The sequence below is a fragment of the Streptomyces mutabilis genome, from assembly GCF_046628145.1.
GTDB lineage: Bacteria > Actinomycetota > Actinomycetes > Streptomycetales > Streptomycetaceae > Streptomyces > Streptomyces mutabilis.
This window is the reverse complement of the sequence record NZ_CP176874.1, coordinates 906,347-1,130,902: the sequence shown is the minus strand read 5'-3', so window position 1 is coordinate 1,130,902 and position 224,556 is coordinate 906,347. Positions and strand designations below refer to the sequence as shown.

Annotated in this window: 204 protein-coding genes and 1 pseudogene (2 of these 205 only partly in view); 102 read left to right on the top strand and 103 right to left on the bottom strand. The window is 72.6% G+C overall.

From position 1 onward, the window contains the following. The 3 genes in view from ACLIN4_RS04780 to ACLIN4_RS04770 are tightly spaced (at most 23 nt apart) and all read right to left on the bottom strand, a layout consistent with a single transcriptional unit that may run on beyond the window. Nucleotides 1-713 carry the 5' portion of an FAD-dependent oxidoreductase gene (locus tag ACLIN4_RS04780; RefSeq protein ID WP_107479257.1) on the bottom strand. It extends 418 nt beyond the left edge of the window, so 713 of the gene's 1,131 nt are visible here — the first part of the coding sequence; its start codon is at nt 711-713; its stop codon lies beyond the left edge, outside the window. A gap of 23 nt (nt 714-736) precedes the next feature. Beyond that, nucleotides 737-1,702, bottom strand: a complete 966-nt coding sequence (locus tag ACLIN4_RS04775; RefSeq protein ID WP_307653162.1) for a cyclase family protein — start codon at nt 1,700-1,702, stop codon at nt 737-739. Then, nucleotides 1,699-2,700, bottom strand: coding sequence for a fumarylacetoacetate hydrolase family protein (locus tag ACLIN4_RS04770; RefSeq protein WP_411575528.1), 1,002 nt, complete (start codon nt 2,698-2,700; stop codon nt 1,699-1,701). Before ACLIN4_RS04770 ends, ACLIN4_RS04775 begins: the two co-directional genes overlap by 4 nt. Nucleotides 2,701-2,827: 127 nt before the next feature. Here ACLIN4_RS04770 and ACLIN4_RS04765 point away from each other — a divergent pair, with 127 nt between their 5' ends. Together ACLIN4_RS04765 and ACLIN4_RS04760 are read left to right on the top strand one after the other, a co-directional pair. Next, nucleotides 2,828-3,745 carry a LysR family transcriptional regulator gene (locus ACLIN4_RS04765; RefSeq protein WP_107479260.1) on the top strand — a complete coding sequence of 306 codons (918 nt, stop codon included), beginning with the start codon at nt 2,828-2,830 and terminating at the stop codon, nt 3,743-3,745. Between the two features lie 197 nt (nt 3,746-3,942). After that, complete coding sequence (locus ACLIN4_RS04760; protein WP_290012311.1) at nt 3,943-4,566, top strand: hypothetical protein; 624 nt, start codon at nt 3,943-3,945, stop codon at nt 4,564-4,566. A 188-nt stretch (nt 4,567-4,754) separates the two neighbouring features. Here ACLIN4_RS04760 and ACLIN4_RS04755 read toward each other — a convergent pair whose 3' ends face one another. The 5 genes from ACLIN4_RS04755 to xylB all read right to left on the bottom strand — a co-directional run bounded on the left by ACLIN4_RS04755 (nt 4,755) and on the right by xylB (nt 11,744). Further along, nucleotides 4,755-6,278: an aldehyde dehydrogenase family protein gene (locus ACLIN4_RS04755; protein WP_107479262.1), complete on the bottom strand. Its 1,524-nt coding sequence runs from the start codon at nt 6,276-6,278 to the stop codon at nt 4,755-4,757. A 136-nt stretch (nt 6,279-6,414) separates the two neighbouring features. Continuing rightward, complete coding sequence (locus ACLIN4_RS04750; RefSeq protein ID WP_100044864.1) at nt 6,415-7,674, bottom strand: GAF domain-containing protein; 1,260 nt, start codon at nt 7,672-7,674, stop codon at nt 6,415-6,417. 119 nt (nt 7,675-7,793) lie between these two features. Next, a complete protein-coding gene (locus ACLIN4_RS04745) occupies nt 7,794-8,477 on the bottom strand; it encodes an N-acetylmuramoyl-L-alanine amidase (protein WP_290012309.1) in 684 nt (227 codons plus the stop codon). Between the two features lie 313 nt (nt 8,478-8,790). After that, nucleotides 8,791-10,005: an ROK family transcriptional regulator gene (locus tag ACLIN4_RS04740; RefSeq protein ID WP_100044865.1), complete on the bottom strand. Its 1,215-nt coding sequence runs from the start codon at nt 10,003-10,005 to the stop codon at nt 8,791-8,793. A 293-nt stretch (nt 10,006-10,298) separates the two neighbouring features. Beyond that, entirely contained in the window at nt 10,299-11,744 is a 1,446-nt protein-coding gene (xylB, locus tag ACLIN4_RS04735) for a xylulokinase (protein WP_100044866.1), read from the bottom strand. Nucleotides 11,745-11,995: 251 nt separating this feature from the next. Between xylB and xylA the strand changes: the two genes are divergently transcribed. Continuing rightward, nucleotides 11,996-13,159 carry a xylose isomerase gene (gene xylA, locus ACLIN4_RS04730; protein ID WP_100044867.1) on the top strand — a complete coding sequence of 388 codons (1,164 nt, stop codon included), beginning with the start codon at nt 11,996-11,998 and terminating at the stop codon, nt 13,157-13,159. A 173-nt stretch (nt 13,160-13,332) separates the two neighbouring features. Here xylA and ACLIN4_RS04725 read toward each other — a convergent pair whose 3' ends face one another. Continuing rightward, the gene (locus tag ACLIN4_RS04725) at nt 13,333-14,601 is read right to left on the bottom strand and encodes an SWF or SNF family helicase (protein ID WP_411575527.1); all 1,269 of its coding nucleotides are present in this window, start codon (nt 14,599-14,601) and stop codon (nt 13,333-13,335) included. Next, nucleotides 14,598-17,309, bottom strand: a complete 2,712-nt coding sequence (locus tag ACLIN4_RS04720; protein WP_290012306.1) for a DEAD/DEAH box helicase — start codon at nt 17,307-17,309, stop codon at nt 14,598-14,600. The genes ACLIN4_RS04725 and ACLIN4_RS04720 overlap by 4 nt, the downstream gene beginning before the upstream one ends. Before the next feature lie 485 nt (nt 17,310-17,794). Here ACLIN4_RS04720 and ACLIN4_RS04715 point away from each other — a divergent pair, with 485 nt between their 5' ends. Continuing rightward, on the top strand, nt 17,795-17,977 hold the full coding sequence (locus tag ACLIN4_RS04715; protein WP_043375640.1) for a hypothetical protein: 183 nt from the start codon (nt 17,795-17,797) through the stop codon (nt 17,975-17,977). Between the two features lie 4 nt (nt 17,978-17,981). Here ACLIN4_RS04715 and ACLIN4_RS04710 read toward each other — a convergent pair whose 3' ends face one another. The 3 genes from ACLIN4_RS04710 to ACLIN4_RS04700 all read right to left on the bottom strand — a co-directional run bounded on the left by ACLIN4_RS04710 (nt 17,982) and on the right by ACLIN4_RS04700 (nt 20,940). Beyond that, the gene (locus ACLIN4_RS04710; RefSeq protein ID WP_307653166.1) at nt 17,982-19,373 is read right to left on the bottom strand and encodes a tannase/feruloyl esterase family alpha/beta hydrolase; all 1,392 of its coding nucleotides are present in this window, start codon (nt 19,371-19,373) and stop codon (nt 17,982-17,984) included. 180 nt (nt 19,374-19,553) lie between these two features. Next, on the bottom strand, nt 19,554-20,504 hold the full coding sequence (locus tag ACLIN4_RS04705) for a hypothetical protein (protein WP_107477550.1): 951 nt from the start codon (nt 20,502-20,504) through the stop codon (nt 19,554-19,556). 139 nt (nt 20,505-20,643) lie between these two features. Next, the gene (locus ACLIN4_RS04700) at nt 20,644-20,940 is read right to left on the bottom strand and encodes a hypothetical protein (RefSeq protein ID WP_179342414.1); all 297 of its coding nucleotides are present in this window, start codon (nt 20,938-20,940) and stop codon (nt 20,644-20,646) included. Nucleotides 20,941-21,037: 97 nt separating this feature from the next. On the opposite strand from ACLIN4_RS04700, the gene ACLIN4_RS04695 reads away from it, so the two are divergent. Next, nucleotides 21,038-21,934 carry an oxygenase MpaB family protein gene (locus ACLIN4_RS04695; RefSeq protein ID WP_411575526.1) on the top strand — a complete coding sequence of 299 codons (897 nt, stop codon included), beginning with the start codon at nt 21,038-21,040 and terminating at the stop codon, nt 21,932-21,934. On the opposite strand, the gene ACLIN4_RS04690 is transcribed toward ACLIN4_RS04695, so the two are convergent. Beyond that, nucleotides 21,920-22,444, bottom strand: a complete 525-nt coding sequence (locus ACLIN4_RS04690; protein WP_289907855.1) for a PadR family transcriptional regulator — start codon at nt 22,442-22,444, stop codon at nt 21,920-21,922. The two genes, ACLIN4_RS04695 and ACLIN4_RS04690, sit on opposite strands and share 15 nt — an antisense overlap. A 127-nt stretch (nt 22,445-22,571) precedes the next feature. Here ACLIN4_RS04690 and ACLIN4_RS04685 point away from each other — a divergent pair, with 127 nt between their 5' ends. Continuing rightward, the gene (locus tag ACLIN4_RS04685) at nt 22,572-23,327 is read left to right on the top strand and encodes an alpha/beta fold hydrolase (protein WP_381912270.1); all 756 of its coding nucleotides are present in this window, start codon (nt 22,572-22,574) and stop codon (nt 23,325-23,327) included. Nucleotides 23,328-23,331: 4 nt separating this feature from the next. On the opposite strand, the gene ACLIN4_RS04680 is transcribed toward ACLIN4_RS04685, so the two are convergent. After that, entirely contained in the window at nt 23,332-23,931 is a 600-nt protein-coding gene (locus ACLIN4_RS04680) for a class I SAM-dependent methyltransferase (protein ID WP_289907757.1), read from the bottom strand. Between the two features lie 152 nt (nt 23,932-24,083). On the opposite strand from ACLIN4_RS04680, the gene ACLIN4_RS04675 reads away from it, so the two are divergent. The 5 genes from ACLIN4_RS04675 (at nt 24,084) to ACLIN4_RS04655 (ending at nt 29,163) form a co-directional block, all read left to right on the top strand. After that, on the top strand, nt 24,084-24,881 hold the full coding sequence (locus tag ACLIN4_RS04675) for an MHYT domain-containing protein (protein ID WP_107477548.1): 798 nt from the start codon (nt 24,084-24,086) through the stop codon (nt 24,879-24,881). A gap of 81 nt (nt 24,882-24,962) precedes the next feature. Next, nucleotides 24,963-27,629, top strand: coding sequence for a nitrate- and nitrite sensing domain-containing protein (locus ACLIN4_RS04670; protein WP_411575525.1), 2,667 nt, complete (start codon nt 24,963-24,965; stop codon nt 27,627-27,629). Then, complete coding sequence (locus ACLIN4_RS04665; RefSeq protein WP_307653170.1) at nt 27,626-28,063, top strand: roadblock/LC7 domain-containing protein; 438 nt, start codon at nt 27,626-27,628, stop codon at nt 28,061-28,063. The genes ACLIN4_RS04670 and ACLIN4_RS04665 overlap by 4 nt, the downstream gene beginning before the upstream one ends. A gap of 18 nt (nt 28,064-28,081) precedes the next feature. Then, nucleotides 28,082-28,495 carry a DUF742 domain-containing protein gene (locus tag ACLIN4_RS04660; protein ID WP_100044877.1) on the top strand — a complete coding sequence of 138 codons (414 nt, stop codon included), beginning with the start codon at nt 28,082-28,084 and terminating at the stop codon, nt 28,493-28,495. Nucleotides 28,496-28,557: 62 nt separating this feature from the next. Beyond that, entirely contained in the window at nt 28,558-29,163 is a 606-nt protein-coding gene (locus tag ACLIN4_RS04655) for a GTP-binding protein (RefSeq protein WP_107477546.1), read from the top strand. A 34-nt stretch (nt 29,164-29,197) separates the two neighbouring features. Here ACLIN4_RS04655 and ACLIN4_RS04650 read toward each other — a convergent pair whose 3' ends face one another. Continuing rightward, nucleotides 29,198-29,626, bottom strand: a complete 429-nt coding sequence (locus ACLIN4_RS04650) for a PPOX class F420-dependent oxidoreductase (protein WP_289907754.1) — start codon at nt 29,624-29,626, stop codon at nt 29,198-29,200. Between the two features lie 109 nt (nt 29,627-29,735). Here ACLIN4_RS04650 and ACLIN4_RS04645 point away from each other — a divergent pair, with 109 nt between their 5' ends. Together ACLIN4_RS04645 and ACLIN4_RS04640 are read left to right on the top strand one after the other, a co-directional pair. Then, a complete protein-coding gene (locus ACLIN4_RS04645) occupies nt 29,736-30,149 on the top strand; it encodes a roadblock/LC7 domain-containing protein (protein ID WP_107477545.1) in 414 nt (137 codons plus the stop codon). Nucleotides 30,150-30,287: 138 nt separating this feature from the next. Further along, a complete protein-coding gene (locus tag ACLIN4_RS04640) occupies nt 30,288-31,211 on the top strand; it encodes a DUF6397 family protein (protein WP_411575524.1) in 924 nt (307 codons plus the stop codon). 19 nt (nt 31,212-31,230) lie between these two features. Here ACLIN4_RS04640 and ACLIN4_RS04635 read toward each other — a convergent pair whose 3' ends face one another. Continuing rightward, entirely contained in the window at nt 31,231-32,100 is an 870-nt protein-coding gene (locus tag ACLIN4_RS04635; RefSeq protein ID WP_100044882.1) for an acyl-CoA thioesterase, read from the bottom strand. A 19-nt stretch (nt 32,101-32,119) separates the two neighbouring features. After that, nucleotides 32,120-34,633: a DEAD/DEAH box helicase gene (locus ACLIN4_RS04630; RefSeq protein ID WP_179342412.1), complete on the bottom strand. Its 2,514-nt coding sequence runs from the start codon at nt 34,631-34,633 to the stop codon at nt 32,120-32,122. A 145-nt stretch (nt 34,634-34,778) separates the two neighbouring features. Between ACLIN4_RS04630 and ACLIN4_RS04625 the strand changes: the two genes are divergently transcribed. Continuing rightward, nucleotides 34,779-35,573, top strand: a complete 795-nt coding sequence (locus ACLIN4_RS04625; protein WP_100044883.1) for a metal-dependent hydrolase — start codon at nt 34,779-34,781, stop codon at nt 35,571-35,573. Between the two features lie 74 nt (nt 35,574-35,647). On the opposite strand, the gene ACLIN4_RS04620 is transcribed toward ACLIN4_RS04625, so the two are convergent. From ACLIN4_RS04620 to ACLIN4_RS04605, 4 genes are all read right to left on the bottom strand, one after another. After that, nucleotides 35,648-35,923 (bottom strand): type B 50S ribosomal protein L31, encoded by a 276-nt coding sequence (locus ACLIN4_RS04620; protein ID WP_107477543.1) that lies wholly within the window; start codon nt 35,921-35,923, stop codon nt 35,648-35,650. Nucleotides 35,924-35,983: 60 nt separating this feature from the next. Next, a complete protein-coding gene (locus tag ACLIN4_RS04615; protein ID WP_100044885.1) occupies nt 35,984-36,454 on the bottom strand; it encodes a DUF5709 domain-containing protein in 471 nt (156 codons plus the stop codon). 529 nt (nt 36,455-36,983) lie between these two features. Beyond that, nucleotides 36,984-38,765, bottom strand: a complete 1,782-nt coding sequence (locus ACLIN4_RS04610) for an ABC transporter ATP-binding protein (RefSeq protein ID WP_107477542.1) — start codon at nt 38,763-38,765, stop codon at nt 36,984-36,986. After that, on the bottom strand, nt 38,762-40,672 hold the full coding sequence (locus ACLIN4_RS04605) for an ABC transporter transmembrane domain-containing protein (protein WP_289907751.1): 1,911 nt from the start codon (nt 40,670-40,672) through the stop codon (nt 38,762-38,764). Before ACLIN4_RS04605 ends, ACLIN4_RS04610 begins: the two co-directional genes overlap by 4 nt. Nucleotides 40,673-40,854: 182 nt before the next feature. On the opposite strand from ACLIN4_RS04605, the gene ACLIN4_RS04600 reads away from it, so the two are divergent. Then, complete coding sequence (locus tag ACLIN4_RS04600) at nt 40,855-41,604, top strand: hypothetical protein (protein ID WP_307653174.1); 750 nt, start codon at nt 40,855-40,857, stop codon at nt 41,602-41,604. 14 nt (nt 41,605-41,618) lie between these two features. Here ACLIN4_RS04600 and ACLIN4_RS04595 read toward each other — a convergent pair whose 3' ends face one another. Beyond that, nucleotides 41,619-42,080: a MarR family winged helix-turn-helix transcriptional regulator gene (locus tag ACLIN4_RS04595; protein WP_100044889.1), complete on the bottom strand. Its 462-nt coding sequence runs from the start codon at nt 42,078-42,080 to the stop codon at nt 41,619-41,621. Between the two features lie 145 nt (nt 42,081-42,225). Between ACLIN4_RS04595 and ACLIN4_RS04590 the strand changes: the two genes are divergently transcribed. Together ACLIN4_RS04590 and mltG are read left to right on the top strand one after the other, a co-directional pair. Further along, complete coding sequence (locus tag ACLIN4_RS04590; protein ID WP_107477539.1) at nt 42,226-44,028, top strand: ABC transporter ATP-binding protein; 1,803 nt, start codon at nt 42,226-42,228, stop codon at nt 44,026-44,028. A 43-nt stretch (nt 44,029-44,071) separates the two neighbouring features. Further along, a complete protein-coding gene (gene mltG / locus ACLIN4_RS04585; protein WP_290012299.1) occupies nt 44,072-44,938 on the top strand; it encodes an endolytic transglycosylase MltG in 867 nt (288 codons plus the stop codon). 13 nt (nt 44,939-44,951) lie between these two features. Here mltG and ACLIN4_RS04580 read toward each other — a convergent pair whose 3' ends face one another. Further along, the gene (locus ACLIN4_RS04580) at nt 44,952-46,031 is read right to left on the bottom strand and encodes an NAD(P)-binding domain-containing protein (RefSeq protein ID WP_381939907.1); all 1,080 of its coding nucleotides are present in this window, start codon (nt 46,029-46,031) and stop codon (nt 44,952-44,954) included. Between the two features lie 55 nt (nt 46,032-46,086). Between ACLIN4_RS04580 and ACLIN4_RS04575 the strand changes: the two genes are divergently transcribed. Then, nucleotides 46,087-46,512, top strand: coding sequence for a YjbQ family protein (locus ACLIN4_RS04575; protein ID WP_107477537.1), 426 nt, complete (start codon nt 46,087-46,089; stop codon nt 46,510-46,512). Between the two features lie 77 nt (nt 46,513-46,589). Here the strand turns inward: ACLIN4_RS04575 and ACLIN4_RS04570 are convergent, their stop codons facing one another. The 4 genes from ACLIN4_RS04570 to ACLIN4_RS04555 are packed head-to-tail and all read right to left on the bottom strand — an operon-like array spanning nt 46,590 to nt 49,767. Further along, nucleotides 46,590-46,913, bottom strand: a complete 324-nt coding sequence (locus ACLIN4_RS04570; protein WP_073731250.1) for a putative quinol monooxygenase — start codon at nt 46,911-46,913, stop codon at nt 46,590-46,592. Between the two features lie 40 nt (nt 46,914-46,953). After that, nucleotides 46,954-47,991 carry an NAD(P)-dependent alcohol dehydrogenase gene (locus ACLIN4_RS04565; RefSeq protein WP_411575523.1) on the bottom strand — a complete coding sequence of 346 codons (1,038 nt, stop codon included), beginning with the start codon at nt 47,989-47,991 and terminating at the stop codon, nt 46,954-46,956. Further along, nucleotides 47,988-48,767, bottom strand: coding sequence for an iron-sulfur cluster assembly protein (locus ACLIN4_RS04560; RefSeq protein WP_381939904.1), 780 nt, complete (start codon nt 48,765-48,767; stop codon nt 47,988-47,990). Before ACLIN4_RS04560 ends, ACLIN4_RS04565 begins: the two co-directional genes overlap by 4 nt. Nucleotide 48,768: 1 nt before the next feature. Next, nucleotides 48,769-49,767: an amidohydrolase family protein gene (locus ACLIN4_RS04555; RefSeq protein WP_411575522.1), complete on the bottom strand. Its 999-nt coding sequence runs from the start codon at nt 49,765-49,767 to the stop codon at nt 48,769-48,771. A 169-nt stretch (nt 49,768-49,936) separates the two neighbouring features. Between ACLIN4_RS04555 and ACLIN4_RS04550 the strand changes: the two genes are divergently transcribed. Beyond that, entirely contained in the window at nt 49,937-51,436 is a 1,500-nt protein-coding gene (locus tag ACLIN4_RS04550; protein WP_411575521.1) for a GAF domain-containing protein, read from the top strand. Nucleotides 51,437-51,478: 42 nt separating this feature from the next. On the opposite strand, the gene ACLIN4_RS04545 is transcribed toward ACLIN4_RS04550, so the two are convergent. From ACLIN4_RS04545 to ACLIN4_RS04535, 3 genes are read right to left on the bottom strand one after another with little or no spacing between them, the layout of a single operon-like run. Next, complete coding sequence (locus ACLIN4_RS04545; RefSeq protein ID WP_107479365.1) at nt 51,479-52,978, bottom strand: tripartite tricarboxylate transporter permease; 1,500 nt, start codon at nt 52,976-52,978, stop codon at nt 51,479-51,481. Between the two features lies 1 nt (nt 52,979). After that, nucleotides 52,980-53,519, bottom strand: a complete 540-nt coding sequence (locus ACLIN4_RS04540) for a tripartite tricarboxylate transporter TctB family protein (RefSeq protein ID WP_100044897.1) — start codon at nt 53,517-53,519, stop codon at nt 52,980-52,982. Further along, entirely contained in the window at nt 53,516-54,502 is a 987-nt protein-coding gene (locus tag ACLIN4_RS04535) for a Bug family tripartite tricarboxylate transporter substrate binding protein (protein WP_179350214.1), read from the bottom strand. Before ACLIN4_RS04535 ends, ACLIN4_RS04540 begins: the two co-directional genes overlap by 4 nt. A 340-nt stretch (nt 54,503-54,842) precedes the next feature. Here ACLIN4_RS04535 and ACLIN4_RS04530 point away from each other — a divergent pair, with 340 nt between their 5' ends. Together ACLIN4_RS04530 and ACLIN4_RS04525 are read left to right on the top strand one after the other, a co-directional pair. Beyond that, the gene (locus ACLIN4_RS04530; RefSeq protein WP_411575520.1) at nt 54,843-56,489 is read left to right on the top strand and encodes a sensor histidine kinase; all 1,647 of its coding nucleotides are present in this window, start codon (nt 54,843-54,845) and stop codon (nt 56,487-56,489) included. Beyond that, nucleotides 56,486-57,283: a response regulator gene (locus ACLIN4_RS04525; protein ID WP_100044900.1), complete on the top strand. Its 798-nt coding sequence runs from the start codon at nt 56,486-56,488 to the stop codon at nt 57,281-57,283. Before ACLIN4_RS04530 ends, ACLIN4_RS04525 begins: the two co-directional genes overlap by 4 nt. Here ACLIN4_RS04525 and ACLIN4_RS04520 read toward each other — a convergent pair. Beyond that, nucleotides 57,246-57,836, bottom strand: a complete 591-nt coding sequence (locus ACLIN4_RS04520) for a TetR/AcrR family transcriptional regulator (RefSeq protein WP_290012297.1) — start codon at nt 57,834-57,836, stop codon at nt 57,246-57,248. The two genes, ACLIN4_RS04525 and ACLIN4_RS04520, sit on opposite strands and share 38 nt — an antisense overlap. 196 nt (nt 57,837-58,032) lie before the next feature. Between ACLIN4_RS04520 and ACLIN4_RS04515 the strand changes: the two genes are divergently transcribed. The 4 genes from ACLIN4_RS04515 to ACLIN4_RS04500 are packed head-to-tail and all read left to right on the top strand — an operon-like array spanning nt 58,033 to nt 62,870. Then, a complete protein-coding gene (locus ACLIN4_RS04515) occupies nt 58,033-58,611 on the top strand; it encodes a (2Fe-2S)-binding protein (RefSeq protein ID WP_290012296.1) in 579 nt (192 codons plus the stop codon). Further along, complete coding sequence (locus ACLIN4_RS04510; protein WP_100044903.1) at nt 58,608-59,600, top strand: FAD binding domain-containing protein; 993 nt, start codon at nt 58,608-58,610, stop codon at nt 59,598-59,600. Before ACLIN4_RS04515 ends, ACLIN4_RS04510 begins: the two co-directional genes overlap by 4 nt. Continuing rightward, nucleotides 59,597-61,747 carry a xanthine dehydrogenase family protein molybdopterin-binding subunit gene (locus ACLIN4_RS04505; protein WP_290012295.1) on the top strand — a complete coding sequence of 717 codons (2,151 nt, stop codon included), beginning with the start codon at nt 59,597-59,599 and terminating at the stop codon, nt 61,745-61,747. Before ACLIN4_RS04510 ends, ACLIN4_RS04505 begins: the two co-directional genes overlap by 4 nt. After that, the gene (locus ACLIN4_RS04500; RefSeq protein ID WP_289907742.1) at nt 61,740-62,870 is read left to right on the top strand and encodes an XdhC family protein; all 1,131 of its coding nucleotides are present in this window, start codon (nt 61,740-61,742) and stop codon (nt 62,868-62,870) included. Before ACLIN4_RS04505 ends, ACLIN4_RS04500 begins: the two co-directional genes overlap by 8 nt. 44 nt (nt 62,871-62,914) lie before the next feature. Here ACLIN4_RS04500 and ACLIN4_RS04495 read toward each other — a convergent pair whose 3' ends face one another. The 4 genes from ACLIN4_RS04495 to ACLIN4_RS04480 all read right to left on the bottom strand — a co-directional run bounded on the left by ACLIN4_RS04495 (nt 62,915) and on the right by ACLIN4_RS04480 (nt 65,971). After that, entirely contained in the window at nt 62,915-63,067 is a 153-nt protein-coding gene (locus ACLIN4_RS04495) for a hypothetical protein (protein WP_373429069.1), read from the bottom strand. A 63-nt stretch (nt 63,068-63,130) separates the two neighbouring features. Further along, nucleotides 63,131-63,949: a polysaccharide deacetylase family protein gene (locus tag ACLIN4_RS04490; protein ID WP_289907741.1), complete on the bottom strand. Its 819-nt coding sequence runs from the start codon at nt 63,947-63,949 to the stop codon at nt 63,131-63,133. Between the two features lie 128 nt (nt 63,950-64,077). After that, on the bottom strand, nt 64,078-64,986 hold the full coding sequence (locus tag ACLIN4_RS04485; RefSeq protein WP_290012293.1) for a DMT family transporter: 909 nt from the start codon (nt 64,984-64,986) through the stop codon (nt 64,078-64,080). 130 nt (nt 64,987-65,116) lie between these two features. Then, a complete protein-coding gene (locus ACLIN4_RS04480) occupies nt 65,117-65,971 on the bottom strand; it encodes an SDR family NAD(P)-dependent oxidoreductase (RefSeq protein ID WP_411575519.1) in 855 nt (284 codons plus the stop codon). Nucleotides 65,972-66,184: 213 nt separating this feature from the next. On the opposite strand from ACLIN4_RS04480, the gene ACLIN4_RS04475 reads away from it, so the two are divergent. The 3 genes from ACLIN4_RS04475 to ACLIN4_RS04465 all read left to right on the top strand — a co-directional run bounded on the left by ACLIN4_RS04475 (nt 66,185) and on the right by ACLIN4_RS04465 (nt 68,263). Continuing rightward, nucleotides 66,185-67,300, top strand: a complete 1,116-nt coding sequence (locus ACLIN4_RS04475; RefSeq protein ID WP_411575518.1) for an MGDG synthase family glycosyltransferase — start codon at nt 66,185-66,187, stop codon at nt 67,298-67,300. A 74-nt stretch (nt 67,301-67,374) separates the two neighbouring features. After that, entirely contained in the window at nt 67,375-67,785 is a 411-nt protein-coding gene (locus ACLIN4_RS04470) for a DUF2267 domain-containing protein (protein WP_411575517.1), read from the top strand. Continuing rightward, nucleotides 67,772-68,263, top strand: coding sequence for a DUF1360 domain-containing protein (locus ACLIN4_RS04465; RefSeq protein ID WP_107478030.1), 492 nt, complete (start codon nt 67,772-67,774; stop codon nt 68,261-68,263). Before ACLIN4_RS04470 ends, ACLIN4_RS04465 begins: the two co-directional genes overlap by 14 nt. 50 nt (nt 68,264-68,313) lie before the next feature. Here the strand turns inward: ACLIN4_RS04465 and ACLIN4_RS04460 are convergent, their stop codons facing one another. Then, nucleotides 68,314-68,712 carry a DUF5997 family protein gene (locus ACLIN4_RS04460; protein WP_100044918.1) on the bottom strand — a complete coding sequence of 133 codons (399 nt, stop codon included), beginning with the start codon at nt 68,710-68,712 and terminating at the stop codon, nt 68,314-68,316. A gap of 110 nt (nt 68,713-68,822) precedes the next feature. On the opposite strand from ACLIN4_RS04460, the gene ACLIN4_RS04455 reads away from it, so the two are divergent. Then, nucleotides 68,823-69,620, top strand: a complete 798-nt coding sequence (locus tag ACLIN4_RS04455) for a LysR family substrate-binding domain-containing protein (RefSeq protein ID WP_411575516.1) — start codon at nt 68,823-68,825, stop codon at nt 69,618-69,620. Nucleotides 69,621-69,645: 25 nt separating this feature from the next. On the opposite strand, the gene ACLIN4_RS04450 is transcribed toward ACLIN4_RS04455, so the two are convergent. The 4 genes from ACLIN4_RS04450 to ACLIN4_RS04435 form a co-directional block, all read right to left on the bottom strand. Then, nucleotides 69,646-70,386 (bottom strand): DUF4142 domain-containing protein, encoded by a 741-nt coding sequence (locus ACLIN4_RS04450; RefSeq protein WP_269956936.1) that lies wholly within the window; start codon nt 70,384-70,386, stop codon nt 69,646-69,648. 104 nt (nt 70,387-70,490) lie between these two features. Next, complete coding sequence (locus tag ACLIN4_RS04445; protein ID WP_411575515.1) at nt 70,491-73,328, bottom strand: beta-L-arabinofuranosidase domain-containing protein; 2,838 nt, start codon at nt 73,326-73,328, stop codon at nt 70,491-70,493. Nucleotides 73,329-73,455: 127 nt separating this feature from the next. Next, nucleotides 73,456-74,151 (bottom strand): HAD family hydrolase, encoded by a 696-nt coding sequence (locus ACLIN4_RS04440; protein WP_100047970.1) that lies wholly within the window; start codon nt 74,149-74,151, stop codon nt 73,456-73,458. Between the two features lie 20 nt (nt 74,152-74,171). Then, entirely contained in the window at nt 74,172-74,648 is a 477-nt protein-coding gene (locus ACLIN4_RS04435) for an Lrp/AsnC family transcriptional regulator (RefSeq protein ID WP_043375717.1), read from the bottom strand. Between the two features lie 207 nt (nt 74,649-74,855). Here ACLIN4_RS04435 and ACLIN4_RS04430 point away from each other — a divergent pair, with 207 nt between their 5' ends. After that, on the top strand, nt 74,856-76,346 hold the full coding sequence (locus tag ACLIN4_RS04430) for an FUSC family protein (protein ID WP_289907735.1): 1,491 nt from the start codon (nt 74,856-74,858) through the stop codon (nt 76,344-76,346). 193 nt (nt 76,347-76,539) lie between these two features. Next, nucleotides 76,540-77,574 (top strand): lactonase family protein, encoded by a 1,035-nt coding sequence (locus ACLIN4_RS04425; protein ID WP_398015874.1) that lies wholly within the window; start codon nt 76,540-76,542, stop codon nt 77,572-77,574. 243 nt (nt 77,575-77,817) lie between these two features. Here the strand turns inward: ACLIN4_RS04425 and ACLIN4_RS04420 are convergent, their stop codons facing one another. The 5 genes from ACLIN4_RS04420 to ACLIN4_RS04400 form a co-directional block, all read right to left on the bottom strand. After that, nucleotides 77,818-78,741 (bottom strand): sirohydrochlorin chelatase, encoded by a 924-nt coding sequence (locus ACLIN4_RS04420; protein ID WP_100047955.1) that lies wholly within the window; start codon nt 78,739-78,741, stop codon nt 77,818-77,820. A gap of 138 nt (nt 78,742-78,879) precedes the next feature. Beyond that, the gene (locus ACLIN4_RS04415; RefSeq protein ID WP_411575514.1) at nt 78,880-79,866 is read right to left on the bottom strand and encodes an N-acetylglucosamine kinase; all 987 of its coding nucleotides are present in this window, start codon (nt 79,864-79,866) and stop codon (nt 78,880-78,882) included. Continuing rightward, entirely contained in the window at nt 79,863-80,540 is a 678-nt protein-coding gene (locus ACLIN4_RS04410; RefSeq protein ID WP_100047957.1) for a uracil-DNA glycosylase, read from the bottom strand. The genes ACLIN4_RS04415 and ACLIN4_RS04410 overlap by 4 nt, the downstream gene beginning before the upstream one ends. A 70-nt stretch (nt 80,541-80,610) precedes the next feature. Then, a complete protein-coding gene (locus tag ACLIN4_RS04405; protein WP_100047958.1) occupies nt 80,611-81,765 on the bottom strand; it encodes a WD40/YVTN/BNR-like repeat-containing protein in 1,155 nt (384 codons plus the stop codon). An 81-nt stretch (nt 81,766-81,846) separates the two neighbouring features. Continuing rightward, complete coding sequence (locus ACLIN4_RS04400) at nt 81,847-83,529, bottom strand: acyl-CoA dehydrogenase family protein (RefSeq protein WP_411575513.1); 1,683 nt, start codon at nt 83,527-83,529, stop codon at nt 81,847-81,849. 181 nt (nt 83,530-83,710) lie between these two features. Between ACLIN4_RS04400 and ACLIN4_RS04395 the strand changes: the two genes are divergently transcribed. Continuing rightward, a complete protein-coding gene (locus tag ACLIN4_RS04395) occupies nt 83,711-84,463 on the top strand; it encodes a PaaX family transcriptional regulator C-terminal domain-containing protein (RefSeq protein WP_411576733.1) in 753 nt (250 codons plus the stop codon). A 33-nt stretch (nt 84,464-84,496) separates the two neighbouring features. On the opposite strand, the gene ACLIN4_RS04390 is transcribed toward ACLIN4_RS04395, so the two are convergent. Next, a complete protein-coding gene (locus tag ACLIN4_RS04390) occupies nt 84,497-85,300 on the bottom strand; it encodes a pectate lyase (RefSeq protein WP_289907731.1) in 804 nt (267 codons plus the stop codon). Nucleotides 85,301-85,497: 197 nt separating this feature from the next. After that, nucleotides 85,498-86,577: an NADH:flavin oxidoreductase/NADH oxidase gene (locus ACLIN4_RS04385; RefSeq protein WP_107478021.1), complete on the bottom strand. Its 1,080-nt coding sequence runs from the start codon at nt 86,575-86,577 to the stop codon at nt 85,498-85,500. Between the two features lie 157 nt (nt 86,578-86,734). On the opposite strand from ACLIN4_RS04385, the gene ACLIN4_RS04380 reads away from it, so the two are divergent. Beyond that, nucleotides 86,735-87,097, top strand: coding sequence for an ArsR/SmtB family transcription factor (locus ACLIN4_RS04380; protein ID WP_100047962.1), 363 nt, complete (start codon nt 86,735-86,737; stop codon nt 87,095-87,097). Nucleotides 87,098-87,116: 19 nt separating this feature from the next. Here the strand turns inward: ACLIN4_RS04380 and ACLIN4_RS04375 are convergent, their stop codons facing one another. Continuing rightward, nucleotides 87,117-88,466: an FAD-dependent oxidoreductase gene (locus ACLIN4_RS04375; RefSeq protein ID WP_381993062.1), complete on the bottom strand. Its 1,350-nt coding sequence runs from the start codon at nt 88,464-88,466 to the stop codon at nt 87,117-87,119. 223 nt (nt 88,467-88,689) lie between these two features. Here ACLIN4_RS04375 and ACLIN4_RS04370 point away from each other — a divergent pair, with 223 nt between their 5' ends. After that, nucleotides 88,690-89,139, top strand: a complete 450-nt coding sequence (locus ACLIN4_RS04370; RefSeq protein ID WP_100047964.1) for a DUF6214 family protein — start codon at nt 88,690-88,692, stop codon at nt 89,137-89,139. A gap of 19 nt (nt 89,140-89,158) precedes the next feature. On the opposite strand, the gene ACLIN4_RS04365 is transcribed toward ACLIN4_RS04370, so the two are convergent. Continuing rightward, on the bottom strand, nt 89,159-89,821 hold the full coding sequence (locus tag ACLIN4_RS04365; RefSeq protein WP_107478019.1) for a DUF305 domain-containing protein: 663 nt from the start codon (nt 89,819-89,821) through the stop codon (nt 89,159-89,161). A gap of 222 nt (nt 89,822-90,043) precedes the next feature. Between ACLIN4_RS04365 and ACLIN4_RS04360 the strand changes: the two genes are divergently transcribed. Continuing rightward, nucleotides 90,044-91,546 (top strand): LVIVD repeat-containing protein, encoded by a 1,503-nt coding sequence (locus tag ACLIN4_RS04360; protein WP_107478018.1) that lies wholly within the window; start codon nt 90,044-90,046, stop codon nt 91,544-91,546. Here the strand turns inward: ACLIN4_RS04360 and ACLIN4_RS04355 are convergent. From ACLIN4_RS04355 to ACLIN4_RS04335, 5 genes are all read right to left on the bottom strand, one after another. Further along, nucleotides 91,534-92,244: a TetR/AcrR family transcriptional regulator gene (locus ACLIN4_RS04355; RefSeq protein ID WP_107478017.1), complete on the bottom strand. Its 711-nt coding sequence runs from the start codon at nt 92,242-92,244 to the stop codon at nt 91,534-91,536. The genes ACLIN4_RS04360 and ACLIN4_RS04355 overlap by 13 nt on opposite strands. A gap of 190 nt (nt 92,245-92,434) precedes the next feature. Beyond that, complete coding sequence (locus tag ACLIN4_RS04350) at nt 92,435-93,124, bottom strand: HAD family hydrolase (RefSeq protein ID WP_411575512.1); 690 nt, start codon at nt 93,122-93,124, stop codon at nt 92,435-92,437. A gap of 51 nt (nt 93,125-93,175) precedes the next feature. Beyond that, a complete protein-coding gene (locus ACLIN4_RS04345) occupies nt 93,176-93,847 on the bottom strand; it encodes a phosphatase PAP2 family protein (RefSeq protein ID WP_107478015.1) in 672 nt (223 codons plus the stop codon). Nucleotides 93,848-93,977: 130 nt separating this feature from the next. Beyond that, nucleotides 93,978-94,913: a M56 family metallopeptidase gene (locus ACLIN4_RS04340; RefSeq protein ID WP_381912231.1), complete on the bottom strand. Its 936-nt coding sequence runs from the start codon at nt 94,911-94,913 to the stop codon at nt 93,978-93,980. A 94-nt stretch (nt 94,914-95,007) separates the two neighbouring features. Next, a complete protein-coding gene (locus ACLIN4_RS04335; RefSeq protein ID WP_289907725.1) occupies nt 95,008-95,586 on the bottom strand; it encodes a DUF5134 domain-containing protein in 579 nt (192 codons plus the stop codon). A 200-nt stretch (nt 95,587-95,786) separates the two neighbouring features. On the opposite strand from ACLIN4_RS04335, the gene ACLIN4_RS04330 reads away from it, so the two are divergent. Then, nucleotides 95,787-97,475 (top strand): FUSC family protein, encoded by a 1,689-nt coding sequence (locus ACLIN4_RS04330; RefSeq protein ID WP_411575511.1) that lies wholly within the window; start codon nt 95,787-95,789, stop codon nt 97,473-97,475. Further along, nucleotides 97,472-98,029, top strand: coding sequence for a MarR family winged helix-turn-helix transcriptional regulator (locus tag ACLIN4_RS04325; protein ID WP_411575510.1), 558 nt, complete (start codon nt 97,472-97,474; stop codon nt 98,027-98,029). The genes ACLIN4_RS04330 and ACLIN4_RS04325 overlap by 4 nt, the downstream gene beginning before the upstream one ends. A 63-nt stretch (nt 98,030-98,092) precedes the next feature. Here the strand turns inward: ACLIN4_RS04325 and ACLIN4_RS04320 are convergent, their stop codons facing one another. Both ACLIN4_RS04320 and ACLIN4_RS04315 read right to left on the bottom strand, forming a co-directional pair. After that, the gene (locus tag ACLIN4_RS04320; RefSeq protein ID WP_179342646.1) at nt 98,093-98,857 is read right to left on the bottom strand and encodes a VOC family protein; all 765 of its coding nucleotides are present in this window, start codon (nt 98,855-98,857) and stop codon (nt 98,093-98,095) included. Nucleotides 98,858-98,977: 120 nt separating this feature from the next. Next, a complete protein-coding gene (locus ACLIN4_RS04315; RefSeq protein ID WP_107479401.1) occupies nt 98,978-99,370 on the bottom strand; it encodes a VOC family protein in 393 nt (130 codons plus the stop codon). Nucleotides 99,371-99,446: 76 nt separating this feature from the next. On the opposite strand from ACLIN4_RS04315, the gene ACLIN4_RS04310 reads away from it, so the two are divergent. After that, entirely contained in the window at nt 99,447-99,986 is a 540-nt protein-coding gene (locus ACLIN4_RS04310) for a GNAT family N-acetyltransferase (protein ID WP_411575509.1), read from the top strand. A gap of 67 nt (nt 99,987-100,053) precedes the next feature. Here the strand turns inward: ACLIN4_RS04310 and ACLIN4_RS04305 are convergent, their stop codons facing one another. Further along, nucleotides 100,054-100,737, bottom strand: coding sequence for a glycerophosphodiester phosphodiesterase (locus tag ACLIN4_RS04305; RefSeq protein WP_107479402.1), 684 nt, complete (start codon nt 100,735-100,737; stop codon nt 100,054-100,056). 227 nt (nt 100,738-100,964) lie between these two features. Between ACLIN4_RS04305 and ACLIN4_RS04300 the strand changes: the two genes are divergently transcribed. From ACLIN4_RS04300 to ACLIN4_RS04285, 4 genes are all read left to right on the top strand, one after another. Further along, the gene (locus tag ACLIN4_RS04300) at nt 100,965-102,368 is read left to right on the top strand and encodes a DUF6421 family protein (protein ID WP_381939850.1); all 1,404 of its coding nucleotides are present in this window, start codon (nt 100,965-100,967) and stop codon (nt 102,366-102,368) included. A 56-nt stretch (nt 102,369-102,424) separates the two neighbouring features. After that, nucleotides 102,425-103,171, top strand: a complete 747-nt coding sequence (locus tag ACLIN4_RS04295) for an SDR family NAD(P)-dependent oxidoreductase (RefSeq protein WP_100049481.1) — start codon at nt 102,425-102,427, stop codon at nt 103,169-103,171. After that, the gene (locus ACLIN4_RS04290) at nt 103,168-104,238 is read left to right on the top strand and encodes a threonine aldolase family protein (RefSeq protein ID WP_107479404.1); all 1,071 of its coding nucleotides are present in this window, start codon (nt 103,168-103,170) and stop codon (nt 104,236-104,238) included. The genes ACLIN4_RS04295 and ACLIN4_RS04290 overlap by 4 nt, the downstream gene beginning before the upstream one ends. An 86-nt stretch (nt 104,239-104,324) precedes the next feature. After that, nucleotides 104,325-104,897: a transglutaminase-like domain-containing protein gene (locus ACLIN4_RS04285; protein WP_179342647.1), complete on the top strand. Its 573-nt coding sequence runs from the start codon at nt 104,325-104,327 to the stop codon at nt 104,895-104,897. A 9-nt stretch (nt 104,898-104,906) separates the two neighbouring features. On the opposite strand, the gene ACLIN4_RS04280 is transcribed toward ACLIN4_RS04285, so the two are convergent. Beyond that, nucleotides 104,907-105,635 (bottom strand): lysophospholipid acyltransferase family protein, encoded by a 729-nt coding sequence (locus ACLIN4_RS04280; protein ID WP_107479406.1) that lies wholly within the window; start codon nt 105,633-105,635, stop codon nt 104,907-104,909. Between the two features lie 434 nt (nt 105,636-106,069). Between ACLIN4_RS04280 and ACLIN4_RS04275 the strand changes: the two genes are divergently transcribed. The 5 genes from ACLIN4_RS04275 to ACLIN4_RS04255 all read left to right on the top strand — a co-directional run bounded on the left by ACLIN4_RS04275 (nt 106,070) and on the right by ACLIN4_RS04255 (nt 110,532). Beyond that, nucleotides 106,070-106,384, top strand: a complete 315-nt coding sequence (locus ACLIN4_RS04275; protein ID WP_411576732.1) for a thioredoxin family protein — start codon at nt 106,070-106,072, stop codon at nt 106,382-106,384. 146 nt (nt 106,385-106,530) lie between these two features. After that, on the top strand, nt 106,531-107,040 hold the full coding sequence (locus ACLIN4_RS04270; protein WP_411575508.1) for a flavin reductase family protein: 510 nt from the start codon (nt 106,531-106,533) through the stop codon (nt 107,038-107,040). Nucleotides 107,041-107,261: 221 nt separating this feature from the next. Continuing rightward, on the top strand, nt 107,262-108,050 hold the full coding sequence (locus tag ACLIN4_RS04265) for an electron transfer flavoprotein subunit beta/FixA family protein (protein WP_107479408.1): 789 nt from the start codon (nt 107,262-107,264) through the stop codon (nt 108,048-108,050). A gap of 55 nt (nt 108,051-108,105) precedes the next feature. Further along, complete coding sequence (locus ACLIN4_RS04260; RefSeq protein WP_411575507.1) at nt 108,106-109,068, top strand: electron transfer flavoprotein subunit alpha/FixB family protein; 963 nt, start codon at nt 108,106-108,108, stop codon at nt 109,066-109,068. Between the two features lie 165 nt (nt 109,069-109,233). Further along, nucleotides 109,234-110,532, top strand: coding sequence for a DUF6986 family protein (locus ACLIN4_RS04255; protein WP_107479410.1), 1,299 nt, complete (start codon nt 109,234-109,236; stop codon nt 110,530-110,532). On the opposite strand, the gene ACLIN4_RS04250 is transcribed toward ACLIN4_RS04255, so the two are convergent. Further along, entirely contained in the window at nt 110,513-111,331 is an 819-nt protein-coding gene (locus tag ACLIN4_RS04250; protein WP_411576731.1) for a hypothetical protein, read from the bottom strand. The genes ACLIN4_RS04255 and ACLIN4_RS04250 overlap by 20 nt on opposite strands. A gap of 57 nt (nt 111,332-111,388) precedes the next feature. Next, nucleotides 111,389-112,465, bottom strand: coding sequence for a LacI family DNA-binding transcriptional regulator (locus ACLIN4_RS04245; protein WP_179342648.1), 1,077 nt, complete (start codon nt 112,463-112,465; stop codon nt 111,389-111,391). Nucleotides 112,466-112,729: 264 nt separating this feature from the next. On the opposite strand from ACLIN4_RS04245, the gene ACLIN4_RS04240 reads away from it, so the two are divergent. The 3 genes from ACLIN4_RS04240 to ACLIN4_RS04230 all read left to right on the top strand — a co-directional run bounded on the left by ACLIN4_RS04240 (nt 112,730) and on the right by ACLIN4_RS04230 (nt 115,183). Further along, the gene (locus ACLIN4_RS04240; protein ID WP_307653197.1) at nt 112,730-113,683 is read left to right on the top strand and encodes an ROK family protein; all 954 of its coding nucleotides are present in this window, start codon (nt 112,730-112,732) and stop codon (nt 113,681-113,683) included. A gap of 120 nt (nt 113,684-113,803) precedes the next feature. After that, nucleotides 113,804-114,001 (top strand): hypothetical protein, encoded by a 198-nt coding sequence (locus tag ACLIN4_RS04235; protein WP_100045833.1) that lies wholly within the window; start codon nt 113,804-113,806, stop codon nt 113,999-114,001. A gap of 138 nt (nt 114,002-114,139) precedes the next feature. Beyond that, nucleotides 114,140-115,183 carry an NUDIX hydrolase gene (locus ACLIN4_RS04230; RefSeq protein WP_107480537.1) on the top strand — a complete coding sequence of 348 codons (1,044 nt, stop codon included), beginning with the start codon at nt 114,140-114,142 and terminating at the stop codon, nt 115,181-115,183. A gap of 2 nt (nt 115,184-115,185) precedes the next feature. Here the strand turns inward: ACLIN4_RS04230 and ACLIN4_RS04225 are convergent, their stop codons facing one another. Beyond that, a complete protein-coding gene (locus tag ACLIN4_RS04225; RefSeq protein WP_382024333.1) occupies nt 115,186-115,890 on the bottom strand; it encodes an MBL fold metallo-hydrolase in 705 nt (234 codons plus the stop codon). 78 nt (nt 115,891-115,968) lie between these two features. Continuing rightward, nucleotides 115,969-117,324, bottom strand: coding sequence for a dipeptidase (locus ACLIN4_RS04220; RefSeq protein WP_100045832.1), 1,356 nt, complete (start codon nt 117,322-117,324; stop codon nt 115,969-115,971). 144 nt (nt 117,325-117,468) lie between these two features. Between ACLIN4_RS04220 and ACLIN4_RS04215 the strand changes: the two genes are divergently transcribed. The 3 genes from ACLIN4_RS04215 (at nt 117,469) to ACLIN4_RS04205 (ending at nt 120,844) form a co-directional block, all read left to right on the top strand. Next, nucleotides 117,469-118,779: a geranylgeranyl reductase family protein gene (locus tag ACLIN4_RS04215; RefSeq protein WP_107476944.1), complete on the top strand. Its 1,311-nt coding sequence runs from the start codon at nt 117,469-117,471 to the stop codon at nt 118,777-118,779. 140 nt (nt 118,780-118,919) lie between these two features. Then, nucleotides 118,920-120,182, top strand: a complete 1,263-nt coding sequence (locus ACLIN4_RS04210) for a sensor histidine kinase (RefSeq protein ID WP_289907713.1) — start codon at nt 118,920-118,922, stop codon at nt 120,180-120,182. After that, on the top strand, nt 120,179-120,844 hold the full coding sequence (locus tag ACLIN4_RS04205; protein ID WP_107476945.1) for a response regulator: 666 nt from the start codon (nt 120,179-120,181) through the stop codon (nt 120,842-120,844). The genes ACLIN4_RS04210 and ACLIN4_RS04205 overlap by 4 nt, the downstream gene beginning before the upstream one ends. On the opposite strand, the gene ACLIN4_RS04200 is transcribed toward ACLIN4_RS04205, so the two are convergent. Both ACLIN4_RS04200 and ACLIN4_RS04195 read right to left on the bottom strand, forming a co-directional pair. Continuing rightward, complete coding sequence (locus tag ACLIN4_RS04200; protein WP_107476946.1) at nt 120,805-121,089, bottom strand: DUF6332 family protein; 285 nt, start codon at nt 121,087-121,089, stop codon at nt 120,805-120,807. The two genes, ACLIN4_RS04205 and ACLIN4_RS04200, sit on opposite strands and share 40 nt — an antisense overlap. A 60-nt stretch (nt 121,090-121,149) precedes the next feature. Further along, nucleotides 121,150-121,890, bottom strand: a complete 741-nt coding sequence (locus ACLIN4_RS04195) for a maleylpyruvate isomerase family mycothiol-dependent enzyme (protein WP_289907712.1) — start codon at nt 121,888-121,890, stop codon at nt 121,150-121,152. A 353-nt stretch (nt 121,891-122,243) separates the two neighbouring features. On the opposite strand from ACLIN4_RS04195, the gene ACLIN4_RS04190 reads away from it, so the two are divergent. After that, nucleotides 122,244-123,188: an aminoglycoside phosphotransferase family protein gene (locus tag ACLIN4_RS04190; RefSeq protein ID WP_107476948.1), complete on the top strand. Its 945-nt coding sequence runs from the start codon at nt 122,244-122,246 to the stop codon at nt 123,186-123,188. 113 nt (nt 123,189-123,301) lie between these two features. On the opposite strand, the gene ACLIN4_RS04185 is transcribed toward ACLIN4_RS04190, so the two are convergent. Beyond that, a complete protein-coding gene (locus ACLIN4_RS04185; protein ID WP_307653607.1) occupies nt 123,302-124,474 on the bottom strand; it encodes an MFS transporter in 1,173 nt (390 codons plus the stop codon). A 137-nt stretch (nt 124,475-124,611) separates the two neighbouring features. On the opposite strand from ACLIN4_RS04185, the gene ACLIN4_RS04180 reads away from it, so the two are divergent. After that, on the top strand, nt 124,612-125,853 hold the full coding sequence (locus ACLIN4_RS04180; protein ID WP_107476950.1) for an ROK family protein: 1,242 nt from the start codon (nt 124,612-124,614) through the stop codon (nt 125,851-125,853). Nucleotides 125,854-125,886: 33 nt separating this feature from the next. Here ACLIN4_RS04180 and ACLIN4_RS04175 read toward each other — a convergent pair whose 3' ends face one another. Genes ACLIN4_RS04175 through ACLIN4_RS04160 form a run of 4 tightly spaced genes read right to left on the bottom strand, consistent with a single transcriptional unit; the run spans nt 125,887 to nt 130,383 of the window. Next, a complete protein-coding gene (locus ACLIN4_RS04175; protein ID WP_289907711.1) occupies nt 125,887-127,266 on the bottom strand; it encodes a GH1 family beta-glucosidase in 1,380 nt (459 codons plus the stop codon). 31 nt (nt 127,267-127,297) lie between these two features. Continuing rightward, nucleotides 127,298-128,125 (bottom strand): carbohydrate ABC transporter permease, encoded by an 828-nt coding sequence (locus tag ACLIN4_RS04170; protein ID WP_107476952.1) that lies wholly within the window; start codon nt 128,123-128,125, stop codon nt 127,298-127,300. A gap of 6 nt (nt 128,126-128,131) precedes the next feature. Further along, nucleotides 128,132-129,085 carry a carbohydrate ABC transporter permease gene (locus ACLIN4_RS04165; RefSeq protein WP_107476953.1) on the bottom strand — a complete coding sequence of 318 codons (954 nt, stop codon included), beginning with the start codon at nt 129,083-129,085 and terminating at the stop codon, nt 128,132-128,134. Between the two features lie 11 nt (nt 129,086-129,096). Beyond that, complete coding sequence (locus ACLIN4_RS04160; RefSeq protein ID WP_289907709.1) at nt 129,097-130,383, bottom strand: ABC transporter substrate-binding protein; 1,287 nt, start codon at nt 130,381-130,383, stop codon at nt 129,097-129,099. Between the two features lie 283 nt (nt 130,384-130,666). Here ACLIN4_RS04160 and yicI point away from each other — a divergent pair, with 283 nt between their 5' ends. Beyond that, a complete protein-coding gene (gene yicI / locus ACLIN4_RS04155; RefSeq protein ID WP_411575506.1) occupies nt 130,667-132,937 on the top strand; it encodes an alpha-xylosidase in 2,271 nt (756 codons plus the stop codon). 44 nt (nt 132,938-132,981) lie between these two features. On the opposite strand, the gene ACLIN4_RS04150 is transcribed toward yicI, so the two are convergent. The 3 genes from ACLIN4_RS04150 to ACLIN4_RS04140 all read right to left on the bottom strand — a co-directional run bounded on the left by ACLIN4_RS04150 (nt 132,982) and on the right by ACLIN4_RS04140 (nt 136,037). Then, nucleotides 132,982-134,184, bottom strand: coding sequence for a cysteine desulfurase-like protein (locus tag ACLIN4_RS04150; RefSeq protein ID WP_411575505.1), 1,203 nt, complete (start codon nt 134,182-134,184; stop codon nt 132,982-132,984). 80 nt (nt 134,185-134,264) lie between these two features. Then, a complete protein-coding gene (locus ACLIN4_RS04145) occupies nt 134,265-135,329 on the bottom strand; it encodes an ABC transporter permease (protein ID WP_179350290.1) in 1,065 nt (354 codons plus the stop codon). 114 nt (nt 135,330-135,443) lie between these two features. Beyond that, the gene (locus ACLIN4_RS04140; protein ID WP_073731174.1) at nt 135,444-136,037 is read right to left on the bottom strand and encodes a Dps family protein; all 594 of its coding nucleotides are present in this window, start codon (nt 136,035-136,037) and stop codon (nt 135,444-135,446) included. Nucleotides 136,038-136,258: 221 nt separating this feature from the next. Here ACLIN4_RS04140 and ACLIN4_RS04135 point away from each other — a divergent pair, with 221 nt between their 5' ends. The 8 genes and pseudogenes from ACLIN4_RS04135 to ACLIN4_RS04100 all read left to right on the top strand — a co-directional run. Further along, nucleotides 136,259-137,374: a Gfo/Idh/MocA family protein gene (locus ACLIN4_RS04135; RefSeq protein WP_411575504.1), complete on the top strand. Its 1,116-nt coding sequence runs from the start codon at nt 136,259-136,261 to the stop codon at nt 137,372-137,374. Continuing rightward, nucleotides 137,371-138,300: a PmoA family protein gene (locus ACLIN4_RS04130; RefSeq protein ID WP_107476957.1), complete on the top strand. Its 930-nt coding sequence runs from the start codon at nt 137,371-137,373 to the stop codon at nt 138,298-138,300. Before ACLIN4_RS04135 ends, ACLIN4_RS04130 begins: the two co-directional genes overlap by 4 nt. After that, complete coding sequence (locus tag ACLIN4_RS04125; RefSeq protein ID WP_411575503.1) at nt 138,294-139,055, top strand: cupin; 762 nt, start codon at nt 138,294-138,296, stop codon at nt 139,053-139,055. The genes ACLIN4_RS04130 and ACLIN4_RS04125 overlap by 7 nt, the downstream gene beginning before the upstream one ends. A gap of 62 nt (nt 139,056-139,117) precedes the next feature. After that, complete coding sequence (locus ACLIN4_RS04120; protein WP_411575502.1) at nt 139,118-140,401, top strand: ABC transporter substrate-binding protein; 1,284 nt, start codon at nt 139,118-139,120, stop codon at nt 140,399-140,401. Further along, entirely contained in the window at nt 140,398-141,345 is a 948-nt protein-coding gene (locus tag ACLIN4_RS04115) for a carbohydrate ABC transporter permease (RefSeq protein WP_107476959.1), read from the top strand. Before ACLIN4_RS04120 ends, ACLIN4_RS04115 begins: the two co-directional genes overlap by 4 nt. Beyond that, entirely contained in the window at nt 141,342-142,202 is an 861-nt protein-coding gene (locus tag ACLIN4_RS04110) for a carbohydrate ABC transporter permease (RefSeq protein WP_107476960.1), read from the top strand. Before ACLIN4_RS04115 ends, ACLIN4_RS04110 begins: the two co-directional genes overlap by 4 nt. 5 nt (nt 142,203-142,207) lie before the next feature. After that, nucleotides 142,208-142,801: a hypothetical protein gene (locus ACLIN4_RS04105; RefSeq protein WP_290012278.1), complete on the top strand. Its 594-nt coding sequence runs from the start codon at nt 142,208-142,210 to the stop codon at nt 142,799-142,801. 4 nt (nt 142,802-142,805) lie between these two features. Further along, nucleotides 142,806-143,074: pseudogene (locus ACLIN4_RS04100) on the top strand (phospholipase A2); the annotation flags it as partial. Here the strand turns inward: ACLIN4_RS04100 and ACLIN4_RS04095 are convergent. Together ACLIN4_RS04095 and ACLIN4_RS04090 are read right to left on the bottom strand one after the other, a co-directional pair. Continuing rightward, nucleotides 143,035-143,778: a phosphatase PAP2 family protein gene (locus ACLIN4_RS04095; protein ID WP_290012277.1), complete on the bottom strand. Its 744-nt coding sequence runs from the start codon at nt 143,776-143,778 to the stop codon at nt 143,035-143,037. The pseudogene ACLIN4_RS04100 and the gene ACLIN4_RS04095 overlap by 40 nt on opposite strands. A gap of 264 nt (nt 143,779-144,042) precedes the next feature. Then, nucleotides 144,043-146,304, bottom strand: a complete 2,262-nt coding sequence (locus ACLIN4_RS04090) for a heavy metal translocating P-type ATPase (RefSeq protein ID WP_290012276.1) — start codon at nt 146,302-146,304, stop codon at nt 144,043-144,045. 190 nt (nt 146,305-146,494) lie between these two features. On the opposite strand from ACLIN4_RS04090, the gene ACLIN4_RS04085 reads away from it, so the two are divergent. Further along, the gene (locus ACLIN4_RS04085) at nt 146,495-147,454 is read left to right on the top strand and encodes a hypothetical protein (RefSeq protein ID WP_411575501.1); all 960 of its coding nucleotides are present in this window, start codon (nt 146,495-146,497) and stop codon (nt 147,452-147,454) included. 33 nt (nt 147,455-147,487) lie between these two features. Here ACLIN4_RS04085 and ACLIN4_RS04080 read toward each other — a convergent pair whose 3' ends face one another. Continuing rightward, nucleotides 147,488-148,267 carry a DeoR/GlpR family DNA-binding transcription regulator gene (locus ACLIN4_RS04080; RefSeq protein ID WP_191886455.1) on the bottom strand — a complete coding sequence of 260 codons (780 nt, stop codon included), beginning with the start codon at nt 148,265-148,267 and terminating at the stop codon, nt 147,488-147,490. A 134-nt stretch (nt 148,268-148,401) separates the two neighbouring features. On the opposite strand from ACLIN4_RS04080, the gene ACLIN4_RS04075 reads away from it, so the two are divergent. Then, the gene (locus ACLIN4_RS04075; RefSeq protein WP_289907699.1) at nt 148,402-149,283 is read left to right on the top strand and encodes an SIS domain-containing protein; all 882 of its coding nucleotides are present in this window, start codon (nt 148,402-148,404) and stop codon (nt 149,281-149,283) included. A 46-nt stretch (nt 149,284-149,329) separates the two neighbouring features. Next, nucleotides 149,330-150,190 carry a class II fructose-bisphosphate aldolase gene (locus ACLIN4_RS04070; protein WP_289907698.1) on the top strand — a complete coding sequence of 287 codons (861 nt, stop codon included), beginning with the start codon at nt 149,330-149,332 and terminating at the stop codon, nt 150,188-150,190. Here the strand turns inward: ACLIN4_RS04070 and ACLIN4_RS04065 are convergent. Beyond that, on the bottom strand, nt 150,180-151,313 hold the full coding sequence (locus ACLIN4_RS04065; RefSeq protein WP_411576730.1) for a methyltransferase: 1,134 nt from the start codon (nt 151,311-151,313) through the stop codon (nt 150,180-150,182). The two genes, ACLIN4_RS04070 and ACLIN4_RS04065, sit on opposite strands and share 11 nt — an antisense overlap. Before the next feature lie 76 nt (nt 151,314-151,389). On the opposite strand from ACLIN4_RS04065, the gene ACLIN4_RS04060 reads away from it, so the two are divergent. Together ACLIN4_RS04060 and ACLIN4_RS04055 are read left to right on the top strand one after the other, a co-directional pair. Next, complete coding sequence (locus tag ACLIN4_RS04060; RefSeq protein WP_107476963.1) at nt 151,390-152,040, top strand: alpha-ketoglutarate-dependent dioxygenase AlkB family protein; 651 nt, start codon at nt 151,390-151,392, stop codon at nt 152,038-152,040. A 36-nt stretch (nt 152,041-152,076) separates the two neighbouring features. Further along, nucleotides 152,077-153,315 carry an ROK family protein gene (locus ACLIN4_RS04055; RefSeq protein ID WP_289907696.1) on the top strand — a complete coding sequence of 413 codons (1,239 nt, stop codon included), beginning with the start codon at nt 152,077-152,079 and terminating at the stop codon, nt 153,313-153,315. An 18-nt stretch (nt 153,316-153,333) separates the two neighbouring features. Here the strand turns inward: ACLIN4_RS04055 and ACLIN4_RS04050 are convergent, their stop codons facing one another. From ACLIN4_RS04050 to ACLIN4_RS04030, 5 genes are read right to left on the bottom strand one after another with little or no spacing between them, the layout of a single operon-like run. Continuing rightward, entirely contained in the window at nt 153,334-153,732 is a 399-nt protein-coding gene (locus ACLIN4_RS04050) for a VOC family protein (RefSeq protein ID WP_289907695.1), read from the bottom strand. Between the two features lie 36 nt (nt 153,733-153,768). After that, nucleotides 153,769-154,155 (bottom strand): tautomerase family protein, encoded by a 387-nt coding sequence (locus tag ACLIN4_RS04045; protein ID WP_289907694.1) that lies wholly within the window; start codon nt 154,153-154,155, stop codon nt 153,769-153,771. 48 nt (nt 154,156-154,203) lie between these two features. Then, nucleotides 154,204-155,112 (bottom strand): phosphotriesterase family protein, encoded by a 909-nt coding sequence (locus ACLIN4_RS04040; RefSeq protein ID WP_107476972.1) that lies wholly within the window; start codon nt 155,110-155,112, stop codon nt 154,204-154,206. Then, nucleotides 155,109-155,696: a DUF4865 family protein gene (locus ACLIN4_RS04035; protein WP_411575500.1), complete on the bottom strand. Its 588-nt coding sequence runs from the start codon at nt 155,694-155,696 to the stop codon at nt 155,109-155,111. The genes ACLIN4_RS04040 and ACLIN4_RS04035 overlap by 4 nt, the downstream gene beginning before the upstream one ends. Nucleotides 155,697-155,723: 27 nt before the next feature. Next, nucleotides 155,724-156,296 (bottom strand): TetR/AcrR family transcriptional regulator, encoded by a 573-nt coding sequence (locus ACLIN4_RS04030; protein WP_257101492.1) that lies wholly within the window; start codon nt 156,294-156,296, stop codon nt 155,724-155,726. Between the two features lie 179 nt (nt 156,297-156,475). Between ACLIN4_RS04030 and ACLIN4_RS04025 the strand changes: the two genes are divergently transcribed. Both ACLIN4_RS04025 and ACLIN4_RS04020 read left to right on the top strand, forming a co-directional pair. Then, nucleotides 156,476-156,760, top strand: coding sequence for an SHOCT domain-containing protein (locus tag ACLIN4_RS04025; RefSeq protein WP_289907691.1), 285 nt, complete (start codon nt 156,476-156,478; stop codon nt 156,758-156,760). A gap of 373 nt (nt 156,761-157,133) precedes the next feature. Further along, on the top strand, nt 157,134-157,568 hold the full coding sequence (locus tag ACLIN4_RS04020) for a hypothetical protein (RefSeq protein ID WP_107476966.1): 435 nt from the start codon (nt 157,134-157,136) through the stop codon (nt 157,566-157,568). A gap of 194 nt (nt 157,569-157,762) precedes the next feature. Here the strand turns inward: ACLIN4_RS04020 and ACLIN4_RS04015 are convergent, their stop codons facing one another. After that, nucleotides 157,763-158,299, bottom strand: a complete 537-nt coding sequence (locus tag ACLIN4_RS04015; protein ID WP_289907690.1) for an ATP-binding protein — start codon at nt 158,297-158,299, stop codon at nt 157,763-157,765. A 183-nt stretch (nt 158,300-158,482) separates the two neighbouring features. Beyond that, nucleotides 158,483-158,806, bottom strand: coding sequence for a hypothetical protein (locus ACLIN4_RS04010; RefSeq protein WP_043375860.1), 324 nt, complete (start codon nt 158,804-158,806; stop codon nt 158,483-158,485). A 354-nt stretch (nt 158,807-159,160) separates the two neighbouring features. Between ACLIN4_RS04010 and ACLIN4_RS04005 the strand changes: the two genes are divergently transcribed. Next, entirely contained in the window at nt 159,161-160,285 is a 1,125-nt protein-coding gene (locus tag ACLIN4_RS04005; RefSeq protein WP_107476967.1) for a PLP-dependent cysteine synthase family protein, read from the top strand. Nucleotides 160,286-160,305: 20 nt separating this feature from the next. Here the strand turns inward: ACLIN4_RS04005 and ACLIN4_RS04000 are convergent, their stop codons facing one another. Continuing rightward, nucleotides 160,306-160,779: an SRPBCC family protein gene (locus ACLIN4_RS04000; RefSeq protein WP_107476968.1), complete on the bottom strand. Its 474-nt coding sequence runs from the start codon at nt 160,777-160,779 to the stop codon at nt 160,306-160,308. Between the two features lie 221 nt (nt 160,780-161,000). Beyond that, nucleotides 161,001-161,828 carry a DeoR/GlpR family DNA-binding transcription regulator gene (locus ACLIN4_RS03995; protein WP_100045801.1) on the bottom strand — a complete coding sequence of 276 codons (828 nt, stop codon included), beginning with the start codon at nt 161,826-161,828 and terminating at the stop codon, nt 161,001-161,003. Between the two features lie 286 nt (nt 161,829-162,114). Between ACLIN4_RS03995 and ACLIN4_RS03990 the strand changes: the two genes are divergently transcribed. Continuing rightward, a complete protein-coding gene (locus ACLIN4_RS03990) occupies nt 162,115-164,529 on the top strand; it encodes a hypothetical protein (protein ID WP_289907689.1) in 2,415 nt (804 codons plus the stop codon). A 32-nt stretch (nt 164,530-164,561) separates the two neighbouring features. Here the strand turns inward: ACLIN4_RS03990 and ACLIN4_RS03985 are convergent, their stop codons facing one another. The 4 genes from ACLIN4_RS03985 to ACLIN4_RS03970 form a co-directional block, all read right to left on the bottom strand. After that, nucleotides 164,562-167,000: a right-handed parallel beta-helix repeat-containing protein gene (locus ACLIN4_RS03985; RefSeq protein ID WP_179342416.1), complete on the bottom strand. Its 2,439-nt coding sequence runs from the start codon at nt 166,998-167,000 to the stop codon at nt 164,562-164,564. A 108-nt stretch (nt 167,001-167,108) separates the two neighbouring features. Continuing rightward, entirely contained in the window at nt 167,109-167,714 is a 606-nt protein-coding gene (locus ACLIN4_RS03980; RefSeq protein ID WP_107477572.1) for a hypothetical protein, read from the bottom strand. A 202-nt stretch (nt 167,715-167,916) separates the two neighbouring features. Further along, complete coding sequence (locus tag ACLIN4_RS03975; RefSeq protein ID WP_307653208.1) at nt 167,917-168,744, bottom strand: MOSC domain-containing protein; 828 nt, start codon at nt 168,742-168,744, stop codon at nt 167,917-167,919. A gap of 42 nt (nt 168,745-168,786) precedes the next feature. Next, nucleotides 168,787-169,227 carry a DUF6643 family protein gene (locus tag ACLIN4_RS03970; protein WP_107477574.1) on the bottom strand — a complete coding sequence of 147 codons (441 nt, stop codon included), beginning with the start codon at nt 169,225-169,227 and terminating at the stop codon, nt 168,787-168,789. A 293-nt stretch (nt 169,228-169,520) separates the two neighbouring features. Here ACLIN4_RS03970 and ACLIN4_RS03965 point away from each other — a divergent pair, with 293 nt between their 5' ends. After that, a complete protein-coding gene (locus ACLIN4_RS03965; RefSeq protein ID WP_411576729.1) occupies nt 169,521-170,822 on the top strand; it encodes a TerD family protein in 1,302 nt (433 codons plus the stop codon). Between the two features lie 39 nt (nt 170,823-170,861). On the opposite strand, the gene ACLIN4_RS03960 is transcribed toward ACLIN4_RS03965, so the two are convergent. Beyond that, a complete protein-coding gene (locus ACLIN4_RS03960) occupies nt 170,862-172,085 on the bottom strand; it encodes a glycosyltransferase (RefSeq protein WP_179342778.1) in 1,224 nt (407 codons plus the stop codon). A gap of 39 nt (nt 172,086-172,124) precedes the next feature. Between ACLIN4_RS03960 and ACLIN4_RS03955 the strand changes: the two genes are divergently transcribed. The 6 genes from ACLIN4_RS03955 (at nt 172,125) to ACLIN4_RS03930 (ending at nt 178,814) form a co-directional block, all read left to right on the top strand. Beyond that, nucleotides 172,125-172,910: a glutamate racemase gene (locus tag ACLIN4_RS03955; protein WP_381912185.1), complete on the top strand. Its 786-nt coding sequence runs from the start codon at nt 172,125-172,127 to the stop codon at nt 172,908-172,910. A gap of 79 nt (nt 172,911-172,989) precedes the next feature. Further along, a complete protein-coding gene (locus ACLIN4_RS03950) occupies nt 172,990-173,532 on the top strand; it encodes a hypothetical protein (protein ID WP_107480263.1) in 543 nt (180 codons plus the stop codon). Between the two features lie 194 nt (nt 173,533-173,726). Then, nucleotides 173,727-175,340, top strand: coding sequence for an apolipoprotein N-acyltransferase (lnt, locus tag ACLIN4_RS03945; RefSeq protein ID WP_382024026.1), 1,614 nt, complete (start codon nt 173,727-173,729; stop codon nt 175,338-175,340). Between the two features lie 68 nt (nt 175,341-175,408). Further along, entirely contained in the window at nt 175,409-175,888 is a 480-nt protein-coding gene (locus ACLIN4_RS03940; RefSeq protein ID WP_107480264.1) for an NUDIX hydrolase, read from the top strand. 54 nt (nt 175,889-175,942) lie between these two features. Then, a complete protein-coding gene (locus ACLIN4_RS03935; RefSeq protein ID WP_107480265.1) occupies nt 175,943-176,743 on the top strand; it encodes a 3-hydroxybutyrate dehydrogenase in 801 nt (266 codons plus the stop codon). Nucleotides 176,744-176,843: 100 nt separating this feature from the next. Beyond that, on the top strand, nt 176,844-178,814 hold the full coding sequence (locus ACLIN4_RS03930; protein ID WP_289907685.1) for a helix-turn-helix domain-containing protein: 1,971 nt from the start codon (nt 176,844-176,846) through the stop codon (nt 178,812-178,814). A gap of 43 nt (nt 178,815-178,857) precedes the next feature. Here ACLIN4_RS03930 and ACLIN4_RS03925 read toward each other — a convergent pair whose 3' ends face one another. Next, nucleotides 178,858-180,249, bottom strand: a complete 1,392-nt coding sequence (locus tag ACLIN4_RS03925) for an MFS transporter (protein ID WP_411575499.1) — start codon at nt 180,247-180,249, stop codon at nt 178,858-178,860. A 315-nt stretch (nt 180,250-180,564) separates the two neighbouring features. Continuing rightward, nucleotides 180,565-183,096: an ATP-binding protein gene (locus ACLIN4_RS03920; protein WP_411575498.1), complete on the bottom strand. Its 2,532-nt coding sequence runs from the start codon at nt 183,094-183,096 to the stop codon at nt 180,565-180,567. A 436-nt stretch (nt 183,097-183,532) separates the two neighbouring features. Here ACLIN4_RS03920 and ACLIN4_RS03915 point away from each other — a divergent pair, with 436 nt between their 5' ends. The 4 genes from ACLIN4_RS03915 (at nt 183,533) to ACLIN4_RS03900 (ending at nt 186,947) form a co-directional block, all read left to right on the top strand. Then, nucleotides 183,533-184,774, top strand: coding sequence for an adenylate/guanylate cyclase domain-containing protein (locus tag ACLIN4_RS03915; protein WP_100044650.1), 1,242 nt, complete (start codon nt 183,533-183,535; stop codon nt 184,772-184,774). Beyond that, a complete protein-coding gene (locus ACLIN4_RS03910) occupies nt 184,758-185,255 on the top strand; it encodes a Pycsar system effector family protein (RefSeq protein WP_411575497.1) in 498 nt (165 codons plus the stop codon). Before ACLIN4_RS03915 ends, ACLIN4_RS03910 begins: the two co-directional genes overlap by 17 nt. A 382-nt stretch (nt 185,256-185,637) precedes the next feature. Next, nucleotides 185,638-186,048: a DUF6924 domain-containing protein gene (locus ACLIN4_RS03905; RefSeq protein WP_100044648.1), complete on the top strand. Its 411-nt coding sequence runs from the start codon at nt 185,638-185,640 to the stop codon at nt 186,046-186,048. A 227-nt stretch (nt 186,049-186,275) separates the two neighbouring features. Further along, nucleotides 186,276-186,947 carry a toll/interleukin-1 receptor domain-containing protein gene (locus ACLIN4_RS03900; RefSeq protein WP_411575496.1) on the top strand — a complete coding sequence of 224 codons (672 nt, stop codon included), beginning with the start codon at nt 186,276-186,278 and terminating at the stop codon, nt 186,945-186,947. An 89-nt stretch (nt 186,948-187,036) separates the two neighbouring features. Here ACLIN4_RS03900 and ACLIN4_RS03895 read toward each other — a convergent pair whose 3' ends face one another. After that, nucleotides 187,037-187,825, bottom strand: a complete 789-nt coding sequence (locus ACLIN4_RS03895) for an OBAP family protein (protein WP_107478829.1) — start codon at nt 187,823-187,825, stop codon at nt 187,037-187,039. Between the two features lie 102 nt (nt 187,826-187,927). Here ACLIN4_RS03895 and ACLIN4_RS03890 point away from each other — a divergent pair, with 102 nt between their 5' ends. From ACLIN4_RS03890 to ACLIN4_RS03880, 3 genes are all read left to right on the top strand, one after another. Continuing rightward, nucleotides 187,928-189,460 (top strand): fused MFS/spermidine synthase, encoded by a 1,533-nt coding sequence (locus ACLIN4_RS03890; protein ID WP_381912174.1) that lies wholly within the window; start codon nt 187,928-187,930, stop codon nt 189,458-189,460. A gap of 9 nt (nt 189,461-189,469) precedes the next feature. Further along, complete coding sequence (locus ACLIN4_RS03885) at nt 189,470-189,931, top strand: DUF2809 domain-containing protein (RefSeq protein WP_289907680.1); 462 nt, start codon at nt 189,470-189,472, stop codon at nt 189,929-189,931. A 135-nt stretch (nt 189,932-190,066) separates the two neighbouring features. Beyond that, the gene (locus ACLIN4_RS03880; RefSeq protein WP_411575495.1) at nt 190,067-191,236 is read left to right on the top strand and encodes a TolB family protein; all 1,170 of its coding nucleotides are present in this window, start codon (nt 190,067-190,069) and stop codon (nt 191,234-191,236) included. Here ACLIN4_RS03880 and ACLIN4_RS03875 read toward each other — a convergent pair. Next, nucleotides 191,220-192,302, bottom strand: coding sequence for a LacI family DNA-binding transcriptional regulator (locus ACLIN4_RS03875; RefSeq protein WP_411575494.1), 1,083 nt, complete (start codon nt 192,300-192,302; stop codon nt 191,220-191,222). The two genes, ACLIN4_RS03880 and ACLIN4_RS03875, sit on opposite strands and share 17 nt — an antisense overlap. 137 nt (nt 192,303-192,439) lie before the next feature. On the opposite strand from ACLIN4_RS03875, the gene ACLIN4_RS03870 reads away from it, so the two are divergent. The 5 genes from ACLIN4_RS03870 (at nt 192,440) to ACLIN4_RS03850 (ending at nt 198,351) form a co-directional block, all read left to right on the top strand. Beyond that, the gene (locus tag ACLIN4_RS03870; protein ID WP_107478833.1) at nt 192,440-193,744 is read left to right on the top strand and encodes an ABC transporter substrate-binding protein; all 1,305 of its coding nucleotides are present in this window, start codon (nt 192,440-192,442) and stop codon (nt 193,742-193,744) included. Between the two features lie 10 nt (nt 193,745-193,754). Continuing rightward, complete coding sequence (locus ACLIN4_RS03865) at nt 193,755-194,711, top strand: carbohydrate ABC transporter permease (RefSeq protein WP_107478834.1); 957 nt, start codon at nt 193,755-193,757, stop codon at nt 194,709-194,711. Continuing rightward, a complete protein-coding gene (locus ACLIN4_RS03860; RefSeq protein WP_107478835.1) occupies nt 194,708-195,526 on the top strand; it encodes a carbohydrate ABC transporter permease in 819 nt (272 codons plus the stop codon). Before ACLIN4_RS03865 ends, ACLIN4_RS03860 begins: the two co-directional genes overlap by 4 nt. Then, nucleotides 195,523-197,904 (top strand): glycoside hydrolase family 3 N-terminal domain-containing protein, encoded by a 2,382-nt coding sequence (locus tag ACLIN4_RS03855; protein WP_411575493.1) that lies wholly within the window; start codon nt 195,523-195,525, stop codon nt 197,902-197,904. Before ACLIN4_RS03860 ends, ACLIN4_RS03855 begins: the two co-directional genes overlap by 4 nt. 87 nt (nt 197,905-197,991) lie before the next feature. Further along, nucleotides 197,992-198,351, top strand: a complete 360-nt coding sequence (locus ACLIN4_RS03850; protein ID WP_289907677.1) for a DUF6463 family protein — start codon at nt 197,992-197,994, stop codon at nt 198,349-198,351. Between the two features lie 6 nt (nt 198,352-198,357). On the opposite strand, the gene ACLIN4_RS03845 is transcribed toward ACLIN4_RS03850, so the two are convergent. Together ACLIN4_RS03845 and ACLIN4_RS03840 are read right to left on the bottom strand one after the other, a co-directional pair. Next, complete coding sequence (locus tag ACLIN4_RS03845; protein WP_100044638.1) at nt 198,358-198,930, bottom strand: dihydrofolate reductase family protein; 573 nt, start codon at nt 198,928-198,930, stop codon at nt 198,358-198,360. Nucleotides 198,931-199,041: 111 nt separating this feature from the next. Then, entirely contained in the window at nt 199,042-200,691 is a 1,650-nt protein-coding gene (locus ACLIN4_RS03840; protein ID WP_411575492.1) for a PucR family transcriptional regulator, read from the bottom strand. A 265-nt stretch (nt 200,692-200,956) separates the two neighbouring features. Between ACLIN4_RS03840 and ACLIN4_RS03835 the strand changes: the two genes are divergently transcribed. From ACLIN4_RS03835 to ACLIN4_RS03820, 4 genes are all read left to right on the top strand, one after another. Next, nucleotides 200,957-202,225, top strand: a complete 1,269-nt coding sequence (locus tag ACLIN4_RS03835; RefSeq protein ID WP_289907674.1) for an aspartate aminotransferase family protein — start codon at nt 200,957-200,959, stop codon at nt 202,223-202,225. Nucleotides 202,226-202,266: 41 nt separating this feature from the next. Continuing rightward, nucleotides 202,267-203,706 (top strand): NAD-dependent succinate-semialdehyde dehydrogenase, encoded by a 1,440-nt coding sequence (locus ACLIN4_RS03830; RefSeq protein ID WP_411576728.1) that lies wholly within the window; start codon nt 202,267-202,269, stop codon nt 203,704-203,706. A gap of 46 nt (nt 203,707-203,752) precedes the next feature. Continuing rightward, nucleotides 203,753-205,198 carry an argininosuccinate synthase gene (argG, locus tag ACLIN4_RS03825; RefSeq protein ID WP_100044635.1) on the top strand — a complete coding sequence of 482 codons (1,446 nt, stop codon included), beginning with the start codon at nt 203,753-203,755 and terminating at the stop codon, nt 205,196-205,198. A gap of 373 nt (nt 205,199-205,571) precedes the next feature. Beyond that, nucleotides 205,572-208,955: a CARDB domain-containing protein gene (locus ACLIN4_RS03820; protein ID WP_411575491.1), complete on the top strand. Its 3,384-nt coding sequence runs from the start codon at nt 205,572-205,574 to the stop codon at nt 208,953-208,955. Between the two features lie 38 nt (nt 208,956-208,993). Here the strand turns inward: ACLIN4_RS03820 and ACLIN4_RS03815 are convergent, their stop codons facing one another. The 5 genes from ACLIN4_RS03815 to ACLIN4_RS03795 form a co-directional block, all read right to left on the bottom strand. Continuing rightward, nucleotides 208,994-211,246 carry a PI-PLC domain-containing protein gene (locus ACLIN4_RS03815; RefSeq protein ID WP_107479620.1) on the bottom strand — a complete coding sequence of 751 codons (2,253 nt, stop codon included), beginning with the start codon at nt 211,244-211,246 and terminating at the stop codon, nt 208,994-208,996. A 95-nt stretch (nt 211,247-211,341) separates the two neighbouring features. Next, nucleotides 211,342-212,361, bottom strand: coding sequence for an oligopeptide/dipeptide ABC transporter ATP-binding protein (locus ACLIN4_RS03810; protein WP_382025506.1), 1,020 nt, complete (start codon nt 212,359-212,361; stop codon nt 211,342-211,344). Further along, the gene (locus ACLIN4_RS03805) at nt 212,358-214,337 is read right to left on the bottom strand and encodes a dipeptide/oligopeptide/nickel ABC transporter permease/ATP-binding protein (protein WP_411575490.1); all 1,980 of its coding nucleotides are present in this window, start codon (nt 214,335-214,337) and stop codon (nt 212,358-212,360) included. Before ACLIN4_RS03805 ends, ACLIN4_RS03810 begins: the two co-directional genes overlap by 4 nt. Then, nucleotides 214,337-215,287, bottom strand: coding sequence for an ABC transporter permease (locus tag ACLIN4_RS03800; protein WP_100044632.1), 951 nt, complete (start codon nt 215,285-215,287; stop codon nt 214,337-214,339). Before ACLIN4_RS03800 ends, ACLIN4_RS03805 begins: the two co-directional genes overlap by 1 nt. A gap of 82 nt (nt 215,288-215,369) precedes the next feature. After that, a complete protein-coding gene (locus tag ACLIN4_RS03795; protein ID WP_411575489.1) occupies nt 215,370-216,923 on the bottom strand; it encodes an ABC transporter substrate-binding protein in 1,554 nt (517 codons plus the stop codon). A gap of 182 nt (nt 216,924-217,105) precedes the next feature. Here ACLIN4_RS03795 and ACLIN4_RS03790 point away from each other — a divergent pair, with 182 nt between their 5' ends. From ACLIN4_RS03790 to ACLIN4_RS03765, 6 genes are all read left to right on the top strand, one after another. Next, the gene (locus ACLIN4_RS03790) at nt 217,106-217,858 is read left to right on the top strand and encodes a FadR/GntR family transcriptional regulator (protein ID WP_100044631.1); all 753 of its coding nucleotides are present in this window, start codon (nt 217,106-217,108) and stop codon (nt 217,856-217,858) included. Between the two features lie 317 nt (nt 217,859-218,175). Continuing rightward, nucleotides 218,176-219,198: an acetylxylan esterase gene (locus ACLIN4_RS03785; RefSeq protein ID WP_289908339.1), complete on the top strand. Its 1,023-nt coding sequence runs from the start codon at nt 218,176-218,178 to the stop codon at nt 219,196-219,198. A gap of 26 nt (nt 219,199-219,224) precedes the next feature. Beyond that, nucleotides 219,225-220,703, top strand: coding sequence for an exo-alpha-sialidase (locus ACLIN4_RS03780; RefSeq protein ID WP_411575488.1), 1,479 nt, complete (start codon nt 219,225-219,227; stop codon nt 220,701-220,703). Between the two features lie 92 nt (nt 220,704-220,795). Further along, the gene (locus ACLIN4_RS03775; protein ID WP_107477611.1) at nt 220,796-221,755 is read left to right on the top strand and encodes a dihydrodipicolinate synthase family protein; all 960 of its coding nucleotides are present in this window, start codon (nt 220,796-220,798) and stop codon (nt 221,753-221,755) included. Further along, nucleotides 221,752-222,699: an ROK family protein gene (locus ACLIN4_RS03770; protein ID WP_411575487.1), complete on the top strand. Its 948-nt coding sequence runs from the start codon at nt 221,752-221,754 to the stop codon at nt 222,697-222,699. The genes ACLIN4_RS03775 and ACLIN4_RS03770 overlap by 4 nt, the downstream gene beginning before the upstream one ends. Further along, the gene (locus tag ACLIN4_RS03765) at nt 222,696-223,376 is read left to right on the top strand and encodes an N-acetylmannosamine-6-phosphate 2-epimerase (RefSeq protein WP_107477609.1); all 681 of its coding nucleotides are present in this window, start codon (nt 222,696-222,698) and stop codon (nt 223,374-223,376) included. Before ACLIN4_RS03770 ends, ACLIN4_RS03765 begins: the two co-directional genes overlap by 4 nt. Nucleotides 223,377-223,440: 64 nt before the next feature. On the opposite strand, the gene ACLIN4_RS03760 is transcribed toward ACLIN4_RS03765, so the two are convergent. Then, nucleotides 223,441-224,556: the 3' portion of a glyceraldehyde-3-phosphate dehydrogenase gene (locus ACLIN4_RS03760; protein ID WP_269960800.1), read on the bottom strand. It continues 330 nt past the right edge of the window; the window shows 1,116 of its 1,446 coding nt (coding positions 331-1,446); the start codon falls outside the window, past its right edge; its stop codon occupies nt 223,441-223,443.

Here is a 224,556-nt window from a genome sequence, read left to right as displayed (position 1 = left end):
GCGTACGACTCGGGTGGTATGGAGGCTCTGTCGCGGTTGGCCTCGACGACGTAGGCGTAGAGCGTCGTCTCACTGGTGGGGCAGTACCCGGCGATGTACGCCGGGCCGCCGTAGGCGAGGTCGGTGCGGACGACTCCCGCAGGGCGCGGGGCGGCGATCCGCCAGATGGCCATGCCCGTGGGCTCGGGCTTGTCGGTGATGCCGATCGCGGCACGGGTGGTGGAGCCGAGGCCGTCGGCGGCGACGATCAGGTCGTAGCGGGCCTCGGTGCCGTCGCTGAGGCGTACGGAGACTCCGTCGGCGTCCTGGTCCAGGATCTCGGCGGTGGTGCCCAGGCGGACGGTGGCGCCACTGGCGCGCACGGCTTCGATGAGGATCCGCTGGAGCCGCGGACGTTGCATGCCGACGGTGGCGGGCAGGTCCTCGCCGCCGGTGCGCAGGTCGTCCTGGGCGTGCAGGACGGTGCCGTCGGGGGCGGTGATGCCGACCGAGCCGAATCCGAATCCGGACGCCTCCACCTGCTCCCACACGCCGAGTTCGCGCAGTACCCGCAGGGCGTTGCCCTGGAGGGTGATGCCCGAGCCGGCGGTGGCGTTCCAGTCGTCCTTGGCCTCGATCAGGTCCACGGCGATTCCGGCGCGGCGCAGCAGGATCGTCACGGCGTTGCCGGCCGCGCCGCCACCGACGACGAGAACCGTGCGGGGCTGGGTCATGAAGAACTCCTTCGTTCCTCGGTCTACTTGACCGCGATCGGGTTGACGGGCGAGCCGACCGCACCGGTGATGGGCAGGGGCGCCGCGGCGAGCCAGAAGGCGTACCGGCCGTCTCTCGCGCAGTCCTCGGCGAGGGCGTCCAGATCCCACATCTCGCCGATCAGCAGCCCGATGTGGGGGATGGCGACCTGGTGCAGCGGCTGGAAGGCGTGCTCGAATTCGTTCGGGCGGACCTCGCAGCCCCAGGTGTCGGTGGCGATCGCGGCGATCTCGGTGCCGTGCAGCCAACCCGCCGAGGTGAACGACAGACCGGGCGCGGGGCCGCCTGCGTAGTCGCCCCAGCCGTCGCCGCGGCGCACGCGGGTGAGCTGCCCGGTGCGCACCAGCACGATGTCGCCGCGCCCCACGGTCACTTGCTGGGCCTCGGCGGTGGCCGTCAGGTGCTCACCGGTGATCGCGAAGCCGTCGGGCAGCTCACCGTTCTCGCCGATCACCCGGCCGACGTCGAGGAGCACCCCGCGTCCGGCGACATGCGGGGCCATGTGCTCGATGCCGGTGACCAGGTCGCCGTCGGAGGTGACGACCTTCTCGGCCGGGCGGCCGTTCCACGCCTTGCCGTGGTCGAAGATGTGCCCGAGGCCGTCCCACTGGGTTGAGCACTGCAGCGGCATGGCGATGACGTCGTCGGCACCGCCGATGCCGTGCGGGAAGCCCTGGTTGCCGAGGGCCGCGTCGGTGCCGGTGTCGAGCATGGTGTGCACCGGGTTGGTGCGGCGCCGCCAGCCCTTCTGCGGGCCGTTCATGTCGAACCGCTGGGACAGGGAGAAGCTGACGCCCCGTCGGACGAGTGCGGCACCCTCGCGCCGCTTGGCCTCGTCGAGGAAGTTCAGGGTGCCGAGGACGTCGTCCTCGCCCCACCGGCCCCAGTTGGAGCACGCCTTCGCGGCGCGGGCTATCGACCCCTCGGGGTCGGTGCGGTCCAGGGTCATCGGGCCGCCTCCGCCACGCAGCGCGTGCGCTGGACACCGAGCCCGGTGATGGAACCGTCCATGACGTCACCGTCGCGCAGCAGCCGGCCCCAGTGCATGCCGTTGCCCGCCGGGGAGCCGGTGAGTACCAGGTCACCGGGCAGGAGGCGGGCGGTCTGCGAGGCGTAGGAGACCATCCGCGCCACGTCGAAGATCATGTCCTTGGTCGACTCGTCCTGCATCGTCTCGCCGTTCAGCTTCAGCGTCAGGCGCAGGTCGCCCGTGTCCGAGACCGAGGCGGCGGGCACGATCCACGGGCCCAGCGGTGTGAAACCGGGCGCGTTCTTGCTGCGCAGCCAGTCGGTCCCGATCTGCGGCATGTCCCGGCGGAAGACGGTGGCGCGGTCGGTCAGGTCGTTGGCGATCGTGTAGCCGGCGACGTGGCCCAGGGCCTCCTTGACGGACACCCGGTGGGCCGGGCGGCCGATCACCGCGGCCAGTTCCAGCTCCCAGTCGGGCTTCTTCGCCCAGGACGGCAGCACGACGTCGTCGTAGGGACCGGTGATCGCGCTCGGCAGCCCGATGAACACGTACGGCAGGTCCTCGGCCGCCCGCCGGTCCATGATGGCCGCCGCCTCCGCGCGCCGCTCCTCCTCGGGCCGGTCGTCCCCCGGGGCGCGGTGCGCGACGTGCAGATCGATGACGTGCTGCCGGTAGTTGGCGCCGGACTGGAACACCTGGCGCGGCTCGACCGGTGCGTGCACCCGGAAGTCCGCCAGCGGCGCGCGCCGCGGAGCGCCGTCGCCGGCCAGCGCCGTCAGCCGCGGCATCACCGAGTCCCAGTCGTCCAGCACCCCTCGCATGGTCAGGCCGGCGTCGCCCAGGGCGAGTCGCAGGTCGATCACCTGGGCGTCAGGGGTGACGAGAGCGGGGAAGGCGGCCCCCTCGGGGGCGGAAAGGGTGGCGAGGGCGAAGGGTCCGGCGAAGAGGGCGGACGCGGCTTCAGGTTTCACGGACATGTCCTCCTGATTGCGGTGCCACTAATCTGGACCCGCCACCAGCGATCAGGGAAATAGATTCCGTGGATGACAGTCATCCAGCACACGAATTTCCGCAGGTCGCCGCCGGACAGCTAGGGAAATCGCCGTGAATCTCAGTCGCCTGGACCTCAACCTCGTCGTCGCCCTGCGCGCTCTGCTGGAAGAGCGCAACGTGACCCGTGCCGGGCAGCGCGTCGGCCTCAGCCAGCCGGCGATGAGCGCGGCGCTCTCGCGGCTGCGCAGGCACTTCGACGACGACCTGCTGGCCCGTGTCGGCGGCCACTACGAACTCACCGCCCTCGGACAGGTTCTCCTCGACCGCGCCAACACCGCGTACGACCTGCTGGAACGCCTCTTCGCCAGCCAGGCGGACTTCGACCCGGCCAAGGAGAGCCGTGAGTTCAAGCTCGTGGCGTCCGACTACGCGGTCGCCGTCTTCGGTGCCGAACTCGCCCGGATGGTGCACCGGGAGGCCCCCGGCATCCGACTGCGCTTCGCGCAGACGCCGAACACCGTGGTGGACGCGACGGACACCCTGCTGAGCACCACCGACGGCCTGCTCATGCCGCACGGCGTCATCAGCGACTTCCCGGCCACCGACCTCTACCAGGACCGGTGGGTCTTCCTCGTCGCCGAGGACCACCCGAGCGTCGACGACCGGCTGACCCAGGAGGACCTGGCCCGGCTGCCCTGGGTCACCTACCAGCGCACCTATGACGCCCCGGCCGTCCGCCAGCTCGGCATGCTGGGCATCGAGCCGCGCGTCGAGGTCTCCGTCGACAGCTTCCAGATCATGCCGCTGCTGGTCAGCGGAACCCGGCGCATCGCCCTGATCCAGGCCCGTCTCGCCCGGCTCCTCGCCCCGCTCGCCGCCGTACGCGTGGTCGAGCCTCCCTACGAGGCGGTACCTCTGCGGGAGGCGCTGTGGTGGCACCCGGTGCACACCCACGACGCGGCCCACATCTGGCTGAGGGAGACGGCGGCCCGGGTCGGCGGCCGCATGACCGACGCGGTGGGGACATGAGCCACACGTGGCTCTCGCGCACCCGCGCCCCGGAGTTCAAGGGGCGGCAGGCATCCGGACGACGACCCGCTCGAAGCGGCGTGCGACTTCGGCGACGACGACTTCGCCGCACTCACGGCGTGGACGACCGGTCCGGAGGCTCGAGGTGAGCCTCGGCCGGGTGGAACCGGGCGCTCGGGCCGAACGTCCCCCCGTACATGCTGGTCACCCTGGGGATACTCTTCGCCGTCGCGCCTGCCGTCGTCTGGATGACGATCGCCCGCACCCGCCCCGTCGGGCTCGCGATCGGCGGCACGCTGCTCGCCGGAGCCTGTCTGCTGATCAGTGTCCAGCAGGGCTGGATCGACGCCCCCGGGCCCGACGCCCATCTCGTGTTCACGGCTCTCGCGCCCCTGCTCATCGCCTGCGGCGCGGGACTGGAAGGACGGCACGAGAACTCTCCTCCCCCGCGATGGAGGTCCCGCCGCGACCGAGCGATCGGCTTTCTGGGGACGCAGTTCGCCCTCACTCTCGTGGTCGGCCTCCTGTACGCGTTGATGCTCAGCGAAGGCTCGGACGCCCCGCCGTCCAAGGCCCTCCCCTCATTGCCGCCGGGCATCAGCATGGTTGACGAAGGCACCAGCTGCGGTTCCGGCGGCTGCTGGCGTGCCGCAACGGTCACCAGCGAGGACGGCCTGTCCCGCCCGGAGATCATCCGCGAACTGGGCCTCCAGCAGGAGAGCTGCCGCTCCAGCGGCTGGCTGCTCGACTGGCGTGACGTGTGCGTGGGAGCCAGGGACAACGGCAAGAACGTCACCGTTTACGCCAGCTGGGGATACTGAGCTGTTGCGGCCTCAGGTCGAGGCGTGGGGGAAGACGTGAACGGACTTCACGAGGCCGTACCGGGCGGACCGACCATGACCGGTGGGACAGGTCAGGAGCAAGGTCGAATGCCGCTTCGCGGCCCAGGGCCAGTGTGACAGGGGCGCCTGCCGGGCGACTTGCCTGGTCAGGCGCCCTTGCCTGGGTCCTAGAAGAAGCCCAGCTTCTTCGGCGAGTACGACACCAGCAGGTTCTTCGTCTGCTGGTAGTGCTCCAGCATCATCTTGTGGTTCTCCCGGCCGATCCCCGACTGCTTGTAGCCGCCGAAGGCGGCATGCGCCGGGTAGGCGTGGTAGCAGTTGGTCCAGACGCGGCCGGCCTGGATCGCGCGGCCCGCGCGGTAGGCGGTGTTCATGTCGCGGGTCCACACACCGGCGCCGAGACCGTACAGGGTGTCGTTGGCGATCTTCATCGCGTCGTCGAAGTCGTCGAAGGACGTGACCGACACGACCGGGCCGAAGATCTCCTCCTGGAAGATCCGCATGCGGTTGTTGCCCTCGAAGACCGTCGGCTGGACGTAGTAGCCGCCCTTCAGTTCTCCCTCGTGCTCGATGCGTTCGCCGCCGGTGAGTACCCTGGCGCCCTCCTGACGGCCGATGTCGAGGTAGGAGAGGATCTTCTCCAGCTGGTCGTTGGACGCCTGCGCGCCGATCATGGTGTCGGTGTCCAGGGGGTGTCCCGGCTTGATCAGCTCGGTGCGGGCGACGGCGGCCTCCATGAAGTCGGCGTAGTTGCCGCGCTGGATCAGCGCCCGGGACGGGCAGGTGCACACCTCGCCCTGGTTGAGGGCGAACATCGTGAAGCCCTCCAGCGCCTTGTCCCGGAAGTCGTCGTCCCGGGCCCAGACGTCGTCGAAGAAGATGTTGGGCGACTTGCCGCCGAGCTCCAGCGTGACCGGCTTGATGTTCTCCGAGGCGTACTGCATGATCAGCCGCCCGGTGGTGGTCTCCCCGGTGAAGGCCACCTTCGCCACCCGAGGGCTGGAGGCCAGCGGTTTGCCCGCCTCCACGCCGAAGCCGTTGACGACGTTCAGGACGCCGGGCGGCAGCAGGTCCGAGACCAGGCTCAGCCAGTAGTGGATCGAGGCCGGAGTCTGCTCGGCGGGCTTCAGGACCACCGCGTTGCCGGCGGCCAGCGCGGGAGCGAGCTTCCAGGTCGCCATCAGGATCGGGAAGTTCCACGGAATGATCTGTGCGACCACACCCAGCGGCTCGTGGAAGTGGTACGCCACGGTGTCGTCGTCGACCTCACCGAGCGAGCCCTCCTGCGCACGGATCGCGCCCGCGAAGTAGCGGAAGTGGTCGATGGCGAGCGGGATGTCGGCCGCCAGCGTCTCGCGTACCGGCTTGCCGTTCTCCCAGCTCTCGGCGACCGCCAGGCGTTCCAGGTTCGCCTCCATGCGGTCGGCGATCTTCAGCAGGATGTCGGAGCGCTCCGTCACCGAGGTCCGGGCCCAGCCCGGGGCGGCCTCGTGCGCCGCGTCGAGCGCCCGCTCCACGTCCTCCGCCGTACCGCGCGCGACCTCGGTGAACGGCTGACCGTTCACCGGCGACGGGTTCTCGAAGTACTGCCCGCGCATCGGCGGCACGTACTCGCCACCGATGAAGTGGTCGTAACGCGACTGGTAGGAGACGATCGCGCCCTCGGTGCCGGGCGCCGCGTAACGGGTCATCCTGTCTGCCTCCCTCGTCGAGTGCTGCCCGCCGTTGGACAGCTCTGCGCGCGAGGCTAGGCACCGCGACGTTGCACAGAGGTTGCGTGGGCGGTGGCCGCCGATCCGTTCCGGACCGCCATGTGCCGCCGGGCGGTCACCACCCTCCCGGCGCCGCCAGTTCGGACTCCAGCGCGGCGAGCCGGGACCGAGCCGCAGCCGTCGGCCGGACCGCGGCCAGGGCGCGCCAGACGTCGAGGTCGTCCTCGCCCCACGGCGCGTGTGCCCAGTCGGCCAGCAGGTCGGGATCGCCGCAGGCGATGAGGGCGGCACGCAGCCCGTCGGCGAGCCGGCGTCTGAGCCGTGCGACCGCCGGGGCCCGGGAGCCGGGCAGCAGCGGACCGGCGTACGCCGTCGCGGCCGCCGCGACGGCACCGGCCCGCAGACGACGCTCGACCACCGCTGCGTCGGACTCGACGGGCATCGTCAGCCGGTAGGGCCGCGACACCAGCCGACCGGGGCCCAGGATGCCGCGCAGCCGGGCCAGCTCGGCGCGCAAGGTCACCGGGGGCACCGCCTCGTCCTCGTACAGCGCGCACAGCAGCTCGTCGCCCGTCAGGCCTTCCGGGTGGTGGGCCAGGAGCACGACGATCTCGCTGTGTCGCCGGCTCAGCCGTACACCGCGACCGTCCGCGCTCAGCAGGGCCTCGTCACGGCCCAACGCGGTCAGCTCGGCCGCCTCGGCGGCGGACGACCGGGGGGCGAGCAGCGCCAGTTGCGACTCGGCGGCACGCGCGACCGCCTGGACGAAGCCCAGACTGTGCGGATGCGCCAGGCCGTCCCCGCCGGTGATGTCCACCGCGCCGAGTACCCGACCGGTGCGGGGATCGTGCACCGGAGCCGCCGCGCACGTCCACGGCTGGACCCGCCGGATGAAGTGCTCGGCCGTGAAGACCTGGACCGGCCGGCCGACGGCCACCGCCGTGCCCGGGGCGTTCGTCCCCACCGCGGACTCCGCCCACCGGGCGCCCGGCACGAAGTTCATCCGGTCCGCGCGGCGCCGGGTGGCCGGGTGCCCCTCGACCCACAGCAGTCTGCCGTGCGCGTCGCAGACGGCGAGCAAGTGCTCGCCGTCGGCGGCGAAGGTGCCGAGAAGCTCCCGGATCAGTGGCATCACCCGCGCCAGCGGGTGTTCGGCCCGGTAGGCGCCCAGATCGTCGTCCATGAGCTCCACGCTCGCCGTACCGTCCGGGCCGACGCCCGCCCGGACCGAGCGTCGCCAGGACTCCGCCACCACGGGGCGCACGGGCTGCGGCACCGTACCCGCCTCGGTGAAGGCATCGTGCGCGCGCCGCAGTGTCCGCGCGCGCTCGACGGGGTCGGCCCCCGGTTCCAGAGCCAGCCATGAATCAGTCAACTCGGCCTCCCCGGACGGTGTTGAGACGGGGCCATCGTCACTCCGCGGATACGCGCGGACAACCTCTTCGACCGGTCGGATCACCCGAATGTGGCCTTCCGGCGTCAGTCGGCCGCGGATCAGGCGAAGTTGACCAGTCTGATGTAGCGGGTCCAGTCCCACAGCGGACCCGGGTCCGTGTGGTCGCTGCCCGGTACCTCGTGATGCGCGATGATGTGCTCGCGGTCCTTGGGGATGCCGTACGTGGTGCAGATCGCCGCGGTGAGCCGGGCCGACTGCTGGTACATGGCGTCCGTGAAGTACTCGGGCCGGTCCACCCACCCCTCGTGCTCGATGCCGATGCTGCGGGTGTTGTAGTCCCAGTTCCCCGCGTGCCAGGCGATGTCCGTCTCACGGACGCACTGGGCCACGTGCCCGTCCGACGACCGGACGACGTAGTGCGCCGAGACCTGCTTGGCCGGGTCGCGGAAGATGGAGAGGGTGTCGGCGTACGTCTCCTGCGTGACGTGGACGACGACGTAGTCGACGGGGTAGGACGTGGGGCGGTTCGACCGGGAGTAGTTGGAGGCGCTCGCCGGCTGCCATTCGACGGTGGGGTAGTCGACGGCACGGCGCCCTGCGCCGGGTCCGAGCCGTGGGCCGGACCCGGACCCCGCGCCGGCGCCCGCGCCGGGCCGTGCACCGGTGCGGGACTGCGCGGCGGCGCTGGTGCCGGGGAGCAGGGCGAACGGGACGGCGGCGAGCGCGGCGCCCTGAAGCAGCCGCCGCCTGGTCGTTACGGGTGCTGTCCTGTCCCTTTCCATGGACTGCCCTTTCGTCAGTGGGCCCCTGGGGCCCGGTGGGGGGTGTTCGACGCGCGACGTCCGCTGAGACGGAGAGGAGGTCGGTGCGGACGTCCGCCGCCCGCTGGGCCGGGTGCGTCCGCGCGAATCACCGTACGGGGAGCGGGGGTTGCGCAGAAGGGCGCCGCGCCGTTCCGTGGACAGCCACGGCCTTGTGGACATCGTGCTCACTCGATCGAGTGACGAGAGGGTGGGAGCGAGAGGGCGGGGTGTGGCCTGGCAGGGGGTCAGGAGTGCTCCGCGATCGGGGGCGGGAGTGCTTCTCCGCTCGGGCTCAGGCCCGCTCCGCCACCACCGCCGGATCGTCCAGGACGGCCCGCACCACCGAGTGGGCGGCACCCAGCAGCGGTCCCCGCGAGCCGAGCTCCGACACGGAGACCGGGCAGGCCGGGCCGGCCGTGCGACGGGTCAGTTCGTCCCGCAACGACGGCAGCAGCCAGGGGGCCAGCCCGGCCAGCGCTCCGCCCAGCACCACGCTCTCGGGATCCAGCAGGTTGACCGCACCGGTCAGCGCGATGCCGAGTGCCGTGCCCGCCTCGCGCAGGGCACGACGGACGGCCTCGTCCCCCTCCGCCGCACGTCCCGCGAGCATTCCCACACGATCCTCGCCCGGCTCCAGGCCGGCCGCGCGCAGGACCGCCTTCTCACCGGCGTACTGCTCCAGACACCCCCGTCCGCCGCAGGCGCACGCCGGCCCGTCGGGCCGGACGGGCACGTGGCCCAACTCGCCGGCGAAGCCGCGGGTGCCGCGCAGCAGCCGCCCGTCGACGACGACGGCGGCACCGATACCGATCTCGGCCGAGACGTGCAGGAAGTCCCGCGGGGTGCCGTCTCCGAGCCAGAGTTCGGCGAGCGCGCCGAAGTTGGCCTCGTTGTCCACGGTCAGCGGCAGGTTCTCCGGCAGCAGCCGCCCCAGGTCCGTGTCGTGCCAGTCCAGGTTCGGGGCGTGAACGACGGTGCGGGCGTCCCGCGCGACGAGACCGGGTACGGCCATCGCGAGCCCCGCCGGCCACAGCCCCTCGGCCTCGGCCTCGGACACGACCTGCCGCACCAGGTCGTTGAGCTGTCCGATCACCGGCTCCGGTGAGCGGCCCCGGTTGCTGCCGTGGCGCACCACGCGCGACCGCAGCCGGCCACGCAGGTCCACCGCGCAGACGGCGAGGTGGTCCACGCCGACCTCCGCCCCGATGCCGGCCGGACCCTTCCCGCTGACGGCGAGTGCGGATCCGGGCCGCCCGACCCGGCCGGGGCGCTCGGGGCCCAGCTCCTCCAGCAGGCCGGTGCGGATGAGTTCGTCCACGAGGGTCGACACAGCCGCACGGGTGAGCCCGATCCGGGAGGCCACGGCTGCCCGCGACAGCGGTCCCTCCGCGCTGACGGTGTGCATCACCCGGGCGAGGTTGCGCCGGCGCATGCCCTGCTGGGTGTCCGGCAGTGCGCGCCCGGGACGGGCCGGGTGGCCGTGGGCTTCGTGCGGCGGTGCGGTCATGCCTCCGTCAGTCCTTGGTCGGTCTCTCGGTCTCCGGTCTCGGTCACACGCCCGCCGGCGCCGGGCCGGCGAGGAGCGCGGTGGTCTCCGGCCGGCCGTCGGTGCCCGAAAGCGCCCCCGTGCGCACGTCCCCGGACGCCGACGGGCGATGCCGGCGGCACCCTGTCCGGGGATGCCCTCCGGAAGTCACCGGCCGTCGGATCCGCCACCGAGCCTCCGGTGGCTCCGTCCGGTGACATCCCGCCAGGAACGCCCCGTGACGGTGCCCGTCGGCGACATCGCCCGGTGCGTCCTCAGCTGGAGCCCGCGCTCCGCTCCAGCAGGGGTGCCGCGTCGGAGAGTACCCCGGAGATCCTGGTCAGCGCCGCTTCGTCCCGTTCCACGGCGTCCAGCACCGGCCCGGCGGACGTCTTCCAACGACGGGCGACCGCCGCCGCGTCCTCGCCGGTCAGCAGGCCGGCCGCCTGTGCCGCGGCGCCGAGCGCGACCAGTTCCCTGGCCTCGGGAATCTGCACCGGTCGCCCCGACAGCCGCCGTACGGTCTGCTGCCAGGCGGTCCCGCGGGCACCGCCGCCGATCAGCAGCAGCGGCGCGGTCGGGTCGGCGTCGGCGTCCAGGACCAGTTCGAGCGCGCCGAGCAGCGAGTGGACGGCGCCGTCGTAGGCGGCCTGGAGCAGCTGGCCGGCCGTCGTGTCGTGGCGCAACCCGTGCAGGAGGCCTGAGGAGTGCGGCAGGTTCGGCGTGCGCTCGCCGTCCAGGTAGGGGAGGAGCGTGACATCCGTGCCGGGCTCGACGGCCTCCCGGTCCAGGCCCAGCAGGGCCGCGACGCGGTCGACGGCGAGCGTGCAGTTGAGGGTGCAGGCCAGCGGCAGCCAGTCGCCGCGCGCGTCGGCGAATCCCGCCACGGTGCCCGTCGGGTCGGCGGGCCTGTGCTGCGACACGGCGTACACGGTGCCCGAGGTGCCCAGGCTCATCACCGGCACACCCGGACGCAGCCCCAGACCCAGCGCGGCGGCCGCGTTGTCGCCGGTGCCGGCGGCGACGAGGGTGCCCTTGGAGAACGGCAGGCCGTGGCCGTCGCGGACGGTCCCGGCCACCTCGCCGGGCCGGACCAGACGGGGCAGCAACGCCGGATCGAGCCCCACGCGCGCGAGGATCTCCTCGTCGTAGGCCTCCGTGCCGGCCGCCCACCAGCCGGTGCCGGACGCGTCACCGCGGTCCGTGGTCCCCTCGCCGGTGAGCCGTTCGGTGAGGTAGTCGTGGGGGAGCCGTACGGCCTTCGCCGCGCGAACCGCCTCCGGTTCGTGTTCGGTCAGCCAGGCCCACTTGGTGACCGTGAACGAGACACCGGGCACGCTGCCCGTGCGCTCCGCCCAGCTCTTGGGGCCGCCCAGCTCCTCGATCAGACGGCGGGCCTGGGGGGCCGAGCGCACGTCGTTCCACAAGAGGGCCGGACGTACCGGCTCGCCCTGGGCGTCGAGCGTGACGAGGCCGTGCTGCTGACCGCCGATCGACACCGCGGCGGCCTCCCGCGCGGCGTCCCCGCACTGGTGCAGCGCCTCGCGCAGCGCGTCCCACCACTGGCGTGGGTCGCTCTCGCGGCCGGCTCCTGAGGACACCGTGTGGGGTGCCTGGCCGCTCGCGACGACCTGGCCGGTGGCCGCGTCGACGACCAGCGCCTTCGTGGACTGGGTGGACGTGTCCACGCCGACGACGAGCGGTCCCTCGGCTGCTGACATCGGGCTTCTCCCTCTTCCGCGGCTCTCTGCGGGGATCTGACTGGACTACTGGGCTGCCGGGACTTCCCGGGCCCGCCCGAACGGGCCCCGGCCGACCTGGGGTTTCGCGGTTCACCGGCCGGTGCGGTCCGGACATCACTCCTTCGGGGACACCTTGTCCCTTCCCAGGAACGTGTGTGCATACTAATTTGTAAAGCGCCATGACGAAATAGTCGGCAGCGAGTGATCGGCAGCGAGTGAGGAGCCGCGGAATGAACTATCAGCCCACTCCCGAGGACAGGTTCACGTTCGGTTTGTGGACGGTCGGCTGGCAGGGCCGGGATCCCTTCGGCGATGCCACCCGGCGGGCGCTGGACCCGGCGGAGTCGGTGCGCCGCCTGGCCGAACTGGGCGCGTACGGGGTCACCTTCCACGACGACGACCTGATCCCCTTCGGATCGGACGACACCGAGCGCGAGGGGCACATCAAGCGCTTCCGGCAGGCGCTGGACGCGACCGGCATGAAGGTGCCGATGGCGACCACGAACCTGTTCACGCACCCGGTGTTCAAGGACGGCGCGTTCACCGCGAACGACCGGGACGTGCGCCGGTACGCACTGCGCAAGACGATCCGCAACATCGATCTCGCGGTGGAGCTGGGCGCGAGTGTGTACGTCGCCTGGGGCGGCCGTGAGGGCGCGGAGTCCGGTGCGGCCAAGGACGTGCGGGACGCGCTCGACCGGATGAAGGAGGCCTTCGACCTGCTGGGCGAGTACGTCACCGAGCAGGGCTACGACCTGAAGTTCGCGATCGAGCCCAAGCCGAACGAGCCGCGCGGCGACATCCTGCTGCCGACGGTGGGGCACGCGCTGGCGTTCATCGAGCGGCTGGAGCGGCCGGAGCTGTACGGCGTGAACCCCGAGGTCGGCCACGAGCAGATGGCCGGACTGAACTTCCCGCACGGGATCGCGCAGGCGCTGTGGGCGGGCAAGCTGTTCCACATCGACCTCAACGGCCAGTCGGGCATCAAGTACGACCAGGACCTGCGCTTCGGCGCGGGCGACCTGCGGGCCGCGTTCTGGCTCGTCGACCTGCTGGAGAGGGCCGGGTACGCCGGTCCGCGGCACTTCGACTTCAAGCCGCCGCGGACCGAGGACCTCGACGGGGTGTGGGCGTCGGCGGCCGGCTGCATGCGCAACTACCTGATCCTCAAGGACCGCGCGGCCGCCTTCCGCGCCGACCCGCAGGTGCAGGAGGCCCTCGCGGCGGCCCGGCTGGACGAGCTGGCCCGTCCGACCGCCGAGGACGGCCTCGCGGCCCTGCTCGCCGACCCGACCGCCTACGACACCTTCGACGTGGACGCGGCCGCCGCGCGGGGCATGGCCTTCGAGCACCTGGACCAGCTCGCCATGGACCACCTCCTCGGCGCCCGCTGAGACACCTGCTCAGGCACCCACTGAGCGGTCCGCTCTCGGGTGACGGCTCCGGCTCCCTCCGGTCGACGGACGGGGCCGGAGCCGTCGGCGTTCCAGGTGCCCGTGCGGCGGTCGTGAGTACGTTCCCGGCTCGGGTCCCTGGCATCCGCCTCACCGGCGCCGCGACCCGCTCCTCAGGGCTCGTCCCCGGCCGCCAGTGCCGCCGATGCCAGGGCCGTCGCCGGATCCTGGGCCGCACCTCCCGTGGGCACCCAACGGCCGCGCTCCTCGCGGTACGGCCACCAGCGGCCCTCGTGGTCCAGGCGGAGCTGGTGCGGTGCGCCGACGACGGTCCAGCGGTTGCCCCGTGCCCGCAACGACGGCCGCTCGTCCTCGTCCCAGGCCGACTCGAGAGCCGCACGCGCGCGTGCGAGCGTGTCGCCCTCCACCGTCCACTCCTCCTCGAGCACGGACAGGGCGGCCTCGCCCCCGAGCCGCCACGCGGACACGGCGACGGCCAAGGACTCTTCGGTACGGCCCGAACCGACGCCGAGCCGGCGCAACACGTCCGGGTCCGGATCGCCCGCGGCCAGGCGCACGGCGTCCCGGGCGGCGTCCGGGTCACTGGGCACGGCCTGCCGGCCGTGCCCACCGCGCAGGGCCTCGGCGAGCAGACGGTGCGCCTCCGCCGCGGCCCGGGCCGCCAGGAAGCTCAGGGCGGCCGGGTCGACGTCCGGCGGAGCCGCCGTCTCGGTGTCCAGGGACGGCGGTGCCCCCGGCCCCTCCGGGAGACCGGGCAGGGCGGGCAGCGGGGGCAGTACGTGCCCTGCCGCGTACGCCTCGGCGGCGTCCACGCCGTCCGGACGGCGGGTGCCCTCCTCCCCGGGCGCGCCGCCGTGAGACTGGAGGGCGTCGAGTACGGCGCTCTCCGCGCGTCCCCGCATCAGCAGCAGCACGAACGGGTCCTGGTCCAGCAACCTGGCGACCTGGTAGCAGAGCGCAGCAGTGTGCCCGCAGTGGTCCCAGGCGCCGCAGTCGCACTCCGGCTCCAGGTCGCCCAGGCCCGGCAGCAGGTCGATGCCGGCGGTCGCGGCGTCCTCCACGAGGTGCGGCGGCATCTCACGGTCCAGCAGCGCCGCGACGTGCCCGGACCGCTCGATCGCCAGGTCGACGAAACGGTCCCACTGGGCGTCGGACAGCCTCTCCAGCAGGACGTCGGCCCGGTGCGCCGTACGGTCGCGGTCCTGGACGACCGCGGTGATGCGCCCCGGTCGCACCGACACCGCGCCGACCGCTCCCGCGCGCGCGAGCCGACGGCCCGTCTTCACCTGCGAGGCGTCGAGCGCCGCGTCCTCCAGCGCCTTCAGCCAGGCAAGGCCCCACCAGGTCTGCGCGAAACCCCTGCCGTGCGCCGGCGGCAGCGCGGCGAACGTCCGTTCCGTGTCGTCGTCGTACCGGGTCATCCCGTACCCCCTCGCAGCTCGACCAGATCGGCCAGTTCCGCGTCCGTCAGCTCCGTGAGCGCCGCCTCGCCCGTGCCCAGGACCGCGTCGGCCAGTTCCCGTTTGCGGTGCAGCAGGGCCGCGATGCGGTCCTCGATGGTCCCCTCGGCGACCAGGCGGTGCACCTGCACCGGGCGTGTCTGGCCGATGCGGTAGGCGCGGTCGGTGGCCTGCGCCTCCACGGCCGGGTTCCACCAACGGTCGTAGTGCACGACGTGCTCCGCGCGCGTGAGGTTCAGTCCGGTGCCCGCCGCCTTCAACGACAGCAGGAACACCGGGACCTCGCCGTCCTGGAACCGCCGCACCATCGACTCCCGGGCCGTGACGGACGTACCGCCGTGCAGGAACAGCGAGGCCACGCCACGGGAGGCCAGATGCTGTTCGAGGAGCCGGGCCATCTGCACGTACTGCGTGAAGACCAGGACACTGGCCCCTTCGGCGAGGATCGTCCCGAACAGTTCGTCCAGCAGCTCCAGCTTCCCCGAACGGCCGGTGATCCTCGGCCGTTCCTCCTTGAGGAACTGCGCCGGATGGTTGCAGATCTGCTTGAGGCCGGTCAGGAGTTTCACGATCATGCCGCGGCGCGCCATGCTGTCCGCCCCGGCGATCTCCGCCAGCGCCTCGCGCACCACCGCTTCGTAGAGGCCCGCCTGTTCCGCGGTCAACGACACCGGATGGTCTGTCTCGGTCTTCGGCGGCAGCTCCGGAGCGATCCCCGGGTCCGACTTGCGGCGACGCAGCAGGAACGGCCGTACGAGGCGCGCCAGCCGCTCCGCCGCCGCCGGGTCCTGACCGCCCTCGACGGCCTGTGCGTAGTGCCTGCGGAAGGTGCCGAGCCGGCCCAGGAGGCCGGGAGTGGCCCAGTCGAGGACTGCCCACAGTTCCGAGAGGTTGTTCTCCACCGGGGTGCCGGTGAGCGCCACGCGCGCGCGTGCGCCGATGGAACGCAACTGCCGCGCGGTTTCCGAGTACGGGTTCTTCACGTGCTGGGCCTCGTCGGCCACGACCAGTCCCCAGGGCACGGCGGAAAGCCGGTCGGTGTCCAGGCGCATGGTGCCGTAGGTGGTGAGCACGAAGTCGCCGGCCGTGAGATCGTCCAGGTCCCGCCTCGTACCGTGGAAGCGGCGCACCGGAGTTCCGGGCGCGAACCGTTCGATCTCGCGCTGCCAGTTGCCCATCAGGGAGGTCGGGCAGACCACCAGGGTGGGCCCGGCGGTCGACGCGTCGGTCTGCCGGTGCAGGTGCAGGGCGATCAGCGTGATGGTCTTGCCGAGGCCCATGTCGTCGGCGAGGCAGCAGCCCAGGCCCAGTGACGTCATGCGCACCAGCCAGTCGAGTCCCCGGCGCTGGTAGTCGCGCAGAGTGGCGTCGAGGCCGGCGGGTTGCGCGACGGCGTCCTGCGCCTCGGGGTCGGTGAGCCGTTCCCGCAGCGCCGCCAGCCATCCCGTGGCGCGTACCTCGACGCGGCTGCCGTCCACCTCCGTGGAGCCCGTCAGGGCGGCGGCGAGCGCGTCGACGGGCGTGACCTTCCGGTCCTGCCGCGTGCGGGCGCGCCGGACCTCCTCGGGGTCGACGAGCACCCACTGGTCGCGCAGGCGCACCACGGGCCGGTTGGCCTCGGCGAGCACATCCAGCTCCTCGCGCGTGAGCCGTTCGTCGCCCAGGGCGAACGACCAGTCGAAGGCGAGCAGCGCGTCGGCGGACAGGAACGACGGGCCGGCGTCCGACGAGGCCGTGCCCGGCGTCGTCTCGCCGTCAGCAGGTCCCACCTCCGCGCGGCTGGTCAGGTCACGGGCCAGCTCCCGCGGCCAGTGCACGTCGACTCCCGCGCCGGCGAGTGCCCGGGAGCCGGCCCCCAGGAGTTCGGTGAGCTCTTCGTCGGCGAGTTCGACAGCGTCCGGTACGGCGGCCGACAGCAGCGGCGTCAGCGCGGGCCAGGCCCGGGCCGCACGGCGCAGCGCGAGCAGGGCGTCCATCCGCGCGCCGGTGCCGAACGCGTCGCCCACGGCGCCCGACCACACCTCGGAGGCGTCCGCCACGAGCGCGGGATCGCTCACGCTGTGCACCTGGAGCACGGCTCGGAACGCCGGTCGGGTGTCCGGGGACACCGCGGCCGTGAGTCCCCGCACCTCGACACGCAGGGACAGCCGGACTCCCATGTCGTGGCCGGCGGCGACATCGGCGGTCCACGCGCGGAGCCCGGGCACCCGCTGCGGTTCCGGCGAGGCGTACGCGGGTCCGGCCGTCACCCACTCGGCGGCGGGGGAGCGGGGCAGCGTGTCGGCGACCGAGTCCAAGAAGTCGCGGACCAGCCGTTCCGGGTCGGGCAGCCGCAGGGGATCGACGCCGTCGATGGGAACGGCGTGCGCCTCGGGCGGCATGGCGGCGGCCAGGTGGCGCACTCGCTCGGTCTCCTCCACCCCCAGCGGCCCCGCACGCCAGGCGTCGTGGTCGGTCGCCGACAGACCGGGCAGCAGCAGCCCGCGCGCCACGAGATGCAGGGCCTCGAGAGCCGCCGCACCCCAGAACACGGTCGCCCGGTGCCCGTCGTCGTGGGAACGCGCGCGCGTGAGGACGGGCAGGGCCACCCTCACCGGCAGCAGCAGGGCGGGCACACTCGCCGGTCCCGTTCCGTCGCCGTCGGGCAGCGCGACCGTCAGGTCCTCCATCGAGCCCGACGAGAGGGCGAGGGGGGTCTCGCCGTCGGGTCGCCAGAAGGCGACCCTGCCGGCGCGGGCGGGATCAGCGGGCAGGAAAACGGCACAGCAGCGGGCGAGTTCGGAGATCTCGGAGGGAGTTGCCAGGAGAGCGGTCTGCGCAGCGATGACGTATTCCTCAAATTTGACTAGTGGAGGGCGCGATTGGCGAGTGTACATCACCTTCAGGGTTATGAGGTGTGGTCGCCCTGTGTCTTGGGTCACTGTTCACATGAGAAGGCGCTCTCTGGGGCCGGGGTCGCCGATGGGTTCACGGGAGGTGGGCCGGGAGGTGAGTCCGGGCGGCGGGTCGGGCGGCGGTTTCCGGGACCACGGGCTCTCGGGGGCGCGTCAGGGTTCGGTCTCAGGGATGTCTCAGGGGCGCGGTACGGAACCGCCGGAAGCGCGGGCCCGTTCTCAGGACAGAGAGCGGCAGTGGCCGCGAAGGAGGCGACACCATGTCGAAGAACGCCAAGGTCGCAGCAGGGGGCGTGGCGGCCGGGCTCATCCTGTTGATCTGGCTGCCCTGGTGGGCCGCCCTGCTGATAGTTCTGGGAGTCCCGGCCGCCGCGTACCTCACCCTGGACCCCTCGCAGCGGCGCAGGCTGCGCCGCGTCACGCGCAAGGAGATCGGCCGCTGAGGCGCTAACGCCGCGCCGTCGCGGTTCCCGTCAGCGCGCAAAAGTTGACCACGTCACCGTCCGCGGGCCTGTCGACCGTGTGGTCCGCGGGCGGTTCGGTGCCCTGCTCCACCCAGGCGGTCAGCGCGTCGAACGCCGAACGGAAGCACGGCAGGATCGGCCGCAGCCGGTCGGGATACATGTCGTACAGCCCGTCTGCATGGGTACCGCCCGTGATCGTGTAGTAGCGGTGCAGTTCGCCCCGCCCCCTCGCGTCGATCATGCGTGCGTACACGTCCGAGTCGGCGGCCTTGGGCAGCAGCGCGTCCATGTCGCCGTGCAGAGTGATCAGCGGCTTGCCGATGCGTCCGGTCAGCGCCACCCGGGCCACCGCCCGGTGGACGGAGGCGGGACGTTCGGCGTAGTCGTACGCCGCGTCGGAGGGGCACGGCGCCAGGATCTCCTCCGGCGTGGACCCGGCAGTGGGGCCAGGGCAGCGGGGATCGTATTCCGGGTCGAACTCCGCCCGGTAGATCTTCTGCGTCAGACCCCAGTAGGCCTTCTCGTGGTACGGCCACAAGAACTCGGAGCCGCGCGCGAAGCCGGCCGCGTACAGGTCCTCGTCCCGTGCCGCGCCGAACGCCCGGGCGACCGTCGCCGGCAGGGAGGTGAGCAGGTTGGGGCCGTTCGTGGTCCACAGCGCGCCTTCCCAGTCCACGCCGCCGTCGTACAGTTCCGGGTGGTTCTCCAGCTGCCATCGGGTGAGGTAGCCGCCGTTGGAGATACCGGCGATGTAGGTGCGACGCGGCGCGTGCCCGTAGCGCTGGGCGGCCACCCGCCGGACGGCGCGGGTGAGCTGCGTGGTCCGCGCGTTCCACTCCGCGACGGCGTCCCCGGGCCGGCCGCCGTCCCGGTAGAAGTCCGTTCCGCTGTTGCCCTTGTCGGTCGCGGCGTACGCGTACCCCTGGGCCAGTACCCGGTCGGAGATCGCCTTGTCCGTGGCGTACTGCTTGCGCGTGCCCGGCGCCCCCGTCACCACGAGACCGCCGTTCCAGTGGTCCGGCAGCCGGATCACGAACTGCGCGTCGTGGCGCCAGCCGTGCGTGGTGTTGAAGCGGGAGGAGTCCGGGAAGTACCCGTCGACCTGGATGCCGGGGACCCCGGACGGCGTTCTCGTACCGCCGGCCGTCAGCCCGGCCTGGTCGGCCATGTCGGTGTACGGGGTGCCCGCCAGTCCGGCGGTCGTCAGATCGTCCAGGCAAGCGGTGCGCTGCATGGCCGCTCCCGGCACCCGCACGCGCTCCTGGCGGGAGCACTGCCCGCTGCCGTCGGCAGCCGCGGCAGCGGGTGCCGGCCCGGTCAGCGAGACCGCCGTGAGAACGGCGGCGAGGAACGGAACACCACGGAGCAGACGCATGGGGCCTCCAGGCGCGACGGGGGAGTGGAGCTGAGGGCTGCCCCATCGTGCGGGCCGACTCCGGCCTCTTCCATGGGTTGGGGCCACATGGAAAGAGAGCCCGGCATAGAGGCCGAGGACAGGAACCGCGCAGGTGGGCCTCAGCGGCGCCCCGGTACCGGATCCGGTGTCCCACCCCGGTCAGCTCGGCCGTACGGCCATCCTGTCGAGGGCTTCCAGGAGCCCTGGCAGCGACGGGCCCCTGCCCACGGGCAGAACCTCACCGGGCTCTTCGTCGAGCAGGACGAAGGCGATGTCGTCGGTCCGGGCGACCAGCGACCAGCCCGGGCCGTCGGCCCGCAGGGTCCGCGCGTCCCCCGACGCGAACGACGACCGCACCCGGCCGAGCGGAGGAGGGGTGTCGATGTAGGCGCGGGCCTCCGCGAGGACCCGTCGGACGCCGCTGTGCCCGAAGGTTCCGGTGCCGGTCCCGTCCGGAACGCCGACCGGGTCCGGGGCGGCCCGTCCCGCGGCTCCCGCCTCGTCATCGGTGTCGGACTCCGACTCGGCAGCGCCGGTATCGCCTTGTGCCTCCGGTCCGTCTGCCGGAGTGCCGTCCGCAGAACCGGCGCCTTCGGCGGGGGCCGGAAAGTCCGCGTCGTCGATCTGCTCCCGCCACTGCGTCCACTGCAGCGCGATCTCGTCGGCCCCCAGACGCCGCTGCGGGGGCCCCCAAGCCGTGGTGTCCGGCGGTGCCAGCGCGGGCTGGTCGGCGGACTCGGGGGCGGGATCGTGCGGCGCGGGAACGCCGGGCGCCGCCACGGCGACCGCGAGGGGCCAGCCGGGCAGCGCGGCGACGACCGTACGCTCGTCCGGCGACAGGTCGTACTCCATGCCGCAGTCCCAGGACGCCACGGCGACGGCGACCAGCGAGACGTCGTCGACGACGACGGTCCACCGGGCGCCGTCACCGTCCTGGCCGAGCACCAGACCGTAGCCGTCGGCCAGCGGCGGAAGACCGAGGGCCTCGCACGCCTCCACGTAGTCGTCGCCCAGCACACTCGGGAACTTCGCCGGCGTCAGCAGCACCGCCGTGAGCACATAGAGCGCATCCTCCGCGGCGGCGACGGCGTCCTCGTCCGGCCCGGCCATCCCAGCCTCCCCATCGGTTCGTCCAATGGCGCGCACCCTAGTGCGACCGGGAAGCCCTTGTCACGACTCCCGGACGCACCCGAGCTGCAGCTTTCCGGCTGGACGGGGGCGAATCGACCACCCCGTCGGCACGCGTGCGTCAGGTCGCGGGCAGCCCCAGCAGTGACCGGGCCACGTCCCGGGGCGACTCGTCGCGCTCCCGCGCGAGCGCGATCACGGCCCGGCACGCCAGCTCGTTCACTCCGAACGACAGCGCCTCCGGCGACACCCAGCCCGTCGCCTCGTCGATCCTGTCCTGGTCATCCTCCGCGCACGCCGAGACATATGCGGCGGCGGCCTCGAACAGGTTGTGCGAACGCGGTTCACCTCCCGCCTTCCGCTCCGTGCGCCGTGCGGCGCGAGATCTGTTCCAGGCCTCGCGGATCCTTGCGAACAAGCGGATCACCCTCCCCTGCCGAATGCCACGACCGATCGTGCATCTCCTGCTGCTCAACGTAGAGTTGAAGCTTCGGCGGCAGAAGGGGACGGCCACGGTGAAGCGTTTCGAGCGCCTGGAGCAGATCCGGCGGATGGACCCGCACGAGGACGCCTCGGAGATCTACCGGCTCTCCTCGGCCTACGAATTCCCCTGGGACTTCGCCCGAGCCCTGGAACTGGCGCTGTACCGCACCTACGCCGTCCCGAGCATCGGCCGACTGCTGGCGGAGACGGCGGAGTTCACCGACCGGGCGCAGAAGCGGTACGACGACACGGCACTGCTCCTGGACGCCGTCGTCGAGCACGGTTTCGGCAGCGAGCAGGGCCGCACGGCCATCCGCCGCATCAACCACATGCACCGCAGCTACGACATCTCCAACGACGACATGCGATACGTCCTGTGCACGTTCGTCGTGACCCCCAAACGCTGGATCGACGCCTACGGGTGGCGCAGGATGTCGCGCCACGAGACCGTCGCCTCGGCCGTTCACTACCGCACGCTGGGCCGGTACATGGGCATCCGTGACATACCGGGCTCGTACGAGGAGTTCGAAACCTGCCTCGACGCCTATGAGGAGGCCCACTTCGCCTGGGACGAGGGGGCGCGCAGGGTTTCCGACGCCACACTCGACCTCATGGCCTCCTGGTACCCGGGCGCCCTCGCACCGCTGCTGCGCACCGGAACCCTGGCCCTGCTCGACGAGCCCCTCCTGCGGGCGTTCCGCTACACCCCGCCGAGCCTCGCCGTCCGCGCGATCGTGCGCCGCGCGGTGCGGCTGCGCGGGCGGGCGGTCCGCCTGATGCCGCCGCGGCGCGCCCCGCACCACGCCCGGCAGAACCGGGAGATCAAGGGCTACCCGAACGGCTATCGGCTGGCGGAGCTGGGCACCCGACCCGTTCCCGGCGTGCGGGGCTGCCCGGTCCGGCACATCGACACGTCAGCCGCCGAGTGAGTCGATCGTCTCCCGCAGCCAACTGAGTTCCGCCCGGGAGGTGGCCCGCGCGATGGTCAGAACACCGCGCCGGAAGGGATCGTCCAGTTCCTCGGCGCCCAGCGGCCGGTCACCGTCGTAGAAGAAGCTGGCCGGCTCCTCGAGGAACGCCTCTCGCCGGCGCAGTACGGCGGCCTGCGCGGTGGCGTCGTCGAGGTGGCGGAGGAAGGCCAGCACCGTGAACCAGCGGTTCTCGTCGGTGATGTCGAGTCGCGCGGGCTCCGCGAGCCGGCGGCGCAGCTCCCGCCGTCCCTCGTCGGTGAGGGTCAGGACATGGCGCGGGGCCGCCACGGCGCCGGGCTCAGTGGCACGCGCGAGCAGGCCCGCCTTCTCCAGGCGCTTGATCGCGGGGTAGAGGGTGCTCTCGGCGACGGGCCGCACGTGCCCGGTCAGCGCGGTGATGCGTTTGCGCAGTTCGTAGCCGTGCAGTGGGGCGTCGTACAGGAATCCGAGGATGGCGAGCTCCAGCATGTCCGCATTCTCGCCCATGAGCGTTCGTACCTCTGGTTCCGCAATACCTCGCTACACGAATACATCGGGACCGATGTATTCTCTGTGTGGTCGTGCGACAGGGCGCGACGGACCGTGGGAGGACACGATGAGGGAAGCCCGGTTCGATGGGCGGGGCAGCTGCATCCGCTGGACGGAGGCACCGGGGGCGGAGCCCGCGCGGGTGTACGTGCACGGGCTCGGATCGGTCTCGTCCGTGTACCACGCGCACATCGCGGCCCGCCCCGAACTCGCGGGCCGCCGCAGCCTCTTCGTCGATCTGCCGGGCCACGGGATCAGTGACCGGCCCCAGCACTTCGGGTACACCCTCGAGGACCACGCCGACGCGCTGGCCGCCGCGCTGGACGCGGCGGACCTGACCGGAGCGGAACTGGTCGCGCACAGTATGGGTGGCGCCGTGGCCATCGTCCTCGCCCACCGGCGGCCCGAACTGGTCTCCCGTCTGGTCCTCACGGAGGCCAATCTCGACGCCTTCCCGCCGTCGGCCGCGGGCAGCAGCCGCATCGCCTCCTACGAGGAGGACGATTACGTCCACGGCGGCCACGCGCGCGTGCTGGAGGACGTCGGCCCGCTGTGGGCGGCGACGATGCGGCTGGCGGACGCGCGTGCCCTGCACCGCTCCGCGGTCGGGCTGCGGCGGGGATCGGAGCCCGTGATGCGCACCCTCCTCGAAGGACTTCCGGTCGACCGTGTGTACGTGCAGGGCGGGCTCAGCGGTGAACTGGAGGGCCGGCAGGCGCTGGAGGCCGCGGGCGTGCGCGTGGTGACCGTCCCGGGAGCCGGGCACAACGTCATGCTCGACCGGCCGGACGAGTTCGCCGCGGTGATCGCACAGGCAAGCTGAGTGGTCAGCCCTCCCGCACGGCCAGGGACAGGAACCGGGCGTCCTCGTCCACGTACGAGGTCATGCGCCACCCGGAACCGGCCAGCAAGGGCCGGAGCCGGTGCTCCGCGCGCAAGTCGTCCGGGGTGATCCGCCGGCCCTGCCGGGCCGCCAGTGCCGCCCTTCCGATCGGGTGGAACAGCGCGAGCACACCACCGGGACGCACGACGCGCGCCAACTCCGTCAGATTCCCGGCGGGATCGGGCAGGTGCGCGATGAGGCCCGCCGCGAACACGGCGTCGAGCGACCGCGACCGCAGGGGCAGCGCGGCGACGTCGGTCAGCAGCAACCGTCCCGCACGGTCCCTCCCGGCCCGAACGGCGGCCTGGAGCATGGCGGGCGTCAGATCGGCCCCCACGACCAGCCCCGAGCGGCCCACGGCCGCGCGCAACGGGGGCAGGGCACGCCCGGTGCCACAGCCCGCGTCGAGCACGCGAGCCCCCTCGTGCAGACCCAGTTCGGCGACCGCGGCCGCGTAGGCGGGGCCGTCGTCGGGGAACCGGCTGTCCCAGTCGGCGGCGCGAGCGCCGAAGAACTCCTGGACGTGCGTGTGGTCGTCGCTCATGCTCCGCATGATCCCCCAATGGCACGAGGGATGCCCCGGTGCACATGTTCGAGCATGACGCGATCGTTCCAGCGCTTCTCTGTGTCACATAGCAACAGCTTTCGAAATGCGCCCCCATTGTGCGCCCTCGCCGGGACTAGCGTCCCGGGGCCATGGGACACCTGGACCACGCCGCCCTCGGCTGGCTGACTCCCGCGCTGTCGTACGCGATGGCCTGTGCCGGCGCCGCCCTCGGGCTGCGCTGCACCGTGCGCGCCCTCGCCGCCGACGGCCGCGCGCGCCGCAACTGGCTGCTCACCGCGGCTTCGGCGATCGGCACCGGCATCTGGACGATGCACTTCGTCGCCATGCTCGGCTTCCGCGTGAGCGGCACCGACATCCGCTACGACGTACCGCTCACCCTCACGAGCCTGCTCGTCGCCATGGTCGTCGTCTGCGCCGGCGTCTTCGCGGTCGGCTACGGACGCGACCGCACACGAGCACTGGTGCTCGGCGGACTCACCACGGGGCTCGGCGTCGCCAGCATGCACTACCTAGGAATGGCCGCCGTTCGCCTGCACGGTGACGTGAGCTACGACCCACTGCGCGTCGGCCTCTCCGTCCTCATCGCCGTCGCCGCGGCCACGGCGGCTCTGTGGGCCGCGCTGAACATCAGGTCCGCCCTGGCGGTCACCGTCGCCTCCCTGATCATGGGAGCGGCCGTGAGCAGCATGCACTACACCGGCATGTCCGCGGTGAGCGTGCGGGTCACGCCCTCCGGCGAAGCGCTGCCCGGGGCCACGGCGATGCAGTTCATCTTCCCCCTCGCCGTCGGCCTCGGGTCCTACCTCTTCCTGACCTCGGCGTTCGTCGCGCTCTCGCCGACGGCAGGGGAGCACGAGGCCTCCGCGTCGGCTCGGCAGCCCCTCGGGAGCGCCGCCGAGAGCGCAGCCGGTGGTACCGCCCGGTAGCGGCGGTCCCCGGGCGTCGACGGTCCCGGGCGCCGACGGTCCCTGCGGCAACGTCCCGACTCCGCCCCGAGCGAGGAAACCATGCGTACACCACGGACGTCGTCTCCCACGGCCGGCACCGAGCCGCCGCCCCGGCCGCCCGTGCGCGGCCGCCGGGCACACGCCGGTCCACCGGCGGCGGACGAGAGCCGCACGGACCCCGCGGACGCGACGCGGATACCGGTGAGCACGCGCGCGTGGCGCAGACGCATCCGTCCGCGCACCGTGCGGGCCAGGATCGTCTGCCTGCTGATGGTGCCCGTCGTCTCCCTGCTGACCCTGTGGGCGTACGCCACCGTCACCACGGCACAGGACATCTCACGACTCCGGCAGGTGCAGCGCGTGGACGCCGAGGTCCGGGCCCCCGTCAACGCCGCCGTCGCCGCCCTGCAGGCTGAACGGCGCGCGGCCGTACGACACGCCACCGACCCGTCGGCGGTCCCGGGCGACGACTACCGGGAACTCACCGCACGCACCGACCGCGCGGTGGCGGAACTGCGCCTCGGCGACCGCCACACCGTCGCCGACAGCGAGGAACTCCCCGCCTCGGTGGCCCGGCGGCTCGGTGCGTTCGTGGCCGGAGCCGAACGGCTCGGTCCACTGCGCACCGCCGTCCTCGACCGCAGCGCGGACTGGGAGGACGCCTACGGCCGGTACACGGCCACGATTTCCGCGGCCTTCCGCGTGGGCGGCGCGCTGAGCGGCATCCAGGACGCCGATCAGGGCTCCGATGCCCGTGTGCTGGTCGAGTTCGCCCGTGCGGGCGAGGCACTCGCCCAGGAGGACACCCTGCTGGCCGGCGCCCCCCTCGCCGACGGTCTCGGCGGCGAGCGGATGCGGTTGTTCACCGGCGCCGTCGACAGGCGACGATCCCTCACCGAATCCGCCGTCGCCGACCTGCGCGGCTCCGAACGCGCCGCGTGGCAGGAACTCGCCGCCGGCAGTGCCTACGCGACTGTGGGGGCGGCCGAGGAGAAGCTGCTCGCCCCGGGTGCCGAAGGCCGGGCGATCGAGGAAGCGGCACCGCTCACGGCCTGGGACGGGGCGTACGCGCGCGTGCGGGACGGTATGCGGGCGATCGAACAGGACGCCGGGCGGGCAGTCGCCGACCGGGCCGACCCGTTCACGCGCGGCGTGCTCACTCCGGCCGGGGCCGCCGTCCTCCTCGGCCTCCTCGCCGTAGCGGCGTCGCTCGTCATCTCCGTGCGCATCGGCCGCGGCCTGGTGGTCGAACTGGTAGGCCTGCGCAACAGTGCCCTGGAGATCGCCCGACGCCGGCTCCCCGAGGCCATGCGCAGACTGCGCACGGGTGAGGAGATCGAGATCGGCCCTGAGGTGCCACCCGGGCCGCCCGCCGAGGACGAGGCCGGCCAGGTCGCCGAGGCACTGGACACCGTGCACCGGGCCGCCCTGCGGGCCGCTGTGGAGCGCGCCGAACTCGCGAGCGGCATCTCCGGGGTCTTCGTCAATCTCGCCCGGCGCAGCCAGATCCTCGTGCACCGCCAGCTGAGTCTCCTGGACAGCATGGAACGCCGCTCCGACGACCCGAACGAACTGAGCGACCTCTTCCGCCTCGACCACCTCACCACCCGCATGCGGCGCCACGCCGAGAGCCTGATCATCCTCTCCGGCGCCGCACCCGGCCGTGCCTGGCGCACGCCGGTCTCCCTCACGGACGTGGTCCGTGCGGCCGTCTCGGAGATCGAGGACTACGCGCGAGTGGAGGTACGACACCTTCCCGAGGCGTCCGTCATCGGCGCCGCGGTCGCCGACCTCACCCACCTCGTGGCCGAGATCATCGAGAACGCCGCCCAGTTCTCGCCGCCCCACACGCGCGTGCGTGTCACCGGCGAGCCCGTCGGCAACGGCTACGCCATCGAGGTGGAGGACCGCGGGCTCGGCATGGGCAAGGACACGCTCGCCGAGGCCAACCACCGCATAGCCCGGTCCGAGGCGCTCGACCTGTTCGACAGCGACCGCCTCGGCCTGTTCGTGGTCAGCCGGCTCGCCGCCCGGCACGACATCAAGGTGCACCTCAAGACCTCGCCCTACGGCGGCACCACCGCCGTCGTCCTGCTGCCCACCGCACTCCTGCACAGCGGAACGCCGGAACGGTCGCCCGGAACGGCACACGAGGCCTCACAGCCCGCGGACCCTGCGTACGCCGCCGGTCCCACTCCGTACCAGGAGCCCGTTCCCGCACCGGCCGAACGACCGGCGCTGGCAGCTTCCGTACCGGCGATGGCGGACAGCTCGGCACCGAGCCGGCCCCGAGGAACTTCCCCCTTGCGACTGCACCGGTCCCCTGACCGCTCCGGCACCGCCGATGGTCTCCGCCCGCCGCACACCACGGACCGGTCCGACGACCACGGTGCACAGACGACGGGCCGGTCCGACGACCGAGGTGCCGCACGGGCGGCAGGGCGGCCCGACGACCACGGCGTTGCACAGACGGCGGACCGGTCCGACGACCTCCCCCGCCGCGTGCGGCAGGCCAGCCTGGCTCCCCAACTGCGCGACGGGCGCCCGGCCGATCCCGCACCGCCGCCCTTCCTACGCGCCCACGACGAGCGCACCCCGGAACTCGTACGGGAGCGCATGACGGCCTACCGCGACGGCTGGTCACGCGGCGGTGGCCGCCGCCCCGGCCATCGGACCCCACCGGACGCGCGGGCCGGCGGCAACAGAGACGAAGGAGACCCCGCATGATCCACAACCCCGGCACCGGGAGCGCCCGGTGGGCCCGCGAACTCGACTGGCTGCTGGACGACCTCGTCGGATGCGTGCGCGAAGTGCGGCACGCCGTGGTGCTGTCGAACGACGGACTCGCCGTGGGCGCGTCGACCGGCCTCGGCCGTGAGGACGCGGAACATCTCGCGGCGGTCGCCTCCGGCTTCCACAGCTTGGCCAAGGGCGCGGGCCGGCACTTCGGCGCCGGGGGCGTACGCCAGACCATGGTCGAGATGGACGACGGCTTCCTCTTCGTGGCCGCCGCCGGCGACGGCTCCTGCCTCGCCGTCCTCACCGCGGTGACCGCCGACATCGGTCTGGTGGCCTACGAGATGGCACGTCTGGTCAGACGCGTCGGTGAGCATCTCCGCACCGCGCCACGCGCCGTCGCACGGCCGCCCGCCGGCGGATGACCCGGGAGGGCAGCACCGATGACCGACCACACCACGGGCGACGGCCGGGACCGGCCGGGCAGCCAGTGGTACGACGACGAGGCCGGGCCCCTGGTTCGCCCCTACGCGATGACCGGCGGCCGCACCCGGCCCGGCCCCGCGGGGGTGCGCTTCGACCTGATCGCCCTCGTCACGCGCGTCCCCGGCGCGCCGGACTCCGACGACGCCGTGCTCGGGCCGGAACACCGGACCCTGGTCCACCTGTGCCGCTCGGAGACCCAGTCGGTCGCCGAACTCGCCGCGGACGCCGATCTGCCCGTGGGCGTCGTCCGGGTACTCCTCGGCGACCTGGTGGAACTCGGCTGTGTGTCCGTCAGCCGCCCCGTACCGCCCGCGCACTTGCCTGACGAACGGATTCTGCGCGAAGTGATCGACGGACTCCGCGCACTGTAGAGGAGCCGAGAGCCATGACCGGCACAACCGTGCACGACCAACCGGACCGGGAGAAATGATCGATGGTCTCCGAGCACCCCGACCCCACGGACGGCGACACGACGGCGCTGGCGTTGAAGATCCTGGTCGCCGGAGGGTTCGGCGTGGGCAAGACCACTCTGGTGGGCGCGGTCAGCGAGATCAGGCCGCTGCGCACGGAGGAGCAACTCAGCGAAGCGGGCCGGCTGGTGGACGACACCGACGGCATCGACCGCAAGGTCACCACGACCGTCGCCATGGACTTCGGGCGCATCACCATCCGGTCCGGCCTGTCCCTGTACCTCTTCGGCACACCGGGGCAGGACCGGTTCTGGTTCCTGTGGGACGAACTGTCCCAGGGCGCGCTCGGCGCCGTCGTCCTGGCGGACACCCGGCGCCTGGCGGACTGCTTCCCGGCCGTGGACTACTTCGAGCACCGGCGCATCCCGTTCGTGGTGGCCGTCAACTGCTTCACGGGGGCGCGCCGCCACGAGGAGCAGGACGTCCTGCGCGCCCTCGACCTCGACCGGGGAACCCCCGTGGTGCTGTGCGACGCCCGGGACCGCGACTCGGGCAAGGAGGTGCTGATCCGGCTCGTCGAGTACGCCGGGCGGATGCACACCGCCCGGCTGCTCGACTCCGTGCGCTGAGCGGGCCGACCCTGCCACGCTCGCACCGGCGGCCTCAGTCCGCCACGGACTTCTGGGCCAGGACCTTGTCGACGGTGACGCGGACGAGGAGCTCGCCCGGAACCCCGTTGCGGGCCCCGAACTCCTCGGCGCGTTCCTCGCCCATGTACCGGGCCGCGATACGGGCGGCCCAGTGCCGGAGTTCGCCGAGGTCCTCCGAGACACGTGCGCGGCCCTGCAGCACGACGAAGTCGAAGGGAGGCCGGTCGTCGTCCACGCACAGGGCGACTCGGCCGTCACGGACCAGATTGCGTCCCTTCACGGTGTCCTTGCCGGTGTTGAACACCACGTCGTCCCCGACCAGCAGGAACCAGATCGGTGCCACGTGCGGGCTGCCGTCCGCCCGCACGGTCGAGAGCTTGCCGGTGCGGGTGCCCTGCGAGACGAACGCCCGCCATTCCTCATCGGTCATCTTCTGTGCCATGCCCACATCCTCCTTGCCCGGAGCACGGGCGTGGTGAAGGCTGGCGGGCAGATCCTCCGCCGCGCGGGGGAAACGCACGCACACGGGGACGACACGGGGAGATCGGATCATGGCGCAGAACCAGGGACTCGGCTGGCTGCTGGACGACCTGACCGAGCGGGTCGAGCACGTCCGGCACGCGTTGGTCCTGTCCAACGACGGGCTGGTGACGGGAGCCAGTACGGGCCTGCGCCGCGAGGACGCCGAGCACCTCGCCGCCGTCTCGTCCGGACTGCACAGCCTGGCCAAGGGATCGGGCCGCCACTTCGGCGCGGGCCAGGTACGGCAGACGATGGTCGAGTTCGACGACGCCGTCCTGTTCGTCACCGCGGCGGGCGCGGGCAGCTGCCTGTGCGTGCTCAGCGGCGCGGAGGCCGACATCGGGCAGATCGCCTACGAGATGACGCTGCTCGTGAACCGGGTGGGCGAGCACCTCGACGTCGATGCGCGACAGCCGGGCCGGATAACACCGACAGACCTCTGACCTGGGCGTTCAGTACTCCTGCGAGACCTGCCGCGGAGTTTTCCACAGGCTCGACGCGGAGGGCGCGCCCGCGGCTACCGTTCTGTGTCAGGCGGGCGCGGACCGGCGCCCGCCGCACACTCCACGGGGGAGACGAACATGTCCGGCAGCCTTCTCACGCACGAGACCACGACCACTCTCCGGCGCACCGGCGCCACTCTTCTCCCGCCCGGCCGCGCGGCGAGGGAACTCGGCCTCAAGCGCGGCGAGTTCGACCTCGCGGTACACATCGGCCGCATCCGCACCGTGCCCGACGACTCCGACGCCCCGGGCGGCGGCCGACGCGTCACCCGCGACGAGACCGAGCGGATCCGGGCGGTGGAGGGATTCCCGGAGACCCTGCGCGAGAGCGTCCGGACCGTCGGCACCACGGAGGGCGCGGCCCTGATGGCGGTGACCAAGGCCCGTTTCACCCGTCTCGCCCGTCTGGGCCTCCTGGTGCCCGTGAGGTTCTACGTCAACCGCTACCGTGCCGTCGTCTGGCTGTACCTTGCCGACGAGCTACGGCAGTTCGCGGGCGAGGAGAAGAACACCGCACTGCTCAAGGGCCGTACGCCCGAGGGACTGAGGGACCAGCTGAGGGAAGGCCTGGACCTGCGTGCCCGCAACTGGAGGGGACAGTACCTGGGGTTCCTGCTCCGCCAGGCCGCCGATCCGTGGACCCGGGCCGCGGCGGTGGCGGCGCTGCTGGGCCCGGTCGAGGTGTCGGCGGCCGTCCGGGACCCCTACGAGCGCTCTCGTCTGAATCGGTTCCGCCCGGTGCCGCCGGCCCACGCGACCCCCGGCTCCCCGGCCGCGCAGCTCGCCGAAGAGATCATGACGGCGGCCGACCCCGACGAGATCGAATGGTTGCGCACGAATCTGGCGGCCGAGATGGAGGCTGCTCGCCGGTACCTTCCCGCGCCACGCCCCGCCTTCCGTCCCGTGCCGTCTCCGCCCGATGGGGCAGAGACACGGCACGAGGCGGAGGAAACGGGACGCTTGCGCGGTCTGCTCGGCAGGCTCTGGCGCAGAGACCCCTGACCGGACCCCTGACTCGCGACTACTTCAGGGCCCGGAACAGCCCTTCCTGGACGACGGACACCAGCATCCGTCCCTCCCTGTCGTAGATCCGTCCCCGCGCGAGCCCTCGCCCACCGGTCGCGATCGGCGACTCCTGGTCGTACAGGAACCACTCGTCCGCGCGGAACGGCCGGTGGAACCACATGGCGTGGTCCAGCGACGCCATGTCGAAGCCCCGCGGGCCCCACAGAGGCTCCACCGGGATGCGCACGGCGTCCAGCAGCGTCATGTCGCTGGCGTAGGTCAGGGCGCAGGTGTGCACGAGCGGGTCGTCGCCGAGCGGCCCGACCGCGCGCATCCACACGGCGCTGCGGGGCTCGGCGTCCTCGACCTCCTCGGCGCTCCAGCGCAGCCGGTCCACATAACGGATGTCGAAGGGCTGACGGCGGGCCATCCGCTCGAACTGCTCGGGCAGCCCGCCCAGGTGCTCCCGGACCTCGTCGGCGACCTTCGGCAGGGACTCGGGGTCCGGCACCTTGCGGGCCGGCGGCAGCTGGTGCTCGAAACTCCCCTGCTCAGGCTTGTGAAAGGAGGCGGTGAGCGTGAAGATCGTGCGGCCCTGCTGCACCGCGGTGACCCGACGGGTCGTGAACGACCGACCGTCCCGGTCCCGCTCGACCTGGTACACGATCGGCACGCCCGGGCGTCCCGGACGCAGGAAGTACGCGTGCAGCGAGTGCACCGGGCGGTCGCCCTCCGTGGTGCGGCCCGCCGCGACCAGCGCCTGGCCGGCCACTTGGCCGCCGAAGACCCGCTGCAGCGACTCCTCGGGGCTGCGGCCACGGAAGATGTTGACCTCGATCTGCTCCAGGTCGAGCAGGGCGACGAGGCTCTCGGCCGGGTTCGTCATCGGTGGGATTCTCCTGTGCTCACAGCTGGCCGACATCGGTGACGCGGACGACCGCCCGGCCCTCCGCGTCGGAGGCCGTGAGATCGACCTCCGCGCTGATGCCCCAGTCGTGGTCGTCGTTCGGGTCGTCGAAGATCTGCCGCACGCGCCACAGGCCGTTCTGCGGCTCCTCTTCGATGATCAGCAACTTGGGGCCGCGGGCGTCGGGACCGGTGCCCAGGTCGTTGTACTCGTCCCAGTACGCGTCCATGGCCTCGCCCCACGCGTCGGCGTCCCAGCCGCCCTCGCCGTCCATCTCGCCGAGCTCCTCGACCTGGTCCAGGGCGGCGAGCTCGACACGACGGAACATGGCGTTGCGGACCAGGACGCGGAAGGCGCGCGCGTTGGCGGTGACCGGCCGCACCTGGTCGGCCTTCTCCTGCGCCTCCTCCGCGGTCATCTCCTCCGGGTTGGCCAGCTGCTCCCACTCGTCCAGCAGGCTGGAGTCGACCTGGCGCACCATCTCGCCGAGCCACTCGATCAGGTCCTGCAGGTCCTCGGACTTCAGGTCGTCGGGGACGGTGTGGTCGAGGGCCTTGAACGCGCTCGCGAGGTAGCGCAGCACGATGCCCTCGGTGCGGGCCAGTTCGTAGTGGGAGACCAACTCCGTGAAGGTCAGTGCCCGCTCGTACATGTCCCGGATGACCGACTTCGGCGACAGCGGGTGGTCGCCGACCCAGGGGTGGCTCCTGCGGTAGGTGTCGTAGGCGTGGAAGAGCAGCTCCTCCAGGGGCTTCGGGTACGTGATGTCCTGGAGGCGCTCCATGCGCTCCTCGTACTCGACGCCGTCCGCCTTCATCGCGGCCACGGCCTCGCCGCGCGCCTTGTTCTGCTGGGCGGCCAGGATCTGCCGGGGATCGTCCAGCGTGGACTCCACGACGGAGACCATGTCCAGCGCGTACGACGGGGACTCCGGGTCCAGCAGCTCGAAGGCGGCCAGCGCGAAGGTGGACAGCGGCTGGTTCAGCGCGAAGTCCTGCTGGAGGTCCACCGTGAGACGGACGATGCGGCCCTCGGCGTCCGGCTCGTCGAGCTTCTCGACGATGCCGCCGTCCAGCAGCGACCGGTAGATGGCGATCGCCCGACGGATGTGCCGCAGCTGCTGCTTGCGCGGCTCGTGGTTGTCCTCCAGCAGGTGCCGCATGGCCGCGAAGGCGTTGCCGGGCCTGGCGATCACGGACAGCAGCATGGTGTGCGTGACCCGGAAACGGGAGGTGAGCGGCTCGGGATCGGAAGCGATGAGCTTCTCGAAGGTGCTCTCCGACCAGGCGACGAAGCCCTCGGGTGCCTTCTTGCGGACGACCTTCCGTCGCTTCTTCGGATCGTCACCGGCCTTGGCGAGCGCCTTCTCGTTCTCGACGACGTGCTCGGGCGCCTGGGCGACGACGAAGCCCTCCGTGTCGAACCCCGCGCGCCCGGCCCGGCCCGCGATCTGGTGGAACTCGCGGGCCCGCAGCGTGCGCACCCGGGTGCCGTCGTACTTGGTCAGGGCCGTGAACAGCACGGTACGGATGGGCACGTTGACGCCCACGCCGAGCGTGTCCGTACCGCAGATCACCTTCAGCAGACCGGCCTGCGCGAGCTTCTCCACCAGCCGCCGGTACTTGGGCAGCATGCCGGCGTGGTGGACGCCGATTCCGTGCCGGACGTAACGGGACAGGTTGCGGCCGAACTTGGTGGTGAAGCGGAAGTTGCCGATCAACTCGGCGATCCGGTCCTTCTCCTCCCGCGTGCACATGTTGATGCTCATCAGCGCCTGCGCCCGCTCCACGGCCTGCGCCTGCGTGAAGTGCACGATGTAGACGGGCGCCTGCCGGGCCTCCAGCAGGTCGGTGAGCGTCTCGGTGAGCGGGGTGTAGCGGAACTCGTAGGACAGCGGCACGGGCCGGGTGGCCGAGCGGACCACCGCCGTGGGGCGGCCGGTGCGGCGCGCGAGGTCCTTCTCGAAGAACGAGACGTCACCGAGGGTGGCCGACATGAGGACGAACTGGGCCTGCGGCAGCTCCAGCAGGGGGATCTGCCAGGCCCAGCCGCGGTCGGGTTCCGCGTAGAAGTGGAACTCGTCCATGACGACCTGGCCGATGTCCGCGTGCTTGCCGTCGCGCAGCGCGATCGACGCCAGGACCTCGGCCGTGCAGCAGATGACGGGGGCGTCGGCGTTCACGGAGGCGTCGCCGGTCAGCATGCCGACGTTCTCGGTGCCGAAGAGCTTGCACAGCTCGAAGAACTTCTCCGACACCAGGGCCTTGATCGGGGCCGTGTAGAAGGTGACCTCGTCACGGGCCAGGGCGGCGAAGTGCGCGCCCGCGGCGATCATGCTCTTGCCGGAGCCGGTGGGCGTCGACACGATCACGTTCGCGCCGGAGACCACCTCGATCAGCGCCTCCTCCTGATGGGGGTACAGCGTGAGACCGCGTTCCTGGGCCCACGCCTCGAAGGCTTCGTACAGGGCATCTGGGTCGGCGGTCCGCGGCAGCTGATCGATGAGGGTCACGCCCCCATCTTGCCTGGCCTCTGCCGTGATGGGGGAATCGGCTGTCCGCGTGAAGATCACGAACGCTACGCTGGGTCGCCGACGAGGCTGCGGCGGACCCGGACAACTGCACAGCGGAACACGAGGAATGGGGCGGGCAACGGCGATGATGGGACCAGCACACTCACTGTCGGGCGCAGCGGCGTGGCTCGGCGTCGGAGCGGCGACCGCCGCGGCCGGGCAGCCGATGCCCTGGCCGGTGCTGCTCGCCGGAGCGCTGATCTGTGCCGGAGCCGCGCTCGCCCCGGATCTCGACCACAAGGCGGCCACCATCTCCCGGGCCTTCGGGCCGGTCTCACGTGGGCTGTGCGAGATCGTGGACAAGCTGTCCTACGCCGTCTACAAGGCCACGAAGAAGCAGGGCGACCCGCGCCGCTCCGGCGGCCACCGGACGCTGACCCACACCTGGCTGTGGGCGGTCCTGATCGGCGGCGGCACCTCGGTGCTGGCCATCACGGGCGGCCGCTGGGCCGTGCTGGCGATCCTCTTCGTGCACATGGTGCTCGCCATCGAGGGCCTGCTCTGGCGGGCGACCCGCGGGTCCAGCAGCGACGTGTTGGTCTGGTTGCTGGCGGGGACCAGCGCGTGGATTCTCGCCGGAATACTGGACAAGCCGGACGGCGGTTCGGACTGGCTGTTCACCGCACCGGGCCAGGAGTACCTGTGGCTGGGGCTGCCGATCGTGCTCGGCGCGCTGGTGCACGACATCGGGGACGCGCTGACCGTCTCGGGCTGCCCCATACTCTGGCCGATACCGGTGGGCCGCAAGCGCTGGTACCCCATCGGCCCGCCGAAGGCCATGCGGTTCCGGGCGGGCAGCTGGGTCGAGCTGAAGGTGCTGATGCCGGCGTTCATGCTCCTCGGCGGAGTGGGCGGCGCGGCGGCGCTCAACTTCATCTGAAGCCCACCGAACCCCCTGTTCCCGTGCCGGTGCCGGTGCCCCGGCCGAAGCGCGGGCTCGGTGGCAGGGTTCCCTCAGCCGTTACCGCCGGCGCCCTGCCCCTCGCCTCCGCCACCGTAGCGTCGCTCGAAGCGGGCGACGCGCCCCTCGGAGTCCACCGTCCGAGCCTTGCCCGTGTAGAAGGGGTGGCTCTCGGAGGAGATCTCCACATCCACCACCGGGTAGGTCTCGCCGTCGTCCCACGCGATCGTCTGGTCACTGGTGGCGGTGGACCGGGTGAGGAATGCGTACCCGGCGCTGCGGTCACGGAAGACGACGGGCCGGTACTCCGGGTGCTTGTCCTGCTGCATGGCTGCTCCTCGTACGGCGCGGATGATGGGGGCGACGGCGGAACACCGTCGCGGGTGACGTCAGCCGGGCAGGGAATCCTCGTCGACCACGTGCATCGCGGCCTCCTCGGCGGAGGCGGCGGCACCGTCGATGCCCACGTCCATGGCGACCAGAGCGGGCTCCTCGTCCTCGTGCGCCCCCTCGTCGGGGGCCACGAGCCGACCGGAACGATCCGTGCCGACCTCGTTGTCCAGCAGTTCCCCGTCGGTGCCGTCCGAATCGCCCAGTCCGTCGCCGTCGGGAGCGAGCACGTCCGGCCGCTCCTCGGACAGCCGCTGATCCAGCGTCTCGCCCCGGTGCCGTTCGGCGGCCGTCACGCCGGTGTGTTCCACCGCCCAGGGGCGTTCGGGCGGGGACCAGCCGCGGTCGAGGGGGTCGTCCACGCCGTCGTACTCGAGGGTGTCCTCGCCGTCGAGCAGCCCGGTGTCCTCGCGCTGCTCGGATCCGTCGGGCTGGTAGACGTCATCTCCCCATCCACCGACGCTGTTCACGGGTACCTCCAGGGGGTGAGGCCGAACCCCTTCTCGCCGTGGTCCGCGGCGGGCCGCCGCTGCACGGGGCACAGGCGTCACCCCTCGCGGAACCGTACGGTTCCCGGGGCCACCCCGAGCCGGTGCCTCCTCCCAGCCTTCCACTCCCGTTCGGGAGCGCGCAACGGCACGGCCGTCGACCGGGTCCCCGGCGCCCATACCGCGCCGGGCCGGTCACGGCCGGGGGAGGCGCCCCCGACGGGCGCCCGATTCCGCCGGCCGAGCACCGTTCCGCTCCGGCCGGGCACGGGCGACGCCCACCGTCCGCGACGGCCCGCACACGGCCCGCCTGGGCACCGTCCGCGGCCGGTCCGTGCTCTGCCCGCCCGGGCACCGTTCGCCGACGACACACACTCGGCCCGTCCGCGCACCGGCCGCGCCCGTCCGGACCGGAGGTGAACCGTGCACGCCCTACCCCAGTCGCCCCAGCCGGCCACCGCACGGGTGCGGCGGGAACCAGCGGCCCGCCCGGTGCCGGGCGGTGTCGTTGTCACCCGTGCCACGACCGCCACAGCGCCGCGTACGCGCCGTCCGTCGCCACCAGCTCGTCGTGGCTGCCCAGCTCGCTGATCCGTCCGTCCTCGACGACGGCGATGACGTCCGCGTCGTGGGCGGTGTGCAGACGGTGGGCGATCGCGATAACCGTGCGGCCGTCCAGGACCCGCGCCAGGGAGCGTTCGAGGTGACGGGCCGCTCTCGGGTCGAGCAACGACGTCGCCTCGTCCAGCACCAGCGTGTGCGGGTCGGCCAGCACCAGGCGGGCCAGCGCGATCTGCTGGGCCTGGGCCGGGGTCAGCGCGAAGCCGCCCGAGCCGACCTCGGTGTCCAGGCCCTCGTCGAGGGCCCGGGACCAGTCGTCCGCGTCGACCGCGCCCAACGCCGCCCACAGCTCGGCGTCGGTGGCGCCGGCCCGGGCGAGGCGGAGGTTATCGCGCAGGGAACCCACGAAGACGTGGTGCTCCTGGTTGACGAGGGCGACGTGCGAGCGGACGCGCTCGGCGGACATCCGGGACAGTTCCGCGCCGCCCAGGGTGATCCGGCCGTCGCGGGGACCGTAGATGCCGGCCAGCAGCCTGCCCAGCGTCGACTTGCCGGCCCCGGAGGGACCGACCAGCGCGAGCCTCGTGCCGGGGGCCACCTCCAGCGACACCTTCCGCAGGACGTCAACGCCCTCGAGGTAGCCGAAGTGCACGCGGTCGGCGTGCACGTGCCGGCCGTCGGGGGCGAGAGAGGCGTCACCGGCGTCCGGCTCGATGTCCCGCACACCCACCAGCCGGGCCAGGGAAACCTGGGCCACCTGCAGCTCGTCGTACCAGCGCAGGATGATGCCGACCGGGTCGACGAGCATCTGCGCGATCAGCGCCGCCGTGGTCAGCTGACCGACCCCGATCCAGCCCTGCAGGACGAACACCCCGCCGATCATCAGAACGGAGGCGAGCACGGTCACATGGGTGACGTTGATGACCGGGAAGAGCACCGAGCGCAGCCACAGCGTGTAGCGCTCCCAGGCCGTCCACTCCTTGATCCGGCGTTCCGACAGCTCGATGCGGCGGGCGTCCAGCCGGTGGGCCTCGACGGTGCGCCCGGCGTCCACGGTCTCCGCGAGCGCGGCGGCCACGGCGGCGTACCCCGCGGCCTCCGAGCGGTAGGCGGAGGGCGCCCGGCGGAAGTACCAGCGGCAGCCGATCACCAGCAGTGGCACCGCGAGCAGGACCGCGGGCGCCAGCGGCGGGGCCGTGACCACGAGGCCGCCGAGCAGCAGCACCACCCAGACCGCGCCGATCGCCAGCTGGGGCACGGCCTCGCGCATGGCGTTGGCGAGCCGGTCGATGTCCGTCGTGATCCGGGAGAGCAGGTCACCGGTGCCGGCCCGCTCCAGGACGCCCGGCGGCAGCCCGACCGACCGCACCAGGAAGTCCTCGCGCAGATCGGCCAGCATCCGCTCCCCGAGCATGGCCCCGCGCAGCCGCACCTCCCGGACGAACAGGGCCTGGACGACGAGCGCCAGCACGAACAGCGTGGCCGTGAGGCCGAGATGCAGCTCGCGGGCGCCGTCCGACACCCGTTCCACGAGCCCGCCCAGCAGGTAGGGGCCGGCCATCGAGGCGATCACCGCGACGGTGTTGACGGTGACCAGGAAGACGAACGCGCGGCGGTGCCGGCGCAGCAGTTCTCCCGCGTAGGCGCGTACGGTCGCGGGCGCGCCGACGGGCAGGGTGCTCGCCGTCGTCGGGGCCGCCGGGTCGTACGACGGTGGCGCGACGCCGATCATGCCGTCTCCTCGATCTCTTCCAGTCGGTGCAGTACGTCGTCGTCGCCGAGAACGTCGCCGTCCGGGGCCGTCCGGCCGCGGTCCACGGTCAGGCCGCCGTTCGGGGACCGCCGGTCGTCGGGGGCCTTCGCCCGCCCGTCTCCGGCCTGGCTCGCCTCCCGGTGTGCCGCGGTCTCCTCGTCGGTCTCCCGGGTCACCACCGCCCGGTACCGGGGCTCGGTGTGCAGCAGCTCCCGGTGGGCGCCGACCGCCGCGACCTTCCCGTCGTGCAGGAACACGATCCGGTCCGCTCGGTCGAGCAGCAGCGGCGACGAGGTGAAGACCACCGTGGTGCGTCCGGCGCGCAGGGACCGTACGCCCTCGGCGATCCGTGCCTCGGTGTGGGAGTCCACGGCGGAGGTCGGTTCGTCCAGCACCAGCGCTTCCGGGTCCGTGATCAGGGACCGGGCCAGGGCGAGCCGCTGGCGCTGCCCGCCCGAGAGGGAGCGGGCCCGTTCGGTGATGCGGGCGTCCATCGGGTCGTCCGCGCCGACCGACCCCTGCACCAGCGCCGCCAGCACGTCGCCGCACTGGGCCGCCGCCAGCGCGTCCCGGGCGTCGACCGCTCCGGAGGCGGGTACGTCCAGCAGTTCGCGCAGCGTGCCGGAGAGCAGCACCGGGTCCTTGTCCTGGACCAGGACGGCGGTGCGCGCGGACTCCAGCGGCAGCTCGTCGAGCGGCACGCCGCCCAGCAGGGCGGAGGTGCCCTGCTCCGAGGGGTGTCCGCCGAGCCGTTCCGCCAGGCGCCCGGCCGCGTCCGGGTCGCCGCACACCACGGCGGTGAAGCGGCCGGCCGGGGCGAGGAGCCCCGTGTCCGGGTCGTACAGGTCTCCGGCCGGGGTTTCGGCGGCGCGCGATCCAGCGGTGTCGGTGGCCCGCTCCAGTGCCAGCACCCGTGCGGCCCGTTTGGCGGAGGGCCGAGAGAAGGAGTACGCCATGGCGATCTCCTCGAAGTGGCGGAGCGGGTAAGTGAGGATCATGACGGAGCTGTAGACGGTGACGAGTTCACCGACGCCGATGCGGCCCTCGCGGGCCAGGTGGACGCCGTGCCAGACCACCGCGATCAGCAGCAGTCCCGGCAGCAGGACCTGGATCGCGGAGATCAGGGACCACATGCGGGCGCTGCGCACGGCAGCGTGGCGCACCTCCTGGGAGGCATCGCGGTAGCGGTCGAGGAACAGTTCCTCGCCGCCGATGCCGCGCAGCACCCGCAGCCCGGCGACGGTGTCCGAGGCGAGTTCGGTGGCGCGGCCGGCCTTCTCGCGCTGGACGTCGGCCCGCCGGGTGGCCCGGGGGAGGAGGGGCAGCACCGCGAGGGCCAGCACCGGCAGGCCCAGAACCACGACGACGCCGAGGGCCGGCTCGTAGACGACGAGGGCCGCGCAGACCAGCACGATGGTGAGCGCCGCCGCCGTGAAGCGGGAGACGGCCTCCACGAACCAGCCGATCTTCTCGACGTCGCCGGTGGAGACGGCCACCACCTCACCGGCCGCGACGCGACGGGTCAGGGCCGAGCCGAGCAGGGCGGTCTTGCGGGCCAGGAGTTGCTGGACGCGGGCCGCGGCAGTGATCCAGTTGGTGACGGCGGCGCGGTGCAGGAAGGTGTCACCGACCGCGTTGCCGGCGCAGCACAGCGCCATGAGGCCACCCGCGACGGCGAGCCCGGCGCCGGAGCCGTCGACGACGGCCTGGATGGCGAGACCGACGCAGAACGGCAGTGCGGAGACGGAGGCGAAGTGCAGCAGGCCCCAGGCCAGCGACTTGAGTTGTCCACCCAGCTGGTTCCGGAAAAGCCACCACAGGAATCGGGGCCCGGAGCGTGCGTCCGGCACGCCCGGGTCGGGAAACGGAAGGTCTTGGATCTGCATGACGTCCCAGTGGCTCGTGTCAGGGAGTGCCGTTGACCACGGCATGAAGAAGCTGCAAACCGTGACAGGTTCGCGTCGCGCCATGCCCAAAATCAAGCGGTTTTCCGCGGTGGGGTACGAATCCGGCTACCGCCCGCCGGCCGCCTTCCCGGCCGGGCCGGCACGGGTGCGACCATGGACCGATGCGGAGTGGTGCTGCACGGCGTACGGCGGTCGCGACGGCGGCCCTTGGACTCTTCCTGACGACGTTGTCCGCCTGCGGCGGCCCGTCCGGGCACGGCGCGACGGACCCGGCGGGCGGGCGGCCCTCCGTGAGCCGCAGCGGCCCCACGGCCGACCCGACACGGATCCCCGGCGTCGGCGACCGGCTCCAGCGGCGCATACCCGCCGATTCCCGCCAGGTCGTGGCGGTGTACGGCGAGGGCAGGGACTCCGCCGACTCCACGGTCGTGCTGTACACGAAGCAGGGCTCCGCCTGGCACCGCGACCGCGGTTGGGCGGCGCACAACGGCAAGAAGGGATGGACGACCGACCATCACGAGAACGACAAGCGGAGCCCGGTCGGCGTCTTCACCCTCAGCGACGCGGGCGGCGTCCTCCCGGATCCGGACCCGGCTCCCGGCGCCGGTCTCCCGTACACCCGGTCGGACGCCTTCGCGGCACCGCGGTGGTGGGACAGGTCCTACTGGCACGACTTCGACTACGTGATCGCCATCGACTACAACCGGGTCAAGGGCACCCCTCCGAACGACCCGACCCGCCCCGAGGGCGCGTCCAAGGGCGGGAGCATCTGGCTGCACATGGACCACGGCAGCGGCACGTCGGCCTGCGTCAGCCTGCCCGAGCGGGGGATGGAGTACCTGCTGCGCACACTCGACCCGGACCTGCACCCCGTGGTGGTCATGGGAGACCGGGCGCACCTCCGGGCCTGAACGTGCGCCCTGCGTCACGGGGCCCGGTCGCCCCGTTCGGCCGTGGGACCGTCGACGAGGGTGTCCAGGAGCCCGCCGAGCACCGTGCGCTGACCGTCCGTCAGCGGCGCGAGGATCTCCTCCGCGGCCGCGCGGCGCCCCGCGTGCAGTTCGCGCAGGGCGGCGCGCCCGTCGTCGGTGAGCTCGATCCGGATCACCCGTCGGTTGTCGGGATCCGGCACCCGGCGTACCTTCCCGGCCGCCTCCAGCCCGTCGACCAGCGTCGTCACGGCGCGGGGCACGACCTCCAGGCGTTCGGCGAGGTCGGCCATGCGGGGCGGCGAGGCGTAGTGCGCCAGGGTGCGCAGCAGCCGGGACTGGGCCGGTGTGATGCCCAGGTCGCGGTGCTCGAGATGGCGTTTCTGAATCCGGTGCACCCGGCGGGTGAGGCGCAGCAACTGCTCGGCGAGCAGGCCGTCGGGATCGGGGGCGGTCATGCGGGAACAATATCAGGACAAGGTTCATTGTGAGTATAGGTAACAATGAGCTATGGTCCGTGAGGCCGGTGCGTCCGTGCGGTACGGACGCCGACCGGCAGGCCCGGGCGTCGCCACCGCCCCCTCCCGACCTCCGTAGGAGCCCATGCATCCCGATCGCGAATCCGCCTGGCAGGCACCCGCCGACGCGAAGGAACAGCCTCGGCAGGTGCGTCGCATCCTGAGACTCTTCCGCCCCTACCGCGGCCGTCTCGCGGTCGTCGGACTGCTCGTCGGCGCCGCGTCGCTGGTCTCGGTCGCCACCCCCTTCCTGCTGAAGGAGATCCTCGACGTAGCGATCCCCGAGGGGCGCACCGGCCTGCTGAGCCTGCTGGCCCTCGGCATGATCCTCGGCGCCGTCCTCACCAGTGTCTTCGGAGTGCTGCAGACGCTGATCTCCACGACCGTGGGCCAGCGGGTCATGCACGACCTGCGCACCGCCGTCTACGGCCGGCTCCAGCAGATGTCCCTCGCCTTCTTCACCCGCACCCGCACCGGCGAGGTCCAGTCCCGCATCGCCAACGACATCGGCGGCATGCAGGCCACCGTCACCTCCACGGCGACCTCCCTGGTCTCCAACCTCACCAGCGTGGTCGCCACGATCGCCGCCATGGTCGTCCTCGACTGGCGCCTGACCGTCGTCTCGCTGCTCCTCCTCCCGGTGTTCGTGTGGATCAGCCGCCGCGTCGGCAGGGAGCGCAGGAAGATCACCACCCGGCGCCAGAAGCAGATGGCCGCGATGGCCGCCACGGTCACCGAGTCGCTCTCCGTCAGCGGCATCCTGCTCGGCCGCACCATGGGCCGCTCCGACTCGCTCACCCGGGCCTTCGCCGACGAGTCCGAGGGCCTGGTCGACCTGGAGGTGCGGTCGAACATGGCGGGCCGCTGGCGGATGGCCGTCATCACGATCGTCATGGCCGCCATGCCGGCCGTCATCTACTGGACCGCGGGCATCGCCCTCCAGCTCGGCGGCCCCGACGTCTCGCTCGGCACGATCGTCGCCTTCGTCTCGCTCCAGCAGGGGCTGTTCCGCCCGACCGTGAGCCTGCTGTCGACCGGCGTCCAGATCCAGACCTCGCTCGCGCTGTTCCAGCGCATCTTCGAATACCTCGACCTGCCGGTCGACATCACCGAGCGGGAGGACCCCGTCCACCTGGACCACGTCAAGGGCGAGGTCCGCTTCGAGGACGTCGAGTTCCGCTACGACGGCAAGGGCGGCCCGGTCCTCGACGGCATCACCGTCACCGTCCCCGCCGGCAGCAGCCTCGCCGTCGTCGGCCCGACCGGCGCGGGCAAGTCCACTCTCGGCCACCTGGTGCCGCGGCTGTACGACGTGACCGGCGGCCGGGTCACGCTGGACGGCGTGGACGTGCGCGACCTCGACTTCGACACCCTCGCCCGCGCGGTCGGCGTCGTCTCGCAGGAGACGTACCTCTTCCACGCCTCGGTCGCCGAGAACCTGCGCTTCGCCAAGCCGGACGCCACCGACGCGGAGCTGGAGGAAGCCGCGCGGGCGGCGCAGATCCACGACCACATCGCGGCCCTGCCGGACGGTTACGACACGGTCGTGGGCGAACGCGGACACCGGTTCTCCGGTGGTGAGAAGCAGCGCCTGGCCATCGCCCGGACCATCCTGCGCGACCCGCCCGTCCTGGTGCTCGACGAGGCGACCAGCGCCCTGGACACCCGAACCGAGGCCGCCGTGCAGGACGCCATCGACGCGCTCTCCGCCGACCGCACCACGATCACCATCGCCCACCGGCTGTCCACCGTCCGGGACGCCGACCGCATCGTGGTCCTCGACTCCGGGCGCCTGGCGGAACAGGGCACGCACGAGGAACTGCTGGAGCGGGACGGACGATACGCGGCACTGGTCCGAAGGGACGCCCGACTGGAGCCGACAAGGTGACGATATGCCAGGTTTGTGTGCTTATAGGGGTTACCGTGCCCGCATGCAGACGAACACTCCGCCACGCGGCGCGAGAGGCACCAGGAGAAGGATCCGACTGACGCGCCGGGGCCGCATCGCCCTGATCGCGACCGGCGCCGTCGTGGCCGGCACCGCCGTGGCGGTGCCGCTGCTGATGACGGACGACGAGGGGGAGTCCCGCCCCACGTCCCTCGTGATCCCGGAGGGCCGACGGGCGACCCAGGTCTACGCCACCATCGACAAGACCCTCGCCCTGCCCGCGGGCACCACCAAGAAGTCGCTGGCCAAGGCCGAGCTCGAACTTCCCAACGACGCCGAGGGCAACCCCGAGGGCTACCTCTTCCCGGCGACCTACCCGCTCGGCGAGAACCCGACGCCCGAGAAGCTGCTGACGGCCATGGTCGACGCGGCGAACAAGAAGTTCACCGGCGCCCCCGTCGCCGCCGGCGCCCAGCGCAACGCGCTCAACGTCTACCAGGCGGTCACCATCGCCAGCATCGTGCAGGCGGAGGCAGCCACCAAGGAGGACATGGGCAAGGTGGCCCGGGTGATCTTCAACCGGCTGGAGCGCGGGATGCCGCTCCAGATGGACTCCACCATCAACTACGCCCTGGGCCGCTCCACCCTGAAGACCACCACCGACGACACCAAGATCGACAGCCCCTACAACTCGTACCAGCGCATGGGACTGCCGCCCACACCCATCGCCAACCCGGGCGAGGACGCGATGCACGCCGCGATCAACCCGACGCCGGGCGACTGGCTGTACTTCGTCACCGTCAAACCGGGCGACACCCGCTTCACCGCCGACTACGCCGAGCACCAGCGCAACGTCGCCGAGTTCAACCGCGTCGGGCAGAGCGCTTCCGGCGAGACGCGGGACAAGTGACCCCGGCGGGGCGTCACGCGGCGACCGGCTCCTCCTCGGCCAGCAGCCGCCTGATGTCCCGTACCGCCGCGCGTCCCGCCCGGTTGGCGCCGATGGTGCTGGCCGACGGTCCGTAGCCGACGAGATGGATGCGCGGGTCGGCGACGGCGCGCGTCCCCTCGACCCGGATCCCGCCACCCGCCTCGCGCAGCCGCAGCGGCGCCAGATGGTCGATGGCCGCCCGGAAACCGGTCGCCCAGAGGATCACGTCGGCGGCCACCCGCCGTCCGTAGGCCCACTCCACGCCCTCCTCGGTGATCCGGTCGAACATGGGCAGGCGGTCCAGCACTCCGGACTCCAGCCCCGCCCGGATCGCGTCGTTCAGCGGCAGCCCGGTCACCGACACCACGCTCTTCGGCGGCAGCCCCTGCCGCACCCGCTCCTCCACGAGCGCCACCGCGGCCCGGCCCGCCTCCTCGTCGAAGGGACCCTCCCGGAAGACGGGCGGCCGCCTGGTCACCCAGGTGGTGGCAGCCGCGTACGGGGCCAGCTCCAGCAAGTGCTGCGTCCCCGAGGCACCCCCGCCCACCACGACCACGCGCTGCCCGGCGAACTCCTCGGGACCGGCGTACTGCGCGGTGTGCAGCTGCCGCCCGCGGAAGGTCTCCTGCCCCGGGTAGCGCGGCCAGAAGGGGCGGTCCCAGGTGCCGGTCGCGTTGATCAGCGCCCGCGTCGACCAGGTCCCGGCGGACGTCTCGACGAGCAGCCGCCCGCCCGTCCCCTCGCGCACCGCGCGGACGTCGACGGGCCGCCGCACCCGCAGGTCGAAGGTCCTCTCGTACGCCGCGAAGTACTCGCCGATCACCTCGGCGGACGGCCGCGCCGGATCCGCTCCGGTCAGTTCCATGCCGGGCAGCGCGTGCATGCCGTGCACCTTGCCGTACGTCAGCGACGGCCAGCGGAACTGCCAGGCGCCGCCCGGCTCGGGGGAGTGGTCCAGCACCACGAAGTCGCGCTCCGGCTCGAACCCGGTGCGCCGCAGGTGATGGGCGGCGGCGAGACCCGCCTGGCCCGCACCGATGACGACGACCTCGACCTCACGTATGTCGTTCACGCTTCCACCAACGGCGGAGCGAGCCCCGATCTTCCCCCGGTGTCAGGATGGGGGCATGCCAGATGCTGCCTTCACCACCCGAGTTCTGAACCTCGCCACCGGCTCGGCGGAGCGGGTCGCCGACATCACGGGCGACTGCGAGTCCTTCCTGCGCGAAGCGGCGGCCGGCCGCGACGGCCTCCTCAACGTCTTCGTCCCGCACGCCACCGCCGGTATCGCCATCATCGAGACGGGCGCCGGCAGCGACGACGACCTGCTGGCCGCCCTGCACACCCTGCTGCCCGCCGACGACCGCTGGCAGCACCGCCACGGCAGCCCCGGCCACGGCCGCGACCACGTCCTGCCCGCCTTCGTACCGCCGCACGCGACGCTCCCCGTGATCGGCGGCCGTCTGGAGCTGGGGACCTGGCAGTCGGTGTGCCTGGTGGACACCAACAGGGACAACCCCGACCGCCGGGTCCGGCTGAGCTTCCTCGGCTGACGGCGGCCCTCGCGCCCGGGCCGGCGAGGCGGCCCGCCGGCCCGGCCCGCGAGAGCCGTCCCGACGGGCTCCGGGTCCTACTCGACCGCCATCTCACCCAGCTCCGACCAGCCGTCCTGGTCGAGCGTCGTGTTCACGATGCGGGGCGTGCGGGCCAGGTACCGCGGCAGCTTCTCCTGCGCCGCCCGGAAGTGCGCCGACTGGACGTGCGCGGCGCCGGCCTCGTCGTCGCGGAAGGCCTCCACCAGGACGTACTCGGACGGGTCGTCGAGGCTGCGGGACCAGTCGAACCAGAGGCAGCCCGGTTCCTCACGGGTGGCCCGGGTGAACTCGCCGGAGATCTCCGGCCACTGGTCCGCGTGTTCCGGCAGTACCTGGAACTTCGCCGTAATGAAGATCATGACGTTCGCTTTCTGTGATGGCGGACCGGGTGTCTTCCGGTCACGGCACGAGGACGGCGCGCCCGCGGACCCGTCCGGCGTCCAGGTCCGCCAGCGCGTCCTGGAACCGGTCGAGCGGGTACGTCGCCGTGTGCAGCCTTACCCGGCCCTGCGCCGCGAGCACCATCAGCTCGCACAGGTCGGTGTAGCTGCCAACGAGATTACCGATGAAGTTGATCTCGGACGAAATGACGTCGATCGTCGGGACGTCGATGTTCTCCCCGTATCCGACGACGTGGTAGTCGCCGGCCCGGCGCAGCATGCGGACGCCGTCGCGGGTGGCGCCCCCCTCGCCGACGAAGTCGACGACGACCTCCGCGCCGTGGCCGCCGGTCAGCTCCAGCACCTCTTCGACGTGGTCGCCGTCGGCGACGACGCCCTGGTCGGCGCCGATGGACCGGGCCAGCTTCACCGCCTCCGGGTTGCGGTCGACGACGACGAGCTCGGCGGCGGTGAGGGCCTTCAGGACCTGGATGCCGATGTGGCCGAGGCCGCCCGCGCCGATGACCACGCACCGGTCACCGGGCCGCAGCCGCCGCGCCGCCTTGGCCGCCGCGTGGTAGGCGGTCAGCCCCGCGTCGGCCAGGGCCGCGACGTCGGCCGGTTCGAGGGAGTCGTCGAGGCGCACCACGCTGCGCGCGGACGTTCTGAGGTACTCGGCGTATCCGCCGGCGGTGTCGATGCCGGGGAACAGCGACTGCTCGCAGTGGACGTCGTCGCCGGCCCGGCAGGTCCGGCACAGTCCGCAGGTCATCAGCGGGTGGACGATGACCTTGTCGCCCTCGGCGACGCTCGTGACGGCGCTGCCGACGGCGTGCACCCAGCCCGCGTTCTCGTGCCCGATGGTGTACGGCAGGCGCACGCCGGACTTCTCGGCCCACTGCCCTTCCAGGATGTGCAGGTCCGTCCGGCACACCCCGGCGCCGCCGATCCGCACGATCACGTCGTGCGGGCCGGACACCTCGGGGGCGGGCACCTCGGCCATGCGGATGTTGTCGAGCGGGTGGTCGCCGTACCCGACGACCTGGACTGCCATCATGCGATGTTCTCCCTGATCGTCGTCCGGTGGGCGGCGGGGCCGGCGCCCTCCGGGTTCCCTTCGTCGCGGGATCGAGGCGCCTGGTCGGCGGCGGAGTCGGGGTAGCGGGTGCGCAGCAGCCCGCGGCAGAAGTGCGCGTTGCCGTCGATCGAGATGCGCACCGACCGGGCGAACCGCAGGCGCAGCGGGATCTCCCCGGGCGGGAACGGGCGGCCGTCGTCGTCCACGAGAGCCGGCTCCGTGCGCCCGGTGCCGAGCCCGAGCGCGGCGCGGCGGCGCAGCAGCGCCCGGGTGGCGGCGGTGTCCGGCAGGTCGCCCAGCACCACCTCGCCGAGTCGTTCCTCGGCCAGGTCGGGCCGGGCGCGCAGCAGTGCCGTGAGCGCCCGTTCCATGGCGGCCGTGTGGGCCTTGCGGCGGAAGATCCCCCGCAGTTCCTCCAAATCCCGCTCCGCCTCGTGGCCGAAGGTGCCGCGGTATCCGGCGTCGGCCGCCAGGCCCCGGTTGATCAGGTCGGAGTCGTGGTGGTCGTCGAGCAGGACGGTGACCTCGCGGGCTCCGGGCAGTGCCGTGAGGGCGTCCTTGGCGTCGGAGGCCATGAGGTAGGCGAAGTTCGGGGAGCAGAACGACGTCGGCAGCCGCAGGTGCACCGTGATCCGGCCGTCGTCGGCGGTCAGCGAGCGGACGAACCCGAGGTCGGTGATGGGCTCGTCCAGCTCGGGGTCGTACACGGCGTCGAGTGCGCAGAGCGCAGCCGCCCGAAGTTGCGCGGCCCACATGTCAGACCACCGCCGGCGCGGGCAGCCGGCCCTCGGCGGGCACGTCGATGCCGTACATGGCGGCCGCGTTCAGGCCGAGTATCTTCTTCTTCTGCGCGACCGTGAGCTGCGGGTACTCGTCCATGTCCGCCGGTATCCGGAAATCGACGAACCGCTCGACGAGCCACTTGGGCGTCCACAGCGCGTAGTCGCTGGAGAACTGGATGCGGTCCTCGCCCAGCCAGTAGATCAACTCCCCGATGATCTGCGCGAAGTAGCGGGGCCGGCTGTGGATGAACGGGATCGCGACGGCGAGCCCGGCGTGCACGTTGGGCTCCTGGGTGGCGATCCAGCAGAAGTCCTCCAGCCGGGGCAGGCCGCAGTGCTCGACCACGAAGTTCAGGTCGGTGAAGTCGGTGGCGGCCTTGTCGACGTCGGCCACGTCGAAGGCGTCCCGGTCCAGCGGGCGGATGGTGGGGCCCTTGTGGATGTGGATGTTCCTGATGCCCAGCTCCCGGCACGCCTCCAGGTAGCGGTAGGTCCACGGGTCGTCGAGCCTGTAGCCGCGGGAGTCGCCCTGCCACTCGGCGGTGTAGAGCTTGACGCCCTTCAGGCCGAAGCGCGCGGCGTCCTCGCGCAGCTGCTTGAGGCCCGCCTCCTCCAAGCGCGGGTCGAAGCAGTGGTTGTAGGTCAGTTTGCCGGGGTGCTTGCGGGTGAGGGCGAACGCCTCCTCGGTCTGCCCGAAGCCGGTGCCGTAGAACGCGCCGAGCCGGGCGGGCTGGAAGATCGCGTGGTCGACGTACCCGTCGACGAAGAGGTCCTTCATCAGCCGCTCGCCGCCGTAGTAGAGGAACTCCTCGTACGGCCACACCTCGGACTCGGGGCTGAGGTTGCGGTGGTAGTCGTAGAAGCAGTCGATGAACTGCTTCCCGTGGATGTTGCGCTGGTTGTCGGGCCGTGCGTCCCAGAGGGCTACGTGCGCGTCCACGATGAAGTAGTTCTCGCCGTCCTTGCGGTACATGGCGTCCCTTCCATCTCGTCGGCAGCTTGTGGAGCACCGTAGGAAGCGGGGGAGAGGCGGCGGCAGCCGTCGGGTGTCTCACTTTGAGACATCCGGACCGGCGGGATCCGGACCGGTGGGCAGTAGCGTGGCACGCGTCGACGCAACGACGCGTCCCGCGGAGGTCGAAGTGGACAACGCGCACACGGACGTCTCCCTCGCGGCCGGCGGCGAGGCCGTCGCGCTCCCCGTGCGCCTGCGGGCGTCGTGGCGGCGCAGCGAGACGTACGGACTGACGCCGGAGGAGATGCGGCCCGTCTTCACCGGCTCGGTGGACACCGGATCACTGCTGTACGAGTGCGGTCACGAGGTACTGAAAGGGCTGCGCGCCACCCTGGCGAACGAGCCGGTCAGCATGATGATCACCGACCACGAGGGCCTGGTGCTGTGCCGGCTCAGCGACGACGCCTCGATCGACCGCTCCCTGGACCGCGTGCACCTGGCGCCCGGCTTCTACTTCGCCGAGTCCAACGCCGGCACCAACGGGCTCGGTCTCGCCCTCGCCGACCGCGCCCCGTCGCTGGTGCGGGCCGAGGAGCACTTCTGCACCGGACTGCGCGGCTACACCTGTGCCGCGGCGCCGGTCCTCGATCCGGTCACCGGGCAGGTCGCCGGCACCGTCAACCTCACGACCTGGTCGGACTCCTCCTCTCAGCTCCTGCTGGCGCTGGCCCAGGCGACCGCCGGGAGCACCACGGCACTGATGCTGGCGCGCGGATCGGGCCGCCGGGTCCGTCCCCTGCCGCGCGGCGAGGTCTTCCGGGTCTACGCCGACGGCACCGAGGGCTACGACGACGCCGAGCGTCCCCTGTCCGCGGCCTGGCGGCAGTGCCTGGGGACGGCCCGCGCCGCGCTGGCCGAAGGACGCGTGGTGGCGGTCGTCGGCGAGCCCGGCGCGGGCCGGACGGCACTGGTCTCGGCGGCACGCAGGCCGGCCGCGCCACGGGAGCGGGTCCTGTCCGCGCGGCCCCCGGCGCCGGACGGCATCCGGGCCTGGCTGTCGCTGTGGACCCCGGAACTGGCCAAGGACGACACCTGCGTCATCGTCTCCCGGGTGGACACGCTGCCCGCGTGGGCCGCCGCGGAGCTGGCCGGGCTGTTCACCCGGGTCCGCCGCACGGGCGAGGACGCACGCCCCCGCATGCAGCCGTTCGCGCTGACCGCGTCGGACTGGTCCGCGATCCCGCCCGAGCTGACCCCGCTCGTGGACACCGTGATCGAGGTGCCGCCCCTGCGGAACCGCCCGGACGACGTGATGCCGCTGGCCCGGCACTTCGCGCGCCGCCACCGGGGCCACGAAGTGACCTTCACACCGGGCGCCGTACGGGCTCTGACCTCGTACGAGTGGCCGGAGAACGTACGCCAGCTGAGGCGTGTGGTGCGCGCGGCGGCGTCCCGGGCTGACCTGGTGGACGCCCGGCACCTGCCGGCGGAGGTCTTCACCGGCGCCCGGTGCCGGCTGAGCCGCCTCCAGGAACTGGAACGCGACGAGATCGTGCGCTGCCTGACCGAGCCCGGCACCACGATGGCGGAGGTGGCGGAACGCCTGGGCATGAGCCGTGCCACGCTCTACCGCAAGACGGCCCGGTACGGCATCGACGTACCGGGCCGCGGCGTCAGCCGTGCCTGATCCCACGGGCCGCCGGACGGGCCGGCCGCAGTGGAACGGGTATCAGGCGTCGACTCGCGAACGCCCCCGCGTCACCAGCCGCTTCAGCAGCGGCCAAGCCAGCAGCAGCACGATCACCGCGTACACCGTCACCGCGAACGGAGTGTTGACCAGGCCGGTCACGCTGCCGTCGCTGATCTGGAGGGCGCGGCGCAGCTGCTGCTCGGCGTTCGGGCCGAGGATGACGCCGATCACCGCGGGCAGGATCGGCAGGCCGTAGCGCCGCATGCCGAACCCGACCAGGCCGATGACCAGCAGGGTCACCAGGTCGACGACCTCGCCGCCGACCGCGTACGCGCCGACCGCCGCGAAGAACATGATCCCCGCGTAGAGGTACGGCCGGGGGATGCGCAGCAGCTTGGCCCACACCGGCGCCAGCGGCAGGTTGAGCGCGAGCAGCAGCACCATGCCGACGAAGAGGGAGGCGATCAGGCCCCACACCAGCTCGGGCTCGCGTTCGAAGAGCAGCGGTCCCGGCTGGATGCCGTACTGCTGGAACGCGGCCAGCATGACCGCCGCGACCGCCGTCGTCGGCAGGCCCAGCGTCAGCATGGACACCAGCGTGCCCGCCGCCGAGGCCGACGCCGCCGACTCCGGGCCCGCCACACCCTCGATGGCGCCCTTGCCCCACTCGTCCTTGTGCTTGGACAGGCGCTTCTCCGTGACGTACGACAGGAACGTCGGGATCTCCGCACCGCCGGCCGGGATCGCGCCGAACGGGAAGCCGATGAACGGGCCGCGCAGCCAGGACTTCCACGTCCGCTTCACGTCACCCCGGCCGAGCCAGGGCCTGCCCACCGGGATCGGCTCCGCCGCCCCGCGCCGCAGATGCGCCGCCACCCACAGCGCCTCGCCGATCGCGAACAGCCCGACCGCGACGATCACCACGTCCACGCCGTCGGCGAGCTGGAGCGAGCCGAAGGTCAGCCGCTGCTGGCCGGTCATCTGGTCCAGGCCCACCAGGCCGATCGTCAGGCCGATCAGCAGGGAGGCCATGCCTCTGACGCGCGAGGAACCCAGCACCGAGGTCACCGCGATGAACGCCAGCACCATGATGGCGAAGTAGTCCGGCGCGCCGATGTCCACCGCCAGGTCGGCCACCGTCGGCGCCAGCGCCACCAGCAGGACCGTGCCGATCATGCCGCCCGCGAAGTGGCCGATGGCGGCGGCGGCCAGCGCCTGTGCGCCGCGCCCCGACTTGGCCATGGGGTTGCCCTCCATGGCCGCGACCACGGCGGCGCTCTCCCCGGGGGTGTTGAGCAGGATGGAGGTGGTGGAACCGCCGAACATCGCGCCGTAGTAGATGCCGGCGAACATGATGAACGCGGCGACCGGGTCGAGTCCGTACGTCACCGGCAGCAGCAGCGCCACCGCCATCGCGGGACCGATGCCGGGCAGGACGCCGATGGCCGTGCCGAGCAGCACCCCGAGCGCGGCCCACAGGAGGTTGACCGGGGTCAGGGCCGTCCCGAACCCGTCCATGAGGGAGTTGAGGGCGTTCATGTCAGAGCACTCCCATCAGCGGACCGCCGGGCAGCGGCACGCCGAGCAGCTTGTCGAAGACGACGTAGGTGAGCAGGGACAGCACCGCGGCGATGAGCGGATCGCGGTCCACGCGGCGGCTGCCCAGGGCGAAGGCCGCGCCCCAGAACAGCAGCGCGCCCGCGACCGGGAAGCCGGCCGGCTCGATCAGCACCGCCGAGCCGAGGAAGATGCCGGTGAGCAGCAGGACCGTGCGCCAGTCGGCCGGCTCGGACAGGTCGACGTCCTCGCCGCCCTCGGCCTCGCCCCGGCCGCCGCGCAGGACGTCCACCGCGAGCAGCGCGGCGATCACCAGCAGGCCGATGCCGACGACGATCGGCACGGTCTTCGGGCCGACCGGCCCGCGCTGGGTGATGTCCACGTCCATCGTGAGCGCGTCGGTCAGCACCAGCACGCCGAGCGCCAGCAGCAGGACGCACACGCCCAGTTCGGAGTGGTCGCGCAGCCACGCGCGCCGGCCCTTGGCCGCTCCGGTGGGGGATTCGGTCGTCGGCGTCGTCACAGTCCCAGCTCCTTCAGTACCGACACCACACGCTTGTCCTGGGCGTCCAGGAACGCGCCGAACTCCTCACCGGTGAGGAAGGCGTCGTCCCAGCCGTTCTGCTCCAGGGACTTCTTCCACTCGGGGGAGTCGTGCAGCTCCTCGAACAGGCGGGTCAGCTTGTTCCGCTCCGCCTCGGACAGGCCGGGCGGGGCGACGATGCCGCGCCAGTTGGTGAAGTCCACGTCGTAGCCGGACTCCATGAGCGTCGGCGCGTCCTTCAGTTCGTCGACCCGCTCCGGGCCGGTCACCGCGAGCACCCTCAGTTCGCCCGCCTTGATCTGGTCCAGGTACTCGCCGACGCCGGAGACCCCGAAGCCGACCTTGTTGCCGAGGATCGACGCGAGCAGCTCGCCGCCGCCGTCGAAGGGGATGTAGTTGACCGACTTGGGAGAGATCCCGGCGGCCTGCGCCATCAGCATCGGCGCGAGGTGGTCGGGCCCGCCCGGCGACGAACCGCCCCCGACGGGGATCTTGCCCGGGTCCTTCTTCCAGGCGTTGATCAGCTCGTCGATCGTCTTGTACGGCGAGTCCTTGGCGACCACCACGACGTCCTGCTCCTCGGTGAGCCGCGCGATCGGCGTGGTGTCGGCCAGGGTCTTGGGCGCGTGGTTGGAACGGGCGGCGCCCACCACGCCGAGGCCCATGGACATCGCGAGCTTGCCGTTGCCGTGCTCGCTCACCAGCCGGCTCAGACCCACGGTGCCGCCCGCCCCGGGCAGGTTGAACACCTCGATGTTGTGCGTGAGCCCGGCGTCCTCGGCGTTCTTCGCGGCCGTGCGGGCGGTGATGTCGTAGCCGCCGCCGGGTGTGTTGGGAACCATGAAGCGCAGGCCGGGGATCTGCGTGCCGGTCTCGGAGTCGCTGCCCGTGGAGAGCAACGGCGGTCCCGCGAGCACGAGCACGGCGGCCCCTAGCAGGGCAAGGGGGGTGCGCAGGCGCACGAATGACACCACCTGTCGGTTGGGTAGATCGGGTACGGGGAAGCCCTGTGGGGGAGGGTGACGTGGGCCACATGGTGCCCGCGCCCCTGCCCCGTGTCTTCCTTGCGGAACCAAGGGAGGTTGTGGTCATTGCGGTCGCCGCGGGTGGCCTCCCGGGACCGCCCGGTTCGTCCCCCGGGAAGTCCCGATGTGCCCCCTGCGGGAGTTTCCGGTTGGTCGCCGCGGGGTCGCCGGTTCATTGCGAAGACGGCACATCCCTTTCCTTCGCCGCAGGTGAGCGCCATGATGGCGACCCGGCACACCCGCCCGTCCCCCTTCGCCAGCCGAGAACGAGTCCGCCGTGGCCCCCACCTTCCGCCGTCAGACCCTCGCGGGCGAGATGCTGGTCCTCCAGCTCGCCATCGTCGTGGTGGTCCTGCTCGCGGTGGCCGCCGTCTCGCTCGCCCAGTCCAAGGCCACCTTCAACCGCGTCGAGGGCCGCCGGGTCACCGCCCTCGCCGAACAGCTGGCCGCCACGCCGCTGGTGCGCAGCCAGCTCCTGCGCCCGGTGCCGCAGGAGGCCCTGGCCCCGCTGGTCAACTCGACGCAGACCCAGTCCGGCGTCACCTCGGTGACCGTGGCCGACGCCGACGGCCGCGTCGTCAGCTCCACCGACCCCACACTGATCGGCGGCCGGCTGCCGCGCGGCGAGGACGTCGCCGCGGGGCGCGGCTGGTCGGGACCGCTGACCGTGCAGGGCAGCCGGGAACTCGTCGCCCAGGTCCCGGTGCTCGGCGCCACCCGGCAGACCCTCGGCCGGCACCTCGGCACGGTGATGGTGGGCGAGGCCGACCCGACGGTCTGGCAACGCCTCAGCGGCGCCTCCTCCTACCTGCTCGCCTACCTGGGCATCGCCAGCGGCCTCGGCGTGGCCGGCTCCTGGCTGCTCGCCCGGCGCGTGAAGCGCCAGACCCTCGGCCTGGAGCCGCGCGAGATCGCCGGACTCGCCGAGCACCGGGAGGCCATGCTCTACGGCATCGCCGAGGGCGTGGTCGCCCTCGACCCGCAGCACCGGCTCACCCTGGTCAACGAGATGGGCCGGCGCCTGCTCGGCCTGCCCGCCGACTGCGTGGGCCAGAGCCTGGACGGCCTCGGCATCGACGGACGGCTGCGCGACGTCCTCGCCGGCGCCACCCCCGAAGCGGCCGAACCGCGCGACGAGGTCGTCGTCCGCCACGGCCGGGTCCTGGTGATGAACCGCATGACCGTCACCAAGGACGGCCGACCGCTCGGCTCCGTCACCACCCTGCGCGACCGCACCGAACTGGCTCGCCTGGAGCGGGAGATCGGCTCCTTCCGCTCCACCTCGGAGCTGCTGCGCGCCCAGGCCCACGAGTTCGCCAACCAGCTGCACACCATCTCCGGGCTCATCCAGATCGGCGAGCAGGATGAGGTGGTGCGCTACATCCGCGCGCTCAACCAGCGCCGCCAGTCCCTGGACGTCACGCTCAGCCGCCGGGTCCGCGACACCGCGGTCGCCGCGCTGCTGACGGCGAAGACCTCACTCGCGGCCGAGCGCAGGGTCGCCCTGCGCCTGTCGGACCGTACGGCGCTCGACCGGCTGACCCCCGAGGACGCCGCCGACGTGGCCACCGTGGTCGGCAACCTCGTCGACAACGCCGTGGACGCCGCCGCGGCGTCCGGTGAAGGCCGCGAGGCCTGGGTCGAGGTCGAGCTCAGGCAGGACGCCTCCAGCGTCGAGATCGTGGTCCGCGACTCCGGGCCCGGAGTGGAGCCCGAACTGGCCCGCGAGGTCTTCTCGCACGGCTTCACCACCAAGGCCGCCCGGCAGGGCGAGCGCGGCATCGGCCTGGCGCTGACCCGGCTGGTCTGCGAACGTCACGGCGGTGAGATCTCGGTGACCAACACCCCGGAGGGGGCCATGTTCACCGCACGCATGACCGTCAGCCACCTCACCGACGCGGTGGCGGAAGGAGCAGCACCATGACGGGTACGAGCGGCACGGCCGACGCGACCGCCACGACCGCCCTGCCCGGGGCGGGGGCGCCTCGGGCCACCGCCTCCGCGATCGGCGTCCTCGTGGTCGACGACGACTTCATGGTGGCCCGGGTCCACCGCGCCTTCGTCGAACGCGTCGAGCCCTTCCGGGTCCTCGGGGTCGCCGGCACCGGGGAGGAGGCCCTCACCGCCGTCGGTGAGCTGCGCCCCGACCTCGTCCTGCTCGACCTGTACCTGCCCGACGTCTTCGGCCTCGACGTCATCCCCAGGCTGCGCGCGGCCGGCCACGACTGCGACGTCATGGTCATCAGCGCGGCCCGGGAGGCGGACGCGGTGCGCGGCGCCGTACGGCACGGGGTGGTCGACTACCTGCTCAAGCCGTTCGAGTTCGAGGACCTGCGGGTCCGGCTGGAGCGCTACGCCGTCCAGCGGGGTCGGCTCCTCGGCACGGTGGTCCGCAGCCAGGCGGACGTCGACCGTGTTCTGGCCGGAGCTGCTGCGCCCGCCGCACCGGTCCCCGCGCTGCCGAAGGGCATGAGCGTGGAGACCGCCGAGCTGGTCGAACGCACCCTGCGTGCGGCCGAGGGCACCCTGTCGGCCAGTGAGTGCGCCGCGCTCACCGGCGTCTCCCGGGTCAGCGCCCGCCGCTACCTGGAGTACTTCCACACCACGGGCAGCGTGGACGTCTCCCTGCGCTACGGCGTGGCAGGCCGCCCCGAACGCCGCTACCGCCTGCGTGACGCGGTCACCGGCGGGGTGCTCCCGCCCGCAGCCCGTCCATGACGAAGTCCAGGAACCGGGTGACCCGCGGCTGCCAGTCCTCGCCGGGACCGATCAGCCACAGACCGCCGATGACGAGGAAGAAGTCGTCGCCGGACACCCCGGGCCGGATGGTGCCGGCCTCCTCGTTCGCACGGAGCAGGAGCTCGGCCGCGTCCATGACCGGGGTGGGGCGCGGCTTCTCCGGTGCCCCGGGCGCGCTGGTGACCAGCCGGATCGCGTCCGCCAGGCCCGCCTTGGTCATGGCGAACTCGGCGAGGCGGTCCATCCACTCGCGCAGGGCCCGGTCGGGTTCCCGGGTGGCCAGCAGTTCGGGCGCGGCGTCGGCCACCTGCTGCATGCCGTAGCGGTAGACCTCCAGGACGAGGGCCTCGCGGTTGGGGAAATTGCGGTAGAAGGTGCCCTGCCCGACCCCCGCCTTCTTGGCGATGGCGCTCAACGGGGCGTTCGCGCAGTGCGTCAGTTCCTCCGTGGCCACTTCCAGGATTCGCTCGCGGTTGCGCTGGGCGTCCGAGCGCAGGGGAGTGTCCGGCTTGTCTCTCTTCGACTGCGGCACTCGTCCTCCTTCCGGGTTCGTGACCGAATCCCGACCTTGCTAAGCGGACAACTGTCCGTTACGTTTCCAGTGAGCGGACAGCTGTCCGGTTACCCGCCCACTCTAGCGGCGGAAGCGGCCGACGGCCCCCGCCCATCGATGCCCCCACTGCCTACAGCCAGTTTTCCCGGTCACCAGACACCAAAGAAGGCTGATCATGGCCCCAGCGCCCTCGTCGACGTCCAGTGCCGTCACCCTGAACATCAACGGCGAGAAGCACCAGCTGACCGTCGACCACCGCACCACCCTGCTCGACGCCCTGCGCGAGCGCCTCGATCTCACCGGTACCAAGAAGGGCTGCGACCAGGGGCAGTGCGGTGCCTGCACCGTCCTGGTCGACGGACGCCGCGCCGTGGCCTGCCTGAACCTCGCCGTCGCCGCCGAGGGACGCGAGATCACCACCATCGAGGGCATGGCCGAGGGCGACCGGCTGCACCCGGTGCAGCAGGCCTTCCTCGACCTCGACGGCTACCAGTGCGGCTACTGCACCCCCGGCCAGATCTGCTCGGCGATCGCCGTCATCGAGGAACACGCGGCCGGCTGGCCCAGCGCCGCCACCGAGGACGTGCGGCCCGAGGCCGGACCGCCACCCCTGACACCGGAGGAGATCCGCGAACGGATGAGCGGCAACCTGTGCCGATGCGGCGCCTACGTCTCCATCGTCCAGGCGGTCGCCCGCGCGGCCGAGGCACACGACGAGGCGGACACGCAGAGCGCGAAGGAGACGGCCGCATGAGGGAGTTCGGATATCAGCGCGCCGGTGACGTCTCGGGCGCGGTGGCCCTCCTCGCCGCCGATCCCGACGCCCGCTACCTCGGCGGCGGCACCAACCTCGTCGACCTCATGAAGGCCGGCGTGGAACGCCCCGCCCGCCTCGTCGACGTCCGCGAACTGCCCCTGGACGGTATCGACACCACCCCCGACGGCGGCCTGCGCATCGGCGCCACCGTCACCAACAGCGACCTCGCCGCCCACCCCGAAGTGCGCCGCCGCTACCCGGTGTTGACCCAGGCGGTCCTGGCCGGCGCCTCCGGGCAGCTGCGCAACATGGCCACCGTCGGCGGCAACCTCCTCCAGCGCACCCGCTGCGGCTACTTCACCGACGTGAGCAAGCCGTGCAACAAGCGCGCCCCCGGCAGCGGTTGCCCCGCCGTCACCGGCGAGCACCACAACCACGCGATCCTGGGCGCCACCGACCACTGCGTGGCCGTCCACCCCTCGGACATGGGCGTCGCCCTCGCCGCCCTCGACGCCGTCGTCACGTACGAAACCCCTGACGGACCGGGGGAGTCACCGATCGCCGACTTCTACCTCCCCGTCGGAGACACCCCGCACCGGGAGACGGCCCTGCCGCCCGGCGCGCTGATCACCGGCGTCGTCCTGCCGCCCGCCCCGGTCGCCGCCCGCTCCCGCTACCGCAAGGTGCGCGAGCGCGCCTCGTACGCCTTCGCCATCGGCTCGGTCGCCGCCGCGCTCGACGTCGAGGACGGCGTCGTACGCGACGCGCGGCTGGCCCTCGGCGCGGTCGCCTCGCGGCCCTGGCGGGCCCGTGCGGCCGAGAGCGCGCTGATCGGCGCGCCCGCCGACGGCGCGGCCTTCGCCGCCGCGGCCGACGCCGAACTCGCGGCCGCGAGGCCGCTGCCCGACAACGGATACAAGGTGACCCTCATGCGCAACCTCGTGGTGGCCGTCCTGACCGAACTCGCCGAGGAGGCCGCCCGATGACCACCGCCACCACCGGCCGTACGACGGTCAAGGGGGCCGTCGGCACCGCGCACACGCGCGTGGAGGGCCGCGACAAGGTCACCGGGGCGGCGCGCTACGCCGGCGAGGTCCCCTTCGCCGATCTCGCCCACGGCTGGCTGGCCCTGTCCACCGTCACCCGCGGACGCGTCCGCTCCATCGACACCGACGCGGTCCTCGGCATGCCGGGCGTGCTCGCCGTGCTCCACCACGGCAACGCCCCGCGCGTCGACACCGACTACATCGGCCTGCTGGGCATCCCGCCGGACCCGACCGCCGCCGTCTTCCAGGACGACCGGGTCCCGCACGCCGGCTGGCCGGTCGCCCTCGTCGTCGCCGAGACGCCCGAGCAGGCCCGGGAGGCCGCCGAGGCCCTCGTCGTCACCTACGACGAAGAGCCGCACGACACCGCGCTCACCTCCGACCACCCCGGCGCCTACCCGGCCGACGGGCACATGCCCGCCGAGACCGAGAAGGGCGACCTGGCGGCCTCGCTCGCCGCGTCCGCCGTCGTCGTGGACGAGGAGTACACCACCCCCGAAGAGCACCACAGCATGATGGAGCCGCACGCGGCCACGGCCCTGTGGGACGGCGGCCGACTGGAGGTGATCGACTCCAACCAGGGCGCCACCTGGGTCCAGACCGAGCTGGCGAAGATGTTCTCCCTGGACGAGTCGGCCGTGCGGGTGCGCTCCGAACACATCGGCGGCGGCTTCGGCAGCAAGGGCCTGCGCGCCCACCAGGTCTCCGCCGTGATGGCAGCGACCGTCCTGCACCGCCCGGTGCGCGTGGTCATGACCCGGCGTCAGATGTTCTCGCTGGCCGGCTACCGCAGCCCCACCGCCCAGCGCGTCCGGCTCGGCGCCGACGCCGACGGCCGGCTGCGCGCCCTGGACCACCGCTCGCTGAACCAGACCTCGACCGTGTACGAGTTCGTGGAGCCCGGCGCGGGCGTCGCCCGGGTCATGTACGACGCCGACGCCCACCGCACCGCCAACCACGTCGTACGGCTCGACGTGCCGTCCCCGACCTTCATGCGCGCGCCGGGCGAGGCGCCGGGGTCCTTCGCGATCGAGGCGGCACTGGACGAACTCGCCGAGCGCTGCGGCGTCGACCCGATCGAACTGCGCCTGCGCAACGAGCCCGAGGCCGGCCCGGTCTCCGGGCTGCCGTTCAGCAGCCGCAACCTGGCGGCCTGCTTCCGCGAAGGCGCCCGCCGCTTCGGCTGGGCCGAGCGCGACCCGCGGCCCGGAATCCGCCGCGACGGGCGCTGGCTGCTGGGCACCGGCACGGCCGCGGCCTCCTTCGGCGCCGGCGCCGGCCCCTCCACGGCCCTGCTGACCGCGGAGGCCGACGGCACCTTCACCGTGCGGATCGCCGCCGCCGACCTCGGCACCGGCGCCCGGACCGCGCTCACCCTGGTCGCCGCCGACGCGCTGGAGGTCACGCCCGAGCGGGTCCGGGTCCGGATCGGCGACAGCGACTTCGGACCGGCGATGATCGCGGGCGGCTCGATGGGCACCCGCTCCTGGGCCTGGGCGATCACGGAGGCGGCCCGCGACCTGCGGGAGCGGCTCGCCCTGGGCACGACCGTCCCCCCGGAGGGCATCACCGTGCGCTCCGACACCACCGCGGCGCTCGGCGCCCTCGCGCAGAAGGAACGGCACTCCTTCGGGGCGCAGTTCGCCGAGGTCGCCGTGGACACCGCCACCGGCGAGGTGCGGGTGCGCCGCATGCTCGGCATCTTCGCGGCGGGCCGCATCGTCAACCCCCTCACCGCCCGCAACCAGCTCGTCGGCGGCATGATCTGGGGCATCTCCATGGCCCTGCACGAGGAGGCGGTCCGGGACCGCGCCACCGGTGGTCTGTACGCCCCCGACCTCGCCGGCTACCACGTGGCCACGCACGCCGACGTGGGCGACATCCACGCGGACTGGGTGGACGACCACGACCCGGACGACCCGGTCGGCATCAAGGGCGTCGGCGAGATCGGCATCGTCGGCGCGGCGGCGGCCGTCGCCAACGCGGTCTGGCACGCGACCGGCGTACGCCACCGCAGCCTCCCGATCCGTCCCGACCGCGTGCTCTCGGCGACGGCTCCCACAGCCGGGGGCGGGGCGGATGCTTGACATCGCCGACGAGCTGAACGGCTGGCTGGAGGAGGGCCGGGAGTTCGCCGTCGCCACCGTCGTCTCCGTCGGCGGCAGCGCGCCGCGCGGGCCGGGCGCCGCCCTCGCCGTCGACAGCGAGGGCACGGCGATCGGCTCCGTCTCCGGCGGCTGCGTGGAGGGCGCGGTGTACGACCTGTGCGCCGACGCCCTCCGCAGCGGCGAGACGGTGCGCGAGCGGTTCGGCTACAGCGACGAGGACGCCTTCGCGGTCGGCCTCACCTGCGGCGGGGTCATCGACGTGCTGGTCACACCGGTCGGCGCGGGGGCGCCTTCGCGGGAGGTGTTCCGGGCGGCGCTGGCCACCGCCGCCCGGGGCGGCACCGCGGCCCTCGCCCGGGTCGTCGAGGGCCCCGCCGAACTGCTGGGCCGGGCGCTGCTGGTCCGCTCCGACGGCTCGTACGAGGGCGGTCTCGGCGGCCACCCGGACCTGGACCGCACGGCGGTGGCCGAGGCCGGCGCCCTGCTGCACGCCGGCCGTACCGGCACGGTCGGCCTCTCGGAGGACGGCTCGCACTGCCCCGGCGGGCTCACCCTGCTCGTCGAGTCCAGGGTGCCGCCGCCCCGCATGATCGTCTTCGGCGCGGTGGACTTCGCGGCGGCGCTGGTGCGGGCCGGCAAGTTCCTCGGACACCACGTGACGGTGTGCGACGCCCGGCCCGTCTTCGCCACGCCCGCCCGCTTCCCCGAGGCCGACGAGGTCGTCGTCGACTGGCCGCACCGCTACCTGCGGAGCACCCCCACCGACGAACGCACGGTGCTGTGCGTCCTCACCCACGACGCCAAGTTCGACGTGCCGCTGCTGACGGAGGCACTGCGGATGCCGGTCGCGTTCGTCGGGGCGATGGGCTCGCGCCGCACCCACGAGGACCGGAACCGGCGGCTGCGCGAGGCGGGCCTGACCGAGCGCGAACTCTCCCGCCTGCGCTCACCGATCGGCCTGGACCTGGGCGCCCGGACACCCGAGGAGACCGCGCTCTCCATCGCGGCGGAGATCGTCGCCCTGCGGCACGGCGGAACGGGGCGGCCGCTGACCGGCGGCGCGGCCCCGATCCACCGCGGGCTGACCGGGGCGGCGGCCTGACGGGAGCGGGGACCGGGTCGCGGCCCGCCCGCACCGGGCCGGCATCAGGACGACGCTCGCCGGGGCCGGTCGGCGCGGGCCCCGGCGAGCGTCGCAGGCTCAGGGCAGTGCTCGCCGGCCAGACGGACCGCGCACTCCAGCATCAGGGCGTCCACGAAGGCGTGCGGGAGGTCGCTGCGCGGCTGCCGCTGACGCACGTCGTACTCCTCCGCGAGCAGGCCGGGCGGTCCGGACGCCGCTCGTGGCCGTCCCTCACGACGCTACGGCTGTCCCGGCGCCGGTGACCGAAACGGCGCGGCCCCCGACGGCGCCGGTACGCCCCCGCCTGCATCCCGGGCGCGGACCGTCCCGACGACCCCGTGCTCCAGCAGCGGCCCGACCTCCAGCCCGGCCGCGCGGCAGTCGCGCACGATGCCGGGCAGGGCGGCGAGGGCCGCCCGCCAGCTGCCGGGGGCGGAGGCGTGGTCGGTGTCGTGCAGGAGGACGGTGCCGCCCCCGCGCAGGTCCGCCGCCACGGTGGCCCGCACCGAGGCGGGTGTGGCGTCCTGCCGCCAGTCCTTGCCCCACGCCGTCCACAGCACCGGCCGGAGCCCGGCCCGGCGGCACGCGGTCCAGCGGCCGGAGGTGAGGATGCCGTAGGGCGGGCGGTACCAGAGCGGGGCCTGCCCGGTGACCTCGCGCACCACGCGGACGGCCCGCCCCAGCTCGCGCGCGTCCCGCGCCGGTGACGGCAGCCAGGGACGGTCGTGCGTCCAGCCGTGGACGGCGAGTTCGTGCCCCCGCCGGGCCAGCTCCCGGGCCTGGGTCGGGTGGCGTACGACGTTCTCGCCCAGGACGAAGAACGTCGCCCGCACCCCGAGCCCGTCCAGCAGGTCGAGGAAGTGCGGCGTGGAGACCGGGTCGGGACCGTCGTCGAAGGTGAGGGCGACATGGCCGGGGCGGCCCTGTCCGGCCAGCCCGGGGAACCGGCGCCGGCGCAGCCCGGGCAGCCAGGTCGCGGCCGGACCGATGTGGGCCAGCGCGGCGACGAACGGAGCGACCGCGCACACCGCCGGTCCGGCACGGAAACCCTCACGCATGCGTCTGTCTCCCGTCTCCGTCCGCTTCCTGCTTCTGTCTCCGTCCGCTCCGCTCCGACCGCCTCGCCTCGCCCCGCGCGGCCCGGCGCGGTGCCGGGCGGCGGGTGGCCCGCCTCGGGGCAGCCCGGTCACACCTTCCGCCGGCCCGTGGGCCCGTCCCGCGCCGCCGGCGCCGTGTCCCACGCACCGTGCACCGACGGCGCCCGCGCCAGCCCCACGCTGCCGAGGCCGATCAGCGCCACGCCGATCAGCTCGGGCAGCACCCGCACCCCGAGCGCGATCTCCTCGCCGAACAGCGCCCAGCCCAGGGCCACGCTGGTCAGCGCGTCGCCCAGGGTCAGCGCCGGTTGGGACGCCGCGAGGGTTCCCGCGCGCAACGCGCTCTGCAACAGCAGGAAGCTGACCACGCCGACCACTCCCGTGGCGTACACCGGCCACTGGGCCAGCACCGCGCCCACCCCTTGCGGAAGCCGCCCGGTGACCTCTTTGAGCAGCGCCGCCGTACCGCCGAACGCCACGGCCGACGCCGACCCGAACAGGGCGGCCCGGGGTGCGCCCCGCACCAGGCTGCCGGCCGAGGCCAGGGCCGTCACCACGACGAACAGCGCCAGGCCCGCCCAGCCCCACCGGCCCGGCGTCGCCGTGTCGTGGCCGGCCGACGGCGCGGCGGCGCCCAGGAACAGCGAGAGCCCCACGGCCAGCGCCACGAACGCCAGCCAGGTCTGCGGGTCGGGCCGCCGGTGGAAGACCAGACTGCCCACCATCAGGGTGAACAGCAGCTCACTGGCCATCAGGGGCTGCACGACGGCCAGACTGCCCACCGCCAGCGCGGCCCCCTGAAGCACCGTCGTCAGCGCCAGCAGTGCCGCCCCGCCCACCCAGTAGCGGTCGCGTACCAGCCGCAGCAGCGAGCGCACCACCGTGTGCCGGGCACCCGCCCGGTTCTCGTCCTGCGCCGCCGCCCGGCGCTGCAGCACCGACGCCGCCGCGTTGGACAACGCCGCGAACAGGGCCAGGACGACGGTGAGGGCACTCACCGCCGCGCACTCCCGCTCATCCGGACCTCACCCGCACCGCACGACACCAGCACCGCATGCGCCCGCACCGCACGGCCTGCGCCCGCACCGCACGACGCCCGAAGCGCACGACCACCGCACGCACCGCACGTCATCCGAACCGCGCGGCCAGTCGCCGGTACAGTCCCGGTGCCGTGCCCCGCACCCGGCACGGCAGCCGCAGCCAGCCCGGCACGTACACCTCGTCCCGGCCCCGTGCCACCGCCGTCCGCACCGCCTCGGCCACGCGCTCGGGCGGCACCGGACGCGGCCGGGACCGCCGGTAGGGAGCACCGCGGCGCTCGAAGAACGGGGTGTCGACCACACCGGGCACCACGTGCGTGACGCCCACGCCGGTGCCGCGCAGCTCGTAACGCAGCGCGTCCGCGAAGCCGCCGATCGCGGCCTTGGCCGCGGAGTACACGGCCTCGTCGCGCACCGCCACACTGCCCGCCAGCGACCCGATGAGCACCACCCGCCCCGACCCCGCCTGCACCATGCCCGGCAGCACCAGCCGCACCAGCCGCAGCGTGGCCGACACGTTGATGTCGAGCACCTCGTCGATGGTGTGCCGAGGCATGTCCAGGAACTCCCCGGCCCAGCCGACCCCGGCACCCGCCACCAGCAGGTCCACCGGACCCACCGTGGCCAGCGTGAAGTCGGCGAGCTGCCGGTCGGCGCCGGGCAGGGTGAGATCCGCGGCGAAGGCGGTCGCCGAGGCGTCCTCGGCGACATCGCGCAGCCGCGACGGGTCACGCCCGCTGAGCACCAGCCGCCAGCCGCCCTCCTCGCTCAACCGGCGGGCCACGGCCGCGCCGATGCCGGAGGACGCACCCGTCACGAGAGCCGTGCGCGTCCGCGTGCCCCGCCCGCCGACGGGCTCCCGCCGGGGCCTGGCGTGGTCCGCGTCGGGCGCGACGACCTGCGGTCCGGGAACCGACCGGGGACGGGAGAACGCATGGACCATGAGGACCACCTTGGCTCGGGGCGGACGCCTGAGCCCGGCCGGCCGAGCTGTCGGGCTCGGCTGTCCGGCCGGTCGGGCGGTCACGGAGTATCCCTGGTGGCGCGCCCGAAACACCCGCTTGTGCGGCGGTTTGGAACGTTCCGGGCGGGCAACTGGTGCGCCGTGTGTCCTCGCAGCTCGCCCGCGCCCCGCCGGCCCGCCACCCCGCGCCCGGTGCGTGAAGGCCGACGTCTGCTGGTGGTCAGCGCGAGCATGGGCGCCGGGCACGACACGGTCGCCGCGGAGCTGGTCCGCCGGGCCCGGGAACACGGTGACGACGCCCGGGTCGTCGATGTCCTCGCCCTGCTGCCGTACGGCCTGGGCACCGCGCTGCGGCACTTCTACCGGGGGTCGGTGCGCCACTTCCCGTGGGCGTACGCCGCCCTCTACCGCCTCTTCCTGCGCCCCGGCGCCGGACGCCGCCCCGGCGGGACCCCCCTGGCCCGGCTCGCCGGCGACCGGCTGCGCGAGCTGGCCGAACGTTCGGGTGCGGACGTGGTCGTGCCCGTCTTCCACCTCGGCGCCCAGCTCACCGGCCACCTGCGTGCCCGCGGTCTGCTGTCCGTGCCCAGCGCCGTCCTCGTCATCGACTTCGCGGTCCACCGGCAGTGGCTCCACCCCGGCAACGACCGCTGCCTGTGCCTGACGGAGGACGCGGCCCGCGAGGTGCGGAAGAGCACCGGCACCGTCGCGGAGGCGTGCGGGCCCGTCGTCGCGCCGGAGTTCTTCGCCGACGCTCCCGGCGCGGACGGGTGGCGGGAGCTGTTCGACCGGCTCGGTCCCGGGCGGCCCGCCGTGGTGCTCTCCGCGGGCGCCTGGGGGGTCGGCTCGCGCCTGGACACCACCGTCCGGCTCCTGACGGGAAACGGCTTCCTGCCGGTCGTGCTCTGCGGGGACAACGAGCGGCTGCGCCGCGACCTGTCCGGCACACCGGGCGTACTCGCGCTGGGCTGGGTGACGGACATGCCCGGCCTGCTGCACGCGGCCCGCGCCCTGGTGGACAACGCCGCCGGCCAGACCGCCGTACAGGCGCTCGCCGCCGGACTGCCGGTCGTGGGGCACCGCCCGATACCCGGCCACGGCGCTGACGGCGTTCGGCGGATGGCGGCGCTGGGGGTGTCGGAGGTCGCCGGGGACGACGCCGCGCTGCTCGGCGCACTGCGGCGGCTCACCGCCGCCCGTCCGGCCCGGCGGGAGCGGATCGCAGCCGGACGCGCACTCTTCACGGCCGACGCCCTGACCCGGATACTCGCGCTCGCCGACGCCCACGCGCAACGTGCCCGGCGGTGAGATCGCGCCCCGTTTCCCCGGCCGGTCCCGGGGCACCCGGCCCGGCGGCGAGAACCGGTGAAGGAGGCGACGCCGTGCGGTTCGACGAATTCCTGACCCTGGTCCGCGACCGCGGCGAGTACCACAGCGAGGACGAGGCCGAACAGGTCAGTACGGCGGTCCTGTGGGTGATCGCGTCCCGCATCGGGCCGGACGAGGCGGCGGGCCTGGCCTCCGACCTGCCCGCGCCCCTGGACGACGCGCTGCGCCTGGAACGCGGGCGTCCCGAGACGTTCGGCCGCGAGGAGTTCCTCCGGCGCGTGGCCCAGCAGACCGGTGCCCGGCCACGCACCGCGGAATGGGACGCCGGCGCCGTGCTCTCCACCCTGGGCGAGGCGGTGCCCGGCGACCGCGTCGAGCACCTCCTGGCCCAGCTGCCCGAGGACTGTGCCGACCTCTTCGGCCGAAGGGGCGGTCCCGAAGGAGGTACCCATGACGGACGGTGAACAGCGTTACGACGGCGAGGAGGACACCCCTCTCGGGGGATACGCGGCGCTCGCGACGACCTTCGCGGCGGCGGTCGGGGTGTTCGCCGTGACCGCGCGGCGCCGCGGGCTGCGCCTGCCCGACACCGTCCCCGCCTGGGACGTGGCCATGCTGGGGGCGGCCACGTTCAAGATGTCCCGGCTGCTGACCAAGGACAAGGTCACCAGCTTCCTGCGGGCGCCGTTCACCCGGCGCGAGCGGGAGGGCGAGGCCAGTGAGGTGATGGACGCCCCGCGCGGCACGGGCCTGCGGCGTGCCGTCGGCGACCTGGTCTCCTGCCCGTTCTGCACCTCCACCTGGGTGGCCGGCGGGCTGGTCGGCACCTACGCCGTCGCGCCCCGGGCCGCCCGGCTGGTGGCCGCCGGCCTGAGCGCCGTGGTGGTGTCGGACTGGCTCCAGTACGCGTGGAGCGCGACCGAGCAGAAGGCCGAGGGGTGAGCGGACGAGGGGTGAGCGGACGAGGGTGAGGACGAGGACCGGGGCGACGGTCAGTCGCGCGCGGCCCGCTCCGCCCGCTCGGCGTGCAGCTTCTTCACCCGGGCCGCCTCCTTGCGCACGTCGGCCTGGACGGCCCGCTCGCGCTCCAGCCACTCCGGGCGCTCCTCCTTGAGCGCCTCGATCTGCTCGGTGGTGAGCGGCTCCGTCACCCCGCCCCGGTGCAGCCCCGCGATGGAGACGCCCAGCTTGGCCGCCACCACCGGTCGCGGGTGCGGGCCGTCGCGCCGCAGGTCCCGCAGCCAGGCGGGCGGGTCGGCCTGGAGCGCGTTCAGCTCGGCGCGCGTGACGACGCCCTCCCGGAACTCGGCGGGTGTGGCCTCGAGGTACACACCCAGCTTCTTCGCCGCGGTCGCGGGCTTCATGGTCTGGGTGTTCTGGTGCGACGTCATGGTGTCCAGGGTATCGAGCGTACGCACGACCGCCGACCACGCCCGGTGACCGCGGCTCCCGCCCGTGCCTGGTGGCCACGGCCCGCGACCACGCCCGGTAACCTGGCCGGGTGACAGGCTCGGAAGAACCCCCCTCGTTCCGGCTCGCGTACGTCCCGGGGGTGACGCCCGACAAATGGGTGCGCATCTGGAACGAGCGGCTGCCCGACGTCCCGCTGACCCTGACCCAGGTCCCCGCCGCCGAGGCGGGTGGCGTGCTGCTGGCCGGCGACGCCGACGCCGGGCTGGTGCGGCTGCCCGTCGACCGGACCGCCCTCAGCGCGATCCCCCTCTACACCGAGACCACGGTCGTGGTGATCCCCAAGGACCACCTCGTCACCGCGGCCGACGAGGTGACCGTCGAGGACCTGGCCGACGAGATCGTGCTGCACCCCCTCGACGACGTCCTCGGCTGGGAGCGGCCGCCGGGCCGGCCCGCGTTCGAGCGTCCCGCCACCACCGCGGACGCCGTCGAGCTGGTGGCCGCCGGGATCGGCGTGCTGCTCGTCCCCCTGTCGCTGGCCCGACTGCACCACCGCAAGGACCTCACGTACCGGACGGTCACCGACGCCCCCGGGTCGAGCGTGGCGCTGTCCTGGCCCGAGGACGCGCACACCGACCGGGTGGAGGACTTCATCGGCATCGTCCGGGGCCGCACCGTCAACAGCACCCGGGGCCGGCAGCCCGCGCAGGCACCGCGCAAGGGCGAACGGACGGAAGCCGCCCCCACGCGGCGCAAGCAGGCGGCCGGGAAGCAGACCGGGGGCGCCCGGCGCGGCGCGGGCGGCACCCCGAAAAGCGGCGGCAGGGACGGCGGCAAGAGCGGCAGCGGCAAGGGCGCCCGGCGCGGCCGGCCGCGCCGCGGCTGAGGGCACCGGGCTCCGCCGCCCCGAGTCACCGGACCGTCGGACTCGGACTGGGCGCCGAGGTGTTGACCTCGAGGCCGGGCGGCGCGGTGAGGGAGAGCACCGGCTCACCTGGCTGCGGCGCCGGCGGAGTGAGCTGCGCCTTGGGCAGGTCCGGCGGGGCCGACTGCTGGAAGTTGACCTGGTCGAAGTTGACCAGGCCGGTCTTCTCCAGCACCGTGATGTGGTCCAGCACGGTGTCGTTGGCCTGGTCGGCCAGCTGCCGCACCAGGGAGTTCTTGGTGTTGGCCCGGATGTTCGCGATCGCCGGGAAGATCTGCCCGTGCGTGATGCGCATGATGTTGACCGCGGTGGTGTCGAACTGCTTGCCCGTCGTCCCGTCCACGGTCGACACGAACTGCTGCTGCTGCGGGGAGGCCAGGTTGGGCAGGGTGATGCCCAGCTCCGGCGCGATCTTGCGGCAGGTCGCGTCGAGCCGGGCGTGCCCGACGACCAGGTGCTCGCCGGCCTCCTTCATCTCCGGTGTCGTCCCCCGCTCCATCGCCATCAGCCCGAGCGGGTGCTCCCACAGCCCTGCCGCCCGCACCTTCACCACGAAGTCCCGGTCGGCCTCGGTGAGCGGCCCGTACACCGTGTTGGTGATGACCCGGGCCTGGTCGTTGCCCGTGTTCTGCACCCCCAGCATCGTCGGGTAGGCGAGCGCGGTGAGGGTGAGGACCAGGGCACCGGCCACGAAGGCGGTCCCTGCCGTGGTGCGCGTGATGCGCATCGTGCCTCCTGGAGCGAGGACAGGCTCGGACACCAGGAGGTACGGATGCGGGCGGCGAACCGATCACTTCCCCGGGCAAAAACTCGGGGAAGTGTCCGTCCGGTTCAGTCCGCGTACGACGCCTTGCGCGCCGTACGCACCACCTGCTCGCCCTCCTCCCGCCCGAGCAGCCCGCCGTCGACCCACGCGTCCACCGTCGAGCGCACGTGGGCCACCAGCGCGCCCTTGCCCCTGAACGGCGCCCCGGCCCAGACCTCGTCGAGCAGTGTGGTGCCGTCCGCCTTCGCCGGGTTGGCGACGCCCGAGTCGGTGCCGCCGAACACCACCCGGGGTTCCGAGCGCCGGAAGTACGCGTGCGTCGGCTCCTCGGTCCCCTCGGCGAAGGGCGCCCACTCGGTGCCGTCCAGCGTGTAGTGCAGCGGCCTGCCCGGCACGGGGGTGAGCGTGTGCAGCAGGTCGCCGGAGAGACCGGCGTTGCGGTACAGCCCGCACTCCAGGAGACCGGTGGACGGGTCGCGGGCGACCAGATTGACCGGACCGTGGAACAGAGCCTGCAACGAGGGGTCGTCGACCGCCTTCTCCACCCGCAGCCGGAAGGGCACGCGGACCCGCACGGTGTCGCCCCGCCGCCAGGTCCGGGACACGGTGAAGTAGCTGCCCGGCACCGGGGTTCCCGGCACGGCACGCCCGTTCACGGTGACCCGGAAGCCGGCCGTGGCCCACGAAGGCACCCGCAGCCGCAGCGCGAACGAGGCGCCGCCACCGTCGATCGTGAGGGTGCTGCCCTGTTCCCGCGGGTACTCCGTGGTCTGGGTGACGGTGACGCCCCGCTCGGCCCAGGTGAGCGTGGAAGGGCTGTAGAGGTTGACGTACAGGGCGCCGCCGTCGGCCGCCGCGAAGTACACCGAGTCCTGGTACTTGGTGGCGCTCTCCATCCCGGTGCCCTCGCAGCAGGTGGTGCCCTGCTTGGGCGTGTAGTCGCGCACATGACCGGGCGTCAGCCCGATGAAGTAGGTGACGAGCGGTTTCTCCGCGTCGGGCCTGTCCTGTTTGGAGCCGAGCACCTGGTTGTACAGGGCCCGCTCGTAGTAGTCCATGTACGCCGGGTCCTGGTCGTGGAAGAACAGTGTCCGGCTCAGCTTGAGCAGGTTGTACGCGCAGCAGCTCTCGGCGGTCGTGTCACCGATGGTGCCCGCGATCACGTCCCGCGCCTTCCAGAACTCGCCGGTGCTGGTGCCGCCGATGGCGTACATGCGGTGCGGTACGACCATGCCCCAGAAGTTCCTCGCGGCGGTGAGGTAGCGCTCCTCGCCGGTCTCGTCGTACAGCCGCACCAGGCCGGTGAAGATCGGTATGTGCTGGTTGGCGTGGAGACCGTCGAGGACGTCGGTGTTCGCGGCGCCGGCGTCGATCAGCCGGTCGAGGTCGAAGAGCCGGGCCAGCGCGAGGTGCCGCGCCTCGGCGGTGACGGCGTGCAGATCGCAGATCGCCTCGACGATGCCGCCGAACTCGCCGCTGGAGAACATGCCCCACATGCGCTGCAGGGTGGCCGCCGGCAGCTTCGACAGGCGGGAGTACATCCAGTCGCACATCCCGGACGCGAGGTCCAGCGCCCGGCCGTCACCGGTGGCGAGGTGGGCGTCCAGCAGTCCCCGCAGGATCTTGTGCGCCGTGTAGTAAGGCGCCCAGACCCTCGTGTAGTCGCTGCCGGTCATCGACTCCAGCTCGATGAACTGCGTCTCCGGGTACGCCGCGAGGAACCCGGGGTGGCTGGGTCCGCCCCAGGTACGGCGCAGGGTGGCCGTCAGGCCCCGGCCGGAGGCGTCCGCGAACCGCCCGCCGTCGGTCTCGTCGAAGGCGTACGACGCCAGGTCGCCCCGGCCGGCGGGCGAGTCGGCGGCGCGGACCTCCCGCAGCGCGGCGATCTCCTCGGCGCTCAGGGCGCGCGACCAGACGTTGAACTCCTCGAAGGCACCCGCGAAGACGGGGTCGGCGGGGTAGTGCGAGCGGCCCAGCCAGTGGTGGGCGAGCGGGCCGAGGGCCGCCGGGGTCAGCGTCATGGCGGTGTTCCGCGCCACGGCGGTGCCGTCGACGTAGAGGGTGCCGGTGCCGTCCGCGAGCGTCACGGCCAGGTGGCTCCACCGGTCCAGGGGCAGGGCGGCCGTGCCGTCGATGCCCTGCTCGCCGCCGGCCCCGCCGTCCGTGATGGCGAAGCGCGGCACGCCGTCCGCGTTGCGGGCGGCGAGGTAGAGGTAGCGGTTGGTGTCGTCGCCGAAGTCCACGACGCGGGCCCAGTCGCCGTCGTGCGCGGGCTTCACCCAGGCGGCCAGCGTGATCGTGGGAGTGTCCCCTAGGACGCCCGCGGGGAGGTCGACGTACTGGTAGGAGCCGCGGACGTTCTCGGCGGCCGGGCCGAAGCGGCCCCGCGTGCTCAGCACCGCCGGGTCGCCGCGCAGCGCCTCGCGTACCTCGGTCAGGGCGCCGACCACGGTGCCGATCCGCTCTGCGAAGACCCGCTCGCCGGTGCTTCGGTACGCCTGGGACAGCATGGTCAGGAAGTGGCCCGTGTAGTGACCGCGCAGGTTGCCGTTGGCCTCGCCGTCCAGCCCTTCCCAGCCGCCCGGGGCGACGGCGCCGAGGGTGGACAGACCGGCGTTGGCCCGGAAGACCTGGAGCAGCCGGTTCACGTCGTAGCCCCGGGCGTGGTCCAGCATCAGCCGCCGCTTGTCGCTGAAGTCACCCCGGCCGAGTGTCACGTCCTCGAGTCCGAACGGCCGCACGGACCAGGCCGCCGGTGTCGCGGGGCCCACGAGGCCGGCGGGCGGAGCCGGTGCCTGGGGACCGGCACCCGGCCGACCGGTCGCCGCATGCGAGACCGCGGGCGTTCCCGCGGCGAGTGCCGCGGCGAGCAGGAGGGTCCGCCGGGGGAGGGGCGCTGCCAATGTGCTCCTCGATTCTTGCGATGCGAATCGTTCGATATGACGAACGATGTTCGAAAGGTCGCCCAGAAGATAGGCAGGGGGCTGAGGAGCGTCAACGCTACCGGCGAGTACCGTCCGGCGGACGCGGTCAGGCGGCCCGCACCGTCCGCGCGAGCCAGTCGTACGCCGCCCGTGCGGTGAACTCCGCCTGTCCGCCTCGTACCAGCAGATCGGCGCCGGCGAACTCCGGGGCGTCCGCCTGCGTCGCGACGTAGGGGATCGCGATGCACCGCATGCCGGCCGCGTGCGCGGCGGCGGCTCCGGGGGCGGCGTCCTCCAGGACCACGCAGTCGGCCGGGTCCGCGCCCAGCCGGCGGGCCGCCTCCAGGAAGACATCCGGGGCCGGCTTGCCCTGCGCGACCTCGTCGGCCGAGACGATCGTCCGCAACTGCGCGTCCAGGCCGGTGCGGGACAGGATCGTCTCGATGGCCTCGGGCGAAGAACCGGAGGCCACGGCCAGCGGCACCCCCTCGCCGGCCAGCAGCTCGACGAACTTCCGCATCTCGGGGTACGCGCGGGCGGAGGTGCGGGCCAGCTCCAGGTAGTGGCGGTTCTTGACGGCGAGCAGTTCCTCCACCGGTGCCCGCAGGCCGTAGCGCCGCTTCCAGTCGGCGACCGTCTCCTGGGTGCTGATGCCCACGTACTCCTCGTGTTCCGCCCAGGTGAAGTCGGGGACGCCGTACTCGGCCAGGGTCTGCCGGCCCGCCTCGTAGTAGTTCGGCTCGCTGTCCACGAGTGTTCCGTCGAGATCGAAGATGACCGAGATGCCGTCGAGAGTGCTCATGGGGTCCAGCATGCCAAGTCCTACTTCCGTGCCGAGCGCCCGATCGACTCCACCAGGGGCAGCAGCCGGTGCGGGACGCGCTCGCGCAGTGCCACCTCGCTGCGGGTGCGCACCACCCCGGGCAGGCTGATCAGCTTCTGGACCACGTCTTCCAGGTGGGCGTTGTCGCGGGCCACGACACGGGTCAGCAGGTCCCCGCCGCCGGTGATGGAGAAGGCCTCGACGATCTCCGGCACGGCCGCCAGCGCCTCGCCCACCTCGTCCAGGTGTCCCTGGGTGACCTCGATGTGCACGAACGCGAGCACCGGGTGGCCCAGTGCGGCGGGGGAGAGGGACGGCGCGGTGCCGGTGATCACGCCGTCGCGCTCCAGGCGGTCCAGCCGGGCCTGGAGCGTCCCGCGGGCGACCCCGAGGACGCGGGCGTACTCGCGCACGCTGGTGCGCGGCTGCTCCAGCAGCAGTCGCAGGATGCGGGTGTCCAGCTCGTCGACGGCCACGGCGTACGCGGCCTCCTTCGTCGGCCATTGGCACTTCGGTGGCCGTAGAGATGCCGTGGAAACTGTACCAATGGCCCACTCCCTCGTGCGGCTGTTGAGCCACTGGTGGGAAGGATGCTCCTATAGGAGGGTCGATGGCGCTGCGGACCCCGCGGCGCCTTTTTCATGCCAGTGACTCGGGGCCAGTGCGCGAGGGGGCGGTAATCAGTGCTGAAGAGGGTGTTCATGAGCCCGGACCCGGGACGGTCCCGGCTGCGGTTCGCCGCGCGGGCCGTCCTCGGCATCGGGCTGGCCGTGGTCGTCTGCGGTCTCGCCGGTACCTCTCTGGTGGGCGCCGTCATCGGCGGGCTCGCCGCGCTGCTGGCGCTGTTCACCGTCACCGACGCCACCGTGCGCGGACAGGGGGTCACCACTGCTCTCCTGCCGGTCGTCGGACTGCCCGTGCTCACCGCCGCCGCCGCGCTGCACGACCTCCCCGTGGCACGGGACCTCACCTTCCTCGCCGTCGTCGGCGCGGGCGTGTACGCCCGGCGGTGGGGCCCGCGCGGACACAGCCTCGGCGTGTTCGCCTTCATGACCTTCTTCATCGCGCAGTTCCTGCACGCGACCACGGACCGGCTGCCCGAGATGTACGCCGCCGTCCTGCTGTCCGTGGCCACCGCCGCGGCGGTGCGCTTCGGCCTGTGGTGCTACGAGCGCCGCCTGCCCCCGCCCGCCGCCCCCGCGCCGCCCGCCGGCACCGGACTCGCCCGCATCACCACCCGCCAGGCCGTCCAGGCCACCGCGGGCGCCGGCTTCGCCCTGGTCGTCGGCCAACTGGTGTCCGACGAGCGCTGGTACTGGGCCGTCGGCGCCACCTGGTGGGTCTTCGTCAACACCACCTCGCGCGGCGAGACCCTGGTCCGCGGCTTCCGCCGGGTCCTCGGCACGGTCGTCGGCATCGGACTCGGCTTCCTGATCGCCTTCCCGCTGGCCGGGGCGGCGGTGCCCACGGCGGTACTCGCCGCCGCCTGCGTCTTCGGCATCTTCTACACCGCCGCGGTCTCCTACACCTGGATGATGCTCTGCGTGACCCTGCTCGCCGAGCTGCTCTACGGCCTGCTGGGCTTCCTCAGCCCGGGGCTGCTCGCCCTGCGGCTGGTCGAGACCGGCGTGGGTGCGCTCGGTGCCGCACTCGCCGTGCTCCTCGTCCTGCCCGTCACCACGCACGCCGTCACCGACGCCTGGATCCAGCGCGCCCTGCGGTGCGTCCACGCCTGCACCGCGGAGGCCGCCGCCCGCCTCGCCGGGACCGAAGGGGCCGACCCCGCGCCGCGTGTGGCCGAACTGGAGCAGCTGCTGGGCCGGGTCCGGCTGTCCCTCGCCCCGCTCGTCCATCCGCTGAACCCGATGCGCGGCCGCAAGCACCGTGCCCGCCGGGTGCTCGCCCTGCTCGACGACTGCGCCCGGGAGATCCGTGGCCTGGTCGCCGTCGCCGCCGACCCGGAGGCCTCGCACGACGCACGGCTCGCCGCCGCATGCTGGCGCGTCGAGACCGCGGTCGAAGCGCTCACCGGCGGCGGTTCCGTCCCCGCCCACGCGAGTGGACCGCGCGCCGCGGAACCCGCGCTCGCCCACCTCCACGGCCTGGAACGCGCCCTGGCCGAGCTCGCCGCACCCCTGCGCACGCCCTCCGGCTCGCCGCTCGCCGACGCCTGAGCCGTCCGGTCGGCGGGTGAGCCGTCCGGCCCCGCGCGTGAACCGTCGACGGCCCGCACCACCCGTTTGGTCTGGACCGCAACTGATCGACTGCTACCGTCGCCCCGGGGCAGAAGAACGGTCGGCACGATCGTCCCGCCCACGACGAGGCGCCGGACGGGACGGCACGAGGCGAGGCGAGAGGGGCCTACTGGTGGCAGATGGCGACACGCGGCGGCGACGGGCGTTCATCGGGTCGTTCACGGCGGCCGGCGGGCCCGGCATCGTCACGGCGGCCGTCGCGCCCGACACCGGCGCGCTGACGGTCCTGAACGGCACGGACCGCCTGCCCGACCCCTCCTACCTCGCCCTGGCCCCGGACGGGGACACGCTCTACGCGGTCAGCGAGACGGCCGAGGGCGCGGTGGCCGCGTTCCGCGTGACCGGGGACAAGCCCGAGCCCGCCGGCCGCCCGGTGTCCGTCGGCGGCGACGGTCCCACCCACCTCAGCCTTCACGCCGGGCACGTGCTGACGGCCAACTACGGCTCCGGCAGCGTCACGGCGGTGCCGGTCCGCGCCGACGGCACCCTCGCCCGGGCCGCGTCCGGCGTCCTGCGGCACACCGGCGCGGGCCCGCACGCCCAGCGCCAGCAGGGACCCCACGCCCATCAGGTGCGGTCCGACCCGAGCGGGCGGTGGGCCGTCAGCGTGGACCTCGGCACCGACTCGGTGCGGGTCTGCACCCTGACGGACGGCGTCCCCGCCGTGCACCGGGAGATCGCGCTGCGCCCCGGTTCCGGCCCCCGGCACCTCGCCTTCCACCCCGACGGTGCCCGCGCCTACGTGGTCAACGAACTGGCGCCCACCGTGACCGTCTGCCGCTGGGACGCCGCCGGCGGCGTCCTGCAGCCCCTCGCCGAGGTGCCGGTGCTGCCCGGGGCCCCGGCCGGTGACGCCTACCCTTCGGGCATCGTGGTCTCGCCCGACGGCCGCTTCGTGTGGACCGCCACCCGCGGCGAGGACGTCCTGTCCGTCTTCGCCGTGGAACCGGACGGACTGCGGCTGTCCGGCACCGTGCCCTGCGGTGGGCACTGGCCGCGGGAGATCACCGAGTCGGGCGGCTTCCTCTACGCGGCCAACGAACGCTCCGGCGACGTGACCTGGTTCGCCCTCGACCCGGAGACCGGGACGCCCCGGCGCGCGGGCTCCGTCGCGATCCCCGCGGCGTCCTGCGTGACCTTCGGCTGACCCCGCCGCCGAACGGGCCACGCGTCATCTCCCGACCTCGTCGCGGGGCCGGCCGTATATGCCGCGCCCGGCGAGACCGAGGGCCCTCCTGGGGGAGCGCGCCGCCTGCCGACGGCACTCCCGCACCGTCCCTCACCACGACCGCCCGCACGAGCCTCCCGTACGGCACGACGAGGGGCCCGCTCCCTCCACCGGAGCGGGCCCCTCGGCCGTATGTGTCGTGTTTCGCGCGCGGACCCCGCGTCAGCGTGCCGGCGTGCCCTGCGGCTGCTGCGGCGAGATGCCGAGCGCCGTCGTGTACTTGGCCAGCGTCAGCTTGCCGATCGCCGGGTAGGGGCCGAGCGGCTCGGCGGCGGAGCAGCCCGCCTCCTTGGCCGCCTCCTCCAGCAGGGACGCCTCGATCTCCGGCCCGATCAGGTACGGCGCGAGCGCCAGCTGCTGGGAGCCCGAGGAACGCAGCTGCTCGGCCACGGACGCGATCGAACCCTCCTCGTCCAGGGCCGCCGCCATCACCGGCACGGCGAGACGCGCGGCGAGGAGCATGCCGGTGATGCCGGCCGCCTGCACGGCCTCGTCACCGCCCACGGAGGCCAGGATGATGCCGTCCGCGGCGGTGGCCACGGTGAACAGCCTGGCACGGTCGGCGCGGGCGAGACCCGCCTCGGACAGACGCACGTGCAGCGCCTCGGCCAGCAGCGGGTGCGGGCCCAGCACGTCGGTCAGCTCGGCCGCGACCTTGCTGTCCATCACCGCCTGGCGGATGCGGCGCAGCAGCGCGCTGTCCGGACCGGCGAGCAGCGGCACGACGACGGCGACGGGGCCCTCGGGCTCCTTCACCTCCATGCCCGCGGCGACCGCCTGCTCGTAGCGGGCGGTGCGCTCCTCGGCGGCATGCGAGAGGACGGCCGACAGGGCGAGGAACTCCTCGTCGTCCCCGTCGAGCCAACCGATCCGGGCGTCGAGGCCCGGCAGCTCGGAACGGGCGATGCTGATGACCTCGTCGGCGAGGCCCCGGGTGGCGCTACTGGGCGTCCCCGGAACCGCGAGGACGAGCGCCGGCGCGCCCTCGGGAGCCACCAACGGTTCGGGACGGCGGTGCCGTCCGGGCTGGCGGGGGCGCGGCATTCGTACTGGCAGGCCGGACGCGGGCCCAGTGGGGGAGCTCATGGCGCCGCATGTTACTGGTTTCCTGGGTTTCCCTGTTCGGGGAGGGTGCAGGTGAGCGGTTTCCGTCCGGTTTTGTCTGAAGAGTGATGTACGGATCGGCCGACATCGGCACGATTCACCTCGCCGGAGGACCGATTCTCAGCCGTCCGGGTCGGTCGTCACCCACAGCATTCCGTCGTCGCCCGGAAGGGTGATGGAGCCGGTCGCGAGGTCGCTCGCGATCAGAACCGAACCGTGCAGTGGATCACCCTCGGCGGCCGTCCGCCGCGCGTGCGGGAGCCGCTTCGACAGCTCCTCCTCCAGCGGTCCGACGAGGGCGGTCCCCAGCTTCAGCAGACCCCCGGTGACGGCGACGCGGGGCTCGCCCCCGGGCGGGCACACCGCGGCGGCCGAGTCGGCCATGTGCCGGGCGGCGGCCCGCAGGACGTCCGCGGCGATGGGGTCGTCGGCCGCACAGGCGGCCACCTCCGGCGCGAAGGAGGCGAGGACGGCGGCACGGTCGGTACGCGGATACAACTGGCCGGGCAGTCCCGTCACCGGCCCGAACCGCTCCTGCGCCCGCGCCAGCAGCGGAGCGGAGCCGCCCTCACGCCCGTCGTGGGCGCGCAGTGCCGCCTCCAGGCCGGCCCGCCCGATCCAGGCACCGCCGCCGCAGTCGCCCAGCAGATGGCCCCAGCCGTCCGCCCGGTACCAGCGGTCCAGGTCCGTGCCGGTCGCGATCAGACCGGTGCCGGCGGCCACCACGGCGCCGGCCCGCGGCCCGAGGGCACCGACGTACGCGGTGACGGCGTCCGCGACCAGCGCGACCGTCCGCACGCCCAGTTCCCGGGCCAGAGCGCCCGGCAGCTCGGCCCGCAGGGCGTCGCCGAGGGTGGCCAGCCCGGCGGCCCCGACGACGACGGTGCCGAGCCGGGGCACACCGGCCCCGTCGCTCAGCGACCTCGCCATGGGCAGCAGTTGGCCCAGCAGATGCCCGGGGTCGATGCCGCGCGCACCGGTGCGCACCGGTTCCCGTGACGCGCGCCGCCCGAGCACCCGCGGTCCGTCCCCGTCGGCACCGGTCGTGCCGAGGACGACCCGCAGACCCGAGCCGCCGGAGTCCACGGCCAGGAAGCCGGTGCTCACGGCAGGCGCCAGTCGACCGGCTGACCTCCCAGCCGCACCAGCAGGTCGTTGGCCCGGCTGAACGGACGGGAGCCGAAGAATCCCCGGTCGGCCGACATCGGCGACGGGTGCGCGGACTCGACCGAGGGCAGGTCGCCGAGCAGCGGGCGCAGATTGCGGGCGTCGCGGCCCCAGAGGATGGACACCATCGGCTTGCCGCGCGCCACCAGCGCCCGGATCGCCTGCTCGGTGACCTCCTCCCAGCCCTTGCCGCGGTGGGCGGCGGGCTTGCGCGGGGCCGTGGTGAGCGCCCTGTTGAGCAGCAGCACGCCCTGGCGGGTCCACGGGGTCAGGTCGCCGTTGGAGGGCTGCGGGAGGCCGAGGTCGGTGTTCAGCTCCCGGAAGATGTTGACGAGGCTGCCGGGCAGCGGACGCACTTCGGGCGCGACCGAGAACGACAGCCCCACCGCGTGTCCCGGGGTCGGGTAGGGGTCCTGTCCGACGATCAGAACCCGGACGTCGTCGAAGGGCTGCTGGAAGGCCCGCAGGACGTTCGCCCCGGCGGGGAGGTAGGTGCGTCCGGCGGCGATCTCCGCGCGCAGGAACTCGCCCATCTCGGTGATCCGCCCGGCGACGGGTTCCAGGGCCTTCGCCCAGCCCGCTTCGACGATTTCGTGCAAGGGTCGTGGTGCCACGGGCGTCACCCTACTGCCGTACGGGTGACGCCGATCAACCGGTGGCCAACGCCGGTCCCCCCGAACCTGTTCATCCAACGACCGCGGCCCGCACGCACAGCACGTCCGGCAGGTGGGAGGCCAACTGCCGCCAGCTGTCGCCGTCGTCGGCCGACGCGAACACCTCGCCGTTGCGGTTGCCGAAGTAGACGCCGGCCCGGTCCGCGTCGTCGGTGCACAGGGCGTCCCGCAGCACCGTGCCGTAGTGGTCCTCCTGCGGCAGCCCCGCCGTCAGCGGCTCCCAGCTCTTGCCCGCGTCCGCGGTGCGGAAGACCCGGCAGCGGCGGTCCGCCGGGACCCGGTCCGCGTCGGCGTTGATCGGGAAGACGTACGCCGTGTCGCCCCGGTGCGGGTGGGCGGCCACCGCGAAACCGAACGTGGACGGCAGTCCCTCGCCGATGTCCGTCCACTGCCCGCCCGCGTCGTCGCTGCGGTACACCCCCCAGTGGTTCTGCAGGTACAGCCGGTCCGGGACCGCCGCGTCCCGGGCGACCTTGTGCACGCACTGGCCGAACTCCGGGTTCGGGTCCGGCAGGAAGACCGCGGAGACGCCGGAGTTGGACGGCGCCCAGCTCGCGCCGCCGTCCGTCGTGCGGAAGACGCCCGCGGTCGAGACGGCGACCGTGACCGACGCCGGGTCCCGGGCGTCCGTGAGGACGGTGTGCAGCCCCTCGCCTCCGCCGCCCGGAACCCACTGCGAGCGCGTGGGGTGCTCCCACAGGGGCCGGACCAGCTCGAAGCTCTCGCCGCGGTCCTCCGACCGGTACAGCGCGGCCGGTTCCGTGCCCGCGTAGACCACGTCCGGCTCCGCGGCGGCCGGGTGCAGCTGCCACACCCGCTCCAGGGAAGCGCCGGTCTCCTTGGGGAACTTGACGGCCGGCTGCGCGGGCTCGGTCCAGGTCCGCCCCAGGTCGTCGGAGTGGAACACCGAAGGACCCCAGTGCGCGCTGTCGCCGCCCGCCAGCAGCCGCGGGGTGTCGCCGCGGGTGTCGAGGGCGACCGAGTAGACGGCCTGTGCGTTGAAGTAGGGACTCTCGTCGAACTCCCAGGTGCCACCCCGCCGGCGCCCGATGAACAGGCCCTTGCGGGTTCCCACGGCGAGCAGTACCTCGGTCATGCCGATCACCTCCGCGGCGTCGTCGTCGACGCCTTTGTCTCGGACACGGGCCAGTCTGCACCCCGGCACTGACAGTCACCCCTGGGAAGGGTGACGCCGCAGGTCACAGCGGTGGTGTCGCGCTCACGGAGGATTTCGGGCGCAGGCGGATCAGGCCTCCGGCGGCAGGGCCCGCGCCAGGACGGCGCCGAGGTCGGCCCCGGCCGGCAGCGTGCCGAAGGCGTGCCCCCAGTCACCGCCGAGCCGGCTCGCGCAGAACGCGTCGGCGACGGCGGGCGGGGCGTGCCGGACCAGGAGCGAGGCCTGGAGGGTGAGGGCCATCAGCTCCACCAGCCGGCGGGCGCCGGTCTCGGACGCCTCGGACAGTCCCGTCTCCAACCGGGCCACGGCGGCGTCCAGCCGGGGGTCCGCCCCACGGGCGAGGGCGAGTTCGTCGAAGAGGGCGTGCGCGGTCGCGGGGGAGCGGCCGATCGCCCGCAGCACGTCGAGGGCGTTCACGTTCCCCGAGCCCTCCCAGATCGACAGCAGCGGTGCCTCGCGGTAGTGGCGGGGCATGCCCGACTCCTCCACGTAGCCGTTGCCGCCCAGGCACTCCAGGGCCTCCGCGGTGAACGCCGGGCCCCGCTTGGTCACCCAGTACTTGCCGACGGCGGTGGCGATCCGCCGGAACGCGGCCTCCCCCGCGTCTCCGCGCACCGCCCGGTCCGCCGCGCCCGCCAGCCGCAGCGTGAGCGTCGTCGCCGCCTCCGACTCCAGCGCCAGGTCGGCCAGGACGTTGCGCATCAGCGGCTGGTCGATCAGGCGGGCGCCGAACGCGCTGCGGTGCCGTACGTGGTGGCCGGCCTCGACGAGCGTCTTGCGCATCAGCGTCGCCGACGCCATCACGCAGTCCAGCCGGGTGCAGTTGACCATCTCGATGATGGTCTTGACGCCCTGTCCCTCCGCCCCCACCAGCCAGGCGACCGTCCCGTCGAACTCGGGCTCGGAGGAGCCGTTGGAGCGGTTGCCGAGCTTGTCCTTGAGGCGCTGGACGCGGAAGGTGTTGCGGGTGCCGTCGGGCAGCACGCGCGGCACCAGGAAGCACGACAGGCCCCCGGGAGCCTGGGCCAGCACCAGGAACACGTCGCACATCGGCGCCGACGTGAACCACTTGTGCCCGCGCAGCGTGTACACCCCGGGTTCGGCGGTCGGGGTGGCCGCCGTGGTGTTCGTACGGACGTCGGAGCCGCCCTGCTTCTCCGTCATCCCCATGCCGGCCAGCAGGCCCCGCTTCCCGGTGGGCGTGCGCAGCCCCGGCTCGTACTCCCGGCTGGTCAGCAGCGGCTCGTAGACCTTGGCGAGCTCCGGCTCGGCGCGCAGCGCGGGAACGGCGGCGTAGGTCATCGACGTGGGACACCCGTGCCCCGCCTCGGTGTGCCCCCAGACCAGCCCGCCGGCGGTCCGGGCGACGTGCGCCCCCGGTCGGTCGTCCGCCCAGGCCGACCCGGCCAGACCCTCGCCGACGGCCACCCGCATCAGGTGGTGCCAGCTCGGGTGGTACTCGACCTCGTCGATCCGGTTGCCGTACCGGTCGTGGGTGCGCAGCACGGGCTCGTGCCGGTTGGCCAGGTCGCCCCACTCCTGCGCCTGGACGCTCCCCGCCCGCAGACCGAGCCGACGCAGCTCCTCCTCGGCCCACCCGGCGCCCTCCCGCCGCACGCCCTCCAGCAGGGCCATGTCCTCGCAGGCGTCGTAGGGGGCCAGGGGAGGGGGCTGGTTGGTGACGTCATGTGTGGCGTACCCCTCCGGGCGGCCCGGGGGCTCCTCGTGGGACTCCTGCGCGCGTGTCGTCATGTCCCGAGTGTTGCACCGAATCTGCGACCGCAGCAATAGTGCAACACGGTGTCGCACGTACAGTACGGCTCATGCGGAGGAACGATCAGTGCGCGCTCATGAGGAGCGGCATCCGGTACGCGCTCGCGCGGAGGGCCGGCCGGCACGCGCTCGCGCGGAGGGGCGACACGTGCCCGCGCGGATGAACGACCCCGCGCCGCCGGGCGGGCCCGCACCGCGCCCGCTGTCCGCGAGGTCGGTCGTCCTGAGCCTGCTCCTGGGGACGCATCCCCCCGAACTGCCGGCCCGGGAGCTGGTGCGGCTGGTGGAGGGCTTCGACGTCGGCGGCTCCACCGCGCGCGCGGCGCTCAGCCGGATGGCCGCCGCCGGTGACCTGCGGCGCACGGACACCGGTTACCGCCTCAGCGAGCGGCTGCTGGAGCGCCAGCGCCGCCAGGACGAGGCCGTACGCCCGCACACGCGCGCGTGGGAGGGTGACTGGGAGATGGTCGTGATCACCGCGACGGGCCGCGGCCCCGCCGAACGTGCCGACCTCCGGGCCAGGCTGACCGCCCTGCGTCTCGCCGAACTCCGCGAGGGCGTCTGGCTGCGTCCCGCCAATCTGTGCCGTCCGCTGCCCGCCGAACTGGACCGGGTGGCCGAGCGCCACACCTCGCGCCCCGCCCGCCCGGCCCGTGGACTGGCCGCGAGCCTGTGGCCGCTGGACGCCTGGTCCGCCACGGGCCGGACGCTGCTCGCGCACGTCGAGCGGGCCCGGCGGCCGGCCGACCGGCTCACCGCCTTCGCGGCCGTCGTGCGCCACCTGCTCACCGACCCGGTCCTGCCCCCGGAACTCCTCCCGGCCGACTGGCCGGGCGCGGCCCTGCGGGACGCCTACGCGCTCTATCAACGGGAGCAGAGCGGACAGGTCCGGGTGCGAGGCACCCGGACCTGAGGCGGCGGCGGGATCATCCGCCGGTCACACGCGTCACCTGTAGGTGATGTCGGACGACGCGTACTTGCAGTGGGTTCCGTCGGGGCCCGAGCCGTTCGAGTCCGGCTCGTCGCCGTCGTCGTTGCCGATGTACTTCTGGCACGGGACGATCTTCTTGTCGCTGTCCCCGACCACGGTGATGTTGCGCAGGGTGGCGCTGTCGCCGTAGTTGGTGTTGATGCCGACGATCCGGCTGCCCTTCCAGCTCACCTCGACGGTGTTGAGGTTGATCGTCCGCTTGTACTGCGTGGAGCAGTTTCCGCAGGAGCGGATGAAGGTGCCGAAGTTCTTCACGGCGAAGTTCGACACGTTGAGCGTGCCGGCCCCGTTGAACTGGAAGACCTTGTCACTGGCCTCCTTGGCGCCGCCGCCGGTGACGGTGTAGACGTTCGACGACGAGGAGCCGCGGAAGGTCGCCGCGTCCTCGCCGACGTCCTCCCACCAGACGTTCTGCAGGGTGCAGCTGCCCTTGCAGTGGATGCCGTCGGCGGCCGGGGCGCCGATGATCACGTTCTTGAGGACGGCGCCGGGGGCCAGCTCCAGGATCGGCCCCTGGTCCTCGTCCTGCCCGCCGGAGCCCAGGTCGCCGGTGCCGTAGAGCCGCTTCATCCCGTAGTCCTTGGTGCCGGAGACCGGGATCGTGGAGGAGACGCCCTCGCTGCCGTTGGGTGTCGGCCAGGTGGCGGCCTGGGCCGAGGAGGCTCCGGTGGTCATGAGCATGCCAACCGAGAGCCCGAGCGCGGCCAGCGCGCCGGTCGCGGCGCGCCGACGCCCACGGGGGTGTGTCGCAGCAGTCATGTTCTGGTCCCTTCCGTCAGGGAGTGGGGGTGGAACGGAACATGTACTTGAACGTTGTGCGTGGTGCTGTGCGATGTCGCGAACGCGGGGTTGCATACGTGGGGTATTGCCGGTCCCCGCGTCCGCGACGGTCATGCTGATGAACGGACCGTAGAGGGCAAGCGCTTTCTAGTCAACGCTTCGCGCGCGGTTCCCTCTCACATGCCCCAGCCGTACTGGTCCGGCATCCGGACCGTGTCGCCCAGCTCCCGGGCCGCGTGCTGCGCCCAGGAAGGGTTGCGCAGCAGCTCGCGGCCGAGCAGCACCGCGTCGGCCTCGCCGTTGGCCAGGATCTTCTCGGCCTGCCCGGCGTCGGTGATCAGGCCGACGGCGGCGACCGGCAGCGAGGTCTCCGCCTTCACGCGCGCGGCGAACGGCACCTGGTAGCCGGGCCCGGTGGGGATCCGGACGCGCGCGGCGTTGCCGCCGGTGGAGACGTCGAGGAGGTCGATGCCGTGGGCCTGGAGGTCACCGGCGAAGCGCACGGTGTCCTCGGGCGTCCAGCCGCCCTCGTCCAGCCAGTCGGTCGCCGAGGTCCGGAAGAACAGCGGCTTGTCGTCCGGCCACACCTCCCGCACGGCGTCGACGACTTCGAGGGCGAAGCGGGTGCGGTTCTCGTACGAGCCGCCGTAGGCGTCGGTGCGGTGGTTGGAGTGCGGCGACAGGAACTCGTGGATCAGGTAGCCGTGGGCGCCGTGGATCTCGACGATCTCGAAACCGGCGGCGAGGGCCCGGCGTGCCGCGTCCGCGAACTGCCCGACGATCTCCTCGATCCGCGCGACCGTCAGCTCGGTCGGCACCGGGTGGCGGTCGTCGAACGCCAGCGCGCTCGGGGCCACCGGCTGCCAGCCGTACGCGTCCTCGCCCACGGGGGCCCCGCCCTTCCAGGGCTGTGCGGTCGACGCCTTGCGGCCCGCGTGGGCCAGCTGGATCGCCGGTACGGTCCCCTGCGACCGCAGGAAGTCCGTGATCCGCCGGAAGGCGTCGGTCTGCGTGTCGTTCCACAGGCCCAGGTCCTGCGGGGAGATCCGGCCCTCGGGCGACACGCCGGTGGCCTCGACGACGATCAACCCGGTGCCGCCGACCGCGCGGGCGCCGTAGTGCGCGAAGTGCCAGTCGCCCGGAACACCCGCCAGGGGGCCCTCCGGCGCGGCGGAGTACTGGCACATCGGCGGCATCCAGACCCGGTTCGGGATCGTGGTGTCACGCAGCTGAAGCGGCTGGAAGAGGGCGCTCATGACGGGCTGCTCCCTTGGTCGAGTGGTCGAGGAGGAACGGCTCGTACGATAGCCCTCGTAGTACGGCGTGTGTCAAACTACGGCACCCTTCGTACAATGAACCTTCGACGGAGCCCCTGCCGGTCAGCGGGCCCCCACCGGACGAACTGGAGCCGCCGTGACCCCCGCCGCCACCGCCGCCGGCACCCGCGACCTGCCCCACCCGGCACGCGACGACATCCGGCTGGAGGGAGTGCTGCACGCGCTCTCCGACCCGGTGCGGCTGCGGATCGTGCGGGACCTCGCCGCCGACAGCGACGAACTCTTCTCCTGCTCCCACTTCGACCTGCCGGTGACGAAGTCCACGTCCACTCACCACTTCAGGGTGCTGCGGGAGAACGGGGTGATCCGGCAGACCTACCGGGGCACGGCCAAGATGAACGGCCTGCGCAAGGACGACCTGGACGTCCTCTTCCCGGGCCTGCTGGACGCCCTCCTGGCGGCGGCGGCCCGCCAGGCCGCCCGCCTCGGCACCGGCTGACGGCGACCCGAGGGCGTACTCAGTCCGTCGCCCTCCGCGCCGCCGCCAGCAGCGACTCCCAGTCGGGCAGCTTCACCACGCGCCGCCCCAGTGAGGCGCCGAGTTCCGCCTCGGCCCGCTCGATCGCCCGCCACCCCGCCCACTCGACCGGCTCGACGCCTTCGGCGCGCAGGGCCCCGAGCGGGTCGCACGCCGGGACGTCCCGCCGCAGGAGCGCGGGGGCGTCCGCCAGCAGGGACGTCACCGTCTCCTTCGCGCAGGGGCGGTTGGTGCCGATGACGCCGGTGGGGCCCCGCTTGATCCAGCCGGCCACGTACTCACCGGGAGCGATGGCGCCCGCACGCAGGACGCGTCCCGCCCGGTGCGGCACCGTGCCGCTCGCCGCGTCGAACGGCAGCCCCTCCAGCGGCACTCCGCGATAGCCCACCGACCGCAGCACCAGCCCGGCCCGGATCTCCTCGTACCGACCCGTGCCCGTCACCCCGCCGCTCCCGTCCGGACGGGTCCGCTCGAAGCGCACGGCGCCCACGTGGCCGTCCCCGTCCGCCGTCAGCTCCACCGGACGCAGGAAGAAGCGCACCCGGAGCCGGCGAGCGGCTTCCGGCGCCGCCCGCCCGGCCCAGCCGCGCAGCACCTCCACGTTGCGGCGCTGCGCACCGGGCAGCCCCGACGGGTCCCGGTACGCCGGGTCCAGCGCCAGCTCGGCCGGCTCCACCAGGACGGCGGTGTCCGGCAGGGCGCCCAGTTCGCGCAGTTCCTTGGTGGTGAAACGGGCCTGCGAGGGGCCGCGCCGGCCCACCATGTGCACGTCGGCCACCCGGCCCGCGGCCAGCGTGTCGAGCGCCGCCTGCGGGATGTCGGTGCCGCTGAGCTCGGCCGGGCCGCGCACCAGCATCCGCGCCACGTCGACGGCGACGTTGCCCACCCCGATCACGACCGCCGACCGAGCCCCGCGCAGGAACCCGTCGTCCACGGCGTCCGGGTGGGCGCTGTACCAGGACACGAACTCGGTCGCCGACCAGCTCCCCGGCAGATCCTCGCCGGGGATGCCCAGCCGTCGGTCGGCGGCGGCGCCCACGCAGTACACCACCGCGTGGTACAGCTCCCGCAGCCGGGCGGAGGGCACACCGCCCGGACCGACCGGGACCGCGCCGAGGAACCGCACCCGCTCGTGCTCCAGCACCGTGCGCAGGGCGTTCTGCAACGACTTGATCTTCTCGTGGTCCGGAGCCACCCCGTACCGCACCAGCCCGTACGGGCACGGCAGCCGGTCGAGGACGTCGACGTGCACCTCCTGACCGAGCTGGACGAGGCTCTGCGCGGTGTAGCACCCGCTCGGTCCCGAGCCGACGACGGCGACACGCAGCACGGCGGAACTCCTTGTCCGGAGGGCGGAGGGAGGTCGCTGGTGCTTCCAGCATCCCACCGCCCCCGCTGCGCTGACAGGGTGCTGCGCGCGGTGAACGGCACGTGTTCCGCGCGTGTTCTGTTCGTATGGAATGTGATCATGCGGTTACGTTCGGTTTATGCTCGACGAACCCTTCGTTGACCGCTCTCTTCAGCTTTCCGATCGGTGTCCGGACGACGGTGAGATGTCCGTGCGGCAGACCTGGGTGGTGCGCGAGGGTTCCGACGCCGCCTCGTGGTTCGACGTCCGGCTGTCCTTCGCCGACGGCGCCCGGCTGGAGGCGCTCGCCGTGCTGTCCCGTCACGGCGTGCGGGTCGAGGACGTACGGGCCCGGCCGCCGCTGTCCCTCGACGACCTGTCCGTGCTCGCCGAGTGGCTGGAGCACCCGCTCTTCGACGCCTGCGCACCGGCCGGTGCCGCACCGGCCGCCTCGCGGCGGGCCCGTCCCGCCTGGCCGGGCGGCCGGGAGGGGCGCCGACTCGTCGCGCGGGAGTACCGGGCGGCCCGGGAGGCGGGCGGCGACCCGGTCCTCGCGGTGATGCGCGCGACCGGGCACGGCCGGCGCAGGTCGCTCAGGCTGATCGGTCAGGCGCGCGACGACGGCTTTCTGACCCCGCGCCGCGCGCGCCGCTGACCCGGTCGCCGACGGGCCGTCACAGCATCCTGCGCATCCGCGAGATCTCGCTCGTCTGCTGGGCCACCACGTCGTCGGCCATCTCCTCGACCTGCACGTTGTTGCCCTGCGACTTCACGTCCGTGGCCATGCTGATCGCGCCTTCGTGATGCGTGATCATCAGCGTCAGGAAGAGCTGGTCGAAGGCCTTGCCCCGTGCCTTGCGCAGCTTCTCCAGCTGGGCCTCGGTCGCCATCCCGGGCATCGCGGCGTGGTCGTGGGCGTGGCCGTCGCCGGTCTCCTTCTCGCCGTGGGTCTTCAGCCAGCCCCTCATCGCCTGGATCTCCGGTCCCTGGGCCGCGGAGATCCTTTCGGCGAGCTTCTTGACCTGCCCCGACTCGGCCTGCTCCGGCACCAGTTCGGTCATCTCCAGGGCCTGGGCGTGGTGCTGGATCATCATCCGCGCGTAGGAGACGTCCGCGGAGTTGGGGGAGTCGTCGTCGGCACGGTGCTTCTCGGCCTCCTCGGCGGACAGGGTCCGATTGTCCTCGCCCGGTCCGCCCGGAGCGATCACCGAGGGACCGGCCGCGTCCGCCTTCCCGCCGTCCGGGTCGGAGTCGCAGGCCCCGAGCCCGAGCACGGCCAGTGCCGTCAGGGCGGCCGTGACGAGCGACGCGCGGGTCGACGCGGGACGGAAGGGCACAACGTCCTCCTGTGGCTGGATTGCCCTCCTCGGGGAGGGACGCGGAGCACCTGGTGAGGCGGAGCACCTCGTCAGTGCGATGACCGTCTTAGCACGCTTCCGCGTGTCACTGATCAAAAAACTTCATTGCGAGCCTGTTGCCCCCTGTTGGTATGAGCATGGCGAAGACGATACTGCGGGGTGCGTGAACCGTTCCGTCGGAACGGACGTAGGGAGGAAACAGTGATCCTGTTGAGCGACCCGCGAACGCGGCGCAGACGCCTGGGAGTTGCGGCGGCCGCCGCCGGTCTGCTGTCCGCGCTGCTCACGGCCGGTCCGGCCGTGGCGACCCCCGACCCGGGGGACGGCCCGGCGAAGTCGAAGGAGGTGTCCAAGAGCGAGCGCGCCGAAGCGCGCGAGGCCATCGAGGACGGCGAGATACCCGGCGTGGACCAGGTGGTCCACTCCGACAACATCGAGCACCTGGCCAACATCCCCAAGGACGCGCTGCCCGGCACCAACTCGGACCTGGCCTTCCAGGGCCGATACGCCTTCGCCGGCAACTACGACGGCTTCCGCATCTTCGACATCAGCAACCCGAAGAAGCCGAAGACCGTGGCCCAGGTGCTGTGTCCCGGCTCGCAGAACGACATCTCCGTCTCCGGCGACCTGCTGTTCCTGTCGACCGACTCCTCGCGCAGCGACAGCAGTTGCAACAGCACCACGCAGCCCGCGACGGAGAAGTCCTCCTGGGAGGGCATGAAGGTCTTCGACATCAGCGACAAGCGGAACCCGAGGTACGTCGCCGCCGTCGAGACGGCCTGCGGCTCCCACACCCACACGCTGGTGCCCGAGCGCAAGAACGTCTACATCTACGTCTCCTCGTACTCGCCGAACGCCGCGTACCCGGACTGCCAGCCGCCGCACGACGGCATCTCCGTCATCAAGGTGCCGCGCAAGGCGCCCGAGCGGGCGGCCGTCGTGGGCTTCCCGGTGCTGTTCCCCGGTGAGGGACCCGACGGCGGCGGCAACCCGGGCGGGCCGACCAACCCGGGCGTCTCCAAGACCACCGGCTGCCACGACATCACCGTCCTGCCCTCGAAGGACCTCGCGGCGGGCGCCTGCATGGGTGACGGCATCCTGTTCTCCATCAAGGACCCCGAGCGTCCCAAGGTGATCGACCGGGTCCAGGACAACGTCAACTTCGCCTTCTGGCACTCGGCGACCTTCAACCAGAAGGCGAACAAGGTCGTCTTCACCGACGAGCTGGGCGGCGGCGGTGCCGCCACCTGCAACGCGGAGGTCGGCCCGAACCGCGGCGCCGACGGCATCTACGACATCGTGGGCCGGGGCGACCACCGCGAGCTGGTCTTCCGCAGCTACTTCAAGATCCCCCGCCACCAGGCGGACACCGAGAACTGCGTGGCCCACAACGGCTCGCTGATCCCGGTCAAGGGCCGCGACATCATGGTCCAGGCCTGGTACCAGGGCGGTGTCTCCGTCTGGGAGTTCACCGACTCGAAGCGTCCGAAGGAGATCGCCTACTTCGAGCGCGGCCCGCTGAGCACGGAGACCATGTCCTCGGGCGGCTCCTGGTCGGCGTACTACTACAACGGTTACATCTACTCGAACGACATGGCCAAGGGCTTCGACGTCCTCAAGCTCAGCGACCGGCGCACCGACCCGGCCGAGCGGGTCCACCTGCGTGAGCTCAACACGCAGACGCAGCCGGACTACTTCGACTGAACCGGCCGGCCGGCCGCGTCCGTCGGGACCGGCCGGCCGGGCACACCGGTCGCGAAGAACCGCGACAGGTCCGTGTCGCACGTCGTCCCGCCGGGCGCCTCGGCGTCCGGCGGGACACCCAGCTCCCACCCCAGCCGGTAGCGCTTGAACAACTCGGCGCGCAGCACCGGCACGGGCATCGGCGCTCCGGGCAGCAGGGCGGCGAACACGGCTCCCATCAGCAGCGCGCGCAGCATCGGGTAGTCCCGGTCGACGTCCCGCGAGCCGTGCCGGGCCACGGTGTCCCGCAGGAGTTCCGCCAGCCGCCGCTGCTCCGGGCACGGGACGAAGCCCACCTCGGCCTGGAGCAGGCCCGCCATGTGCTGGCGCATGAGCACCGGCCGGTCCCTGGCGAGACCCAGGATCGCGTCGATGGCCCGCGCCATCCGCTCCGGGCCCCCGGCGGTGCGCGGCTCGCGCTCCAGCGCCTCCTCCAGCGTGCGGTGCATCAGCCGGTGCACGGCGGACTGCACGAGCTGGCGCTTGCCGGGGAAGTAGTACGAGATCAGACCGCGGGCCGAGCCGGCCCGGTCGGCGATGGCACCCAGCGTGGTGGCGTCGTACCCCTGCTCACCCACCAGCTCCACCGCGGCCTGCAGGAGCCGCTCCTTCGAACGCCTCCGCAACTCTTCATTGACCGAGGCGCTGCGCGGGGACATCCTGTACTCCTGCGTTGACTGGCTGGCAGCCAACTATACTCGGCGCAGGCGGACGGGCCCCTGCGCGGGTCCGCTCCGGCTCCGTCTGCCTCGGGCGACACGGGGGATCGTCCGAGGCGGGCGGACACCATCGGTGGTTGCCTCGGGCTACGGGAATGGTCGAGTGCGAGGCCGGGCGCGTCGGCGCCGGTCAGCGCACCAGGTCCAGCACCGGCCGCAGCCCCGACGCCCGCTGGGACACCGGCAGCGGGTCCACGAAGTGCACCGCGCAGCCGAGGGCCGCCGCACCGCCGTCCGCCCGCCGGTCGTCGCCGACCATCAGCGTCCGGTCCGGCTCGGACCCGAGCGTCGCGCAGGCGGTCGCGAACAGGCGCGGGTCGGGTTTCCGGATGCCGTGCTCGTACGACAGGACGTAGGCGTCGACGTACCGGTCCAGGCCGTGCGCGCGGAAGACCGGGCGGAGGTCCCAGCCGATGTTGCTGACCACCCCGACCGCGACTCCCCGCTCGCCCAGCGTGCTCAGCACCTCGGCGGCGTCCGGGTAGGGGCTCCAGGCGTCCGGTGTCATGTGCCGGTCGTAGAGCACGTCGTGCAGTCCCGGGTCCGGAAGCCGTACCTGCCGGGACAGTCCGGTGTACGCGGCCCGGTGCAGCCGGACGCTCTCGTCCCGGACCTCCCAGACGCCGGCGAGTTCCTCCGGTATCCGCGCCGGGGGCGTTCCGCCCGGCAGCGCCCCGGCCTCCTCCAGCGCGCGGGCCGTCGCGGCGAGGTCGGGTCCGGACAGGGTTGTCCCGGTGTCCGCGAGCGCCCCGCCCAGCCAGGCGTCGGTGGACTCGACGCGGAAGAGGGTCCCCGAGAAGTCGAACAGGACGGCAGTCATGTGCGGATGCTACGAGCCGACGTTCCACCCCGCGGCCGGGCCCTGGCGTCCTCAGGGGTGCCGACGCCCGTGCACGAGGGCCGCGACAGCGACCACCAGGGTGCCCAGGAGCCAGCCGCCGACCACGTCCGTGGCCCAGTGGACGCCGAGCCACACCCGGGTCACGCCGACGCCGGCCACGGAGACCACCGCCACCGCCAGGGCGCTCACGCGCACGCCGCGGGGGGCGTCGTAGTGGTGGAGCAGCCATACGAGCAGGCCGCAGACGAAGGTGGCGGTCATGGCGTGGCCCGAGGGGAAGGCCGCGTAGTGCGCGGAGTCCACGGGGTCGGGCCAGACGGGGCGGGCGCGGTCCACGGCCGCCTTCAGGGCCTGTTGCAGGAGGCTCCCCAGCAGGCACGTCGCCCCCAGCCACACGGCCGTCCACCGGTCGCCGCGCCGCAACCACAGCCACAGAACCACCACCGCGCACAGCAGCCGCATCGTCCAGGTGTCCCACACCCAGTCGGTGAGGATCCGCATCGCGTGCGTGATGCCGGCCTCTTCGACCGCCCAGCGGTGCGTCGTGTCGGCGATGTCGTCGTCCAGGCCGATCAGTGGGCGCCATTCGAGGGCCACCAGGGCGAGCAGCAGCGCTGAGCACGCGGTCAGCAGCCAGGTGACGCGGAGAGCGGTGCGCGGCTGCGGGGGACTGGGCGGGGAGTCGACCGAGGGCGTCTGCATGCTGCGATACTCGCCGACCCGGGCGGTCCGGGGCCAATCCCGGGCCGGTTTCCGCGATGCGGGAGCGGCGAGGGGCCGCCCGCGGGAACCCGGCGGTGTCGTTCGGACCTGCCGCAGGGCGAGGCACCGCCTACCCCAGCGCCCGCAACCCCGGTACGAACGCCACCAGCACGGGCACCACCGGCACCAGCGCGGCCGCCGCCGTCAGCCGCAGCCGACGGGCCGCGGACAGCCGGTTCGGCGGGGTGAGCAGCCGGTGCACGCGCTGCGGGACCTGGGCCTGCGCCGCCGGGCAGGGGCCGAACACGCCTCGGTCCTCGTTGAGTTCGACCAGTGCCAGCGCGGTCGTCAGCCGGCCGAAGCGGCGGGAGGCCGCGTCGTCGGCGGCGAGTTCCACCAGGCGGTGCATCTCGTCGCGGAACGCGGCGAAGACCGGAACCTGAGGGAAGCCGTCGGCCAGGGCGGCCGAGCAGTGCAGCAGCCAGTCGTGCCGCGCCCGGGCGTGCCCCTTCTCGTGGGCGAGCACCGCGTCGAGCTGACGGCCCTTGAGGCGGCGCAGGGCGGCGGTGGTGACGACCAACTGCGGGGGAGTACCGGGCAGCCACCAGGCCCCCGGCCGTTCGCCCTCCAGGACGACGAGCCGGTCCGGGCCGGGCGTCTCGCCCGGCAACAGCGGAACACGGTGCAGCAGTTCGGCGCGGCGCAGCCGACGCCGCGTCCGGGCCCGCACGACCTCACGGGCCAGCATCGCGGCGCTCCACAACCCGCCGCAGGCCAGCGTGACCGCGGTCGTGTCCGCCCAGAGCCCGGACGTGCCGAGCGCGTACGCCTCCACCACCGGACGCGGCGCCGTCGCGAAGACGTGACCGCCCACCGCGTGCCAGGCCGCCGCCGCGCTGAGCGTCATCGACAGGGCGCAGCACACGAGCACGGCGGCCACCACGCACTGCCACACCCACAGGGCGACCACCGGTTCGCGGTCCGGCCAGTCGGCGCGGGCGAGCAGCCTCGGGGCGAGGACGGCGGTCAGGGCGCCGAGCAGCAGCAGTGCCGCGGGGAGAATCATGGGGGCAGCCTATGAGCGCCGTACCGGCAGCGGCGCGGCCCTCGGCGCGAAGTGACGCAGGCAACGGTCGCGTGCCGGGCGCGGTCGCCGGACGTCACATGGTCAGCAGCATGGCCAGCATCGCGATGCCCATGGAGAGCCGGCACGCCCGCGCCAGCTCCGGCCGGTCGCCCCAGCCGTCCGTCGCGCCTCCCCCGCCTTCCGAGCCGCTCCCGACCGCCGCACCGCCCCCGGCCGCGACGGCCACCGGCAGCAGCCGTACGCCGGCCAGCAGCACGTACCCGGCGAAGTAGAGCAGCAGCACCCCGGTGAGCAGCGGAACTCCGGACCGGCCGTGGGCGTGGGCGGGGGAGCCGGCCATCACCAGCGCCATGTAGACCATGGCCGCGTCCCCGACCAGATGGTGCAGGTGATGACGTCCCGACCGGGCCGCCCACAGGGCGCGCAGCCCGGCGGCGCCGAACACCACCGCGTAGGCGGGCCACGCCCAGGAAGGCGGGGTGAACACCGCCGCGGGCACGGCCATGGCGGCCATGCCGAAGCCCATGAGCGCCTCGCCGCCGGCGGCACGGCGCTGCTCCTCGACGCCGCTGCGCATCCGCAGCAGGCAGTACGCGCCGGTCGCCGCGCAGAGCGCGACCAGCAGCCACCCGGACGACGCCGGTCCGTGCACAGGTGCCTCCCCCGCTCGCGGTTCGACGGCCGATGCCCGACGGTCGGTCAAGGACTGCCCGGGCCGTGCGGTGCGCACGCGAGCGCAAGGATGTACACGGGGGGTATTCGGGGGAGCGCGGCGGATCGCCGCTGGTCGTGCCGGTGCCGCCGACACCGGAGAGTTTATTTACAGGTAAAACACCTGTTAAGCTTTTTCTCATGAGCAGTGCGACCCCCACCCCCGGCACCTCACTCGGCCGCCGCCTGTCCCTGACCGGCGTGCTGCGCCTGCGCCGTCCCTCCGAGATCTGGTTCAAGCCCGCACTGAGTTCGGTCGCCGCGGTCGCCCCGCCCAACCTGATCCTGCTGGCGCTCGGCCGCCTCGACCTGGCGATGTACACCATGGCCGGATCCCTGTGCGCCCTCTACGCGCACAACCGCCCCTACGCCGCCCGGGCCCGCGTGCTGGCCTGGGTGGTGCTCGGCATGCTCGGTGGCGTCGCCGTCTCCCTGGTCACCGCCTCGCTCACCCGCAACGCCGTCGTCCTGGTCACCGTCGGCGCCCTGCTGGCCGCCGTCCAGAAGGCCCTGTGCGACGCCACCCGCGTCGGCCCGCCGGGCAACGTGGTCCTGACCTTCATCAGCTCCGCCGCCCTGTTCGTCCCGCAGACCTTCGGGCAGATCCCCGGTCACCTCGCCCTGGGCGCCGCCGCGGGCGCCTGGGCCTGGATCGTCGGCATGGCACCCGCCGTCGTCCGCCCGCACGGCCCGGAACGCCGGGCGACCGCCCAGGCACTGAACGCCGCAGCCGCCTACGCCGACACCCGCGGCGCCGGCGACGGCCACACGGCGGCGCGCGCCGCCGGGTACGCCGCCGTGCAGGCCGCCTGGCAGGCACTGCTGGCCCTCCCGGCGACGGGCACCCGCGCCACCACCCGGCGCGCACTGGAACACCTCGTCGTCCGAGCCGAGGTCGCGCTCGCCGCCCCCGCCGACACGGACCCGGAGCGGCTGCGCGACTGGGCCCGCGCCCTGCGCGGCACCGGCCGGATCCCGCGCACCGGCGCCACCCCGGCCGCCGCCGACGAACTCCTCGGCGTGGACACCGAACTCGCCGCGCCGTCCGCGCCCCTGTGGCGGCGGCTGGGCCCCCTGGGCCCGATCGCCCTGCGCACCGCCCTCGGCTGCGCCCTGGCCGGCTACGCCTCCCTCGCCCTCGGCATCGGCCGCCCGTACTGGGCGCTGGTCACCGCGGCCGCCCTCTACCAGGCCAACATGACCCTGACCTGGAGCCGGGCCGTCCAGCGCGTCGTGGGCAACATCGCCGGGGTGCTGCTGTTCGCCGCCATCGCCCCGCTCGCCCACCTCGGACAGGCCCTCCTGGTCCTGTTCTGCCTCGCCCTCAACTTCGGCGCCGAGGCGCTCATCACCCGCAACTACTGGCTCGGCAGCGTCTGCGTGACCCCCATGGCACTGCTCATCACCGAATTCGCCGGCTACCAGCAGCCCGGCGAGCTGATCACCGAGCGCGTGGTCGACACCCTCGTCGGCGCCCTGGTCGGCTTCCTGGCCGCCGTGGCCGTCACCAACCGGCGTGCCGGGAGCCGTGTCGGGCAGGCGGTGACCGCGGCCGACCGTGCCCGGGAGCACGCCGCCCGCCTCCTGGCGGAGCCCGACCCCGCCCCCGGCGCCCTGGAGGCCGCCCGCCGGGGCCTGGCCGCCGCGCTCACCGACCTGCGGGCCACTGTCGACGCCGCGGCCGGAGAATGGTGGGGGCGCGCGCTGCCCCAGGAGAGGGTCGTGCTCGCCGAGCAGTCCGGACACCGTACGCTCGCCGCAACGGTCCGACGCCAGGCAGCGCGTCCGCACCGGGAAACGGGCACGAGAACGGAGGACGTACGGCCATGACCGCAACCGACGGGGGATCGGCGACCAGGAGCGACGCGAGGGGCCGGCCGGGCGGGGACACCGTCGCCGCGGTCGTACGGCAGTGGCAGGCCGTGCACCCCGACCTCGACACCGGGCCGATGGAGATCATCGGCCGCATCAACCGCTGCGCCGCCCTCCTCCAGCAGGCCGAGGACGCCCCCCTGCGCCGGGCCGGCCTCAGCCGCGCCGAGTTCGACCTGCTCGGCGCCCTGCGCCGCACCGGACACGAGCTCACCCCGGGCGATCTGGCCCGCGAGACCTTCTCCTCGGGCGCCGCGGTCACCAAACGCCTCAAGCAGCTCACCGAACGCGGACTGGTGGAGCGGCGCGGCGACACCCGCGACCGCAGGGTCGCCCACGTCCGCCTCACGGACGCCGGCCGCGACCTCGTCGACGGCATCCTGCCCGAACAGCTCTCCTACGAGTCCGCCGTCCTGTCCGGCGTCGACGGACCCGACCAGGAAGAGCTGGCGGCGCTCCTGGGGGCGCTGCTGGCCCGGCTCGAGAGCCGTCCGCAGGCACTGCGCATCTGAGGCTCCCTCCGGGACCGCAGGCGGTGCGAGCCGTACCGCTGAGCCCTCCCGGCAGCCGTGACGTCAGCGCTCGTCGCCCGCGCGGTACACGCCGAACATCGCCCCCTGGGGATCCCGCAGCACCGCGATGCGCGGCCCGTCGGGGGGCGAGGTGGGCTCCATGAGCACGGTGCCGTCGCTGTCGGTCGTGTCGACGGCGGCGGTGTCCACGTCCGCCACGGCGAAGTACGGCAGCCAGTGGGCCGGCACCTCGTGCGGGAACTTGTCGTCCATCGTCACCATGCCGCCGAAGTCCGCGCCGTCGATCCCCCACTGCGGGTAGCGGTCCGACGCGGTCACGCTCCAGCCGAACACCGTGGTGTAGAAGTCGGCGGCACGGTCCGGCTCCCGGGTCAGCAGCTCCACCCAGCCGAGCGCGCCGGGCGCGTTGAACAGGCCGGCGCCCGGGAACGACCGCCCCTGCCACAGCTGGAACACCGCGCCGCCCGGATCGGCGGCCACCGCGAACCGGCCGGAGTCGAAGACGTCCGTGGGTCCCTGCAGGGCCGACCCGCCGGCCGCCGTCACCTGCCGCACGGCGGCGTCCGCGTCACGGACCGCGAAGGACACGTTCCAGGCGACCGGCTGCGCCTGCTGGTAGAGCGGCGTCAGGGCGGCGACCGCCGCCTCGCCGAGACGGGCGATCGTGTAGCCGCCCGCCTGCTGCCGGGAGTCCGTCTCGGGGCGCCAGCCGAACAGCTTGGTGTAGAACCGCTTCGCCGCTTCCAGGTCGTTGGTCCCCAGCTCGGCCCAGCAGGGACCGCCGGGCACCGGTTCGTGGAGCTTCATCGCGTGGGAGTCCTTCCGCTCGGCCGGGACCTCCGTCCCCCTCCAGCACGCTAAGGCCGGGCCCGGACCGCGGCCATCCGGCGGCACCGCCCCGGTGGCCGCCGGTACCGCTCCGGTGGCTCAGATTCCCGGCCGGTAGCGCAGCGGATGGTCCGCCGGCACCTCCACCAGCACGATCTGTGTGCCGTCCGGGTCGGCGATCCACATCTCCACCAGCCCCCACGGCTCCTGCACTGGCGGCCGCACGATGTCGACGCCCTTCGCGCGCAGTTCCTCGTGGGCCGCGGCGGCGTTCTCGACCTGGAGCCACAGCTTGAGGGCCGGTGTCAGGGGAGCCTCGGCCCGGCCGGAGACCTCCAGGAAACCGCCGCCGAGGAAGTACACGGTCCCCCGCTCCGGCCCGGTGCCGAACTCCCGGTGGACGGCCAGGCCGAGCTGTTCGCCGTAGAAGGCCCGGGAGCGGTCGGGGTCGGTGGGACGGAGCAGGGTCCGGCTGCTGAGTACATGCACCATGCGGACCGAGGTTAGCGGCAGCGTTACTCTCTTCGGTGCCCCCGCCGCGCCCGAGCACGAACCGGAGACGCCCCCCATGGACACCACCACCGGCCGACTGACCTACCGCGACGCCACCGACGCCGACGTGGACGAGCTCGTGGCGCTCATAGAGTCCGCGTACCGGGGCGACTCCAGCCGGGCCGGGTGGACCACCGAGGCGGACATCCTCCAGGGACAGCGCACGGACCCGGAGGGCGTCCTGGAGGTGATCAAGTCGCCGGACAGCCGCCTGCTGACGGTCGCGCGGGACGGCGTCGTCGTGGCCTGCTGCCAGCTCGAGCACCGCGGTGCGCACGCCTACTTCGGGATGTTCGCCGTCAGCCCGGCGCTCCAGGGCGCGGGTCTGGGCAAGACGATCATCGCGGAGGCGGAGCGGCGGGCCCGTAAGGCGTGGGACGTCACGGAGATGCACATGACCGTGATCTCCGTGCGCGAGGACCTCATCGCCTGGTACGAGCGCCGCGGTTACCGCCGTACGGGAGAGATGAGCCCGTTCCCGTACGGCGACGAGCGCTTCGGCATTCCGCAGCGGGACGACCTGCAGTTCGAGCTGCTGGTCAAGCCGCTGGTGTGACGCGCGCCCGGCCGCTCGGACCGTGCGGCGGACCTGGCCGCCCAGGCCGTGGAGCGGATCCGGCCGCTCAGGCCGTGAACCGGCCGGTGCGCTTGATCTCGGGGAGGTCGGTCGTCGCGCCGTCGAGACCCAGGGCGCGCACCAGGCGCAGCTGGTCCTGGGTGTTCACGGTCCAGGAGAAGACCCTGAGGCCCGCCTTGCGGGCCTTCTCTACGATCTCCAGTGTGATCCGGTTGATGTCCAGGCACAGGGCCCCGGCGCCGGCCGCCACGGCCCGGTCCACGACCTCGGGACCGTAGTACTGCGCGACCAGCGCGGTCCGCACCCCCGGCACCAGCCGCGCGATCTCGACGATCGCCTCGTCGTGGAACGAGATGACCTCCACCCGGTCCACCAGGTCCCGCCGCAGCATCACCTCGGCGAGCGTGCGCGCGGCCGCCACGTCCTTGATCTCGGCCTGCAACGGCGCCGAGATCGCGTCCAGGACCTCCTCGAAGACCGGGATCCGCTCCCCGCGGCCGGCGTCCAGCGACCGCAGCTCCTCCAGGGTCTTGTCGGCGATCGCGCCCGTGCCGTCCGTGGTGCGGTCCACGTCCGCGTCGTGCATGACGACGAGCGCACCGTCCTTGCTCAGGTGCAGGTCCAGTTCGACGACGTCGAGGCCGGCCTGCTCGGCGGCGACGAAGGAACGCAGGGTGTTCTCGGGTTCGACACCCATCGCTCCGCGGTGACCGATGGTGAGGAAGTTCAAGGCTCGACTCGCTTCCGTAGACGGCGGCGATGGCAGGGCGCAGCCTAACGGCCCTGCGGGACCGTTTCCCCTCGGCCGCGCTGGGTATCCGGAATCCGGCGTCCCACAGGAAAAAGTGCGGTGAAGCGTGGGGTACGGCAGGATAATTTACGGAGACTCCCCTTGAAGGGGGAAACCTCGTATGTCTACGGTGTCCTGACGCAAGCTTCTCCAGTGGAGGATGGGACATGACGGAAATTCTTGTGCGGGTGGGTGCGGAGGAGAAGGTTCCTCCGGTGAGCAGGGTGGTCGAGCACCCGGCGTGGCCCGTGCTCAAGGATGCCGTGGAGCGCATCCGGCCCTGGCAGTCCAAGGACGGCTCGATCGACTTCGACGCCGAGGGCGCCCCGGAGCGGGCCGTCGCCGAGGACGCCGTACGCCGTGTCGCCGATGCCGTCGAGGAGCTGTCCCCGCTGCTCCCGCACGACCGCGCCTACCACGAGGCGCTGGTGAAGGACCTCGGCCGCTGGGCCGACGGCGGCTTCCAGGTGCCCGACTTCCTGGACTCGCTGCTGGCCTTCCAGCCCGCCGCGAACCGCGCGGACGGCCTCCAGCACCTGGTCGTCTTCCCGATGTACACGCAGAACGGCAATCCGGACCGCAACCTCGAGGCGGTCGTCCTGCGCATGGTCTGGCCCGACTGGCTGGCCGAGCTGGAGCGCACCCGCTACGACAACCCGCTCTTCTGCGGCATCACCTTCGAGGACTTCACGGCCGGCTACGACACCAACTCCGCCGTCCTCTTCCCGGAGACCATCGCCGTGCGTGAGGCCCCGGAGCGCTTCTCCTGGGGCGGCATCTTCTGCGACCGCGAGGCCGCCCGCTTCCGCCGCGTCACCGACGCCGCCGTCGGCATCCTGGGCCTGGAACTGCCCGAGGACGTCGCCGCGATGGTCCACGACCAGAAGCGCTGCGAAGAGGCCTTCGTCCTGTGGGACATGGTCCACGACCGCACCCACAGCCACGGCGACCTGCCCTTCGATCCGTTCATGATCAAGCAGCGCCAGCCGTTCTGGATGTACGGCCTGGAGGAGCTGCGCTGCGACCTCACCGCCTTCAAGGAGGCCGTGAAGCTTGAGGCCGACGGCGTCCCGCAGGCGCGCGACGTGCAGTACGCGGTCCTCTTCGACCGGATGTTCCGCTTCCCGGTCACCGGCGAGCGCGTGCGCAACTACGACGGCCTGGGCGGACAGCTCCTCTTCGCGTACCTGCACAAGCACGACGTCGTGCGCTGGACCGACAACAAGCTCTTCATCGACTGGCAGCGCGCCCCGCAGGTCACCAACCAGCTGTGCGCCGACATCGAGACGCTCTACCGGGACGGCATCGACCGCCCCAAGCTCGTCCACTGGTTCGCCGGCTACGAACTGGTCTCCACCTACCTCGCCCCGCACCCGGGCTCGAAGTGGGCCAAGGGCCCCGACGCCCTGGACCTGACCCTGCCGCCGCGCAAACTCGTCGACGACGTGCTCCCGGACGAGTTTCCGCTGAGCATGTTCTATGAGGCTCTGTCCAAGAAGCTGAAGAACGTGATCGCTTCCACCAAGGGCATCACGGCCTCGGCGGACGACGCCGAGCGGGCCGCCGCGTGAACGACGGCACCGGCGGGCAGGAACAGGCACGGCAACAGGCTCGGGAGGCGAGGACCATGGGGAACGGGGCGCTCGACGGCGCGGTGATCGCGGTGGCAGGGGCGGGCGGACCCGCCGGACGGGCCGCGCTGCTGCGGCTCGCCGAGGCGGGCGCGACGGTCGTCGGCTCGGACAACGACCCCGAGCGGCTGGCGGAGGCGGTCGACGCGGCGCGCTACGCCCACGGCGGCGCCACCGTCACCGGAGAGAAGGTCGACCTGCTCGACCTCGACTCCACCCGCGCCTGGGCCGACCGCATCGAGAAGGACTACGGCCGGGTCGACGGCCTGGTCCACCTCGTCGGCGGCTGGCGCGGCAGCCAGACCTTCACCAAGACCGACCTGGGCGACTGGGACCTCCTGGAGAAGCTGCTGATCCGCACCGTGCAGCACACCTCCCTCGCCTTCCACGAGGCGCTCCAGCGCAGCGACCGCGGCCGCTACGTCCTGATCAGCGCCGCCGGCGCGTCCAAGCCCACCGCGGGCAACGCCGCCTACTCGGCGGCCAAGGCCGCCTCCGAGGCGTGGACGCTGGCCATGGCGGACTACTTCCGCAAGGCGGGGGGCGAGCAGGGGCCGACGTCGGCGGCTGCGATCCTGGTGGTCAAGGCGTTGGTGCACGACGCGATGCGCGCCGAGCGCCCCAACGCGAAGTTCGCGGGCTTCACGGACGTCAAGGACCTGGCCGAGGCGGTCGCCGGAGTCTGGGAGAAGCCCGCCGCGGAAGTGAACGGAAACCGTCTGTGGCTGACCGAGAAGCCGTGAACCCCCCGAAGACCGACGCGCGTCGCCACCACGACCCCGAGGCCCGCGGTTTCGCCAGTGACAACTACGCCGGCGCGCACCCCGAGGTGCTCGCCGCCCTGGCCCTGGCCAACGGCGGGCACCAGGTCGCGTACGGCGAGGACGAGTACACCGAGAACCTCCAGCGGGTGATCCGCAGCCACTTCGGCTCGGGCGCCGAGGCGTTCCCGGTCTTCAACGGCACCGGCGCCAACGTCGTCGCGCTCCAGGCGGTCACCGACCGCTGGGGCGCGGTGATCTGCGCCGAGAGCGCGCACATCAACGTCGACGAGGGCGGGGCCCCGGAGCGCATGGGCGGCCTGAAGCTGCTCACCGTGCCCACCCCGGACGGCAAGCTCACGCCGGACCTGATCGACCGGCAGGCGTACGGCTGGGACGACGAGCACCGCGCGATGCCGCAGGTCGTCTCGATCACCCAGAGCACGGAGCTCGGCACCCTCTACACGCCCGACGAGATCCGCGCCATCTGCGAGCACGCCCACGCGCACGGCATGAAGGTCCACCTGGACGGCTCCCGGATAGCCAACGCCGCCGCCTCCCTGGACGTGCCCATGCGGACGTTCACCAACGCGGTCGGCGTGGACCTCCTCTCCCTCGGCGGCACCAAGAACGGTGCCCTGTTCGGCGAGGCGGTCGTGGTCCTGAACCAGGACGCCGTGCGCCACATGAAGCACCTGCGCAAGCTGTCCATGCAGCTCGCCTCGAAGATGCGTTTCGTGTCGGTGCAGCTGGAGGCGCTGCTCGCCAAGGACCTGTGGCTGCGCAACGCCCGGCACTCCAACGAGATGGCCCAGCGCCTGGCCGAGGGCGTGCGCGCCGTGCACGGCGTGGAGATCCTCTACCCGGTGCAGGCCAACGCCGTCTTCGCCCGGCTGCCGCACGAGGTGAGCGAGCGCCTGCAGAAGCGGTTCCGCTTCTACTTCTGGGACGAGGCGGCCGGTGACGTGCGCTGGATGTGCGCCTTCGACACCACCGAGGACGACGTCGACGCGTTCGTCGCCGCCCTCAAGGAGGAGATGGCGCGCTAGCGGGAACAGCCCACGCGCTGCATAGGTATGCGGTCACCTGAAAAGTCATTGACTGTCGGGTGACCGCGTTCCTATGCTCTGCGGGCATGGAGCTGATCCAGAAGGACCCCGACCTGTCCGCCTATCTTGCGGTCGACGAAGCAATCGATCACGACCATCCGCGCGTGCGGGAAGTAGCCGCAAGGCTCGCCAAGGAGGCGCAGGACTCGTATGCCTATGCGCGGCTGGCCTTCGAATTCGTACGCGACACCATCCCGCACTCGCAGGACTCCGGTGATCCGCGCGTCACCTGGCGGGCCTCCGACGTCCTGGAGCAGCGCACCGGCATCTGCTACGCCAAGGCCCACGCGCTGACCGCGCTGCTGCGGGCCGAGGACATCCCGACGGCCCTGTGCTATCAGCGCTTCGACGTGGTGCACGGGCTGGTCGCCGTACGGTTCGACGGGGCGTGGCACCGGCAGGACCCGCGCGGCAACAAGCCCGGCGTGGACGCGCAGTTCTCCCTGGGGCGGGAGCGGCTGGCCTTCACGCCGGACCACGAGGCGGGCGAGGCCGACTACCCGGAGCTGTACGCCGCGCCGCATCCGGCCGTGCTGGAGGTGCTGAAGGCGGCCGCCGACCGGCCGCACCTGTGGGCGACGCTCCCGGCCGCGCTCTGAAGCGCCGGATCAGTGCGCCTCGGCGGTGCGCACCTGCTCCGGTGTGGGGGCGGTGCCGCCGAGGTGGGCCGGCATCCACCAGGTGTCTTCCGCGTTCCTCGGGCGGACCGGGTAGGCACGCTGGGCAGCCTCCAGCAGCTCCTGCACCCGCTCGCGCAGCCGGCGGGTGATGGCGCCGGCGTACTGCTCACGGGAGGCCTCGATCGCCTCGCCGACCCGGATCGTGATCGGAATGTGGCTGCGCTTGAAGTTGCGCGGGTGCCCCTTGGTCCACAGCCGCTGCGTACCCCACACGGCCATCGGGACCAGCGGGACGCCGGCCTCCTGCGCCAGCCGCGCGGCGCCCGACTTGAAGCTCTTCAGCGTGAACGACTCGGAGATCGTGGCCTCCGGGAAGACCCCGACGATCTCACCGGACCGCAGCGAGTCCAGGGCGTGCGCGTACGCGGCCTCGCCCTGCTTGCGGTCGACCGGGATGTGCTTCATGCCGCGCATCAGCGGCCCCGAGACCCGGTGCCGGAACACCGACTCCTTCGCCATGAACCGCACGAGCCGCTTCTGCGGCAGCGCCGCCAGGCCGTCGAAGATGAAGTCCAGGTAGCTGATGTGGTTGCTCACCAGCACGGCGCCGCCCGAGCGCGGGATGTTCTCCGATCCCTGGCAGTCGATCTTGAGATCCCACACCTTGAACAGGGTGCGGGCGAGACCGATCGCCGGGCGGTAGACGAGTTCTGCCATGGGCGGGTCGAACCCTTCCTTGTCGGCCTGGGAAGTGGGCTCCCAGTCGAAAGTTACGCAGCCGTAGGTTTACGGCTTGTCGCAGATCGTGCCCCAAGAACGGCCGGTGTACCAGCCTTGGTGCCCGTCCGTGGCGAGATTCTCATCACGTCACGGGCCGTCGTGTGGCCGGAACGCGACGGTGGACCGGGAATCTCCGTCGGCCCGTGAGTGCTGAAACGGTGACGGACGGATCGGTGGCACGCGTGAGCGTGCCCATGAGTGCCGCGTTTGGCGGCGGAGCGAGGACGCGGGTGCACGGGCAGGACGACGGCAGGAGTCTCGACCCCTCTCCCGGCCCGCGGCCCGGCGGGCCCGACCCCCGAGGCGGAGCGGCCGACCCCCGAGGCGGAGCGGCCGACCCGCGAGGAGGGGCGGCCGACCCGCGAGACGGCGTGCCCGGCCGGCGGCTCGTCGCGGCCGACCTGGGCGTGGACCTGGGCGCGCGCGCCACGCTCGTGCAGTTCTCCAGCGCCTTCTGTGCCCCCTGCCGTGCCACCCGGCGGGTCCTCGGCGAGGTGGCCCGCATGGTCCCCGGTGTCGCCCACGTCGAGATCGACGCCGAGGCCCGCCTGGAACTGGTCCGCGCTCTCGGTGTGCTCAAGACCCCGACCGTGCTGGTCCTCGACGCCGGCGGCCGTGTCGTACGGCGCGGGGTCGGGCAGCCCCGCAAGGCGGACGTGATCGCCGCGCTGGGCGAGGCCGTGTGACTGCCGTCACGCCGGCCGTGAGGCGTTCTCCACAGCTTCGACACCCCGGGACGTATTTGACTGTGTGTGCCACCCGTCGTCAGCCTGCCCACAGGGCCTCGCTCCCCGCTCCGCGGAGCGAGGCGCAACGCAGAAGGACTTCCCCCATGACGGCCACACCCGGCCTCACCGCGTCGCCGCTCGCCACCGCCGACCTGCTGCGGTCCGTCTTCCGGCGGCACGCGGCGGGCGTCGCGGTGATCACCGCGCGCGGGGACGCCGGCCCGGTCGGCTTCACCGCCACCTCTCTCACCTCCGTCTCCACCGAGCCGCCGCTGCTCTCCTTCGGCATCGGCACCGGCTCCTCCAGCTGGCCGACGGTCTGTGAGGCCGAGTACGTCGGCGTCCACGTGCTCGGCGAGCACCAGCAGGACCTGGCCACCATCTTCGCCCGCAGCGGCGCGGACCGCTTCGCGGCGCCCACGGCCTGGCGTGAGGGCCCCGAAGGCGTGCCGGTACTGGACGGCGTCCTCGCCTGGCTCGTGTGCCGGGTGGTCGCCCGCGTGCCCGCGGGCGACCACCGCGTCGTGCTGGCCGAGGTGCTGCTCGGCGACCCCGCGGGCGCGGGCCGCCCGCTGCTGTACCACCAGGGGCGTTACAGCGGCCTGCGCGACTGACCGCTCACCGGGACGGCTTCTGCGAAGCGGTCGAGTTCCGGTTACGCTGCGTTGCGAAGGTCACAGTTCAAAGCGCTTGCTTAGCGGGCATGAACTGGGTGTACTGACGAGTAATATTTCGGGACGGAGCGCAGGTCGCCCCGCCCGGGATCGGCCGCTTGGGGCGCCTATGCTGCCTGCAAGAGGCAGCACTGAAATGTCGACGCAGTAGGAGAGCCGGCGTGAGCTTGAGGATCGTTGTCACTGTGAAGTACGTGCCCGACGCCACTGGCGACCGGCACTTCGCCGATGACCTGACCGTCGACCGCGACGATGTCGACGGTCTGCTCTCCGAGCTGGACGAGTACGCGGTCGAGCAGGCGCTGCAGATCTCGGAGAACTCCGACGACGACGTGGAGATCACCGTCCTGACGGTGGGTCCGGAGGACGCGAAGGACGCGCTGCGCAAGGCGCTGTCCATGGGCGCGGACAAGGCGATCCACGTCGAGGACGACGACCTGCACGGCACCGACGCCATCGGCACTTCGCTGGTGCTGGCCAAGGCGGTCGAGAAGGCCGGCTACGACCTGGTGATCTCCGGCATGGCCTCGACCGACGGCACCATGGGCGTCGTGCCCGCGCTGCTCGCGGAGCGTCTGGGTGTGCCGCAGGTGACGCTGCTGTCCGAGGTCTCGGTCGAGGGCGGCACCGTGAAGGGCCGCCGGGACGGCGACGCCGCCACCGAGCAGCTGGAGGCCTCCCTGCCGGCGGTCGTGTCGGTCACCGACCAGTCCGGCGAGGCCCGTTACCCGTCCTTCAAGGGCATCATGGCGGCCAAGAAGAAGCCGGTGCAGTCCTGGGACCTCTCCGACCTCGACATCGACGAGGACGAGGTCGGCCTGGAGAACGCCTACACCACGGTCGAGTCCGCGACCGAGCGCCCGGCGCGCACCGCGGGCACCATCGTCAAGGACGAGGGCGAGGGCGGCAAGCAGCTCGCCGAGTTCCTCGCGGGCCAGAAGTTCATCTGAGCCCCGGATCCGCCGACCGCCCCTCACATCTCGCAAGCAGGAGAGAAGAAGTCCCATGGCTGAAGTTCTCGTCTACGTCGACCACGTGGACGGTGCCGTCCGCAAGCCCACCCTGGAGCTGCTGACCCTCGCCCGCCGCGTCGGCGAGCCCGTCGCCGTCGCCCTCGGCAACGGCGCCGCCGACACCGCCGCCGCCCTCGCCGAGCACGGAGCGGTCAAGGTCCTCACCCACGAGGCCGCCGAGTACGCCGACTACCTGGTCGTGCCGAAGGTGGACGCCCTCCAGGCCGCCGTCGAGGCCGTCCCCCCGGCCGCCGTGCTGGTGCCGTCCTCCGCCGAGGGCAAGGAGATCGCCGCCCGCCTGGCGCTGCGCCTGGGCTCCGGCATCATCACCGACGCCGTCGACCTGGAGGCCGGCGACGAGGGCCCGGTGGCCACGCAGTCGGTGTTCGCCGCCGCCTTCACCACCAAGTCCCGCGTCTCCAAGGGCACCCCGGTCATCACGGTCAAGCCGAACAGCGCGGCCGTCGAGGCGGCCCCGGCCGCCGGTGCGGTCGAGGCCCTGTCGGTCACCTTCTCCGCCGCCGCGACCGGTACGAAGGTCACCTCGCGCACGCCGCGTGAGTCGACCGGGCGTCCGGAGCTGACCGAGGCCGCGATCGTGGTCTCCGGTGGCCGTGGCGTCAACGGTGCGGAGAACTTCGCGATCATCGAGGCGCTCGCCGACTCGCTCGGTGCGGCCGTCGGTGCCTCGCGTGCCGCGGTGGACGCGGGCTGGTACCCGCACACCAACCAGGTCGGCCAGACCGGCAAGTCCGTCTCGCCGCAGCTGTACATCGCCTCCGGCATCTCCGGCGCGATCCAGCACCGCGCGGGCATGCAGACCTCGAAGACGATCGTGGCGATCAACAAGGACGCCGAGGCCCCGATCTTCGAGCTGGTCGACTACGGCGTCGTCGGCGACCTCTTCGACGTCGTCCCGCAGCTGACCGAGGAAGTCAAGTCCCGCAAGGGCTGAGCTTCCCGTCGGGACCCCGACCGAGGCCCCCGCGACCGTCCGTGGTCGCGGGGGCCTCGGCGTCTGCGCAGGATGGTGTTGACCGGCGGGAGACCGACAGATAACTTCGCTCTGCGGATTATTGATTCCGTTCAGCGGAAAAAATGGAACTCAGGAGGGTGTGGGATGGGTCAGCAGGAGAAGGTGGCAACGAGCCTCGCGGGCGCCGTCGGCGAGGAGATCAGCGCCTCCCTCGCGCCGGTCGACGCGGAGCTGGAGCGCCGCTACCCCGGAGACCCGGGCACCCGCCAGCCCGTGCACACCGTCTACGTCCCCGGTGACGTCTTCGCCGCCGACACCGTCCGCTCCTGGGGCGATCGCGCGCTCGCCGCCCTCGACGAACACGCCCCCGACGCCGCGTCCTTCGCCGCCGTCCTCGGGCTCACCGACGACCTCGCCGAGCCGGTGTACAGCCGCGTGCGCGCCAAGCTGGAGCGCGAGCCGATCGAAGACCTCCGCGTCGACTTCGAGGACGGCTACGGCAACCGCTCCGACGCCGAGGAGGACGAGGCGGCGGCCCGCGCGGCCCGGCTGATCGCCGAGGCGTACGAACAGGGCACCGCGGCCCCGTACATGGGCATCCGCATGAAGTGCATGGAGGCCCCCGTGCGCGCCCGGGGCATCCGCACCCTCGACGTCTTCCTCAGCGGCCTGATGGAGGCCGGCGGCCTGCCCGACGGACTGGTCCTCACCCTCCCCAAGGTGACGTATCCCGAGCAGGTCACCGCCATGGTCCGGCTCCTGGAGGCCTTCGAGAAGGCACGCGGCCTGGAGCCCGGCCGGATCGGCTTCGAGATCCAGATCGAGACCAGCCAGTCCATCCTGGCCGCCGACGGCACGGCCGCCGTCGCCCGCATGATCCAGGCCGCCGAGGGCCGCGCCACCGGCCTGCACTACGGCACCTTCGACTACAGCGCCTGCCTCGGCGTCTCCGCGGCGTACCAGGCCAGCGACCACCCGGCAGCCGACCACGCCAAGGCAGTCATGCAGGTCGCCGCCGCCGGCACCGGCGTACGCGTCTCCGACGGCTCCACCAACGTCCTGCCGGTCGGCCCGACCGAGAAGGTCCACGACGCCTGGCGCCTGCACTTCGGCCTCACCCGCCGCGCCCTCGCCCGCGCCTACTACCAGGGCTGGGACATGCACCCCGGTCACATCCCGACCCGGTACGCGGCCGTCTTCGCCTTCTACCGCGAGGGCTTCGAGCAGGCCGCCGCGCGTCTGGCCCGGTACGCCAACCGCACCGGCGGCGACGTGATGGACGAGCCCGCCACCGCCAAGGCCCTCAGCGGCTACCTGCTGCGCGGGCTGGACTGCGGCGCCCTCGACATCGGCGAGGTCGCGCGGCTGACCGGCCTGACCCGCGCCGACCTGGAGGGCTTCTCGGCGCCGCGGCGCGGTGACCTCACGGCGTCGGCGCAGTAGGCGGCGGCAGCGCGTCGTCCGGCGTCCGGCCGGAGCCCACGTACCGCTCCAGGCCGGACGCCGTCACCCGCTCCTCCTCGGCGAACAGCCGCGTCCCCCGCTCGCACAACCGCCGGTCGGCCCGTGCCCGCGCGCAGAACTCCTCGGGCGTCACCCCGAACAGCTCCCGCAGCCGGGCCGATCCGCGCAGCAGGTCGGTGATCAGCGGCCGCTGCTCGCCCGGATGCCGCCGCGGGGTCCCGGTGCCGTCGTGCAGGACCCCGTGGCGGTTGACGTAGGCGTACGCGCCGCGCAGCACCGTGCCGTCGCCCGGCTCGACGCGCACGTCGGGCGAGGGCAGCCAGGCGCGGTCGAAGTTGCCGGACGCCATCGGCACGCCCTCGCTCGCGTCGATCACGGCGAGCTGCTCGGTGTCGAGCCAGAGCACGAACAGCTCCCGCACGACGCCCGGGGCGCGCACCGGCGAGGCGGACACGTAGCCCATGCGGCTGACATGGGCGGAGACGCCGATGTCCAGGCCGGTGACGCGGGCCCTGACCATCGGGATCGGGGAGTCGACGCCGAACTCCGCCATCTTGTGCCGCAGTTGGCCCGGACTGCCGTTGGAGCCGATCGCCAGCACGGGCGCCCGATCCTCGTAGGACAGCCGGTCCAGCGGCAGCAGCCGGTCCCCGTCCAGCACTCCGGTCTCCCGCGGCCACGCGCCCGGATACGACAGCGGCTCCTCGCGCGGCACCCCGTCCAGTCCGAGCGCCCGCAGCGTCCGGTCCCCGCCGCCGGTGCCCGTGCGCGCGGACACGGCGGACGCCGACGCGTCCGTGTCCGCGGCGTCCCTGCGGTCGTCCGCCACGGCCGCTCAGTCCGCCGGCGGCAGCTCGCCCGAGCCCCGGGTGACCAGCCTGGTCGGCAGTTCGATGCGCTCGGGCGCGAGCAGGGTGCCGTCCAGCTGCCGGAAGAGCCGTTCGGCGGCGGTACGGCCGAGGGCCGCGGCGTCCTGGGCGACCACGGTGACGCCCGGCTGGAGCAGGTCGGCCAGCTCGATGTCGTCGAAGCCGACGAGGGCCACGGCGCGGTCGTGCTCGGCGAGGACGCGGATCACGGTGACCGTCACCCGGTTGTTGCCCGTGAAGATCGCGGTGACCGGATGCGGGTCGGCGAGCATCTCCTCGGCCGCCCGGCGCACCCGCTCGGGGTCGGTGACGCCCAGCGACATCCAGGAGTCCTCGACCGGTATCCCGGCGTCCTCCATCGCCGCCCGGTAGCCGCGCAGCCGCTCGGCGGCCGTGTGGATGCGGGGCATGTCGCCGATGAAGCCGATCCTGCGGTGGCCGTGCGCGATGAGGTGGGCCACTCCGTCTCGGGCGCCGCCGTAGTTGTCGGACAGCACCACGTCCGCGTCGACCCGCCCCGGCGGACGGTCCACGAACACCGTGGCGACGCCGGCCTTGAGTTCCGGCTCCAGGTAGCGGTGGTCGTCCCCGGCGGGGATCACCACCAGCCCGTCCACGCGCCGTGCGCACAGGGCCAGCACCAGTTCCTGCTCGCGGTCCGGGTCCTCGGCGCTGGACCCGTTGATCAGCAGGGCGCCGTGGGCGCGGGCCACCTCCTCCACGGCACGGCTGAGCGGCCCGTAGAACGGGTCGGCCAGGTCCTCCAGAACCAGGCCGATGCTGGCGGTGCGCCCCTTGCGGAGCACCCGCGCGCTGTCGTTGCGCCGGAAGCCGAGCGCGTCGATGGCCTCCTGGACACGCCGCTCGGTCTCCGGCGTGACGCCCGGCTCCCCGTTGACCACCCGGGAGACGGTCTTGAGGCCGACCCCGGCCCGTGCGGCGACGTCCTTCATGGTCGGGCGATTGCCGTAGCGGTTCCCGGGGATGCGGTCTGCGCGGCGGGGCGTGTCGGGCACGATGCGGTGTCCTGTCCTGTCGTCCACGGGAAAGCGTCGGCTCCTGTCGTCCACGGGGATCCCGGCCGTCCCCGTGGCCACGGTGTTCACGGTGTCACGGGGGATGTGCCGGTCGTGCGTTTGTATGAGGATGTGGCGTCGAGCATAGAGCCTGGACAACGTTGTCAGATGCGGGAGACACTGTCCAACGCACTCTTCGGTCCTCGTCCCCACCGTGGGACCGGTCTGCTGTGCGCTCTCGTGTTCGTGCTCTTTCATCCTTTTTCGGTCCAACGGGGAGATCCGACTCTGATGCACACCGACCTCGTGGCAGCGCTGGACATCGGCGGCACCAAGATCGCCGGAGCGCTGGTGGACGGCCACGGCCGCATCCAGGCACGTGCGCAGCGCCCCACGCCCGCCCGGGAGGACGGCGACATCGTGATGGGGGCCGTGGAGGCCGTGCTCGGGGAGCTGACGGCGTCGCCGCTGTGGGGTCGGGCCACGGCAGTCGGCATCGGGAGCGCGGGTCCGGTGGACGCCTCCGCCGGCACGGTCAGCCCGGTGAACGTGCCGGGCTGGCGCGACTACCCGCTCGTCCGGCGGGTCCGCGAGGCCGTCGGTGACCTGCCCGTCGAGCTGATCGGCGACGGTGTGGCGATCACGGCGGCCGAGCACTGGCAGGGCGCCGCGCGGGGGCACGACAACGCGCTGTGCATGGTGGTCTCCACCGGTGTGGGCGGCGGGCTCGTCCTGAACGGGCGGCTGCACCCCGGCCCGACCGGCAACGCCGGCCACATCGGGCACATCAGTGTGGATCTGGACGGCGATCCCTGCCCGTGCGGTGCGCGCGGCTGCGTGGAACGCATAGCGAGCGGTCCCAACATCGCGCGGCGCGCCCTTGACGCGGGCTGGCGGCCGGGCCCGGACGGCGACACCTCCGCCGCCGCGGTGGCCGCCGCGGCGCGCCGGGGCGACCCCGTCGCCGTGGCCTCCTTCGAACGGGCCGCACAGGCGCTGGCCGCCGGGATCGCCGCCACCGCGACCCTCGTCGAGATCGACATCGCCGTGGTCGGCGGGGGAGTGGGCAAGGCGGGTGACGTGCTCTTCGCCCCGCTGCGCAAGGCGCTGACCGACTACGCGACCTTGTCCTTCGTGCGGCGCCTGGCGGTCGTGCCCGCCCAGATGGGGACGGACGCGGGCCTGGTGGGCGCGGCCGCGGCGGCCCTCTTCAGGACCGCGGGCGCGAGTCCGGCACGGGTCTGAGCCGTGCGGCCCCGGTCCTGAGTTCCGGTGCCCGGGGCCGGTCGCAGCCGGTCGGGTCCGGCACGGTGGTTCGCCGTTCCGTACCCGTGACCCCCGAGCCCCGGCGCAGTTGAAGCAGGCATGAAGAAGCGCAGCATGCTCGCCATCGCATCCCTGGCCACCGGATTCGTCGTCGCGGCCGTCAGCCCGTCCCACGGCGCCCCGGCCGAACTCCCCCTCGGACTCGACGTGGAGGACACCGTCAGCACCGTCGAGGACACCGTCGCCGTCGACAGCCTGCCCGTGGACGGGGACGCGCTCGGGCAGCCGGGCCGCTGAGACGCCCCACCCGGAACACACGGCGCCGGTGCCCCTCCGGGGGCGCCGGCGCCGCTTTCGTACGCCCTCAACTGGGCCTGGTTTCCGTGGCAGGGTGGAGCGGGCAAGCCACAGGGGGCCAACAGAAGAGGGGGACCTGTGACCGTCGTCTGGATCAACGGCGCGTTCGGTGCGGGAAAGACCACCACCGCACGGGAACTGATCGACCTGATCCCGAACAGCACACTCTTCGACCCCGAGGTCGTCGGCGGGGCACTCGCACACCTGCTGCCGCCCAAACGACTCGCCGAGGTCGGCGACTTCCAGGACCTGCCGATCTGGCGCCGCCTGGTCATCGACACGGCGGCCGCGATGCTCGCCGAACTCGGCGGGACCCTCGTGGTCCCCATGACGCTGCTGCGCCAGGAGTACCGGGACGAGATCTTCGGCGGTCTCGCCGCCCGCCGGATCACGGTCCGGCACATCCTGCTCGCCCCGGCGGAAACGATCCTGCGCGAGCGGATAGCGGGCCGTGAGATACCCGAGGGCCTGCCCGACGGCGAGATACGCGTACGGCAGTGGTCGTACGACCACATCGAGCCGTACCGGGCCGCCCTCGCCTCCTGGCTCACCGCCGACGCCCACCCGGTCGACACCGGCGGCCTCACCCCGTACGAGGCCGCCGCCCGGATCGCCGAGGCCGTCGGCACCGGCTCCGTGCCGGCCTGCGACATCGTGCAGACGCCGGAACCCACCGCCGAGACCCTCGCGGCCGGCGTGCTGCTCTTCGACGAGCAGGACCGCGTGCTGCTCGTCGATCCCACCTACAAGCCCGGCTGGGAGTTTCCCGGCGGTGTCGTCGAACCCGGCGAGGCACCCGCCCGTGCCGGGATGCGCGAGGTCGCCGAGGAGACCGGCATCAGCCTCGACGACGTACCCGCGCTGCTCGTCGTCGACTGGGAACGGCCCGTGCCACCCGGTTACGGCGGCCTGCGGCTGCTCTTCGACGGCGGCCGGCTCGACTCCGGTGTCGCCGACCGGGTCCTGCTGCCCGGCCCGGAACTGCGCGGCTGGCGCTTCGTCACCGAGGACGAGGCGGCCGGGCTGCTGCCCCCCGTCCGGTACGAGCGGCTGCGCTGGGCGCTGCGGGCCCGGGAACGCGGGGCGGCACTCTACCTGGAGGCCGGCACCCCGGTCGGCTGACGTCAGCCGACCGTCCTGTACGTGCGTGCGGAGGCCCGCAGCGCGCGTGCCGCCCCGCCGGTCACCGGGTCCCCGTGCCCGAAGCAGGCGACCTCCGCGTCGAGGTCCGCCAACCGCCGGAAGGAATCGACGGCCCGGTCCCGGTCGACGTTGAACACGCCGAGCATCACACCGCCGTCGACCGGTGACGCGGCGACCGCGTCCCCCGTGAACAGCACCCCGTGTCGCGGGAGGTGCACCGCGACGCTCCCGTCGGTGTGGCCCGGGACATGGACCACCCGCGCCCCGCCGCCGAAGTCCAGGACGTCACCGTCCGACACCTCGGTCACCCGCTCCGGCCGGTCGAAGCCGCCCTGGGGGAGCAGCCGCACGGCGTTCTCGTGCAGGGGCCGCTCCCAGTCCTCGAACACGGGCTCCGGGCCCGCCACCTCACCCCGCACGACCGGCGCCTCCACGGCGTGCGCCACCACCTCCGCCCCGGTGAGCGCGGCGATCTCGCCCGCCCCGCCCACATGGTCCTCGTGGAAGTGGGTGAGGACGACACGCCGCAGGCGCCCGGCGGCACCGGCCGACGCGGCGATGCGCGCGCCGGCCCCGGCCGGCCCGGCGTCGACCAGCGTCAGGTCGTCGCCGTCGCGCCACAGATAGGCCTGGCCGACCGGGAAGCGCAGCAGGTGCAGGCGGGGGAGCAGTTCGATGACGTCCATGGCACGACCGTAGGCAGGGCCCCGCGCGGTGGCGAGGCCCCTCTGCCGACGGCAGAGCGCGAACGGGGCCGGACCGACTCAGCTCGCCGCGTAGTTGCGCAGGAACAGTGCTTCCGCGACCGACAGCCGCTCCAGCTCCTCGGGGGACACGCTCTCGTTGACGGCGTGGATCTGCGCCTCCGGCTCGCTCAGGCCGATCAGCAGGATCTCCGCCCGCGGGTACAGCGCCGCCAGGGTGTTGCACAGCGGGATGGAGCCGCCCTGACCGGCGTACTGCATCTCCTGGCCCGGGTACGCCACCGCCATCGCGTCGGCCATGGCCTGGTAGGCCGGGCTGCCGGTGTCGGCGCGGAACGCCTGGCCCTGGCCGATCTGCTCGACGGCGACCCGCGCGCCCCACGGCGTGCGCGTCTCCAGGTGGGTCTGGAGCAGCTTGGTGGCCTCGGCGGCGTCCACGCCCGGCGGCACCCGCAGGCTGATCAGCGCGCGGGCGCTCGCCTGCACGGACGGGGTGGCGCCGACGACCGGCGGGCAGTCGATGCCGAGCACCGTGACGGCCGGACGCGCCCAGATCCGGTCGGCGACCGCACCCGAACCGATCAGTTCCACGCCGTCCAGCACCCGCGCGTCCCGGCGGAACTGCTCCTCGTCGTAGGCCAGGCCCTCCCAGGCGCTGTCCGCCGCCAGACCGTCGACGGTCGTCGAACCGTCCTCGGCGCGCAGCGAGTCCAGGACGCGGATCAGGGCAGCCAGCGCGTCGGGCGCCGCGCCGCCGAACTGGCCGGAGTGGAGGTTTCCTTCGAGCGTGTCGACCTTCACGCGGACCAGGGTCATGCCGCGCAGCGTCGAGGTGACCGTCGGCAGCCCGGCCCGGAAGTTGCCCGCGTCGCCGATGACGACGGTGTCCGCGGCCAGCAACTCGGGGTGCTGCTCGGCGTACCGCTCGAGACCGCCCGTGCCCTGCTCCTCCGAGCCCTCGGCGATGAACTTGACGTGCACCGGCACGCCGCCGTTCGCCTTCAGCGCGCGCAGCGCGAGCAGGTGCATCAGCACACCGCCCTTGCAGTCGGCGGCGCCGCGCCCGTACCAGCGGCCGTCGCGCTCGGTCAGCTCGAACGGCGGGGTCACCCAACCGGCCTCGTCGAGCGGCGGCTGCACGTCGTAGTGGGCGTAGAGCAGGACGGTCCTGGCGCCCTCGGGCCCGGGAAGGTACCCGTACACGGACTGCGTGCCGTCCGGGGTGTCCAGCAGGTCCACGTCCTGGAAGCCCTCGGCGCGCAGCGCGGCGGCGATCCAGTTGGCGGCGCCCACGCTCTCGCTGCGCGGGAACTGGTCGAAGTCCGCCACCGATTTGAAGGCCACCAGCGCGGTGAGCTCCTCCTTCGCCCTGGGCATCAGCGAGGAGACGGTCTCGGCGACCGGATTCGACGACATGGGCACGCTCCTTGTAGGTGCGACGTTGTACCGATGAGTACTGGGATTGGTGGGCCGATCCTCCCACAGTGGCCTGCGGCGATGCCCGCCGTAGGATGCGGGGGTCAGGTGCGGCATGCGGTTTGTTGGGAGCAGTAGACCATCGTGAGCAGCGAGAACTCTTCGGCGGACGACACGCGTCAGGTCTGGGACGTGGTCGTGGTGGGCGCGGGACCGGCGGGGGCCTCGGCCGCCTACGCGGCGGCGGTCGCGGGGCGGCGCGTGCTGTTGCTGGAGAAGGCGGAGCTGCCCCGCTACAAGACGTGCGGCGGCGGCATCATCGGTCCCTCGCGCGACACCCTCCCGCCCGGCTTCGAGCTGCCCTTCCGGGACCGCGTGCACGCGGTGACGTTCTCGAACAACGGGCGCTTCACCCGGACCCGGCGCTCCCGTCAGATGCTGTTCGGGCTGATCAACCGGCCCGAGTTCGACCAGCAGCTCGTCGAGCACGCCCAGAAGGCGGGCGCCGAGCTGCGCACCGGGGCCACCGTGACCCGGGTGGAGCAGCACGGGTCGGCGGTGCCGGACCGGCGCACGGTCGCCGTCGTCCTCCAGGGCGGCGAGACGCTGCTGGCCCGGGCGGTCGTCGGCGCGGACGGCAGCGCCAGCCGGATAGGCGCGCACGTCGGGGTGAAGCTCGACCAGGTCGACCTCGGCCTGGAGGCGGAGATCCCGGTGCCGGACACGGTCGCCGAGGACTGGAAGGGACGGGTCCTCATCGACTGGGGGCCGATGCCGGGCAGTTACGGCTGGGTCTTCCCCAAGGGCGACACACTGACGGTCGGTGTGATCTCGGCGCGCGGCGAGGGCGCGGCGACCAAGCGGTACCTGGAGGACTTCGTGGGCCGGCTGGGACTCGCCGGCTTCGAACCGAGCATCTCCTCGGGCCATCTGACGCGCTGCCGCGCCGACGACTCGCCGCTCTCCCGCGGGCGGGTCCTGGTCTGCGGGGACGCGGCGGGGCTGCTGGAGCCGTGGACCCGCGAGGGCATCTCGTTCGCGCTGCGCTCAGGGCGGCTCGCGGGGGAGTGGGCGGTGCGGATCGCGGAGGCGCACGACGCCGTGGACGCGCGCAAGCAGGCCCTGAACTACGCCTTCGCCATCAAGGCGGGGCTCGGCGTCGAGATGAGCGTCGGCAAGCGGATGCTGGCGATCTTCGAGCGTCGTCCGGGGATCTTCCACGCGGCCCTGACCGGGTTCCGCCCGGCCTGGAAGGCGTTCAAGGACATCACGCAGGGCTCGACCTCGCTGGGCGAGCTGGTCCGCGCCCACCCGCTGGCCCAGCGGGCGCTGGCGGCGATGGACCGCCGGCCCGCGGGCACGGTGGAGCCGACGGGTGCTGCGGAAGCGCCGACGGGTGCGGGCTCACCGGACGCGGGAGGTGCGCGCCCGGCGGATGACGAGGCCGGGACCTGAGCGCCGCCTCGCCCCGACGGGCACCGCTCACGCAGGCCGTGAAAGCCTGGAAGCGGCCGGGGCGTACTTCCCCGGGAGTACGCGCGATCACCACGCGCGGGTGACGTCGCTCCCGTCGTGCGGCGTCTAGCGTGGCGGTCATGGACGGACAGCGCGGACACGCGGGCGGGCCGCCGCAGTGGTGGCGGCACGGGCCCCCGTGGTGGCATCGGCGGGACGACGAGGACCACCGCCACCGGTGGCCCTGGCGCTCCACGGCACTGCTCACGGCGTTCGTGCTGGTCGGTTCCGACTTCGCCGCCCATTCCCAGGAGGGCGAGCGCGCCGCGCTGGACCCCTTCGCGCGCGTGCTCCTGTTCCTGACGGGCGCGGCGCTCCTGTGGCGGCAGCGGTACCCGGTGGCGGTCGTGTTCGGCACGTCGGCCACGACCCTGGTCTACCTGGCTGCCGGATACCCGTACGGTCCGGTCCTCCTGGCCGTGGCGCTGGCCTGCTTCAGCGCCGTCGTCTCCGGGCACCGCAGGGCCGCGTGGTCGGCCATGGCGACGCTGTGGGCGGGGCACGCCCTGCTGGTGCACTGGCTGTACCGCTGGCTGCCGCCGTCGGGGGACTCCGCCGCCTCCTGGGGCGGGGAGATCGTGATCGCCACCTGGGTGGTGGCGATCGTGGCGGTGTCGGAGCTGGCCCGTACCCGGCGCGAGCAGTGGGCGAAGGAGCGGGCCGAGCGGGCGCAGGCGGCGCGACGGCGCGCGGACGAGGAGCGGCTGCGGATCGCCCGCGAGCTGCACGACGTCCTCGCGCACAGCATCTCCGTCATCAACGTCCAGGCGGGTGTCGGACTCGCGCTCCTCGACACCGATCCGGAGCAGGCGCGCACCGCGCTCACCACCATCAAGGCCAAGAGCAAGGAGGCGCTCGGCGAGGTGCGCCAGGTCCTCGGCACCCTGCGCGCCCCCGGCGCCGCGCCGCGCACTCCCGCTCCCGGGCTCGACCGGCTGCCCGAACTGGTCGAGCAGGCGGCGAGCGCGGGCCTCACCGTCGAGGTCGAGGGCGAGCCGCCGGCGCTGCCGCCCGGTACCGACCTCGCCGCGTTCCGCATCGTGCAGGAGGCCCTCACCAACGTCGTACGCCACTCCGGTTCGCGGCACGCACGCGTGTGCCTCGCCCGGGACGGCGGCGCGCTGCGGCTGCGCGTCGACGACGACGGACCCGCGACCGGCGCCGAGGCCGGCGGCAGCGGCAACGGGCTGGCCGGAATGCGGGAGCGGGCGGCGGCGCTCGGTGGCACCGTGGAGGCGGGCCCGCGCCCCGACGGCGGCTTCCGGGTGCTCGCGACGCTGCCGATCGGCGCCGAGCACGTCACGCATGCCGAGAACGCCCACACCACGCAGGAGGACCGGTGATCCGCGTACTGCTCGCCGACGACCAGTCACTGGTACGGGCCGGCTTCCGGGCGCTGCTGGACGCGCAGCCGGACATCGAGGTGGCGGCGGAGGCCGCGGACGGCGAGGAGGCGGTGCGCGCGATCCGCGAACTGCGCCCAGACGTCGTCCTGATGGACATCCGCATGCCCCTGCTGGACGGCCTGGCGGCGACCCGCAGGATCACCGGTGACGAGGCCCTGCGGGACGTGAAGGTGGTCATGCTCACCACCTTCGAACTCGACGAGTACGTCTTCGAGGCGATCCGCTCCGGCGCCTCCGGATTCCTGGTCAAGGACACCGAGCCCGAGGAACTGCTGCGCGCCGTGCGGGCGGTGGTCGCCGGTGACGCACTGCTCTCGCCGGGGGTGACGCGCCGCCTGATCGCCGAGTTCGCCGCCCGCTCCAAGGAACCCGCGGCGCCCGGGCAGCTGGCCGGGCTCACCGAGAGGGAGCGGGAGGTGATGGCCCTGGTCGGCATCGGTCTGTCCAACGAGGAGATCGCCCGGCGCCTGGTCGTCAGCCCGCTCACCGCCAAGACCCACGTCAGCCGCACCATGGTGAAGCTGGGCGCCCGCGACCGGGCGCAACTGGTCGTACTGGCCTACGAGTCGGGATTGGTGCGGCCGGGCTGGCTGGGCTGACCGCCGCGCCCGAAGCGGAGCAGCACGCTCGCCACCCGCACGAAGAACACGACGACGGCCAGCACCGCACCCGCCCCGACGAGCACGCCGCGGACACCGCCGGACGGCCCGAAGAGGTAGGCGGGGCCGGCCACGGCCCCGAACAGCACGGCCGCCGCGAACGCCGCGCTGCACAGCGCGTAACCGATCTCGACCGTGATCGCGTCCCGCTCGCCCTGCGTACGCCGTCCCCCGTAAGTCGTCATGGCGTCGAGTCTCCCAGACCGGCGCGGCCGTCCCGGCCCCCGCTCCGCGACGCGGCAGGTTCACTTCCAGGTGATGCCCGACTTCTCGCGCCACAGGGCGGCGAGCGAGGCGTCGCCGGACACCTCGGGGAACGGCCGGCGGTTCCACAGCGCCGGGTAGAGCAGCGCGGCGGGTCCCGCGAGTTCGCAGTCGGCGTCACCGTCGCCCGTCCGCTCGGTCACGGGCGGCTCGGCCGACAGCCGTACGGTCCACACCGCGCCGGGCACGTCCGTCGCCCGCACCCGCAGCGTGCGGGGCTCCCCGGTGCGGACCGCGCTCTTCGGGCGGGCGTGGAAGGCGCACAGCAACTCGTCGATGCCGTCCACCGCGAAGTCCGCTCCGACGGCGGTGGGCCCGCCGCCCCGGGCCGACTCCGCGTCGATGCGGTGCACGGTCGTCTCGTGCGCCTGTCGCCGTGCCCAGAAAGCCAGCGGGGACGGCGCGGGCAGGAAGTGCCAGCAGCGCACGTCGGGTGCGGCACCGGTGAGCGTGTCGACCAACCGCCTGTGCCCGTCCCGGAACCAGGCCAGCAGGTCGCCGCCGTCGAGGTCGGGCAGGCCGCCGTCGGGCCGGGGGCCGGTGTGTCTCTCGGCGACGATCGTCTCGGCCCAGCGGTGCACCGTGCCCGTGTGCCGCAGCAGGTCCCGCACCTGCCAGCCGGGGCAGGTCGGCACCTCGGCGTCGGTGCCCGCCGTCTCGGCGGCCGTGGCCAGCAACGTGCCCTCGCGGTCCAGTATTTCGACGTACGCGGAATTCTTCATGCGGTGAGTGTGCCGGACGGAATGGACCCGACGCTGCCCGTGATCACGCATCGGGGCCCGCCGTGTGCCGAAGCCCGATAGTTGTCACTGGCAGAGCCGGATGACGTGCCGATGGGGTCGATCGAGGCAATCTGCTTGTCACAGTGAGGCATGCGGCTTGTCACCCCCGCGCGTTCAGCAGCCCTTCTGTCACCAGTGGCAGAGATCAGGGTCCGCTGCTTGCGGCGGTTTCACAACGCCACGGCCGGTGTCCGCACTGGCTTCGCGATGGCTGGTGCGCCGCGACGGCAGGCTGTCCGTCGACCTTCGGTAGGTTGCGGCGCGAACCTGATTCCCTGCGAAGGAGGTCCGATGTGAGCACGTTAGAACCAGACGAGGTCCCGCATCACCTGACGGCGTCGTACGCCACGGGCTTCGGTGAGGAGGGGAGAGCCTGGATCGCCGGACTGCCGACTCTCGCGGCGAACATGCTGGAACGTTGGGTTCTGGAACGGGACGGCCCTGCAAGAGCCGGAGAAGCCTCACTGGTACTGCCGGTGCTGTGCCCCGACGGTACGCCCGCGGTCCTCAGACTCCAGATGCCCAGACAGGAGACCACCGCCGCACTGATTGGCCTGCGTACCTGGAACGGCAGGGGGATGGTGCGACTGCTCGATCATGATCCTATGAGCAGCAGCATGCTGCTGGAGCGCCTGGACGGAGCCCGCACGCTGGCCTCGATCAACGATGACGACGTGGCGATCAGCACCCTGGCCGAGCTTCACACACGGCTGGTCGCAGTCCCCGCGCCGCAGGGACTACGCAGTCTCGGCGACATCGCCTCCGAGATGCTGGAGCAGGTCCCACAGGCAGTCAAGAGGCTGGCTGACCCGGCCGACCGCCGGCTCCTGCGGAGCTGGGCATCGGCGGTGGCTGAACTGACCGGTGAGCCCGGGGACAGGATGCTGCACTGGGATCTGCACTACGGCAACGTCCTCGCCGCACGGCGCGAGCCGTGGGTCGCCATCGATCCCGAGCCACTCGCCGGCGACCCGGGATTCGATCTGTGGCCCGCCCTGGAGAGCAGGTGGGACGACGTCGTTGCGAAGGGCGACACCCTGCGCATCGTGCGGCGCCGCTTCGACCTGCTCACCGATGCGCTCGGCCTGGACCGCGCACGCGCGACCGGCTGGACCCTGGGACGGCTGCTGCAGAACTCGCTCTGGGACATCGACGACGGCGAGTGCCGACTCGCTCGATCCTCCGTCGCGATCGCGGAATCGCTGCTCAACCGGCGCCCTCCGCCCAACGGCAGGTGACAACCAGCCTGCCTGGGTGACAACTATCGTGCTTCGGCTCACGCCGTCGGCCCGCGATGAAGACGTCGTGGATGTCGGTCGGCCGTGTGGTAGCCGCGCGGGAGGCGTTCGGCTCAGCCCGGTGCCGCCGCGCGCCGGGTCGCGACCGCGACGAGGACCGCCACCGCCGCGAGCGCCGCCACGCTGGTGAGCGCGGCCGGCAAGGAGAACCAGTCGGCCATGAAGCCGATCGCGGGGGGTCCGAGCAGCATGCCGCCGTAGCCCAGGGTGGAGGCGGTGGCGACGCCGGCGGGCCCGCCCAGCGCGCCGGCCCGTTCGACCGCGACCGGGAAGATGTTGGCGAGCCCGAGGCCGGTGATCGCGAAGCCGAACAGCGCCGCCCACACCGAGGGGGCGAGCGAGCCCAGCAGCATGCCGGCCACGGCGGTCGTGCCGCCGGCCACCACCGTGGTGGTCCGGCCCAGGCGCTCCAGCAGGATCGTGCCGGTCAGCCTGCCGACGGTCATGGCGAGCGCGAAGCAGGAGTAGCCGGCCGCCGCGAGGCCCGGCGAGGCGTCGAGGTTTTGTTCCAGGTGCAGCGCGCCCCAGTCGGCCATGGCGCCCTCGCCGTACGCCGTGCACAGGGCGATCAGGCCGAAGGTGATGACCAGGCGGCGGGTACGGCGGTCGAGCCGACGCGGGGCGTCCTTGTCCCGGGCGGCCCCGTCCGGTGGCGCGGCGGGCGCGCAGCTGAGCAGGGCACGGCCCGCGAACAGGGTGACGAGCAGGCCGATCACGGTCAGGGAGAGCAGGTGCCGCGTCGGCGACAGAGAACCGGCGACCAGCCCGCCGAGCCCCGCGCCGACCATGCCGCCGAGACTGAAAGCGGCGTGGAAGCTGGGCATGATGGGGCGCCGCAGTACGGTCACCAGGTCGACGGCGGCGCTGTTGAAGGCGACGTTGATCCCGCCGTAGGCGCTGCCGAAGACCAGCAGGACCAGGCCGAGCGCGAGCGCGGAGTGGGTGAGCGGGGGCAGGGCGACGCTGAGGCAGAGCAGGACCGCACAGGCGACGGTGACGGGGTGGCTGCCGAAGCGGCGGCACAGCCGTCCCGTGAGCGTCATGGTGACGACGGCGCCCGCGGAGACGCCGAGCAGCGCCAGGCCCAAGGTGCCGGCCGAGGCGCCGGTCTGCTCCTTGATGGCGGGGATGCGTACGACCCAGCCGGCGAAGACGAAGCCGTCGAGGGCGAAGAAGGCGGTCAGGGCGGCACGGAGACGGGTGAGGTCGTTGCGGGAGCCCGGCACGGCGCTGTGCGAACGGGATTTGTTTATTTGCGGCACAAAGTCAGGCTAGAGGCGGGGACGAGTACGGGCAAGAGACGGTCCCGCGGACACAGCGGCGCAGGTCGGGGCGGTCGGCGTCGCATACGCTCGACACCACCATGAAGAACAACCTCACCCCCCTGGAGCCGAAGGCCGACAAGGCCACGGTCAGACGGCACAACCTCAGCCTCGTCCTGAGGGCCGTGCACGACGCGGGGGAGGCGACCCGGGCCGGTATCGCCACGCACGTCGGACTGACTCGCGCGGCGGTGTCGTCCCTGGTCGAGCAGTTGCTGGAGTACGGCTTCGTCTCCGAGGGGGGAAAGACGAGCAGCGGTCAGGCGGGACGGCCGGGCACCGTCCTCAGGGTGTCCAGGTCGGGCCCCGCGGGGCTCGGTGTCGAGATCAACATCGACTACGTCACCGTGTGCGTCGTCGACCTCGCCGGCACCGACCGGGTCCGGCTCGTCGAGCACGTCGACAACCGAGGAGTCCAGCCCTCCGAGGTGCTGGCGCGCGCGGCCCGGCTGGCGGCGCGCGCCGTCGGCTCGGCGGCCGAGCAGGACCTCGTGCCGGCCGGCGTCCACGTCGCCCTGCCCGGCCTGGTGACCGGCGGCACGGTCCGCCAGGCGCCCAACCTGGGGTGGCAACGCGTCGCGGTCGAGGGCCTGTTCGCCCAGGCGCTGCTCGCCCTGCGCCCGGCCCACCGCCCGCTGCCGGTCAGCTCCGACAACGAGGCCAACGCCGCCGCCCTGGCCGAACTCTGGTACGGCGCCGGCACCGAGGGCGTGCGCAGCTTCCTCTACCTGACCGGAGAGATCGGCATCGGCGGCGCCCTGGTGCTCAGGGGGGAGCTGCTGCGGGGTGCGCACGGCTTCGCCGGGGAGATCGGCCACATGGTCGTCGACCCGGACGGGCCCCTGTGCCGGTGCGGGGCCCGCGGCTGCCTGGAGCAGTACGCCGGACAGTCCGCGCTGCTCGAGGCGGCCGGCATCGAGGCAGGCACGGGCATGCAGGGCGTCGCCGAACTCGAACGCCGCGCCCGGCGGGGCGAGTCGGCCGCCCGGTCGGCGATCGAGCGGGCCGGGCGGCACCTGGGCGTCGTCGTGTCGGGAGCCGTGAACCTCTTCGACCCCGACGCCGTGATGCTCGGCGGCGTCTACCGCGAGCTGATGGACTGGCTGGCCCCCGCCGTCGACCGCGAACTCGCCCGCCGTGTCGTCTCCGGGCTGTGGAGCGAGGACGGGAAGCGGCTGCGGGCCTCCTCGTCACTCGGCGACGCGGCCCGGGGCGCGGCCGGCGTGATCGTCCGGGAGGTGCTGGCCGACCCGGTGGCGCACGCCGAGCGGGACGCGGGCTGACGCGGGGGCCGTCGCCGGCCCCCGCGCCCACCGTCACCCGCGGTTCGCGGCGATCATCTCCCGGTACCAGCGGTAGCTGTCCTTGGGAGTGCGCTCCTGCGTGTCGTAGTCGACGCGGACGATGCCGAAGCGCTTGTCGTAGCCGTACGCCCACTCGAAGTTGTCCAGCAGCGACCACACGTAGTACCCGCGCACGTCCACCCCCGCGTCGATCGCCGCCCGCAGCGCCGTGAGGTGGTCGCGCAGGTAGGCGACGCGGTCGGCGTCGTGGACCGCGCCGTCGGCGGCGAGGGTGTCGTCCTCCGCCGAGCCGTTCTCCGTGATGTGGACGGGCGGCAGCGCGTCGCCGTACTGCTTCTTCAGCCGCACCAGCAGCTCCGTGAAGCTGTCCGGGACGACCGGCCAGCCCATCGCCGTCTCGCGGACGCCGGGCAGCCGGACCTCCTCGTAACGGTTGTCGGTCGCCACCCGGCGTGCCGGGTCGCTCTCGCGGTGCGGGGCGTCTGCGACCACGATCGGCCGGTAGTAGTTGACGCCGAGGAAGTCCAGCGGCTGGGAGATCAGCTCCAGGTCGCCGTCGTGCCGGAAGTCCGCGCCGGTGATCAGCTCACCCCAGGTCTCCTCCTCGGTGGCCGGGTAACGGCCCGCGAGGATCGGCTCGGTCCACACCAGGTTGTGCTGGGTGTCCGCGCGGACCACCGCCGCCAGGTCGGCGGGGGAGTCGGTGGCCGGGAGGTTGCGGTCCAGGTTGAGCGTGATGCCGACCTCGCGCACCCCGGCCGCCCGCAGCGCCTTGACCGCCAGACCGTGTCCGACCAGCAGGTGGTGGGCGGCGGCCAGCGCGGGCCGGCCCTCCTTGGCGCCCGGCGCGTGCCGGCCCACCGAGTAGCCGAGGAAGGCGCTGCACCACGGCTCGTTGAGGGTGATCCAGCGCGGCACCCGGTCGCCCAGGTGCTCGGCGACCTGGGCCGTGTACTCGGCGAACCGCTCCGCCGTCTCCCGCACCCGCCAGCCGCCCCGGTCCTCCAGGGCCTGCGGAAGGTCCCAGTGGTACAGGGTGGCGGCCGGCTCGATGCCCGACGCGAGCAGTTCGTCGACCAGGCGGGAGTAGAAGTCCAGGCCCTTCGGGTTCACCGCGCCCGAGCCGTCCGGCACGATGCGGGGCCAGGCGATCGAGAAGCGGTAGGAGTCCACGCCCAGGTCGCGCAGCAGCGCCACATCCTCCCGGTAGCGGTGGTAGTGGTCGCAGGCCACGTCACCGGTGTCGCCGTTCACGACCAGACCGGGCGTGTGGCTGTAGGTGTCCCAGATCGACGGACCGCGGCCGTCCTCCCGGGCCGCGCCCTCGATCTGGTACGAGGCGGTCGCGGCGCCGAAGACGAAACCGGGCGGGAAGCCGGGGTACTCGCTCATGCTGTGCTGTTCAACTCCTGGACGAAGGTGGTCACTTGACGGAACCGCCGGTGATCCCGGCGGCGATGTACTTCTGGGCGAGGACGAGCAGGATCGCCGCCGGCACCGCGGAGAGCACGGAGGCGGCCATCACCGAGCCCCAGTCGCCGACGTGCGCGCCGATGTACTGGTAGATACCCAGCGTGATGGGCTTCACGTCGTCGGTCGTGTTCAGGGTGAGCGCGAACATGAAGTCGCTCCACGAGAACAGGAACGCGAACAACCCCGATGTGATCAGCGAGTTGCGGCTCATCGGCAGCACCACCCGCACGAACGTCCGCACCGGCCCGGCGCCGTCGATCTGCGCGGCCTCGATCACCTCGCCCGGGATCGACACCATGAAGGAGCGCATCAGCACGATGGAGAACGGGATGCCCAGCGAGGCGTCCGCCAGCATCAGGCCGAAGTAGGAGTTGACCAGGCCCAGGTCGACGTAGGAGTTGTAGAGCGCGTTGGCGATGACGATGCCCGGCACCATCTGGGTGATCAGCGTGCCGAACACGATGGTGCGCGAGCCGCGCAGCCCGAAACGCGCCAGCCCGTACGCCGCCGGCGCCGAGACGAGCAGGCAGATCGCGACCGCGCCGAGCGACACCGCCAGCGAGGTCAGCAGGTTCCCGCCCTGGTCGCTGATGGCCTTGGAGAAGCCGGACAGGTCCAGGCTGCCCGGCACCGGGTCGACCTGGAGCAGCCCCGACTCGGGCTGGAGCGCGGTGTTGAGCATCCAGTACAGCGGGAACAGCATCACGGCGAGGACGAGCACACCGGCGACGGTGGAGCCCCAGCGGCGCCGGGACGCGGTGGGCGTGTGGGTGGCCATCGTCGGTCACTTCCCCTCGGTGCGGTTGGCCCGCAGGTAGAACACCGCGAACACGGCGGAGATCAGGATGAGCACGTTGCCGACCACGGCACCCGCGCCGAAGTCCAGCTGGACGAAGGAGTTCTGGTAGGTGAGCGTGCCCAGCGTCTGGGTGGCGTCGGCGGGGCCGCCGTCGGTGAGGGCGAGGATCAGGTCGAGGATCTTCACCGTCGACATGAAGCCGAGCACCAGCACGACCGTGATGACCGGCTTGAGCACCGGCAGGGTGACCGAGCGGAAGGTGCGCCACGCCGAGGCGCCGTCCAGCGCGGCGGCCTCGTGCAGCTCCTTCGGGATCTCCTGGAGACCGCCGTAGAGGATGACCATGTTGAACGGGATGCCGATCCAGATGTTGACCAGGATCACGGACAGCAGGGCCATCTCCGGGCTGGTCAGCCAGGGCGTGTGGCCGCCGATGCCGAGGGTGTCCAGGAAGGAGTTGAGGACACCGGTGTCCTGGTCGAGGATGCGCCGCCAGACGATGCCGGACACCACCATGGGCACCAGCCAGGGCAGCAGGATCAGCGAGCGCAGTACGCCGTTCAGCGGGAACCGGCGGCTGAAGAAGACCGCGAGTGCCATGCCGATGCAGAACTGCCCGAGCAGCGAGCCGGCCGTGAACACGAGGGTGTGCCACAGCGCCTTGCCGAACAGGGCGTCCTGGAACACGTTCGACCAGTTGTCGGAGCCGTTGAAGGGCGCCTCACCGGTGAAGAAGGTCTTCGGCGTGTAGTGCTGGAAGCTCATCACGACGTTGCGGACCAGCGGGTAGCCGAAGAAGAGCAGCATGAAGACGACGGCGGGGGCGACGAACCCCCACTGGGCGAGCCGGCGCCGGCGCGCGATCCGGGCGGGGTCGGGGGCCGCGGCCGGCGCGGACGCCTTCCCGGGCGTCCGGGGGGTGACGGTGGACGTGGTCATGGACGCGTACCTCAGTTCCCGCTCGTGGCCCGCTGCTGGGCGCGCTTCAGGGCGGTCTCGCTGGACTGACCGGTCAGGGCGGACTGGAAGGCGCTCTGCAGGGCGAGCGACACGCTCGACCAGCCGGCGCCGAGCTTCCCCGTCCGGGACCGGGCGACGGCCACCTGGTCGGCGAGGGAGTCCAGCTCCGGCACCCGCTCGCGCCAGACGGCGGCGGCCTTGGCGTTCGCCGGGACCATCCAGCTGTTGAGCGCGTAGGTCAGCTGCTCCTGCTCGCTCGACAGACACGCGACGATCTTCCCGGCGGTCTTCTCCCGCGCCTCGTCACCGGTGTTCGGGACGGTGAGCACGGCGCCGCCCAGCGGTCCGACCGAGTCCTCGCCGGCCTCCGGCACCGGGATCGGCGCGATGCCCCAGTGCAGCGACTCGTCGGTGTTGAGGGTCTCCACCTGCCACGGGCCGTTGATCATCATCGCCGCGTTGCCGGCCATGAACTGGTCGTTGACGTCCGCCTGCGTCCAGTTGACCGTCGACTTCGACAGCGAGCCGTCCCCGAGCAGGCCCTTCCAGTAGTCCAGCGCCTCCACGACCCGGGGACTGTCCAGGTCGGTCTCGTCGCCGCCGTTGGACCACATGAACGGCAGGAACTGGAAGACGCCGTCCTCCGCGCCGCCCGCGCTCAGCGCCAGGCCGTACCGCTTGCCCTGGGTGAGCTTCTTCGCGGTCTCCCTCAGCTCGGCCCAGGTGGTGGGCACCTCGACGCCCGCCTCGTCGAGCACGTCCTTGTTGTAGAAGAGCGCGAGCGTGTTCACCGACCGGGCGGCGCCGTAGTAGGTCCCCCGGTACGAGCCGAAGTCGACGATGCCGTCGGGGATGTCGTCGGTGCTCAGCCCGAGGGACCGCAGGTCGGTCAGGCCGCCCGCGTCGGCGAAGGTCGGCATCTCGGACGCGTCGAACTGCACGATGTCGGGCAGCGACTTGGACGACGCCATACGCAGCGCCTTCGTCATCACCTGCGCGGCCGGGACGCTCTGCTGCTCGATGGTGACGCCCAGCTGCTTGCCGCACCGGGCCATCGCCTCCGCGTCCCAGCGGTGGTAGGACTCGTCGGTCGAGGAGTTCAGCACGGTGTACACGTCGGCGTCCCGCTGCTGTCCGCAGCCGGTGAGCGCGGCCCCGGCGACCAGGACACAGACGGCGGCGACCGGGGCGACGACTCGGCGTGAGCGTCCCCGCCCGTGTCGCCCGGCGGCAGGAGGGTGAGCTGTCAAGGCGAGCGAGGTGAAGCGCTTCGACATGGTGCGGCCCTTGCTGTCGTACCGTCCGGCTTCCTCGCCGGACCGTTTTGTTTGATGCGATGACTAATACGTCAAGGACGCGCCGTCGCGCTAGAGGAAAGTGGCCCCGGTCTCTCCGCTTCGTGGCGTGAAGAGTTTGTTCTTGTCGGTAATCACGCCTGATCAGAGCGGTTGAGCCGGTCCCGTACCCTCGGCGGCGGGATTTGTTTTGTGTACGATCAAAACGCTGCGGGACGGCCCCCGTGCTCCCATCCGACAGCTCCCGTCCCACCCGAGGAAGATCATGAAGTTCACCGACGGCTTCTGGCTCATCCGCGAGGGCGTACAGATCTCGTACGCCACCGAAGTGCGCGACCTGCGCACTGAATCGAAGCGCTTCACCACCCATGCCGCCGTGAAGAAGGTGACACGGAGGGGAGACACGCTCAACGCGCCGCTCCTCACGGTCGAATGCTTCTCTCCCGCCGAGGGCGTCATCGGCGTCCGCGTCACCCACCACGCCGGCAAGCGCCGGCCCGGCCCCGACTTCGCCCTCACGGCCGACGCGGACGGCGCCGGCACGGTCCGTCAGGACGGCACCGTCACCGAGCTGACCAGCGGCCCGCTGACCCTCCGCCTGGACCGCGAGGGCCCCTGGGGCCTCACCTTCCACGACGCCGACGGACGCGAACTGACCCGCGCCGATGCCAAGAGCACGGCCTTCGCCACCACCGGCGACGGCGCCCACCACATGCTGAGCCGGCTCTCCCTCGGCGTCGGCGAGCAGATCTACGGCCTCGGGGAGCGCTTCACCCCGTTCGTCAAGAACGGCCAGGTCGTCGACATGTGGCAGGCCGACGGCGGCACCAGCAGCGAGCAGGCCTACAAGAACATCCCGTTCTACCTCTCCTCACGGGGTTACGGCGTCTTCGTCAACCACCCCGGCGCCGTCTCCTACGAGATCGGCTCCGAGTCCGTCGGGCAGGTGCAGTTCAGCGTCGAGGACCAGACGCTGGAGTACTACGTCGTCGCCGGCCCGACCCCCAAGGACGTCCTCACCCGCTACACGGCCCTCACCGGCCGCCCCGCCCTGCCGCCCGCCTGGTCCTTCGGCCTCTGGCTCACCACGTCCTTCACCACCTCGTACGACGAGCACACGGTGACGTCGTTCGTCGACGGCATGGCCGAGCGGGGCATCCCGCTGACCGTCTTCCACTTCGACTGCTTCTGGATGCGCGAGTACCAGTGGTGCGACTTCCGGTGGGACCCGGACGTCTTCCCCGACCCGGACGGCATGCTGGCCCGGCTCAAGGCCAAGGGCCTGAGGATCAGCGTCTGGATCAACCCCTACATCGCCCAGAAGTCCCCGCTCTTCGACGAGGCCGCCGCCCTCGGCCACCTGGTGCGGCGCCCGAACGGCGACGTCTGGCAGTGGGACCTGTGGCAGGCCGGAATGGGCCTGGTCGACTTCACCAGCCCCGCGGCCCGCGACTGGTACGCCGGGAAGCTCAAGCCGCTGCTCGACCAGGGCGTGGACTGCTTCAAGACCGACTTCGGCGAACGCGTCCCCACCGACGTCGTCTGGCACGACGGCTCCGACCCGGAGCGGATGCACAACTACTACACCCACCTGTTCAACCGCACCGTCTTCGAACTCCTCGAGAAGGAGCGCGGGCAGGGCGAGGCCGTCCTCTTCGCCCGCTCCGCGACCGCGGGCGGCCAGCAGTACCCCGTCCACTGGGGCGGCGACTGCTGGTCGTCCTTCGAGGCGATGGCCGAGTCGCTGCGGGGCGGCCTGTCCCTGTCCCTGAGCGGCTTCGGCTTCTGGAGCCACGACATCGGCGGCTTCGAGGGCACCCCCGACGAGGCGGTCTTCAAACGCTGGCTGGCCTTCGGCCTGCTCTCCTCGCACAGCCGGCTGCACGGCTCCTCGTCGTACCGGGTGCCGTGGGAGTTCGGCGAGGAGGCGGTCGACGTCGCCCGCCGCTTCACCCTCCTCAAGCACCGCCTGATGCCCTACCTGTACGGCGTCGCCGCCGAGGCCCACCGCACCGGCGTGCCCATGATGCGGCCGATGGTCCTGGAGTACCCGAACGACCCGGGCTGCCGGACGCTGGACCGCCAGTACATGCTCGGCAGCGACCTCCTGGTCGCCCCGGTCTTCACCGAGGACGGCGAGGTCGAGGTCTACCTCCCGGAGGGCACCTGGACCCACCTCCTGACCGGCGAGCGCGTCACCGGCCCCGCCTGGCGCACCGAACGGCACGGCTACGACAGCCTGCCGCTGTACGTCCGTGAGGGCGCCGTGCTCCCGCTGGCCGCCGACGACAGCCGTCCCGACGGCGACTGGCTGGACGCCCCGACGCTGCTGGTCCACCCGCCGGCCGGGCCCGACTACGCGGCCGAGGTCACCGTGCCCGACCTGCTGGGCACACCGGCGGCGACCTTCCGGGTGCGGCGGGACGGCGACGTCCTGCGGGTCACCGCGAGCGGAACCGACCGTCCCTTCACCGTGCGGGTCGCGGGCGGGGCGGGCGCGGAGGGCGCCGGTGAGGTGACGGTGCCCCTGCGGTGAGCCCGGGTCAGCGGGCGAGGGTGCCCCTGCGGTGAGCCGCCGGGTCAGCGGGCGAGGGTGCCCAGCGCGGTGAGGAGGCGGTCGACGTCGTCCGCGTCGGTGTACGGCGCGAGTCCCACGCGCACGGCGCCCTCGTCGCCCAGGCCCAGCCGGCGCGAGGCCTCAAGGGCGTAGAAGGAACCGGCCGGCGCGTCGATCCCTCGCTCGGCGAGCTGCCGGTACACCTCGGCGGGGCGCAGGCCCTCCACGGTGAACAGCAGGGTCGGCGTGCGCCGGGCGGCCCTCGAGTACACGGTGATCCCGCCGAGGTCCGCCAGCCCCCGCTCGATCCGCCCGCGCAGCGCCTCCTCGTGCTCTTCGAGGGCCGCGAAGGAGGCCACCAGCCGGTCCCGGCGGCTGCCGCGGGCGTCCGGCTCCAGAGCCGCGAGGAAGTCCACCGCGGCGCGGGCCCCGGCCAGCAGCTCGTACGGCAGTGTGCCCAGCTCGAACCGCTCGGGGACGGCGTCGCTGGAGGGCAGCAGCTTGTCCGGCCGCAGCGTTTCCAGGAACTCGGGCCGCGCCGCCAGTACCCCCAGGTGCGGACCGAGGAACTTGTACGGCGAGCACACCAGCGTGTCCGCGCCCAGCGCCGCGAGGTCCACCACGGCGTGCGAGGCGTAGTGCACCGCGTCGACGTGGAGCAGCGCGCCGGCGCCGTGGACGAGGCGGGCGACGGACGGCATGTCGGGCACGGTGCCGATCAGGTTGGAGGCGGCGGTCACCGCGACCAGCCGGGTGCGCGGGGAGAGCACGGCCTCGATGTGCTCGGGGAGCAGCTCCCCGGTGGCCGGGTCGAAGTCGGCCCACCGCACGCTCGCGCCGGCCGCCTCGGCCGCCTGGACCCAGGGCCGGATGTTGGAGTCGTGGTCGAGACGGGTGACGACCACCTCGTCGCCCGGCCCCCATGTCCTGGCGAGCGTCCGGGACAGGTCGTAGGCGAGCTGGGTGGCGCTGCGGCCGAACACGATGCCGCGCGGGTCGGCGCCCAGCAGGTCGGCCAGCGCGCTCCGGGCCTGCGCGACGATGTCGTCCGCGTTGCGCTCGCCCTCGGTCGTGCGGCCCCGGTTGGCCAGCGGGTTGGCCAGCGCCTCGGCGACGGCGTCGATGACGGGCTGCGGGGTCTGCGTGCCGCCGGGGGCGTCGAAGCGGGCGGTGCCGGACTTCAGGGCGGGTATCCGCGCGCGGATCGCGTCGACGTCCAGGGCCATGTGTACTCCAACCGAAGGCGGGGCGTTCCCGGTTCATGATCGCAGCAGGGCGCGGATCGGGGAAGACGGCCCAGGCGCGGTCAGGAGTCCGCGGCGTGCGCCGGCTGCTTCTCGCGCCCGCCGGGATGACGGTGCCGCCAGATCCAGAACACCGCGCAGGACAACAGCGCCCATCCGCCCAGCACCAGGAATGGGAACAGGTGCTGGTGCCCCTGGAAGTACACCGCCGTGTGCTGGGCGTTGACCGAGGCGCCGGGCGGCAGCCACTGGCCGATCGCCCCCAGCGGGGAGGGCAGCAGGGGCCAGGACACCGCGCCGCCGGACGAGGGGTTGCCCAGGAGCACCATCAGGCCCCAGGTCGGCAGCATCGCCCAGCGTCCGAACAGGGTGTTGAACATGGTGAAGACCATGCCGGACGCGAACATGGTGAGCGCCAGGATCATCCACGACTCGACGAACGGCAGGTCGAGCGCGTCCAGCAGCCAGTCCACCGTCGCGGCGATGGCGAACCCGCCGAGCAGCGCGTAGGCCGCGGTGAAGAGGATGCGTTCGAACGGGGTCAGGGACCGCGCGTGCACGCTCAGCTGGATCGCCCCGACGAAGCCGATGATGACGGCGGCCAGTGAGACGTAGAAGATCGCCAGGCCACGAGGGTCACCTTCCTGCAGGGGATTGATGTCCCGGACGGTGACCTGGACGCCGGTCTTCTTTCCCACCGCCGGCGCCGTTTCGGCCAGCACTTGGGCGACCGAGGCGCCCGAGGCGCTGGACAGGCTGAGCACGGCCGTCCGTCCGTCGTCACGGATCTCGAAGATCCCGAAGACCTCCTGGTCCTGGATCGCCTCGCGGGCCTCGGCGCCGCTGTCGTAGGGGCGCACCTTCACCGAGGCGTTCAGTGCCTTCTCCAGGCCGTCCAGGAAGGCCCGGCCGCGTGCCTCCTCGTACGAGCCCACGACCGCCGTGGGGATCGAGTGCGGTGTCGGGTCCGCCATCGAGTAGGTGTACGAACCCGCGAAGAGGCCCGCGGCCGCCGCGAGGATCAGCACCAGCACGGTGGCCGGCCAGAACGGCGACTGCCGGAACGTGGACCACCGCTGCCCGCGCGTCGGAGGCTGGGCATGGGCGCCGTGGGACATGTGGGCCATAGGCCGGACGTTTCCACAGAAGGGGCGAAAGGGCATCAGAAGGGCCCTCGCCCGGGGGTGTACGGAGGGTGACGGCGGCCCCCGGCGGGGGCCGCGGCGTCGCGTGGGACGGGCTCAGGCGTGCACCAGCGGCGTGTCCACCAGATGCTCGGCCACGAACCACGCCTGGAGTTCGTTGGTGCGCACGACGTCGGAGACGAGGATGTCGTTGGTGCCGTCGTCGCCCATCTCCTGGGTGCGGGCGGCCGCGTCGTGGCAGTCGGCCAGGATCAGCTCGTGCGCCTCCAGCAGCCGCGACAGCATCGCCGGTACCTCCTCGACGCCGTCCGGCGGGCGCGGCACCGTGGTGATCTCGGCGACGTGCCGGGGGTCCCCGATCGCGACGCCGCCGAGCGTCTGGACGCGCTCGGCGACGGTGTCGATCAGCTCCAGCTGCTCGCCGGCGTGCTTGTCCAGCAGCAGGTGCAGTTGGTAGAACGTCGCCCCGCGCATCAGCCAGTGGTACTTCTTGTACAGGTCGTGCAGGATCCGGGTGTCCGCCAGCACCTTGTTCAGCCGCTGGCAGGAGTAGAGCCGGGTATCCATGGTCAGGGCCACGGGGAACTGCTTGACGGTGCCGAACTCCTGGATGGTGCGGCCCTTCTGGTGCAGCCAGGGCTGGCTGCCGTCGGACCGGTGCTCCACGGACGACGACTTGGGGTTGCTCACGCCTGGGTTCCTTCCGGACAGGACTGAAGACTGCGCCGGCGCGGTGCGACCGGCCCCGTTCCCTCCCCGGCGACAGTCGACCAGCCGTCCGTCGGGCCCGCAAACGCTGGGGGGTTGTCCGGACATTCGCCTTCCGCTTAGGGTCTGCCGCAGTACCAGCAGTGCAAGCGCTTTCTAGCGGCGCGCGTGCCCGTCGTGCGCCGGCGTCCGAGGAGGACCGCATGTCCCCACGTCCCGCCCGCCGCCGCGTCGCCGTGGTCGGTACCGGTGCCATCGTCACCGGCAGCCACCTGCCCGCCCTCAGGGCCCACGCCGACCGGACGGAACTGGTCGCCGCCGTGGACGTGGACCCGGCGCGGCTCGACGCCTTCCGCGCGGAGGCCGGCGCGAACGTCGCCGGGTACACGTCGACGGGCGACATGCTGGACGCCGTACGGCCCGACCTCGTCCTCATCGGCACGCCGCCGTCCCTGCACCGGGAGCAGACGGTGGCCGCGCTCAAGGCGGGCGCCTGGGTGCTGTGCGAGAAGCCGCTGTGCCTCTCCCTCGCCGAGTACGACGACATCGCGGCGGCGGAGGAGGCGTCGGGGGCGTACGCGTCCGTCGTCTTCCAGCACCGGTACGGCTCGGGTGCCGCGCACGCCCGCCGCCTGATCGCGAGCGGCGAGCTGGGCACCCCGCTGGTCGCCCACTGCCAGACCACCTGGCACCGCGACGCCGCCTACTACGCCGTCCCCTGGCGCGGACGCTGGTCCACCGAGGGCGGCGGCCCGACCATGGGCCACGGCATCCACCAGTACGACCTGCTGCTGCACCTGCTCGGCCCCTGGGCCGAAGTGCGGGCGATGGCCTCGCGCCTGGTCCACGACACCGAGAGCGAGGACGTCTCCACCGCCCTGGTGCGCTTCGAGAACGGCGCCCTCGCCACCGTCGTCAACAGCGTCCTGTCCCCGGACGAGGTCAGCCGCGTCCGCGTCGACTGCGCCGACGCCACGGTCGAGCTGACCCACCTGTACGGGCACCGCAACGACGACTGGACCTACACCCCGGCCCGGCACGTCGCCCCCCTGCGCGCCGCCGCCTGGCGCACCCCGGCGGCGGACGTGCCCAGCTCGCACACCGCCCAGCTCGGCGCCGTGCTGGACGCCTGGGACGCGGGTGCGAGGCCGCCCGGCAGCGGTCCGGAGGCCCGCGCCACGCTGGAGTTCGCCGCCGCCCTCTACAAGGCGGCGTTCACCGGACGTCCGGTCCTCGCGGGCGAGATCGCGCCCGGTGACCCCTTCCACTCCGCCATGCACGGCGACCACCCCGACTGGGCCCCCGAGGAGCGCGCATGAGCAACCTGACGGTCACCCACACCCACGGCGACCACATCGCCGTCACCGCCGCGGGCGGCACCGAGATCCTCCGCTATGTCTACCGTCCCGACCCGGACCCCTTCGAGTCCCGCAAGCCCTACGCCCACCCGGTGCGCACCCTCGCCGGACGCACGGTGACCGGCTACCGCCCCAGCGACCACCGCTGGCACAAGGGCCTCCAGATGACGGCCAGTCACCTCTCCGGCCAGAACTTCTGGGGCGGCAACTCCTACGTGCACGGCGAGGGGTACCTGCCGCTGCCCGAACGCGTTGGCTCGATGCGGCACGACGGCTTCCCCGACTTCACGGTCGAGGACGACCGGCTCGCCCTCACCGAGCACCTCACCTGGATCGAGAACGGCGGCGCCGAGTGGGCCCGAGAGGAGCGCGGCCTGGTCCTCCACTCGGTCGACGAGGAGGCCGGCGCCTGGTCCCTGGACTGGTCGATCCGCCTCACCAACACCCGTGCCGAACCGCTGGCGTTCGGTTCCCCGACCACCGCGGGCCGGGAGATGGCCGGGTACACCGGCCTCCAGTGGCGCGGCCCCCGCGACTTCACCGGCGGCACCGCCTTCGCCCCGGACACCGACGCGGACGCCGGGAAGCTGATGGGCACCCAGGGCCCCTGGCTCGCCTTCACCACCGAGCACGACGACGTCGACGCCCACTCCACCCTCGTCTTCGCCCATGCGCCCGAGAACCTCGACGAGGAGCGGGCGATCCACCCCTCGCACTGGTTCGTGCGCGCCGAGCCCATCCCGACCGTGGCGTTCTCCTGGGCGTTCTTCGAGGAGTTCGAGCTGCCCCCGGGCGAGTCCTTCGCCTACCGCTACCGCATCGTGGTCGCCGACGGCGCCTGGGACCGCGACCGGGTCGGAACGTACCTGGAGGGACTGCCGTGGTGAGCGGCCCCGAGGCCGGGCTGCCCCACCCCCTGCCGGGCGCCGTCGGACTCTCCCACCTGAGCGCCTACGACTGGGAGGCGGCCGACGGCTTCTGCGGCGGCAGCCCGCACCTGCACCTGGTCTGCACCGAGGCGTACGTCGTCACCGGCGGTCGCGGCGCGGTGCAGACGCTGAGCTCCGACGGCTACCGGGACATCCCGCTGGAGCCCGGCTCGGTCGCCTGGTTCACGCCGGGGACCGTGCACCGCATGGTGCAGGGAGGCGGCCTGCGCATCACCGTGCTGATGCAGAACAGCGGCCTTCCCGAGGCCGGGGACGCCGTCTTCACCTTCCCGCCCGAGGTGCTGGCCGACCCGGAGGCGTACGCCGCGGCGGCCACGCTGCCGCCGGGCGCCGGGCCGGAGACGGAGGCGGCGGCGCGGCGCCGCAGGGACCTCGCCGTCGAGGGCTACCTGGTGCTGCGCGAGGCGCTGGCCGCCGGGGACGCCGGGCCCTACAGGGAGTTCCAGCACGCCGCCGCCCGCCTGGTGCGGGACAAGGTGCCCGGCTGGCGCGAGCTGTGGCGGACCGGCGCGCTGGCCGCCGCCGAGCGCACCGGCGCCCAGCTCGACGCCCTCGCCGACGACGACCCCGGGTACCTCGCCGACGCCACCGCGTACGAGACGGCACCCACCAGGCTCGGCGGCTACGGCATGTGCGGCCGCCGGGACGAGTACGCGCTGCCGGGGACGACGCTGCCGTACCGGGGGGAGTAGCACACGCCGCAAGGCAGGGGGAGGCAAGCAACCGACCGAGGAGAGGAAGAGGTGACCTCGGCATGCCCGGACACCGGACGAGAGCATTCCGGATATCGGCCGCGGCGCTCGCCCTGTGCGCGCTGCTGGCCGGCTGCTCAGGCTCGGCCGAGTCGGCCGACGGCGGCAAGGTCGTGCTGCGCTACACGTGGTGGGGCAACCCCGACCGCGCCGAACGCACGGAGCGGGCCGTCGCCCTGTTCGAGGAACGCCACCCGGACATCGAGGTGCGCACCTCGTTCTCCGGCTACGACGCCTACAAGCAGAAGCTCGCCACCCAGGCCGCGGGCGGCGACGCCCCCGACGTGATGCAGCTCGACTACCGCCAGATCGACCAGTACGCCTCCGGCGGCGTCCTGCTCGACCTCGCGAAGCAGCGGGACGCCCTGCGCACCTCGGCCATAGATCCGGGGCTGCTCGCCACCGGCCGGGTGGACGGCACCCAGTACGCCGTCCCGCAGGGCCGCGGCACCGAGACGGTCGTCTACGACGTCACCGCGTGGAAGGCGTCCGGGGTGCCGCTGCCGCGCGAGGGCTGGAGCTGGGACGAGTGGGCCGACGCCATGCGCGCACTGGCCCGGAAGACCGGCCGGCCCGGCTCCGTCGACCCGGGCCAGAGCGAGGACGCCTTCGAGGTCTGGCTGCGCGGACAGGGCAAGTCCCTCTACACCGGGGACGGCGGGCTGGGCTTCACGGTCGACGACCTGACCCGCTGGTGGACCTTCACCGACGCCCTGCGCCGCGAGGGCGCCGTGTCGCCCGCAGAGCAGACCACCCAGCTCGACGGCTCCGTCGAGAACACCCCGCTCGGGCGCGGCACGGCCGTCTCCGACTTCAACTGGGACGCCCCGGCCGGCGGTTACGCCGCGCTGGTCGAGGGCGGCGTCGCCCTCGGCCCGATGCCGTCCGGCGAGGACGGCACACCCGGCCAGTACTTCAAGCCGTCGATGTTCCTCGGCGTCTTTGCCGACTCTCCGCACGCCGACGCGGCGGCCGGGCTCGTGGACTTCATGATCAACGATGCCGAGGCGGGCGACATCCTCGGCGCCACCCGCGGCATTCCCGTCAACGAGACCGTCCGCAAGCGGACCGAGCCCCTCCTGACCGGCTTCGACCGCACGATCGCCGACTTCCAGGACTCCCTGGAAGGCTCGCTCGAAGACCCGCCGCAGGCACCGCCCTCGGGGGACAACGCCCTGCAGACCACGTTCGCACGGGACTACGACCAGGTCTCCTACGAGCGCCTGTCGCCGCGCGAGGCGGCGGAGGACTACATCACCGAGGCGAAGGCGGAGCTGCGGTCATGACCACCACCGACGTCCCCGCGGCCACCGCCCGCCGGGCCCGCACACCGGGCGGCGCCCCCGAGCGCCGCCCCCGTCGCCGGCGAGAGGGCGCCGCCTGGGTGTTCCTGTCGCCCTGGGTGCTCGGCGCGACCGTCCTCACGCTGCTGCCCATGGCGGTGTCCCTGTACCTGTCCTTCACCGACTACAACCTCTTCGACCCGCCGCGCTGGGTGGGCCTGCGCAACTACACCCAGATGTTCACCGAGGACCCGCGCTACTGGCGCTCGGTCCGCACGACCCTGCTCTACGTCGCCCTCGCCGTCCCGCTGCAACTCGCGCTCGCCCTCCTCGTCGCCCTCGCGCTGAAGTCCGTCAAGCGCGGCAAGGGCTTCTACCGGTCCGCCTTCTACGCGCCCTCGCTGCTGGGCGCGTCGATGTCCATCGCCCTGGTCTGGCGGGCGGTCTTCAACGACGGCGGCACGGTCGACAACCTGCTCGGCACCGGCGGCTGGGTGAACCGTCCGGGCTGGTCCCTGCTGGCCGTCGCCCTGCTGACGGTGTGGCAGTTCGGCGCCCCCATGGTCATCTTCCTGGCCGGCCTCCAGCAGATCCCGCCCGAGCTGTACGAGGCGGCGGCCGTGGACGGCGCCGGCAAGTGGCGCCAGTTCGTGTCCGTCACGCTGCCGATGCTGTCCCCGGTGCTTTTCTTCAACCTCGTGCTCCAGACTATCCAGGCGTTCCAGGTCTTCACCCCCGCCTTCGCCGTCAGCGCGGGCAAGGGCGGCCCCGCCGACTCCACCCTCGTCTACACCCTCTACCTCTACGACCGCGGCTTCGTCGCCTCCCACATGGGCTACGCCTCCGCCATGGCCTGGGTGCTGCTGCTCGCCATCGGCGCCGTCACGGCGGTGCTGTTCCGCACGTCGCGCTCCTGGGTCTTCTACGCCTCTGAGGGGGACCGATGACCTCGCTCACCGTCGCTCGCAAGCCCGTCCGGTGGCGCCGGGTCGCCCTGCACGCGGGCTGCCTGGCCGCCCTGCTGGTCATGCTGTACCCGCTGGCCTGGCTGCTGGCCACCTCGCTCAAGCCCGCCGACGAGGTCATCGCGAGCCTGAACCTGCTGCCCGGCCGGCCGGAGTGGTCCAATTACTCCACCGCCCTGGAGGGCGTCAACGACGTGTCGGTGTGGCGGCTGCTCGGCAACTCGCTGCTGATCGCGGGCGGCGCGGTCCTCGGCAACGTCCTCAGCTGTTCGCTCGCCGCCTACGCCTTCGCCCGCCTCAGGTTCCGGCTGCGCGGCCCGCTGTTCGCGTTCATGATCGCGACGATCATGCTGCCGCACCACGCGGTGCTGATCCCGCAGTACATCGTCTTCAACCAGCTCGGCCTGGTGAACACCTACTGGCCGCTGATCCTGCCCAAGTTCCTCGCCACGGAGGCGTTCTTCGTCTTCCTCATCGTGCAGTTCATGCGGGGACTGCCGCGCGAGCTGGAGGAGGCGGCCCGCATCGACGGCTGCGGCCCCTTCCGCAGCTTCTTCAGCGTCGTCCTGCCGCTGACCCGGCCGGCCCTCATCACCACGGCCATCTTCACCTTCATCTGGACCTGGAACGACTTCTTCACCCAGCTCATCTACCTCTTCGACCCGGACAAGTTCACGCTGACGCTCGCCCTGCGGTCGTTCGTGGACGCTTCCAGCACCTCGGCCTTCGGGCCGATGTTCGCCATGTCGGTGATCGCGCTGCTGCCGATCGTGCTGTTCTTCCTCGCCTTCCAGCGGTTCCTGGTGGAGGGCATGGCCAGCTCCGGACTCAAGGGGTGAGCGGCGTGAACGGCACGCGTACGCGGGAGCCCGGCGAGGTCTTCGGGCCGCGGATGACCCTGTTCGCCGACGTGCTGAGTGTCGGCCTCGCCACCGCCCTGTCCTGCCTCCCCCTGCTGACCGCGCCCGCCGCGCTGTCCACGGCGTGCGCGGTGCTGCGGGGAGCGGGGGAGGACCGGCCCGCCGGCGCCGGGCCGTACTTCGCCCTGCTGCGGCGGCGGTTGCGGGCCGGCGACCTGGCGGCGGGGACGGTCCTCCTGGCCGGCCTGCTGCTGTTCGCCGCCGACCTGGCGCTCGCGGGGGCCGGGCTGCCCGGTGCGCGGCTCTTCGCGGGAGCGGCGGTCGTGATCGGTGCGGGCGCCGTACTGGTGGGGCTGCGGGCCTGTGCCCGCCCCGAGTCGCTCTCCGACTGGCCGGCCGCCGTGCGGGCCGCCGCCGGTGACTCCGTACGGGACGCGGGCGGCAGCACCCTGGTGCTGCTCGCGGTGGCGACGGCGGCGCTGTGCGCCTGGATGCTGGTGCCGCTGGCGTTCCTGGCCCCCGGACCGCTGGCGTTGGCGCTCACGGCGGTCGACGTACGGCGCACGCACGGGAGTTGAGGGAATGACCACCGTCTTCGCCACCGCCGCGACCGCCGACGCCGCTCCCGCCGAAAAATCGCGGGTACTCGCGAGCTGGACGCAGACCAGCGCGTCGAGCTACAACGCCGGGCCGCCCGCCGGGTCGCCTACGGGTTCGACTGGACCACCGACTGCTGCTCCTCCTTGCCGGACAACCCGTGCGGCTTCCCCTTCAGCAACTCCTGCGCGCGCCACGACTTCGGCTACCGCAACTACAAGGACGCCGGCACCTTCGGCGTCCAGGCCGTGAGGGCCTTCGGCTGACGGGGCCGCCACGTTCGCGCACGGGAAGGTGCCCGCGGCGGCGAGTAGACCGACCGCAGGTCCGGCACCGGGGAGGCCGCCGCTGCCGCCAGCGCGGCGGCCGCCCCCGCGATGCCCAGGACGGCGCCCGCGGCGACATCCCCGGGGTAGTGCACGCCGGTGTGGACCCGCGAGTAGCCGACGGCGCCCGCCAGCGCACCGAGCGGCACGGCCGCCACGGGCAGGACCACGCCGACCGCCGTGGCGAACGCGACCGCGGAGGCGGTGTGCCCGGACGGGAACGACGCCGACGCCGGCATCGGCACGTACCGGTCGACCGTGACCCGCGCCGCCTCACGGTCCGGCCGCGCCCTGCGCACCAGACGCTTGCCCAGCAGGTTCGAGGCGGCCGACGTCATGGCGACCGCCCCGAGCCCGACCAGGGCGGCCCGTCGTGGCCGGGCGCCGGCCGTCGCGAGCGCGGCGGCGATCGAGAGTGAGATCTTCGAGTGGTCGGCCGCGTTCGACAGCCGGCGCAGCGCACGGTCCAGCGTGGGCGTGGACGTGGCGGCCACCGCCGCGTACAGCGCCCCGTCCACGGCACGCAGATCACCGAGTACGGCGTCGAGGGTCCGGCCGCGGGAACGGCCCGGCGCCGGGGCCGGCGCGAGCGGGCCCCTGGTGTCCCCGTCGGCGTTGGTCGGTTCGGTCATGGGCTCCTGCTCCGCGGGGCGATGGGGGCCGGGCGGCGCCGAAGGCGCCGGGTCCGTCGGCGTACCAGCCTGTTCCGTCCCCGCTCGCACGGCGCGTCGGCGGCGCCCGTACGGGGGACGGCGCGCCCGCCGGGCCTCGCGGACCCTCGCGGGCGGTCGTCCGGCGGCGTTCCCGGTCTCCGTGTCCCGCCGGGTGAGGAACGAGGGGCACACAGGCCGTCGGCCGGCCCGGGTGGGCCGGCCGACGGCTGGGCGTGGGGACGGTCACCTCGCGGCCTCGAAACCGCGCAGCCGCAGTGAGTTGCCCACGACGAAGACCGACGAGAAGGCCATGGCCGCTCCGGCGATCATCGGGTTGAGCAGGCCGGCCGCGGCCAGCGGCAGGGCGGCGACGTTGTAGGCGAAGGCCCAGAAGAGGTTGGACTTGATGGTGCCCAGCGTCTTGCGGGCCAGCCGGATCGCGTCGGCGGCGGCGCGCAGGTCGCCGCGGACCAGGGTCAGGTCGCCGGCCTCGATGGCGGCGTCGGTGCCGGTGCCCATGGCCAGTCCCAGATCGGCCTGGGCCAGGGCGGCGGCGTCGTTGACCCCGTCGCCGACCATCGCCACCGAACGGCCCTCGGCCTGGAGGCGCTTGACGACGTCGACCTTGTCCTCGGGCATGACCTCGGCGACGACGTGCTCGGGAGCGATGCCGACCTCCGCGGCCACCGCCTCGGCGACGGCCCTGTTGTCCCCGGTGAGGAGCATCGGGGTCATGCCCAGGGCGCGCAGCCGGCCGATGGCTTCGGCGCTGGTGTCCTTGACCGCGTCGGCGACCTCCAGGACCGCCCTGGCCTCGCCGTCCCAGGCGACGGCGATCGCGGTCCGGCCCGCGGCCTCGGCACCGGCCTTGGCCCGCGCCAGTCCGGCGGGCAGCTGCATGGCCCACTCGGCCAGGAGCTTCTCGCGGCCCACCAGGACGGCGTGGCCGTCGACAACGCCCTGCACACCGAGCCCCGGAACGTTGGCGAAGTCCTCGGGCGTGGGCAGCGCGCCCAGCTTCTGAAGCGCTCCGTCGGCGACCGCGCGGGCGATCGGGTGCTCGGAGGCGTGCTCCAGGGCACCCGCCAGCCGAAGTACCTCGGCCTCCTCGGTGTTGTCGGCGGTGTGCACGGCGAGCAGCGTCATGCGGCCGGTGGTGACGGTGCCGGTCTTGTCCAGGACGATGGTGTCGACCTCGCGGGTGGACTCCAGCACCTCCGGGCCCTTGATGAGGATGCCGAGCTGGGCGCCGCGCCCGGTGCCGACCATCAGCGCGGTCGGCGTGGCCAGGCCCAGCGCGCAGGGGCAGGCGATGATCAGGACCGCCACGGCGGCGGTGAACGCGGCGGTCATTCCGGCGCCGTTGCCGATCCAGAAGCCGAGGGTGGCCAGCGCGAGGGCGATGACGACGGGGACGAAGACACCGGAGACGCGGTCGGCGAGCCGCTGGGCGGCGGCCTTGCCGTTCTGCGCGTCCTCCACCAGCTTCGCCATCCGCGCGAGCTGCGTGTCGGAGCCGACCCGGGTGGCCTCGACGAGCAGCCGCCCGCCCGCGTTCACGGTCGCACCGGTGACCGCGTCGCCCACGCCGACCTCGGCCGGCACCGACTCGCCGGTGAGCATCGACGCGTCGACCGCCGAGGTGCCCTCGACGACCGTGCCGTCGGTCGCGATCTTCTCGCCCGGGCGGACCAGGAAACGGTCCCCGACCCTCAGTTCACCGACCGGGATCAGCTCCTCGCGGCCGTCCCGCAGCACCGTGACGTCCTTGGCGCCGAGTTCCAGCAGCGCCTTCAGCGCGGCCCCCGCCCTGCGCTTGGAGCGGGCCTCGAAGTAGCGGCCGGCCAGGATGAAGGCGGTCACGCCGGCGGCGGCCTCCAGGTAGATGTTCCCGGCACCGTCAGCGCGGGCGATGGTCAGTTCGAAGGGGTGCGTCATGCCGGGGGTGCCGGCGGTGCCGAAGAAGAGCGCCCACAGTGACCACAGGAACGCCGCCGACGTGCCCACCGAGATCAGCGTGTCCATGGTGGCCGCACCGTGCCGGGCGTTGGTGACGGCGGCCTTGTGGAAGGGCCAGGCGGCGTAGGTCACGACGGGCGCCGCCAGCGTCAGCGACAACCACTGCCAGTACTCGAACTGCAACGCCGGCACCATCGCCATCGCGATGACCGGGACGGCCAGTACCACGGCGGTGACCAGCCGTTCCCTCAGCGGCCGCAGCTCGTCGTCGGCCCCCTCGCTCTCCGGCCCGGGCGGGGGATCGGCGCGCACCGGCTCGGGCTCGCGGGCCGTGTAACCGGTCGCCTCGACGGTGGCGATCAGCTCCGGTACGGACACGCCATCGCCGTAACTGACCTTGGCTTTCTCCGTCGCGTAGTTGACCGTGGCGGTGACCCCGTCCATCCGGTTGAGCTTCTTCTCGATCCGGGCTGCACACGAGGCGCAGGTCATGCCGCCGATGGTGAGTTCTACCTCGGCCGGTGCGCCGGTCGTACTGGTGGTCATGGCTGCTCCTGACACGGATCCCGATGCCGATACCTGACGGGGGTATCGCTGCCGAGGTCATGTATACCCCTGGGGGGTACCGAAAGCAAGCGCCTCATTCTCTTGACTAGGTACCCCCTAGGGGTATTGTGAAGTGCATGAAGAGGTCTCCCGCGATCCGGAGGCCCCGGGATTCGAGGAGTGACCCACCATGCACACCGGACTGAGGATCACCGCGTTCGCCGCCGCGCTGGCCGCCACCTTCGGCACCGCGTACGGCGTCGGCAGCATGGCCGAACCGGTCGTCGCCGAGAGCACGCCCGCGCCGCACGACGAGCACCGCCGGCCCTCGCCCGAACCCGACGCAGGACACGGCGCCACGCCGGCCGGCGGGCTGCAGATCTCCGACAAGGGCTACACCCTGGACCTCGCCACCCCACGCGTCACCGCCGGTCAGCGGGCCGAGCTGCGCTTCACCGTCCGGGACGCGAGCGGCGACGCCGTCACGTCCTACCGGCGCGAACACGACAAGGAACTGCACCTCATCGTGGCCTCACGCGACCTGGTCACCTACCGCCACCTGCACCCCACCCGCGCCGCCGACGGCACCTGGAGCACCCTCGTCGACCTGCCCAGCGCCGGCGGCTACCGCGTCTTCGCCGACTTCACCCCGGCGACGAAGGGCGCGGAGAACCTCACCCTCGGCGCCGACCTCGCCGCCTCCGGGCGCTACGAGCCCGCGCGCCTCCCGGCCCCGGACAGCGCGGTCACGACCGACGGCTACCGGGTCGAACTCGCCGGCTCCCTGCGGCCGGGCAAGGCGGGAGAGCTCAAGCTGAAGGTCTCCCGCGACGGCGAACCCGTCACCGACCTCCAGCCCTACCTCGGCGCCTACGGCCATCTGGTCGCCCTGCGCTCCGGCGACCTCGCCTACCTCCACGTCCACCCGAACGGAGAACCGGGCGACGGCGCGACCAGGCCCGGCCCGGAGATCTCCTTCACGGCCACCGCGCCCAGCGCCGGCACCTACCGTCTCTTCCTGGACTTCCGGCACCAGGGCGAGGTCCGCACCGCGGCGTTCACCGTTCGGGTCGGACCGGCGCCGGACGCGGGGGACCGGGACCCGGCCCCGGATGCCACCCCGGAACACTCCGACGGCCACGGGCACTGACGGCCGGCATCCCCGCGGGAACCCGTCGGCCCCTCAGGCCAGGACGACCCGGACCCCGGCCTCCTCGAAACGCCGCACCAGGTCCGGGTCGGCCGCCCCGTCCGTGACCAGCGTGTCCACCGATTCGGTCGCGCAGATCCGGGCGAACGCCCGCCGGCCCAGTTTGCTGGAGTCGGCGGCGACGACCACGCGCTCGGCGCGCTCGCACAGGAGCCGGTTGATCGCGGCCTCCGCCTCGTCGTGGGCCGCGGCGCCGTGCGCGACGTCGAAGGCGACGACGCCCAGCACCGCCACGTCCACCGTCACCTGCCCCAGCACCCCGTCCGCGAGCGGCCCGATCAGCTCGTACGACTGCGCCCGGGCCACCCCGCCCGTCACCACGATCTTGAACTGCGGCCGGACGGCCAGTTCGTTGGCGATGTTGAGCGCGTTGGTGACCACGGTCAGCGCCGGCGTCCCCGAAGCCAGGTCGGCCCGCACGGCCAGGGCGCGCGCCACCTCGGTCGTGGTCGTGCCCCCGGTCAGACCCACCGCCTCGCCCGGCGCCACCAGGCCCGCGACCGCCTGCGCGACGCGCTGCTTCTGCGAGGCGTGACGGGCCGTCTTGTAGCGCAGCGGCAGCTCGTACGACACCCCGTGCACGACCGCGCCGCCGCGGGTGCGCACCAGCATCTGCTGCTCCGCGAGCCTGTCGAAGTCACGGCGGATCGTCGCGGCCGAGACCTCCAGCTCCGCCGCCGCCTCCTCGACGTCCAGCCGGCCGCGCTCGACGAGCAGCTCCAGCAGCGCCTTCCAGCGGGCGTCGCGCGACATCCGCGCCTCCGTTCCTCGATCTCCCGCCGACCCTAGCGCACCGCACTCTTCCCTCGAATTGCTTGATTGTGCTTGAAAGATGGCTATACCTTGCAGGAACAATCAGAATGCTCAGTGATCGGGGAGTGTGCGTCATGACGTACGTCGAGGACGAGCTCAACAGCCAGCCCGAGTGCTGGACACGCGCCGCCGCCGAGGCGGCACGGCACGCGGCGGTGCTCCCGACGGCGGGGGAGCGGGTGGCGATCGTCGGCTGCGGAACCTCGTACTTCATGGCCCAGTCGGCCGCGGCGCTGCGCGAGGAGGCCGGCCGGGGCGAGACCGACGCGTTCGCCGCCTCCGAGTTCCCGCGGGGCCGCGCGTACGACCGCGTCGTCGCCCTCACCCGCTCCGGCACCACCACCGAAGTACTGGAACTGCTCACCGAGTTGAAGGGCCGCACCCGCACGGTCGCGCTCACGGCCGACCCGGGGACGCCCGTCATGACCGCCGCCGACGACGTGGTCGTGCTCGACTTCGCCGACGAACGCTCCGTCGTGCAGACCCGGTTCGCCACCACCGCCCTGACCCTGCTCCGCGCCCACCTGGGCCTGCACACCGACGCGGTCGTCGCCGACGCCCGCGCCGCACTCGCGGCCGAACTGCCCGAAGGGCTCGTCGAGTGCACCCAGTTCACCTTCCTCGGCCGGGGCTGGACCGTCGGACTGGCCAACGAGGCCGGCCTGAAGATGCGCGAGGCCTCCCTGTCCTGGACCGAGGCATACCCGGCCATGGAGTACCGACACGGACCCATCAGCATCAGCACCGCCGGCACGGCCACCTGGATGTTCGGCGAGGCCCCCGACGGACTGGCCGGCCAGGTCCGGGACACCGGCGCGACATGGGTGCCCGGCGACCTCGACCCGCTCGCCGAACTGGTCCGCGCCCAGCGCCTGGCCGTCGCCGTCGCCGCCGCCCGCGGCCTCGACCCGGACCGGCCCCGCCACCTCACCCGCTCGGTGATCCTCGCCCCCTGACGCCCGCCCGACACCCGCGCTCCGGCACCCGGGAAAGAGAGAGACCGTGCCCCTCGCCACGACCGGCGACCTGGTGGCCCGCGCCGCAGCCGCGCGCTCCGCCGTCGCCGCCTTCAACGTCATCACCCTGGAGCACGTCGAGGCCGTCATAGCGGGCGCCGAGTCCGTGCGCACGCCCGTCGTCCTCCAGGTCAGCGAGAACGCCGTCAAGTACCGCTACGGCCGCCTGCTGCCGCTGGCCCGCGCGGCCGTCGCCGCTGCCGAGGGCGCCGCCGTGCCGGTCGCCCTGCACCTCGACCACGTCCAGAGCGACGGCCTGCTGCGCCAGGCCCCGGACGCCGGGTTCAGCTCCGTGATGTACGACGCCTCGCGGCTGCCGTACGCGGAGAACCTCGCGGCGACCCGGGCCGCCGCCGACTGGGCGCACGCCCGGGGGCTGTGGATCGAGGCGGAGCTGGGGGAGGTCGGCGGCAAGAACGGCGCACCGCCGCTCGACGCCCACGCGCCCGGCGCCCGCACCGACCCCACCGAGGCGCGCGCCTTCGTCGCCGACTCCGGTGTGGACGCCCTGGCCGTCGCCGTCGGCAGCTCCCACGCCATGACCACCCGCACCGCGGCCCTCGACCACGACCTGCTCAAGGAACTGTCCGGCGCGCTGGAGGTGCCGCTCGTGCTGCACGGTTCCTCCGGCGTACCGGACGGCGAACTCACCGCCGCCGTTGCGGGCGGCATCTCCAAGGTCAACGTCGGCACCGCGCTCAACCTCGCCATGACCGGCGCGATCAGGGAGTACCTGGCCGCCCGTCCCGAAGCGGCCGACTCCCGCGGCTACCTCACCGCCGGACGGGAGGCCATGGTGCGCACGGTGGCGACGCTCGTCGGGGTGGTCGCCCGGGCTACTTCCTGACCGCCCTCAGCACCACGAACTTGGGGTCGCTCGCGACCAGTTCGCTGTTGCCGAACAACCGCCGCAGTGCGACGTGGTAGCCGAGGTGCCGGTTGCCGACCACCCACAGCTCACCGCCGGGGCGCAGCACGCGCCGCGCCCCGCCGAACATCCGCCGCGCGGTGGCGTCCGTCGTCGCCTGGTGGGAGTGGAAGGGCGGGTTGTTCAGCACCAGGTCGACACTGCCGTCCGGCACCCCGGCCAGCCCGTCGGCGACCCGGAACTCGGCCCGCCCCGCCGCCCCGCTCGCCTCGTACGTGGCCTCCGCGGACGCCACGGCCTGGAAGGACTCGTCGGTGAACAGCACCTCGGCGTCCGGGTCGGCCAGCGCCACCGCCGTACCGACCACGCCGTTGCCGCAGCCCAGGTCCACCACCCGCCGGAAGCCACCGCCGTCCGGCAGGTGCCCGAGGAAGAACCGGGTGCCGATGTCGAGCCGGTCGGCGCAGAAGACACCGGCGTGGTTGACGACGGTCCGTCCGGACACGGGACCGACGTCGTCGGGGAGCCGGTAGCGCAGCGGCCAGGGGTTGGCGGGCCGCTTCAGCGAGAGGTCCGGGGTCGAGAAGATGAGCCGGGCCTTCTTCACGGCCAGCGAGGTACGGGTCGGTCCCACGATCCGCTCGAACAACCGCAGCGTCGAGGTGTGGATCTCCTTCACCATCCCGGTGCCGACCACGACCGTGCCCTCGTGCAGGGCCGGCGCCAGCCGCAGCAGCTGGTCCTCCAGGAGCGCCAGGCTCTTGGGCACCCGCACCAGCAGCACGTCGATCCGCTCCGGCGGCGGATCCTGCGTGGTGAGCAGCCGCACGGAGCCCGGCTCGACGCCCGCCCGCTCCAGATTGGCGCGGGTCGCCTCCCGGGCGAGGTGGGAGTCGGTGATCTGAACGGGACGGTGCTCGGCCAGCGCCGTCACCAGGGCGCCCCAGCGGTCGCCGACGACCACGACCGTGCCGGACAGCGGGACCTCCCGCTCCGCGAGATGACCGAGCAGGTACGCGTCGGAGGCGTCCCAGGCCCGGAGCCGGTCGCGCGGGTCCTCGGGGAAGCGGGTGAGTACGTGCTCGCCCCAGGGCGTGGTCATACGGTCGGTGCGGTCGTTCATCGTGTGTCCAGGCTAGCCGAGCCGCAGCTCACGCCGTGTCGGGGAGGATGGAGGGATGGAGGCCGAGCTGTTCCCCCGGGCGCGCGCCGTGATCGCGCCCGGCGCCGTGCACGTACCCGACTGGCTGGAGCCCGCACTGCAGCGCGAGCTGTTGGACGCCTGCCGCGAGTGGGCCCGCCCGCCGGCCGGACTGCGCACGGTCCGCACCCCGGGCGGCGGCACCATGACCGCCCGGCAGGTGTGCCTCGGATGGCACTGGTACCCGTACGCCTACGCGCGCACCGCCGTCGACGGCGACGGCGCCCCCGTGAAACCCTTCCCGGACCGGCTCGGCGAACTAGGCCGCCGGGCGGTGACCGACGCGCTCGGCGCGGGGGCGACGTCCTCGGAGCCGTACGACATCGCGCTGATCAACTTCTACGACGCCGACGCCCGCATGGGCATGCACCGCGACGCCGACGAGCGGTCCGACGCGCCCGTGGTCTCCCTGAGCCTCGGCGACACCTGTGTCTTCCGCTTCGGCAACCCCGACACCCGGACCCGCCCCTGGACCGACGTCGAGCTGCGCAGCGGCGACCTGTTCGTCTTCGGCGGGCCGTCCCGTCTCGCGTACCACGGGGTGCCGCGCGTGCACCCGGGCACCGCACCGCCCGAGTTGGGGCTCACGGGGCGGCTGAACATCACGCTCCGGGTCAGTGGCCGGTAGGCGCCCGGGGCCGCGGATCATGGGAGACTCCCCCTCATGAGCGGCAAGGCGGACCCCCGGACGGCGGGGGAAGGGACCACCTCGAGGGCGCGGTTGGACCGGGGGCGCGGTGCGCTCGGACCCGCGCTGGAGCTCGTGCACACCGGACGCGCCCCCACCCGCGCCGTCCTGACCGCGGAACTCGGCGTGACCCGGGCCACGGCCGGTGCGGTCGCCGCCGAACTGGAGGCGCTCGGTCTGATCCGGGTCGACGCCCGCCCCGGCGCGGCGGCCGGTTCCCAGGGCCGGCCCTCGCACCGGCTCGCCGTCGCCGAGGGCGGGCCGGTCGCCCTCGCCGCCCAGGTCCACGCCGACGGGTTCCGCGCGGCGCTGGTCGGTCTCGGCGGCCGGATCGTCGCCACCGCGCCCGGCTGCGAGGTCGTCGACGCCGACCCGGCGAAGGTGCTGGGCTCCGTCGTCGAGGCCGGAGCGGAACTCCTGCGGGAGACCGGACGGCGCTGCGTGGGCGCGGGCCTCGCCGTGCCGTCGGCCGTGGCGGAGCCGGAGGGCCTGGCCCTCAACCCCCTCCACCTCGCCTGGCCGGCGGGCGCGCCCGTGCGGCGGATCTTCGCCGAACAGATCCGCGCGGCCGGCATCGACGGCCCCGCGTTCGCCGCCAACGACGTCAACCTCGCCGCGCTCGCCGAGCACCGGCACGGCGCCGGGCGCGGCGCCCGCGACCTGCTGTGCGTGGCCACCGGCCACCGGGGCGTCGGCGGCGCCCTCGTCCTGGACGGCCGCCTGCACAGCGGCAGTTCCGGTCTCGCCCTGGAGGTCGGCCACCTCACCGTCAACCCCGACGGCGGCCCCTGCCACTGCGGCAGCCGGGGCTGTCTGGACGTGGAGACCGACCCGCTGGCCTTCCTTACCGCGGCCGGCCGCGAGCCGGGACCGGAGGTGTCCCTGCTCCAGCAGTCCTACGACCTGATCCGCGGCCACTACGCCGACCCCGCCGTCCGCACCGCCACCGAGACCCTCATCGACCGCCTCGGTCTGGGCCTCGCCGGGCTGGTGAACATCCTCAACCCGGACCGCATCGTCCTCGGCGGACTCCACCGCGCGCTCCTCGACGCCGACCCCGGGCGACTGCGCGCCGTCGTCGCCGACCGCAGCCTGTGGGGCCAGAGCGGCGGCGTGCCCATCCTGCCCTGCGGCCTGGACCACAACAGCCTGGTCGGCGCCGCCGAACTGGCCTGGCAGCCGGTCCTGGACGACCCGCTGGGCGCACTCGCGTGAGCGACGCGGCCGCCCTCCTCAGGCCGTCGGGCGGTCGCCGCCGCTCGGTGCGTGGCTGAGGTCGACGACGCAGAAGATGTTGCCGTCCGGGTCGGCGAGGACGACGAAGTCCGGGTCGGGCGGGTACAGCTCCCAGTCGACGGCCCGCGCACCGAGACCGATCAGCCGCCGCACCTCCGCCCGCTGTTCCTCGGCCGAGTCCGTGAACAGGTCCAGATGGAGCCGGGGCCGGGGCTCGGCCGGCGACTCGCTGTACAGCAGCCCGAGGGCCCGTCCGGAACCGTCGGCGTGCTCCAGGGTCCGCCAGGTCTCGCTCGTCCACTCGTCGGTGACGACCAGGTCCAGCGCCGCCGTCCAGAACTCCACCGCGCGCGGGATGTCGGTGACGCCGATGACAGGGATACCGAGTCTCAACATGTCCGCGAGCCTAGGCCGTTGATCCCGGAGACGCGATCACGTCACGTACTGGGCGAGTCCGTGGCCCAGTGACCAGTCGGCGTCGGCGTTCTCCGTCAGGGTGACGAAGACGTTGCGGGGCTCGGTCCCGGCGTACGCCTCGGCGAGTTCGGCGATCCGCCGGTACAGCGCCTGCTTCCGTTCGGCCGGACGCCCCGACCGCAGGGTGATCGCGACGAACACGATGCCCTCGTCCCGGTGGACGCCCGCGTAGTCGTCCCAGCGCAGCGCGCCGCCGCCGACGCCGTCGTGGCCGGTCAGGACCTGGAACCGGTCGTCGGGCGGGATGCCGAGCGTCTCGACCAGGGCGTCGTGCACGGCACGGCCGAGCGCGTCGAGGCGGTCGGGGCCGGTCGCGTGCGCGTCGATCCGGACGAAGGGCATGGTGGGTCCTCCCGTCGGGTGAGGTGGGTGAATTCCGTGCGGCCGGGCTCAGCGCCACTCCACTGCGAAGGCCCGCGCGGGATTGGCGACGAGAACCCGCCGCACCAGCTCCTCACCCACGGCGAGCGCGAGCCGGGGCGCCACCCGGTGCAGCAGGTGGGGCATCCCCGGCCCGCCGTCGACCGACCGCGCGGCGGCCGTCGTGGTGTCGCCGCCGAGCAGGATCCGGTCGCCGTGACCCGCCTCGACGAGGTCCTGTACGGCCCGCGGCATCCGCCAGTCGGTGGCGTGGTGGGCCCGCGACGGTCCGTCGAAGGCCAGGTAGCACCCCGACGCGGCGGCCTCCCGGTGCGCCACGGGGTCGGGGGAGCGGTTGAGGTGACCGAGAACCACCCGGTGCGGCGGCACGCCCAGCTCGCCGCACAGCAGCTCCAGTACGTCCGGCGCGCCCGTGCCCAGTTCCAGATGCACCGCTATGGGCGCCCCCGTCGCGTGGTGCGCCTCGGCCGCCGCCGACATGGCCCACCGCGCGTGCGCGTCCAGTACGTGGAAGCCGCCCGCCACCTTGATGAGGCCCGCCCGAACGCCCGACGTGCCGATGCCCTCGGTCAGTTCGGCGACGAAGACCTCCGCCGCCCTGCCCCGCAGCGGGGCGAGCACGTCCTCGGCGTAATGGACGTCCTGGTGCAGCCCCGTCGCGGCCACCAGGTGCACGCCGGTCTCCCGGGACAACGCGGGCAGGTCGGCGGCCCGTCTGCCCAGACCGTACGGCGTCCACTGCACCACCGTCCCGCCGCCCCGCTCGCGGAACGCGGTGAGCTCCGCACGGGCCGCGGTCACGCTCCGCAGTTCCTCGCCGGGCAGCCGGGGACTGGCGAAGAACACGTGGTCGTGCGCGTCGCACACGCCCAGCTCCCCGGGTGCCACGTCCCCGAGGACCGTGCGCACCGCGCTCACCACTGCCGCCCCCGAGGCAACCGCGCCCGCTCCGGACCCGACAGGTGCAGCACCTGGAAGACGTCACCCTCGCCCTCGCGCGGGGTGTCGTGCGCGTGCAGCGAGAAATGGACCAGCTCCCAGCGGGCGGTGTCCACGACCGCCGCCGCGAGCAGCGTCCCCTTTTTGCCCGCCAGCCGCTCGGTCTCCCGTACGGCCCCGGCCGCCACCTCCGACAGCGGCATCCCCTCCGGCACCGGTCGCCGCCGCCGTACCGCCGTGCGCGCGGGGGAGCGGGCGGCGCCGCCCTCCTCGTAGGCGAGGCCCGTCCACTGCCGGACCGCCGGCCGGCCGAAGTCGTCGGTGGGCCGCTGGAAGGCGCCCTCCCAGAGGAAGGAGTTCATGCCGTCCGTCGTGTTCCAGAGGTAGAACGGCGCGTACTGGTCGACCGGTGAGCCGTGCACCCCGCGCTCGCGCAGCAGGTACGCCTTGAGCCCGAGACCGGGCCAGTCGTCCAGCAGGTGCCCGGTGCGGGCGACCCGCTCCCGGATGACGTCCGTCCCGTAACCGACGGGCAGGGTGAACTCGTACTGCATGGCGTGCACGGGAAGTCCCCAGAGGTGTGAAGTCCGCTAGCGGTTACCGGCGTTCGGCGGCGCGAGCAGGGCGAGCAGGCCGCGGACGGCCGCGTCGAAGGCGGCGGGGGAGCCGGACGCGCGGGCGAGTACGTAGCCGCCCTGGACGGTCGCGACGACCGTCGCCGCGATCTCCTCCCCGTCCAGCGAGGGCGCGAACTCGCCCGACTCCTTGCCCTCCTCGACGATCTGGGCGAGCCGCTCCCGCAGCCAGTCCAGCGTCTCGTCCACGGGCGCGCGCAGGGCCTCGTCGGCGATCACCTCCGGGTCCATCGTCAGCCGCCCGACCGGGCAGCCGCGCAGCACGTCGCGCTCGCGCCGCAGATACGCCTCGACCCGCTCGTACGGCGTGCCCGGGCCGCTCAGTACTCCCTCCGCGGTAGCCCGCATCTCCTCGGCGGTGCGGCGGATCGCCGCCAGCGCGAGATCGGGCTTGCCCTTGAAATGGTGGTACATGCTGCCCTGCCCCGCGCCCGAGCGCTCCAGGATCGCCTTGGGGCTGGTGCCCACGTAGCCGCGCTCCCACAGCAGCTCACGGGTGGACTCGATCAGTCGCTCCGACGTGCTCATGCCCGCACTGTACATACCAGTAGTTACAGAAGTCGAGGAATGCGGGAAGCACGGGCGGACGGCCGGAGTACTCCCCGCGCGGTACGCGCACTGCCGCCGGCCGTACGACGCCCCGCACCCCCTGCCGGGACGACGCTCGGAAGCGACACGAAGGACATCGCACCGAGGAGTTGGACGACATGCAGACCCTGGCACACTTCGGCGACGGCGGGCCCGGACCCTGGATCCTGCTCTTCCCCCTGATCTGGGCGCTGATCATCGTCGGCGGCATCTCCCTGCTGCGCCGCACCGCCCGGCACGGCCGCCGCGGCCCCGGCCGGCCGCCCACCGTCGAGGACCACTCACCGATCACCGTGCTCGGCCACCGCTTCGCCTCCGGAGAGATCGACGAGGACGAGTACTGGCGCCGGCTGTCGGTGCTGGACGAGCGGTTCGGCCGGACGGGCAAGGGTGGTGCGGCATGACCACGACGACCTCCGTCCGGGCCGCCGCCCGGGTCGTCGATGCCGTGAATGGACGTCCTGCGCGCCATCGCGACCGAGTGACCTCACGGGGTTGCCAAACACCACCTGCGAGGGCCCGCTTCCCATCTGGGAGCGGGCCCTCGGCCCGACCGCCGTTTCCGCGTCGACGCCTGCCTGCGCAGTCCGCCGGCCGAGCGATCCTCGAAGCAGGAGTCGCCCGTTCCGCCGGGGATGCTGCGACCGCCGACTCACCCTCATCGGCCTGGAGAACAGCCTGGCCGCCCGGTGCACGGAGAACCTGGCCACCTACCGCGAGCGGGCCGCGCGGCGGGCGGCGGCCCGAAGGACCGGCGGGAACCCGCACAGTGGTCCCATGGCCGCTGTTCTCATCCCGCTTCTCCTGCCCCTCCTGTTCGGACTTTGGTGCTGGAGCCGTCCGCTGTTCTCCGGAACGTGGCGGCGCAGCCCCGCCTGGTTCGCCTGGAGTGCGCTGCTCCTCCTGCTGGGCGCCGGCGTCACCTACGTCGTCGGCTCCCTCGCCGGGGCGTCGCTGGACCCGGAGGAGGCGTGCCACCGAGCGGGCGAGACCTACGACCGGGCGTATCGCAGGGCGAACTTCGACGAGTACACGCGCTGGTTCCCGCTGCGCGACAAGTGTCACGCCGGCTACGACCTGGTGCCGGCCTGGGTGAACCCGGTCTTCGTCGCGCTCCTGGTGCTGGCGCTTGCCGGTCTGGTCCACGCCGTGGTCCTGGCCGTCCACCGACGCCGAACCGAGGAGAACGGCGCCGTGAACCGCGAGGCATGATGTCCTCTCCGCCAGTGCCGTCGGCCGGAGCGCCGCGAGGCGTGACAGCGCCGCCGGTGCAGACGACCGGAGCACACGATCCTGACCGCCGGGCCGCTGTCGCGGAGCCCGGCGCCAAGAGGTGTGGCCCGCCTCCCCGTCGACCGCCGGCGAGGACCCGTCGGCCCGCGGGACGGCGAAGGGTCACCGCCCGGTCAGCCGGCAACGGCCGACCGGGCGGGAGCGGGTTGGGATCTGCCGAGGTCGACCGTGTGCTCGACCTCCGCGAAGGCGGTGGCCGGCACCTCCTCGACCAGAGGCCGGGGCGGACGCGCGGCGACCGGCGGTGCGGCGGGAACGGCCGTCGGGAGCGTGAACCAGACGACCTTGCCGGAATCACCGTCCGGCCGGGCGCCCCAGCTCTCACTCATCGCGGCCACCATGGAGAGCCCGCGCCCGCACGTCGCCAACGGCTCCGCGTCGTCCACCAGGGGCAGCCGCGGGTCGTGGTCGCGTACGGAGACGGTGAGCCGGTCAAGGAGCAGCTCTATCTCCACGGTGCACGTCTTGTCGGGACGGGCATGCAGGTGGACGTTGGTCAACAATTCCGTCACGCCGAGCGCGGCCCGGTCGATCAGGGAATCCATGTGCCAGTAGCGCAATTGCGCAGATACGATTCTGCGGACCTGGCCGATCCGCGACGGCAGGGCTTGGAGCTCCACCGTGCAGTGTCTGCTTGGGTGACTGATCACGGCTGCGACTCCCCGACTAGAGGTCCGGAAGAACACGGAGTTCGGATCCAGCAGGGCGCACGCGGCGCGCCGCCGCCTGCTGTCATGGCCGGCGGGCTGGTTCGCAGCGTTATCGCCGGTAAACCCAGAGTGACGTGAGACCAGCGTGACGCAAGGGGTGTGGCACCGCAAGTTACGGACATTTCAGCCGCGTCGCCCGGCCGCCCTGCGCACCGCCTCGATGAAACGGCGGGCCGCGGGCGGGCCCGGCTCGCCCGGCGCGGGGTCCCGCTCGCCGAGCGTGAGCAGGTACCGCTTGCCGTTGAGGTCGGCCAGGGCGCGGTCCTCGGGGGCGAACCAGGGCCGGGAGGCGCGCACCGCCTGCACCGGGGCGCTGTCGATCTCACTGCCGTAGCTGGTGAGCAACTCCACCCTGCCACCGCTGATCCGGACCGTCCCGGCCCGGGTGAGGGAACGCAGCCGCTTGCCGATCCGCACCCCCGTCGCCCTGAACTCCGGCTCCGCCATGCCGTCGCCCCCTCGTGCGCGTCGCTTGCCGGACCGTGCCCGTCGCCGGGCCCGGGTACCGGCTCGTGTCGTGCTCCAGTGTGCGCCCGCGGCGGGAACCCTCGGATGTCGGCTCCCGCCCGCTGGCAGTCTGCCCGCACCGCGCGCCCAGCACCAGTGCGCGCCGTCCCCTTTCCGAGGCGACCGGAGCACTCGCGCGAATGCGCCCCCGCCTGGCCGCCGCTACCCGCCCCAGAGGTGTCTTTGAGGCCCCCAAAGGTGTGTTTATGCAGGTGAGAAGCGTGTTGAAGATGCCTATGATCGAGGCGTCGGCCGCGCGAGGCGCCGTCGGCGCGCAGCGTAAGGAGCCCCGTCGTGAGCAGCACCCAGCAGTACCGCACCGGCGCCACCCTCGACGTCGACCACAGCGACACCGCCTACCGGGCATGGCTGAAAGAAGCCGTGCGCAAGGTCCAGGCCGACAACAACCGCTCGGCCGACACCCACCTGCTCCTCTTCCCGCTGCCCGAACACTGGGGCATCGACCTGTACCTGAAGGACGAGTCGACGCACCCCACCGGCAGCCTCAAACACCGGCTCGCCCGCTCACTCTTCCTCTACGGCCTGTGCAACGGCTGGATCAGGCCGGACCGGCCCGTGATCGAGGCATCCAGCGGCTCCACGGCCGTCTCCGAGGCGTACTTCGCGAAGCTGATCGGCGTGCCCTTCATCGCCGTCATGCCGCGCACGACCAGCACGGAGAAGATCCGCCTGATCGAATTCCACGGCGGACAGTGCCACTTCGTGGACGACTCCCGCCGGATGTACGAGGAGTCCGCACGCCTCGCTGCCGAGACCGGCGGTCACTACATGGACCAGTTCACCTACGCCGAACGCGCCACGGACTGGCGGGGGAACAACAACATCGCCGAGTCGATCTTCCGCCAGCTGCGGCTGGAGCGGTTCCCCGAACCGGCGTGGATCGTCGCCACGGCCGGCACCGGCGGCACCTCGGCGACCCTCGCGCGCTACGTGCACTACATGCAGTACGACACGCGCGTCTGCGTGGCCGACCCGGAGAACTCCTGCTTCTTCGAGGGCTGGACCACCGGCGATCCGGACGTCACCTGCGACTGCGGCTCCCGGATCGAGGGCATCGGCCGGCCCAGGATGGAACCGAGCTTCGTGCCCGGCGCGATCGACCGCATGATGAAGGTCCCCGACGCCGCGAGCGTCGCCGCCGTCCGGGCCCTGGAGCGGGCCATCGGCCGCAAGGCGGGCGGCTCCACGGGCACCGGGCTGTGGAGCGCGCTGAAGATCGTCGCCGAGATGGTGGCCGAGGGGCGGCAGGGCAGCGTGGTGACGCTGCTGTGCGACCCGGGGGACCGGTACCTCGACAAGTACTACTCGGACGCCTGGCTCGCCGAACAGGGCCTGGACATCGAGCCGTACACGACGGCGATCGAGTCCCTGCTCCGGACGGGAGCCTGGACCGGCTGACGACGAGCGCGCCGGACCCGCTAGGGGCGGGCGAGTCGCCGGTCCAGCGAGGTGACCGCGTCCCGGAAGGCCCGTCCGAGGCCGGGACGTGCGCGGTCGAGCACGAAGCGGAACAACGCCGTACCGTCCGCCGCGAACGTCCACTGCACGCGCGTGCCGCTCCCGGCGGGCGCCAGCCGCCATTCCTCGACCATGGCACGGGCACCGGGCGCGTTGGTGACGTCGACGCGGTACGCGTACACCTCGGGCCGCCGGGCCGTCAGCACCGTCTCCACGAAGCGCGTACCGCCCCTGAGCCGGATCTCGCGCCCCGCTCCCGCCCCGATGGGCCGGGCGAACGTCACCGCCGAGAACCAGGCGGTCCAGCCCGGTACGTCTTCCGCCAGCGCACGGAAGACCCGGTCCGGGGCGGCCGAGATCTCCCGCGCGAAGACCAGGCGTACCGGCGCGGTCTCGACGAAGCCGGCCCCCACCGGACGCAGACGGTGAACCATGGACGCAACAACCCCCTCGGGTGAAGCCGCGGACGCGGGCGGTCGGGCGGGTGGCGCCACGATAGCCGGGGGCGCGCCGGGTGTCAGCGGCGCCACAGGGCGCAGGCGCGGGCGAGCCGCGCTCGGGAGCGGGGCCCGCGGGCGGGAGCGCTTCTCCGTGCCCGCCGAGCGGGGCCGGGGCGGGCACGAGCGCTCCGGGGCCCCGGCACGCCAACAGGGGGTCAGTCGGACGCGGCCGGCTCCGCCTCGCCCGCCACCACCAGCCCCAGATGCTCCGAGATCTCCGCGCGGGCGTCCGCCGGCAGCCCCGCGTCGGTCACCAGCGTGTCCACCTGCTCCAGTGTCGCGAAGGAACTCAGGCCCACGACACCCCACTTGGTGTGGTCGGCGACCACCACGACACGCCGTGCGGACTGCACCAGCCGCCGGTTGGTCTCCGCCTCCGCGAGGTTCGGCGTCGACAGGCCGGCCTCGGCCGATATCCCGTGGACGCCGAGGAACAGCACGTCGAAGTGGAGCGTCGCGATCGCCTGGTCGGCGACCGGGCCCACCAGCGAGTCGGACGGGGTGCGCACACCGCCGGTGAGCACCACCGTGGCCGCACCCTGGCGCGCCCCCGAGGTGCGCTGCGCCACGTGGAACACGTCGGCCACCCGCACCGAGTTGGTGACCACCGTCAGGTCCGGCACGTCCACCAGCCGGTGCGCCAGGGCGTACGTCGTCGTACCGCCCGACAGCGCGATCGCCGCACCCGGCGCGACCAGTTCCGCCGCCGCCCGCGCGATGTCCTCCTTGGCGGTCGGCTCCAGACCCGACTTCGCCTCGAATCCCGGTTCGTGCGTGCTCGCCTCCACCACCGGGACCGCGCCGCCGTGCACCTTCTCCAGCACGCCCTGCCGGGCCAGCGCGTCGAGATCGCGGCGGACCGTCATGTCCGACACGCCGAGCTTGCGGGTCAGCTCGTTGACCCGGACCCCGCCCCGGCGGCGCACCTCGTCCAGGATCAGGGCGCGCCGCTGTTCCGCGAGGAGGTTCGGATTCTCACTCACGTACGCTCCGGTCCTTTCGCCGCGAAACCGCCCGACACGCCCGGCGCACCCGCCCCGATCGGGAACTCCCCGGCTCCGGTGCGCGGACGTCCCATCCTCGCACGCCCCGGTACGCGCCGCGCCACCGCCTGCGCGCCGCGCACATGTCACCCGCGTCCCGTCCCGGCTTCACCCGTCACACAGTTCGGGGAGATTCGGTGCCGAGGGGTGTACGGCGCCCGCCGAGCGGAGATCCTTGTGCCCGCACGTACACAGCCGACGCGCGTTCACCGGGGGAGCACGGACAGTGGAGCAGGCACAGGGACGGGCCGGGACGGGCGAGCGGGAAGCTCCGGGACCGCGTGACGGGGAAGACGGGAGAAGCGGCACCGCCCTGGAGCTCCTGGTCCACGGAGTGGGCGGCACGACGCCCGCCGAGATGCTGGACGACCCACGGACCGTGCGGGTCACCGGCGACCACATCGCGGCCGTGTTCCGGCGCACCGAGGACACCGACGCCGAGTCACGTCCCGAGGACTACCGGGGCCGGCCGGTGCCCGAGGCCTACGTGTGGTGCAACCTCACCTCCGGTAACGGCACCCGCGCCCTGTGGCTGCTGCTCCTGCCGTTCATGGTGGTCAACCTCGCCCACTGGATGCGGCCCACGGCGCGCGGCCGGACCCGGACGGTCCGCCTCTACGGGCTGCTGGTGCGGCTGGCGGGACTGACCCTTACTGTCCTGCTGGTCGCCGGGGCCTGCGAGGTCGCCCTCGACCTCGTGGCCTGGCAGTGCGCGGGCACGCACGCCTGTGCCGAGCGGCACTCCTGGCTGGGGTTCCTGTCGCCGGTGATGTCGGACGGCGGCTGGTGGAGCACGCCCGGCCGCAGGCTCGCCCTCGCCGCCGCGGTGCCCGCCGCGCTCACCGGACTGCTGTGGTACCTGTCGCTGCGCACCTGGCGGGCGTACGAGTCCCAGCAGCCGATGGACCGCGAGACCGGCTCGGACACCGCCCCCGAAACCGATCCCCAGTCCGGCCTCGGAGAGGAGGCCCGCACCGCCCTCAACCAGCCCGGGTTCTGGTACGGGCGCCGACTCGTGGCCCGGCTGCGCGCCGCCCACACCGCCGCCGCCCTCCTGACGGTGGCCGCGGCGGCCGGCGCACCGGCGGCCCGCTTCGACCGCCGGCCGGGCGGCCCCGCGCCGCTCGACACGCTGGGCTGGCTCCTGATGACCGCACTGGTCGCGGGGGCGGTCGCAGTGGTCACGGTGGTCTGCCGCCGGGGCCGCAGCGAGCGGCGCCTCGACCGGGAACTCGACGAGCGCCTCGTACGGCTCCTGCCCCTGGCGGCCCTCATCCTGTTCGTCATGGCCCTGCTGTACGGCGGCTGGGCCCGTCCGGGGTGGTCGTCGGCCGGGCGGCTGCCCGGGGACATGACCTTCGGCGGCATCGCCCTGGTCCAGGGCCTGCTGGTCGTCGCGCTCGCGGTGGTCGCCCACGTGCTCCACCGCAGCCGCCCCGACGCCCGAGCCGCGATCCGCGGCCTCGGCGGGCCGGCTGTCGCCATGCTGGCCTGCGCGCTGGGCGGGGTGATGTCCGGCGGTGTCGCCCAGCGCGTCTCGGACTGGCTGGACGGGACCGGCACCTCCATCGACGGGCCGCCGGTCCTGCTGACCTGGCAGGCGTCCGTCATCCCGTTGCTGCTCGTCGTCGTCCTGCTGCTCTGTGCCGCGCTCGCCCGGCACACCTGGCGTCTCGCCCGCGCCGAACGGGCCGACATCGAGGGCGACCACCCGGGCGAGGCCGGGGACCCAGGGCGCACCCGCCGCATCGCGCTCACCCGCGCCCTGGCCACCCTCACCGACCGGGCACCCCTCCTCGTGGCCATCGTCTCCGCGACCACGCTGCTGCTCGGCGCCGGGGCCCTGGTGGGCGCCCTGACGACCGACCGGGTCCCCGCCGACGCGGCGCGGGGGACGTACGCCGTCGTGCACGGTGCCGCCCAGACCGCGCAGGCACTGGGCTCCTGGCTCATCGGCCTCGGCTTCATACTCTTCGTCACCTGGGGCAGGCGCGCCTACAAGGACGCCTCCGCGCGGCGCACCATCGGGATCCTGTGGGACGTCGGCACCTTCTGGCCGCGCGCCGCCCACCCCTTCGCGCCGCCCTGCTACGCGGAGCGCGCGGTGCCCGACCTGACCTGGCGGATGGCGACCTGGACCCGGGCCACCGGTGGGCGGCTGGTCATCTCCGGCCACTCGCAGGGCAGCGTGCTGGCCGCCTCGGCGGCCTGGCAACTGGAGCCGTCCGCCCGCAAACGGGTCGCCCTGCTCACCTACGGCTCCCCGCTGGAGCGCCTGTACGGCCGCTGGTTCCCGGCCCACTTCGGACCGGCGGCGCTCGGCTCCCTGCACGAGGAGGTCGACTGCTGGCGCAACCTTCACCGGCGCACCGACCCCATCGGCGGTCCGATGCGGTTGCCCGGAGACTCGGGCCCCGCGGTGGACCGCCCGCCCCTCAAGGATCCGCTGACGTACGGCCGCACCGAACTCCACCCGCTGCCCGCGCCGATCCTCGGCCACTCCGACTACCAGGCCGACCCGGCCTTCGCCGAGGAACGGCAGCGACTGCTCGCCCGCCTGCGCCCTGAGGTGCCGGCACCCCGCCACACCGGCAGTCACCCTTCCGTTCCGTCGGCGGACGGCGGGACGGGGGACTGCTAGGCCGACTTCCGTCCGCGGTCGCGCCCGGAGCTCTACGGCAGCTCAGGCAGGTCCTCGGCGTACAACAGGGTCAGGTCGTCCGTGTTCGGGTCGGCCAGCTGGGCGACCCGGCTCGCGTGCCGTTCCACCATCGCCTCGAACGTCTGGCGGGCGGTACGGCCGTTGCCGAAGGCCGGGCCCTTCGGGATCTCCGTGAAGTACTTCGTCAGCGCCTCGGACGCGCCCGGCGCCAGCCGGTACTCGTGCTCGTCGGCCTGCTGCTCCACGATCCGCAGCAGCTCCTCGGGGCCGTAGTCGCCGAAGGTGATGGTCCGCGAGAAGCGGGAGGCCACGCCCGGGTTGACGGACAGGAAGCGTTCCATCTCCGCCGTGTAGCCCGCGACGATCACCACGACCGCGTCCCGCTGGTCCTCCATCAGCTTCACCAGCGTGTCGATGGCCTCCTTGCCGAAGTCCCGGCCCGCGTCCTCGGGGGAGAGCGCGTACGCCTCGTCGATGAACAGCACGCCGCCGTGCGCCCGCTGGAACGCCTCCTGGGTGCGGATCGCCGTGGAGCCGATGTGCTCGCCGACCAGGTCGACCCGGGACACCTCGACGAGGTGCCCCTTCTCCAGTACTCCGAGGGAGGCGAGGATCTCGCCGTACAGCCGGGCGACCGTCGTCTTGCCGGTACCGGGGGAGCCCGTGAACACCAGGTGGCGCTTGACCGAGGCGGCCTTCAGGCCCGCCTGCTGCCGGCGCCGGCCCACCTCGATCATGTCGGTCAGGGCCCGCACCTCGCGCTTGACACTCTCCAGGCCGACGAGAGCGTCCAGTTCACCCAGTACGGCCTTGGAGGTCCGCGCCGGCTCCACCGGGGGCGCACCGGCGATCAGGGGCTCCTGCTCGGTCCTGCGCTGGCCGGGGATGGAGCCCAGCAGGCCGGGGGTCTGGCCCACCGTCTGCACGGCCGGCTCCGGCGCGGCGGGCGCGGTCAGGCCGGTGCTCTCGTCGCTCGTGCAGTCCTCGACGAGCGGGCCGGAGTCACGGCCTGCCTCCGCGCCGCCGTCCGCGAACTCGTACCCGCCCCGCGCGCACCGTTCCGTGCGGCACTTCTTCAGCGTCGTACGGCAGCCGTCGATCACGTGGAAGCCGTAGCCGGCGCTGCCGGTCACACGGCAGTTCAGGAAACTCCCGCGGCCGCCCGCCGACACGTAGACGCCGGCCTCCGAGGGGGAGTCGACCGTGCAGCGCTCGATGGTGGGGTCGGCGCCCTTGGTGACGATCACGCCGGTGCGGTTGCCGTCCAGGGTGCAGTTGTTCAACGTGCCGCCGCTGCCGTGGTCGCGGAACCAGGCGCCCGTGGCGGCGTCCCGTATGCGGCAGTCGTCGAGCTGGGCGGTGGCGCCGTCGCTCACCGACACCGCGGTGTTGCGCACCTGGGACAGGTCGCTGTCCACGACGTCCGCGCGCGAGCCGCGGTCCAGGACGAACAGCGCGTCCGGCACGTCGTGCACCCGGCAGGAGTCGAGGACGGCGGTGGCGCCGTCGCTGACCCAGACCGCCGGGTAGTCACCGGTGCTGTCGAAGATCTCGCACTGGTTGGCGTCCACGCGGGTGCCCGGGTCCCACACCGACAGTCCGTTGCGCCCGAACTGCCGCACGCTGGTGCGGGTGAGCGTGAGCACGGAGCGGGACCGCAGGTCGACCGCGTTCTCCGGGACGTCGTGGATGCGGCAGTCGGCGAGGGTGAGCACCGCGTCCGTGTCGAGGGTGACGCCGTCGCCGGTGGTGCGGTGCACGTCGCAGTCGGTCAGGTGAGCGGTGGCCCGGTTCGTGACCTGCACGCCGCTGCCCCGCACCTCGTAGACCTCGCAGCCCACGGCCTCGAGCGCGGAGCCCTCTCCCGTCACCGTCAGGCCCGAACCCGCGGCGTGATGCACCCGGCAGCGCTCCAGCCGGGGATGCGCGCCGGAGCGCACCGCGACGCCCGCCTGCCCCGCGGAGACGACCTCGCACTCCTCGAACACGCCGCCCCCGCCGTCCAGGACGGCGAAGCCGGCACCGGCCGGATTGTCGACGACGCAACGCCGCACCGTGGGCCGCGCGCCGCCGCGCACCTCTATCCCGGAGGCGGAACGCGCGACCACCCTCAGACCCAGCAGCTCCGGCGTACCGTCCTCGACGAGCACCGCGGGCGCCGCGGCGTCCTGGCCCTCCACATGCAGGTCCTGGATCACCGCCGAGGCGCGCACGGTCAGCGGGACGCCGTCCAGGGGCGCGATCCGGACCGAACCCTGCCCGCCCTCGGGCCCGCGCAGGGTCACCGCCCGGTGGACGACGAGGTTCTCCCGGTAGGTCCCGGGGGCGACGGTGAGGACGTCACCGTCGGCCGCGGCCTCCAGGGCGGCGGCGAGCGATGCGTACTCACCCGTGCGGCGCCGCCACCGCGAGGTGCCGGTGTGCGTCACCTGGACCGTGCCCTGTGCCATGGCGTTGCTGTGCCCCCACCTCGTCGTACGCGGGTTGTCGCCGATTCGGTTCGGCCGGTCCACCGTAGCGTGCGCGCAGGTGGTGAGTTGACCGGAGGCCGAAGCCCGTCAGCTGTCCGCGCCGGTCCTGCCCCAGTCCGGGCCGGCCCGCTCCCACTCCTGCTCCAGCCGGGCGTACCGGCGGTGGACCATGCGCCGCACGGCGATCCGCCGGCCGGCCTCGACCAGGGCCGCGGCCACCGACCCGGCGCCGATCCCGGCGAGCACGGCGTGCGTCGTCGCGGTCGCGGCGTCCAGCGGGCGGGCCACCGTCCGTCCCTGCCCGTCGGTCCATATCGCGAAGTGGTCGCCGGGGGCGGGGTCGTCGAGGCTCGCCATGAGGGAGCCCTCGTGCCGCGAGCCGTCCGGCGCGGTCCAGTCGGCGAGCACCCGGCTGCGCAGGTCCCCACCGGAGGCACCCTCCGGGTCGACGGTCAGTGGCGGACGCTCCAGAGGGCGGACCACGGTGGCCGTCACCCGGTGCCGGGACTCGTGCTGTTCACGCACCGACCGCTGCAGGGACTCCTGCGCCGAGACGCCCACGAGAGCGCCGACGAGGGGAGCCACGGTCAGGATCAGCAGCAGCCCCGCCAGGGCCGTCCACGCCTCGGCCAGGTCCGTCGGGCGGCACAGCGGATTGTGCCGCCAGCGCCAGAGCCCTCCGATCGCCCGCACGAGCCGCGCCCCCTTCCCAGTCCCCGCCGCCCCCGGCCGGGCCGTTCACTCGTCGCCCGTCCCGGGGCGCACGCGGCGCGCTCTCGCGAGCGTGCCCCCGCCGGGTTTCTCACGAACCTCTCACAAAGCCCAACGCGCGGGCCGCGGACCGGGTTCCCCGCCCCGGCCGGTGACCTGAACCGGCCGGTGGAGGAGCGGCACGTCATCCGGAGACCCGCACCGGGTCGCCCACCCGGATCGTGCCGCGGCCGAGGGGGACCAGGTTCTGCCCGAAGACCAGTTTGCCGTCGGCGCGGCGGTGCAGGCCGAGGGTGTGCAGGGGCTCCCTGCCGCGCTCCGAGGTGTCCTGGTCGGTGGTCGTCACGACGCAGCGTCCGCACGGCTTGGCGACCCGGAAGGCGACCTCGCCCACGGTGATGCGGGACCAGCCGTCCTCGGCCCAGGGTTCGGTGCCGGAGACGACCACGTTCGGCCGGAAACGGTTCATGGGCAGCGGGCCCTCGCCCGCGTGCTCTCCGCGCGCGATCAGGGAGTTGAGGGCGTCGAGGGAGGCCGTCGTGGTGAGCAGCAACGGATAGCCGTCGGCGAAGGTGACGGTCTCACCCGGCAGTGCGTACCGCGGGTCGACGGGCCGACGGGTGGCGGGGTCGTCCAGGTAGACCAGCCGGACGTCCTGCTCGAGGAAGGCGCTGCACCAGGCGTGCACGGCCTCGTCCTCGGCGGGCACCGCCTCGACCTTGTCCCGGAAGACCTGTGTCGGCACGGTGGTCCCCGCACGCGGAACCGGCACCGCGACCGGCTCCCGGCCGGATGCGGACAGCCGGACGCCGCCGCCGGGCAGCAGTTCTGCGGCGACCAGGGCGATGCGCGGCTGCCCGCGTTGCGTGACGACCTTTCCCCCGTCGTCGATCAGCATCCAGCGGCGGTCTCCGGCCAGCCCCCAGGGCTCCACGACGGCCTCCCGGAGCGCCAGGCTCCGGGACGCCTTGACCGGATGGACGTGAATCGACTGCAGTCGCGCGTTCCCCATGGGGTCATCGTGCCAGGTGGCACCGACACCCCCGGGAACGGCTCAGTAGCCGCGGTACTGCTGCTGGTTGTACGGGTCCTGATACGGCGCCGGAGCCGGCCGGGGAGCCGCGGGGCGCATCGCCTCGTACCCCGCCGGGCCGGGCGCCACAGGGCGGGGCGGCTGAGGCTGCTGGGGGCCGGGGTACCCGCGCGGGGCGGTCGCCTGCTGCGGGATGTACGCGGCGGGCGCGTGCTGCAGCGGGGCGGGCTGCGGCGCCTGCTGCGGGTAACCGTAGGAGGGCTGGGAGGGGCCCGCCGGGAGGGCGGGCAGAGCCGACGGGAGCGCGGGCAGGTGACTGCCCGGCGCGTCGTACGCGGCGGGGACCCGGATCGGGGCGATCTGCGGGGTGCCCCGCTCGGCCACGAGTGAGTCGTAGATCGGAGTGTCCGGGAAGGAGGCGGAGTAGTAGCCGCCGCCATAAGTGGAGCGGGGGGAGGTCATGGGACATAAGTTAAGCCCACGATGTGCTGGTTGGGGAGACCGATAAGAGGGTTGTTTTACGTGTCCGCAGTGACCGGGCATCCCCAATGCGAGCGAATTCGGCGAAAAGGGGCGACACGCCTTGCGATCTTGAGGTAAAGGCCGAGTTCCGGGCGGGTTACCAGCGGTTGTCCCGGCCTCTTCCGGCACCACTCGTGAGCGACGGGCGGCCGGGGAATAGGTTGGGCGCGGAGAACAGGCGGACCGCCGGGACGGTCCCGGCTCGATGACACGCGATGGGGGCGGACATGTCAATGCCGAAAGGATCGAACACCCCGGTGCCCACGACGGCGCTCCGGGTCGAACTGGGCCGGCGAACCGGCCCCGGAGTGCCCGACGTGGACGCCTCGGCGCTGCTCCTGGTGGGCGGGAAGGTCCGGTCCGACGCGGACTTCGTCTTCTACAACCAGCCGGCGCACGCCTCCGGCGCGGTCCGCCACGAGGGCAAGCGGGACGCCGGCGGCCGGGTGACCGACAGTCTGCTCGTCGACCTCGCGCGCGTGGAGCCCGCCATCGAGACGGTCATCCTCGCCGCCTCGGCGGACGGCGGAACGTTCGGGCAGGTCCCCGGTCTGTACATCGAGGTCCGCGACGCGGCGCGGAACACCGTTGCCGCCCGCTTCGACAACCCGGGCGCGACCATGGAGACGGCCTTCGTGCTCGGCGAGTTCTACCGCCGCCAGGGCGCCTGGAAGTTCCGCGCCGTCGGACAGGGCTACGACCGCGGGCTCGAGGGCCTGGCCACGGACTACGGCATCTCGGTGGACGAGCCGCAACAGGCGCTCCCGGCCGCCCCGCAGGCACCTCCGGCCGCCGCGCAGGCACCCCCGGCCGCCCCGCAGGCACCCCCGGCCCCGCCCGCGACCCGGCCGGCCACCACCCCGCCGCCCCCGCCGACGGCACCCCCCGCCGAACCGGTCCGGCTGACCAAGGTCACGCTGACCAAGGCGGCACCCTCCGTCTCGCTCACCAAGCAGGGTGGCACCTCGGGCGCCATGCGCGTCAACCTCAACTGGGAGGTGCGCAAGCAGTTCTCCGGCTGGGCCCGCAAATTCGGCCGCCCGGTCGCCATGCACGACGACCTCGACCTGGACCTGTGCTGCCTTTACGAACTCACCGACGGCAGCAAGGGCGTCGTCCAGGCGCTCGGCAACGCCTACGGCGCCCTCGACCGGCCGCCGTTCATCCACCTCGACGGCGACGACCGCACCGGAGCCGTGGCGACCGGCGAGAACCTCACGATCAACCTCGACCACAAGCAGTACTTCCGGCGCATCCTCGTCTTCGTCACCATCTACGAGGGCGCCCGCTCCTTCGCCGACCTGCACGCCACGGTCACCCTCCAGCCGCAGTACGGCGCCCCGATCGACTTCTCGCTCGACGAGTGCACGGTCCCCTCGACGGTGTGCGCCCTCGCACTGATCACCGGCACCGGCGACGACCTGGTCGTCCAGCGCGAGGCCCGCTATCTGGTGCCGGAGCGCGGGGTGAGCCCGCAACGGACGGTCGACCAGGCCTACGGGTGGGGCATGAACTGGACCCCCGGCCGGAAGTGACGCTCCCCGGGCGCGCGTTGGCCTTCCCCGTGCGCACGCTCAGCCCTCGTCGGCCACGGCGCCCGGACGGGCGTAGGTCCGGCCCTTCCAGGCCGCGCCGCGCCCCCGGTAGTGCTGCACCGCGGAGTCGACGGTCATGAGGAGGTAGAGGAGCGCGGTGAACGGCAGCAGCGGGGCGAGCCACAGCGGCTGCCGGTAGTACCGCAGCATCGGCAGGTACGTCCCCGCCATCACGAGCCATGCGGCGGCGCCCGGGAAGAGCGCCGCCGCGTTCCCCGTCGCCGCGCCCACGACCACCGCCGCCGGCGGCACCAGGTACACCAGCGCCAGACCGGCCACCGTCCCGGCGAGCACCAACGGGTTGTGCCGCAGCTGCGCGTACGCGCTGCGCGAGACCATCCGCCACAGGTCGTGCAGCCGCGGATACGGACGGACGCTGTCCACCCGGTCGGCCAGACCCAGCCAGACGCGACCGCCGACGCCCTTGACCGCCCGGGCGAGAGCCACGTCGTCGATGACGGCGTGCCGGATGGCGTCCGGGATCCGGGCCCGTTCGGCGGTGTCGGCGCGCAGCAGCACACAGCCGCCCGCCGCGGCCGCCGTCCGCGTCACCCTCTTCCCGTCCGTCCCGCCGATCCACCGGAACGGGTACAACTGCGCGAAGAAGTAGACGAAGGCCGGCACCACCAGCCGCTCCCACACGCTGTCCACCCGCAGCCGGGCCATCTGCGAGACGACGTCGTGACCGCCCGTGCGGGCCGCCGCCACCAGTCGGCGCAGGCTGTCCGGCGCGTGGGCGATGTCGGCGTCCGTCAGCAGCAGGTACTCGGGCTCTCGCGCGCGGGCCAGGCCGATGCCGTGCCGCACCGCCCAGAGCTTGCCGGTCCAGCCGGCCGGCGGCTCCCCCGGCGAGGCCACGGTGAGCGGCAGTCCCTCTCGCCGCCGGGCCAGGTCGCACGCCAGTTCCCCCGTACCGTCCGTGCTGCCGTCGTCGATCAGGAAGACCTCCGCGCGCCCCGGATAGTCCTGGGCGAGCAGGGACGGCAGACTCGCGGGCAGGACGGCCGCCTCGTCGCGCGCCGGGACGACGACGCAGACGGACGGCCACACGTCCGGTTCCTCCTGGACCGGCAGCCGGACGTCCGTACGCCAGAAGAAGCCCCGGGCGAACAGCAGCCACAGCCAGGCGGCGAACGAGAGGGCGGATACGACGGTCACGACGGCAGTCCACACATCGGCGCTCACGTGCGCAGTCTGCCCCACGACAAGGGGCCGCGACGGCGCATCGACTATGGTGGCCGGGTGAAGATCGCGCTCATGGACTCCGGAATCGGTCTGCTGGCGGCCACCGCAGTAGTACGGCGCCTGCGACCGGACGCCGATCTCATCCTCTCCCTGGACCCCGACGGCATGCCCTGGGGCCCGCGCACCCCCGAGGACCTCACCGCACGCGCCCTCGCCGTGGCCGAGGCGGCCGCCGCGCACCGCCCGGACGCCCTGATCGTCGGCTGCAACACCGCCACCGTGCACGCGCTGCCCGCGCTGCGCGCCCTTCTTGAACCCGAGGTGCCGGTCGTCGGCACCGTCCCGGCGATCAAGCCCGCCGCGGCCGGTGGCGGTCCCGTGGCGATCTGGGCGACGCCCGCCACCACCGGCAGCGCCTACCAGCGCGACCTCATCGAGAAGTTCGGCGCCGGAGCGAAGATCACCGAGGTGCCGTGCCCGGGGCTCGCCGACGCCGTCGAGCACGCGGACGAGTCGGCCATCGACGCGGCCGTCGCCGCCGCGGCCACCCTGACGCCCGACGACGTGACGACCGTCGTCCTGGGCTGCACCCATTACGAGCTGGTCGCCGAACGCATCCGCGCCGCCGTGCAGAGCTCCGCCGGACCGCGCCTCGTCCTGCACGGCTCCGCCGGTGCCGTCGCCGCCCAGGCACTGCGCCGGATCGGCGCCAGGCCCGACCCCGGCGCGCCCGCCGAAGGCACCCTCACCGTCCTGCTGAGCGGACGCGAGGGCACGCTGCCCGCGCCGGCGCTGGCCTACGACGAGGGCCGGCTGCTGCGCGCGGTCACGCCGGCGCGCTGACCGGCGGGCCCGCCCGGTCGGCCCAGTCACTCTGCGCGACGAGGTACCGACGCAGCGAAACCTGAGTAACCTCATATCCATGAGGCGTCGCCGCGGCGAGAGCATCCCCCCACCGCACGTCTGGACCGGACGTGCCACCAACCGGGTCCAGTGGTTCCTGGCCCTCATCGGCGCCGCCTGCCTGGCGTTCGGCATCGCGCTGGCCGTCGAGTCGGCCTGGGAGTCCGGCGGCGCCCCGCTGGCCATGGCGGTCGTCGGCTGCATCGCGGCGGGACTGCTGGTCCTCTTCGGCACGCTCGCCTTCGTGCACGTCGCGCTCAGGGTCGACGAGGAGTGCCTGGAGGTCCGCTGCGGCCACATCGGCGTGCCCCGCCGCCGCATCCCCCTCTCCCAGGTCGCCGGCGCCGAGTTCGCCCCGCACGTCACGCCGCGCCACTGGGGCGGCTGGGGCTACCGCTGGCGTCCGGAGAAGGGCACCGCGGTCGTCGTACGCCGCGGCGAGGGGCTGATCCTGCGGCTGTGGGACGGCCACACCTTCACCGTCACCGTGGACGACGCGGAAGCGGCCGTCCAGGTCATCAAGGACCGCCTGCGGCCGAAGGCGCCCGGCTCGGCACGCTGAACGCGCCGTTGCGGTGTGTCGGCCGGGCCGGCGGACGGACAGCGATCCGGTCGGCGGACAGCCAGGAGAGGCCGTTCGGCGGACCGGACGGCCGGCGCGGATCGTGCGGTGCGGCGGCGGCGCCCGCCCACGGTCCGTCGGCAGCCGGTGACCGTGCTGTCGGCCGCTCGGTCACTCGCCGTACACTCCGGGGGGTGACAGCCACCGCAACCTCCGTCGGCGAGCCGGACCGGACGCAGCCGCGGAACGCACCCGCCTCGCGCGCCGCCGCGCGGCTCCTGCGCCTCCTCCCTGCCGTCGCCGCCGCGCTCTCCGGAGTGCTGCTCTACGTCAGCTTCCCGCCGCGCACCCTGTGGTGGCTGGCCCTGCCCGCCTTCGCCGTCCTCGGCTGGGCGCTGCGCGGCCGCGGCTGGAAGGCGGGCCTCGGCCTCGGCTACCTCTTCGGCCTCGGCTTCCTGCTGCCCCTGCTGGTGTGGACCGGCGTGGAGGTCGGCCCCGGCCCCTGGCTCGCCCTGGCCGCGGTCGAAGCGGTCTTCGTGGCGCTGGTCGGCGCGGGCGTCGCGACGGTGTCGAAGCTGCCGGGCTGGCCCTTGTGGGCGGCGGCGCTGTGGATCGCGGGGGAGGCCGCACGCGCGCGCGTGCCGTTCGAGGGCTTCCCCTGGGGCAAGATCGCGTTCGGGCAGGCGGACGGGGTGTTCCTGCCGCTCGCCGCGGTCGGCGGCACACCGGTACTCGGCTACGCGGTCGTCCTGTGCGGCTTCGGCCTCTACGAGGTGGTGCGCCTGGCCGTCCACGCGCGCCGCACCGGAGAGGTACGGCGGAGCGCGGCGACCGTGGCTCTCCTCAGCGTGGCCGTGCCCGTCCTGGGAGCCGTCGCCGCCCGCCCGCTGGTCAGCGACGAGGCGGAGGACGGCACCGCGACCGTCGCCGTGATCCAGGGCAACGTGCCCCGCGCGGGCCTCGGCTTCAACGCCCAGCGCCGGGCCGTACTCGACTACCACGCGCGCGAGACGCAGCGCCTGGCCGCCGAGGTCAGGGCCGGCAAGGTGGACCGGCCCGACTTCGTGCTCTGGCCGGAGAACTCCTCGGACATCGACCCCTTCGCCAACCCCGACGCCCGCGCGATCATCGACCGGGCCGCCAGGGCCATCGGCGCGCCCATCTCCGTCGGCGGTGTGGTGGAACGCGACGGCAAGCTGCTCAACGAGCAGATCCTGTGGGACCCGGACAAGGGCCCGGTGGACACGTACGACAAGCGGCAGATCCAGCCGTTCGGCGAGTACCTGCCGCTGCGCTCGCTCATCGGCGCGATCAACGACGAGTGGACCTCCATGGTCAGCCGGGACTTCAGCCGGGGGACGGAACCGGGCGTGTTCACCATGGCCGGGACCGAGGTGGGGCTCGTCACCTGCTACGAGGCCGCCTTCGACTGGGCGGTGCGCTCCGAGGTCACCGACGGCGCCCAGATGATCTCGGTGCCCAGCAACAACGCGACGTTCGACCGCAGCGAGATGACCTACCAGCAGCTCGCCATGTCCCGCGTCCGCGCGGTGGAACACAGCCGGACCGTCACCGTGCCGGTGACCAGCGGCGTCAGTGCGATCATCATGCCGGATGGGAGGGTCACCCAGAAGACCGGCATGTTCGTGGCGGACTCCCTGGTCCAGGAGGTGCCGCTGCGCTCCTCCGAGACGCCCGCCACCCGTCTGGGCGTGGCTCCGGAGATCGTCCTGCTGCTGGTCGCGGCCGGCGGACTCGGCTGGGCCTTCGGCGCCGGTGTGCGCGGTCGGCGCGCCGGTGGCGTGTAGCCGTACGCCCGCCGAACGCCCCTCGACACCGCCCGGGGCGGCACGGCCGGACCGTTAGGGTCGTTCGCATGGCTACTCCCGACTTCATCCGCGATCTGCGCGCAACCGCCGGACACCAGCTGCTGTGGCTTCCCGGAGTGACCGCCGTCGTCCTCGACGACGAGGGCAGAGTGCTGCTCGGCCGGCGGTCGGACAACGGACGCTGGTCCCTGATCGGCGGCATCCCGGACCCGGGGGAGCAGCCCGCGGCCTGCGCCGTGCGCGAGGTGGAGGAGGAGACCGCCGTACGGTGTGTCGTCGAACGGCTGGTCCTCGTCCAGGCGCTGAATCCGGTCACGTACGACAACGGGGACGTCTGCCAGTTCATGGACGTCACGTTCCGCTGCCGGGCCGTGGGAGGCGAGGCAAGGGTCAACGACGACGAGTCGCTGGAGGTGGGCTGGTTCGAGGCGGACGCGCTGCCGGACCTCGGGGAGTTCGGGCAGTTCCGGATCAAGCAGGCGCTGTCCGATGCCCCCACATGGTTCGACACCACCAGCTCCGCCTGAAGTATGGAGCGCGCCCACATGTGGTGCGGGGCGTGGCCTGCCTAGGGTCGGGACATGACCTCGTCCAGTGTCCTCCCGGCTCCCCACGCCTCCTCGCTCGACCTCCGCGGCCGCACCGCCCTCGTCACCGGTGCCGCCGGCGGCATCGGCCGTGCCTGCGCGCAGCGGCTCGCCGCGGCCGGGGCCGAGGTCAGAGCCGTCGACCGGGACGCCGCCGGACTGGACGCGCTCACCGAGAGCTGCGCCGGCCTCGCGGGCGGTGTCGCACCGCACGTCCTGGACCTGACCGACCTGGACGCCGCCGAGCACGCCGCGGCCGGCACCGACATCCTCGTCAACAACGCCGGTCTGCAGCTGGTGCGCCCCATCGAGGAGTTCCCGCCGGACGTCTTCCACACGGTGCTCACCGTGATGCTGGAGGCCCCCTTCCGCCTCATCCGTGGTGCCCTGCCCCACATGTACGGGCAGGGCTGGGGTCGCATCGTCAACATCTCCTCCGTCCACGGCCTGCGCGCCTCGGCCTACAAGGCGGCGTACGTGGCCGCCAAGCACGGACTGGAGGGACTGTCCAAGACCGCCGCTCTCGAAGGCGCGGCCCACGGCGTCACGTCCAACTGCGTCAACCCCTCCTACGTGCGCACCCCACTGGTGGAGAAGCAGATCACCGACCAGGCCAGAGCGCACGGCATCCCCGAGGAGCAGGTACTGGCCGACGTGCTGCTGAGGGACAGCGCCGTGCGGCGGCTCATCGAACCGGACGAGGTCGCGGAGGCCGTGGCCTACCTGTGCGGCCCGCAGGCGTCCTTCGTCACCGGTACGTCGCTGGTCCTGGACGGCGGATGGACCGCCCACTGACCAGGACGCGACCCGCGCACCGAACACGGCCGCGTCCCCGGCCGACCCGGGTTTTCCACAGGCCTGCCGGGACGACCATGCGATGGGGAATCCTGTGAGCATGTCCCGCGATCACGTGCAGTCCGCCGAGCGCCCCGCCCACGATGCCGGGTCGCCGGCCGGCGACCCGGCGGACCCGGCGCCCGCGGCCGTCGAGACGCCCTTCCTGGACCTGCTGGCCAGGGGCGCCTCCGCCGACGCCTACGAGCAGCCGGTGCTCCTCGCCCGCGCGGAGGGGACCCCGGCCGAGCGGATCGCCGCGCTCGAAAGGGCCAAGGACCTCGCGCTGCGCGTCCGCTCCGAGCTGGAGGGCAGCCGGCGCCGGGAGGCCGAGCTGTCCGCGCTCTTCGAGACCGCCCACGACCTGGCCGGACTGCGCGACCTGGACGCCGTCCTGCGCGCGATCGTGCAGCGGGCCCGCTCACTGCTCGGCACCGACGTGGCCTACCTCAGCCTCAACGACCCCGCCCGGGGCGACACCTACATGCGGGTGACCGAGGGCTCGGTCGCGGCCCGCTTCCAGCAGCTGCGGCTCGGCATGGGCGAAGGACTCGGCGGTCTCGTCGCCCAGACCGCCCGTCCCTACGTCACCGACGACTACTTCCAGGACGCCCGCTTCCAGCACACCCGCACCATCGACGCCGGCGTGCGCGACGAGGGCCTGGTCGCCATCCTCGGCGTCCCCCTCATGCTCGGCCACCACGTCATCGGTGTGCTCTTCGCCGCGGACCGGCGCGCCCGGGTCTTCGAACGGGAACAGATCGCCCTGCTCGGCTCCTTCGCCGCCCTCGCGGCGGCCGCCATCGACACCGCGAACCTGCTCGCCGAGACCCGCTCAGCCCTCGCCGACCTGGAACGGGCCAACGAGATCATCCGGGACCGCAGCGGCGTCATCGAGCGCGCCTCCGACGTCCACGACCGGCTCGCCGAACTCGTCCTGCGCGGCGGCGGGGTCCACGACGTGGCCGCCGCCGTCTCCCACGTGCTGGACGGCACCGTCGAGTTCACCGAGGCCGCCGCCGCACCGGCACGCGCCCTGGAGACCTCCCGAGCCGAGGGCCACGCGGTGCGGCACGAGGACGACTGGATCGCCGCCGTCACGGCCGGCGGCGAGCTGCTCGGCGCCCTGGTGCTCCGCGGCCACCCCGGACTCGACCCCGTCGACCAGCTCACCCTGGAGCGGGCCGCGATGGTCACCTCCCTCCTCCTGCTCGCCCGGCGCTCCGCCGCGGAGGCTGAACAGCGCGTCCGCGGCGAGCTGCTGGACGACCTGCTCGACGCCCGCGACCGCGACCCACGCCTGCTGGGCGACCGCGCCCGGCGGCTGGGGGCCGACCTGACCGCCACCCACGTCGTGCTCGCCGCCCGCCTCGACACCACCGCGCCCGACGCCGACCAGGAGGCGGACGCGCGCAGACGGCTGTGGGCCGCGGCCTCCCACCTCGCCGCGACCCGGCACGGCCTTGCCGCCGCCAGGGACGGCGGCACCGTGCTCCTGCTGCCCCTGGCCGCCGGCGACGGCGCGAGCGACCTGGCCCGCCGCACCGCCCGGCACCTCGGCACGGCCGTCCACGAGGCCGTCACCGTCGGCGCCTCCGCTCCCGTGAAGGACCTCGTCGCCCACCCGGACGCCGTGGCCGCCGCGTACACCGAAGCCGGACGCTGCCTCGACACCCTCCGGCTGCTGGGCCGCCCCGGGGACGGCGCCGCCGCCGAGGACTTCGGGTTCCTCGGCCTGCTGCTGGCCGGCGACCAGAACGTCTCCGGCTTCGTCGAACGCACCATCGGCCAGGTCCTCGCCTACGACGAACGGCGAGGCACCGAACTGGTGCGCACCCTCGACGCGTACTTCGCCTGTGGCATGAGTCCCGCGCGTACCAAGGACGAGCTCCACGTCCACGTGAACACGGTCGCCCAGCGCCTGGAACGCGTCGGGCGCCTCCTGGGTGACGACTGGCAGAGCCCCGACCGCGCGCTGGAGATACAACTGGCCCTCAGACTCCACCGCTTGTCGATACCGGCACAGCACTGACCCCCGCACGCACGGGCGTACGGGGGCCGGTGGAGGGGCCGGATCAGACGGTGCGGGCCCCCGGTGTACGGGAGGCGGCCTGCTCGGCTCCGTCCGGCTTCGCGTCCTCGGAGGAGGTCGCGACCTCGGCGAGGTCCCGGTTGCGCGTCTCCTTGGCCACACCCACGGCGATCAGCGTCAGCACCACCGAGGCGATGACGTAGAGCGAGATCGGGGTGGAGCTGTCGTACTCGGACAGCAGGGCGGTGGCGATCAGCGGCGCGGGGGCACCGGCCGCGACCGAGGCGAACTGGGCGCCGATCGACGCCCCCGAGTAGCGCATCCGGGTCGCGAACATCTCGGAGAAGAAGGCCGCCTGGGGTGCGTACATCGCACCGTGCAGCACCAGTCCCACGGTCACCGCGAGCAGGAGGCTGCCGAAATGCCCGGAGTCGATCAGCATGAAGAAGGGGAACATCCACAGCCCCACCCCGGCCGCCCCCAGCAGATACACGGGACGCCGGCCGATCCGGTCCGACAGCGCACCCCAGGCCGGGATCACCGCGAAATGCACGGCCGAGGCGATCAGTACCGCGTTGAGCGCGGTCTGCTTCGAGACGTCGGCGGCGGTGGTGGCGTAGACGAGGATGAAGGCGGTGATGACGTAGTAGCTGATGTTCTCGGCCATCCGCGCGCCCATCGCGATCAGCACGTCGCGCCAGTGGTGCCGCACCACGGCGACCAGCGGAAGCGGCTCGGCCTTCGCCTTCCGTGTCTCGGCCTGGGCCAACGCCTGCTTGAACACCGGCGATTCATCGACAGACAGACGAATCCACAGACCGACCATGACCAGTACGCCGGAGAGCAGGAACGGAATCCGCCACCCCCAGCTGTTGAACGCGGAGTCCGACAGCACGGCCGTCAGCAGCGACAGCACACCGGTCGCCAGCAACTGCCCCGCCGGCGCCCCCGTCTGCGGCCACGACGCCCAGAACCCGCGCCGCCGCGCGTCTCCGTGCTCCGACACCAGCAGCACGGCCCCGCCCCACTCACCGCCGAGCGCGAAGCCCTGGACCAGCCGCAGCACGGTCAGCAGCACGGGAGCGGCCGTACCGATGGTCGCGTGCGTGGGCAGCAGTCCGATCGCGAAGGTCGCCCCGCCCATCATCAACAGGCTCAGCACCAGCAGCTTCTTGCGCCCGAGCCGGTCGCCGTAGTGCCCGAACACCAGGGCGCCGAGCGGGCGCGCGGCGAACCCGACGGCGTAGGTCAGGAACGACAGCAGCGTGCCGACGAGCGGGTCGGAGTCCGGGAAGAACAGCTTGTTGAAGACGAGCGCGGCGGCGGAGCCGTAGAGGAAGAAGTCGTACCACTCGATGGTGGTGCCGATGAGGGAGGCGGCGACGATGCGCTTGAGGTTGTTCGGGGTTGGTGGAGCGGCTGCGGGCGACGACATCGGCACCACTTCCTGGGGATCTGCGGGGACGGTTGCGTGTCGCCATACCGTAGGAACCCGCAGGTCAGGCGCACATGTGGCGGAGCAACATAGTTCCACGCTCGGCTATGCGTGCGGCCACCATGCCGAATCGTGGAAAGGCGTCCGCCCTGCCGACAAGGTCAACCGCCTGCCCCACATAAACGCCCCGTACGGCACCGTCGGCCCCGACAAGATCGTCCCTCGGAACGCCGGCGTCCTCACCTGTCGTCTAGGTGCTGCGCGCCGACCTGCACCACAGCGATACGAAGCCGAACGTTCGCAGCCGGGGCGTTCTCAAGATCCTTGACGCAGCCGCTCACCGGCTGCGAACGCCATCTTGAGCGCTCGCCGCAGGCCCAGACTCTGCCCTTCCTGGTACGCCTGCTCGTACTCGTTCTTGCCCAGCGACCTGAGCGCGCTCTGGATCCCACGTTCACGGTGAGCGGTCAAGAGAGCGAAACCGAACAGGCGCGGAGCGCCGGAGGGATGCCACACACGATCCGCCGCCCCCAGCACGACTGCTGCCGAGCGAGGGTCGCCGCAGGAGGAGAGCACCCAAGCCAGGCTCTCGCTGAGGGCCGCTTCCCCCAGGTGCTCGTCGATCTGTTCCGTGTGCTGGAGAGCGCGCTTGAGGGGTTCCAGGGCGAGCTCCGGCCGTCCCGCCTCACTGTGATTCACGGCCAGGGCCCACAAGAGATAGCACCGATGCCACACGTCTCCCCGGGCCTCGGACATCTCCAGCGTCTGCTCGAGCAGGGTCGTCGAGCGCTCGTGGTCGCCCATCATCATGGCGGCGAAGCCGAGCTGAGCGAAACACTGTTGCCGGGTCAACAACGCGTCGGGCCACTGGCCGATCGCCAGGGACGCCTCTGAGTACTTCACGGCGGTTTCAGCCTCTCCGGCGAGCAAGGCCGGCAGAGCGCGCAACTGAAGAAACGCCGCAGTGAGTTCCTCCGGGGCCGACTCGTCCGCCCAGTCGCACACCTTTGCGCCGTTCACGGTGGGCATGTCGGCCAGGGCCCGTTCACCCCGGGCGATCACCTCGTGGGCGCGATCATGATCTCCCTGAAGAAGGAGGAGAAACCCGGCCACCCACACCGCCTGGCACCAGGGGACGGTGGCCTCGGGGGAGGGAGGCCGAGGGTGCCGTTCGAGGATCTTGCACATCCACCCCGCGCCCTCGCCCACATTGGCCGATGTCAGGCAGTGCAGCCAGAAGCCGAGGCACGCGCGCAGCAGGGTCTCCGAGGGCTCGCCCGGCGGCGGAGATGAGGTGACGATCTGCCGCAGATTGGCGTGCTCCGCCCGCAGCCGGCGCAGCCACGAGGCTTGGGCGGGAGTGCCGTACGAGAGCCCCGCCCGCAGGGCGAGACCGAGATACCAGGCCCTGTGCCGACGCACGGCCAATTGCGCCCGCCCGCCCTGCACGAGACGTTCCTGCCCATAGGCGCGAACGGTTTCGAGCATGTAAAGCCGGGTGCTGCCATCGGTCTCGACACGGGTGAGGAGCGACTTGTCCACGAGCCCGGCCAGAGCTTCGAATGCACCACCGGCTCCGGCGGCATCAGACGCGGCGCCTTGCCCGGCGGACGCGCAGATCTGCTCCGCATCGGTCAGCAACACCCCACCGGCACACAGCGAGAGTTGCTCCCAGGCCATCTGTTCGGCCTCGGTGCACAACTCGTAGCTCCAGTCGAAGAGCGCACGCAGCGCCCGATGGCGAGGGGGTGCGGTGCGGTCTCCAGCACCGGGGCCCAACAGGCGGAACCGATGATCGAGCCGCTTCAGAAGCTCTTCAGGGGCGAGAGTACGCACTCGGCGGGCGGCGATCTCCAGGGCGAGAGGCAGGCCGTCCAACCTCCGGCACACCTGGGCCACGACGTGACGGTTCGCGTCGGTCAGCCGGAAATCGGGGCAGGCGGCCATGGCCCGGTCGGCGAAGAGCGCCAAGGCCGGTGAGTCCGCGCAGCCGTTTCCGGAATCGGACTCTTCCCCCATGTGCGTCTCGTGGTGAGACCCGTTCCAGGTCGCAGGAGGGAGTGTCAGCGGACGAACCTGCAGCACATGCTCAGCCACAAGATTGAGGGGCTGCCTACTGGTCGCGAGGACGCGTAGCTCTGGCAGCAGCGCCAGCAGGAGGCGAATGGCGCGGGCGCATCCGTCGAGCACGTGCTCACAGTTGTCGATGAGAAGGAGAACGCTCCGTCCCCCCAGCGCCTCGGCGAGTGCGGGCACAGGGTCCTGCCCAACCTTGGCGTGGACGCCGACGGCGGATGCGACAGCTTCGGCGACGGCCAAGTCACTGCTGAGTTCAGCGAGTTCCGCGCAGTAGGTGCCGTCCGGGAAGCGTTCACCCACCTCATGGACGATCCGCCTGGCCAGCCGTGTCTTTCCCACGCCACCCACACCGACCAGTGTGATCAGACGGCAGTCCTTCAATATGGCGGCTGCCTGGCCAAGTTCGGTGTCCCGGCCCACGAAGCTGGTGGTTTCGATGTCACCGAAACCTGGTGTGGCAAGTGTGCCGATCGCCAGAGGCTCCCCGGGCCCGTACAACTGCTGCCGTACGCGCTCCCAGCGCTCCTCCCACCACTGGGGTTCGCCGCCACAGGCATGGACGTATGCGAGGAGGACTTCGCGGCTGGGGAGCCGCTGGCCGGCCGCCGCCTGAGACAGCGAACTTCGCGAGAAGTGAGTCAAGGCGGCCATCTGTGCATAGGTGAGCCGAGCCCTGCTGCGGAGTCGGCGAAGATCTGACGCGAAGCGCTCCAAGGGACCCGCCTCCGGATTGAGTGGCTGTTCCGGGCGGCCTGGCCTGCCTGCCACCTCCGGGCACCTCCCCGATGTCTTGATTGTTTGGTTGATTATGGCCGCTCCCGTGGTGTGGTGGACAACCCCTACTGTCTCCGATGCTCAGGTGACGCAGTTGTGAATCAGGTGGTGGGGGAGGGTGAATGCGGAATCGTGGGTTCCGGCCGGGGGACTGCCTTCACCGTCCGTTCTCGGTCGGAGCGGAGGTCATGGTTCTGGCTGGGCTTCGCCACTTCTTGATGCCGATCGACGGGATCTCCGGGAGTCGGTGTCAAGTGCTGCCCCAGTGGGAGGCAGGCACGGCCCACTCCCGGCCGAGGCTGCGCGAGACCTACAAACACAACATGAGGCCGTCAGTCGTCCAGCCGTCGAGTCTTCGCGCCTGACTCGCCACGCACAGCATGCTCGGCGATCTTTTTCGCTGCATTCAAGGCAACTGATAGGAGCAGATATGACCACAGATCACTTCAGCCTGTTCCAGGACGCTTCAAGGAGTCAGGATCGACCTCAACGAGTCATCATGTTCGCCGACCTCTCGGGCTCGACGGAGATGAAGGAGAAGACCGCCGAGGTGAACTGGCTGCCGACAATCGGCAAGTTCCTCGACATCACCACTGATGCGGTCACTTCTCACGGCGGGCAGGTGTTCAAGTACCTGGGGGACGGGACACTCGCTGTCTTCAACGACAATCAGGCAGCCGATGCCATCAACGCGGCAATCCGCATTCAGGAAGTGCTGTACGAGGAGAACAAGAACAACTCCCTCAAGGGATGTCTGGCAGCAGTGGCCATCGCCACGGGCCCTGTGGTCGAGTACCAGGCACCTGGCGGGGGTGTGGACTACGTGGGTTCCGTCGTCGACCGTGCGGCACGCCTCTGCAGCGCCGGCGCCCCGCAGGCGATCTGGATCGACACCGCCACAGTCGTGTGCGCGAACATGCTCAAGGTCCACTCCGTGGTCGGGCAGGCCCTCGGTTACGGGCCGGACGACTATCTGGACCGTGAGCAGAAGGTTCCCGCCAAGGGGTTCAGCGAGCACGTCAAGTACAGGGAGGTCATCTGGCGGCAAGCCCCCGTCGGAGTGAAGGGCGGAGTGCTGACCGAGACGATCGAAAAGCAGGAGAGCGCGACGACCGCCAGGAGCCAGCAGCCCGGCTTCCCTGTTCAGCAGAGCCCGTCAGTGGGCGGCCCCGCGTACAACGGTGCACCCTCATCGGTCACCGAGGAGGGGATCGTCAAGCGCTGGAACCCGGAGAAGGGCTGGGGGTTCATCACCCCGCTGGGTGAGGGGACCGACTACTACGTCAACCGCCGTCTCGTGGTGGGCGAGGCGGATCTGACCCCGGGAGGTCGCGTCCGCTTCGTTCCTCTGCCGCCGGTCTCGGACGGAAAGCAGCCGCAGGCCGGCTGCACCGTGCACGAGGGACATACAGTGGAGGGAAAGATCCAGCGTACGTTCCTGGGCAAGCCTTTCACCTTCGTCGAGGTCGCCGATCCACACGGACATCGGCAGTCTCTTCATGTCTACGTGGGGGCAGCGGCCGAGTCGCTCCGGACCGGTGATCGTATCCGGGTGGAGATCACTCAGAATCGCAAGGGAATCTCCGGTCAGCTGATCGCGGAAGCTTCTCCTGGAGCGCAGAAGGAGGCTGTGGCCGTGGACGGGGGCGTGTTCGATGGCGAACCCGCTTGACCCTCAGACCCTTTCCACCGCGCTGTCCGACGTACGTACAGAGCTCACTCGCGCGGACCACAAGGCCGCGACCCTGCTCGCACTGTTCTCCGCAATCGCCGCAGGATCCGTGGCGACCCTGACCGTCAGGAAGGCGGGTCTTTTCAGCTTCTGGAACGGGGTGGAATGGCTGGTGTGGCTCGGCATCAGCTGCATGGCGGGCAGCCTCGTCCATCTGCTCGTCTGCATTCGCCCTGGAGGCGTCCTGCGGCCAGGGAATAGCTCGTACTTCGCCTTCTACGCCCAGTACGCGGGCCGAGCCCATGCACTGGTCTCGCACATGGCCACTTGCCCGGACGGCGAATTGGACCGATGCTCACAGCTCATCGAGCTGTCTTTGCTCGCCACACGGAAGTACAAGCTCATCGCGCGAGCAGTGGACCTTCTGGGTTGCGCCCTCACTCTGATGGCCGTGGCGGTCTTCCTCAACGCAGTGCACTGACCTCCGCTTTGCGTGAGGGCCCACCGACTCTGTCGGTGGGCCCATTCGAGCTGGCGTTCCACAACGCACGAGGACCTCCGTGTCGTTGAGTGAGGTACTCGATTTCTCAACTCATCAGCGCAGAAGCCTCGTTGGTCCCAGGTACGGGGCGGGCAGGCGCTGTGCGGGATTCTCCTCGTCCTGCACTCCGGCTTCCAGGCGTCACCTCAATGTTCCACGGCTTCCTGCTCGGTATCTTGACACAGGTGTGTGACGGCGCGTCAGTAAGGATCTGCACGCCGCGGCCGATGCCGTACTCGCGCACTGGGACGCCCAGGGCCGCTGACGCTCACACGCACCGCACGTCGACAACCGTCCACGCACAGCCCCGGAGTCGCACGACATGTATCAGCTTCCCTCCACATCGGAGGCCCTCGTCGTACGCACCGACTTCTCGGCAGACGGTGCTTGGGACGCTCTGCGGGCGGCGTTGTTCTCGCCCAGCAAGGACGGCTTCCTGGCCGATGTCGCACTCGTGGATGACCAGAGGTACGAGGGCTTGACGCCCGACCGGGCCCTGGCCCTGATTCCCGCGGAGTACCGGCATCCACTGCTCGTCCTGGCGGACGCGGTAGCTCTCACCTCGGCTGAGCAACCTCTCCTCGTGGTGGGGCTGCGGGGTGAACGCGGGCGTTGTGTCCGCGTTGTGGCAGCCGAGCTGTGGAGCATCGAGAACAACGTCTCGGGCGCGAACATGGACTTCGAGGAGTTCGTCCGAGCCGTTGATGACGACGGCGTTTACCGGGGCTTGTGAAGCCGGAACGGTCGAAGACCGGGTGTCCTGGCCGCGAACGGGACACCGCCTGCGGTGCGTTGGATTCGGACGTCCGGGGTCCGGGAGGCTCTCTACACTTGTGTCCCTGCGGGGTTCGCGGCCGCTCTCACCGGTCGTCGCCCCGAGACCTTTGCCGCAGCCGCAGCCGCAGCCGCAGCCGCAGCCGCAGCCGCAGCCGCAGGCGGGCCGGACGACGGGACCACAGGATGACGCACTCTTCACCGACGGCGGACACCGGGAGCGCTCCGGCCGCCGGCCCGCGGGTCTTCATCTCCTACGCGCACGAGCCCGACGGTGGTGCGCACGCCGAGCGGGTTCGAGCGCTGTGGGTCCTGTTGCGGAAACACGGCATCGACGCCCGGCTGGATCGGTCGGCCGCGGAGCGACCGCAGGACTGGGCCGCGTGGATGCAGCGAGAGATCGAGGCGGCCGACTATGTGCTGACCGTCGCCTCGCCCGCCTACAAGCGCCGTGCGGAAGGTGCGGAGGGGCCCGGTGTCGGGGAGGGCGTGGCTTGGGAAGCCGCGCTGATCAGGGATGTGGTGTACCGCAATCCCACCAAGTGGTACGAACGGATCCTCCGGGTCGTCCTTCCGGAAGGCAGCCGAGAGGACCTGCCGGCGTTCCTCGGCGGTCACACCGTCACTCACTACACCGTCGACCCCATCGACGTGCGTGGTGCCGAGACGCTGCTCCGCTATCTCACCGGGCAGCCGTACGAGACCGAGCCCGCTGTCGGCTCAGCGCCTCATCTGCCGCCCCGGGGCGAGGGGACCGGGGCGCCCCGAGACGGGAGCGAGCTCACCGGGAACACCTTCAACGGGCCGACCGCGGTGCAGATCGGTGATCACAACCACCAGACCAACAACTTCGGTTGACCTGGACGGCCGGGCCCCGGACCGGACGAGGCGGTGGGCCGGCGCGAGACGCCGACCGTCGGAAGGACCCGAGGCCCGGCCCGGTCGGGTCAGCGTTTGAAGTCGATCTCCTCGATGCGTGTCTGCACGGTCCGGCCGCTTTCCCACGCGTTGGCGCCGGGTGCCACCTCCGGCACGGGGATGTCCGCCCGGTTCTGCCGTTTGCCGGACGTCGAGATGCCGAGTCGCTCGTCCCGGGCCCGGATCATCTCGTCCGAGGCCTGCCCGTCCTGGGTGAAGCCCATCATCAGCTGCGGGATTCCGTAGGGGAAGTCGTCGCGGTCGTACTGCCAGGTGTGGAACGTCTTGCCGTAGGTGGTCACGAGGTCCTCGAAGTAGGCGTGCTCGGCCAGGTCGGGGATGCCGGGGGCGGTGAGGCTGCCGGACTTGACCTCGTAGTGGTGGCTGTGCCACAGCCGCTTCTCGTCCTCGGGCAGGCCGCGGAAGCGTTCCTCGCTGATGATGTACTCGATGCCGATCAGGCGGGCGTCGGGCGCGTTGCGGTCGAAGATCACGCACTGATGCAGGTCGTGCCGGAGGTGGATGCAGAAGTGCGTGGCCTCGACCTGCCGGCCCATGTCGTCGGCGTACATGTGGAAGCCGTTGAGGTAGGTGCTCATCGCGTCGACCGGGTACTTCGTCTGCATCGCGCCGGCGGCCAGGTCGAGCACGCGGTGCTTGAGGGGATGCCCCTTGCCGACCTTGCTGATCGTCGCCGCCTTGCGTCCGAACAGAAGTCCGACCGCGGCCGTCAGGCCTGCCGCGGCCCCGATACCGATGGACGCGGCCGGACTCGTGCCGGAACCACGCGAACGGTGCGTGCCTCGTGTGGGTGCCATGGACGGCGAGTGCCCTGTGCCCGGCAGCCGTAACGAGCCACCGCCTGTCGGCCGCCACTCGGCCGCCACGGGGTCGACGAGCCGCGTGCGAGGATGTCGTCCGTGACCGGACCGCCTTCCTCGTCTGCCGCCGGAGAAACGCCTAGCGACCATGGCCTCGGGTCCCGCTCCGCCGCCGCGCTGGTGTTCGGGTCCTCCGCAGCGGTCCTGATCGTCGAGATCGTCGCACTGCGGCTGCTGGCCCCGTACCTCGGTCTCACCCTGGAGACCAGCACCATGGTGATCGGGGTCGCCCTCACCGCGATCGCCCTCGGCTCCTGGCTGGGCGGGCGCCTCGCGGATCTGGTCGATCCCCGCCGGCTGCTGGGGCCCGCGCTCGGAGTGTCGGGCGCGGCCGTGGCACTCACCCCCGCAGTCCTGCGCAGCACCGCGGAGTGGGCGCCCGTGCTGCTCCTGCTCGTCGCGGGCCTGACCATCCTGGTGCCGGGCGCGCTGCTCTCCGCGGTGACGCCGATGGTGACCAAGCTGCGGCTCACCAGCCTCGCCGAGACCGGGACGGTGGTCGGCCGGCTGTCCGGCGTCGGTACCGTCGGGGCCATCGTCGGTACCGTCCTCACCGGCTTCGTCCTCATCTCGCGGTTGCCGGTCAGCGGCATCCTGATCAGTCTCGGCGTACTGCTGATGGCCGGCTCGGCGCTGGTCGGATGGCGAGCGCGCGGGTGGACCGGCACTCCTGCCCTCACCCTCGTGGTCCTGGCCGGCGGTCTGGCCACCGTCCCCGCGCCCGGCGGCTGCGACGCGGAGACCAAGTACCACTGCGCACGGGTCGTGGCGGACCCCGGCCGGGACGGCGGCCGCACGCTGGTGCTGGACGGAGTGCGACACTCCTACGTCGACGTCGACGACCCCACGTACCTGAAGTTCACCTATGTGCGTGCGATCGCGTCGGTGGTGGACACCGCCTTCCCCGCGGGTGAGCCGATCGCCGCCTACCACCTGGGCGGCGGAGGGCTCACGTTTCCGCGATACCTCGCGGCCACCCGGCCGGGGACGCGCAGCCTGGTGTCCGAGATCGACGGCGGGGTCGTGCGCATCGACCGCGAGGAGTTCGGGCTGAGACCGGATGCCGGGATCGACGTACGCACGGAGGACGGCAGAATCGGTCTGCGGAGACTGGGGACCGGCAGCCGTGACCTCGTCGTCGGCGACGCCTTCGGGGGCGTAAGTGTGCCGTGGCACCTCACCACGGTGGAAGCGATGGCCGACGTACGGCGGGTGCTGAAGGACGACGGCCTGTACGTCGCGAATCTGATCGATCACGGTGACATGGCCTTCGCGCGTGCCGAAGTGGCCACGCTCGGCGAGGCGTTCGAGCACGTGGCCCTCCTCGGCGAGCCCGCCGACATCGGCACCGGCCGGGCCGCCGCCCCCGACGGTGGCAACCTGGTGGTGCTCGCCTCCGACCGCCCGGTCGACCTGCGCGCGGCCCGGGAAGCGCTGGACGGCAGGCGAGTCGGCTGGGACATCGCCACCGGCGAGGCACTCACCGCGTGGATCGACGGTGCCCGACCGCTCACCGACGACTACGCACCCGTCGACCAACTCCTCCAGCCTCACGGCCCGCAGGCCGGGTGAGGACGGCCGATGGGTGACGGGATCCGTCCGCGGGCCGCCGTGGCCGCGCTGTCGACCGTCGGCGCCGGTCTGGGGCTGAGGGCGGTGACGGCGGGAGACGTGGCCAAGTACGGCGGGGACAGCCTGTACACCCTGCTGATCTTCGCCCTCGTCTTCCTGGCGGCGCCGCGGGTGACCGCGGCCAAGGCGGCGGCCATCGCGCTGGCCGTGAGCTGGGGCGTCGAGTTCCTGCAGCTCAGTGACGTACCGGCGGAGCTTTCCCGGCACAGCACGGCCGCTCGCCTGGTGCTCGGTTCGACCTTCAACGCGCCGGACCTGTTCTGGTACGCCGTCGGTGCGCTGGCCGGGTGGCTCGCCGTCGCGTCCTCCAGAGCGGTCCGTGGTGAGCGCCCTTCATCGCTCGTGCGGTGTGGGGCTCCGGCACCGGTGCGACGCGGAGCTTCGTCGCGCGTCCGGCGTCGAGCGCATTGACCTCGCGTCCGCGAGCCGCTTCCATGGCCCGGGGGCCCGACCGCGGGGCCGGGGGAGACGTGAAGACCGGGGGAAGACATGCGTCTTGGGGGAAGAGCGGCTGCCGTCGCAGCCGTGGCCGTGGTGTGCGCCGCCGTGCAGACGACGCCCGCCGGTGCGTTGGAACTGAAGCCCGGCACGGAGCACGTCAATGTCACGTCCGACGACGTGATGGGGAACGATCAGAGCCGGTACGCCACGATCAGCGCCAACGGCCGCTACGTGGCCTTCTGGTCGTACGCCTCGAACCTGGCGCCCGGCGACAGCGACGATGCCGCCGACGTCTACGTGAAGGACCTGCGGACCGGGCGGGTGCACTGGGCCAGTGACCTGACCGAGGGCATGGACCGGGGTTCGCCGACCGTCGCCCCCTCCATCAGCGCCGACGGCACTCGGGTCGCCTACCCGACACTGGACGGGACCGAAGCCCACGTCCACGACATCCGCACGGGCCGCACCGAACTGGTCAGCGACGGCACCGACGCACGGTTCAACAGTGCCAACGCGCCCTCCCTCAGCGGGAACGGACGGTACGTCACCTTTACGGCGTGGCCGGAGCAGGAGCCGGGGACGCCTCCCCGCGTCCGCGTGCGCGACCTTCGGCGGGGGACCGGCGAGTGGGTCGACGACCCGGTGGCCGGGGAGGGGCAGCAGGTCGTGAGACCGTCCCTGAGCCACGACGGCCGGCACCTCGCCTACCTGGGGTCCGACCCCGCGGCGGCCGACTCCGACACCCACGCCTACGTGCTCGACCGGCGGACCGACCGGCGGACACGCGTCGACCCCGAGTGCGCGGACGATCCGGCCGAGTACTCGGTCACCGACCCGGTGATGGGCGCGGACGGCCGGCACGTCTCGTTCCGCTTCAAGTGCCGGACCCTGCGGCCCCGGGGCACCAACGACACCGGTGACGTCTTCGTCAAGGACCTCGGGAACGGGTCCCTGCGCCATGTCCTGGGGCCGAAGCCGCAGTTCGCCACGCACACCGGGCGGCTGAGCGCGGACGGCCGGCACGTCGTGTTCGTGGCGGCCGAGGAGCGGGTGCCCCGCGGCCCGCTCCAGGTGATCTACCGGCTGGAGCTGCGCACCGGGCGTACCGACACGGTCACCGCGCGGCCCGACGGCACGGCGAACCAGAGGCCGGCGTCCGGACCGTCCACCGATGCCCACGGTCGGGCGGTGGCGTACGACGCCGTACCGCTGGACCTGCTGGGGGAGTCGTCCACCGCCACCGACCGGCAGGTCCTCGTCACGCGCCTGCGCTGACCCGCGCCCCTGGCGCCTCCCTCGGCTCCTGGCGCGAGGAACCGGACGGTCCGGGCCGCGGTGCGGTGCTCTGCCGCACGACCAGATGGGTCGCCAGTTCGATGCGCCGGGCGGTCCTGCCGGGGCCGTCCGGGCGGAAGAGCATGCGGGTCGCCTCCTCGGCCATCTGCCGCAGTGGCTGGTGGACCGTGGTCAGCGGCGGGCTCGACCACTGGGCGAGCGGCACGTCGTCGTAGCCGACCACCGAGAGGTCCGCCGGGACGCGCAGTCCCTCGAGCCGGGCGGCTTCCAGTACGCCGAGGGCGTGGAGGTCGCTGCCCGCGAAGACGGCGGTGGGCCGGTCGGGGCCGTCCAGCAGGTCCATGGCGTGCTCGAAGCCGCCGGCCACCCGGAAGTCGCCGAAGCGGACCAGGCGGGGATCGACGGGCAGACCCGCCATGGTCATCGCCGAGCGGTAGCCGTCGAGGCGGGCCCGTGAGCACAGCATGTCCTCGGGGCCGGTGATGATCGCGACGCGTTCGTGCCCCAGGTCGGTGAGATGGCGCGTCGCCGCGAGGCCCCCGGCCCAGTTGGCGGAGCCCACGGACGGCACGTCGGGATCGGGGTCGCCGGCCGGGTCGACGATGACGAACGGGATGTCACGCGAGCGGAGCCGGTGCTTCACCTCCGCCGGGAGCGAGGAGAAGACCAGCACGACCCCCAGCGGCCTGCGGCGGAGCACTCCCTCGATCCAGTCGGGAGCGGGCGCGTGCCGCGTACCGCTCCGGGTGAGCACGACGGTCGCCCGATGGGCCTTGGCAACGTTTTCCACCCCCTTCACGAGCTCCACCGCCCAGACGCTGTCCAGCTCGTGGAAGACGAGTTCGACGAGCGGGAAGCGCGGCCGGTCCGACGCCCGCCGACGGTAACCGTGCACCTCCAGCAGCCGTTCGACCCGCGACCGGGTACCGCTGGAGACGTCCGAACGACCGTTGAGGACCTTCGAAACTGTCGGAGGGGAGACGCCCGCCTCTTTCGCCACCTCGGCCAGCGTCACCCTCGCGCCCACCTCAACTTCATCGTGCATGCCAGCAGGATAGGTCATGCGATCGATAACGTTTTGGGTCGTCCCGCGCACGGCCATTGACCGTAAATCCCGACTGACTTTACTGTCCGACGGCATGGACTTTCGGTGATGAAGCCGAAACTTTCGAGAGGCGAACGATGAAGACACGTGCGCGCTTGCCCAGACTGGTCGCCACCGGCGCGACGCTCGCCCTGGCGCTGAGCCTTGCGGCCTGCGGTGACGGGGACGGCGGGGCGTCGTCGGACGACGGCAAGATCCATGTCCTGGTCTACGGGGACGCCGGCAACAAGGTCGAACAGCAGATCGTCGACACCTTCAACAAGACGTCCGACGTCAAGGCGGTGCTCGACACCATCCCCGGTGCCGACTACCAGAAGAAGCTCCAGACGATCATCAACACCCCCCAGGCTCCGGACATCTTCTTCAACTGGGGCGGCGGCAGCATCAAGCCCTTCGTCAAGGCGGACCTGCTGATGCCGCTGGACGACATGATCAAGAAGAACCCGGACCTGGAGAAGAAGTTCCTGCCGACGGTCTTCGACAACGCCGTCGTCGACGGCAAGCCGTACGGCATCCCGATGCGCGGCACCCAGCCCGTCCTGCTCTTCCACAACAAGAAGGTCCTCGAAGAGGCGGGCGTCCAGCCGCCGAAGACCTGGGACGAACTGCTCGACGCGGTGGAGAAGCTGAAGGACGAGGGCGTCACCCCGATCGCGCTCGGCGGCGGCGATGTCTGGCCCACCCAGATGTGGTTCCAGTACCTCTACGACCGCATAGCCGGGCCGGAGCTGTTCGAGAAGGCCATCGGGGGCGACAAGAGCGCCTGGGAGAGCCCGGACAGCAAGAAGGCCCTCGACATGATCAAGGAGCTCGTCGACACCGGCGCCTTCGGCAAGAACTACGACTCCGTCAAGTACACCAACGGCGGCTCGGTCCAGCTGGTGGCCTCCGGCAAGGCCGGCTTCGAGCTGATGGGTTCCTGGTACTACTCCCAGCAGCTGACGGACCACCCGGACTTCGCCGAGAAGGGCCTCGGCTACACCGCGTTCCCGGCCGTCGAGGGCGGCAAGGGCGACCCGGGCAACGTCGCCGGCAACACCAACAACTACTACTCGGTGATGAAGAAGACCAAGCATCCCGAGGCCGTCGCCGAGTTCCTGAAGCTCATGTACTCCGACGAGTTCGTCAAGGCGCAGCTGGACATCGGCAACCTGCCGACCACGACCGACACCGACAAGTTCATCGACAGCTCGGGCACCCCCGAGTACTCGCGCTTCCAGTACGACCTCGTCGCCGACGCCCCCTCGTTCCAGCTGTCCTGGGACCAGGCGTACCCGCAGAAGGCGAGCTCGGACATGCACAAGGCCGTCCAGCAGTTCTTCAACGGACAGCTCGACACGGACGGCTTCATCCAGGCCATGCAGGCCCTCCCGACCGAGTGACGAACGGCTCATGACCACACAGATCACGAGCGCCCGGACCGCCGCCGGACTCCGCAAGGAGTCCCGGCGGCGGCCGCCCGCCTCGTCCACGACCAAGGTGGGCCGCCCCGGCTTCGCCTGGGCGCTGCCCGCCGCAGTGTTCTTCGCCCTCTTCGCGATCGTGCCGCTGATCATGGTGGCGGTGCTGTCCTTCATGAGCTGGGACGGTCTCAGCTCGCCCGAGTTCGTCGGCACGGACAACTGGTCGCGCCTCATCGACGACCCGGTCATGCTCAAGAGCGTCTGGCTGACCTTGCTGCTGACCGCGCTCGGCGTGGTGCTCCAGACCCCGCTGAGCATCCTGCTCGGCGTCTGGGCCGCCGGTCACCAGCGCAACCGCGCCGTCCTGTCGGTCATCTACTTCATCCCGCTGCTGCTGTCCGCGACGGCCGTGTCCGTGCTGTGGCGGGCACTGCTCGACCCGAACTTCGGCATCCCCGCCGACGCCACCTGGCTGTTCGGCGACGGCAACCTGTTCGGTGAACAGGCCACCGCCATCGGGGTGCTGGCGTTCGTCAGTACCTGGCAGTTCACCCCGTTCCACACGCTGATCTACCAGGGCGCCGCCCGCGCGATCCCGCCGGTGCTGTACCAGGCGGCGGAGATCGACGGGGCGGGCCGCTACCGGCAGTTCTTCCACATCACCCTGCCGCAGCTGCGCACCTCCATGATCACCTCGATGATCCTGATGATCGTCGGCGGCCTGACGACGTTCGAGACGGTCCTCATCCTGACCCAGGGCGGCCCCGGCACCGACACCACCATCAGCGCCTACTACATGTACGACAAGGCGTTCAAGAGCTTCGACTACGGCACCGGCTCCGCGATCGCCCTGGCCCTGGTCGTGGCGGCCACGGTCATCTCGCTGATCGTCGTCCGGGTCTCCGGCTACGACAAGATGCGCAGTTCCATGGAGGGTGTGTCATGAGGCGCCGACCGAACTACCTGGCCGGCGCCGGATCGCTCGTCTGGCTCTTCCTGGTCGGCCTCCCGCTGTACGTGATGCTCGCCGCGACCCTGCGCACCCGCCAGGACTACGCCGAGAACGGCCCGGTCTCGATCCCGGACAGCTTCACGCTGGACAACTACACCGGCGCCTTCGACTCGGGCTTCGGCCAGTACTTCTTCAACACGCTCGTCGTCACCGCCAGCGTGATCGGCATCGTCCTGGTGCTGGTCCCGCCGCTCGCCTACGCGATCGTCCGCAGCCGCGGCAGGACCACGTCGGCGATCTTCCGGCTGTTCCTGCTCGGCCTCGCCATCCCGGCCCAGGCCGTGATCGTGCCGATGTTCTACCTGATCAGCGAGGCCGGGCTGTACGACAACCTGCTCGGTGTCATCCTGCCCACGGCCGCGTTCTGCCTGCCGATGTCCGCGCTGATCCTCAGTGGCGCCATGCGGGACATCTCCCCGGAGCTGTACGAGGCCATGGCGATGGACGGCGCGAGCCCGCGGCGCATGTTCTTCCAGCTCGTCGTGCCGCTCTCCCGCGGCGGCCTCTCCACGATCGTGGTGTTCTCCGCGCTCCAGGCGTGGAACGGCTTCCTGTTCCCGCTCGTGCTGACCCAGTCCGACGCCACCAAGGTCGTCACCCTGGGGCTCTACAACTTCCAGACCGAACACGGCATCGACATCCCCGGCCTGTTGGGAGCCGTGGTGCTGTCCATGACGCCCATCCTGCTCGTCTACCTGTTCGCCCGTCGTGCCCTGGTCCAGGGTCTGATGGGCGTCGGAGGAAAGTGATCGCCGACGTGGCCGTTGAGACCACCCCCGAAATCCCCCTCTGGAACGACCCCGCCCACTCCGTCTCCGCCAGGGTCTCCGCGCTGATCGAGGCGATGACCCTTCAGGAGAAGATCGCCCAGCTGTACGGCGTGTGGGTCGGCGCGTCCGACGAGGGCGGAGACGTCGCCCCCCATCAGCACGACATGGAGGAGGCCGTCGACCTCGACGCTCTCCTGCCCACCGGACTGGGCCAGTTGACCCGCCCGTTCGGCACCGCCCCCGTCGACCCGGCGCTCGGCGCGCTGTCCCTGCTGCGCACCCAGGCACGCATCGCCTCCGCCAACCGCTTCGGCATCCCCGCCCTCGCGCACGAGGAGTGCCTGGCCGGCTTCGCCACCTGGGGCGCGACCGCCTACCCCGTCCCGCTGTCCTGGGGTGCCACCTTCGATCCCGGCCTGGTCCACCGCATGGCCGCCGCCATCGGCCGCGACATGCGCTCCGTCGGCGTCCACCAGGGCCTCGCCCCCGTCCTGGACGTGGTGCGCGACGCCCGCTGGGGCCGGGTCGAGGAGACCATCGGCGAGGACCCGTACCTCGTCGGCACCATCGGCACCGCCTACGTCCGCGGCCTGGAGGAGGCCGGGATCGTCGCCACCCTCAAGCACTTCGTCGGCTACTCCGCCTCCCGCGCCGGACGCAACCTCGCACCCGCCCCCATGGGGCCGCGCGAGCGCGCCGACGTCCTGCTGCCGCCCTTCGAGATGGCGATCCGCGAGGGCCGTGCCCGGTCCGTGATGCACGCCTACACCGACGTCGACGGTGTGCCCGCCGCGGCCGACGAGAACCTGCTGACCGGACTGCTCCGGGACACCTGGGGCTTCGACGGCACCGTCGTCGCCGACTACTTCGGCATCGCCTTCCTCAAGACCCTGCACGGCATCGCCGCCGACTGGGCCGACGCCGCCGGCGCCGCACTGCGCGCGGGCGTCGACGTGGAACTGCCCACCGTCAAGACGTTCGGCGCGCCCCTGACCGAGGCCGTCACCGCCGGCCGGGTCCCGGAGGCGGTGATCGACCGCGCCCTGCGCCGGGTGCTCACGCAGAAGGCCGAACTCGGTCTGCTCGACCCGGACTGGGACCCCGTGCCCACCGCGCTCCACGGCGCCGACCTGGACGACCTGGACGCCCTGCGCGGCCGGATCGACCTGGACGGCCCGGAGAACCGGGAGCTGGCCCGCACGGTCGCCGAGGAGGCGGTCGTGCTCCTGAGCAACGACGGCACCCTGCCGCTGGTCCGGCCGCGCCGCATCGCCCTGGTCGGGCCCAACGCCGACGAGCCCACCGCCGTACTGGGCTGCTACTCCTTCCCGCAGCACATCGGTGTCCACCACCCCGGAACCCCGGTCGGCATCGAACTGCCCACCCTGCGCGAGACGCTGGCCGCCGAGTTCCCCGACGCGGAGGTGACCGTCGTACGCGGCACCGGGGTCGACGACGGGGACGTCTTCGGCATCCCCGAGGCCGTCCAGGCGGCCCGGGAGGCCGACGTCGTCGTAGCCGTCCTGGGCGACCGGGCCGGGCTGTTCGGCCGCGGCACCAGCGGCGAGGGCTGCGACGCCGAGTCGCTGGCGCTGCCCGGCGCCCAGCAGCAGCTGCTCGACGCGCTGCTGGACACCCGCAAGCCGGTCGTGACGGTGCTGCTCGCGGGGCGCCCGTACGCCCTCGGCCGGGCCGTGGCGGAGTCCGCCGCGATCGTCCAGTCGTTCTTCCCCGGCGCGGAGGGCACCGCCGCCGTCGCCGGGGTGCTCAGCGGACGGACGAACCCCTCCGGCCGGCTGCCGGTCAGCGTGCCGCGCGGAGCGGGATCCCAACCGACCACCTACCTCGGGGCGCGGCTGGCCCACGCCAGCGAGGTGTCCAACATCGACCCGACGCCCGCCTTCGGCTTCGGGCACGGCCTCGCGTACACCACGTTCGAGTGGAGCGACCTCGCGGTGGACGGCAAGGAAGCACCCACCGACGGCGAGTTCTCGCTCGAGCTCACCCTCCGCAACACCGGCGAACGGCACGGCACCGAGGTCGTCCAGCTCTACCTGCACGACCCGGTCGCCTCCGTCGTCCAGCCGGTGCAGCGGCTCATCGGGTACACCCGCGTGCCGTTGGAGGCGGGGGAGGAACGCCGGGTGCGCGTCACGGTCCCGGCCGACCTCGCCTCCTTCACCGGCCGTGACGGCCACCGCGTCGTCGAGCCGGGCGACCTGGAGCTGCGGTTCGCGGCCTCCAGCACCGACGCGCGCCTGACGGCTTCGGTCACCCTCACCGGCCCGGAGCGCCGCGTCGACCACACCCGGCGCCTGCACGCCGTCTTCGCCGAGGACGGCGCCGACGGCGCCTGACCCGCCGGCCGGACCACGAGCGGCGCGCCCGGCAACTCGCCCGGGCGCGCCGCCGGTCGGGAGCGGGCCACCCCGTACGATGGGGCCATGACGCGACGTTCAGCCGGACGCCAGGTCCAGTTCGTCGGCCTGGCCCACGGTGCCGTGGGCGCGGTGATCTACCGCGACGTGCTCGCCGACATCGCCCGGGGGAACCTCCTCGGCTCCGTGCCGGACCGGGGCGACCGGGCCGCCGCCTTCTGGTTCCTGGCCGCCGCGCCCGCCCTGTGGATGGGCGGCCGGCTGCTGCGCTCCGCGGAGGAGCACGAGGACGTCCCGGCCCAGCGCGCCGCCGGTGCCGTGCTGACCGCCGTCGGTGTGACGGGCACCGCCCTCATGCCGAAGGGCGGCTTCCCCACCCTCGCGGCCATCGGGGGTCTCGTGCTGCGCCGCACGCTGCGCGGCTGAGCCGGGTCAGCGCACCACGTCGAAGACCTGCTTCTGCAGACCGTTGGCGTAGGCCTCGTGCTCGACGAGCCTCAGCTTCTGGGTGTCCTTGTCCGTGGTGCTGAACAGCCGCTTGCCCGCGCCGAGCAGGAGCGGGAAGACCAGCAGGTGGTAGCGGTCGATCAGACCGGCGTCGGACAGGCTCCGGTTCAGCGCGGCGCTGCCGTGGACGATGATCGGGCCGCCCTCGGTCTCCTTCAGCGCGGCGACCTCGTCGAGCGAGCGCAGGATCGTGGTCTCGCCCCAGTTCGACACCAGGTCGTCCTCGGTGAGGGTGGTGGAGACGACGTACTTCGGCATCACCTTGTAGTCCGAGAACTCCTCCATGTCCGGCCACACCGGGCTGAACGCCTCGTAGCTGACCCGGCCCAGCATCAGGGCCGTGGCTTCCTTCTGCTCCCGGCCCTTGAGCTCGAAGGCCTCGGGAAGGAACTCCACGTCCTTGAAGGTCCACCCGGAATTCCGGTAGCCGGGCTCGCCGCCCGGGGCCTCCACGACGCCGTCGAGCGAGACGAAGGCGGTGCTGATCAGGGTGCGCATGTCGGGTCCCCACTGGTTCAAGTCCGTTGGTGCGTTACAGGATGTACGACCGGCGACCGGCGGGAAACTCATCGCTCTCTTCCGGAAAGGTGATCCTTCCGGGACGAGGGGTCACCGGCCCCGCAGGGCGTCCAGCGCCTGCAGCGCCACGTGGAGTTCGGTGCGCTGTTCGCCGGACTCCAGGTCACGGCCGAGCAGTCGTTCGACGGTGCGCAGGCGTTGGTAGACGGTCTCCCGGGACACGCCCGCCGCGCGGGCGGCGGCGGTCTTGTTGCCGGCGGCGTCCAGGTAGCCGCGCAAGGTGGCCAGGAGGCCGGTGCCGTGCCGCGCGTCGTGGTCGAGGATGCGGCCCAGCTGCCGTTCCGCGTACTCCTGGACCCGGGTGTCGTCGCGGAGCGCGTACAGCAGGCGGGGAAGGCCGATGTCGGACCATAGGTGGAAGGTGCGGTCCGGGGGGAGGGGCTGACCCGGCCCGGTCGCCTCGGCCACCCGGGCCGCCTCGCGGAACGAACGGGCGACGTCGGCGAGGTCCTCGGCCGGGGAGCCGGCGCACACGGTCGTGCCCGGGGCGCAGTCCACGGCGGTCCGGCTCACGTGCTCGACCGCCTGCCGCCAGGGCCGGGACGGGCGCAGCGCCAGCAGTACGCCGATGCGGGTGGGGGCCAGGAGGCCGACGAGCGCCTGCGTTCCCGACGCGTCCAGTTCCTCGGAGAGGCGGGCCTCGCTCCTCGCGGTGTCCGGTTCGGCCGGGACGTCGGCGAGGACGGCGACGAAGCGGGTGTGCTCCGTGGGCAGCCCGAGCGCCGCGATGCGGGCGTGCGCGTCCGCCGGGGAGCGGTGACGCTGCTCCGCGAGGTCGCGCAGGGCGTCGCGGTGCGCGGCGCGTTCCCAGGGCGTGGGACGGGTGAGGCGGGCGATGGTGAGGGCCATCGCCGTGCGCTCCAGGACGGTGACGTCCTCGGGGCCGAAGGGCGGGGGAGCGGCCGTGCGGGACGGGCCGGACTCGCCGGACGTGCCGTGGAGCATGGCCACCCGTCCCCAGGCCTCGCCCTGGTACTCGACCGGTGCCACGAGCCAGCCCTCCGGCCCGCGGATTCCCGCCCGGTCGGCGGCGGGAGCGGACCGGGAGCGCCGCTCCCAGTCGGCGAGCACGGTCTCCGCGGTGCTGCCGGAGGGCTCGCAGATCAGTGCCCGGTGGACCAGGTTCTCCAGGACGACCGTGTGTCCGCTCATCTCCGCCGCGGCGCGCAGCACGTCCCTGGGCCCGGCGCCCCGCAGGGTGAGGGCGGTGAACGCCTCGTGGACGCGCTGGGTCCGGCGCATCGCGTCCGCCTGATTGCCGAGGATCAGCGTGTGGACGACCTGCGTGACCTCCAGGAAGTTCACGTCCTTGGCCAGCGTGACCAGGGGCAGGCCGCGCGCCCGGCAGGCGTCGACCAGCGCGTCGGGCGGCCGGTGGTACCGGCGGACGAGCTCGATGATCAGGGCCGCGGCGCCCACCGCGGCGAGTTCGTCGACGTAGCGGCGCACCCCGCCCGCGTCGTCGGGCAGCGGCATACCGGTGGTGAGGACCAGTTCGCCGCCCTTGAGGAAGGAGGCCGGGTCCGTCAGTTCGGTGATGTGGACCCAGCGCACCGGGCGGTCGACGTGCTCCAGGCCGGTCACCACTCGCGGGTCGCCGTCGGCCACGACCGGCAGGGCCAGCACGTCGGCCACGGTGAGCGGACGGCCCGCCGGGCCGGGGTGGGGTTTCCCGCTCACGCTGCCTCCCGCACACCGGTCGCGTTCGGCGCCCGCGGCGCCCCTTGTCACTCTGACAAGCGCCACTGACCTGCGCAAGGGCGCCCGGACGGGCACGCGGCGGGGCACGGGCGCACGCTGGGAGGACACCGGTTGACACAACGTCCGGATGCCGCGCCCCGCCCGGACAGATCACGCGTTGTCCGGACGCGCACCGAGGGCATGCTCGGGAGACGCAGCCAAGCCGACAACTCAGCACAACCGACGACCAGGCCGGGAGACGAGCATGACCGCACTGTCGCCGCACCTTCGCCAGGCCACGCCCGTGACGGCGGTCCGGGGTGAGGGCGTCCACCTCCACGGCGAGGACGGCCGCCGCTATCTGGACTTCACCGCCGGCATCGGCGTCACCAGCACCGGGCACTGCCACCCCAGGGTGGTGGCCGCCGCCCAGGAGCAGGTGGGCACCCTGATCCACGGGCAGTACACGACCGTCATGCACCAGCCGCTGCGCCGGCTCGTCGACCGGCTCGGCGAGGTGCTGCCCGCCGGTCTGGACAGCCTGTTCTTCACCAATTCCGGCAGTGAGGCGGTGGAGGCGGCGCTGCGCCTGGCCCGTCAGGCCACCGGCCGCCCCAACGTCCTGGTCTGCCACGGAGGTTTCCACGGCCGGACCGTGGCCGCCGCCTCCATGACCACCTCCGGCACCCGTTTCCGGTCCGGTTTCGCACCGCTGATGAGCGGCGTGGTCGTCACCCCGTTCCCGACGGCCTTCCGCTACGGCTGGGACGAGGACACCGCCACCCGCTTCGCCCTCAGGGAACTCGACTACACCCTCCAGACGATCTCCTCGCCCGCCGACACCGCCGCCGTCGTCGTCGAGCCGGTACTCGGCGAGGGCGGGTACGTGCCCGCGACCCGCGCCTTCCTGGAAGGCCTGCGCGAGCGCGCCGACCGCCACGGCTTCCTGCTGATCCTGGACGAGGTGCAGACCGGCGTCGGCCGCACCGGCCGGTTCTGGGGCCACGAGCACTTCGGCATCACGCCCGACGTCCTCGTCACGGCCAAGGGGCTGGCCAGCGGATTCCCCCTGTCCGGCATCGCCGCCGCCGAGGAGTTGATGCGGAAGGCGTGGCCGGGCTCGCAGGGCGGCACGTACGGCGCGAACGCGGTGGCGTGCGCCGCGGCGTGCGCCACCCTCGACGTCGTACGCGACGAGAAGCTCGTCGAGAACGCCGAGGCCATGGGGGCGCGGCTGCGCCAGGGGCTGGAGGCGGTGGCCGCCCGCACGCCGGTCATCGGGGACGTACGCGGCATGGGGCTGATGCTCGCCTCCGAGTTCGTCACCGAGGACGGCGAGCCCGACCCCGACACCGCGGCCCGGGTCCAGCGGGCCGCCGTCGACGAGGGCCTGCTGTTGCTGCTGTGCGGCGCCTGGAACCAGGTCGTCCGGATGATCCCGGCGCTGGTGATCGGCGAGTCGGAGGTCGACGAGGGGCTGCGGGCGTGGACGGCCGCCGTCGAGGCAGGCACGTCGGCAAGCGCGGACCGGTGAGCACCGCGAGGAGGGACATCATGACCGACACGCCGAGCCCCGTGACGGGGACACCGACCCGGCTGTTCATCGGCGGCGCCTGGGCGGACGCCGCGGACGGCGCCGTCATGCCCGTGGACGACCCGGCGACCGGCGAGATCCTCTGCCACGTCGCCGACGCCGGTCGCGAGGACGCCCGGCTCGCCGAGGACGCCGCGGTCCAGGCGCAGGAGGAGTGGGCCCGTACGGCGCCGCGGGCCCGCAGCGAGATCCTGCGCCGCGCCTACGAGACCGTCCTCGACCGCACCGACGAACTCGCTCTTCTGATGACGTCCGAGATGGGCAAGCCGCTCGCCGAGGCCAGGGGAGAGGTGGCGTACGCGGCCGAGTTCTTCCGCTGGTTCTCCGAGGAGGCCGTGCGGATCGACGGCGGGTACGGCCTCCTCCCCGACGGACGCAACCGCATGCTGGTCTCCCGGCGCCCGGTCGGACCCTGTCTGCTGATCACGCCGTGGAACTTCCCGCTGGCCATGGGCGCCCGCACGATCGGCCCGGCGATCGCGGCCGGCTGCACGATGGTCCTCAAACCGGCCCCGCAGACACCGCTGTCCGGCCTGGCCCTCGCCGCGATCCTCCAGGAGGCCGGGCTGCCGGACGGCGTGCTGAACGTCGTCACCGCCTCCCGGGCCGGCGAGGTGTGCGAACCGCTCCTGCGCGGCGGCCGCATCCGCAAGCTGTCCTTCACCGGCTCCACGGCCGTGGGGCGCCTGCTGCTGGCCCAGTGCGCGGACACGGTGGTGCGCACGTCGATGGAGCTGGGCGGCAACGCGCCGTTCATCGTCTTCGACGACGCCGACCTGGACACGGCCGTGGACGGCGCCATGGTCGCGAAGATGCGCAACATGGGCGAGGCGTGCACCGCGGCCAACCGCTTCTTCGCGCACCGCTCGGTGGCCGAGGAGTTCGGGCGGCGCCTGGCCGAGCGCATGGGTGCCCTGGTCGTCGGTCCGGGGACGCGGGAGGGCGTCGACGTGGGCCCGCTCATCGACGCCGCCGGGCGCGCCAAGGTGGAGGACCTGGTCTCCGACGCGGTGGAGCGGGGAGCCCGGGTGCTCGTCGGCGGCCGTACCCCCGACGGTCCCGGCTGCTTCTACCCGCCCACGGTGCTCACCGACGTCTCCCCGGACAGCCGCCTGATGGCCACGGAGATCTTCGGCCCCGTGGCGGCGATCCTCACCTTCGACGACGAGGACGAGGTGGTGCGCCGCGCCAACGACACTCCCTGGGGGCTCGTGGGGTACCTCTTCACCGAGGGCCTGGACCGGGCCCTGCGGGTCGGCGAGCGCCTGGAGGTCGGCATGGTCGGCCTCAACACCGGCCTGGTCTCCAACCCGGCCGCGCCCTTCGGCGGCGTCAAGCAGTCCGGGCTCGGCCGCGAGGGCGGAACGGTGGGCATCGAGGAGTTCCTGGAGTACCAGTACCTGGCGACACCGGCCCGCTGACCACCCCGGCTTTGCATGGTCATGCGTCATCATGCATACTCTTCCTATGTCCAAGGTCCTCACCTCCCTCCCCACCGGCGAACGCGTCGGTATCGCCTTCTCGGGCGGCCTCGACACCTCGGTCGCGGTCGCGTGGATGCGTGACAAGGGCGCCGTCCCCTGCACGTACACCGCCGACATCGGCCAGTACGACGAGCCCGACATCGCCTCGGTGCCCGACCGCGCGAAGACCTACGGCGCCGAGATCGCGCGTCTGGTCGACTGCCGTGCGGCGCTGGTGGAGGAGGGCCTGGCCGCGCTCACCTGCGGGGCGTTCCACATCCGCTCGGGCGGGCGTGCCTACTTCAACACCACGCCGCTCGGCCGTGCGGTCACGGGCACGCTCCTCGTCCGGGCGATGCTCGAGGACGACGTCCAGATCTGGGGTGACGGCTCCACGTTCAAGGGCAACGACATCGAGCGGTTCTACCGCTACGGCCTGCTCGCCAACCCGCAGCTGAGGATCTACAAGCCCTGGCTGGACGCCGACTTCGTGACCGAACTCGGCGGCCGCAAGGAGATGTCGGAGTGGCTGCTGGCCCACGACCTCCCCTACCGGGACTCGACGGAGAAGGCGTACTCCACCGACGCCAACATCTGGGGTGCCACCCACGAGGCCAAGACGCTGGAGCACCTCGACACCGGCGTGGAGACCGTGGAGCCCATCATGGGTGTGCGGTTCTGGGACCCGTCGGTCGAGATCGCCCCCGAGGACGTCACCATCGGCTTCGAGCGGGGCCGCCCGGTGACGGTCAACGGCAAGGAGTTCGCCTCCCCGGTCGATCTGGTGATGGAGGCCAACGCCATCGGCGGCCGGCACGGCATGGGCATGTCCGACCAGATCGAGAACCGGATCATCGAGGCCAAGAGCCGCGGCATCTACGAGGCCCCCGGCATGGCCCTGCTGCACGCGGCCTACGAGCGCCTCGTCAACGCCATCCACAACGAGGACACCCTCGCCCAGTACCACACCGAGGGGCGGCGCCTGGGCCGGCTGATGTACGAGGGCCGCTGGCTCGACCCGCAGTCGCTGATGATCCGGGAGTCGCTGCAGCGCTGGGTCGGCTCCGCGGTCACCGGCGAGGTCACCCTGCGCCTGCGGCGCGGTGAGGACTACTCGATCCTCGACACCACGGGCCCGGCGTTCAGCTACCACCCGGACAAGCTGTCGATGGAGCGCACCGAGGACTCCGCCTTCGGCCCGGTGGACCGGATCGGCCAGCTCACCATGCGCAACCTGGACATCGCCGACTCCCGCGCCAAGCTGGAGCAGTACGCCGGGATCGGCCTGATCGGCACCACCGACACCGCCATCGGAGCCGCACAGGCCGCCGCGACCGGCCTCATCGGTGCCATGCCGGAAGGCGGCGCCCAGGCCATCGCCTCGCGCGGCGAGGTCTCCGGCGACGACGAGCTGCTCGACCGCGCCGCGATGGAGTCCGGCACGGACTGACCGCGTCCCGGGGGGACACCCCACCGGCAAGGGCCGGCTCGATGCCTACGGGCGTCGAGCCGGCCCTTCTGTTTCTCGCTGCCGTGCACAGCTTGCGTGCCGTACTGGATCGAACCGGCGCCTCGGCGTCACGTGGACACGACATGCCCAGGTCAAAGTGGACGCAAGCGCATCGCAAGCAGTGCAAGCTGTTTGCGCTCCAAATCCGGTCGTAACTAAGACCGTTGACAAACTGGTGACGCGCTAGAAATCTGATGACGCACTTTCCGCAAAGAATCGACTGTCCAGCTCAATTGGCGCGCATGGTCGGTGCTTCCCCTTTGCCTGCCGGCCTGTCGCACTCCCCGACTCCCCACGGAACAAGAGGACCCCCATGAGATGGAGATCTCTCGGCCGACGGTCGCTGACGGGCGCCGTCGTGACCGGGTTGATGACGGTCGGGCTGCTGCCGCTGCCCCTCGCGGCCGGCGCGCAGGCCGCCACGGACGCCGCCGAGATCAACCTCGCCCTCGGCCGCCCGGCCACCGCGGGCGGCTCGCACGGCGCGTACCCCGCCGGCAACACCACCGACGGCATCCAGGCGACCTACTGGGAGGGCCCGGCCGGCTCCTTCCCGCAGTGGGTGCAGGTCGACCTCGGTGAGGCCCGTGACGTCGAACGGGTGGTCCTCAAGCTGCCCGCCGGCTGGGAGAGCCGCAGCCAGACCCTCTCCCTCCAGGGCAGCACCGACGGCTCCACCTTCCGCACCCTCGACGCCTCCTCGGCACGCGCCTTCGACCCCGCCCGCGCCAACACCGTCGCCCTCGACCTCGGCTCGCCCGCCGACACGCGCTACGTCCGCGTCCACGTCACCGGCAACACCGGCTGGAACGCCGCCCAGCTCTCCGAGCTGGAGGTGTACGGCGACGACGTGGTCACCGAGCCACCCCCCACCGGCACCAACCTGGCCCGCAACAAGCCGGTCGAGGCCACCTCGTCGGTCCACTCCTACGTCGCGGCCAACGCCACCGACGACTCCACCTCCACCTACTGGGAGGCCGCCGGCCACCCCGCCGACCTCACCGTGAAGCTCGGCGCCGACGCCGACGTCAGCGCCGTGGTCGTCAAGCTCGACCCCGACCCGGTCTGGTCGGCCCGGACCCAGGGCATCCAGGTGCTCGGCCGGGCGCAGGGCGCGAGCGACTTCACCTCGCTGCGCGCCCGCGCCGACTACTCCTTCAGCCCCGGCAAGGACAACACCGTGACCGTCCCGGTCACCGGCCGCGTGTCCGACGTACGGCTCCGCTTCTTCTCCAACACCGGCGCGCCCGGCGGCCAGGTCGCCGAGTTCCAGGTCGTCGGTGCCGCCGCGCCGGCGCCCGACCTGACCGTCACCGGCCTCGACTGGTCGCCCGCCGACCCGTCCGAGCGGGACGAGGTCACCGTGGACGCCACGGTCCGCAACGTCGGGACCGCCCGCTCGGCCGCCACGACCGCCGAGGTCACCGTCGAGGGCGCGACCGCCGGCAGCGCCGAGGTGCCCGCGCTCGACCCGGGTGAGTCCGCCGAGGTCGCCGTGGCCACCGGCACCCACGCGGCCGGCAGCTACGCGGTCGCCGCAGTGGTCGACCCCCGGGACACGGTCGCCGAGCTGGACGACTCCAACAACAGCCGCACCGCCTCCGACCGGCTGGTCGTCGACCGGGCACCCGGACCCGACCTGGAGGTGCGCTCCATCACCACCGACCCGGCCAACCCGGCCGTGGGCGCGCCCGTCACCTTCACCGTCGCCGTGCACAACCGCGGCACCAGCGCCGTCGAGGCGGGCTCGGTGACCCGCCTCCAGGCCGGCTCCACCACCCTCGACGGCGCCACCGGAGCGGTGGCCGCGGGCGCCACCGTCAACGTGCCGATCAGCGGCACCTGGAAGGCGACCGGCGGGGGCGCCACGCTCACCGCCACCGCCGACGCGACCGGTGTGGTCACCGAGACCAACGAGAACAACAACGTGCTCGCCAAGGCCATCGTCGTCGGACGCGGCGCCGCCGTCCCGTACACCGAGTACGAGGCGGAGAACGGCCGCTACGAGGGCACCCTGCTCACCACCGACGCCAAGCGCACCTTCGGCCACACCAATTTCGGCACCGAGTCCTCCGGCCGCAAGTCCGTCCGGCTCGACTCCACCGGCCAGTACGTCGAGTTCACCTCCACCGCACCCACCAACTCCATCGTCGTACGCAACTCCATCCCCGACGCCCCCGGTGGCGGCGGAGCCGAGGCCACGATCAGCCTCTACGCCGACGGCGAGTTCGTGCGGAAGCTGACCCTGTCCTCCAAGCACAGCTGGCTGTACGGCAACACCGACGACCCCGAAGGGCTCACCAACCGGCCCGGCGGCGACGCGCGGCGGCTGTTCGACGAGTCCCACGCGCTGCTGGACCGCACCTTCCCGCAGGGCACCGAGTTCCGCCTCCAGCGGGACGCGGGCGACACGGCCGCCTTCTACGTCATCGACCTGATCGACCTGGAGCAGGTCGCGCCGCCGAAGACCAAGCCGGACAACTGCGTCTCCATCACCGAGTACGGGGCCGTCCCCGGCGACGGGCTCGACGACACCGACGCCATCCAGCGCGCCGTCACCGCCGACCAGAACGGCGACATCCCCTGCGTGTGGATCCCGGCCGGGCAGTGGCGCCAGGAGCAGAAGATCCTCACCGACGACCCGCAGAACCGGGGGCAGTTCAATCAGGTCGGCATCCGGGACGTCACGATCCGCGGCGCGGGCATGTGGCACTCCCAGCTCCACACCCTGACCCCGCCGCACGAGGCCGGCGGCATCAACCACCCGCACGAGGGCAACTTCGGCTTCGACATCGACCACAACACCCAGATCTCCGACCTCGCCATCTTCGGCTCGGGCACCATCCGCGGCGGCGACGGCAACCACGAGGGCGGCGTCGGTCTCAACGGCCGCTTCGGCAAGGACACCGAGATCAGCAACGTGTGGATCGAGCACGCCAACGTCGGTGTCTGGGCCGGCCGCGACTACTCGAACATCCCCGAGCTGTGGGGCCCCGGTGACGGCCTGGAGTTCACCGGCATGCGCATCCGCAACACCTACGCCGACGGCATCAACTTCGCCAACGGCACCCGCAACTCCACCGTCCACAACTCGTCCTTCCGCAACACCGGCGACGACTCGCTCGCCGTGTGGGCCAGCAAGTACGTGAAGGACACCTCCGTGGACGTCGGCCACGACAACCACTTCCGCAACAACACGATCCAGCTGCCGTGGCGGGCCAACGGAATCGCGATCTACGGCGGATACGGCAACACCGTCGAGAACAACGTCGTCTCCGACACGATGAACTACCCGGGCATCATGCTCGCCACCGACCACGACCCGCTGCCCTTCTCCGGGCAGACCCTGATCGCGGGCAACGCCCTGCACCGTACGGGCGGCGCGTTCTGGGGCGAGGCGCAGGAGTTCGGTGCCATCACCCTCTTCGCGCAAGGTCACGACATACCGGGCGTCACCATCCGGGACACCGAGATCCTCGACTCGACCTACGACGGCATCCAGTTCAAGACGGGAGGCGGTGCGATGCCGGACGTGAAGATCAGCAACGTCCGCGTCGACAAGTCGAACAACGGATCGGGCATCCTCGCGATGGGCGGCGCCCGGGGCAGCGCGACCCTGACCGACGTCACGATCACCAACTCGGCCGAGGACGACATACGCGTCGAGCCGGGCTCCCAGTTCAAGATCAACCAGTAGGACCGGCCGGCGGCCCCCGACCGGACCGCCGGCCCGCATCACCCCCTCGGCGACGCGGCCACCACCGCGTCGCCGAGCCGGTCCGGTGACCGTTCGACGGGGAAGCGGCCGTCCTCCTCACGGCGTTCGGCGTTGAGCTCCTCGACCGCGCCGAGCGCGTCGCCGATCGTCGCGTAGTCCACCGCGACGAAGTTCACCGGTCTGCCGCGCCGCCGCTCGCAGTCGTGTGCCCGCTCCAGCACCCGCTCCCGGGAGTTGACCGTCCCGGCGTCCAGCCGCCGGCCACCGCCCGCGGTGACGAAGTGGTTGAGCAGGAACAGCCGCTTGTCCGTGCCGCCCCGGTTCGGCAGGCAGGACATCTCGTCCGGGCTACGGAACGCGAAGGGTGTCTCCATGCCGTACCGGTAGAAGTTGCGGTACCACGGCGCGGGGCCGTCGGCCTTCTCCGCGAAGACGACCAGCCGCCGACCGTCGTCGATCATGTCCCCCAGTTCCGGCCACGGGCGGTCCGGGTCCGGGTCCGGTTCGTACAGCAGGTCGGTCAGCCCCGCCTGCTCGAAGGCGGCCTGGCTGTCCACGGCGCCGACGCCGTCCTGGAGGATCAGCGTGACGACCTCCGTGGGGTTCGCCCGCAGCCAGTCACCGATCTGCCGCAGCGTCGGCGCCAGCTCCAGGGCCCCGGCCCCGCACACGGAGTGACACAGCCACAGACCGGGCTCGGGCGGGTTCACCCGTCCCAGGATTCCGGTGAGCCGCCGCCGCAGTTCCGGGGAGAAGTCCGAGGTGCTCAGCCGGTCCGCGACCTCCTCGGGCCGCTCCCAGTGGTGCGTGTCCAGGAGCAGGACGCGCACCCCGGCGTCGAGCTGACCGACGATGTCCGGGTCCTGGAGGGGGCCGATGAAGCGGTCCGCCGTCGTCGCCATCGCGTTGTGGGACGCGAGTTGCGCGATCTCGTCGTACCGGGCGTCGCAGAGCTCGGCGCTGCCCTGGCAGATGCGGGGCGAGGAGCCGGTGATCGCCACCGGCGCCAGCATCGTGCCGACCAGCGCGCACGCCGTGACGGCGAAGGTCAGGGTCGGGCCGTGCCGCGGATCGGTGAGCACCGGCAGGGCGGGCCTGGTCTCCCACACCCACCCGACGGTGATCAGCAGGGCGCCCGCGGCGAGCAGGATCACCGCGACGAGCACGGCGGTCGTCAGGAGCCGCTCGACGGCGGCGGCCTGGACGTCCGTGAGGAGTTCCGTCGCCGACGGGGGCCACGAGGCCGGCGTCCCGAAAAGCGCGTCGACCGGCATGAGGCGCAGCAGCAGTACCGTCAGGGCGGTCAGCGAAGCGGCGGCCGCCGGCACCCATCCGAGCGGCATCAGCCGCCGCCTGACCGGACCGGGCGTCGACAGCCAGAGCAGGGTGAGCGCGGCGGCGCACAGTACCGCGGCCGCCGGTTCCACCACCTCCTGGAAGAGGCGGGTGACGGAGCGGGCGCGGTCCACGGGGGCCAGCGCCTCCTGAGCCGGGTCGATGTGGACCGTGATGACCCAGGTGCCTTCCCGAGCCTCCCGCAACAACTCCGCGGCGGCCGTCCGGACCTGGTCCGTCAGGGCGACCGGCGCCACCGAGGCCAGCGCCGCGGCCACGTCCCCCCGGACCAGTGCCGCCTGCACGGTCGGTCTGATAGCGGAGCGCGAGTCGGCCGGCACCAGGCGCATCAGCGCCTCCGTCGCCGTGAGGGCCTGGCCGTGGGAGAGCGGCAGCGACGGCAGGCCCTCCAGCGGCGCCTCGCCGGCCACCACCTGCGCCGCCAGTTCGGACAGGCGTTGCACGAAGGCCTGGAAGTCGGGCTCGGACCGCTGCTGGAGGGCGGCGACGGCGTCACCGAAGTAGGCCTGGCTGAGCCGCTCGACGTTCGCCACGACGGGCTCGAGATCGACCGTGACCCGCAGCCGGTCGCGGTCCCCCTCCAGGTAGTGGATCACCTCGGCGATCTGCCGGTCGCCCATGGTCCGCAGCGTCTCCGGCGGGATCACGACCTTGAGGTTCGAGGTGATGGTCGACTGCGGGACGGGCAGCCGGTCCAGCAGCTCCTGGGTCAGGGGCGTACTGGCCGGGTCGACCAGCACCTCGTCGTAGAAGCGCTGGTAGGCCCGCTCGTCCTCCAGCACCTGGGAGTAGAACTTCGGATCGAGAACGGTGCTGCGCACGACGGCCGCCGCGGCCAGGACGGTCAGGCTCAGCACCGCCACGCACCAGATCAGCACCCCGACCCAGGGGGAGCGCCGAACCAGTCCGTCCATGGGACCCATTCTCGTTTCAGCCGACCGTCCCGCGACACGGCGTCCCGGGTGGCACGCCAACACACTCATGCCCCGGCACGGTCGGCCGATGCGATTCAGCCCCCGCTCAGGACCTCCTCGGTGGCGGCGCTCCGCTGCGGGTGCACACAGTGCCAGCGGTGTCCGCCGGGACCGTCCGTCGCCGCCGGGAAGGCGGTGGCGCACGCGTCGTCCGCCTTCCAGCAGCGGGTGCGGAACGGGCAGCCGGAGGGCGGGTTGGTCGCCGACGGCACCGGGCCGTGCAGGACGATCCGCTCCGGGCGCTCCAGCAGGCTCGGCGTGGCCGACAGCAGCGCCTCGGTGTACGGGTGCCGGGAGGCGCCGGCGACCTCGGCGGCGGCGCCCTCCTCGACGACCCGGCCCAGGTACAGCACGGCGATCCGGTCGGCCAGGTAGCGCACCGTCTGCACGTCGTGGGAGATGAACACCATGCCCAGACCGAGCCGGGCGCGCAGCTCCACCAGGAGGTTGAGGATCTGGGCGCGCACCGACACGTCCAGGGCGCTGGTGGGCTCGTCGGCGACGATCAGCTCCGGCTCCAGGGCGAGGGCGCGGGCGATGGCCACGCGCTGGCGCTGCCCGCCCGAGAGCTGGCCGGGCAGCGCGTCCAGGGTGTGTCCGGGCAGACCGACCAGGTCGAGGAGTTCCTCCACGCGCCGCTCCCGCTCGGCGCGCGTCCCGCGCTCGTGGACGTCCAGCGGGTCGCGCAGGACGCGGCGCACGGGAAGCCGGGGGTTCAGCGCGGTGGAGGCGTCCTGGAAGACCACGCCGACGGCGGACCCGAACTCGGTGCGGCGCTCGGCGGCGCCCATCTTCCACAGGTCCCGGCCCCGGAAGTACACCTCGCCCTCGGTCGGGCGCTGCAGTCCGGTGACCACGCGGGCCAGTGTCGACTTGCCGCAGCCGGACTCGCCGACCAGGCCGAGGATCTCGCCGTGGCGGACCTCCAGTGAGGCGTCGGTGAGCGCGTGCACCGCGTCCCGGCGCAGGATGCCGCCGCTGCGGGCCTTGTGCCGTACGTGGATGCGGTCGAGCCGGACGATCGGGTCCATGGCGGTGTCCTTCGGTGCGGTCATCGGGCGCCCTCCAGCGACTTGGCCGACCGCTTCTCGGGCGCCGGGTGGTGGCAGGCGAAGAGGTGGCCCCGGCCGGCGTCGCGGTCGGTGGCGGGCGGCGGCGTGGTGGCGCACAGGTCGGTGGCGGCGGCGCAGCGGGAGGTGAACCGGCAGCCGGCGCCGAACGCCTTGGGCGCGGGCACGACACCGCGGATCTGGTGCAGCCGCTCGGCCCCCGACTCCAGCGACACCACCGAGCCGAGCAGACCCCGGCTGTAGTGGTGCGCCGGGTCGGTCAGCAGCGCGCGGGTGTCGCCGGCCTCGGCGACCTGACCGGCGTACATCACCGCGACCCGGTGGGCGAGGTCGCCGACCAGGGCCAGGTCGTGGGAGACGAGGACCATGGCGAAGCCGAGTTCGTCGCGCAGCTTGATCAGGAGTTCGACGACCTGGGCCTGCACGGTGACGTCGAGGGCGGTGGTCGGCTCGTCGGCGATCAGCAGCCGGGGGCTGCGGGAGAGCGCCATGGCGATCAGTACGCGCTGGCGCTGACCCCCGGACAGCTCGTGCGGGTAACTGCGCAGGGTGCGCTCGGGGGAGAGGCCGACCAGCTCCAGCAGCTCGGCGGGGGTGCGGGTGCCGCCGCGGGAGGTGAGCCACTTCAGCTGGGTGCCGATCAGCACGGACGGGTTCAGGGACGACATGGCGTCCTGGTAGACCATGGCGATCTCCGGGCCCATGAGCGCCCGGCGTTCCTTCGGCGGCAGCTTCAGCAGGTCGCGGCCCCGGTAGCGGATCTCGCCCTCGGCCTCGGCGTTGCGGGCCAGCAGACCCATGATCGCGAGGCTGGTGATCGACTTGCCGCAGCCCGACTCGCCGACCAGCCCCAGCGTCTCGCCCTCGCGGACGGTGAAGGAGATGCCGTCGACGACGCGGGTGTCGCCGTAGCGATCGGGGAAGCGGATGGAAAGGTCGCGCACGACCAGCAGTTCCGGCGCGTCCTCGGCGAGCGGCGGCACGGCGGGCTCCATGGCCTCGAGCCGGGTCGCCAGCTCGGTGAGCGCGGCGTCCACCACGGCCTCGTCGGCCACGGGCGCGGAGGCGGCGGCCAGGTCGTCGTCGGAGTCGGTACCGCCGGTGCGGGACCTGTCCGGCGAGGCGGCGGCGTCCGTCATGCCCTCGGACAGGACGTTCAACGCGAGCACCGTGACCAGCACGCACAGGCCGGGGAAGAGGGTCGCCCACCAGCCGCCCGACAGCAGGATCTGCCGGCCGTAGGCCAGCACGCTGCCCCAGCTCGGGTCGGGGTCCTGCACGCCGGCGCCGATGAAGGACAGGCTCGCCTCGAAGATGATCGAGTCGGCCACCATGACGGTCGCGAACACCAGTACCGGAGCAGCGCAGTTGATCGCGACGTGCCGGGCCACGATGTAGGTGCGGCGGGCGCCGATCACCTGTTCGGCGGCGACGTAGTCCTCGCCGTACTGCTCCAGCACGTTGGCCCGCACGACGCGGGCGAGGGAGGGGGAGTAGACGAAGGCGATGGTGAAGATGATGACCGGGATGCTGGGGCCGAAGACGGCGACGAGCACGGCGGCGAGCGCGATCGGCGGGAAGGACATCACGACGTCGAGCGTGCGCATCACCGACTCGTCGGCGAGCCTGCGCGAGGTGGCCGCCAGGGCGCCCAGGGCGGAACCGAGGACCAGGGCCAGCAGGGTCGCGCCGAGGCCGATGACCAGCGAGTAGCGCGCGCCGTGCACGACGCGGGCGAACACGTCCCGGCCGGCCCGGTCGGTGCCGAACCAGTGGTCGGCGCCCGGCGCCCGGGCGGGGATGCCGGTGGCCAGGGGGTCCTGGGTGAGCAGCGGGGCGAACACCGCGCCCAGCACGACCACCAGCAGGATGCCGAGGGCGATCCGGGAGGACAGGGGCAGCCGGCGCAGGCGGGTGCCGGGCCGGGCCAGTCGCCCGGCGAGGGAACGTGGAGCGAACATCACACCGTCCTGATGCGCGGGTTGACGAGCAGGTAGAGCAGGTCGACGACGACGTTGACCACGAGGAAGGCGACCGCGATCGTGAGCACGGTGCCCTGGACCAGTCCGACGTCGCCTCCGTTGACGCCTTCGAGGATCAGCTTGCCCATGCCGGGCAGGTCGAAGATCGCCTCGATGACGACCGCGCCGCTGAGCATGTAGCCGACCTTGACGCCCAGCACGGTCAGCGGGGTGACCAGGGCGTTGCGCAGAACCGAGCGGATGATCAGGAACGGCGGCAGGCCGCTGCCCCGGGCGGTGCGGACGTAGTCCCGGTCGAGCTCGGTGACCATCGAGGTGCGGATCAGCCGTGCCAGCGACGAGGCGACGGGCAGCGCGAGGGACACCGCGGGCAGCGTCATGCTCTCCAGCCAGCCGGTGAAGGAGTCGGCCGGATTGACGTAGCCGCCGGTCGGGAAGAGCGGTGTGTTCAGCGCGAACTGCTGGATGAGCAGCACACCGAGCCAGAACGAGGGCAGGGCGATGCCGGCCATCGACAGCACCCGGAAGACCTGGTCGGGCCAGCGGTCGCGGTAGACGGCGCTGAGGACGCCGAAGACCAGCGCCAGCACGACGGCCAGTGCGAGGCCCAGCAGGGTCAGTTGCAGCGTGAGCGGGAACGCGGTGGCGATCCGGTCGGTGACGGGCTGGCTGGGCGACATGGTGACGCCGAGGTCCCCCCGCAGCAGGTCGCCCAGGAAGGCGAAGTAGCGCACGGGCAGGGGGTCGTCGAGTCCGTTGGCCTCGGCGAACGCGGCTCGCGCCTCCGGGCTCGCCGACTCTCCCAGCGCGTTGTACGCGGGGTCGGTCGGCGAGAACTGGAGGACCACGAAGACCAGCAGCGCGATGCCGAGGACCATCACCGGCATCATCGCGACGCGCCGCAGCGCGAGCCGGAGAAATGCAACCATCGTGAGGTTCCTAGGGATTGGGCCGCGGGCCGCCGCCGTGCGGTGTGGCGCGGCGGCGGCCCGGCGGCCTGGCGGTACGGGCTCAGGCGCGGCCGACGTCGATGAAGGACAGGCCGGTGGTGGGCAGCGGTTCGAACCCGGTCAGAGCGTCCTGGCGCCAGGCGGTGGGCAGCTTGCGGTGCAGGATCGGGTACAGGGCCGCCTCGTCGGCGACCAGGTCGGTGACCTGGCCCCACAGCTCCTTGCGCTTGGCGGCGTCGGGTTCGGCCGCGGCCCTGTCGAGCAGCGACCGGGTCTGCTTGTAGGCGGGGGCGCCCTTCCAGCCGTACCGGTTCTCCGGCCAGAAGCCGTAGTAGAACCAGCGCAGCAGCAGGTCGGCGTCGTTGCCGAAGACGGACGGGTCGCCCGGTGCGGCCAGGGCGTCGAAGTCACCCTTGTCGATCTTGGCGTACTGGGCGGCGGACTGCTGGATGTCGAGCGAGGCGTCGACGCCCACCGCCGCCCAGCTCTCCTTGATGAGCGGGGCGATGTCCTTGATCCAGCCGTTGTCGGTGAGCATCAGCGTGAAGGAGAGCTTCCCCACGCCCGCGTCGGCGAGCAGCTTCTTGGCCTTGGCCGGATCGTGGCCGTAGACGGTGGCGGCCTCGTGGTGGTCCGGGTGCGTGGCCGGGACGTACCCGCTGGCGGCCTCGGCGTTGCCCAGCAGCGCCGTGGAGATGATCTTCTCGGTGTCGAGCGCGTAGTGCAGGGCCTGCCGGACCCGCTTGTCCTCGAACCGCGCGTCGGCGCAGTTGAACATGAGGAAGAGCAGTCCGAAGGACTGGACGGACTCCACCTTCTCCTGGCCGGTGAAGCCCTTGACGTCGATGTAGGGCACGTCCTCGATCGCCTGCACCCGGCCGGACTTGAGCGCGCTGACCCGCGCTGACGGGTCGGAGATGAGGCGCCAGACCAGCTTCTTGGCCTTGGCGGGGTGCGGGCCGTTGTACTTGTCGTACCTCTCCATCACGATCTTGTCCTCGCGGACCGCCGACACGAAACGGTACGGGCCCGAGCCGACGGGCTTGGAGTCGAACGCCTTGGTGTCGGCGCCGGCGATCTTCTTCGGCACGATCCGGACCACGGATATGCGGGACGGGAAGAGTGCGAAGGCGTACTTCAGCTTGAACTCGACCGTCGAGGCGTCGACCGCGGTGACCCGGTCGATGAACGGGACGAACTGCGCCATCAACGACGCGTTCTTCGGGTCCAGGACGCGCTCGAAGCTGAACACCACGTCGTCCGCGGTGACCGCGGAACCGTCGTGGAAGGTCGCGCCCTTGCGCAGGGTGGCCCGGTAGGTCGTCGCGTTGATCTTCTTGGGCATCCCGGTGGCCAGCGTCGGCCGCGCCACGAGCGTGACCGGGTCGAGGTCCACCAGGCCCTCGAAGATGTGCATGTTCGCGGCGTACGGGGTCGCACCCGAGGTGATCATCGGGTCGAAGCCGGTGGAGAGGGGGTAGGAGATGCCGGCCTCGATGGTGTCGCCGCCACTGCCCGCGTCGCCGGTACCGTCCCCGCTGGAGGCCGGGCCACCGCAGGCCGACAGCCCCGCGGTGATCGCGGTCGCCACACCGATGGCACTCGTGTATCTCATGAAGGTGCGGCGATCGACGCCGGTTGCACTGCGCGCGGACAAGGAGTCCTCCAGGCGGGAGATGAGGGATCGAGCTGCAGGAGGCGGAGGTGGTCGGCGCCTCACCGACTGTGCATCAGACGTCTGATGTCTGACGCTTGATAACGTGGGAACGTAGCTGGGCAAATGAGAGGGGTCAAGAGGTGGCGGCGGGGCAAAAGGCGATCCGGTACGAGGTGCCGGAGCCGAAGACGGCACGACAACCGTTGCGGCAGGAAGTCGTGGACGGCATCAAGGCCTACATCCTGCGCAACGAACTGCGCCCGGGGGACCCCTTGCCGACCGAGCCCGCCCTGTGCGAGGCGCTCGGCGCGAGCCGTTCCAGCGTGCGGGAGGCGATCAGGATCCTCACCGCGCTCGACATCGTCGAGGTGCGGCACGGGCACGGCACCTATGTCGGGCGGCTGAGCCTGTCCGCGCTGGTGGAGAGCCTGGCCTTCCGGGGGCTGCTCAGCCCCGACGACGACTTCCAGGTGATGAGCGACCTCATCGAGGTGCGCGAACTGTTCGAGCGCGGCATGGCCGAACGTCTGGTCTCCGCCCTGACCGAGGAACAGATCGATCGCCTGGCGGCCCACGTCGACGAGATGCGCAGGGCGGGCGCGGGGGAGGGCCACGGCTTCGTCGAGGCCGACCGGGCCTTCCACACCCTGCTCCTCGCGCCGCTCGGCAACGACCTCGTCGGCCAGCTCTCGTCCGCGTTCTGGGACGTCTACGTCATCGTCGCGCCGCACCTGGACGTGTTCACGCACGAGCACGAGGCGTCCACCATCGCCAACCACCAGCGCATCGTGGACGCCGTGCGCGCCCGGGACGCCGCCGAGTTCGCGGCGGCGCTGGTCGAGCACTACGCGCCCGTGCGGAAGCGCATCGCGGAGGCCCGCGCCCGCCGCTGACCGCCCGGACGACGCGAAGGCGCCCCCGCCGGGAGTGGGCGGGGGCGCCTTCGGCGTGCGGCGCGAAGCCGGCCGTCGTGAATCCCGAAGCCGGCCGTCGTGGACGGGGGGAGTCGGCCGTCGTGAACGGGAAGGAGCCGGCCGAAGTGAAGAGGCGGGGCCGGGCGGGCACTTGACGGCCGACGTCCGGATCTTTAGTGTCCCACGACAACAGACATCAGACGTCTGCTCTTGAAGTCGGGGAGTCGGACCTGCCGGCTCCCCTTCCCGCACCTCGCGCTGCGCCGCGCGCACGCCTCACCCACCGGGGCCCCCTCATGCCACTGACGGACCTCACCCTCGCCGAGTGCCTGGCACTGCGGCCCGACCTCGACGAGCCCGCCGACCTCGACGCCTTCTGGGACCTGACCCTGCGCGAGGCCCGCGCCCAGGGCGACGCCCCCAGCTACACGCCCGTGGACACCGGCCTGAGCGAGGTGACGACCCACGACGTGACCGTGCCGGGCTTCGCCGGCGAGCCCGTCCGGGGCTGGCTGCACCTGCCGGCCAGGGCGACGGGACCGCTCGGCTGCGTGGTGGAGTTCCTGGGCTACGGACGCGGTCGCGGCCTGGCACACGAGCAGGTCCTGTGGGCCAACGCCGGCTACGCGCACTTCATCATGGACACCCGCGGCCAGGGCTGGTCCACGGCGGGCGGTGACACCCCCGACACCGCCGCCTTGGTGGGCACGGTCCCCGGCTTCCTCACCCGAGGCGTCGAGAGCCCCCACGACCACTACTACCGCCGGGTGTTCACCGACGCCGTGCGCTTCGTGGACGCCGCCCTCGCCCACCCGTCCGTCGACCCGTCGAGGACGGTCGTCACCGGCATCAGCCAGGGCGGCGGCATCGCGCTCGCGGTCGCCGGGCTCGTGCCGGGACTGGCCGGGGTGATGCCCGACGTGCCGTTCCTCTGCGACATCCGGCGCGGTGCCACCGTCGCCGGCCGGCCGCCCTACACCGAGATCGCCGAGTACCTGCGGCTGCACCGCGACCGCGCCGAAAGCGTCTTCACCACCCTCTCCTACGTCGACGCGGCCCTGCTCGCCGCCCGCGCCACCGCCCCGGCGCTCTTCTCCATCGCGATGATGGACGAGATCTGCCCGCCCTCGACGTGCTTCGCGGCCTACCACCGCTACGGCGGCCCCAAGGACCTGTGTGTCTACGAGTTCAACGGCCACGAGGGCGGCGGCGGCCACCACCGGCGCGAACAACTCGCCTGGGTACGGGAGCTCCTCGCCGCACCCCGCCCCGGAACACCCCACGCTCTCTCCGTCCTGCACGACCCCCAACTCGCCTGACCCCTCACCCGAGAAGAGGCCTGTTCATGCAGCGAAGAGTCACCCTGGCCATCGGCACCGCCGCCCTCGTCGTCCTGGGCGCCGTCACCGTCCCCGCCGCCCACGGCGCCCCCTCCGCCCAGGAGGCTGCCGGCACCCTCACCTCCCAGGACCTCGCCACCGCGGGCACCGGCTCCCCCCACTACCGCATCCCCGCCCTGACCCGCACCACCAAGGGCACACTGATCGCCGCCTACGACGCCCGGCCCACCCTGGGCGACCTGCCGGGCAACATCGGCGTCGTCGTGCGCCGCAGCACCGACGGCGGCTCCACCTGGCAGGCGCAGCAGGTGGTCCGCAAGGAAGCCGCCCCCAAGGGCTACGGCGACCCCAGCCTCCTGGTCGACCGGGAGACCGGACGGATCTTCGTCTTCTACGCCGCCTCCGTGAACCAGGGCTTCTTCGGCTCGGCCACCGGCAACGACGAGAGCGACCCGGACGTCCTCCAGGCCGACTACAGCTACTCCGACGACGACGGCCTGACCTGGAAGCACGAGCGGATCACCGCCGAGATCAAGAACCCGGCCTGGGGCGGCATGTTCGCGGCCTCCGGCGAGGGGATCCAGCTGCGGCACGGCACCTACAAGGGCCGCCTGATCCAGCAGTACGCCATCCGGAACAACGGTGCCAACTACGCGGTCAGCGCGTACAGCGACGACCACGGCGCCACCTGGAAGACGGGCACCCCGGTCGGGCCCGGTGGCGACGAGAACAAGACCGTCGAGCTCTCCGACGGCCGCGTCATGATCAACAACCGCTCCAGGCCGTACCGCACGGTCGCCTACTCCAGCGACGGCGGCGTCACCTACACGCCCTTCCAGCAGGACAAGGAACTGCCCGACCCCGCCAACAACGGCTCCATCGCCCGCTTCGCGCCGGATGTGGCCGCCTCGCACCCGCGCGCCGACTGGCTGGTGTTCAGCAACACCGCGACCACGAACAGCCGCAGCAACCTCACCGTCCGCCTCTCCTGCGACAACGGGCGGAACTGGCCGGTGCGCAGGACCGTCGAGGCCGGCTCGGCCGGCTACTCCACGCTCACCCCGCTCAGCGACGGCACCGGCGCCAACCCCCGGACGGGCCTGCTGTGGGAGCGTGCCGACTACAAGCACATCACCTACTCGTCCTTCGACCTCAAGTGGCTCGGCGGGGTCTGCGCACCCGTCACCGTGACCCCGCCCGCGTCCCTGCCGGCGGGGAAGACCACCGAGGTCACCGTCCGCGTCGTCAGCCAGAACGACGTGGCGCTCCCCGCGGGCACCGTCTCCCTGAAGCTGCCCCAGGGCTGGACCGCCCCCACCGTCACCATGCCCGCGCTGAACCCGGGCCAGGGCGCCAACGTCAAGATCCCCGTCACCGTCCCCGCGAACGCCACCGCGGGCGGCGTGGCGACGACCGCGACCTACGAGGTACGCGGCACCCAGCACTCCTACGGCGACTCGACGCTCACCGTCACGGCGCCGTAGCCCGGCCACGGGCCGCCCGTGCGCCCGCCACCGACGCGGCGGCGGGCGGCCCGTTCCACCCCGTACCACCACTCGCAAGCCCAGGAGACACCATGTCCTCGTCCCAGCCCCTGCGCGGCGTCGTGCCGCCCGTCTGCACTCCCCTGGATGCGTCGGGCGAGGTCGACACCGCCTCGCTCACCCGGCTCGTCGAGCACCTCGTCAGCGGGGGAGTGCACGGACTGTTCGCCCTGGGCTCCAGCAGCGAGGTCGCCTTCCTCACCGACCGGCAGCGGGCCGTCGCCCTGGAGACGGTCGTCGAGGCCGTCGCCGGACGCGTCCCCGTGCTGGCCGGCGCCATCGACATGACCACGCCCCGCGTCCTCGAACACGCCGAGGCCGCCCGGAAGACGGGCGCCGACGCCCTGGTGGCGACCGCGCCGTTCTACGCCCGCACCCACCCGCGCGAGATCGCCGCCCACTTCCGCGCGATCCGTTCGACCGTCGACCTGCCCCTGTACGCCTACGACCTCCCCGTCTCCGTGCACAGCAAGCTCCCCACCGCCCTGGTGCGCGACCTCGCCGTGGACGGCACCCTCGCCGGCCTCAAGGACAGCAGCGGCGACGAGGGCGGCCTGCGCCGCCTGATGGTCGAACTCGGCGGACGCCACGGCCGCGCCGACGGCCCAGCCCCCTCCTTCAGCATCCTCACCGGCTCCGAACTGACCGTGGACGCCGCCCTGCTGGCCGGCGCCGACGGCGTCGTCCCCGGCCTGGGCAACGTCGACCCCGCCGGGTACGTCCGTCTCTACGACGCCGTGCGCGGTGGCGATGTGGACCGCGCCGTCAAGGAACAGGAGCGGCTGGTCGAGCTGTTCGGCCTGGTCGACGCGGGCCCCGAGGACGAGATGGGGCGCAACTCCTCGGCCATCGGCGCCTTCAAGCACGCCCTGCGCCTGCTCGGGGTGTTCACGCACGGCACGACCGCCGCCCCGCAGGTCCAGCTGGGCGAGGCCTCGGTCGCCCACGTCGAGCGGCACCTGCGCGGCGCCGGGCTGCTGCCGGTCCGATGACCGGACGGCACCTCGACGCGCCGGTGATCGGCCTCGACCTCGGCGGCACCAAGATCGCCGCCGCCCTGGTCGCGGCCGACGGCGCCGTCCTGGCCCGGCACGCCCTGCCCACCCCGGCGACCGGGGGCGCGCACGCGGTGCTCGACGCCCTGGCCGAGGCCACCCGCGCCGTCCGGGCGCCGGGAACCGCGGCGATCGGCGTCGCTGCGGCCGGCGTCATCGACCCCGCCACCGGCACCGTCACCAGCGCCACCGACACCATCCACGGCTGGGCCGGCACCGCCCTGGCCGCCGGCCTCGCCACCCGTACCGGCCTGCCGGTGGCCTGCGACAACGACGTACGTGCCGCCGCGGCGACGGAACTCGCCGGCCTCGGCGACGACGGCACCCTGATCTACGCGGCCGTCGGAACCGGCGTCGGCGGCGCCGTCGCCGCGTCGGGCCGCATGCTGCACGGCGCCGTCGGAATCGCCGGGCACCTCGGACACCTGCCGAGCCCCGAGGCGGACGGGCTGCCCTGCACCTGCGGTGCCACCGGCCACCTGGAGGCGATCGCGGCCGGCCCCGCCATCACCGCCCACTGCGCCCGCCTCGGCGGTCAGCGGGCCGACCGGCTCCAGACCGTCGCCGAACGGGCCGCCCACGGCGACCCGCACGCCATGTCGGCCATCACGCTCGGTGCCCGCGCGATGGGCCGTGCCCTGGGCGGCCTCGCCAACGCCCTCGGCCCGCACCGCGTCGTCGTCACCGGCGGCGTGCCCCGCATCGGGCCCCTGTACTGGGACGCCCTGTGCGCGGCGTTCACCGCGGAACTCATGCCCCCGCTGCGCGCGTTGCGCCCGGCGCCGCCGCACGGCGGAACCGACGCCGCCGTCCTCGGGGCGGCCGCGCTGACCTGCACCCTGCCCCTGCACCACCCTCACACCACGGGAGCTGCCACATGACCCCGGCCCAGCCACTGGCCGAAGCCCTGGCCGGCCGCCTGATCGTCTCCTGCCAGGCCCCGCCCGGGGACCCGATGCGCCACACCGACACCCTGGTCCGCATGACCCTCGCGGCTCGCGACGGGGGCGCGGCGGCCGTGCGCGTCAACGACCCGGAGGTCGTCGCCGCCACGGTCGCGGCCGTCGGCCTCCCGGTGATCGGCCTGTGGAAGGACGGCGACAGCGGCGTCTTCATCACCCCGACCGTGCGCCACGCGCTCGCCCTCGTGGAGGCGGGCGCCGCGGTCGTCGCGGCCGACGCCACCGCCCGTCCGCGCCCCGACGGCGGCACCTTCGCCGAACTCGTCGAGGCCGTCCACGCGGCGGGCGCCTCGGTCATGGCCGACGTCTCGACCCTCGCCGAGGGCCGGGCGGCGGCGGCCGAGGGAGCCGACTTCGTCGGCACCACCCTGTCCGGCTACGTGCCGGGCTCCCCGGTCCAGACCGCGCCGGACCTGGCCCTCGTGACCGACCTCGCCGGATCGATCGGCACCCCGGTGATCGCCGAGGGCCGGATCGCCACGCCGGAACAGGCCGCGCAGGCCCTCGCGGCGGGCGCGCACAGCGTCGTCGTCGGCACCGCCATCACCGCGCCGACCGCGCTGACCCGGCTGTTCGCGGAGGGGCTCACGAACTGACCCGGCGTGCGCGAAGGGGCGGTGGGAGACAACCTCCCACCGCCCCTTTCCCCTGCCGCCGCGATCAGACCGCCGGGGCCGGGTACGTCGGGTACTCCACCCCGGAGACGTGCTGGACGACGCGGACGACCTGGCAGGAGTAGCCGAACTCGTTGTCGTACCAGAGGTAGAGGATGGCGTTGTCGCCCTCGACCTTCAGCGCGCCCGCGTCCACGATCGAGGCGTGGCGCGAGCCGATGAAGTCGCTGGAGACCGCGTCGGGGGCGCTGATGAAGTCGATCTGACGCTTGAGCGGCGAGGTCAGCGACACCTCGCGCAGGTGGTCGAGCACGTCCTCGCGGGTGGTCTCGCGGGCGAGCTGGAGGTTGAGGATCGCGATCGACACGTCCGGCACGGGCACGCGGATCGAACTGCCGGTGATCCTCGCCTTGAGGTCCGGGAGCGCCTTGGCGACGGCGGAGGCGGCACCTGTCTCCGTGATCACCATGTTCAGCGGCGCGCTGCGGCCACGCCGGTCGGACTTGTGGTAATTGTCCAGCAGGTTCTGGTCGTTGGTGAACGAGTGCACGGTCTCCACGTGGCCGCGCTGGACGCCGTACTCGTCGGCCATCGCCTTCAGCGGCGGGACGATCGCGTTGGTGGTGCAGGACGCGCAGGACAGGATCCGCTCGTCCGGCTTGATGGTGTCGTGGTTGACGCCGTGCACGATGTTGGGGACGTCGCCCTTGCCCGGCGCGGTCAGGACGACCTTGTCGATGCCGGGCCGCAGGTGCTTGGACAGGCCCTCGCGGTCCCGCCACTTGCCGGTGTTGTCGATGAGGATGGCGTCCTTGATGCCGTACGCCGTGTAGTCGACCTGCGTCGGGTCGTCGGCGTAGATCACCTTGACGGCGTTGCCGTTGGCGAGGATCGTGCTGTTCTCCTCGTCGACGGTGATCGTGCCCTGGAACTGGCCGTGCACGGAGTCGCGGCGCAGCAGCGAGGCGCGCTTGACCAGATCCTGATCGCCGCCGCCCCGGACCACGATGGCGCGCAGCCGCAGGCCGTTGCCCGAGCCGGCCTTCTCGATGAGCAGGCGGGCGACGAGCCGGCCGATGCGGCCGAAGCCGTACAGGACGACGTCACGCCCCTCGCGACGGTCGATCTTGTTGGCGCCGGTGGCTCCGGCGACGGCCTCGGC

What these genes read in the sequence shown, in the direction of transcription:
- ACLIN4_RS04705 (WP_107477550.1), bottom strand. Translation starts at nt 20,504, where the DNA reads ATGGCCGGGCCGGACGAGGACGCCGTCGCCGCCGCGGAGGATGCGCTC.
- ACLIN4_RS03820 (WP_411575491.1), top strand. Translation starts at nt 205,572, where the DNA reads ATGAGATGGAGATCTCTCGGCCGACGGTCGCTGACGGGCGCCGTCGTG.
- ACLIN4_RS03765 (WP_107477609.1), top strand. Translation starts at nt 222,696, where the DNA reads ATGACCCCGGCCCAGCCACTGGCCGAAGCCCTGGCCGGCCGCCTGATC.
- ACLIN4_RS04300 (WP_381939850.1), top strand. Translation starts at nt 100,965, where the DNA reads ATGACGGAAATTCTTGTGCGGGTGGGTGCGGAGGAGAAGGTTCCTCCG.
- ACLIN4_RS03835 (WP_289907674.1), top strand. Translation starts at nt 200,957, where the DNA reads ATGACCGCACTGTCGCCGCACCTTCGCCAGGCCACGCCCGTGACGGCG.
- mltG (WP_290012299.1), top strand. Translation starts at nt 44,072, where the DNA reads ATGCAGACGAACACTCCGCCACGCGGCGCGAGAGGCACCAGGAGAAGG.
- ACLIN4_RS04055 (WP_289907696.1), top strand. Translation starts at nt 152,077, where the DNA reads ATGAGCGGCAAGGCGGACCCCCGGACGGCGGGGGAAGGGACCACCTCG.
- ACLIN4_RS04645 (WP_107477545.1), top strand. Translation starts at nt 29,736, where the DNA reads ATGGCGCAGAACCAGGGACTCGGCTGGCTGCTGGACGACCTGACCGAG.
- ACLIN4_RS03935 (WP_107480265.1), top strand. Translation starts at nt 175,943, where the DNA reads ATGACCTCGTCCAGTGTCCTCCCGGCTCCCCACGCCTCCTCGCTCGAC.
- ACLIN4_RS04135 (WP_411575504.1), top strand. Translation starts at nt 136,259, where the DNA reads ATGTCCCCACGTCCCGCCCGCCGCCGCGTCGCCGTGGTCGGTACCGGT.
- ACLIN4_RS03785 (WP_289908339.1), top strand. Translation starts at nt 218,176, where the DNA reads ATGCCACTGACGGACCTCACCCTCGCCGAGTGCCTGGCACTGCGGCCC.
- ACLIN4_RS04130 (WP_107476957.1), top strand. Translation starts at nt 137,371, where the DNA reads ATGAGCAACCTGACGGTCACCCACACCCACGGCGACCACATCGCCGTC.
- ACLIN4_RS03940 (WP_107480264.1), top strand. Translation starts at nt 175,409, where the DNA reads ATGGCTACTCCCGACTTCATCCGCGATCTGCGCGCAACCGCCGGACAC.
- ACLIN4_RS04565 (WP_411575523.1), bottom strand. Translation starts at nt 47,991, where the DNA reads ATGATGGCAGTCCAGGTCGTCGGGTACGGCGACCACCCGCTCGACAAC.
- ACLIN4_RS04395 (WP_411576733.1), top strand. Translation starts at nt 83,711, where the DNA reads ATGAACGACCCCGCGCCGCCGGGCGGGCCCGCACCGCGCCCGCTGTCC.
- ACLIN4_RS04085 (WP_411575501.1), top strand. Translation starts at nt 146,495, where the DNA reads ATGCACACCGGACTGAGGATCACCGCGTTCGCCGCCGCGCTGGCCGCC.
- ACLIN4_RS03810 (WP_382025506.1), bottom strand. Translation starts at nt 212,361, where the DNA reads ATGACCGCACCGAAGGACACCGCCATGGACCCGATCGTCCGGCTCGAC.
- ACLIN4_RS04165 (WP_107476953.1), bottom strand. Translation starts at nt 129,085, where the DNA reads ATGACCACGTCCACCGTCACCCCCCGGACGCCCGGGAAGGCGTCCGCG.
- ACLIN4_RS04110 (WP_107476960.1), top strand. Translation starts at nt 141,342, where the DNA reads ATGACCTCGCTCACCGTCGCTCGCAAGCCCGTCCGGTGGCGCCGGGTC.
- ACLIN4_RS03895 (WP_107478829.1), bottom strand. Translation starts at nt 187,825, where the DNA reads ATGGCACCCACACGAGGCACGCACCGTTCGCGTGGTTCCGGCACGAGT.
- ACLIN4_RS04670 (WP_411575525.1), top strand. Translation starts at nt 24,963, where the DNA reads ATGCGTACACCACGGACGTCGTCTCCCACGGCCGGCACCGAGCCGCCG.
- ACLIN4_RS03915 (WP_100044650.1), top strand. Translation starts at nt 183,533, where the DNA reads ATGACCACAGATCACTTCAGCCTGTTCCAGGACGCTTCAAGGAGTCAG.
- ACLIN4_RS04570 (WP_073731250.1), bottom strand. Translation starts at nt 46,913, where the DNA reads ATGATCTTCATTACGGCGAAGTTCCAGGTACTGCCGGAACACGCGGAC.
- ACLIN4_RS04640 (WP_411575524.1), top strand. Translation starts at nt 30,288, where the DNA reads ATGTCCGGCAGCCTTCTCACGCACGAGACCACGACCACTCTCCGGCGC.
- ACLIN4_RS04420 (WP_100047955.1), bottom strand. Translation starts at nt 78,741, where the DNA reads ATGAGCTCCCCCACTGGGCCCGCGTCCGGCCTGCCAGTACGAATGCCG.
- ACLIN4_RS04145 (WP_179350290.1), bottom strand. Translation starts at nt 135,329, where the DNA reads ATGGCCCACATGTCCCACGGCGCCCATGCCCAGCCTCCGACGCGCGGG.
- ACLIN4_RS03815 (WP_107479620.1), bottom strand. Translation starts at nt 211,246, where the DNA reads ATGGACGGACTGGTTCGGCGCTCCCCCTGGGTCGGGGTGCTGATCTGG.
- ACLIN4_RS04560 (WP_381939904.1), bottom strand. Translation starts at nt 48,767, where the DNA reads ATGTGGGCCGCGCAACTTCGGGCGGCTGCGCTCTGCGCACTCGACGCC.
- ACLIN4_RS04210 (WP_289907713.1), top strand. Translation starts at nt 118,920, where the DNA reads ATGGACGGACAGCGCGGACACGCGGGCGGGCCGCCGCAGTGGTGGCGG.
- ACLIN4_RS04715 (WP_043375640.1), top strand. Translation starts at nt 17,795, where the DNA reads ATGTCGAAGAACGCCAAGGTCGCAGCAGGGGGCGTGGCGGCCGGGCTC.
- ACLIN4_RS04740 (WP_100044865.1), bottom strand. Translation starts at nt 10,005, where the DNA reads ATGACCGCACCGCCGCACGAAGCCCACGGCCACCCGGCCCGTCCCGGG.
- ACLIN4_RS04755 (WP_107479262.1), bottom strand. Translation starts at nt 6,278, where the DNA reads ATGACCCGTTACGCGGCGCCCGGCACCGAGGGCGCGATCGTCTCCTAC.
- ACLIN4_RS04325 (WP_411575510.1), top strand. Translation starts at nt 97,472, where the DNA reads ATGACCGCAACCGACGGGGGATCGGCGACCAGGAGCGACGCGAGGGGC.
- ACLIN4_RS03925 (WP_411575499.1), bottom strand. Translation starts at nt 180,249, where the DNA reads ATGTCGTCGCCCGCAGCCGCTCCACCAACCCCGAACAACCTCAAGCGC.
- ACLIN4_RS04000 (WP_107476968.1), bottom strand. Translation starts at nt 160,779, where the DNA reads ATGGTTCACCGTCTGCGTCCGGTGGGGGCCGGCTTCGTCGAGACCGCG.
- ACLIN4_RS04770 (WP_411575528.1), bottom strand. Translation starts at nt 2,700, where the DNA reads ATGTCCGTGAAACCTGAAGCCGCGTCCGCCCTCTTCGCCGGACCCTTC.
- ACLIN4_RS03930 (WP_289907685.1), top strand. Translation starts at nt 176,844, where the DNA reads ATGTCCCGCGATCACGTGCAGTCCGCCGAGCGCCCCGCCCACGATGCC.
- ACLIN4_RS03845 (WP_100044638.1), bottom strand. Translation starts at nt 198,930, where the DNA reads ATGCGCACCCTGATCAGCACCGCCTTCGTCTCGCTCGACGGCGTCGTG.
- ACLIN4_RS04745 (WP_290012309.1), bottom strand. Translation starts at nt 8,477, where the DNA reads ATGGAAAGGGACAGGACAGCACCCGTAACGACCAGGCGGCGGCTGCTT.
- ACLIN4_RS04330 (WP_411575511.1), top strand. Translation starts at nt 95,787, where the DNA reads ATGAGCAGTGCGACCCCCACCCCCGGCACCTCACTCGGCCGCCGCCTG.
- ACLIN4_RS03885 (WP_289907680.1), top strand. Translation starts at nt 189,470, where the DNA reads ATGGGTGACGGGATCCGTCCGCGGGCCGCCGTGGCCGCGCTGTCGACC.
- ACLIN4_RS03860 (WP_107478835.1), top strand. Translation starts at nt 194,708, where the DNA reads ATGAGGCGCCGACCGAACTACCTGGCCGGCGCCGGATCGCTCGTCTGG.
- ACLIN4_RS04045 (WP_289907694.1), bottom strand. Translation starts at nt 154,155, where the DNA reads ATGCCCTTCGTCCGGATCGACGCGCACGCGACCGGCCCCGACCGCCTC.
- ACLIN4_RS04660 (WP_100044877.1), top strand. Translation starts at nt 28,082, where the DNA reads ATGACCGACCACACCACGGGCGACGGCCGGGACCGGCCGGGCAGCCAG.
- ACLIN4_RS04020 (WP_107476966.1), top strand. Translation starts at nt 157,134, where the DNA reads ATGGCCGCTGTTCTCATCCCGCTTCTCCTGCCCCTCCTGTTCGGACTT.
- ACLIN4_RS04555 (WP_411575522.1), bottom strand. Translation starts at nt 49,767, where the DNA reads ATGTACCGCAAGGACGGCGAGAACTACTTCATCGTGGACGCGCACGTA.
- ACLIN4_RS03865 (WP_107478834.1), top strand. Translation starts at nt 193,755, where the DNA reads ATGACCACACAGATCACGAGCGCCCGGACCGCCGCCGGACTCCGCAAG.
- ACLIN4_RS04175 (WP_289907711.1), bottom strand. Translation starts at nt 127,266, where the DNA reads ATGAGCGAGTACCCCGGCTTCCCGCCCGGTTTCGTCTTCGGCGCCGCG.
- ACLIN4_RS04515 (WP_290012296.1), top strand. Translation starts at nt 58,033, where the DNA reads ATGGCCCCAGCGCCCTCGTCGACGTCCAGTGCCGTCACCCTGAACATC.
- ACLIN4_RS04195 (WP_289907712.1), bottom strand. Translation starts at nt 121,890, where the DNA reads ATGAAGAATTCCGCGTACGTCGAAATACTGGACCGCGAGGGCACGTTG.
- ACLIN4_RS04480 (WP_411575519.1), bottom strand. Translation starts at nt 65,971, where the DNA reads ATGGTCCATGCGTTCTCCCGTCCCCGGTCGGTTCCCGGACCGCAGGTC.
- ACLIN4_RS04355 (WP_107478017.1), bottom strand. Translation starts at nt 92,244, where the DNA reads ATGTCCCCGCGCAGCGCCTCGGTCAATGAAGAGTTGCGGAGGCGTTCG.
- ACLIN4_RS04270 (WP_411575508.1), top strand. Translation starts at nt 106,531, where the DNA reads ATGACGGCCACACCCGGCCTCACCGCGTCGCCGCTCGCCACCGCCGAC.
- ACLIN4_RS04340 (WP_381912231.1), bottom strand. Translation starts at nt 94,913, where the DNA reads ATGATTCTCCCCGCGGCACTGCTGCTGCTCGGCGCCCTGACCGCCGTC.
- xylB (WP_100044866.1), bottom strand. Translation starts at nt 11,744, where the DNA reads ATGTCAGCAGCCGAGGGACCGCTCGTCGTCGGCGTGGACACGTCCACC.
- ACLIN4_RS04065 (WP_411576730.1), bottom strand. Translation starts at nt 151,313, where the DNA reads ATGACCACGCCCTGGGGCGAGCACGTACTCACCCGCTTCCCCGAGGAC.
- ACLIN4_RS04680 (WP_289907757.1), bottom strand. Translation starts at nt 23,931, where the DNA reads ATGAGCGACGACCACACGCACGTCCAGGAGTTCTTCGGCGCTCGCGCC.
- ACLIN4_RS03800 (WP_100044632.1), bottom strand. Translation starts at nt 215,287, where the DNA reads ATGGTTGCATTTCTCCGGCTCGCGCTGCGGCGCGTCGCGATGATGCCG.
- ACLIN4_RS03900 (WP_411575496.1), top strand. Translation starts at nt 186,276, where the DNA reads ATGACGCACTCTTCACCGACGGCGGACACCGGGAGCGCTCCGGCCGCC.
- ACLIN4_RS04240 (WP_307653197.1), top strand. Translation starts at nt 112,730, where the DNA reads ATGCACACCGACCTCGTGGCAGCGCTGGACATCGGCGGCACCAAGATC.
- ACLIN4_RS04575 (WP_107477537.1), top strand. Translation starts at nt 46,087, where the DNA reads ATGCCAGATGCTGCCTTCACCACCCGAGTTCTGAACCTCGCCACCGGC.
- ACLIN4_RS03875 (WP_411575494.1), bottom strand. Translation starts at nt 192,302, where the DNA reads ATGCACGATGAAGTTGAGGTGGGCGCGAGGGTGACGCTGGCCGAGGTG.
- ACLIN4_RS04320 (WP_179342646.1), bottom strand. Translation starts at nt 98,857, where the DNA reads ATGAAGCTCCACGAACCGGTGCCCGGCGGTCCCTGCTGGGCCGAGCTG.
- ACLIN4_RS03950 (WP_107480263.1), top strand. Translation starts at nt 172,990, where the DNA reads ATGAGGCGTCGCCGCGGCGAGAGCATCCCCCCACCGCACGTCTGGACC.
- ACLIN4_RS04600 (WP_307653174.1), top strand. Translation starts at nt 40,855, where the DNA reads ATGCGGAGTGGTGCTGCACGGCGTACGGCGGTCGCGACGGCGGCCCTT.
- ACLIN4_RS04075 (WP_289907699.1), top strand. Translation starts at nt 148,402, where the DNA reads ATGACGTACGTCGAGGACGAGCTCAACAGCCAGCCCGAGTGCTGGACA.
- ACLIN4_RS04675 (WP_107477548.1), top strand. Translation starts at nt 24,084, where the DNA reads ATGGGACACCTGGACCACGCCGCCCTCGGCTGGCTGACTCCCGCGCTG.
- ACLIN4_RS04285 (WP_179342647.1), top strand. Translation starts at nt 104,325, where the DNA reads ATGGAGCTGATCCAGAAGGACCCCGACCTGTCCGCCTATCTTGCGGTC.
- ACLIN4_RS03965 (WP_411576729.1), top strand. Translation starts at nt 169,521, where the DNA reads ATGCCGAAAGGATCGAACACCCCGGTGCCCACGACGGCGCTCCGGGTC.
- ACLIN4_RS04545 (WP_107479365.1), bottom strand. Translation starts at nt 52,978, where the DNA reads ATGAACGCCCTCAACTCCCTCATGGACGGGTTCGGGACGGCCCTGACC.
- ACLIN4_RS03850 (WP_289907677.1), top strand. Translation starts at nt 197,992, where the DNA reads ATGACGCGACGTTCAGCCGGACGCCAGGTCCAGTTCGTCGGCCTGGCC.
- ACLIN4_RS04635 (WP_100044882.1), bottom strand. Translation starts at nt 32,100, where the DNA reads ATGACGAACCCGGCCGAGAGCCTCGTCGCCCTGCTCGACCTGGAGCAG.
- ACLIN4_RS04610 (WP_107477542.1), bottom strand. Translation starts at nt 38,765, where the DNA reads ATGATCGGCGTCGCGCCACCGTCGTACGACCCGGCGGCCCCGACGACG.
- ACLIN4_RS04400 (WP_411575513.1), bottom strand. Translation starts at nt 83,529, where the DNA reads ATGACGACACGCGCGCAGGAGTCCCACGAGGAGCCCCCGGGCCGCCCG.
- ACLIN4_RS04295 (WP_100049481.1), top strand. Translation starts at nt 102,425, where the DNA reads ATGGGGAACGGGGCGCTCGACGGCGCGGTGATCGCGGTGGCAGGGGCG.
- ACLIN4_RS04370 (WP_100047964.1), top strand. Translation starts at nt 88,690, where the DNA reads ATGTCCGTGCGGCAGACCTGGGTGGTGCGCGAGGGTTCCGACGCCGCC.
- ACLIN4_RS04350 (WP_411575512.1), bottom strand. Translation starts at nt 93,124, where the DNA reads ATGACTGCCGTCCTGTTCGACTTCTCGGGGACCCTCTTCCGCGTCGAG.
- ACLIN4_RS04440 (WP_100047970.1), bottom strand. Translation starts at nt 74,151, where the DNA reads ATGAGCACTCTCGACGGCATCTCGGTCATCTTCGATCTCGACGGAACA.
- ACLIN4_RS04720 (WP_290012306.1), bottom strand. Translation starts at nt 17,309, where the DNA reads ATGGAGGACCTGACGGTCGCGCTGCCCGACGGCGACGGAACGGGACCG.
- ACLIN4_RS04280 (WP_107479406.1), bottom strand. Translation starts at nt 105,635, where the DNA reads ATGGCAGAACTCGTCTACCGCCCGGCGATCGGTCTCGCCCGCACCCTG.
- ACLIN4_RS04060 (WP_107476963.1), top strand. Translation starts at nt 151,390, where the DNA reads ATGGAGGCCGAGCTGTTCCCCCGGGCGCGCGCCGTGATCGCGCCCGGC.
- xylA (WP_100044867.1), top strand. Translation starts at nt 11,996, where the DNA reads ATGAACTATCAGCCCACTCCCGAGGACAGGTTCACGTTCGGTTTGTGG.
- ACLIN4_RS04095 (WP_290012277.1), bottom strand. Translation starts at nt 143,778, where the DNA reads ATGACCGAACCGACCAACGCCGACGGGGACACCAGGGGCCCGCTCGCG.
- ACLIN4_RS04010 (WP_043375860.1), bottom strand. Translation starts at nt 158,806, where the DNA reads ATGGCGGAGCCGGAGTTCAGGGCGACGGGGGTGCGGATCGGCAAGCGG.
- ACLIN4_RS03970 (WP_107477574.1), bottom strand. Translation starts at nt 169,227, where the DNA reads ATGACCTCCCCCCGCTCCACTTATGGCGGCGGCTACTACTCCGCCTCC.
- ACLIN4_RS04225 (WP_382024333.1), bottom strand. Translation starts at nt 115,890, where the DNA reads ATGGACGTCATCGAACTGCTCCCCCGCCTGCACCTGCTGCGCTTCCCG.
- ACLIN4_RS04725 (WP_411575527.1), bottom strand. Translation starts at nt 14,601, where the DNA reads ATGACCCGGTACGACGACGACACGGAACGGACGTTCGCCGCGCTGCCG.
- ACLIN4_RS04120 (WP_411575502.1), top strand. Translation starts at nt 139,118, where the DNA reads ATGCCCGGACACCGGACGAGAGCATTCCGGATATCGGCCGCGGCGCTC.
- ACLIN4_RS04620 (WP_107477543.1), bottom strand. Translation starts at nt 35,923, where the DNA reads ATGCAGCAGGACAAGCACCCGGAGTACCGGCCCGTCGTCTTCCGTGAC.
- ACLIN4_RS04180 (WP_107476950.1), top strand. Translation starts at nt 124,612, where the DNA reads ATGAAGAACAACCTCACCCCCCTGGAGCCGAAGGCCGACAAGGCCACG.
- ACLIN4_RS04665 (WP_307653170.1), top strand. Translation starts at nt 27,626, where the DNA reads ATGATCCACAACCCCGGCACCGGGAGCGCCCGGTGGGCCCGCGAACTC.
- ACLIN4_RS04255 (WP_107479410.1), top strand. Translation starts at nt 109,234, where the DNA reads ATGGGTCAGCAGGAGAAGGTGGCAACGAGCCTCGCGGGCGCCGTCGGC.
- ACLIN4_RS04505 (WP_290012295.1), top strand. Translation starts at nt 59,597, where the DNA reads ATGACCACCGCCACCACCGGCCGTACGACGGTCAAGGGGGCCGTCGGC.
- ACLIN4_RS03805 (WP_411575490.1), bottom strand. Translation starts at nt 214,337, where the DNA reads ATGTTCGCTCCACGTTCCCTCGCCGGGCGACTGGCCCGGCCCGGCACC.
- ACLIN4_RS04685 (WP_381912270.1), top strand. Translation starts at nt 22,572, where the DNA reads ATGAGGGAAGCCCGGTTCGATGGGCGGGGCAGCTGCATCCGCTGGACG.
- ACLIN4_RS04710 (WP_307653166.1), bottom strand. Translation starts at nt 19,373, where the DNA reads ATGCGTCTGCTCCGTGGTGTTCCGTTCCTCGCCGCCGTTCTCACGGCG.
- ACLIN4_RS04450 (WP_269956936.1), bottom strand. Translation starts at nt 70,386, where the DNA reads ATGCGCATCACGCGCACCACGGCAGGGACCGCCTTCGTGGCCGGTGCC.
- ACLIN4_RS03985 (WP_179342416.1), bottom strand. Translation starts at nt 167,000, where the DNA reads ATGGCACAGGGCACGGTCCAGGTGACGCACACCGGCACCTCGCGGTGG.
- ACLIN4_RS03910 (WP_411575497.1), top strand. Translation starts at nt 184,758, where the DNA reads ATGGCGAACCCGCTTGACCCTCAGACCCTTTCCACCGCGCTGTCCGAC.
- ACLIN4_RS04030 (WP_257101492.1), bottom strand. Translation starts at nt 156,296, where the DNA reads ATGAGCACGTCGGAGCGACTGATCGAGTCCACCCGTGAGCTGCTGTGG.
- ACLIN4_RS04760 (WP_290012311.1), top strand. Translation starts at nt 3,943, where the DNA reads ATGCTGGTCACCCTGGGGATACTCTTCGCCGTCGCGCCTGCCGTCGTC.
- ACLIN4_RS04595 (WP_100044889.1), bottom strand. Translation starts at nt 42,080, where the DNA reads ATGACCGCCCCCGATCCCGACGGCCTGCTCGCCGAGCAGTTGCTGCGC.
- ACLIN4_RS04080 (WP_191886455.1), bottom strand. Translation starts at nt 148,267, where the DNA reads ATGTCGCGCGACGCCCGCTGGAAGGCGCTGCTGGAGCTGCTCGTCGAG.
- ACLIN4_RS04025 (WP_289907691.1), top strand. Translation starts at nt 156,476, where the DNA reads ATGCAGACCCTGGCACACTTCGGCGACGGCGGGCCCGGACCCTGGATC.
- ACLIN4_RS04385 (WP_107478021.1), bottom strand. Translation starts at nt 86,577, where the DNA reads ATGAGCGCCCTCTTCCAGCCGCTTCAGCTGCGTGACACCACGATCCCG.
- ACLIN4_RS03795 (WP_411575489.1), bottom strand. Translation starts at nt 216,923, where the DNA reads ATGAGATACACGAGTGCCATCGGTGTGGCGACCGCGATCACCGCGGGG.
- ACLIN4_RS04625 (WP_100044883.1), top strand. Translation starts at nt 34,779, where the DNA reads ATGATGGGACCAGCACACTCACTGTCGGGCGCAGCGGCGTGGCTCGGC.
- argG (WP_100044635.1), top strand. Translation starts at nt 203,753, where the DNA reads ATGTCCAAGGTCCTCACCTCCCTCCCCACCGGCGAACGCGTCGGTATC.
- ACLIN4_RS04150 (WP_411575505.1), bottom strand. Translation starts at nt 134,184, where the DNA reads ATGGCCCTGGACGTCGACGCGATCCGCGCGCGGATACCCGCCCTGAAG.
- yicI (WP_411575506.1), top strand. Translation starts at nt 130,667, where the DNA reads ATGAAGTTCACCGACGGCTTCTGGCTCATCCGCGAGGGCGTACAGATC.
- ACLIN4_RS04220 (WP_100045832.1), bottom strand. Translation starts at nt 117,324, where the DNA reads ATGTCGTCGAATCCGGTCGCCGAGACCGTCTCCTCGCTGATGCCCAGG.
- ACLIN4_RS04260 (WP_411575507.1), top strand. Translation starts at nt 108,106, where the DNA reads ATGGCTGAAGTTCTCGTCTACGTCGACCACGTGGACGGTGCCGTCCGC.
- ACLIN4_RS04160 (WP_289907709.1), bottom strand. Translation starts at nt 130,383, where the DNA reads ATGTCGAAGCGCTTCACCTCGCTCGCCTTGACAGCTCACCCTCCTGCC.
- ACLIN4_RS04235 (WP_100045833.1), top strand. Translation starts at nt 113,804, where the DNA reads ATGAAGAAGCGCAGCATGCTCGCCATCGCATCCCTGGCCACCGGATTC.
- ACLIN4_RS04200 (WP_107476946.1), bottom strand. Translation starts at nt 121,089, where the DNA reads ATGACGACTTACGGGGGACGGCGTACGCAGGGCGAGCGGGACGCGATC.
- ACLIN4_RS04390 (WP_289907731.1), bottom strand. Translation starts at nt 85,300, where the DNA reads ATGACTGCTGCGACACACCCCCGTGGGCGTCGGCGCGCCGCGACCGGC.
- ACLIN4_RS04655 (WP_107477546.1), top strand. Translation starts at nt 28,558, where the DNA reads ATGGTCTCCGAGCACCCCGACCCCACGGACGGCGACACGACGGCGCTG.
- ACLIN4_RS04650 (WP_289907754.1), bottom strand. Translation starts at nt 29,626, where the DNA reads ATGGCACAGAAGATGACCGATGAGGAATGGCGGGCGTTCGTCTCGCAG.
- ACLIN4_RS04310 (WP_411575509.1), top strand. Translation starts at nt 99,447, where the DNA reads ATGGACACCACCACCGGCCGACTGACCTACCGCGACGCCACCGACGCC.
- ACLIN4_RS04345 (WP_107478015.1), bottom strand. Translation starts at nt 93,847, where the DNA reads ATGCAGACGCCCTCGGTCGACTCCCCGCCCAGTCCCCCGCAGCCGCGC.
- ACLIN4_RS04510 (WP_100044903.1), top strand. Translation starts at nt 58,608, where the DNA reads ATGAGGGAGTTCGGATATCAGCGCGCCGGTGACGTCTCGGGCGCGGTG.
- ACLIN4_RS04605 (WP_289907751.1), bottom strand. Translation starts at nt 40,672, where the DNA reads ATGCAGATCCAAGACCTTCCGTTTCCCGACCCGGGCGTGCCGGACGCA.
- ACLIN4_RS04050 (WP_289907695.1), bottom strand. Translation starts at nt 153,732, where the DNA reads ATGTTGAGACTCGGTATCCCTGTCATCGGCGTCACCGACATCCCGCGC.
- ACLIN4_RS04170 (WP_107476952.1), bottom strand. Translation starts at nt 128,125, where the DNA reads ATGGCCACCCACACGCCCACCGCGTCCCGGCGCCGCTGGGGCTCCACC.
- ACLIN4_RS04690 (WP_289907855.1), bottom strand. Translation starts at nt 22,444, where the DNA reads ATGCTGGAGCTCGCCATCCTCGGATTCCTGTACGACGCCCCACTGCAC.
- ACLIN4_RS03775 (WP_107477611.1), top strand. Translation starts at nt 220,796, where the DNA reads ATGTCCTCGTCCCAGCCCCTGCGCGGCGTCGTGCCGCCCGTCTGCACT.
- ACLIN4_RS03905 (WP_100044648.1), top strand. Translation starts at nt 185,638, where the DNA reads ATGTATCAGCTTCCCTCCACATCGGAGGCCCTCGTCGTACGCACCGAC.
- ACLIN4_RS04460 (WP_100044918.1), bottom strand. Translation starts at nt 68,712, where the DNA reads ATGACGTCGCACCAGAACACCCAGACCATGAAGCCCGCGACCGCGGCG.
- ACLIN4_RS03975 (WP_307653208.1), bottom strand. Translation starts at nt 168,744, where the DNA reads ATGGGGAACGCGCGACTGCAGTCGATTCACGTCCATCCGGTCAAGGCG.
- ACLIN4_RS04115 (WP_107476959.1), top strand. Translation starts at nt 140,398, where the DNA reads ATGACCACCACCGACGTCCCCGCGGCCACCGCCCGCCGGGCCCGCACA.
- ACLIN4_RS03770 (WP_411575487.1), top strand. Translation starts at nt 221,752, where the DNA reads ATGACCGGACGGCACCTCGACGCGCCGGTGATCGGCCTCGACCTCGGC.
- ACLIN4_RS04500 (WP_289907742.1), top strand. Translation starts at nt 61,740, where the DNA reads ATGCTTGACATCGCCGACGAGCTGAACGGCTGGCTGGAGGAGGGCCGG.
- ACLIN4_RS04490 (WP_289907741.1), bottom strand. Translation starts at nt 63,949, where the DNA reads ATGCGTGAGGGTTTCCGTGCCGGACCGGCGGTGTGCGCGGTCGCTCCG.
- ACLIN4_RS04590 (WP_107477539.1), top strand. Translation starts at nt 42,226, where the DNA reads ATGCATCCCGATCGCGAATCCGCCTGGCAGGCACCCGCCGACGCGAAG.
- ACLIN4_RS04465 (WP_107478030.1), top strand. Translation starts at nt 67,772, where the DNA reads ATGACGGACGGTGAACAGCGTTACGACGGCGAGGAGGACACCCCTCTC.
- ACLIN4_RS03780 (WP_411575488.1), top strand. Translation starts at nt 219,225, where the DNA reads ATGCAGCGAAGAGTCACCCTGGCCATCGGCACCGCCGCCCTCGTCGTC.
- ACLIN4_RS04525 (WP_100044900.1), top strand. Translation starts at nt 56,486, where the DNA reads ATGACGGGTACGAGCGGCACGGCCGACGCGACCGCCACGACCGCCCTG.
- ACLIN4_RS04315 (WP_107479401.1), bottom strand. Translation starts at nt 99,370, where the DNA reads ATGGTGCATGTACTCAGCAGCCGGACCCTGCTCCGTCCCACCGACCCC.
- ACLIN4_RS04775 (WP_307653162.1), bottom strand. Translation starts at nt 1,702, where the DNA reads ATGACCCTGGACCGCACCGACCCCGAGGGGTCGATAGCCCGCGCCGCG.
- ACLIN4_RS04090 (WP_290012276.1), bottom strand. Translation starts at nt 146,304, where the DNA reads ATGACCACCAGTACGACCGGCGCACCGGCCGAGGTAGAACTCACCATC.
- ACLIN4_RS03870 (WP_107478833.1), top strand. Translation starts at nt 192,440, where the DNA reads ATGAAGACACGTGCGCGCTTGCCCAGACTGGTCGCCACCGGCGCGACG.